The organism is Aquabacterium sp. J223, from assembly GCF_024666615.1.
In the GTDB taxonomy this organism is placed as follows: Bacteria; Pseudomonadota; Gammaproteobacteria; order Burkholderiales; family Burkholderiaceae_C; genus J223.
This window is the reverse complement of the sequence record NZ_CP088297.1, coordinates 1,059,146-1,283,046: the sequence shown is the minus strand read 5'-3', so window position 1 is coordinate 1,283,046 and position 223,901 is coordinate 1,059,146. Positions and strand designations below refer to the sequence as shown.

Here is a 223,901-nt window from a genome sequence, read left to right as displayed (position 1 = left end):
GCCACCACGCCCATCGAGATGATGTACTTCAACGCCTCGTCCACGCTCATGCCCAGGGGCACGACGTCGGCGCGCGGCAGCATCAGGAAGAAGCCGGACGTCGGGTTGGGCGTCGTCGGCACGTACAGGCTGAGGTAGTCGCCGCGCAGGTGGTCGGCCACCTCGCCGCCGGGACGGCCGGTGACGAAGGCGATGGTCCAGCTGCCGGCGCGCGGGTACTCCAGCAGCACGGCCTCGCGGAAGGCGTTGCCGTTGCTGGAGAACAGCGTGTCCGAGACCTGCTTGACCGAGCTGTAGATGGATTTGACGATGGGGATGTTGGACAGCAGCCGGTGTCCCTGCCGCAGCGCCCATTGGCCGGCGATGTTGGTCGCCGCCACGCCGGTCAGCCAGAGCGCGACCAGCAGCACGACCACGCCGAGGCCCGGCGTGCGCCGCAGCCATTCGATGGTCGGCACCGCGGCCTGCGGCAGCACCGCCTGCACCGCGTCGAGCAGACCGCCGAAGACGCCGGTCATCAGCCCGAGCACCCACATCAGCACCCAGACCGTGATGGCCAGCGGCAGCCAGACCAGCAGGCCGGCAAGGAGGTGTTTCTTCACGCCGGGCTTTCTTGCGGGGAGGGAGCGCGCACGATCGTCAAGGGGTCGGCGCCGCGGAGGCGGTTCCGCCGGCGGCTGCCGGTTCGCTCTTGGCGGCGGCGGGCGTGGCCGGCTCGGTGGTGGACGCAGGCGCCTTCGACTCGGACGACGACGCGGTGTCGGCGGGCTTCGCCTCGCCGCCGGTCGAGGCCTTGGCCGGCGCGCTGCCGTTGTTGCGGAAGTCGGTGACGTACCAGCCCGAGCCCTTGAGCTGGAAGCCGGCGGCGGTGACCTGCTTTTCGAAGGTGCCCGCCTGGCAGGCCGGGCAGACGGTCAGCGCAGGGTCGGAGAGCTTGCGCAAGACGTCCTGCGCATGGCCGCAGCTGGCGCAGCGATAGGCATAGATCGGCATGGCTAAACCCTTGATGCGAAACACGAAATTATAGGAGAGGGGTACGCCGTGGCCGGCTGGGGCCGGCCGCGGCGTGACGGGCGGCAGTTGGGGCCGGGGGGTCAGGCCTTCAACCCCGCAAGCGTGTGGTGGCTGCCGTGCCGGTTCTTCACCGCCTGCGGGCCGAGCGATCCCAGCACCATGCCGACGGCGGCCATCAGCACGCCGGCCAGCTGCGCCGGGAACACCTCGCCGGCTGGCGTCATCAGGAACGCCAGCCAGCCCACCAACCCGAGCAGGATGGAGAACACCGCGCCCTGCGTGGTCGCCCGCCGCCAGTACAGGCCCGCGACCAGCGGCACGAAGGCGCCGATCAGCGTCACCTGGTAGGCGCCGGAAACCATCTCGTAGATCGGCGTGCCCTGCGAGGCGATGGCGTAGGCGCACACCAGCATGGAGAACAGCAGCACGGTGATGCGCATGGTGCGCAGTTCCTGGCGGTCTGACAGGCGGGGGCGGAACTGGCGCCAGATGTTCTCGACGAAGGTGATCGACGGGGCCAGCAGCGTGGCCGAGGCGGACGACTTGATGGCCGACAGCAGCGCACCGAAGAACAGCACCTGCATGACGAAGGGCATGTGCGTGAGCACCAGCGTGGGCAGCACCTTCTGCGGGTCGTCGGCGAGCAGCGCCTCGGCCTGCTCCGGCATGATGATCAGCGCGCTGGTGACCAGGAACATCGGCACCGCGGCGAAGAGGATGTAGCAGACGCCGCCGATCACCGGGCCCTTGGTGGCGGCGTTCAGGTCCTTGGCCGACATCACCCGCTGGAAGACGTCCTGCTGCGGGATGGACCCGAGCATCATCGTGATCGCCGCCGCGATGAAGAACACGATGTCGTGGAAGCTGGGCTCCGGCAGGAAGCGGAACAGGTCGCGGCTGGCGGCCAGGGCGACGACCTTGTCGGCGCCGCCGGCCTGGCCGGCGGCGAAGAACGCGATGACCAGCAGCCCGACGACCAGGATGATCATCTGCACGAAGTCGGTGACCGCCACCGACCACATGCCGCCGAGCAGCGTGTAGGCCAGGATGGAGGCGGTGCCCAGCACCATGCCCACCGGGATGGCGATGGCGCCGCCCGACAGCACGTTGAACACCAGCCCCAGCGCGGTGACCTGGGCCGACACCCAGCCCAGGTAGCTGACCATGATCATGACCGAGCAGGCCACCTCCACCACCCGCCCGTAGCGCTCGCGGTAGTAGTCGCTGATGGTCAGCAGCGTCATGCGGTACAGCCGCGACGCGAAGAACAGGCCGACCAGGATCAGGCAGGTGCCGGCGCCGAAGGGGGTCTTCCACCACGCTGCCGAGGCCGCCCTCGACGAACTTGGCCGGGATGCCGAGCACCGTCTCGGAGCCGAACCAGGTGGCGAAGGTGGTGGTGACGATCATCACCAGCGGCAGGTGGCGGCCGGCGACCGCGAAGTCGGCGGTGTTCTTCACCCGCTTGGCCGCCCAGAGGCCGATGGCGATGGTGACGAGCAGGTAGACGACGACGAGCGTGAGCAGCATGGCACGAGCCCTTTCACACCAGCCAGGGCCACAGCCTGACGGCCGCGGCCCCCAGCACGAAACCCAGTCCGGCCCAGATCAGGCCCTGCAGCAGCCGGTTGGTGCGGCGCTGCTCGACCAGCAGGGCGGCCAGCAATGCATCCGACGTGCCAGCGGGCGACTGCAGCCGCTGCACCGCCAGCCGCGGCAGCGCCGGCAGCAGCTGCGAATAACGCGGCGCCTCCTGCTTGAGGCGCAGCCACAGGCCGCGCCAGCCCACCTGCTCGCTCATCCAGCGCTCGAGGAAGGGCTTGGCCGTGGCCCAGAGGTCGAGTTCCGGGTCGAGCTGGCGGCCCAGGCCCTCGACGTTGAGCAGCGTCTTCTGCAGCAGCACCAGCTGGGGCTGGATCTCGACGTTGAAGCGGCGGGAGATCTGGAACAGGCGCAGCAGCACGGTGCCCAGCGAGATCTCGCGCAGCGGACGGTCGAAGTGCGGCTCGCACACCGCCCGGATGGCCGCCTCCAGCGCATCCACCCGCGTCGCCGGCGGCACCCAGCCGGACTCCAGGTGCAGTTCGGCCACGCGCTTGTAGTCGCGGCGGAAGAAGGCGATGAAGTTCTGCGCCAGGTAGTCCTTGTCGACCTCGGTGAGCGTGCCGATGATCCCGAAGTCCAGCGCGATGTAGCGGCCGAAGGTGTCCGGCGCCAGGCTGACCTGGATGTTGCCGGGGTGCATGTCGGCGTGGAAGAAGCCGTCGCGGAAGACCTGCGTGAAGAAGATCGTCACGCCGTCGCGGGCCAGCCGCGGGATGTCCACCCCGGCCGCGCGCAGCCGTTCGATCTGGCTGATCGGCACGCCGTGCATGCGCTCCATGACGATGACGCCGGGGGTGCACAGGTCCCACACCATCTCCGGCACCATCACCAGCTGCAGGTCCTGCATGTTGCGCCGCAGCTGGGCGGCGTTGGCGGCCTCGCGCACCAGGTCCAGCTCGTCGTGCAGGTAGTTGTCGAACTCGGCCACCACCTCGCGCGGGCGCAGCCGGCGGCCGTCGGCGCTCCAGTGCTCGACCCAGCGGGCCAGCGTGTGCAGCAGCGTCAGGTCGGTCTCGATCACCGAGAGCATGCCCGGCCGCAGCACCTTGACCGCCACCTCGCGTCCGTCGAGCAGGGTGGCGAAATGGACCTGGGCGATTGACGCGCTGGCCACCGGGACGGTGTCGAAGCTGGCGAAGACGGCCGCCAGCGGGCGGCCGAAGGCCTGTTCGACCAGGGCCACGGCGTCCGCCCCCGGGAACGGCGGCACCCGGTCCTGCAGCAGCGCCAGTTCGTCGGCCACGTCCACCGGCAGCAGGTCGCGCCGGGTCGACAGCACCTGGCCGAACTTGACGAAGATGGGCCCGAGCTGCTCGAGCGCCTGGCGCAGTCGGGCGCCACGCGGGCTGTCCAGCCGGCGGCCGACCGTGAGCACCCGCACCAGGCGCCGCATCCAGCGGCCGCGCAGCCCCGACAAGGCCAACTCGTCGAGGCCGAAACGCAGGATGGTGAACAGGATGAAGGCGAGCCGCCCGAGGTGGCTCACGCCGCCCCTCCTGGTCTCCACCGGCCCGCTGCCGTCGCCCACCTGTCCGGCCGTCGCCGCCGCGCTGTCGCCTTCATCGTGCGGGCCAGCCTCCGGTGGCGCCCGCGTTCGTGGCGGTGGCGCCCACCAGCCGCCCGGCGATCGACTGGGCCAGGGACAGCGCCTGGCGCAGCGCACCGAAGAAGCCGCGGCCGACCCGCTGCAGGGTCGCCGCGGCCGCCGGACCGACGAAGCGCTGCAGGTCGTCGGCCGGGTCCCAGCGCAGGTTGTCCAGCAGCCAGTTCACGTCGCCGGCCAGGGCGGCGTCGCCCTGCACCTGCAGGCGCGGCGCCTGCCCCGCCAGCAGCGCCGGCAGTTGCTGCAGCGGCTGGCCGGCCTCGACCACCACCTGCAGGTCGGCGGGCGCGGCGGGCGCGTCGGGCTCCCACTCCAGCAGGCCGGCCGGCGTGATGGCGAAGGCGAGTCGCGGCAGCGGGGGCAGCCAGCGCGGCCAGTCGGCGGCCTGCAATTCGACCCGCCGGCCGGCGTGCGGCCGCAGCCGGTCCTGCGCCGCGGGCTCGGACTGCAGCAGGTGGTTGAGCAGCAGCACCAGCCGCTCGAGGGCGGCGGGCGCGAGAACTGCATGCAAAGCGTGAAGCATCGCCGGATTGTAGGCAGCGGCCTGTCGCCCACCCACCGACGGCCGGGGCGGAGCGACCCGGGAATTGAGGGAGAATCCCGCCGCTCGTGGCGGGCATGGGCAGGCGCGTCTGACGCCAGCCTGACCACCTGCCGGACGGCTTCCCCCGTGCCGTCTGACGTCCTTGTCCATGTTCGAAGACCGCAGCTACAAGCGAACGTTCTACAGCGCACCGCAATCGGTGACCTCGCTGATCGCGGCCTTCATGGAGCCGACGATCACCGTCGCGGTCTTCCTGTTTGCGACCGTGGCCAATGGCGACCCGGTGCTGCGCTCGGACCTCACGCTGTGCCTGCTCGTCTTCGCGCTGAGCTTTCCCGGCCGCAACCGCTTCCGCGACCACCTGATCGCCGCCGGCACCGACATCGCGACCTCCTGGATCGCGCTGCTGGCCATCCTCTTCCTGTGCGGCTACGCCACCCGCAGCCTGGGCTACTTCAGCACCGAGGTGCTGATCGGCTGGGCGCTGGTGACGCCGGTGCTGCAATGGATGGCGGTGTGGATCGGCCGCAGCATCCTCGTCTCGCGCGCCGCGCGGCCGGAGGCCCGGCGCACGGCGGTGGTCGTCGGCGCGGGTCCGCTGGGGGTGAAGGTGGCCCGGGCGCTGGCCGACGCCGAGGCGGGCGTCGACTTCGCCGGCTACTTCGACGACCGCACCGACGAGCGGGTGCACAACGACGCCACCCAGCAGCGCCTGGGAACGCTGAACCAGCTGGCGCCGTACATCCGCGAGCACGGCATCAAGGAGGTGTACATCACCCTGCCGCTGGGGTCGCAGCCGCGCATCGTCGAGCTGCTGGAGTCGGTGCAGGGCACCACCGCGTCCATCTTCTTCGTGCCGGACGTGTTCGGCATCAGCATCATCCAAGGGCGGCTGCAGGACATCGCCGGCGTGCCGGTCGTGGGCATCCTGGAGACGCCGTTCACCGGCACCAACGAGCTGATGAAGCGGCTCGAGGACATCGTGCTCGCCACGCTCATCCTCATCCTCATCTCGCCGGTGCTGCTCGCGCTGGCCGTCGGCGTCAAGCTGAGCTCGCCGGGCCCGGTGATCTTCCGCCAGCGGCGCAACGGCATCGACGGCGCGGAGATCGTGGTCTACAAGTTCCGCTCCATGCGCACCATGGACAACGGCCCGGTGGTCAAGCAGGCGACCAAGGACGACCCGCGCATCACCCGGTTCGGCGCCTTCATCCGCCGCACCTCGCTGGACGAGCTGCCGCAGTTCATCAACGTCCTGCAGGGACGCATGAGCATCGTCGGCCCCCGGCCCCATGCGGTGGCCCACAACGAGCAGTACCGCGAAATGATCAAGGCCTACATGGTGCGGCACAAGGTCAAGCCCGGCATCACCGGCTGGGCCCAGGTCAACGGGCACCGTGGCGAGACCGACACGATCGAGAAGATGCAGGCGCGCGTCGAATACGATCTGGAATACCTGCGCAACTGGTCGCTGGGCCTGGACCTGCAGATCATCGTGCGCACCATCCGGCTCATGTTCGCCGACCGCAACGCCTATTGACATTGCCGGACCGGCGCCCACGCCGGCCAGGGAGGAACCATGCAACGAATCGCCCCAGTGTCCTTGGCCGTGCTGCTGGCCTGCGCCGGCAGTGCGTTCGCCCAGTCGAGCCCCTACACGGTGGGCGCATCGGAGACGGTCAGCCGCATCTCCAACCTCTACAACCGCGCCGACGGCGACCCGGGCGCGGTGGACGCCACGCTGTTCAGCACCGCGGTCTTCGGCTCGGTGGACCAGACCTTCGGCCGCCAGCGCGTCTACGGCAACGTGAACCTCGCCAACAACCGCTACACCGGCGTGAGCGGCCTGGGCAACAACAGCTACAACCTCGGCGCCGGCTGGGACTGGTCGACCATCGAACGGCTGGCGGGCACGCTGCGGCTGGATGCGGGCCGGTCGCTGGCGCCGTTCTACGGGCTGGCCGGCGTGGCCAACACCCAGGCCAACATCCAGACCTTCCGCTCGGCCGTCGCGACCGCGCGCCTGGGCCTGGTGACCCGACTGACGCTGGACACGTCCCTCAGCTGGCGCCAGGTGGACCAGAGCAACCCGGTGTCGCAGCTGGGCGACTACGAGCAGCGGGCCGGCAGCGTGGGACTGGGCTACCGCTTCAGCGACGGCCTGAGCGCCAGCGCCGGGGTCAGCCTGCAGCGCAACGACTACGACGCGGTGACGGTGACCAGCGGCTTGTCCTTTCCGGCCGATCAATCCGAGCGGCGCGACGTCTACCTGTCCAGCACCTGGGTGCCCACCGGACGCAGCACCGTCAGCGGCCGGCTGTCGTTCGGCAAGACGGAGTACGAGCGCCAGCAGATCCTGAACTTCGACGGCGTCACCGGCTCGGTGAACTGGGCTTACCAGGCCACCGGCAAGCTCGGCCTCAACACCACCGTCAGCCGCGACACCGGCCAACAGCTGGCCTTCGTGCCGGTGCAGAGCAACCTGCCGCTGGCCGGGGTAGCGCTGACGACCACCAACGTCTCGCGCATCGCCGATGCGGTGTCGGTGCGGGCGCAGTACGCCGTCACCGGCAAGGTGTCGGCCGATGCCGGGTTGACGGCCACCCGTTTCGAACTGGCGAACGGTCAAAACGAAACCGCACGCGCCGCCTCGGTCGGCGTGCGTTGGGCCGCCACCCGCGTCGCCAGCCTCGGCTGCAGCCTGAGCCGCACCGACCGTTCCGGCGTGACGGCCGACTTCAGCACCAGCACCGTGTCCTGCTTCGGTCAGATCGCCCTCACCCTGTAGTCCCGAGGACCTCCATGCCCACCGTCCTGCTCACCGGCGCCACCGGCTACATCGGCTCGCACACCTGGGTCGCGTTGCAGCAGGCGGGTTTCGACGTCGTGGGCGTCGACGACTTCTCGAACAGCTCGGCCGAGGTGCTGCGGCGGCTGCAACGGCTGACCGGGCGCACGCCGCTGTTCGTGCAGGCGGACGTGACGGATGGCGCCGCCCTGTCCGCAGTGCTGCGCGACCATCCGGTGGACGCGGCCGTGCACTTCGCGGCCTTCAAGGCGGTGGGTGAATCCACCGCCAAGCCGCTGGCCTACTACCGCAACAACCTGGGCGGGCTGGTGGCCACCTGCGAGGCGCTGCAGGCGCACGGTTGCCGGCGCTTCGTGTTCTCCAGCAGCGCCACGGTGTACGGCACGCCGGACCGGCTGCCGCTGACGGAGGACGCCGCGCTGTCGGCGACCAACCCGTACGGCCGCACCAAGCTGATGTGCGAGCAGATCCTGGCCGACCTCGGCGCGGCCGATCCCCAGTGGCAGACCGGCTGCCTGCGCTACTTCAACCCGGTCGGCGCGCACGACAGCGGCCTGATCGGGGAGGACCCACGGGGCGTCCCGAACAACCTGATGCCCTATGTCGCCCAGGTGGCGGTCGGCCGACGCCCGCGGCTGCAGGTGCACGGCAGCGACTACGACACGCCGGACGGCACTGGGGTGCGGGACTACATCCACGTGGTCGACCTGGCACAGGGCCACGTCGCCGCACTGCGGCGACTGCTGGCCGAGCCCGGCAGCTTCACCGTCAACCTCGGCACCGGCCGCGGCTACAGCGTGCTCGACGTCGTGCGGGCTTACGAAGCGGCCAGCGGGCGGCCCGTCCCCTACGACATCGGGCCGCGCCGGCCCGGCGACATCGCCGCCTGCTACGCCGACCCGACGCTCGCGCAGCAACTGCTCGGCTGGCGTGCCGAGCACGACCTGGACCGCATGTGCGTCGACAGCTGGCGCTGGCAGTCGATGAACCCCAATGGATTTGCGTCCTCCCTGGCCTGATCGGTCCTCATGAACCTCACCTTGCAACCGGTGGTGATGGCGGGCGGCAGCGGCACCCGGCTCTGGCCGCTGTCCCGCGCCTCGCATCCGAAACAGTTCCTGGCGCTGGCCGGCCCGGCAACGCTGTTCCAGCAGGCCGTGCAGCGGTTGCAGGCGTTGGCGACCGCCACCATCGACGTGCGGCCACCGATCGTGGTCGGCAACGAGGAACACCGCTTCCTGGTGCTCGACCAGTTGCGGCAGGTCGCGGTGGAGCCGACCGCCGTGCTGCTGGAACCGGCCGGCCGCAACACCGCGCCCGCGCTCACGCTGGCGGCGCTGCAGGCGCAGGACCAGGGGGCCGACCCGGTGCTGGTGGTCACGCCGGCCGACCAGACGGTGGGCGATGCGGCCGCCTTCACCGCCGCCCTGCAGCGCGCCGCGGCACTGGCCGGCGAGCAGGCCATCGTGATCCTTGGCATTCAGCCGGACCGGCCGGAAACGGGTTACGGCTACATCCGCTGCGAGGGCGACCGGGTGGCGGCGTTCGTCGAGAAGCCGGACGCGGCCACCGCCGCAGGCTACCTCGCCAAGGGCGGCTATTTCTGGAACAGCGGCATGTTCGTGCTGCGGGCTTCGGTGTGGCTGTCGGCGCTGGAGCGCTTCCGCCCCGACATCCTGGACGCCACCCGCACCGCCTGGAAGGCGGCACGGCGCGACGGCGTCTTCGTCAGACCGGACGCCGCCGCCTTCCACCAGGTGCCGTCCGAATCGGTGGACGTCGCGGTGCTGGAGCGCTGCCCGGACAGCGGCCAGGCGTTGCAGATGGTGCCGTTGAACGCCGGCTGGAACGACCTCGGCGCCTGGAACGCGGTGTGGCAGGTGGCCGCGCAGGACGGCGACGGCAACGCCATCGTCGGCGACGCGGTGCTGCACGACAGCCACAACACGCTGGTCCACGCCTCGGGCCGGCTCGTCGGCGTGGTGGGGCTGGACAACGTGGTGGTCATCGAGACGCCGGATGCGGTGCTGGTGGCCGATCGGGAACGTTGCCAGGACGTCAAGCACGTCGTCGGCCGGCTGGGGCAGGACCGGCGCACCGAGCACACCCTGCACCGCAAGGTGCACCGCCCGTGGGGCTGGTACGACAGCATCGACGAAGGGCCGCGCCACCAGGTCAAGCGCATCCTGGTCAAGCCCGGCGCGTCACTGAGCCTGCAGATGCACCACCACCGCGCGGAGCACTGGATCGTGGTCACCGGCACAGCGGAGGTGACCTGCGGCGACAAGAAGATCCTGCTCACCGAGAACCAGAGCACCTACATCCCGCTGGGCGAGGTGCACCGCCTGACCAACCCGGGCAAGGTGCCGCTGGAAATCATCGAGGTGCAGAGCGGCGCCTACCTCGGTGAGGACGACATCGTCCGGTTCGAGGACAGCTACGGGCGCACCAGCAGTTGAAAGGGCAGCGGGCCGGCCGGCCCCGCGCCTCACCCGCCGCGCACCGCGGCGGGCAGGCGGTCAGCCGGTGAAGGCGAGTCCGCTGAGCCGGTGCCGCGACTGGGGCTCGACCGAGTTCAGCAGATCCTGGACGAACTGGTCCTGCACTTGGTAGGCGCGCTTGGTGTCCCGGTCGATCGTCGACACCCGGAACAGCAGGCCGTCCGGCACCTGACCCGTCAAGCCGAAGCGCAACTCGATCAGACGCTTTTCCCAACGCGTCTTGATGGCCTGGTCGCCAACCGTGAACCAGTAGGTCACCGGCTCGAACCGCGGGCCGAGGCTGGTCGACAGCCGCTTGACGGGGATGTCGCCGTGCGGGGTGCCCAGAAGGCCGTCGGCGGCCTCATGCAACTTGAAGCCCTGCGCCGGATAACAGACTTCCGGCATGTGCGCCTGCAGACCGTCACGCTGGTCGTCGCCGTACGCCATCGACAGCATCACGCGGGCGCCCGTGACGCGGTTCTCGTAGGTGCGGGTGAGCAGTTGGCTGTACAGCTTGTCCAGCAACTGCTGGGTCTGCGGGTTGACCACCGCCGCCTGGCCGACCGTCACCTCCACCCAATCCCCGAACCGCTTCGGCACGGCAGACTCGAGCACGATGCTCGGCGGCTGCCCCGGAGGCCGCGGCTTCGGGCGCGCCGCGAAACCGGCCATGGAGGTGGCGATCATCAGCGCAGCGAGCACCGCGGCGGTGGTGGTGGACTTCATGGCATTGACCAAGGCTTGGAAGGCACCATTCTCGCCTGACTCGACAAACGTGTCTCGACGTAGCCGACACGGCCGTGGAAAACGATCGGAGCAGGGGTGCTAGTTCCCGGCGCGTCGTTGAAACGGATGCGACCGTTGCTCACAGATGGCAGTTCCGTTTTGTTACAGCGATGTGTTTTCACGTCGTGTTCGACGGTCCAGAACTGACCGGACCCCGTCGGTCGGTCCAGGGGACGGACGCCGTGCGAGAACTGGTTCACAGTCCGGGACCTTGGCATGGACGCTGCGTCCGGTAGTGGGCGTCCCGCCTGTGTGTAACGGCATCGCTGTTTGCCTGACGATCCTCATCGCCGTGCGAGGAAACGGAATGCAAGCGGGATCAAGGGAGGTCGGCCCCCGCCGATCTTCCTAGGGCGTTTGAACCCGTCAGCCGACCTTCCCAATGACCGTCCCCACCTTGATGCGCCACCTCCGATTCACCTCGTCCGCGCTGGCCGCCCTTTGTCTCGTGGCCTGCGGGGGTGGCAGCGGCGCAGGTGCCAACAGCGGCACCGCCGAAGCCCTGGCCGCCACCGGCGCTGACGAGCAGGCACAGATCCTCAAGAAGGGCGGGAACGCGAACGGGAACGGAGTGGGCAACGGCACCGTCTTCGCGGCGGGGAGCACCACCACGGCAAGCGGTTCCGGATCGAACACGACGAGCTCGCCGGCAACCGCGACGGCCACGGAGCCCTCCACCGCCACCCTCGTTCCGGTCACGACGACCTCCAGCAGCACGAGTGTCAGCAGTGCGCCGACGGGCAGCAGCACCGGTGTCAGCAGTGCGCCGACGGACAGCGCCCTGTTGTGGTCGGACCCGAAGACGTGGGGTGGCATCCTGCCGACGGCCAACGCGCAGGTGCTGATCCCGCCAGGGAAGACCATCGTGCTGGACATGGACCCGCCGGCCCTGGCGGGGCTCACGATCCAGGGCACGCTGCAGTTCGCACGACGCGACACCCGACTGACGACGTCCTTCATCGACATCTCGGCCAGCGGGGCGCTCGAAGTGGGCTCCGCGTCGCAACCCTTCGCGCAGAAGGCGGTGATCACCCTGAACGGACAACCCGTCGCGAGCAACGACGGCGTGTCCCGCGGCATCAACGTCCGAGGCGGCCGCCTGGCGATTTACGGCGCGGTGAAGCAACCGGCCTGGACCAAGCTGAACGACCACGCCAACGCCGGCGCGACGAACCTCACGCTCAAGGACACGGTGAATTGGCAAGCCGGCGACAACATCGCCATCGCACCGACCGACTTCTGGGGCGTTGCAGAGACCGAGCGCCTGGCGCTGTCCAGCGTCAGCGGCAACCGGGTGAATCTGGCCGCAGCACTGAACAAGTTCCGCTGGGGCAAGATGCAGTACGTCACCAACACCGGCATGAGCCTCACGCCGGACCCCTCCTACGTCCCGCCGGCGACGCCCGCGCCGACCAGTTTGGACGAACGGGCTGCGGTGGCGAACCTGACCCGCAACGTCGTCATCGAAGGGGCGGACGACGCGGCCTGGCAGACCAACGGCTTCGGCGCGCACGTGATGATCATGGACCTGCAGTCCAAGGTCGTGATCGACGGGCTCGAGATGCGCCGCGTCGGCCAGTCGGGCCTGTTGGGTCGGTACCCGATCCACTGGCACATGCTGAGCTATGACACCGAAGGTCGCGTGTTGGGCGACGCTACCGGTCATGTGCTGCGCAACAGCGCGATCTGGGCGTCGAGCCAGCGCTGCGTCGTGATCCACGCCACCAACGGCGTGCAGGTGGTCAACAACGTCTGCCACGACATCAAGGGGCATGCGTTCTTCCTGGAAGACGCGGTGGAGCGGCGCAATCTGATCGAGGGGAACATCGCGCTGAAGATGCGCATGCCGGCGAGGGCCAAAACGCTTCTTGTTCACGAGAATCCCACAGGTACCAACAATGCTACGCCGGCCGGGCCAAGTGGAATTTGGCTGACGAATCCGGACAACACCGTCCGCCATAATCTTGTCGGCGATAGTGACGGCCCAGGTATCTGGATGGCATTTCCAAGTAAAACGCTTGGCGCCTCCGCCAAGGTTGCTCTACTTCCAGATCGCCTTAAGCACGGCGGCTTCGAGTACAACACATCACACAGCAATCGAGAGGCTGGAATCTTCTTAGAGCACGCGCCTATTGACGATGCGGGCCATACCTACCCGAACATGTACCGCCCGACGGTAGACGGTCGCGATTACAACCATACGAACGGGGTGCGCGTTGAATTCAAGGGCATGGTGATTTTTAAGAACCGCTGGGGCGGTTATCGAAATCGAGTGATGTTCCCGGATTATTTAGAATGGACCGCCGCTGACAACGCAAACACTGACTTCTCAGGAGCGGGTAACGATGGCGTCATCACTCGTTCGTTAATCATCGCCAAGAGTCTTAATAACCCCGGATCATACCCAGGACCCGAAAAGCCCGTTGCCATGGCGAGCTACCACTCGTCATTCAAGTTTACTGAAAACACTTTTATCAATTACGAATTTTATTCGGCCGAACCAAGCGGGGCGTTCAAAACCGACGACTATTATATTACGGCGGTAGACAAAGGGTTAGCCAGGAATAAGAACAACAAATTCATTAACTCGAACCCTGGAGCAAGGGTTACGTCGCCGAATTTAACTGGTGACCCCAATCGGGTTTGGGCACTGTCGGGCGCGCTTTGGGATGCGAATGGATATTGGGGACCAAAAAACAACTACTGGGTTTATGATGTGCCGTTCCTAACTGCTGGAGCCAGTTGCATTTTGGTTACCCCTGCCGGCCATAACGGAAAAAGCTGCGATGGTGAATACTATGGCGTGGAGGGATTTCAAACTGATTTCGACGACAACCGATACACCTTTTCTTCAGCCATAGAGGCATTACGCTTCAGTGATAATGGACAGGAAATAGGTCGCTGGTCGGTCCTAAACGGACTCGGAAAGATGCTTGGCAACATGCGGCATTTCGCAGCTCGTATCGGAGGGCGTTATGTGCTTACGTTCCCCACCAACGCTCCACCACGACGTGTCGCTATGCAGATAACTAATGCGTACCGGGACGGCGATTGGTTCATCCTTGGAGTGGCATTCGATGGCAGCGCGCCTGCAACGGGCTACTTTTTCTCGCACACCACGGATCGCGAGAAACCGAAATACTGGACATCCTCTTCACCGGACGAACGTTTCGTACGCCGCCTCGCGACTGTTGGAACTTTGGCAGAAGTTCTGTCGAGCAATGGAGAAAAGCTTTGGCAGGACAGCGCCAATAACAGGGTATGGGTAAAAGTTAAGGGTGGACTTCCTCACCCATACGACAACCCAGCAATCGCGGAAACCCAAGAAGGGCTCTATAGAGAAATGAGCCTTGTGCTATATCAAAAGTGATGATCAGCATTTTTGGAGTTGAACGCAGCAGCGTTTTCTGTCGCAACATCAACCAATATCCTCTCGAACAGTGCAGAGGATCTATTCCACGAGCAGCCGGCCGCGGTTTGGTACGCCGCATCAGACAGCATTTTCCAGCTTTCGTCCGGTTGCGCCAGAACATTTGCGGCCGCTTTGTAAAGGCCGACATGGTCGTCAACGTCCACAAGCCATCCATTTACACCAGGCAAGATCGCTTCTTCAGGCCAGCCGGTCCTTGTTGATACCACAGGTGTTCGACATGCCATGGCCTCCAACGCCGGCAGGTTGAAGCCTTCAGACCGACTTGCCGTAAGCCAGACGTCGCAAGCAGCGTAACACTCGCGAAGCTTTTCTTGTTGCGGGTTGAGAGTGAACTCAATTTGCCTCGTCTTAGCGTCCTTGAATGGCTCGCTGCCGAACGAAACAACCTTTAGGCTGGGCAGCCGATCTCTCAACAACGAAATCGCGCGCAGCGTTACGTCAACTCCTTTGAAATGGGCTCCAGCATAAAGGAATCCGACGGTTGGCTGGGCCTGCTTGCCTCGCTCGGGGGCGAAAAACAGATTATGGTCAACTCCGTTAGGAACTAACTCGACTTCATCGTCACCATAGACGTCGCGCATGACATCTTTTAACCACCGAGCAACAACGATCTTTTTCATTGGAAGGAGGTATGTCTTTTGAGCGCGCTCAACGGGAAGCCATGAGAAAATTTCGTGATGCTGAATGAAGTAGACCTTAGCTCCTTTTATAGGCGGCAGTTTCGCCACCCATTCCGCAGTCTCCCACCAAGTGGCAATAACAACATCGCCGTCAGGCACATCGCTGGCGGAAACCGCTCTTGGCGTTTCCAAGACACGTTGTATTGCCTTACATTTATCGAGATGGGTCGTCGACACTGTCCTATTCCAAAAGCGGTGCCAAAACTTGCCGGCCAATCCCACATTCCGCGGAGGGTACACCATCGTGACATGATGCCCTTTATCCACAAGATAGTCCGCATAAATACCAGCAACCCGAACGCCACCCGACATATTTGGGGTCGGTAGAATAAAAGTAATTTTCATCTTAATAGGACTCGGCCGCAAGTCAGATCGCTGAAATTAGCTTAAGCATAACAACTCCGACTACTGCCCCTACCACCCAAAACGGAGTGAGCGCCAGTTCCAGTTTGAAGTCGTTCAATCCCAAGCGCTTATTTGCATAAAGCATCACAGCCAGGGTTGGGCCGTTTCTTAATGCTATGGCCGCCACCGCCCCTGCTACGCCGAATATCGCAAAACCGGCTGGCACCAGAATAAATAGCGACACAACTGAGACGATATTGACCGCAGCAACGTATTTCGAATGGCCGAGCGCCATGTATGCTTGATGCAGGAGAGAATATCTCGACAACACCATACCAAGAGACAAAATCTCTAGCATCGCCCCCGCCTCAAGGTAGCGCGGATCGTAGAGTAAATCCACCAACTCTGATCCGGTGACAAATAATAGTCCAGAAAAGAACAGCATCGCACCATCGGAGGGCAAGCGCATCTTACGGAGCAACGCTTTGACTTCTGCGCTTCCCTTTCGATTTGCCTCACTAAGGGCAGGGAACGCAACCGCCGAAATTAATCTCATTAAGACGCCCTCTGCAGCGGCTAGAAGCATAAACGCAATACTGTATAGGCCAAGTGTTCGGGGGCCTACCAATGCACCCAGCAGAAGTCGATCTCCATTTACGGCAAAAACTGACACCGCAGACGAGACGGCAATCCATTTGCCAAACTTTAGTATTTCGGACAGCGATGGCGTGTCCCATCCCAGCCGATCTTTCGGACCCTCGAGGTATAGGTGACTCAGGAGAACTGCAACCGAACTTCCAACGAGCGTTCCCACCACCAAAGCCCATATTGAGCGAGTCTTCCAAGCCAAAAATATCGTTACCGCGGACCCAACTATCTGAGCGGCAAGCTCAATTTGAACTGGCCTAGCCAAGTCGAAGTTGCGGCTAGCAATGTGGGCCTTGGTGGAGTGGAACCCGCCAATAATACTGGTAACGGCGATACCGGAAATTAGAATCGGCAACAAGGGATCACTATACGTAGTACCGGGCGATACCAGCCCAAAGTCGCTTGCAACTGAAAGGACTAAAGCGATTGCACACGTGCCGAGGAAGATTACAAGACCTCGCGCTATTTGCACTGTCCAGGCTGTTGACCGGAACAACGGATCATCTGCTCGACTACTACGAATCAAATTTTCTCTGATTCCAACATCGGTCAAAAGGCCTGTGATGGTCATGACCGTCGTAGTCATAGCCATAAGTCCGAAAGTTTCTGGTGCCAGAAACCGTGTGGTCAGCAGGCTGCTCCCCATTCTCAGGATCAGGCTTGCCAGATGACCGACTATTGTCCACCCTCCAGCACTTAGCATCCGCCGCCTAAGCGGCAGGCGGGAAGGATTCATCGCCAGTTGCTCGCCATGTAGCGGGTGTGTGCGTAGCTAGAATCAGCCAACGAACCGCTGCTCGCCGCCCTCATCGACACTGCTAACGCATAACCTGCAGAGAGCCCGGCAAGGATCCAATACAACTGATAGATCAAACCGACCATGCTTGTTGTAGCCAACGTCACGAGCATTGCGACAAGGCCGCCGAGTAATGCGCGCCCGATGTTATCTAAGCTTTTTTCGACGCGCCTGCTGCGCAGCCAAGACCGCCACACGGTGAAAAGGGATGCGAGCAAGACCCCAACGTATACCAGGAGGCCGACCAAGCCATTGCCAAGTGCAACGCCAACATAAGCGTTGACAATATCTATAATTCCCTCCCCTTGTCGCAATTCTTCAAGTGCGCTTCCTGAGTACGAGTGCGCTCCAAACAAGGGATATTGAAGGATGACCTGAAGCGATACGGAAAAAACCCGCTCTCGGTAGACGACTGAGCCCTCGTCGACAGTACCGACGAAAGGTAGATAATCGACCGCCTTTTGCCCATACGGCGTTAGAGCCAACAAGCCAATTACGAGCAGGGAACCAAGCGCAGCCCTCCTCAACTTTACGTCTAGCGACTCACTGCCAGTAAAGTAGACAACGCACAGGCCTGCCGCTGCCCCGACCCAGGGACCCCTAGAAATTGAGGCGATCAAAGCGAAGGCAAACGCCGCCCAACCAACAATACGATACAGTGGCCGCTTCAGTTCGCCGTGCAGCGCACAGTACAAGCATAAGCCTAGTGCCATGGTAAACCCGAACGCGATTGGATGAGAGCCGCTCGCAATAGCTCTAACCCCATCACCGCGCCCCAGGTAACCGCCGAATTTCCAGGGCACCCCCCATGACCTCATCAAGCTGGCTGTAGAGCAACCAGTGACGTGCCCACTCAAATATCGCCACCGGCGTAAGAATAAGTATCGCAAGGACCAGTGCAACAAGCGCTTCCTTTAAGGGTTTTGTAGCTCCAGCACTTCTGGAAATTACATAATATGGCAGCACTGTATCCAAAAATAATACCAATATGCCACGTTGAATCTGCGTTAACGAGTGAAATGCGACAAGAAACCCTACGTGCACTAGAAAGTATGCTGCAACCCATTTATCTAGGGTTAGAGCACCAAAGCTAGTTAATTTTGACGCAGAAGAACTTCGGAAAAATTGTCTTAGAAGAATCAGAATTGCAAGCAGCCGGGGGTAATTTATCGGAAATATTTGCTGCACCACTCCAAACCCGGGAATCGGCATTTCGAATGGGGGTATAGCAAATAGTAGTGCAAAATATAAAGCAACCTTATTTTGCTCTCGGGAGATCGAGAAAAATATAACGACTGCTGTTCCAACGAGAAACAGCCAAAAGTTTGCGCTTAGAAAGGTGATTACAGTTATTGCTAACCAAGCGTTCCGCCGCCGAGCAAGATCATTGCGCAGTTGGGCAGACGACAATGCGTGGCGCTCAATGAGGAACGCGCAGCCTGAGAGAAAAAGAATAGCGACAAGCGCCCGTAAATGCTCAGGCATATTGACCGCTAAAATTAGTTGCGATTATCCGCTCTACTTTTTATAACCAGAAGCAGAAAGCTATCCAGTAGAAAGAAGAACATCAATGCGGCAACCATCAGCACCATGCCGGCGGCACCGTGCAGGAAACCCTGTCCCGCTTCGTCACCCATGTGGTAGGTCACCAGCACCAGGACGATGACTCGGATGATGTTCGCAGCAAACGCAATGGGCAGGATGGACGCGATCATGACGGCGTTGTGCAGCCAGCTCTTGCGCGCCATCAAATACATGTAAAGCGTCCCAAGCGCCGACAGGCTGAACATCGAATGGAGCCCGGAGCATGCATCGGCTACCAGCAGCTGGTACGGACCGATGTTGATCATCACGCCCGTCCGCCCGATGGGGTAGCCCGCGGCGTAGAGCAGGTCGACCACGATGTGCGAGATCCAGCTCTTCAGCGGGCCGGTGATCAGGTCGACGAAACTGGCGGGAAGCGGCGCAAGGAATACGAGGTAGAAGATGGGGAACCAGGCCACCCTCACCGCCGTCGGACCGCGCAACAGCAGCAGCACCGCCGGCACAACGAAAAGGTGCGAACCGAACTCGAGACTGGATGCGCTGAAGACACGGCCGATCAGGTAGAGGAAAAGACCGACGCTCAGCAGCAGCCATCCCAGGGTGCCGCTGCGCTCGACCGGCGCGGCCGCAATCTCCGCTCGCTTGTTCCAGAACAGCCAAGCCAACACGGCCACGATGATCGGGCCATGGCCGAAGTCGTCAGACTGCCAAAGGCCATGCGCCGCGTCCCAATAACTGGGCGCGTACATGACCACGAGGCCGACGGCGACCCACAACCACGAAAGGTTGAATCGCACCGGAGAAGAGGCGCCCAGCACCGCGGCCATTCAAGCGCTCCTGCGGAACAGCGAACGACGACGCGCTCGCAGAGGTGGGACATCGACGAGTGCAGACCCGACCACCTTCACGCCTGAGTCCTGCATCAGGTTCAACAGGTAGCCGAAGGCATTGGTTCGGGTGAGGCCGGTCCGTGCGATCGCCAGCGCCGCGCCGGCGAACCGGCTCAGCAACATGGCGTCGGCGCCGGTGTCCATGGAGGGCGTGTCGATGAGGACCACGTCGAAGGCCGACATGCTCTGCTGCAGGACGCGGTCGAACGCGGGCCGCCCCAACAGCTCCTCGGGGTTCGGCGGCGGTGGCCCGGCGGGCAGAACCGCCAAACCCGGGATGCCGGGAACAAAGCTCACCACCTGGTCCTGCAGGCGCCCCGCCAGCAGACTGGACAGGCCCACTTGGTTCTCCAGCTTGAAGAGCCGATGCTGCCTGGGATTGCGCAGGTCGCCATCGATGAGCAGCGTGCGTTCGCCGGCTTGCGCGAACGTCACGGCAAGGTTCGCCGCCAGGTGGCTGCGGCCCTCGCCTCGGCGGGTGCCTACGAGCGCCAGCGCGCTTCGCTTGCCATGCTCGTCGAACCAACGCAACTGCAATTGGCTGCGCAACGACCTCAGCCGCTCGCCCTCGACGCTGAACGGGCGGTAGGCCACGATGATCTCGTCGCTGACCGGCCGGTTGGGGCCCGACAGGAAGGGATAGTCGAACTGCAGCGACAGCGCGTACAGGATGTCGGCTTCTGTCAGCAGGCCGAGCTGCACGCCGGCTTCGCCGAAGGGCAGCCCATGCTCCTTCTGGTACTGCAGGATGCGTTCGGCGTCCGATGGGAGCAGTCGACCCGAGTCGACGAGGATGGCGCCGATCGATCGATCGGCATTACGCGCTTTTCCGGACATCATCTTCACGGTGCTCATCCCACGTCCCTCGTGTCCATCGAGAGCCGCGGGAAGCCGCCTCCCGCCGGCGGGCCTGGCAGCGCGAGGCGGCGGCCGGCCGACATCCCGGGCCACGACAGCACCGGCTTCTTCGACAGCACGCCAAGCACAGGCACCCGCTCGTCCATCGCCAGGTCAGAGGCGCTGCGGACCCGACGGTCGAAGAGCTCTAGGGCGACAGCGGCTCCGATGCCGATCAAGAGCCCGACGATTGCACCACCGGCCATGTTCTTCGCCAGGCTGGGCTTCGAATGCTGGATGGGCTCGATGGCCGGGCTCAGCACTCGCGCACTCGCCTGATCCGCCACGCTCTCGATGGACAACTGGGTCCGACGCTGGGCCACGGCCTCGTAGGCCCGCTGCGCCGTCTCCACGTCCTTCGACAGCACGGACATCTCGTCGCGTTCCGCCCGCAGGCTCAGCACCTTGCGCTTCTGCTCTTCGGCCATCGACGCCAGTTCCGCGATCTTCTGACCGGTCACCCGGTTGACCGTCGCCGTGGTGCCGGAGACCCGACGCATCTCCGAACTGATCTGCCGGCGCAATTCCGCGATCTGCGCCTCCAGCGCGATGCGCTGCGGGTGGCTGCTGCCGACGATGGAGCTGATCTCGGACAGCTTGGTTTCCGCGCTCGCCAGCTGCGACTTGAGGCCTTGCACGACGCCGCTGGCCTGCACGTCCGGCGAAGTCTCGATGCCCGAGTTGCGCTGGCGGCTGGTGGTGTCGGCCAATTCCGCCTGGGCGCTGGCCAACTGGCCCATGATCGCGTTCAGCTTGGCCGTCTCCAGGTCGACCCGGTCGTCGGTGGCCACGATGCCGCTCTTCTGCTGGTACGCCGACAGCCTGGCTTGCGAGGCCTCGAGTTGGTTGCGCAGCGACTTCAGGCGCTCGTCGAAGAAGGTGCCGTACTGGCGCGCCGGCTCGAGCCGCAGCTCGGTGCTGAGGTCCAGGTACGCCCGGGCGAACGTGTTGGCAGCGGCCGCAGCAAACTTCGGATCGGTCCCGGTGAACGACAACGTGAGGATGTTGCTGCCACGGGCCGGCTCAACGTACAGCCCGCGTTGAAGCAGTGAACCGAAGTACGACTCCAGCGGAATCCGGCCTTGGGTCTCTTCGCGCCACTGCGCCACCGCGGCCGGGCTTTGGGCCAAGCCGAGCATCCGCACCACCCGCCCGGCGACCAGGTCGCTGCGGATGATTTCCGTCTGCGTCGCCAGGTAGGCCGGGGACGCCAGCTGCGGCGCCAGCGTCGCCACCAGCGGGTCCGCCTTGACGTCCATCAACAGCGCCGTGTCCGCGGTGTACTGCTTCGGCGTCAGCATCGTGACCACGAACGCCGTGATCATCACAAGGACGAACAGCAGCAACACCAGCCACCAGCGCAGCCTCAGGACCAACAGGATCTGGCGGACGTTCATCTCGGGCCTCTCAAACTCAGAACAGCGATTCCCGGACGTACACCACGTCGTCGGGGCGCAGCAGATCGTCCATCGCGGGCTGGATGACCTGGGTGCGGCCCTCCGCATTGCGGCGGTGAACGCGCAGCCCCTTTTCGGTCCCGCGCTGGGTCACGCCGCCGCTGGCCGCCAGGGCCTGCAGCACGCTCATGTTGCGTTCCAGGCGCAAGGCGCCCGGGCGTTGCACCTCGCCGTAGATGTAGATCGACGGGGCGCGCTCGACCCAGATCACGTCACCGTTCTGCAGGACCAGGTCGCCGCCGCGGCGGTCCGGACCGAAGATGCTCGGCACGTCGATCTCGCCGCGAAACGGCTGGCCGTTGCGCGTGCCGAGCACCACCACCGTATCCGCGCCGGTGGGCAACACGCCGCCCACGGTGGCCAGCATCTCCGTCAGCTTGACCTCGCCGCTTTCAAGCGGGAACCGGCCGGGCTTGCCGACCTGGCCCAGCACCGAGACCTGGTTGCCCCGCACCTGCGTGACCAGGATGGACACCTGGGGCTGGCGGACGAAGTTGCGGTCGCGCAGCTGATCCGCGATGCGCTTCTCCGCCGCCGACACCGACAGGCCGCCGAGGTTGACCTGCCCGAGCAGGGGGTAGGAGATGACGCCGACCTCACTGACCCGGGCCTCCAGGCTCAGGTCGGGGTTCTGGAAAACGGTCACCCGGATCACATCGCCGGGTGCGATGCGGTATTCGGCGTTGGTGGTCGCGGTGGGCGCCACAGCCGGCGCGGGCGTGGCCGCGGCGCCTCGCGCCTGCGCCGGCTGGGCGTTCGCGGGCCCCGACAGCAGCATCAGCACGGAGAGCAACGCCGACACGGAGCATCGGCCAAGACGGTGGGCAAGACGGTTCATCACTTGAGGCCCAGACCCTTGTTGATGGTCGAGGTTTCCAACGGACCACTGGCTTGAGGGGCCGGCGGTTCGATGACGATCGGTGCTGGCGGCGGCGGCGGCGGGGGCGCCACGGGCGCCGGCGCCGGTTCCGGGGCCGCGCCCTGGGCGTACTTGCCGAGGTATTCGACCTTGGCGGCGCCGCGCAGCGCCTTCAGGTCGTCCGCCACCACTTTGCGCTTGGCATCGCTCAACAGGAACTGCTCGATCGCCGGGCGCGCCCGCTCCAGGTCGACCGGCTGGCTGCGCGAGCCGGCGACCACCAGCACCTGGATGCCGTTGGGCACCGCGGTGATGGCGGCCTGGCCGTCCTTCATCTTCGCGATGCCGGCCAGGCTGCCCAGCGGGATCTGCTCGGCGGCACGCACCGCCTGGTTGCCCGTGAACTTGATGTCCTGCGCCCGGAGGTACTGCACGAACTCACCGACGTCCTTGGCGGCCTGCAACCGCTCGCGCAGTTCCGGCAGCTTCTCGGCCGGCGCCTCGATCATCACCTCTTGCAGCTGGTAGACGCGCCGCTGCGAGAACAGCTCCGGGTGCTCGTCGTAGTACTTCTTGACTTCTTCCGGCGTGGGCTTGGCGGCGCCGTCGGCGACCTTGTCGAAGTAGGCGCGGGCGACGATCTCACGGCGCGCGGCCTCCAGCTGCTGCATGACACGGGGATCGCGATCGATCTTGATCTCGCCGGCCTTCTGCAGCGCCAGTTCCTGGTCGATCAGGCGCTCGAGCACCTGCTTGCTGGCCGTCTCCACCTGGTCCGTCTTCAGCCCGCGCTGTTGCTGCAGCACGTAGTTGATCTGGTGGACGGTGATCTCTTCCTTGTTCACCCGCGCGGCGGACTGGGTGGCGGGCTTGTCCTTGCTGTCGCCACAGGCGACGAGCAGCGTCGCGGAGGCCACCGCGATGACGGACAGGCGCAGGGTGGGCCATGCCATTGCAAAGGTCTTCAACGCAGCTCCTCGCTGTTCTGATGTGGTGTCGTGGGGCATGAGAAACCCTCCAAAACCCTGGGTCTTGATGCGTTTCCGAGTGTAGCGGCGGCCCATGTCAGGCCGACCTTTCCCATGCGGGCCGGCTGCCATGGCGCGCCGCCTGCCCGTGATTTCCGCCACGACGGTTCGGAGTGGTTCGGCCACGTCAGCATTTCACCCCCACGTGCAGCGCGACGACGCCGGCGGCAAGGTTGTGAACGTCGACATGTCCGAACCCGTTGGCTTTCATCAGCTGTTTCAGCTGGCCTTGATCGGGGTGCATGCGGATGGACTCGGCCAGGTAGCGGTAGCTCTGGGCATCGCCCGCGACCCACTGACCGAGGCGCGGCAGGACCGAGAACGAATACCAGTCGTACGCCTTCTGCAGCGGCCGCGCGACCCGCGAAAACTCGAGCACGAGCAGCCGTCCGCCCGGCCGCAGCACCCGGCCCATCTCGGCCAGGGCCTGTTCCTTGTGCGTCATGTTGCGAAGGCCGAAGGCCACGCTGACGAGGTCGAAGCGATTCGAAGCGAAGGGCAGCGATTCCGCATCGCACAGCACGGTCGGCAGCACGCAGCCCTCGTCGAGCAGCCGATCGCGGCCGCGCCGCAGCATGGCCTCGTTGATGTCCGTGTGGACCACCTCGCCGGTCGGCCCGACCTGCCGGGCGAAACCGCGCGTCAGGTCGCCGGTGCCGGCCGCGATGTCGAGCACCCGGTCGCCCGGACGGGCGTTGGCGACGGCCAGCGTGTAGGCCTTCCACGCCCGGTGCAGCCCGGCGGACATGAGGTCGTTCATCAGGTCGTAGCGCTCGGCCACCCGGTCGAACACCCCCCGGACGCGCTGCGACTTCTCCTGCTCGTCGACCTGCTGGAAGCCGAAATGGGTTTGCGTCATGGTGCTCAGGCGTGGCTGGCGCAGCCCGCTCCCGCCGCGGCCGGCATGGGATCGTCGCGGGAGCGCCCGGCATCGCGCAGCCGCCGCTCGTAGTCGGCCCAGAGCGCGTCCTGCTCGGTACCCAGCCGGTGCAGCAGCTCCCAGGTGTACAGGCCGGAGGCGTGGCCGTCCGAGAACACCGGCCGCACCGCGTAGTGCCCCACGGGCTCCAGCGACTCGATCAGCACGTCGCGCTTGCCGGTCTGCAGGACCTCCTGCCCGGGCCCGTGCCCCTGGACCTCGGCGGAGGGCGAGTGGACGCGCAGCAGCTCGAACGGGATGCGCAGCTGCACCCCGTCCTCATAGGTCAGCGCCAGCACCCTGGATTGCTGGTGGACGGTGATGTCGACCGGCTGTCGGTTCACGTCGTTTCCCTGAAATGTTGTCGTCGGCCGGCCGTCGCAGCGCCGCGCATGAGTGTAAGTGTGGCGATGCCGCGCACCCCGAAGGCCTTCCTCCGCCGAGACACCGGCAACCACCGTGCCCGTATCAAGACGTGACCAACCGCGGCGCCCGCTCAATGCGGCGGGCGTACCACCGCCAATGCGCACCGCGCACGACACGCAGCGCCGACGCAGCAAGCTTCGTCGGCGCGGCAAGCTTGTCCGCAGGAAGCGTGCCCTCGACTTGCAAAATGTAACGATAGAGGACCGGTCGCTCCACCGACAGGCGCTGGAGGAACCGTTCCCGGAACGGCGGCTGCATCGCCTTGGAGTAGTGGACGACCGCCGCCGCCGCCATCGATGGCGAGGCCGCCGGCCCGTCCAGCAGGCCCTGGAAGCACATGTGGTGGTCCCGCTGCGCCAGGTGCCGCCAGCGCAGGCCCTCTCTCAGCACCACCGGCCCCAGGATCACCTGGTCGGCGGTGAAGAAGTGCCCCTCGTGGGTCGCCAGGCGGCTGGACAGCAGCCGGCCGAACGCGTCGGCATAGGCGGCCGCGAAGGCGGTGCCGCGGCGCCAGCTGAACACGCCCGAATTGAAGAACATCCGCACCGGCGGCAGCCCGCCCTCGCGTTCCAGCCACGGCAGCCGCTCGTAGTCGGTGCCCAGCAGCCGGCACAGGCGTTCCCAGTAGGGCTCGTGCTCCCGATGGTGGGGCAGCACCGCGGGCGGCAGGAATTCGCAGCGGGCGGCGAAATCCTCCTGCGCCGCCAACCGCAGCCCGGCGGGCTCCGCCGCCACCAGCACGTCGCTGTCCAGCCACGTCACCTGCTCGGTGGCCGCCAGCCGTTCCGCCGCCACCACCGCCACCACCTTGTTGGCGTAGTTGAACCAGGGCGCCGGGTTGCGCTCGGGCAGCCGCACCAGGTGCGCCTGCAGGCGATCGAGTTCGGCCACCGTCGCGCGCGCGAGCGGCAGGCCCCGCCGGCCCATCACCGCCAGCACCGGCGCCTGGGCCAGATCCCCGCCGAACTGCCGCAGGCAGTTCAGCATCAGCAGCGTCTGCGCCTCCAGCCGGCCCTGTTCGATGCAGCAGACGAAGGTCACCCCGCGTCCGGGGGGCATCGGGGCGACCGCAGCGGTCACGACCAGACCCAGAAGTGGGCCACGGCGAACATGCCGACGATCCAGGCCAGCGTCAGGCGGCTGACGCCGTCGCGCAGCGCGAAGACGATCGGGTCGTCGTGCATCTCGCCTCGGGACGTGCGGATCCACAGCCGCGAGACCCAGTACAGCACGCCCAATCCGGCCAGCCAGATGAAGTCCGGTGCCGCGAAGCGGGCCTGCGTCTCCGGCGCGGAGATGAACAGCCCGAACACCACCACCGCCGCCACCGCCGAAGCCGCGCCCATCGGCCACAGCACCCGCAGGTCGGCCACCTGGTAGCTGCGTCCTGCCGCCTGCTCCTTGCTCGCCTGCTGCATGACGATCAGTTCGGCGCAGCGCTTGACCAGGGCCAGGCTGAGGAAGATCAGCACGGAGAACGACAGCAGCCAGTTGCTCAGCGGCACCGCGATGGCGGCCGCGCCCGCCACGATGCGCAGGGTGTACAGGCTCGCCAGTGCGATGACGTCGATCATCGTGTGCCGCTTCAGCAGCAGGCTGTAGAGCAGGGTGAGCGCCGTGTAGGCGAGGATGCACGCGAGGAACGCCGGTCGCAGCGCGGCGGCGATGGCCAGGCCCGCGGCCATCAACCCCACCATCGCGCCCAGCGCCGCGGGAATCGAGATGGCGCCGCTGGCCATCGGCCGGTGGCGCTTGCGCGGGTGCTCCCGGTCGCTGTCGAGGTCCAGCAGGTCGTTGAGCAGGTACGTCGACGAGGCGACGAGGCCGAACGCGATGAAGGCGAGCACCGTCGCCAGCACCGCGCGGGGGTCGGTGAAGCTGAAGGCGGTGAGCAGCGGCACCGCCACCAGCACGTTCTTCGTCCACTGGTGCAGTCGCAGGGCACGGGCCCAGGTGCGCACGCCGGGCGGCGTCCGACGGAACTCGCCGGTGATCGGCGTGCCGCCGGCCACCACCGCCCGCCGCACGCCGGGCGCCACGTCCACCAGCACCGCCCCCCGGGCGGCCTGCCAGATGGGCAGGTCCGCGCGGCTGTCGCCGGCGTAGATGAAATCCTCGCCGACCAGGCGGCGGATGGCCTGCAGCTTGGCCTTGCCCTTCAGGTTGACCGCGCCGTCGCTGGCCAGCACCGCGTCGAACAGGCCGATCTGCCGGGCGACGGTGTGCGCGATGCGCTGGTCGGCCGCGGTCGCCAGCACCAGCCGGCAGCCGTTTTCGCTGCGCACCTTGAGGAAGGCGAGCAGTTCGTCGTTGATCGGCAGCGACTCCCCCGACCAGCCCAGCCGCTGCGCCACCCGGCGCTTGAACGCCGCGCGTCCCTGCAGCAGCGACAGCAGCAGCCAGAACAGGTCGAGCGGCCGCCGCTTGACGATGCGCAGCACCGATTCCCAGAGGCTGTCGCTGGGCGACAGCGTGCCGTCCAGGTCGACGACGACCGGGGGCTCATGCGCCAGGTCGCGCAGGCGCGGGGCGTGGGTGTGGGCGTTCATGGCACGGTCCTTGGCCGCCGCAGTGGCGGCGACACGAGGGGTCAGCGGGACGCCGAGACGTGACGTCACGACGGCACGGCGCAGGACGGCCGCCCATCAGCCCGGGCCGCACCCATCCGCGCCGGATGGCGTCGGAAGGAGGCGCCAAACTGCGAAGCGGCCAAACGCCGCGGTGTAGCAACTGCCGTTCCGAGCGTCCCCGGGGCCGCCCTAGCCCGCCGCGACGAGCAGGCCCACCAGCAACACGGCGGCGACGGCCCAGCTTTGCCGGTCGGTGGCGGCAAAAACGACCGGGTCGTCGTGCATCTCGCCGCGGTGGGTCTTCATCCACACGCGGGCCATCCAGTAGAGGAAGGGCGGGATCAAGAGCCACAGTGCCTGCGGATGCAGGTAGCGGGCGCTGCCCTCCATCTCGCGGATGTACAGCGCCAGCACCATGACCGCCATGAAGGCCGCCGACGTCCCCAGGCTCATGAGCACCGGCAGGTCGTCGGTGCGGTAGCCGCGTCCCGCGGCGGTCTGCTTGTTCTGGTTCAGCGCCACCAGCAGTTCGGAGTACCGCTTGACCAGCGCCAGGCTCAGGAAGGCGAACAGGGACAGCGCCAGCAGCCAGAACGTCGGCTGGATCCCGGTGGCCGCGCTGCCGGCAAGGATGCGCGAGGTGTACAGCAGCGCCAGCAGCAGCACGTCCACCACCACCTGGTTCTTCAGCCAGAAGGAGTAGAGGCAGGTGACCGCGAAGTACCCGATCAGCACCAGCGCGAACGCCGGAGGGAGCCACGCCGCCACCCCGATGGCGCCCGCCAGGCAAAGCGGGATCAGCAGCAGGCCTTGGGACAGCGGAAGCGTGCCGGCGGCGAAGGGCCGCCGCCGCTTGCGGTGGTGCACCCGGTCGGACGGCAGGTCCAGCAGGTCATTGAGCAGGTAGACCGCCGATGCGCACAGCCCGAAGGACAGGAAACACATCAGCGCCGCCACCACGGTCGGCGCATCGGTGCGGTGCGCCGCCAGCGCCGGAACGAACACCAGCAGGTTCTTCAGCCACTGGTGCAGACGCAGCGCCTTCGCATAGGGACGCAACCCGGCCGGCGCCTGGCGCAGCCAGGTGACGTCGCTGCACACGGCCTGCGCGCGCCGCACCAGCGACGGCCTCGGCGACACCACCACCGTCGCGGCCGCCCGCGCCCACACCGGCAGGTCCTTCGCATGGTCGCCGACGTAGTCGAAGCCCTTCTCGCCGTACAGCTCCACCAGCCGCTCGGCCTTCTCGCGTCCGCCGAGGTTGCGGCGGCCGTCGCTGGCCTCGACGCGGTCGAACAGCCCCCCACCCGTCCGCCAGCGGCTGGACCAGGACCCGGTCGGAGGCGGTGGCCAGCACCACCGTGCGGCCGGCCGACCGCGCCGTTTGGATCAGCTGGGTCACGTCCTCCCGCAGCGGCAGGCCGCCACCGTCAAACTGGATGCGGGAGGCGATCTCGCGCTTGAGCCGGGCCTTGCCCGCCAGCAGCCACAACGGCAGCAGGAAGATCGTCCACCACTGCCGTTTCAGCAGTTGCAGCAGCGACTCGTAGAGCAGGTCCGTCTTGAGCAGCGTGCCGTCGAGGTCGACGCAGAGCGGTCGTCGAGCGGGGGACGAGGCCGCCGTCACACGCTGCGCCCCACCAGCACCACGCCGGCGACGATGAGCAGCGTGCCGGCCAGGCGGGCGACGCTGGGCGACTCCCCGAGCACCAGCCAGCCGAACAAGAGCGTGAGCACGAACCCGAGACCGACGAAGGGATAGGCGGCGCTCAACGGCACCCGCGTCAGCACGGCGAGCCACACCAGGGCGCTGGCGAAATAGAGCACCAGCCCGCCGACGACGTAGGGCTGCCCCAGCGCCGCCATGCCGAAGTCCAGCCAGCGCTGGTCGCGCAGGGCCTGGCCCACCCGGTCCGCCCCCCACCCCCATCTTGAGCACCAGCTGCGCGAGGGCCGACAACAGCACGCTCGCCAGCACGGTGGTCGCCACGCCCCAGGTCATTCTTCACCCCCTCCTACAATTGTTGCACGGCAGCATTCACTGACCGCTACCCCTCATTCTCGATCGAACCGCCCGCGGAGAACCGCATGCACGCCCCTGTTCTGCCCGCCCTCCAGCGGCGTAGCCCGTCGTCCCGTGCAGTAATGCTGGGTGCGGCCCTCGCGCTGTCGCTGGCCTGGTCGCTGGCCTCGTGGCTGATCGGGCCCGCGGGCGAGTTCCCGCTCAACGACGACTGGGCCTACGTGCTGCCGGTGAAGTGGTGGATCGAGCAGGGCACGCTGCGCTTCACCGACTGGCAGTTCATGACGCTCGTCGGACAGGTGCTCCCCCGCGGGTCTCCTGCTCCAGCCCTTCGGCTTTTCGATCTCGGCGCTGCGCTGGATCGGCCTGGCCTGCCTGCTGGCAACGGCGCTGCTGGTGCTGCCCCTCGCCGCTCGTGCCAGGCTGCCCCAGGCGGGAACGACGCTGGTGATGTTCGGCCTGCTGTGCAATCCGATCGCGCTGTGCAACGCGGCCACCTTCATGACGGACACGCCCTTCATGGCCGTCGCCATGCTGGCGATGGCCCTGGTCGTCGCCGCCTGGGAGCGGCCCCGGTACCGCTGGCTGGCATGGGCGGCCATCGCCTGGGCCTGCAGCATCCGGCAGGGCGGCATCGCGTTGGCCGCCGCCTGGGCCGTCAGCGACCTGGTGCGCGGCGGCCTCAGCAGGCGCTGGTGGTGGGCGATGGCGGCGCCGACGGTGGCGCTGCTGCTGGCGCTGGTGCTGTACCCGCGTGCGCTGGCGGCCAGCGTCGGGCTGCCCAGCATGTTCCACATCCCGACGGACATGCTGAAGCAGAGCCTCGTCGAACTGGCCACGCTGAAACCGGTCGCGTTCCACTTCGTCGCCAAGCAGACCGCGACCGCCGTGTTCTACACCGGCCTCGGCGCCCTGCCCGTGCTCTGGTGGCGCAGCGCCGCCGAGCCCCGGCATGGACGCCGCCTGCTGCTCTGCCTCGGTCTGTCCCTGGGCCTGACCGCCCTGCTGTGGACGCGCGGCCTGCGCATGCCGTTGACCCTGAACACCGTGGTGGACGCGGGGCTGGGCGTGCGCACGCTGCCCGGCGCGGAGGGCCTGCCGGCGGGGCCTGCGGCCCTGTGGTTCGGGCTGACCTGGCTCGGCTGCTTCGCCGTCGCGCTGCTGGCCGCGCTCCTGCCGTCGATCGGTCGAGCGTGCCGCGCGCTGCGGCGTTCCACCGACGAGGTGGCCGCCATGCGCCTCGGTCTGGCCGTGTTGGCGCTGGTGACGCTGGTGGTCTACAACCTGCCGTTCGTGTTGGTGAAAACGCCGTGGTTCGACCGCTACAGCGTGTTCAGCGCGGTGCTGCTCGGACTCGTCGCGCTGGCGGCGTCGACGCCAGGCACCTCGCCGCCGCGCGACCCGGCCGGGGCACCACGAAGCGTCGTGCCGGCGTTGCTGCTGGCGCTGGGACTGGCCATTGGCGTCGCGGGCACGCACGACTACCTGTCCTGGCACCGCGCGACCTGGGCCGCCAACCGGCTGGCCGTCGAGCGCTGGAAGCTTGGCCCGGACCAACTGGACGGTGGCTTCGAATACAACAACTTCACCGCGCGGGTGGGCGGTGACGTGCGCCGGCCGGCCGACGCCGTCGACCTGAAGAAGCCGCAAGCCACCCACCGCGTGGCCTTCGCGCCGCTGCCCGGCACCGAGGTGGTCGAGCGGGTCGCCGTCGACGCCTGGCTGCCGACGTCGCCGCAGGCGATCTACCTGCTGCGCCTGGCGCGCTGAGCGCCTCAGGCGCCGGGCGGGCTGGGCGCCAGGGCGGCGGCCACCGCCGCCTTCACGGCGTCGTCGAGCGCCTGCGGCACCACCGACAGGCGCTGCAGCGGCGGCGGATCGACCGCGCGCTGCGCCGGCGCCCAGACCGGCTGCGGAAAGCGGCTGTCCCAGTCGAAGCGGGCCACGACGTGCCAGTGCAGGTGGGGCACCGCGTTGCCGAGGCTGGCGAGGTTGACCTTGGTGGGGCGCAGCTGCGCGCGCAGCGTGCGTTCGACCGCCGTCACCGCGGCCATGGTCAGCGCCTGGTCGGCCGCCGGAAGGTCGCTCCATTCGGCGACGTGGTCCTGCCAGACCACGCGGTAGAAGGCCGGGAAGTCGTCGTCCTCGGCCCGGATGACGCGCAGCCGGGGGGTGCGCAGCACCAGCCGGCCGCCGTCCTCTTCGCAGAGCGGACAGCCGGCCACCGGGCTCACACCAGCACCCGTTCGATGCCGCCGGCGTTGGCGCGGCGCACGTAGTCGGGCATCCAGTCCTCGCCGAGGATCTTGCGGGCCATCTCCACCACGATGTAGTCGGCCTCCAGCAGGCCGTTCTGCAGGTCGCCGCCGTAGCGCGACAGGCCCTGCAGGCAGCTCGGGCAGCTGGTCAGGATCTTCACGTCGGCCCCTTCGGCCACCGCGCCGGTGGCCTTCAGCGCGGCCTCGCCCTTGCGCAACTCTTCTTCCTTGCGGAAGCGCACCTGGGTGGCGATGTCGGGGCGGGTGACGCCCAGCGTGCCGCTCTCGCCGCAGCAGCGTTCGTTCTTCAGCACGTTGGGGCCGACCAGCGCCTTCACCGTCTTCATCGGCTCCTGCTGCTTCATCGGGCTGTGGCAGGGGTCGTGGTAGAGGTAGGCCCCCTGGCCCTCGAGCACGATGCCCTTTTCCAGCAGGTACTCGTGGATGTCGACGATGCGGCAGCCGGGGAAGATCTGGTCGAACTGGTAACCCTGCAGCTGGTCGTAGCAGGTGCCGCAGCTGACCACCACCGTCTTGATGTCCAGGTAGTTCAGCGTGTTGGCCACGCGGTGGAACAGCACCCGGTTGTCGGTGATGATCTGCTCGGCCTTGTCGTCCTGGCCGGAGCCGCGCTGCGGGTAGCCACAGCACAGGTAGCCCGGCGGCAGCACGGTCTGCACGCCGGCATGCCAGAGCATGGCCTGGGTCGCGAGGCCGACCTGCGAGAACAGCCGCTCCGAGCCGCAGCCGGGGAAGTAGAAGACGGCCTCGCTGTCCGCGGCGGTGCGCTGCGGGTCGCGGATGATGGGCACGTAGGCCTTGTCCTCGATGTCCAGCAGCGCGCGCGCCGTCTTCTTCGGCAGGCCGCCGGGCAGCTTCTTGTTGATGAAGTGGATGACCTGCTCGCGCACCGGCGCGGGGCCGGTGGTCGCCGGCGGCTGGGCCGTCTGCCGTCGCGCCACCCGCTTGAGCAGGTCGTGGGCCAGCCGCTGGGCCTTGAAGCCCACGTCCACCATCGCGGTGCGCGCCAGCTTGATGGTCTGCGGGTTCGTCGCGTTGAGCATCAGCATGGCCGCGGCGTTGCCGGGCCGGAAGCTCTTCTGCCCCATCTTGCGCAGCAGGTTGCGCATGGCCATCGACACGTCGCCGAAGTCGATCTTCACCGGGCAGGGCGATTCGCACTTGTGGCAGACGGTGCAGTGGTCGCCGACGTCCTCGAACTCCTGCCAGTGCCGGATGGACACGCCGCGCCGGGTCTGCTCCTCGTAGAGGAAGGCCTCGATCAGCAGCGAGGTGGCCAGGATCTTGTTGCGCGGGCTGTACAGCAGGTTGGCCCGCGGCACGTGGGTGGCGCACACCGGCTTGCACTTGCCGCAGCGCAGGCAGTCCTTGATCGAGTCGGCGATGGCGCCGATCTCGCTGCGCTGCATGATCAGCGACTCGTGCCCCATCAGGCCGAAGCTGGGGGTGTAGGCATGCGTCAGGTCGGCGGCATGCGTGTCCCCGCCGAGGCCGGTGAGGTCGCGCAGCAGCTTGCCCTTGTTGAACCGGCCCTCCGGGTCCACCCGCCGCTTGTAGTCGGCGAAGGGCGCCAGCTCGTCGTCGGTGAGGAACTCGAGCTTGGTGATGCCGATGCCGTGCTCGCCGGAGATCACGCCGTCCAGGCTGCGCGCCAGCGCCATGATGCGCACCACCGCCTCGTGCGCGGTCTGCAGCATCTCGTAGTGGTCGCTGTTGACCGGGATGTTGGTGTGCACGTTGCCGTCGCCGGCGTGCATGTGCAGCGCCACCCACACCCGGCCGCGCAGCACGTCCTGGTGGATGCGGCGGCATTCGTCGAGCACCGGCGCGAAGGCGGCGCCGGAGAAGATGCCCTGCAGCGGCTTCTGCACCTGCGCCTTCCAGCTCGCCCGCAGGGTGTCGTCCTGGATCAGCGAGAAGAAGGTGCGGCCCTGCCCCGGCTGCAGCACGTCGAGCTGCTGCAGCCAGCCCTGCCACAGCGTGCGCACCTCGCCGATCAGCGCCAGCGCCTGCTGCACCCGGTCCTCCAGCAGCTCGGCGCTGGGAATGGCCTCGGCGTCGTCGCCGCGGCCCAGCGGCAAGGGGCCGCGTTCGAAGAAGGCCTGCAGGGCGTCGAGCAACTGCAGCTTGTTGCGCAGGCTGAGCTCGATGTTGATGCGCTCGATGCCCTCGGTGTACTCGCCCATGCGGTCGAGCGGGATGACCACGTCCTCGTTGATCTTGAAGGCGTTGGTGTGCTTGCTGATGGCGGCAGTGCGCTTGCGGTCCAGCCAGAACTTCTTGCGTGCGTCGGCGCTGACGGCGACGAAGCCCTCGCCCGAGCGGCCGTTGGCCAGTCGCACCACCTCGCTGGTGGCGCGGGCCACCGCCGCGTCGTCGTCGCCGACGATGTCGCCGATGAGCACCATCTTCGGCAGCGTGCCGCGCTTGCTCTTGGTGGCGTAGCCGACGGCCTTGAGGTAGCGGTCGTCCAGGTGCTCCAGGCCGGCGAGCACGGCCCCACCGGGGCGCCGGGCCTCGGCGAACATGAAGTCCTTGATCTCGACGATGGACGGCACCGCGTCCTTGGCGTTGCCGAAGAACTCCAGGCACACGGTGCGCACATGGGCCGGCATGCGGTGCACGATCCAGCGGCAGCTGGTGATCAGGCCGTCGCAGCCTTCCTTCTGGATGCCGGGCAGGCCGGCGAGGAACTTGTCGGTGACGTCCTTGCCCAGCCCCTCCTTGCGGAACACCGCACCGGGGATGTCCAGCCGCTCGGTGCGCTGCAGCACCTTGCCGCTGGCGTCGAAGTGGCGCAGCTCGAAGCTGGCCATCGGCGCGTCGTGGATCTTGCCGAGGTTGTGGTCCAGCCGCACCACCTCCAGCCAGGTGGCCTGCGGCGTGACCATGCGCCAGGAGGCCAGGTTGTCCAGCGCGGTGCCCCACAGCACCGCCTTCTTGCCGCCGGCGTTCATCGCCACGTTGCCGCCGACGCAGCTGGCCTCGGCCGACGTCGGGTCCACCGCGAAGACGTAGCCGGCGCGTTCGGCCGCGTCGGCCACCCGCTGGGTTACCACGCCGGCCTCGGTGAAGATCGTCGGCACCGGCTGCGCCACGCCGGGCAGGCTGATCCGCTCGACCTCGCCCATGCGTTCGAGCTTCTCGGTGTTGATGACCGCGCTCTTCCAGGTCAGCGGCACCGCGCCGCCGGTGTAGCCGGTGCCGCCGCCACGGGGGATGATGGTCAGGCCCAGCTCGATGCAGCCGGCCACCAGCGCGGCCATCTCGGCCTCGCTGTCGGGCACCAGCACGACGAACGGGTACTCGACCCGCCAGTCGGTGGCGTCGGTGACGTGCGAGACGCGCGACAGGCCGTCGAAACGGATGTTGTCCTTGGCGGTGTGCCGGCCCAGGCGGCGGCGTACCTGCCGGCGCAGCGCCGCCGTCTCGTCGAAGCTGGCGCCGAAGCGGCGCACCGCCTCGCCGGCGGCCTGCAGCAGCTCGCCGACCAGGGCGTCGCGCGGCGCGTCGGCCTTCGGGTCGCGGCGGCGCTCGATCTCGTTCAGCCGGTGGCGCAGTGCGTCGATCAGCGCGGCGCGGCGCTTCGGGTTGTCCAGCAGGTCGTCCTGCAGGTAGGGGTTGCGCTGCACCACCCAGATGTCGCCCAGCACCTCGTAGAGCATGCGGGCCGAGCGGCCGGTCTGGCGCTCGGCACGCAGCCGCTCCAGCACCTCCCAGGCGCGCGCGCCGAGCAGGCGCAGCACGATCTCGCGGTCGGACAGCGAGGTGTAGTTGTAGGGGATCTCGCGAAGGCGGGGCGGGCCTTCGCCGGGCGCGGCGGCAGTGGCCAGCGGCGCGGCGGGATGCGGCGCGTTCATGCCTAGCTGCGGTAGTCGGCGTTGATGCTGACGTAGTCGTGCGACAGGTCGCACGTCCACAACGTGCTGTCGGCCATGCCGCGGTTCAGCACCACGCGCACGGTGATCTCGCTCTGCTTCATCACCCGCTGGCCGTCCGCTTCCCGGTACGCCGGGTGGCGGCCGCCGTTCACCGCCACCTGCACGTCGTCGAGGAACAGGTCGATGGTGGTCTGGTCGAGGTCGGCGACGCCGGCATACCCCACCGCGGCCAGGATACGACCCAGGTTCGGGTCGCTGGCGTAGAAGGCGGTCTTGACCAGCGGCGAGTGGGCGATGGCGTAGGCCACCTGGCGGCACTCGGCCTCGTTGCGCCCGCCCTCGACCTGCACGGTGATGAACTTGGTCGCGCCCTCGCCGTCGCGCACGATGGCCTGGGCGAGCTGTTCGGACAGCGCGAACAGCGCCTCGGCGAAGGCGCGGCCGTCGGCCGAGTCGGTGTCGGTGATCTCCGCATGGCCGGCCTGGCGGGAGGCCATCACCACGAAGGAATCGTTGGTCGAGGTGTCGCCGTCGATGGTGATGCGGTTGAAGCTGCGGTCCGCCGCCCGCTTCACCAGGTCGTCGAGCACCGCCTGCGACACGACGGCGTCAGTGCCGATGAAGCCGAGCATGGTCGCCATGTTGGGCTTGATCATGCCGGCGCCCTTGCTGATGCCGGTGAGCGTCACCGTGCGGCCGCCGAGGGTGACCTGTCGCGAAGCCGCCTTGGGCACCGTGTCGGTGGTCATGATGCCCTCGGCCGCCTGCGCCCAGTTCTTCGGCGACAGGTCGTTCAGCGCCGCGGGCAGGCCCGCCTGCAGCCGGTCCACCGGCAGCGGCTCCATGATGACGCCGGTGGAGAACGGCAGCACCTGCTCGGGCGCGATGTCCAGCAGTTGGGCCAGCGCGATGCAGGTGGTGCTGGCCGCCACCAGGCCCGGCTCGCCGGTGCCGGCGTTGGCGTTGCCGGTGTTGACCACCAGCGCGCGGATGCCGAAGCCCTTCGCCAGGTGCCGCTGGCACAGCTGGACCGGCGCCGCGCAGAAGCGGTTGGTGGTGAAGACACCGGCCACCGCCGAGCCCTCGGCCAGGCGGAACACCGTCAGGTCGCGCCGGTCGGCCTTGCGGATGCCGGCCATGGCGGTGCCGATCTCGATGCCGGGGACGGGCAGGAGCGCTGCAGGATCGGGAGGGGAAAGGTTCACGGGCATCTTGCGTCCCTCAGGACAGGCCGCATCGCGGCCAGGGCAGGCTGTGGACGGCAGGTCGCCCCACAGCCGGGAGCGGTCAAGTCAACCTGCCGTGGCACTGCTTGTACTTCTTGCCGCTGCCGCAGGGGCAGGGGTCGTTGCGGCCGACCTTGGGCACCTGCATCGGCACGGTGGACGGGTCGCGGTCCTCGGACACGCTGCCGTCTTCGTTGGGGTGCACGTAGGTCACGTTCTGGAAGCTTTCGCCGCGGCTCTCGATGGCCTCGGCCGCCTGGGCGGCCTCCTCCTGGCTCTGGATGCGCACGGTCATCAGCACGCGCGTGACCTCCATCTTCACCAGGTCGAGCAGCTGGCTGAAGAGCTCGAAGGCCTCGCGCTTGTATTCCTGCTTGGGGTTCTTCTGGGCGTAGCCCCGGAGGTGGATGCCCTGGCGCAGGTAGTCCAGCGCGGCCAGGTGCTCGCGCCAGTGGGTGTCGATGCTCTGCAGCAGCACCATGCGCATGAAGGGCGTGAACTGCTCGGCACCCACCCGCTGCTGCTTGTCGGCGAACGCCGCGTCGGCCGCCTGCAGCACCTTGTCCAGGATGTCCTCGTCGGTGAGCGAGTCGCTGCCCTCCAGCGAGGACTTCAGCGGCACCTCCAGCTGCCACTCGTCGCGCAGCGTCTTCTCCAGGCCGTCGAGGTCCCACTGCTCTTCCAGCGATTCCGCGGGCACGTAGGTGCGCACCACCTCGGTCATGGCGGACCGGCGCAGGTTGGCGATCTGCTCGTCCAGCGCGGCGGCTTCCAGGATCTCGTTGCGCTGCTGGTAGATGACCTTGCGCTGGTCGTTGCTGACGTCGTCGTACTCGAGCAGCTGCTTGCGCACGTCGAAGTTGCGCGCCTCGACCTTGCGCTGCGCGCCTTCGATGCTGCGGCTGACGATGCCGGCCTCGATGGCCTCGCCTTCCGGCATCTTCAGCCGGTCCATGATGGCGCGCACCCGCTCGCCGGCGAAGATGCGCATCAGCGGATCGTCGAGCGAAAGGTAGAAGCGGCTGGAGCCCGGGTCGCCCTGCCGGCCGGAGCGGCCGCGCAGCTGGTTGTCGATGCGGCGGCTCTCGTGCCGCTCGGTGGCCACGATGCGCAGGCCGCCGACCGACTTCACCTGGTCGTGCAGGCCCTGCCATTCGCTCTTGAGCGTGGCGATGCGCTGCTGCTTCTCGGCCTCGGGCACCGACGGGTCGGCCTCGAGGATCTGCACCTGCTTCTCGACGTTGCCGCCAAGCACGATGTCGGTGCCGCGGCCGGCCATGTTGGTGGCGATGGTCACCGCCTTCGGCCGCCCTGCCTGCGCGATGATCTCCGCCTCGCGGGCGTGCTGCTTGGCGTTCAGCACCTCGTGCGGCAGCTTCGCCTTCTGCAGCAGCGTGCTGATCACCTCCGAGTTCTCGATCGAGGTGGTGCCGACCAGCACCGGCTGGCCGCGCTCGTGGCAGTCGCGGATGTCGGCGACCACCGCGTCGTACTTCTCCTTGGCGGTCTTGTAGACGAGGTCGAGCTCGTCCTTGCGCACCGTCGGCCTGTTCGGCGGGATGACGACCGTCTCCAGGCCGTAGATCTCCTGGAACTCGTAGGCCTCGGTGTCGGCCGTGCCGGTCATGCCGGCCAGCTTGCCGTACATGCGGAAGTAGTTCTGGAAGGTGATCGAGGCGAGCGTCTGGTTCTCGCTCTGGATCTTCACGCCTTCCTTGGCCTCCACCGCCTGGTGCAAGCCGTCCGACCAGCGGCGGCCGGTCATCAGCCGGCCGGTGAACTCGTCGACGATGACGATCTCGCCGTTCTGGTTCACGTAGTGCTGGTCGCGGTGGTACAGGTGGTGGGCCCGCAGCGCCGCGTACACATGGTGCATCAGCGTGATGTTGGCCGGGTCGTAGAGGCTGGCGCCTTCGGTCAGCAGGCCGGCCTCGGCGAGCAGCGCCTCGGCGTTCTCGTGGCCAGCCTCGGTCAGGTAGACCTGGTGCGACTTCTCGTCGACGGTGAAGTCGCCCGCCTCGATCACGCCCTCGCCGGTGCGCGGGTCGGCTTCGCCGATCTGCTTCTTCAGCTTCGGCACCACCGCGTTGATGCGCACGTACAGCTCGGTGTGGTCCTCGGCCTGGCCGCTGATGATCAGCGGCGTGCGCGCCTCGTCGATCAGGATGGAGTCGACCTCGTCGACGATGGCGTAGGCCAGGCCGCGCTGCACGCGGTCGCCCAGCTCGTAGACCATGTTGTCGCGCAGGTAGTCGAAGCCGAACTCGTTGTTCGTGCCGTAGGTGACGTCGGCACCGTAGGCGACCTGCTTCTCGTCGCGCATCATCCCCGGCACGTTGACGCCCACCGTCAGGCCGAGGAACTGGTACAGCCGGCCCATCCACTCGGCGTCGCGGCGCGCCAGGTAGTCGTTGACCGTCACCACGTGCACGCCCTTGGCGGCCAGCGCGTTCAGGTAGACCGGCAGCGTGGCCATGAGGGTCTTGCCCTCGCCGGTGCGCATCTCGGCGATCTTGCCCTGGTGCAGCGCCATGCCGCCGATGAGCTGCACGTCGAAGTGCCGCATCTTCAGCACCCGCTTGCCCGCCTCGCGCACGACGGCGAAGGCTTCGGGCAGCAGGTCGTCGAGCGTCGCGCCGTCGGCCAGGCGCTGCCGGAACTCCGCGGTCTTGCCCTTCAGCGCCGCATCGTCCAGCGCCTCCATCTGCGGCTCCAGCCCGTTGACCTGCTGCACGACGCGCCGGTACTGCTTGAGCAGACGGTCGTTGCGACTGCCGAAAATCTGGGTGAGGAGCTTGGGCAACATGCAGGTCTGGAAGGGGCCGGCAGGTGCGCGGCAAAGCGTCAAAGTCTAGCACCCGGGGGTGTCGCCACCGGGGGAGCGGGGACGGCCACCCTACACTGGCGGCATGTCGAACACACCGTCCGCGCCCCGCTTCGGCGTGACCGCGGCCGAGGCCATCGAGGGCAGTTCGCCGCTGGCGTCGCTGATGTCGCGGCTGCGGGACGCCGAGCGCCGCCTGGCGACGGTGCGGGGCTGCCTGCCCGCGGCCTGGCACGACCAGGTGAGCTCGGGGACGCTGGACGAGCAGGGCTGGGTGCTGCTGGCGCGCAGCCCGGCGGTGGCCGCCAAGCTGCGGCAGCTGGCGCCGCGGCTGGAGCAGGCGCTCACCGACGCCGGCTGGCCGGCGCTGCCCCTTCGCATCCGGCTCGCGAAGACCGGTGGGTCGTGACGGCCTCGCCCGTGGTGCCGGCTATCCGACTCGAACGGATGACCTACCGCTTACAAGGCGGTTGCTCTACCAACTGAGCTAAGCCGGCGCCGAGGAGCGCTGGATTGTAGGTTCGGTGCCGGCACGCGCCGCGGCGGCCGCCAGCAGCGCTTCGAGCTTGTCGACCTCGGTGCCGAGGTGGTGCAGGCGCCTCACGCGCCGCGCGCCGTCGTGGCCCATCTCGGCGAGCACCTGCGGATCGGCATGGGCGACGGCCGCCATGGCCTCGGCCAGCGGCTCGACCGCGCCGGGCGGCACCAGCCAGCCGTTGCGGCCGGACTCGACCAGCTCGGGGATGCCGGCGATCGTGGTCGTCACCACCGGCCGGCCCAGCGCCAGCGACTCCATCAGCACCACCGGCAGGCCTTCGGCGAAGCTGGGCAGCACCAGGGCGCGGCTGCGCTCGATCTCGGCGCGCACCTCGTCGCTGCCCTTCCAGCCGAGCAGTTGGAGGGCAGCGCCGAGCCGGCGCTCGCGCACGGCGCGTTCGACGTGGCCGCGCAGCGGCCCGTCGCCGATCAGCGCCACTTCGATCGCCACCCCGCGCTCGACCAGCCGGGCGACCGCCTCGACGAGCACGGGCAGCCCCTTCTCGGCACACAGGCGGCCGACGAAGACCAGCCGTGGCGCCGGCGGGATGGGCTGCGGCGACACGTCCATGAAGCTGCGGCCCACCGCGCAGCGCACGACGTGCAGCCGGTCCCAGGCGTCGGTGGGCGTGAACACCATGCACTGGCTGCGGCAGAACTCGGTGATGCAGGCGGTGAAGGCGGCGCGCTGCACCTTCTCCGGCAGCGCCCAGCGCAGGGGGCGGTAGAAGATGCCCGGGCCATGCACCGTCATGCTGAAGGGCACGCCGCTGAGCGCCGACGCGAGCATGGCGACGGTGGCCGAGTTCTCGGCGATGTGGTTGTGCAGCACATCCACCTGCAGCGACTGCAGTCGGCGCGCCAGGTAAGCCGCCTCGACCAGGTAGACGGCCTGCAGCAGCAGCGCCTTGAGCCCCGGCGAGCGGGTGCGCCAGGCCAGCGCGGCGGTCGCCGCCATTCGCCGCGGCCGCTGCAGCAGCAGGACCAGAAAGGCCAGGAGCAGGGGCGCCGGGCCGTGCGAGAGGATGTAGTCGGTGCGCGCCTGCTCGCTGGCCAGTTCCTCGCTCACCGATGCCGCCTGGGCCTCCCGGCGGATGGAGAAGGTGTGCACCGCATGGCCGCGCCGGCGCAGCTCGATCACCTCGCTGCGCACGAAGGTGTCGCTGGGCCTGGCGTAGACGCTGGTGAGGTAGGCGATGTTCATGTCACACCCTGGGTGGCCGAGCGGCGCAACGCCGCGTCGCGCGACAGCGGCGGCCGCCAGCCCAGCACCGCGGTCAGCCGGTCGTGGCCCGCACGGGCGGGGCCGAAGCGGGCCTGCAGGCGGGCCGGCTGCAGCAGCCCCGGCACGCGGCGGCCGGCCAGCGCAAGCAAGGGGCCGGCCAGTGTGCCGGCGGCGGACAGCGCCGGCAGCGGCACGGCGACCCGGTGCGGCGCGCGTGCGCGCAGGCGCGCCAGGTCGGCCGCCCATCGCCAGGCGCTGACCTCGAAGCCGTCCTCGACGTTGAAGGTCTGCCCGCGCGCCCGGGCGTCCAGCGCGGCGACGAAGGCGTGCGCGCAGTTGCGCACATGGGTCAGCCGCGGCGCCCGCGACGGGCCGATGACGGCCCACAGCCGGGGATGGACCAGGCCGAGGGCGTGCAGGCCCTGGTCGGCCTCACCCCAGATCGCCGCGGGCCGCAGCACGGTCAGCGGCTGGCCACGCTCGGCACACAGGGTGCGCGCCAGCTGCTCCTGGGCGAGCTTGGCCTGGGCATAGGCGTCCTGCTCGCGGGCCGCGGCCTCGCCGAGCAGCGGCGACGACTCCTCGACACGATCGCGCACCCGGGACCAGTCGTAGACGGAGAAGCTGCTGGCCAGCAGCAGGTGCGGCCGCTGCGGGCCCATCGCCGCCAGCAGCCGCCGCGTGCCGTCGACCGCGACCTGGTGCTGTTGCGCCGCATCGCCCTGCAGCGAGGCCGCCAGGTGGATCACCGCATCGACCCCGTCGAACAGGCCTGGCGGCAGCGCGCCCTGCGCCACGTCGCCGACCACCCGCTGCGTGCCCGCCGGCACGGGCGCGGCGGTCGTCGAGGCGCGCACGAGCGCCCTCACCTCGTGCCCGGCATCGTGCAGGGCCGCCACCACATGCCGGCCGAGGAAGCCGGTCGATCCGGTCACCAGGACGCGCATGGCACTGCTGTCCCGTCCCGCTCAGCCGGCCCAGGGCATGGGCTGCAGCGGCTCGAAGGTGGTGGTCATCGGCTGGCGCAGGCCGTTGACGCGCGCGGCATGGTGGATGGCCAGCGCGATCTCGTTGACGTGCAGCGAGAAGCGCGGCGTGATGCGGCACAGCCGGCCTTCGCGCAGCGCATCGGCCAGTTCGGCCGGGCCGCGCGCGAAGTCCATGACCTGGGCGCCCTTCGTCTGCGGCTTGCCGTGGGGCGGCGCCGGCAGGCGGTGCCGTGTCTTGAAGGGCGACAGGAAGGTCTTGCGCCGCACCGACAGCAGCCGCCGATGCCACACCGGCGAGCGGTAGTGCCAGCAGTCGTGGGTGGAGAGCACGCCCTCGTCGCCGATGACCCGCAGGGTGTGGTCGTGCGGCGCGACGATGCTGCAGGTCAGCCGCGCGACGACCCCGCTGTCGAACTCGATGCAGGCGACCGAGAAGTCGGGCGCATCGGGCGGCGTCAGCGGCTCGGCGGGCAGCTTGTCGGGCACCTGCACCGACGCAAACGCCGTCACCGCCTTGGCCGGGCCGAACCAGGCGGCCAGCCAGGTGACGTAGTAGCCGGCGTGCTCCAGCGTGCAGCCGACCTCGAACTCGTCCTTGTAGGGCCACGGCACGCCCGACACCGACTGCCACTTCCGGTACGGCATCCGGTGCACGAGGCCGTCGTCCATCTCGGCGTACACCAGGCGCACCCGGCCGACGGCGTTGTGCCGCAGCGCGCGCCACAGCGTCTGCGCCGTCTCGCCGAGCAGGCTGCAGGGCGCGGAGACGATCTGCAGGCCGCGCGATTCGGCCATGTCGACCAGCTCGCGCGCCTGGTCCATCTCCATCGCGATCGGCTTCTCGGAGTAGACGTGCTTGCCCGCCAGCAGCGCCTGCCGGGACACCGCGTGGTGCTCGCGCGGGTTGGTCAGGTTGAGCACGATCTGCACGGCCGGGTCGGCCAGCGCGGCCTCGAGCGTCGGGTAGACCGACTGCCCGTAGGCGCCGGCCAGCGCCCGTGCGCGATCGGGCAGGCGGTCGTGCAGGCCGCGCACCGACAGGCCCGGGTGCAGCCGCACCGTCTGCAGGTAGTAGTCGGCGACGAAGCCGCAGCCGACGATGGCCAGGCCGATGGGGGCGGCGGCGCTCATTTGCTCGTCACGCCCGGGGCGGTCGTGGGGGCACGGGCCAGCTGCTTGCGCAGTTCGGCCGCGATGCGCAGGTTGGCCAGCGGGGTGAAGTGGCCGTCGCCGATGAAGTTGGCACGGTCGCTGGTGGGCGCCACCTCGTGCGTGCTCACGTGGTCGACGCCATGGGCCGTCAGCACCGGCGACAGCAGTCGGTGCAGCGCGTCGCCGCTCTGTCCGTCGTGCAGCAGCAGCACCACCGGCCGCTTGCCCGCCGCCCGCGAGCGCTGGGCGAAGTCGAGCACCAGCGCCTGCAGCACCGGCCCGATCTCGGGGTCGGCGCTGAAGCCGTCCGGACCGAGCACGCTGTCCGCCAGGTCGCGGCTGCTGTGCTGCGCCCAGGCACGGCGCAGCATGCGCACGATGGCGCTGCGGTCGCCGACGCCGGCGTCGAAGAGCAGCGGGTCGTAGAAGCGGTCGTGTTGCGCCAGCTGCTGCTTGAAGGCCCCCCACCGCTGGGGATCGGCCATCACCTCACGCCAATCGGCCGTGGACCGGACCAGCGGCTGCGTGGCCTGCAGCCGCCCCTGGTCGTCCAGCCGATAGCGCGGGTAGGTGAACGGCGCCGGGCCCTCGAAGCCGGTGGTCGCGCCGGTCATCGACAGCAGCCCCTTCACGCTGGAGGCCAGCACGCCGAGCACCTGCACGCTGGCCGGGTCGTCGCCCGCATCGCCCGCCTTCGCCTGCCGCAGGTGGAAGCAGCCCATGCTGTGGTTGGGCGGCGCCGACGGGCCGGCGAAATAGACGGTGTGCACCGACGGGTCCAGCTCGGCCAGCGCGTCGCCCACCTGGTTGCTGAACGACATGCCGTAGAAGGCGATGGTGGTGCGGCCCGGTTCGCCCTTCACCGCCCGGGTGCAGTCGCGATCGATCCAGCCGGCGACGGCGATGTCGGCGGCCCGCTCGTCGTCCGGGCCGAGGCTGCGCCGCAGCTTGGCCTCCACCGAGCGGCCGTACTCGAAGTAGTTGGCCAGCGTGCCCGGCTTCTGCCGCGGATCGGCCGGCACGCGGAACGCCAGGTTGATGGCCACGTCGATCAGCGCGGCGAACAGCAGCGTCCATGCGACCACCTGCAGCACGGCGCGGCGGTGGGCGGGCACGCCGCGGCGGACGTCAGAACTGGAAGTAGATGAACTGGACCGGCGCATTGCTCGTTCCCATGACCAGGATTACCAGGGCCACCGCGCAGAGCGCGCCCTGCACCGGCCGCGGCCAGAAGCGCACGGCGTCGAGCCGGCCCTGCAGGTGCTCGGCCAGCTGCAGCGCGAACAGCAGCGCCATGCCGGCCAGCGCCGACAGCGGCGGCTTGGGGATGACCGACGGCACCCCGGACGGACCGAATCCCAGCAGGGTCTGGGTGAAGAGGACGATCTGGTCGAACGAGTTGGCGCGGAAGAGCAGCCAGCCATAGCAGACGAAGACGAAGAAGAACGCGATCTGCAGCGCGCCGACGGCCGCGCCGGTGAGGCCGGGGCGGGGTGCGGCCGGCCGGCGGTCGCCGGTGAAGAAGCGGTGGACGCACAGCAGCGCGCCCTGGTAGACACCCCACAGCACGAAGTTCCAGGCCGCGCCGTGCCACAGGCCGCCGAGCGTCATCGTGGCCATCAGGTTGAAGTAGGTCCGGCCCTCGCCGCGGCGGTTGCCGCCCAGCGAGATGTACAGGTAGTCGCGCAGCCAGGAACTGAGGCTGATGTGCCAGCGGCGCCAGAACTCGCTCGGGTTCTTGGAGAAGTACGGCAGCCGGAAGTTGAGCATCAGCTCGATGCCCATCATCTTGCTGACGCCGCGGGCGATGTCCGAGTAGCCGGAGAAGTCGCAGAAGATCTGGACGGCGAACAACACCGTCGCCATGGCGATGTCGCCGGCGGACACCGCGCCGCTCGAATTGAAGACGGCGTTGACGGCCGGCGCCACGCCGTCGGCGATCGCCACCTTCTTGAACAGACCGAAGAGGATGAGCAGCAGACCCTGGCCGACCTGCCGCCAGCGCACGCGGCGCGGCTGCAGCAGCTGCGGCAGCAGGTGGCGCGCGCGCTCGATCGGGCCGGCCACCATCGGCGGGAAGTAGGCGACGAAAAGCGCGAAGTCCTGCAGGCGGCGGGTCGGCTTGACCAGCCCGCGCGAGACGTCGATCGTGTAGCTCAGCGACTGGAAGGTGTAGAAGCTGATGCCCACCGGCAGCACGATGTGCAGGTGGAAGAGCTCCGGGTTCAGGCCGAGGCCGGCCAGCGCGGACTCGGCGCTGTCGATGAAGAAGTTGAAGTACTTGAAGCAGCCGAGGAACGCCAGGTTGACGAACACCGTCATGAACAGCATCAGCCGCCGCCGGCGGTCGGGCGCCATGGCGGCGATGCGGTCGTGCGTGGCGTTGGCCACCAGCACGAAGGCCAGGCTGCCGACCACGGTCCAGCCGCCCACCGCGCTCGCCGTCCAGGCCAGCGGCTGCGCGCCGGGGGTGAACCACGACACCAGCGCCGCCCAGTCGACACAGAGGAAGACCACGGCCGCCGCGACGATGAACACCGACGCCGCCCAGCGCTGGCGGGTGGGCACCCGGCCCTCGGCCAGCATCAGCCCGATCCAGAAGTCGACCGTGGTCGAGAAGGCGATCAGGAACAGGAAATTGACGTCCCACCAGCCGTAGAACACGTAGCCGGCGAGCAGCAGCAGCGTGTTCTGCCCTCGAAAGGGCAGCACCAGGTACAGCCCGTAGACGATGCCGAAGAAGGCGAGGAACTCGAGCGAGTTGAAGAGCATCGGCGGGCGTCGCGGACGTCGGGACGGGGGGTGGCGGCGCGGACCGCTACTTGATGCGCTTCAACGACGGCCGCCCTGCCGGCGGCGAGGGCTCGGGGGGCGGCTCGGGCGCCGGCTTGCCGCTTCCCGGTGCGGGCGCGGGTGCGGGCGCGGGGCCCACGCCGTCGGCCGACGCCAGCCGCAGCCCGGCCGGCTTGCCCTGGGCGGCGCCGCCCTCCGGCTCACCGCCGGCCGCGGCACCTGCGGCACCGGCGGTCGGCACGCCGGCGTCGGTGGGCACGGGGAAGGCCATGCCCTGGCCGTTCTCCCGGGCGTAGATGGCGACGACGTGGTCCACCGGCACGACGATCTCGCGCGCGCTGCCGCCGAAGCGCGCCTTGAACTCGATCAGCTCGTTGCCCAGCTTCAGGCCCGAGGTCGCCTCGAAGCCGACGTTGAGCACGATCTCGTTGTTCTTCACGTACTCCATCGGCACCTGCACGCTGCGGTCGACGAAGACCGCGATGTAGGGCGTGAAGCCGTTGTCGGTGCACCAGTCGTGCAGCGCGCGGATGAGGTACGGCCGGGTGGAGGTCCCCTGGGCGTCGCCACCCGGCGGAGGGCTGCTGCTCATGTGGCGATCGCTCCCTTGTGCTGGCGGTTCTTCGGCCCGCTCCTTACTTGCGCATCACCTTCTCGGACGGCGTCAGCGCCTCGATGTAGGCCGGGCGGGAGAAGATGCGCTCGGCGTACTTCAGCAGCGGCGCGGCGTTCTTCGACAGGTCGATGCCGTAGTAGTCCAGGCGCCACAGCAGCGGCGCGATGGCGACGTCGAGCATCGAGAAGTCGTCTCCGAGCATGTACTTGTTCTTCAGGAAGATCGGCGCCAGCTGGGTCAGCCGGTCGCGGATCTGGCTGCGCGCCTTCTCGAGCTGCTTGTCGGTCGCCTTGACCGTCATGCTGCGCGCCTCGAGCACATTGACGTGGGCGAACAGTTCCTTCTCGAAGTTGAAGAGGAACAGCCGCACGCGCGCACGCGCCACCGGGTCGCCGGGCATCAGCTGGGGGTGCGGGAAGCGCTCGTCGATGTACTCGTTGATGATGTGCGACTCGTACAGGATGAGGTCGCGCTCCACCAGGATGGGCACCTCGTTGTACGGGTTCATCAGCGCGATGTCCTCCGGCTTGGCGAAGAGGTCGACGTCGCGGATCTCGAAGTCCATGCCCTTCTCGAAGAGGACGAAGCGGCAGCGGTGCGAGTAGGGGCAGGTGGTTCCGGAGTAGAGCACCATCATGACGGCAGGCTCCTAAGGGGTTCGAGAGCGGCAGGAAAACCAAGACGCGCAGGGGCACCGGGGTGCACCACTGCGCGGTGGAGGTGGGTGGCGCCCGCGGAGCGCCATGAAGCGGTTACTTGACGTCCTTCCAGTAGGCGGCGTTGAGCCGCCAGGCGACGACGATGAAGAGCCCCAGGTACAGCAGCACCCACACGCCGATGCGCAGGCGGCTCTGCTGGGCGGGCTCGGCCATCCACGTCATGTAGGCCACCAGGTCGGCCACCGCCTCGTCGTAGCGCTGCTGCGGCAGCGTGCCGGGGGTGATCTGCTCGTAGCCCTTGAAGACGTGCAGCGTCTTGCCTTCGTCGTGCGGGTCCTTGACGTTCTCGAACCGGGCGATGCGCTGGCCCTGCAGTTCCCACAGCGGGTGCGGCATGCCGATGTTCGGGAAGGCCAGGTTGTTCCAGCCGGTGGCGCGGGTGTCGTCGCGGTAGTAGCTGCGCAGCAGCGTGTACAGGTAGTCCGACCCGGTGCCGCCGGCACCGGCGCGCGAGCGCGCCACCAGCGTCAGGTCCGGCGGGGTGGCGCCGAACCATTCCTTGGCCTGCTTGGGGTCGATGGCCGACTTCATCGTGTCGCCCACCTTGTCGGTGGGGAACAGCAGGTTGGCCTTGATCTGGTCTTCCGTCAGGCCGATGTCGGTCAACCGGTTGTAGCGCATGAACGCCGCCGAATGGCAGCTCAGGCAGTGGTTGACGAAGAGCTTGGCGCCGTTTTGCAGCGCCGCGCGGTCGGTCAGCCGCTCCGTCGGGAAGCTGTCCCAGGCCATGCCGCCCTCGGCGGCCGACGCGGCGGAGACGAACGCCAGCGCGGCCAGCAGGCAGGCGATGAGTTTCTTCATGTTGATGAGGCTCCTGCCGCGGTCAATGGGCGTGGAAGGTGACGCGTTCCGGCACGGGCTTGAAGCTGCCCAGCCGGGTCCACCACGGCATCAGCAGGAAGAAGCCGAAGTAGAAGACCGTGCCGACCTGCGCGATCAGCGTGCCGACGGTCGACGGCGGCTGGATGCCCAGGTAGGCCAGCACGACGAAGAACACCACGAAGACGGCGTAGACGTAGCGGTGCCAGGTCGGGCGGTAGCGGATCGACTTGGCCGGGCTCTTGTCCAGCCAGGGCAGGAAGAACAGGATGATCACGGCGCCGCCCATCACCACCACGCCCCAGAACTTGGCGTCGAAGGTCTTGAGCAGGACGATGGCCACGACGGCGGCGATGACGATGCCCACCTTGGTCACCAGCGACAGCCGGCCCTTGATGAAGGCGAAGGCCGCCGCCAGCGCGAAGATCACGCACAGGGCGTTGATCATCTCGTCGGTGGTGGCGCGCAGCATCGAATAGAACGGCGTGAAGTACCACACCGGGGCGATGTGCGCGGGCGTCTGCAGCGGATCGGCCGGGATGAAGTTGTTGTATTCGAGGAAGTAGCCGCCCAGCTCCGGCGCGAAGAAGATGATGGCGCTGAAGACGAACAGGAACACGCTCACCGCGAAGATGTCGTGCACCGTGTAGTACGGGTGGAAGGGGATGCCGTCCAGCGGCCGCCCGCTGGCGTCCTTCTTGGCTTTGATCTCGACCCCGTCCGGGTTGTTCGAGCCCACCTCGTGCAGCGCGATGATGTGCGCCACCACCAGGCCCAGCAGCACCAGCGGGATGGCGATGACGTGGAAGCTGAAGAAGCGGTTCAGCGTGGCGTCGCTGACCACGTAGTCGCCGCGGATCAGCAGCGCCAGGTCCGGGCCGACGAAGGGCACCGCGGCGAACAGGTTGACGATCACCTGGGCGCCCCAGAAGCTCATCTGGCCCCAGGGCAGCAGGTAGCCCATGAAGGCCTCGGCCATCAGCACCAGGAAGATGGCGCAGCCGAAGATCCACACCAGCTCGCGCGGCTTGCGGTAGCTGCCGTAGAGCAGCGCGCGGAACATGTGCAGGTAGACGACGACGAAGAACGCCGACGCGCCGGTGGAGTGCATGTAGCGGATCAGCCAGCCCCACGGCACGTCGCGCATGATGTACTCGACCGAGGCGAACGCCAGGTTCGCGTCGGGCTTGTAGTTCATCACCAGGAAGATGCCGGTGACGATCTGGATCACCAGCACCAGCAGCGCCAGCGAACCGAAGACGTACCAGACGTTGAAGTTCTTCGGTGCGTAGTACTCGCCGACGTGCTCGTTGTAGAGCTTGGACAGCGGGAACCGGTTGTCGACCCAGTTCAGCAGCTTTGCCGAGGCCGGCGCGCTGGCGGAAATTTCCTTGTACTCAGCCATGCTCGTCGTGCTCCGGTCAGGCCTGCTTCGCCTCGCCGATCAGCAGGCGGCTGTCGGACAGGAAGGTGTAGGGCGGCACCTCGAGGTTGTCGGGCGCCGGCACGTTCTTGAAGACCCGGCCGGCCATGTCGAAGGTCGAACCGTGGCAGGGGCAGAGGAAACCGCCGGCCCAGTCGCTGGGCAGCGAGGGCTGGGGGCCGGCCTGGAACTTGTCCGTCGGCGAGCAGCCGAGGTGCGAGCAGATGCCCACGACGACCAGGATCTCCGGCTTGATGGAGCGCCACTGGTTGCGCGTCTCCTTCATCGGCGTCACCTCGTCGGGCTTGCGCTCCGACTTGGGATCGGCGAGCTGCGCCTCGTCCTTCTTCAGCGCTTCCAGCATCTGCGGGGTGCGGTGGATGATCCACACCGGCTTGCCGCGCCATTCGACCGTCAGCTTTTCGCCGGGCTTGAGGTTGCCGATGTCGACTTCGACCGCCGCCCCGGCGGCGCGCGCGCGCTCGGAGGGCTGGAAGGTGCTGACGAAGGGCACGGCGGTGGCGACACCGCCCACCGCGCCGGCGCCACAGGCGATCGCGACCCAGGTGCGGCGGCCCTGGTCGACTTGCGGCTTACTCATGCAGATTCCTTGGACTGGCTTCTGGTCAGGGGCAACCCGAGATTCTAGCGGAGCGATGCAGCGTCACCGCAGGCCGGGCGTCGGCTTGTGGGCAGCGGGGGCCGGCCGCGATACTGCCTCGGGGCCGTGACCTTCGTCGTGGCAAGGACCTCCAGCATGGGTTTCGCCAAAGAGTTCCGGGAGTTCGCCGTCCGCGGCAACGTGGTCGACCTGGCGGTCGGCGTGATCGTCGGCGCGGCGTTCGCCAAGATCGTCGATTCGCTGGTTAAGGACCTGGTGATGCCGGTGGTCGGCCGGGTCATCGGCGGGCTCGACTTCTCGAACCACTTCCTGCGCCTGGCCGACCCGCCGCCCGGCTACCAGGGCCCGATGACCTACGAGGCGCTGACCAAGGCCGGGGTGCCGCTGTTCGCCTACGGCAACTTCCTGACCGTGCTGCTGAACTTCGTGCTGCTGGCCTTCGTCATCTTCCTGATGGTGCGCCAGGTCAACCGGGTGCGGCGGCGCCTGGAGCAGCCGGCCGCCGAACCGGCCGCCGCCCCTCCGCCCGAGGACGTGCTGCTGCTGCGGGAAATCCGCGACGCCTTGCGCCAGCGCAGCGCACCTTAGGGCGGGCGCCGGCGGCCACGACGCCGCCGCGAGTTGGCGCGGCGAACAATGTGACGATGCGTTTCGCGGGCGCACCTTCGCACACCGTGACCGCCCATACTCCTTCAGTCCCTTCCCGGGGCGGCCGATAGACGGAGACGAACCAGCCGGTCGAGCCGCCACCGTGCGGCCGGCCCTGGCCGGAGCAGCCCCCGATGAACCCGCCCTCGCCGCGATTCGCAGCCACCCTCGATTCGGCGCTTCGCCGCGTCTGTGCCACCGCCCGCCTGGCGGCGGAGCGCAGCGTGGACAGCCTCGGTCTGGCGGCGCTGTCGGCCATGAGCGTGCGCGAGCGGGACCAGCGGCTGGCCGCGCAGTTCGAGCTGAGCCGACGGCACGAGGCGTTCTGCCAGGCCTTCGACGCGGCGATCGAACGCCGGGTGGCCCGTGAACGCGAGCGCCACGACGGCAGCCGGGCGGCCACCGCCACGGCCTGGCAGAGCCTGAGCCTGGTCGACGACCGCCAGGTCGAGGCGCAGGTCGAGGCCGACCGCTTCGGCCTGAACCTGCAGCACCAGTGCGAATGGGAGCTGCGCGAGCTCGACGCCTACATCGGCCCCCCTGCTGGGCCTCACGCGGCCGGACAGCCAGCGCAACCCGCTGCGGCCGGAGGCGATCGGCCTGGCACTGGTCGAAGGCGTCGACACGCTGTCGGACCGACCGGACGTGCGCAAGCTGCTGTCCGCCGAGATCGGCCGGACGCTGGCCACGCTGATGCGCCAGACCTACGCCGACATCGTGGCCGAGCTGCGCCGCGACGGGGTGCAACCGCTCGGCCTGGCGCTGCGCGGGGCCACCGCAGGCGACACGGGGAACAGCCGTGCCGGCCGCTTCGACGGGCGGGACAGCCGCGCCGGCGGGCTGCCGCGGGACAGCCGGCATGGGCCCGCGACCGGCGCGAGCGGACCGTCGGGACTGAGCACCGGCCATGGCAGCCCCCATTCCGGCTACGGCAGCCGGCACGGCGGCGGCGGTGTCGGCGGCGCGCAGGACCGCTCCGGCCCCGGCACCGGGCGCGACGGCCTCGGCGGCCCCAGCACCGGCGGACGCGACCACGGCGGCGGCGCGGCCGGCGGCCACTGGGACGGTCCGCCGCCGGACGCCCTCGACGCCCACCTGTCCATGCTGATCCGCCGGCTGGCGCAGCTCGGTCCCGAGGGCGGCGGCGGACGCACCGACTTCGGCACCACCGGCGACGCCGCCCACCTCGGCAGCGCGACCACGCCCGGCGGCGCCGGCCTGCGCAACCTCATCGTCGCCCACCGCGACGAGCTGCGGCAGGCGGCCACCGGCACGCTGGACCACATGGTCATCGACGTCGTCGGCAGCCTGTTCGACCAGGTGCTGTCCGACCCCAAGGTGCCGCCGCACATGGCGCGGCAGATCGCCCGGCTGCAGCTGCCGGTGCTGCGGGTGGCGCTGGCCGACGTCACCTTCTTCTCGTCGCGCCGCCACCCGGTGCGACGCTTCGTCAACCGCATCGCGTCGCTGGCCTGCGCCTTCGACGACGTGGGCGAAGACTCCGGCCGGCGCCTGCTGGCGCTGGTGCGCGAGCTGGTGCAGCAGATCGTGCAGGGCGACTTCGACCAGATGGCGCTGTACGAGCGCAAGCTGGACGAGCTGGAGGCCTTCGTCGCCGAGGCCGCGCGGGAGGACATCCGCGGCGACGACGGCAGCGACCCCGGCGAGGTGCTGGCCCAGCGCGAGCGCGAGCTGCTGCAGCAGCAGCGCTACATGCAGCAGCTGCAGTCGGCGCTGACCGCGGTGGACGTGCAGGACTTCCTGCGCGACTTCATCGCCCAGGTCTGGAGCCAGGCGATGGTGCAGGCGCGCCGCGAGCACGGCGAGGAGGCGGCGCTGACGCAGCGCCTGCGCCACGCCGGCCGCGAGCTGCTGATGAGCGTGCAGCCCAAGGGCACGCCGGCCGAGCGCAAGGCCTTCCTGCTGCGGCTGCCGCAGCTGATGAAGGACCTCAACGACGGCATGTCGCTCATCGGCTGGCCGGAGTCCGCCCGCAAGCAGTTCTTCGCCCAGCTGCTGCCCGCGCACGCCGAATCGCTGAAGGGCCAGTCGCTGCGCACGCTGGACCACAACCTGCTGGTCAAGCAGCTCGACGCCATCCTGGCCGCGCCGGTGCCCGAGCCCGGCGCGCCGCCGGCCGGTGCCCTGCTGCCGACGCTCGACGACGTGGTGGCCACCCCGGACCTGGGCCTCAGCGACGAGCAGGCGCAGGCGGTGGGCCTGGTGCGCGAGACCGAGGTCGACTGGAACGGCCAGGTGGACATCGACCTGTCCGACGAGCCCGAGTTGAGCGAGGTCGACATCCACATCGACGGCCTGCCCTCGCCGAACGCCGCCGAGCGCGCCGAGCCGACCCGCGGCGCCGCGCTGGCCGAGCACGTGCAGCTCGGCATGGCCTACCAGATGCACCTGGAAGGCGAATGGCAGAAGGTTCGCCTGACCTACGTCAGCCCGGGGCGCGCCTTCTTCATCTTCAGCCGCGGGCGCAAGCACCAGAAGACCATCTCGCTGACCGCCCGCATGCTCAGGCGGCTGTGCGAGAGCGGCCGCATGCGGGCCTTCGAGAGCGCCTACCTGCTCGAGCGCGCCACCGCGCGGGCCCGCAAGCAGCTGGCCGCGATGACGCCGCCGCCGGGACGCGCCGGCGCCGCCGCCGCCACGCTGCGGCACTGAGGCTCAGACGCCCAGGCGGTCGCGGGCCGCGCGCACCGCGGCGCGCAGGCTGGCCGCATCGGCCACCCCGCGGCCGGCGATGTCGAAGGCGGTGCCGTGGTCGGGGCTGGTGCGCACGAAGGGCAGTCCCAGCGTGACGTTCACGCCCTGCTCGACCCCCAGGTACTTCACCGGGATCAGGCCATGGTCGTGCGTCATCGCCACCACCACGTCGAACTCGCCCGGATGCGCCGGCGGCGCGTGGCGGGCGCGCATGAACACCGTGTCCGGCGCGAAGGGGCCGTGCGCGTCGAGGCCCTCGTCGCGGGCGGCCTGCACCGCCGGGGCGATGAAACGCACCTCCTCGTCGCCGAAGAGGCCGCCCTCGCCGGCGTGGGGGTTGAGCCCGGCCACCGCGATGCGCGGCGCACCGCCGTCGCGGCCGCGCACCCGCGCGTGGGTGATGCGCAGCGTCCGCAGCACCGCGTCGAAGTCCAGCCGCTCGATGGCCTCGCGCAGCGCGAGGTGGATGGTCACCAGCACCACCTTCAGCTCGTCATTGGCCAGCATCATGCGCACCGGCGGCAGCCGTCCGTCGGCCCCGGCGGCCAGCGACTGCAGCAGCTCGGTGTGGCCGGGGAAGGCGATGCCGGCGGCGGACAGCGCCTCCTTGTGGATCGGTGCCGTGACCAGCGCCGCGCCCTCGCCCGCCATCACCGCCCGGGCGGCGGCCTCGACGCACCGGGCGGCGGCGGCTCCGGCGCGGGCGTCGATGCGGCCCATCGGCAGGTCGGCCAACCCCTCGGGCAGCCCCGGCGGCGACCACACCGCCAGCGCGCCGGGCGGCACCGCGGCCATCTGACGTGGCCCGTCGATCCGCGCCACCGGGCGCTGCAGCCCGGTGTGCGCCAGCGCCCGCCGCACCACACCGACGTCGCCGACCAGCAGCAGGCCGCCGCCCGGCTCGTCCGCGGCCACACGCACGGCGATCTCCGGACCGATGCCGCAGGGGTCGCCCAGGGTGACGAGCAGCGCCCCCTTCATGCCGGGTTGTCCAGGTCGATGTGGGTGTGGACCAGGCCGAAGCGCTGCGCCAGGTGCGCACCCAGCGCCTGCACGCCGTAGCGCTCGGTGGCGTGGTGGCCGGCGGCGATGAAGGCCACGCCGGTCTCCCGCGCCAGGTGGGCCTGCGGCTCGGAGACCTCGCCGGTCAGGTAGGCGTCGGCGCCCGCGGCGATCGCGGCCTCGAACCAGCCCTGCGCGCCGCCGGTGCACCAGGCGATGCGGCGCAGCGGGCGGCCGTCCCCCGGCAGCAGCAGCGGCGGACGCTGCAGCGCCTGCGCGACCCGTGCGGCGAGCGCGTCCGCCGTGCCGAGGTCGCCGGCCGGGCCGATGAAGCCCAGCGACTGATCGCCGAAGCGGCCGTCGGCCTGCAGCCCCAGGCGCCGCCCGAGCTGCGCGTTGTTGCCCAGCTCGGCATGCGCGTCCAGCGGCAGGTGGAAGGCGAAGAGGTTCAGCTCGGCGGCCAGCAGCCGCTGCAGGCGCTGCTTCATCCAGCCGGTGACGCGGCCGTCCTGGCCGCGCCAGAACAGGCCGTGGTGCACCAGCAGCAGGTCGGCGCCGTCGGCGACCGCGGCCTCGATCAGCGCGCGGCTGGCGGTGACGCCGGTGACCAGACGGGACACCGGCTCCCGCCCCTCGACCTGCAGACCGTTCGGCCCATAATCCTTGAAGCTGTCCACCGCCAGCAGGTCTTTCAGGTATTCGTCGATGTGCTGCCGGGACGTGGACATGGAACGCGGGACCTCTCGAACATGAGCCTGAGACGGATCTGGTTGATTTTCGCCCAGGCGGTGACGGTGGCCCTGGCGGTGCTGTTCGTCATCACCACGCTGAAGCCGCAATGGCTGCCGGGCGGCGGCGGCGGCAGCGCCTCGCTGCCGCCGGCGCTGCTGCCGCCCAACGTCGGCGAGCCGCCGCCGGCCCCGGGGATGGCGGTCAGTTATGCACCGGCGGCCAAGCGCGCGGCGCCGGCCGTGGTGAGCATCGCCGCCAGCAAGGCACCGGTGCGCGGGCCGCAGCAGGACGACCCCTGGTTCCGCTTCTTCTTCGGCGACCGCGGCAACCCGAACCAGCAGCCGCAGGTGGGCCTCGGCTCCGGCGTCATCGTGTCGTCGGAAGGCTACCTGCTCACCAACCACCACGTCATCGCCGGCGCATCGGACATCGAGGTGCAGTTGCCCGACGGCCGGCAGGCCCAGGCCAAGCTGGTCGGCACCGACCCCGAGACCGACGTGGCGGTGCTGAAGATCGAACTCGACAAGCTGCCGGTGGTGAGCCTGGGCCGCGCCGACCAGCTGCAGGTGGGCGACGTGGTGCTGGCCATCGGCAACCCGTTCAACGTCGGCCAGACGGTGACCAGCGGCATCGTCAGCGCGCTGGGCCGCAACCAGCTCGGCATCAACACCTTCGAGAACTTCATCCAGACCGATGCCGCCATCAACCCGGGCAACTCGGGCGGCGCCCTGGTCGACGTCAACGGCAACCTGGTGGGCATCAACACCGCCATCTACTCGCGTTCCGGCGGCAGCCTGGGCATCGGCTTCGCCATTCCCGTCGACACCGCGCGGCAGGTGATGGACGGGCTGGTGAAGGAGGGCCGGGTCACCCGCGGCTGGATCGGCGTCGAGCCGCGCGACCTGACGGCCGAGTTCATCGAGAACTTCCGCCTGCCGGTGCGCCAGGGGGTGCTCATCACCGGCGTGCTGCAGGACGGCCCGGCGGCGCTGGGCGGCATGCGGCCCGGCGACGTGGTGCTGAAGGTGGGCGACCGGCCGGTGGCCAACACCGCGGCGCTGCTGGCGGCGGTGGCCGGGCTGCGCCCGGGCACCGAGGCGGTGATCGAGGTGCAGCGCGGACCGCGCCAGGTCGACCTGAAGGTGCGGGTGGCCCAGCGGCCCACCGTGCAGCCCCGGGAGCGTTGAGCGCCCGGCGGCGCTCCTCACGCCGCCGTCTTCTTCTCTTCCTCGACCGGCGCGGCGGTGTGCTTGATGAACAGCTGCGCCGCCCAGATGCCCACCTCGTAGAGCAGGCACATCGGGATCGCCAGCGCCAGCTGCGACACCACGTCCGGCGGCGTGATCACCGCCGCGACGATGAAGGCCGCGACCACGAAGTAGCCGCGCCAGGCCTTGAGCTTGTCGACGCTGACGATGCCGATGCGCGCCAGCAGCACCACCGCCACCGGCACCTCGAAGGCGGCGCCGAAGGCGATGAACATGGTCAGCACGAAGCTCAGGTAGGCCTCGATGTCAGGCGCCGCGGTGATGCTCTTCGGCGCGAAGCCCTGGATGAACTTGAACACCTGGCCGAAGACGAAGAAGTAGCAGAAGGCCACCCCGGCGAAGAACAGCAGCGTGCTGGACACCACCAGCGGCAGCACCATCTTCTTCTCGTGGCTGTACAGGCCCGGCGCGACGAAGGCCCACACCTGGTAGAGCACCACCGGCAGCGCCACCATGAAGGCGGCGAGCATGGTGATCTTCAGCGGCACCAGGAACGGCGAGATGACGTTGGTGGCGATCAGCGTCGCGCCGGCCGGCAGGTGCGCCACCAGCGGCGCGGCCATCAGGTCGTAGAGCACGCCCGGGCTCGGCCACAGGCAGAGCACGCCGAACACCACGCCCACCGCGATGAGCGCGCGCACCAGCCGGTCGCGCAGCTCGATCAGGTGCTCGACGAAGGGCTGCTCGGTGCCGGCCAGTTCGTCCTGGCCGTCTGGTTTTGCGCTCATCGGGACGGGAGGTTCAGCGCGGGCCGGGGGCGCGGAAGCGGGCCACGCGGGCGGCACCGGAAAGCGCCCGGGTGCGCACGCCCTGCCGCTGCTTGTACCAGCGCGGCACGGCCGACCGCTTGAGCCGCCAGTTCTTCTTCACCGGCCGGTGGCCGGGCACCGGCGTGGCCAGCGGCGTGTCGTCGAACCCGCTGCCGCCGATGGCCGGCGTGTCGGCGTCGTCCTTCCAGGCCGAGTCCAGTTGCTGCTGCGTCTGGTGCACGTGCTGGTTCACCGTGGACTCGACGTCGCGCGCCGCGTCCTCGAACTGGGTCTTCATCTTCTTGAGCTCTTCGAGCTCGATGGAGCGGTTGACCTCGGCCTTGACGTCGGCGACGTAACGCTGCGCCCGGCCCACCAGGTGCCCGACCGTGCGGGCCACCTTGGGCAGGCGCTCGGGCCCGATGACGATCAGCGCCACCGCGCCGATGAGGGCCAGCTTGTCGAAGCCGAAGTCGATCATGGACCGGGCGTGCCGCGACCCGACATCACGACTTGCGGCGCGCCTCGACGTCCACCGTCTCGCCGGCCGGCGGGTTGGCCGTCTTGGCGTTGGTCAGCGCCTCGGCGTCGGCGGCCGCCGAGGCCTCGCCGCCCTTGACGCCCTGCTTGAAGCCGTGCACCGCGGAGCCGAGGTCGGAGCCCATGTTCTTGAGCTTCTTGGTGCCGAAGATCAGCACGACCACCAGCAGCACGATCAACCAGTGCCAGATGCTGAACGATCCCATGGGGAAATCTCCTGAAGAAGGATGGGATTCTAGGGGAGCGCCCGCGGCGCTCCCGGGGGCAAGGCCATGCGGTGAACGTGACGTTCCCCGCGGGCCTTCAGGGTTGTGCGGGCCCCGGCGTGCCCATGACGTGCAGGTGCAGGTGGAACACCTCCTGCCCGCCGCCCTTGCCGGTGTGCACCACCGTCTTGAAGCCGTTGTGCAGGCCGTGCTGGCGGGCGAGTTCGGGCGCCAGCCGCAGCAGCTTGCCCAGCATCGGCTGGTCGGCCTCGGTGGCCTCGGCCAGCGACGACAGGTGCGCCTTCGGGATGATCAGCAGGTGCACCGGCGCCGCCGGGCGGATGTCGTGGAAGGCCAGCGTGTCGGCGTCCTCGTGCGCCTTCTTCGACGGGATCTGGCCGTCGACGAGCTTGCAGAAGATGCAGGTGGGATCGGATGTCATGTGGGGACCGGCATGGGACGTTGATCGGACAGGGCCAGCCAGCCGCGCACGATGCGCCAGGCGAACCACAGGGAGATGACGCCCCAGGCGATCCACCCCGGCAGCAGGAAGACCAGCCACAGCGGCGCGGTCAGCAGGTAGGCCAGGCCGCAGAACAGCACCGAGCGGATGCGCCAGCGGAAGTGGCTCTCCTGCCAGCTGCCGCGGGCCTCGTCGCGCTTGAACAGGTCGATGGCGAACGCGATGACCAGCAGCAGCACGCTGCCCTGCACGCCCGGCAGCACGGCACCCAGCGCCACGACGGCGTGCAGCGCGTAGCTGATGTGCCCGACCGTGCGCAGCGACTTCTCGCGCCGCGGCTCCAATTCCACGACACCGTTCATCGCGACTCTCCGGCTTCGCGCGCCTGGGCCTTGCGCGCGGCGAACTCTTCAAGCCCCGACAGCCCTTCGCGACGGGCCAGTTCGTCCAGCACGTCGGCCGGCTTCAGGTTGAAGGCCTCCAGCGCCAGCAGCGTGTGGAACCACAGGTCGGCCACCTCGTAGACGATCTTCTGGCGATCGCCGTCCTTGGCCGCCATCACCGTCTCGGTGGCCTCCTCGCCGATCTTCTTCAGGATGGCGTCGGGGCCCTTGTGGAACAGGCGGGCGACGTAGCTCTTGTCGGGGTCGCCGCTGCGGCGCTCGGCGATGACGGCGGCGAGCCGCGCCAGCACGTCCTGCGAGGTGGGTGTCATGGCTGGCCGGGGTAGATGGTCGACGGGTCTTTCAGCACGGGCTCCACCGCACGCCAGGTGCGGCCGTCGGCCGTGGCTTCAAGCCGCTGGAAGAAGCAGGCGTGGCGGCCGGTGTGGCAGGCGATGGAGGGATCGTGGCCGTGCTGGGTGACCTTCAGCAGCACCACGTCCTCGTCGCAGTCGAGCCGGATCTCGTGCACCTGCTGCACGTGGCCGGATTCTTCACCCTTGTGCCACAGCCGGTTGCGCGAACGGCTCCAGTAGACCGCCTGGCCGCGCTCGGCGGTGGCGGCCAGCGCCTCGCGGTTCATCCAGGCCACCATCAGCACGTCGTTGCTGCCGAGCTCCTGCGCGATCGCCGGCACCAGGCCGCGGTCGTCCCATTTCACGGCGTCGAGCCAGTCCATCGACCCAGTTTAATCAGTCGAGGTGCGTCGGCCCCATGAAGCCCCGCTCCTCGGCGAACCAGCGCAGCACCGGCAGGGTCCCGGGCAGCACCGGCCGCACGGCGACCGGCAGGCCGCACCAGGCCATCTGCTGCCCCTCGCGCATCTCGAACTCGCCCTGCCAGTCGACCACCTTGCAGAAGTTGAGCCGCACCCGCGCATGCGGGTAGTCGACCACCTCCACCTGCCACGGCCGTGCGGCGCCGATGGTGATGCCCAGTTCCTCGTGCAGCTCGCGCCGCAGGGCCTGTGCCACCGTCTCGCCGGCCTCGAGCTTGCCGCCCGGGAACTCCCAGTAGCCGGCGTAGGGCTTGCCCTCGGGCCGGCTGGTCAGCAGGAAACGGCCGTCGGGGGCGATCAACACGCCGACGGCCACCTCCACCGGTGTGCGGTCAGGCATCGTCGAGTTCCTCGGGACCCTCGCCCAGTTCGCGGATCGGGACCGGCGCGGCGGCGGGCGCCTGCGACGCGTCGCGGCCCGCGAAGTCGCGCGCGAACTGCTGCGCCACCCGGCCCGAGCGCGAGCCGCGCTCCAGCGCCCACACCAGCGCCTCGCGCCGTGCGTCCGCGAAGGCCTCGTGCGGCACGCCGAAGTGGGCCAGCCACTGCAGGACGATGGCCAGGTACTCGGCCTGGCTGAACGGGTAGAAGCTCAGCCACAGGCCGAAGCGCTCGGACAGCGAGATCTTCTCCTCGATCACCTCGCCGGGGTGGACCTCGCCGTCCTCGGTGTGGGTGTAGGAGAGGTTCTCCTTCATGTACTCGGGCAGCAGGTGGCGGCGGTTGCTGGTGGCGTAGACGAGCAGGTTGTCGCCGCCGCCGGCCACCGAGCCGTCGAGCACCGACTTCAGCGCCTTGTAGCCGGGCTCGCCCTCGTCGAAGCTCAAGTCGTCGCAGAAGACGACGAAGCGCTCGGGACGGCCGGCGACAAGCGCCACCAGGTCGGGCAGGTCCACCATGTCGGCCTTGTCCACCTCGATCAGCCGCAGGCCCTGCGGCGCGAAGGCCTGCAGGCAGGCGCGCACCAGCGAGCTCTTGCCGGTGCCGCGGGCCCCGGTCATCAGCACGTTGTTGGCCTGGCGGCCGGCGACGAACTGGGCGGTGTTGCGCACCAGGCGTTCCTTCTGGCCGTCCACTTCCTTGAGGTCGTCCAGCGCGATGGCGGCCAGGTGCTTGACCGGCTCCAGCCAGGCCTGCGCGCCGCGCTTGCGGTAGCGGAATGCGATGGCCGCCGACCAGTCGGGTGCCGCCAGCGGTCGCGGCAACCAGGCGTCGAGGCGGTCGAGCAGCGCGTCGGCGCGCTGGAGCAGCGCCTCGAGGGATGCGGTGGAAGCGGTCATGGCGCGACGAAAGCGCGGCAGTGTAGCCAAGCCACCCCGGCGTTCCCGGCGCTGCCGAGGCGGCGGCGCTGTGCCAGGATCCGCGCCATGCCGACCCCCACACCGCCCCTCTACCGACAGTTCACCAGCCAGGCCGACATCGACGCCCAGTACAACCCGGTGACCTCGCCCGCGCAGGCGGCCGCGGCGCTGGCCCATTACGAGTCGCAGGCCCTGACCGCGCGGCAGCGGCTGCCGTCGCGGCTGGACGTGCCCTACGGCCCGACGCGCGCCGAGACGCTGGACATCTTCCCCGCCGAGCGGCCGGGCGCCCCCGTCTTCGTCTTCCTGCACGGCGGCTACTGGCGGGCGCGGTCGTCGAAGGACTTCAGCGGCATCGCGCTCGGCCTGCGGCCGCTGGGCATCACCACCGTGGTGGTGGACTACGCGCTCTGCCCCACGGTGACGCTGGACGAGATCGTGCGCCAGGCGCGTGCGGCGCTGGCCTGGGTGTGGCGCCACATCGCCGACCACGGCGGCGACCCGTCGCGCATCGCGCTGGGCGGGCACTCCGCGGGCGCGCAGCTCACCGCCATGTGCCTGCACACCCGCTGGGCCGAGGACTACGGCCTGCCCGACGACCCCTGTGCCGCGGCGCTGATGGTGAGCGGCGTCTACGACCTGCGGCCGCTGCGCTGGTCGTACCTGCAGCCCGCGCTGCAGCTGGACGAGGGCATGGTGCAGCGCTGCTCGCCGCTGGGCCGGGTGCGGCGCTGCGCGACGCCCGCGCTCATCACCTGGGGCGGTGCGGAGTCGACCGAGTTCGCCCGCCAGTCGACCACCTTCCACGCCGCGTGGCGCGACGCCGGCAACGAGGGCGAACTGATGCCGCAGCCGGGCGCCGACCATTTCACCGCGCTGCACGGGCTGGAAGACCCGGCCAGCGGCATGAGCCGCTGGCTGGCCGGCCGGCTGGGCGTGGCTTAACCGGCCGCGAAGGACCGTGCCGTCCGCGGCAGGCGCGCCAGGCGGCCGTCGGCGATCGCCACCACGTCGTCGCCGTCGGCCGGCCGCACCGGGTGCATGCCGGTGAAGGCACCGAAGGCCGGCAGCACCGTCGTCTCGCGGCCCAACCAGAAGCAGGGCAGCCGCAGCCGGTCGAAGCCGGTGCCCAGCCGCACGCAGGGGTGCAGGTGGCCGCCCAGCACGTGCACGCCCGGCCGCGGCCGCGGCTCGTGCGCCAGCGCCAGCCCGTCGACGTGCAACGGCCCGTCCACCGCCTCGATGCCCAGCGACGCCGGCGGGTCGCCGGCGCGGTCGTCGTGGTTGCCGCGCACCAGCGTGATCGGCAGCGCCGCACGGCGGCGGCGCCAGCCGGCCAATGCGTCCATGGTGCCCGGCGCGCGGGCGCGGGCCGAATGCAGGAAGTCGCCCAGGACCACCAGCCGCTCGGGCGACCAGCGCTGCACCAGCGCCTCCAGCCGCTGCAGGGTGTCGGCGGTGGTGCCGTGCGGCACCGGCACGCCCAGGCGGCGGAAGCTCACCGCCTTGCCGATGTGCACGTCGGCCACCAGCAGCCAGCGCCGACGAGGCAACCACAGCGCCTTGTCGGCCAACAGCAGCGCGGGCACGGCGCCGAGCGTCACCTCCAGGCCGGTGGTCATGCCAGCAGCAGGCGCAGCGCGACGTCCAGGTGCTCGCCGGGCGGGCGGCGGAAGCCGGAGCGCGCATGGCGCTGCAGCCGGCCGAGAGCGAAGGCCAGCAGCACCGAGGCGCGGCCCTGCGCATCGACCGTCGGCGTGGTCGAGCCCATCGCCTCGGCATGCGCGCGCAGGCACTGGCGCAGCGTCGATTCCAGGCGGTCGAAGAACTGGTTCATGCGGGCGGTCAGGCGTTCGTGCTCGTAGACCAGCGCATCGCCGACCATGACCCGCGTCAGGCCCGGGTTGCGCTCGCCGAACTGCAGCAGCACCCGCACGATGCGGCCGGCCTGGGCGCCGGGGGCGGGCTCGCGCTCCGCCACCTCGCGCAGCAGGCCGAAGACGCTGGCCTCGATGAAGTCGATCAGCGCCTCGAACATCTGCGCCTTGCCGCTGAAGTGGCGGTAGAGGGCCGCTTCCGAGACGCCGATGCGCGCGGCCAGGGCGGCGGTGGTGATGCGTTCGGCGCCGGGTTCCTCCAGCATCGTCGCCAGCGTCTGCAGGATCTGCAGGCGGCGTTCGCCGGGACGGGGGCGCTTGCGGGCGGCGGCCTCGGCGGCCACGTCAGCGACGGCGGCGGTGTGGGCCCCGGGCGCCGGGTCGGTGGCGGATGCGCTGCCGTCCGCCGGCGGGGCCGGTGCGGGCGTCTCGGGCATCCACGAAGGGGTCACCACCGGTGTCGTCGCAGGCGTTGCAGCGAGGCGATTCTTGCATGGACGTAGGACGGCCTTCGGCGCCGGCGCGGCGGCGGCACGCCGGGCCGGCCGGCCGCGCCCCAGCGCTGCATCCACACCGTCTTCAGACCGACGCCGCGGGCCGCCTTCTGGTGGTCCAGGGTGTCCTCCACCAGCACGCACTGCGACGCCGCCACACGCAGCCGCGCCAGCAGCTGGCGGAACATGCGGCGGTCGGGCTTGGGCCGCCAGTGGCCGAACATGCGCATGCGCTCCACCGGGATCAGGCCGTCGAACAGGTGGCGCAGGCCGAGCGCGCGCAGCACCCGCTCGGCGTAGGCCAGGGGTGCGTTGGTCAGGACGTACTTGCGGCCGCGCAGCGCGTTGAGCGCCGCCGCGTCGTGCGGGTGCCGGCGCAGGCGGTCCTCCAACCCCGGCAGGCGGTGCGTCTGTTCGAGGAAGTGCGGGGCCGAGACGTCGTGGTGCCGCAGCAGGCCGAGCAGCGTGGCGCCATAGCGCCGCCAGTAGCGGGTGCGCAGCGCCTGCGCGTCCTCCAGGGTGAGCGACAACCGCTCGGCGATGTAGGCCGTCATCGCCTCGTTGATGCCGCCGAAGGCGGCGCCGCTGGCGTCGTGCAGCGTGTCGTCGAGGTCGAACAGCCAGACCCGAGGGGTCGGCCGGTCGCCGGGCCGCCCCAAGGCCGGCCAGCCCCCTTGGGGGCAGCGCCGCGGCGAAGCCGCAAGCGTGGGGGCCTTGTCAATGCGAACGGATCATCGTGCCGTAGGCCTGATCGCTCAGGATCTCCAGCAGCATGGCGTGCGGCACCCGGCCGTCGATGATGTGCACCGCGTTGACGCCGCTCTTGGCCGCGTCCAGGGCCGAGGCGATCTTCGGCAGCATGCCGCCCGAGATGGTGCCGTCGGCGAACAGCTCGTCGATCTCGCGGGCGCTCAGGTCGGTCAGCAGCGTGCCCTGCTTGTCCAGCACGCCGGGCGTGTTGGTCAGCAGCATCAGCTTCTCGGCCTTGAGCACCTCGGCCAGCTTGCCGGCCACCACGTCGGCGTTGATGTTGTAGCTCTCGTTGTCCTCGCCGAAGCCGATCGGGCTGATGACGGGGATGAACTGGTCGTCCTGCAGCGCCTTCACCACCGAGGGATCGATGGCCAGGATCTCGCCGACCTGGCCGACGTCGTGCTCCTTGGTCGGGTCGTCCTTGTCGATCATCTTCAGCTTGCGCGCGCGGATGAGGCCGCCGTCGCGGCCGGTGAGGCCCACCGCCTTGCCGCCGGCGAAGTTGATGAGGCCGACGATGTCCTGCTGCACCTCGCCGCCGAGCACCCATTCGACGACCTCCATCGTCTCCTCGTCGGTGACGCGCATGCCCTGGATGAAGGTGCCCTTCTTGCCGATCTTGGCCAGCGCCTCGTCGATCTGCGGGCCGCCGCCGTGCACCACCACGGGGTTCATGCCCACCAGCTTGAGCAGCACCACGTCCTCGGCGAAGTCCTGCTGCAGCGCCGGGTCCGTCATGGCGTTGCCGCCGTACTTGATGACGATGGTCTTGCCGTGGAACTGCCGGATGTAGGGCAGCGCCTGCGCCAGGATCTCGGCCTTCTCGCGCGGCTTGATGTGGGCCAGGCCGTCGTCGGTGGAGGCGGGGATGGCGGTGCTCATGGGCGGGCTCTTCGTGCAGGTGGCGGAGGCGCGGGCATTGTAGGAAACCCTTGCCTTCGCCGTCGGACGCGCGTTCAGCCGCCGAGGTAGCGCGCCTCGAGGTGCGCCCTGAAATGCGCCGGGTTCAACGGCTCGCCGCTGGCCTGGACGGCAAGCTCGTCGGTGGTCCAGCGGCTGCCCTGCGACCAGATGCGGTCGTGCAGCCAGCCGAACAGCGGCTGCAGGTCGCCAGCGGCGATGCGGTCGTCGACGTCGGGCTGCTCGCGCCGCAAGGCGGCGAACCACTGCGCGGCGTACATCGCGCCCAGCGTGTAGCAGGGGAAGTAGCCGAACAGGCCCTCGGGCCAGTGCACGTCCTGCAGCGGGCCGTCGCGGAAGTCGCCGCGGGTGTCGAGGTCCAGCAGCGAACGCATGGCCGCGTCCCAGTGCGCGGGGATGTCGTCGGCGGCGATCTCGCCGGCGATGAGGGCGCGTTCGAGGTCGAAGCGCAGCAGCACGTGCGCGGGATAGGTCACCTCGTCCGCCTCGACGCGGATGCGGCCCGGCTGGACCCGCGTGAGCAGGCGGTGCAGCGCGAGCGGCTCGAAGGCGGCCTGCGGGCCGACGTGCTCCGACAGCAGCGGCGACAGCAGCCGGGCGAAGCCGCGGCTGCAGCCCAGCTGCATCTCGAAGGCCAGGCTCTGGCTCTCGTGCAGCGCCATCGACCGCGCCTGCGCCACCGGCTGGCCCAGCCAGGCCCTTGGCAGGTTCTGCTCGTAGCGGGCGTGGCCGGTCTCGTGCACCGTCGCCATCAGGCCCTGGATGAGGTCGTCCTCGCGGTAGCGGGTGGTCAGCCGCACGTCCTCCGGCACGCCGCCGGAGAAAGGATGGGCGCTTTCGTCCAGCCGGCCGGCGTCGAAGTCGAAACCCAACCGGCGCATCACCGCCAGGCCGAGCGCCTTCTGCTGCGCGACCGGGAAGGGGCCGGCGGGCGGCACCACCGGTTCACCGGCCTGTCGTTCGCGGACGCGGCGGATCAGCCCCGGCAGCCAGCCGCGCAGGTCGTCGAACACCTCGCCGATGCGGGCGGCCGTCATGCCCGGCTCGTAGCCGTCGATCAGCGCGTCGTAGGGCGCCAGGCCCAGCGAGTCGCCCAGGCGCTCGGCCTCCTCCCGCACCAGGGCCAGCAGCGGCCGGAAGTGCTCGAGGAAGCCGGCCCAGTCGTTGGCCGGCCGCTGCCGGCGCCAGGCATGCTCGCAGCGCGCGGCCGCCAGCGACCGCGCCTCGACCAGCGCTTGCGGCAGCGCGGTGGCCCGGCGCCATTCCCGGCGCAGCTCACGCAGGTTGGCCTGCTGCCAGCCGTCCAGCGGCTCGGCCTGCGCGGCGTCGATGAGCGGCCCGAGGGCCGTGTCGGTGCGCAGCCCGTGCAGCAGCGCCGCCATCTCGCCCATCGCCGCGGCACGGGCCTCGGCGCCCTTGGGCGGCATGCCGGCCGCGCGGTCCCAGGCGGCCAGCGACTGCAGGTGTTCCAGCCGGTAGAGGCGGCGCTGGCGCTCGGCCAACGCCTCGTAGGCTGGAAGCGCCTCGGGCACGGGTTCAGCGCAGCGGCGACAGCGCGCGCAGCGCCTTCACCGCGCCGGCGCCGACCGCGGCGCCGAAGCGCTTGGCCAGGCGCTCGGCGACGTTCTCCTTGGGCGTGTAGTCCACCACCTCCTCGGCCTTGATCACCTCGCGGGCGACGAAGTCGAGGTTGCCGAAGTGGTCGACCAGGCCCTGCTGCACGGCCTGCTCGCCGTTCCAGAACAGGCCGGAGAAGGTGTCGGGCGTTTCCTTCAGCCGCTCGCCGCGGCCTTCCTTGACGACCCGGACGAACTGCTGGTGGATCTGGTCGATCATGGCCTGCGCCAGCGCGCGCTGGCGCGGGTTCTCGGGCGAGAAGGGGTCGAGCATGCCCTTGTTGTCGCCGGCGGTGAGCAGCCGGCGCTCCACGCCGAGCTTGTCCATCAGGCCGGTGAAACCGAAGCCGTCCATCAGCACGCCGATGGAGCCGACGATGGACGCCTTGTCGACGTAGATCTCGTCGGCCGCCACGGCGATGTAGTAGGCGCCGGAGGCGCACATCTCCTCGACCACCGCGTAGACCTTCTTGTCGTGCAGCGCCTTCAGCCGCCGGATCTCGTCGTAGACGATGCCGGCCTGCACCGGGCTGCCGCCGGGCGAGTTGATGCGCAGGATCACGCCGCGCGCGCCGGGGTCTTCGAAGGCGCTCTTCAGGGCGGAGACGATGGCTTCCGCGCTGGCCTCGCCCTCGCTGTCGATCTCGCCGCGCACCTCCACCAAGGCGGTGTGCGGCCCGGTGGGGGGCGGTGGTGCGCAGCCGCTGCTGCGCGGCGCCGACCACCAGCACCAGCCCGAGCAGCAGCCAGGCGAAGCGGAAGAAGATGCGCCAGCGGCGCTCGCGGCGGCGCTCGCGCAGCAGTTCGGTGGCCAGGGTCTCCAGCGCGCCGTCCAGGCCCGGTCGACCGGTGGTGGTCATGGGCACGGGCGCCGGGGCGGACGCGCCGGCGCGCAGGTCGTCATCGGGGGTCATGGGAATCTCTCGGGGGAGGCGCGTCGGGCACCGTGTCGGTGGCCGGCCGGATGTCGCGGGAAGGATACCAATACACCCGGCCGTCGACCTCGCGCACCTCGACGGCCGTCAGGCGGCCGCGGCCACCCGGCCCGGCCACGCAGCGGCCGTCCTGCGGGTCGTAGGTGGCACCGTGCACCGCGCAGACGATGTGTTGGCGCTCGGCGTCGAGGAACTGGCCCGGCTGCCAGTCCAGTTCCACCGGCACGTGCAGGCAGCGGTTGAGGTAGGCCACCACCCGGCCGCGGTGGCGCAGCGCGAAGGCGCGCAGCGGCCGGCCGTACTGCCGCACGTCGAAGAGCAGCGCCGGACCGTCCTCGGTCAGCGCCGCGGACTCGCACAGCCGCAGGCCGTCGGCCTCGGGCCGTGTCTCAGGCATGGTCGTCGAGCCAGCGGTGCAGGTCGGCCAGCGAATGGGCCACGTGCAGGGGCCTGAGCTCGGCGAACCGCGCCGGCTCGTGGGCGCCGTAGGCCACCGCCACCGCCGGCGTGCCGGCATTGGCCGCCATCTGCAGGTCGTGCGTGGTGTCGCCGATCATCAGCGTGCGCTCGGGCTCGGTCCCGTGCGCGGCCATCAGCTCCAGCAGCATCTGCGGGTGCGGCTTGGAGGCGGTCTCGTCGGCGGTGCGGGTGCCGTCGAAGAGGCCGTGCAGCCGGGTGTTCCGCAGCGCCTCGTCCAGCCCGCGCCGGCTCTTGCCGGTGGCCACCGCCACCCGGTGGCCGCGTGCCTTGAGCGCCTGCAACAGGTCGAGGGCGCCATCGAAGAGGCCGATGGCGTGCTGCTCCGCGAAGTAGTGCTCGCGGTAGCGCCGGCCCAGCTCGCCGTAACGCGCCACCGGGAGGTCGGGCACGGCCGTCTGCAGCGCGTCCTGCAGGCCCAGGCCGATGACGAACGCCGCCTGCGCGTCGCTGGGCACGGCCACGCCGAGGTCGCGGCAGGCCGCCTGGATGCAGCGTGCAATCAGCGCGGTGGAATCGAACAGCGTGCCGTCCCAGTCGAAGACGATCAACTCGAAGTTCATGTCGGGCCGCGGGTGCGTCACGGCAGGGCCTCCAGCAGCCGCTGGCAGTCGGCCGGCAGCGGGGATTCGAGCGTCAGCCGCTCGCCGCTGACCGGGTGGTCGAAGCCGAGGTGCCTGGCGTGCAGGAACATGCGGTCGAAACGCGGGGGCGCCGGGCCGTCCGTCACCGCCGGCCAGGGCAACCCCCGCGCCAGCGCCCGGTTGAGCGCGAAGTCGCCGTACTTGTCGTCGCCGACGATGGCGTGCCCCTCGTGCGCCAGGTGCACGCGGATCTGGTGCGTGCGGCCGGTCTTGATGGTGACGTCCAGCAGGGTGAAGTGCGCGAAGCGCTGCACGATGCGGACCAGGCTGATCGAACGCCGGGCGTCCTCGGCCTGCGGGTCGCCGTCGGCGGTCACCGCCCTCACCCGCCGCTCGCCCTGGCCGTCGAGGTACTTGTGCAGCGGCACGTCGATCACCTTGCGCGACGCGGGCCAGGCGCCGGGCACCAGGGCGGCATAGGTCTTGGCCGGGCCACGGGCGCGCCACTGGTCCTGCAGGGCGACCAGCGCCGGCCGCCGCTTGGCCACCAGCAGCACGCCGGAGGTCTCGCGGTCGAGCCGGTGCACCAGTTCCAGGAAACGTGCCTCGGGCCGCGCCCGCCGCAGCTGCTCGATGACGCCGAAGGCGACGCCGGAGCCGCCGTGCACCGCCACGCCCGACGGCTTGTCCAGCGCCAGCAGGTGCTCGTCCTCGAACAGCACCGGGAACGCCCGGGGCGGGGCCGGCGGGGCGTCTTCGGCCGATGCGGCGGGTGCGGCCACCCGCACCGGCGGGATGCGCACCTCGTCGCCCAGCGCCAGCCGGGTGTCGGCCGCCGCGCGGCCCTTGTTGACACGCACCTCCCCGCTGCGGATGAGCCGGTAGACATGGGTCTTCGGCACGCCCTTGAGCTGGCGCAGCAGGAAGTTGTCCAGGCGCTGGCCGTCGGACGCGTCGTCCACCGTGATGCGGCGCACGGCCGGCGGCGGGGTCGCCGGAGGCCCACCCGGGGAGGCGGCCGGGGATGCGGCATTGCCCCCTATAATCGCGCGGACCAAGTGACTGCCGTAAGTGGTTGATTTGCCGAAGTTTACTCGGCCCACCCGGCGCCACGAGGTTGGCGCATCAGCGCCAAAAGGTGATGCAACGCCGGTCCGTAACGGCCGCAAGCGCGACCTGCCACAGCGGCGCGCGGCGGCCCATGGGGCCGGCGGAAGAGATCCCCGCCCCTGAAGAACCACGGCCCCTTTGCCGCCTGTAGTCGGCGCGAAGTGCCGAACCCCAAGGTTGACGGGCTTGCAGGTCGGACCGCGTGTCCGGCCTGTGGCCTCCAAACGTGCTCCTCGTCCGCATGGGCTTCCCCCTCCTCCACCTGACCGACCGGCATCGCCGGCGGGTGCGGCTTGTCGCCGTGCCGGCCGCGGCCCCGTTCGCGTCCGGCCGGGGCGGGACCGCAGCCCGGCGAACGGCGACACGCCCGGCGCCAACGCTGCTCTGAGTGACCGGCGCTGCCGGCCACCGCAGTCCAGGGCGATTCCACCCTCGGTTTCTTCCGCGTGCATCTCGTGCATCGATTGGGTCGCCCGCAGCCTCGCTGTTGAAAAACCGGGGCCGGACGGCGGTGTGATGTCAGCGGCCTGGCGGCCGCGGCCCAAAGCCGCACCGCAGGCCGCACGAGGAGTGCGGATGAAACGCATGCTGATCAACGCGACGCAGCAGGAAGAGCGTCGCCTGGCCATCGTCGATGGCCAGAAACTGCTGGACTTCGAGACCGAGATCGAGGGGCGCGAACAGCGCAAGGGCAACATCTACAAGGCGGTGGTGACGCGGGTCGAGCCCTCGCTCGAAGCCTGCTTCGTCGACTACGGCGAGGACCGCCACGGCTTCCTGCCCTTCAAGGAAATCTCCAAGACCTACTTCAAGGAAGGCGCCGACGCCCGCAGCGCGCGCATCGGCGACGTCATCCGCGAAGGCCAGGAACTGCTGGTGCAGGTGGAGAAGGAGGAGCGCGGCAACAAGGGCGCGGCGCTGACCACCTTCGTCAGCCTGGCCGGGCGCTACCTCGTGCTGATGCCGAACAACCCGCGCGGCGGCGGCGTGAGCCGGCGCATCGAGGGCGAGGACCGCGAGGAGCTGAAGGAGAACCTCGAGGCGCTGGAGTACCCGAAGGGCATGAGCCTCATCGCGCGCACCGCCGGCATCGGCCGTTCGGTGGCCGAGCTGCAGTGGGACCTCAACTACATGCTCAAGCTGTGGACGGCCATCGACGAGGCGTCCAGGGCGGGCAAGGGCGCCTTCCTGATCTACCAGGAGTCGTCGCTGGTCATCCGCGCCATCCGCGACTACTTCACCGCCGACATCGGCGAGATCCTGATCGACACCGACGACATCTACGATCAGGCGATGCAGTTCATGAACCACGTGATGCCGGAGCTGGCACCACGGGTCAAGCGCTACCGCGACGACGCGCCGCTGTTCAGCCGCTTCCAGATCGAGCACCAGATCGAGACGGCGTTCAGCCGCACGGTGAACCTGCCGGCGGGCGGCGCCATCGTCATCGACCACACCGAGGCGCTGGTGTCGGTGGACGTGAACTCGGCGCGCGCCACCCGCGGCGGCGACATCGAGGAGACCGCCTTCCGCACCAACCTGGAGGCGGCCGACGAGATCGCGCGCCAGATGCGGCTGCGCGACCTGGGCGGCCTGATCGTCGTCGACTTCATCGACATGGAGGAGTCGAAGAACCGCCGCGAGGTGGAGCAGCGGCTGCGCGACGCGCTGCGCCAGGACCGCGCCCGGGTGCAGTTCAGCTCGATCAGCAAGTTCGGCCTGCTGGAGCTGTCGCGCCAGCGGCTGCGCCCGGCGCTCAGCGAGGGCAGCCACATCACCTGCCCGCGCTGCAACGGCACCGGCCACATCCGCGACACCGAGAGCTCGGCGCTGCAGATCCTGCGCATGGTGCAGGAGGAGTCGATGAAGGAGAACACCGCCGCCGTGCACGTGCAGGTGCCGGTGGAGGTGACCAGCTTCCTGCTCAACGAGAAGCGCACCGAGATCACCAAGATCGAGCTGAAGCAGCGCACGACGGTCATCCTGGTGCCCAACAAGCACCTGGAGACGCCGAACTACAAGCTGGAGCGCCTGCGCCACGACGACCCTCGGCTGGAGAACCTGCAGGCCAGCTACACCATGATCGAGGAGCCGGACGACGAGGTCGGCATCACCCGCCGCGAGAAGGCCAAGCCCAAGCAGGAGCCGGTGATCAAGGGCATCCTGCCCGAGCAGCCGGCGCCCATCGCGGCGCCGAAACCGGCGCCGGTCCCTGCGCCCGCACCCGCCCCGGTGCCGGCACCGCCGCCTCCGGTGGCGCACGCCCGCCTGCCTGGCGGCGCGCCGGTGTCGCTGGCGCCCGCCGCCGGCGCCGGCTTCTTCGGCTGGGTCAAGCGCCTGTTCGCCGCGCCCGAGCCCGCGCCGGCGCCGATGGCCGCCACGGCGGCCACCCCGGCCACGCCGACCCCGGCCGAAGGGGCGCGCCGTGACGGCCGCGGTGAACGCGACGGTGGCCGACGCGGTGGGCGCAATGGCGGTGGCGACGGCGGCCGCCGGCGCGACGGCCGTGGCGACAGCGGCCGTGAAGGCCGCGAGCCGCGCGAAGGCCGCGAGGCCAGCCGCCAGGGCGGCGAAGCCCGTCCGGAGGAAGCGCGGCGCGAACGGGGTGAGCGCGGTGAACGTGGCGAGCGCGGTGAACGTGGCGAGCGCGGCGGCCGCCGCGGCGAGCGCCGCCCGGCCGAGGCCAAGCTGGCCGAGGGCAGCGCCACGCTGGCCCCGACCGACGGGGCGACGACCGAGACCCGGCCCGCCGAGGAGCGCCGCCCCGAAGGGGGACGGCGCGACCGTCGCGACCGCCGACCCACCGAGGTCGACACGCTGGCCGCGCAGGAGGGCGCCGCCGCCGAGGCCCTGCCCACCACCCTCACCGAAGGGGCCGTGGTCGAGGGCGAGGGCCTGAGCGGCGACAACGCGGAGCGCGGTGGACGCCGCCGTCGCCGCCGTGGTGGCCGCGACCGCGACGAGGCCGGCCAGGACGGCGCGGTCGCCGAAGGCCTGGACCCGACCGGCGACCGGCCGGCGACGCCGGCGGCCGAGGCCCGCGAAACGGCCGAGCCGCCGGCCGCCGCCGCGGCCGGTGGCGGCAGCCGCGCCTGGTGGGAGACGCAGGACGCGCCCTTCACCGCGGCCTCGCGTCCCACGTCGGGCACCGAGCCGGACGGCGAGCCCCCCGCCCCGCCGGAACCGAGGCACAGGCCGACCTGATCGCGGCGCAGGCCGGTGACCTGGTCGCCGAGCGCGCCCCGGCCGGCGAGCGGAACGAGGCAGCGTCGGAGGACGGCGGAGCGCCGTCCCGCCGACGGCGTGGTGGACGCGACCGCGACCGCCCCCGTGGCGAGGACGCCGGCGCCACCGTCGACGCGGCCACCAGCGCCGAGCTGGCCGGCGTCCGGCCGTCACCCGACATGCCGGTGCACGGCGACCCGCTGCAGGACGCGGTGACGGCGGCGGCCGAGCCGGTGGCCGCCGTGGTGCCGCAGGCGCCCCCGCGGCGCCGGCCGCCCCGACCGCCGTGGCCGAGCCTCCGCCCGCGGCCGCGCCGGCACCCGCAGCGGCCGCGCCGGCACCCGCAGCGGCCGCGCCGGCACCCGCAGCGGCCGCGCCGGCGCAGCCCTTCGTGCTGCCGGAGAGCGACCTGCGCTCGGTGGCCGAAGCGGCGGGGCTGCAGTGGGTGGCCTCGGACGCCGCCAAGGTGTCGGCGGTCCAGGCGGCGATGGCCGCCGAGCCGAAGCCGGCGCACGTGCCGCGCGAGCGCCCGCCCGTGGTCGTGCCCGACGAAGGCCCGCTGGTGCTGGTGGAGACGCGCAAGGACCTGGCGCAGGTCCGCATGCCGTTCGACACGCCGCAGGGCTGACCCGCTCCGCCGGTGTGAAAAGGCCGCCCCTCGGGGCGGCCTTTTTCATGGGCGCCGGCGCGGCCTCAGGGCAGCCGAGCCACCGCCTGCAGGTACGCCGGCTGGTGCATCAGCTCGTCCCAGGGCAGCGGCTCGGTCTGCGGCAGCAGGGCCAGCCGGCGCGGCTCGCTCATCGGCTCGGGCTGCCAGCGACCGTCGTCCCGCGCCTGCATCAGGCCGTCGATCAGTTCGTCGATGGCCTGGCCTCCATCCACCGGGGACTGGTTGCACAGGAGCACGAGGTCGCAGCCGGCGTCCAGCGCCGCCAGCGCACCGTCCAGCGTGCTGCCGGCGACCTTGGCGCCTTCCATGCTGAGGTCGTCGCTGAAGATGGCGCCGGTGAAGCCGAGCCGGCCGCGCAGGATGTCCTGCAGCCAGCGCCGTGAGAAGCCGGCCGGCTGCGCATCGACCTTGGGGTAGATGACGTGCGCCGGCATCACGCTGTCGAGGCTGGTCGCCAGCCAGCCGTAGGGCCGCGCGTCGTCGGCCAGGATGGCCTTGAGCGAGCGCTTGTCCACCGGCACGTCGACGTGCGAGTCGGCGGTGACAAAGCCGTGGCCGGGGAAGTGCTTGCCGCAGCTCGCCATGCCGGCGCGCAGCAGGCCGTGCACCAGGCTCTTGGCCAGCAGCGAGGCCACCCGCGCGTCGCGGTGGAAGGCGCGGTCGCCGATGACGCCGCTGGCGCCATGGTCCAGGTCCAGCACCGGGGTGAAGCTGAAGTCGACGCCGCAGGCCCGCAGCTCCGCCGCCAGGATGTAGCCGGCCGCGGTGGCCGCGTCGGTGGCGGCCATGGCGTCTTGCATCCACAGCTCGCCGAAGGCGGCCATCGGCGGCAGGTGGGTGAACCCATCGGTGCGGAAGCGCTGCACCCGTCCGCCCTCGTGGTCGACGCAGACGAGCACGTCGGGCCGCAGCGCCTTGATCTCGGCCGTGAGTTCGGTGAGCTGGCGCCGGTCGCGCCAGTTGCGGGCGAAGAGGATGAGGCCGCCGACCAGCGGGTGCGACAGGCGCCGGCGGTCGTTGTCATCCAGCGCGGTGCCGGCGATGTCGAGCACCAGGGCCGCCGGGAAGTCGGGTTCGGGCAGGTCGTCTCGGTTCATGGGGGGCTGGTCTGTTCGACGATGACGAAGGCCGCGGCCATGTCGCCTTCGTCGGTGAGGGTGACGTGGGCCTGCAGGCGACGCTGGTCGAACCAGTCGGCCAGCTCGCCGTGCAGGCGGATCTGCGGCCGGCCGCCGGGGGCGTTGACCACCTCGCAGCGGTTCCACCACATCGGCAGGCGCATGCCCAGGCCGATGGCCTTGGAGAAGGCCTCCTTGGCGGCGAAGCGGGTGGCCAGGTAGCGCAGGCCACGGGTGGCGTTCAGGCGCGTGCGGCGGCGCCAGACCTCGATTTCGTTCGGGCCCAGCACCTTCTCGGCGAAGCGCTCGCCGCGGCGTTCCAGCGTGGCCGCGATGCGGCGCACGTCGCACAGGTCGGTGCCGATGCCGACGATCACGGCGTGGCCGTGTCCCGCGGCGCGAAGGCCGTCTGGATGGCGCGCTGGTAGCGGCGCACCGCCTCGGCATAACCGAGCTGCAGCGCGTCGACGGCCAGCGCATGGCCGATCGACACCTCCTCCACGCCCGGCACGGCGCGCAGGAAGTCGCCCAGGTTGTCGAGGTTCAGGTCGTGGCCGGCGTTGACGCCCAAGCCCGCGGCGATGGCGGCCTGCGCGGCCTCGGCATAACGCGCCAGCACCTCGGCCTGCCGCGGCGTGCCGTGGGCCCGCGCATAGGCCTCGGTGTACAGCTCGATGCGGTCGGCGCCCAGCTCGCGGGCCAGCCGCATGGCCGCCGGCTCGGGGTCCATGAAGAGGCTCACGCGCACGCCGAGCGAACGGGCCTCGGCCACCAGCGGCGCCAGCGCCGCAGACGCCTGCGGCAGCGCCCAGCCGTGGTCGGAGGTGGCCTGCTCGACCGCGTCGGGCACGAAGGTGCACTGGGCCGGCCGCAGCGCGCGCACGAAGGGCATCAGGTTGTGGTGCGGGTTGCCCTCGACGTTGAACTCGGCCCGCGGCCAGTGCGTGCGCAGGTGGCCGGCGATGGCCTGCACGTCGCCGGCGCGGATGTGGCGCTCGTCGGGCCGCGGATGCACGGTGATGCCGTCGGCGCCGGCGGTCATCACCCAGTCCACCGCGTCGGTGATGCGCGGCAGGTCCAGCGGCCGGCTGTTGCGCAGCAAGGCGACGCGGTTCAGGTTGACCGACAGCGCGGTGCGGCCGCCGCGTGCGAAGGCTTCGGGGGCGACCAGGGGGTTCATGCGCGGGCGGTGGCGGGACGGTCGAGCAGCCGCTGCGCATCGAGCAGCACCTGCCGGCTCTTGAGCGGACCGGGGCCGACATGATAGTGAACGAGGCCGCGCAGCTGGCTGCGCAGCGCCGTCAGCACCGGCCGGCAGGCGGCCTGCAGCGCGGCCACGCTGCCGTGCTGCAGCGCCGCTTCCAGGCCGACCAGCGCCTGGCCGGGCAGCGCCGGCTCGGTGTCGTCATGGGACTCGACCACGCCGAGCTCCGGTCGAAGCCGGTAGCCGGCCTGCGGCCGCAGCGGCTGCTGGGTGGCGGTGTCGCCGGCCAGGTCGGGCAGCAGGCCGGTCTCGCGCAGCAGGGTCAGCTCGAAGGCGCGCAGCGCGGCCTCGGCCGCGTCACCCCCGACGGGCAGCGCGGCCAGGGTCTGGTCGTAGGCATCGAACAGCCGCGGGTGGGCGTCCTGACGCGCCAGCAGCCTGAGCAGCAGCTCGTTCAGGTAGAAGCCGGAGAACAGCACCGCGCCCGGCGGCAGCGGTGCGGTGCCGCCCCAGTCGGCGGTCTTGAGCGTCAGCACCTCGGCGGTGCTGTCGGCCGCGACCCGGGTGAAGGCCACCTGCAGCCGCTGGAAGGGCAGCAGCACCGGCCGCAGTTGCGAATAGGGCCGCTTGGCGCCCTTGGCCACCGCCACCACGCGACCCTGCTCGCGGGTGAAGAGCTGCACGACCAGGCTGGTCTCGCTCCAGTCGTGGCGGTGCAGCAGGTAGGCCGGCTGCCCGCCGGCGCCCTTGGCTTTCACTCGTAGCCGTAGGAGCGCAGGTGGTCCTCGTCGGCCGCCCAGCCGGAGCGCACCTTGACGAAGAGCTCGAGGAAGACCTTGGCGTCGAGCAGCGGCTCCAGGTCCTGCCGGGCCTCGGAGCCGATGCGCTTGAGCCGTTCGCCGCCGGCGCCGATGACCATGCCCTTGTGGGCGTCGCGCTCCACGATGATGCTGGCCGCGATGCGCCGGAGGTGGCCCTCCTCTTCCCACTTGTCGATGACGACGGTGGAGGTGTAGGGCAGCTCGTCGCCGGTGAGCCGGAACAGCTTCTCGCGGATCAGCTCGCTGGCGAGGAAGCGCTCGCTGCGGTCGGTGAGCGCGTCTTCCTCGTACAGCCAGTCCTGCTCGGGCAGGTAGGGCTTGAGGATGCCGAGCAGCCGCTCGACGTCGGCGGGCTTGTGCGCCGACAGGGGCACGAACTCGGCGAAGGGATGGCGGTCCTGCATGCCCTTCAGCCAGGGCAGCAGGTCGGTGCGGCGCTGCACCGCATCGAGCTTGTTGGCCACCAGCACCACCGGTTTGTCGGAGGGCAGGAGGGCCAGCACCTTGGCGTCGTCGAGCCCGAAGCGGCCGGCCTCGACGACGAACAGCACCGCGTCGACGTCGGCCAGCGAGCCGAGCACGGTGCGGTTGAGCGTGCGGTTGAGCGCCGCGCCGTGGCGGGTCTGGAAGCCGGGGGTGTCGACGAAGACGAACTGCGCCCCGTCCAGCGTGCGCACGCCGGTGATGCGGTGCCGCGTGGTCTGCGCCTTGTTCGAGGTGATGCTGACCTTCTGCCCCACCAGCGCGTTGAGCAGCGTCGACTTGCCGACGTTCGGCCGGCCGACGATGGCGACGAGGCCGCAGCGGCGGTCCTCGCCCGCGGCGGGAACGGCCGCCGTGGCCGCGGAATCGGCCGGGGCCGGGATGTCGGGCAGGGTCATGGGTGGGGGCGTCAGGAGCGCAGGGGGCCGCCGGGCCGGTCGCTGGCGCGCAGGGCGTCGAGCATCAACCCGGCCGCTTCCTGCTCGGCCGAGCGACGCGACTTGCCCTGACCGCGCTCGACCAGGCCGAGCGCCGGGACGGCACATTCCACCTCGAAGGTCTGCGCATGGGCCTGGCCGTGCGTCGCCACGATGCGGTAGGCCGGCACCTGCAGCTTGCGCGCCTGCAGCCATTCCTGCAACTCGGTCTTGGCGTCCTTGGCCCAGCGGTCGATGTCGGTGGTGTCGATCAGCTCGCCGAACAGCCGCTTGACCAGCGCCTGCGCCGGCGCGAAACCGCCGTCGAGGAAGGTCGCGCCGATCAGCGCCTCGACCGCATCGGCCAGGATGGACGGGCGCTGCGCGCCGCCGCCGCGCGCCTCGCCCTCGGACAGCAGCAGCACCTCGGGCAGGCCGAGCGCCAGCGCCACCCGGTGCAGGCTGTCCTCGCGCACCAGGTGCGCCCGCACCCGGGTGAGGTCGCCCTCGTCGGAGCCGGCGAAGCGCTCGTAGAGCAGGCTGGAGACGGCCAGGCTGAGCACCGCGTCGCCGAGGAATTCCAGCCGTTCGTTGTGGTCGGCGCCGTGGCTGCGGTGGGTGACGGCGCGCACCAGCAGCCGCGGCTGGGCGAAGCGGTGGCCCAGGCGGTGTTGCAAGGCGTCGAGTCGGGAGTCCATGCCGGCGTTGTACTGCAGTCCTGCGAAGAGGGGCCCGCCGGCCGTGGCAGCAGGCGGCGCGCCTGCCGCATCTGCGGGGGGCGCGCCTGCGGCACGAGGGGTCAGCGGGAGCGGCCCTCGTATTTGATCATCAGGTAGACCGGTCCGTAGATCTCGATCTCCTTGTCATAGGCGAAGGCGATGACCACCCGCTCGTCCTCCTTGGTGATCTTCAGGTCCTTGCCGGAGATCGAGGAGATCGCGTATTCGATCTCCTTCTGCTTGTCGAAGGCGGAGCGGATCTCGGCCACCGTGGTGGCCCCGCCGTCGGCGATCTTGTTGACCGCCCGCCGGATGGTCAGGTACTCGTTGACCGAGGGGAAGGTCTTGAGGCCGACGACGGCGACGAAGCCGATGACGATGGCCCAGAACAGCAGGCCGATGAGCGTGACGCCGCGCTGCAGGCGCTGGGAGTGGGCGAGGCCGGGAGCTTGCATGCGATGAAAGCCGCCCGCGGCGACCGATTGGCCCGGCCCCGTCAGTGGAAGCGACCGATGCGACCCAGGTCGCCGAAGTTCATCCACACCAGGAAGGCCCGGCCGACGATGTTCTCGTCCGGCACGAAACCCCAGTAGCGGGAGTCCTCGGAGTTGTCGCGGTTGTCGCCCATGACAAAGTAGTGGCCCGGGGGGACCTTGCAGACCATCCCCTCGGCGCTGTAGCGGCATTGGTCCTTGAAGGGGAAATCATAGGTGCGCCGCGGGTCGAAGGGCACCGCCTGCGGCAGCAGCTGGATGCGATGCTCCACCGCGCCGAGCTTTTCCGAGAACTGCTGCATATACCGCATGATCTCGCCGTCGTAGGCGTCGGGCAGCGCGGTCGTCGGCACCAGCTGGCCGTTGATCGACAGCCGCCGGTTCAGGTAGGCCACCTCGTCGCCCGGCACGGCGACCACGCGCTTGATGTAGTCCACCGCCGGGTTGACCGGGTAGCGGAAGACGATCACGTCGCCGCGCTGCGGGTCGTGGTTCTCGACCACCTTCTTGTTGATCACCGGCAGCCGCACGCCGTAGTGGTACTTGTTGACCAGGATGAGGTCACCCACCTGCAGCGTCGGGATCATCGAGCCGGACGGGATCTTGAACGGCTCGAAGAGGAAGGAGCGCAGCAGGAAGACCAGCAGGATGACCGGGAAGAGCCCCGCCGTCCAATCCAGCCACCACGGCTGGGCCAGCAGGCGGTGGCGCGCGTCGTCGATGGGCTGGCTGTCGGGCTTGATGCCCTGCTGTTCCAGCGTGGCCCGACGGGCGGCGGTCTGGGCTTCCAGGTGCGCGGCGGCGGCCTCGCGCGCCGGACGGAAGCGGAAGCGCTCGGCCAGCCAGTACGCCAGCGTGACGACGGTGAGGACGAACAGCAGCAGCGAGAAGTTGCCGCTCCAGTGCCCCAGGTACCAGCCTCCGAGGTAGACGATCAGGCCCGCGTACAACAGTCCGGTCAGCGTTCCCATCAGTCGTCCACTTGCAGGATGGCGAGGAAGGCTTCCTGCGGCACCTCGACCGTTCCGATCTGCTTCATGCGTTTCTTGCCGGCCTTCTGTTTTTCGAGCAGCTTGCGCTTGCGGGTGATGTCACCGCCGTAGCATTTTGCCAGCACGTTCTTGCGCAGCGCCTTGATGTTCTCGCGGGCGATGATGTTGGCGCCGATGGCCGCTTGGATGGCCACGTCGTACATCTGCCGCGGGATCTGCTCGCGCATCTTGGCGGCCACCGCGCGGCCGCGGAACTGGCTCTGCGCCCGGTGCACGATCATGGCCAGCGGGTCGACCCGCTCGCCGTTGATCAGGATGTCGACCTTCACCACGTCGGCGGGGCGGTACTCCTTGAACTCGTAGTCCATCGACGCGTAGCCTCGGCTCACGCTCTTCAGCTTGTCGAAGAAGTCGAGCACGATCTCGGCCAGCGGAAGCTCGTAGGTGAGCATCACCTGCTTGCCGTGGTAGGCCATGTTGAGCTGGATGCCGCGCTTCTGGTTGGCCAGCGTCATGACCGGGCCGACGTAGTCCTGCGGCATGTACAGCTGCACGCTGACGATCGGTTCGCGGATCTCGCGGATGCGGCCCTGGTCGGGCATCTTGCTGGGGTTCTCCACCTGCAGCACGGTGCCGTCGTTCAGCTCCACCTCGTAGATCACGCTGGGCGCGGTGGTCACCAGGTCCTGGTCGAACTCGCGCTCGAGCCGCTCCTGCACGATCTCCATGTGCAGCAGGCCGAGGAAGCCGCAGCGGAAGCCGAAGCCCAGCGCCTGGCTCACCTCGGGCTCGTAGCGCAGCGAGCTGTCGTTGAGCTTGAGCTTCTCCAGCGCGTCGCGCAGCGCGTCGTACTCGCTGGCCTCGGTGGGGTAGAGGCCGGCGAAGACCTGCGGCTGGATCTCCTTGAAGCCGGGCAGCGCCTCGGTGGCCGGGCCCGCGTTGTTCGGCAGCTTCTTCTCCAGCGTCACGGTGTCGCCCACCTTGGCCGACGCCAGTTCCTTGATGCCGCAGATGACGAAGCCGACCTCGCCCGCACGAAGCTGCTCGCGGTTCTCGCTCTTCGGCGTGAAGACGCCGAGGTGCTCGATCGGGTAGACGGTGTTGGTGGCCATCAGCCGGATGCGCTCGCCCTTGGCCAGGCGGCCGTCGACCACCCGCACCAGCATCACCACCCCGACGTAGTTGTCGAACCAGGCGTCGATGATCATCGCCCGCGGCGGACCGTCGGCATCACCCCGCGGCGCCGGCATGCGGGCGATCACCGCTTCGAGGATGTCGTCGATGCCCATGCCGGTCTTCGCCGAGCAGGGGATGGCGTCGTCCGCGTCGATGCCAATGACGTCCTCGATCTCGGCCTTGGCGTTGTCCGGGTCCGCCTGCGGCAGGTCCATCTTGTTGAGCACCGGCACCACCTCCACGCCGAGGTCCAGCGCGGTGTAGCAGTTGGCCACCGTCTGCGCTTCCACCCCCTGGCTGGCGTCGACGACCAGCAACGCGCCCTCGCACGCCGACAGCGACCGGCTGACCTCGTACGAGAAGTCGACGTGGCCTGGCGTGTCGATCAGGTTGAGGTTGTAGGTGCGGCCGTCTCGAGCCGTGTACTGCAGCGCGGCGGTCTGCGCCTTGATGGTGATGCCGCGCTCGCGCTCGATGTCCATCGAGTCGAGCACCTGCGCTTCCATTTCACGGTCGGACAGACCGCCGCAGCGCTGGATGATCCGGTCGGCCAGCGTGCTCTTGCCGTGGTCGATGTGGGCAATGATGGAGAAGTTGCGGATGTGATCCATGAGACGGCCCTGGCAGGCCCGAACGGCAGGAACAAGGGCTGCATCGAGTGCGCCAAGGGCGCCTCAGCCCCCTGTGCGATGGCGCTGGAACGCCCTTCGAACAGGCATAAAAAAAGGCACGTCGAAACGGTGACGCGCCTTCCAACAAAACGTATGGCAACTGCTTGTTGGGCCTTCATTGTAGCCAAAAGACCCCTTCCGGCCACCCTTGGCGACCCCGCCGAAGGCCCGTTGCACGTCCCCAACAGGCTTTCTGACAACAGGTTATCCACAGGCTGTCTAAACCATCAGCAGCAGCCTTGAGACCGTTCGCGCGGCCATCCCAACCGACGGTTCGCGGGGCTGGATTCATGCCGCCGGGATCTGCAATCGCTCGCGGAGGGGAAGTGAGCGTGCGCTCGCATCTCTTCAATCGAAGACCGCCGCCTGGCCCAACCGCCTTCGCTCTCGCGATGCGGAAAGACCATGCAATGCGTTCGGCTTCGGAGGGTCACCGGACGGGGCGGATCACCAGATAGTTCACCCAGTCCTCCCGCCGCACCAGGACGCTGATGGCGGCCGACTTCTCCGCCTTCTGCATGACCTGCGTGAACTGCTTGAGGTCGGTGACCTCCTGGTTGTCGACGGCGAGGATGACGTCCCCCCTCGCGCAGGCCGGCGCGTGCAGCCGGTCCGTCGACCGACTCCACCCGCACACCGCCCTTGACCTTGAGCTCTCGCTTCTGCGCGTCGGTCAGCCCGGACACGGCCAGGCCCAGCGGGCTCTTCGCCTGCGCGGGCGGCGTCTCGGCCTGGGCCACGCGTCGCGGCTTCTCGGGCTCGAACTCGCCGACCATCACGGTCAGGTCCTTGGTGCTCCCGCGGCGGAAGACCTGCAGGCCGATGCGGCTGCCGGGCTTGGTGCTGCCGATGAGCCGCGGCAGGTCGGCCGAGCGCTCGATCGGCTTGCCGTCGACCTTGGTGATGATGTCGCCGGCCTCGATGCCGGCCTTCTCCGCCGGGCCGCCGGCCTCGACGCCCTGGACCAACGCGCCGGCCGGCTTGCCCAGGCCGATCGATTCGGCGACGTCGCGCGTCACCGGCGCGATCTGCACGCCGATGCGACCGCGCACCACGCGGCCGGTGGCGCGCAGCTGGTCGGCGACCTTGATCGCCTCGTCGATCGGGATGGCGAAACTGATGCCCATGAAGCCGCCGGAGCGGCTGTAGATCTGCGAGTTGATGCCCACCACCTCGCCGCGCATGTTGATCAGCGGGCCACCCGAGTTGCCGGGGTTCACCGCCACGTCGGTCTGGATGAAGGGCAGGTAGTCGCCGGTGTCGCGCTGCTTGGCGCTGACGATGCCGGCGGTGACGGTGTTGTCCAGGCCGAAGGGCGAGCCGATGGCCAGCACCCACTCGCCGACCTTCAGGCGGCCGACGTCGCCCATCTTCACGAAGGGCAGGCCGGTGGCGTCGATCTTGACCACGGCGACGTCGGTGCGGCGGTCGGCGCCGACGATGCGGGCCTTGAGCTCGCGCTTGTCGGTGAGCGTGACCAGCACCTCGTCGGCGCCCTCCACCACGTGGGCGTTGGTCATCACGTAGCCGTCGGCGCTGACGATGAAGCCGGAGCCCACGCCACGCTGCGTCGGCTCGTCGCCGCCGCCGCCACCGCGCGGGTTGCCGCCGCGACGCGGGTCCTGCTGCGGCGGCACCGGAATGCCGAAGCGGCGGAAGAACTCCTGCATCTGCTCGTCCATCTCCGGCGTCGGCACCCGGGTGCCGGCGCGCGCGCGCTCCATCGTCCGGATGTTGACGACGGCGGGGCCCACGCGCTCCACCAGGTCGGTGAAGTCGGGCAGGGCCTGCATGGCGGCGGCCGGCTGGGCCACCACCGGCGCCGGCGCCAGCAGCGCGCCGCCGAAGAGAGCGGCGGTGGCCAGCGCCAGCGCCGTGGGGAATCGGCGGTTGCGGACGAATGGAAGCAGGGTCGGCTGGATCATCGAAGGACCTTTCCGGATCAACGTGCGGGCAGGCAGGACCGGCTGCGAGGCCGTCTTGCGGTGTCGGGCTGCAAGCGACAGATGGACGCTAAGGCCGCCGTTCCAAGCCCTGGGCAATCTGCCGCAGGGTCGCGGCCGGCACATCGCCGACCAGCGTCAGCCACCACTCGCCATGCCGGCGCATGGCGGTGTGGGTGGCGCCCACGGCGGTGTGCAGGGCCCGTGGATGGCGGGCCTGGGCATAGGGCTCGATGAACAGCGAGACATGGGTGAGCCCGTCGGACAGCACGGCCTGCAGCACCTGCCGGTCACCCTCGGCCGCCGGCGCGCCCGGCGCCTCCAGCGGGCGCTTGACGGTGCGCACGAGCCTGAAGCCGGGCACGGCCGGCTTCAGGGTCCAGCCCTCCTGCTCCAGGGCGGCGGCCGTCATCGGCGAACGCAGCACCCGGTACCCGTCGAGCCGGCGCATGGGCTGCAGCACCGCCTCGGGCTGCGGCTTGACGTTCAGCGCCACCTCGGAGAAGGCCGACGAGCCGAGCACCTCGTCGCGTGGGCCGAGGATCTCCACGCGCAGCGGCAGGCCGGTGTTCTTCTCGGTCCACACCCGCTGCGCGAAGCGCAGGCCGTCACGCGGCCGCAGCACCGTCACCAGGGCCTCCTGGCCGGCGATGCGGTCCTTGCCGCGGTGGCGCAGCTCGTAGTGCTCGGCCACCCGGTCGTCGGACTGCGGCTGGATCAGCGCCGGGAACGGCGTGACCGGATCGCGCGGCTCGAGCAGCACCAGCTTGTGCTCCGGCCACACCGCCTTGACCGACTCGTTGTGCCGGTACAGGCGACGCATCTGGCCGTCCAGCCATTCGATGCATTCGTACTGGTGGGCGCCGTCGGCGTAGTGGACGATGCGGGCGCTGGTGACGGCGCCGGCGCTGCTGAACACCAGCGTGCCCTGGTAGCTGCGATGGGCGGCGGCGTCCTGCATGCGCTGCAGCCAGCCGCGCACGTCGACCACCGGCGGACCGTCGTCCTCCCCTGCCGCGAAGGCCGGCCGCAGCAGGCCGGTGCACGACAACAACCCACCAGCCCCGGCCACGACGACGCGGCGACGGTTGGGGGCGGCGGCGGGGTGCAGCATGGGTCGACGGGCCCGCCTTCAGCGGTCGTTGCGCGCGGGCACGGCCTGCGCCGCCGCATTGCGGCCCAGGTCGGCGCCGTACGGCCGGTGGGCGGCGAAGTAGCGGTCGAGCCGGGCGTCGCGGATGAGCTTGCCGTCGGCCAGCTGGGGCGCCTCGACCGCTGCGTCCGCCGCCGGCACGGTGGACACCACCTGCGGCGCCGCGCCCGCCGGCGCGCCGGCCAGCACCGGTCCGCCGCCCTGCGGCGCGTTCAGGCGGGTGACGATGGTCACGCCGGCCACGGCGACGAAGCCGGCGGCCACCGCCGTCGTCGCCATCCAGCGACGCCGCACCACGCGCAGCCGCTCCAGTCGCAGCGGCGCCCGGCTGGGGGCCAGCACCACCGGCTCGTCGGCCAGGCGTTCGCGCAGCCGGCGCAGGAACACCTCGTCGTGCGCCGGCTCCGCGCCCAGGTCGTCGGACCGGAGCACATCGCCGATCAGCTGGTAACAATGCCACCGCTCACGCAGGCGGTCGTCCGACGCCCAGGCGTCGCAGGCGTCGCGCAGCGCCGCGTCGTCGGCCTCGCCGTCGACGAGCGCCGACAACATGGTTTCGTCGTTCCGTGGCGACTGGGAAGGGTTCAACTTCATCTTCGACTCCAGACTGGGGCGGAACACCACTACCAACGCTCGCCCTCTTGGGTGCCGAGCAGCGGGCGCAGGCGCTGGGCGATGGCCTCGCGGGCGCGGAAGATGCGCGAGCGCACGGTCCCGATGGGGCAGTTCATCACCTCGGCGATCTCCTCGTAGCTCAGGCCTTCGATCTCACGCAGCGTGATGGCCTGACGCAGTTCCTCGGACAGCGCATCGACCGCCGAGTTCACGGTGGCCACGATCTGCTTGGACGCCAGCACGGCCTCAGGCGTCTCGCCATCGGTTAGTTCGTTCTCGACCCGCGAAGTTTCGTCGCCGTCTTCGTGATGGCCCGCCAGCGCCGTCTCCGAGACCAGCGGATCGCGCTTGAGTTCCATCAGCGCCTTCTTGGCGGTGTTGACGGCGATGCGGTAGAGCCAGGTGTAGAACGCGCTGTCCCCGCGGAACTTGGGCAGCGCGCGGTAGGCACGGATGAAGGTTTCCTGCGCGATGTCGGCGACCAGGTCGGTGTCGCGGACCATGCGCCCGATGAGGCGTTCGATGCGGCGCTGGTACTTGACGACCAGCATCTCGAAGGCGCGGACATCCCCTTGCTTGACCCTCTCGACCAGTTGGGCATCGGCATCCGCGGCACTCATTCGTCGGGTTCCGCGTCGCGGTGGTCGGCTCTCGTCGCTTCAGGGCGGCGGCAATATAACGCAACGCGCAAGGCCTGCAGGACCGGGGGCGACAGCGCGCCGGAGGTCACCACCAGCCAGTGGCATGAGCGCCGGCGCGGCGTCGGCACGGCGGCGTCGACGCGCAGCAGCAGGACGGGGCCGAGGTCGAGGGCCGCGTGGGCGACCCCCGCCAGCGGCCGCGAAGCGCCCGTGGCGAGCCAGTGCCACCCACCGCCGTCCCACGACAGCCGGCCCGAAGCACCCGGCAGGACGGAGGGCGGGCAGGCACCGGCCAGCAGCAGCGCCAGCGCGGCGCAGCCGCCGGCGGCCGGCACGCCGGGCGGCCACAGCCCTGCGACGGCGCCGAGCCAGTACGTTCCGGCCCAGAGCGCCAGCCCGAGCAGCGCGCGGCAGCCGAGCCGCCAGGCGCCGGGCGGGCGCAGATCGACGTGGAAGGCGGCGGGCACCACCGCCGCCCGCCGGGCACGCGGCGGCGCGTCGTCAGACGCGGCGGAAGACCAGCGTGCCGTTGGTGCCACCGAAGCCGAAGTTGTTCTTCGCGGCGACCTCGATCTTCATCTCCCGCGCGGTGTTGGCGCAGTAGTCCAGGTCGCACTCGGGGTCCTGGTTGAAGATGTTGATGGTGGGAGGCGAGACCTGGTGGTGCAGCGCCAGCGCGGTGAACACCGATTCGATGCCGCCGGCGCCGCCCAGCAGGTGGCCGGTCATCGACTTGGTGGAGTTCACCACCAGCCGCTTGGCATGGTCGCCGAAGGCCGCCTTGATCGCGTTCGTCTCGTTGACGTCGCCCAGCGGGGTGGAGGTGCCGTGGGCGTTGAGGTACTGCACCTCGTCGGCGTTGACGCCGGCGTTGCGCAGCGCGGCCCGCATGGCGCGCCTGGGGCCGTCGACGTCGGGCGCGGTCATGTGGTAGGCATCGGCGCTCATGCCGAAGCCGGCAAGCTCGGCGTAGATGCGCGCGCCTCGCTTCCTGGCATGCTCGTACTCCTCCAGCACCAGCACGCCGGCGCCCTCGCCGAGCACGAAGCCGTCGCGGTCCTTGTCCCAGGGCCGGGAGGCGGTGGCGGGATCGTCGTTGCGGGTGGACAGCGCCCGCGCCGCCGCGAAGCCGCCGATGCCCAGCGGCGAGATGGTCGACTCGGCACCGCCGGCGATCATCACGTCGGCATCGCCGTACTCGATCAGCCGGCCGGCCTGGCCGACGGCGTGCAGGCCGGTGGTGCAGGCGGTGACGACGGCGAGGTTGGGGCCCTTGAAGCCGAACATGATCGACACGTGGCCGGAGATCATGTTGATGATCGACGCCGGCACGAAGAACGGCGAGATGCGGCGCGGGCCGCGAGCGCTCAGCTCCTGCTGCGTCTCCTCGATCATCGGCAGGCCGCCGATGCCCGAGCCGACCAGCACGCCGATGCGCTCGGACAGTTCGTCGCCCAGCTCGGCGCCGGTGGGCAGGCCTGCGTCCTTCACCGCCTGGATGGACGCCGCCAGGCCGTAGTGGATGAAGGTGTCCATGTGCCGGGCTTCCTTGGCGGGGAAGTAGTCCTCCACCTTGAAGCCCTTCACCTCGCCGGCGAAGCGGCACGCCAGGTTCGACGCATCGAACCGGGTGACGTTGGCGATGCCGGAGCGGCCGGCCACCAGGTTGGCCCAGCCCTCTTCGACGGTGTTGCCGACGGGGCTGATCAGGCCCAGGCCGGTGATGACGACGCGACGTCGGGTCATGCGCGGGTGCGTTGGCGCGGCCTTCAGGCCGCCTTCTGGTGCTTGACGGCGTAGTCGATCGCCAGCTGCACGGTGGTGATCTTCTCGGCTTCCTCGTCCGGAATCTCGATGCCGAACTCGTCCTCGAGGGCCATCACCAGTTCGACCGTGTCCAGCGAATCGGCGCCCAGGTCGGCGACGAAGGCCTTTTCGTTGGTGACGTCGGCCTCCGGCACGCCGAGTTGTTCGGCAATGATCTTCTTGACGCGCGCTTCGATATCGCTCATTGACTCCTCCTGGAGTGGATGCAGAGAAAACAGCCCAAGATTTTACGCCGCCCCCCTTGTGCACCACCGGACGGGTCCGACGGACGGTGGGGGCAGCCCGGCCGGGCTGAAGGAACCGGTCAGTTCATGTACATGCCGCCGTTGACGTGCAACTCGCAGCCGGTGATGTAGGCCGCGCCGTCGCCGGCGAGGAAGGCCACCGCCTTCGCGATCTCCTGCGGCTGGCCGAGCCGGCCGAGCGGGATCTGCTGCAGCAGCGCCGCCTTCTGCGCCTCGGGCAGGCTGTCGGTCATGTCGGTCGCGATGAAGCCGGGCGCCACGCAGTTGACGGTGATGGCACGGCTGCCCAGTTCCCGGGCCAGCGCCCGCGTCATGCCGGCCACGCCGGCCTTGGCCGCCGCGTAGTTGGCCTGCCCGGCATTGCCGCTGGCCCCGACCACGGAGGTGATGTTGACGATGCGGCCGAAGCGCTGCTTCATCATCGGCCGCACGACGGCACGGCTCAAGCGGAACACCGCCTTCAGGTTGGTGTCCAGCACCGCGTCCCAGTCGTCGTCCTTCATGCGCATGGCCAGCGTGTCGCGGGTGATGCCGGCGTTGTTCACCAGCACGTGCACGCCGCCGCGTTCCTTGACCAGGCGATCGACCAGCGCGTCGCAGGCCGCGGCGTCGTTGACGTCCAGCGCCACGCCGTCGCAGCCGGCATGGGCGCTCAGCGCCTCGCGGATGCCGGCGGCGCCGCCGTCGGTGGTGGCGGTGCCGATCACCGCGAAGCCCTGCGCCGCCAGTTCGAGGGCGATGGCGCGGCCGATGCCGCGCGAGGCGCCGGTGACCAGGGCGACCTGGGCGGTGGTGGTGGCCGTACCCGTCATGCCGTGCCCCCCTGCAGCAGCGCCTTCACCTCCTGCAGCGAGGCCGGGTCGAACACCGCCGCGCTGGCCGCCTCGGCGTCGATGCGCTTGACCATGCCGGCCAGCACCTTGCCGGGGCCGCACTCGACGATGGGATTCAGCCCACGCGCGCGCAGCGCCTGCACCACCTCCACCCAACGCACCGGGCCGAAGGCCTGCCGGTAGAGCGCGTCGCGGATGGCGTCGGCGTCGCCGGGGCTGGCCACGTCGATGTTGTTCACCACCGGGATGGTGGGCGCAGCGAAGCGGGTCTCGGCCAGGCGGGCCTTCAGCCGTTCGGCGGCCGGTTTCATCAGCGATGAATGGAAGGGCGCCGACACCGGCAGCGGCAGCGCCCGCTTGGCGCCCGCGGCCTTGAGCTGCACGCAGGCGCGTTCGACGGCCGCCTTGGTGCCCGCGATCACCGTCTGCCTGGGATCGTTGAAATTCACCGCCTCGACCACGTCGTCGCCCTGGCTGGCCTCGGCGCAGCCGGCCTTCACCGCCTCGGCCTCCAGGCCGAGGATGGCGGCCATGCCGCCGACGCCCACCGGCACCGCCTGCTGCATGGCCTGAGCGCGAAAGCGCACCAGCGGCAGGGCGTCGGACAGCGACAGTGCACCGGCCGCCACGAGGGCGGAGTACTCGCCGAGCGAATGGCCGGCCACGGCCGATGGCCGCAGGCCGCTCTCGTCCACCCAGGCCCGCCAGCAGGCGACGGCCGCGGCCAGCATCACCGGCTGGGTGTTCTCGGTCAGGTCGAGCTGCTCCTTCGGGCCCTCGGCGATCAGGCGGCCGATGTCCTGTCCCAGCGCCTGGCCGGCTTCGTCGAGCGTGGCGCGCACGGCCGGGTGGCCGCCCCAGGCGTCGAGCATGCCGACGGCCTGCGAGCCCTGGCCGGGAAAGACGAACGCAAAGGCGGCGGTCATCGTGGTCGTGTGAAAGTGAGGAGGTTCGCGCGCGGCCGCAGGCCGGCGCCTAGAAGTCGAGCAGCACCGCGCCCCAGGTGAAGCCGCCGCCGACGCCTTCGAGCAGCACCGTGTGGCCGCGGCGGATGCGGCCGTCGCGCACACCGGCGTCCAGCGCCAGCGGGATGGACGCGGCCGAGGTGTTGCCGTGCTCGTCGACGGTGACGATCACCCGGTCCATCGGCAGCTTCAGCTTGCGGGCGGTGCCCTGCATGATGCGGATGTTGGCCTGGTGCGGGATCAGCCAGTCGATGTCCGACTCGGTGCGGCCGGCCTTGGCGATCACGCTGCGCGCCACCTGCTCCAGCACGCCCACGGCGAGCTTGAACACCGCCTGGCCGTCCATCTTCAGCAGCGGATCGCCCAGCACCTGGCCGCCGGACACCGTGCCCGGCGTGCAGAGGATCTCGACATGGCGTCCGTCGGCATGCAGCTCGCTGGCCAGCACACCGGGCTCGACCGACGCCTCCAGCACCACCGCGCCGGCGCCGTCGCCGAACAGCACGCAGGTGGTCCGGTCGTCGAAGTCGAGCAGGCGGGAGAACACCTCGGCGCCGACCACCAAGGCGCAGCGCGCGGCACCGCTCTTGATGAGGCTGTCGGCCACGGTCAGCGCGTAGACGAAGCCCGAACACACCGCCTGCACGTCGAAGGCGGCGCAACCGGCCACGCCCAGCTTGCGCTGCAACAGGCAGGCCGCCGAGGGGAACACCATGTCCGGCGTGGACGTGGCGACGATGATGAGGTCGACATCGGCCGCGCTGCGGCCGGCCGCCTCGAGCGCGGCCTGCGCGGCCGGCAGCGCGAGGTCGCTGGTCGCGGTGCCGGCGTCGGCGAAGTGGCGGGCGCGGATGCCGGTGCGCTCGACGATCCACTCGTCGGACGTCTCGATGCCGCGCTCGGCCAGGCGCTGGGCCAGCTGCTGGTTGCTCACCCGCTCGGGCGGCAGGAAGCTGCCGGTGCCGGTGATGCGGGAGAAGCGCGGCGCGGAGGACGCGGAAGAGGTCATGCAGCGGACGTGGGGACGGCGGCGGGCGCGGAGGCCCCTGCGGCACGGCCGTCGGACGCAGGGCCTGCGGCGGTCAACGTGTCGCGGATCTTCTCGTGCACCCGATCGAGCAGCCGGTTGCGGGCGGCATCATACGCGCGGGCCATGGCGCGTTCGAAGGCGTAGGCGTCGGACGAGCCGTGGGCCTTGAAGACCAGGCCACGCAGCCCGAGCAGCGCGCCGCCGCTGTAGCGCCGGTGGTCCAGGCGGTCGCGGAAGCGGTTTAGCACCGGCAGCGACACCACCGCCGCCAGGCGGGTCAGCAGGCTGCGCCGGTACTCCTGCTTCAGGAAGCCGCCGAGCATGAAGGCGGCACCCTCCGCCGTCTTCAGCATCACGTTGCCGACGAAGCCGTCGCAGACGACGATGTCGGTGGTGCCCTTGAAGATGTCGTTGCCCTCCACGTTGCCGTGGAAGTTGAGCCGGCCGGCGGCGCCGGCGGCGCGCAGCAGCTCGCCGGCCTGCTTGATCTGCTCGTTGCCCTTGATGACCTCTTCGCCGATGTTCAGCAGGCCGACGCTCGGGTTGTCCAGCCCGTCGATGGCCGACACCAGCGCGCTGCCCATGACGGCGAACTGCAGCAGGTGCTCGGCCGCGCAGTCGACGTTGGCGCCGAGGTCGAGCACCGTGGTGTAGCCGCCCTTCTGGTTGGGCAGCACGGCGGCGATGGCCGGGCGGTCGATGCCGTCCAGCGTCTTCAGCAGGTAGCGCGCGACCGCCATCAGCGCGCCGGTGTTGCCGGCGCTGACGCAGGCATCGGCCAGCGCGGCGCCGCCGGCCTCGCCCGGCCTGAGCTGGGCGATGGCCACCCGCATCGACGAATCCTTCTTGCGGCGCAGGGCCAGCTCGACCGGGTCGTCCATCGCCACCACCTCGGTGGCGAACACGCGGTGGCAGCGCGACCAGCCGGCCGCCGGCGCCAGCGCGGCCTCGGTGCCGACGAGCACCACCTCGGCGTCCGGGTGCGAGCGCAGGAAGGCGGCCGCGGCCGGCAGCGTCACGGACGGGCCGTGGTCGCCGCCCATGCAATCGACCGCGATGCGCACGCGCGCGAGCGGGGGATGGCTCAAGGAGGAGGGCCTCCCGACGCCGTCAGTGTCAGGCGTCGGCCTTGGTCTTCAGGACCTTGCGGCCGCGGTAGAAGCCGGTGGGGCTGATGTGGTGGCGCAGGTGCACCTCGCCGGTGGTCGGCTCCACCGCGGTGCCCGGCTGGGTCAGCGCGTTGTGCGCGCGGTGCATGCCCCGCTTCGAGGGCGACTTCTTGTTCTGCTGAACGGCCATGATGGATCTCCTGTGGCGCCTGGCGGGCGCCGATGCGGACGCCGGCACTGCGTGTTTCGGCGCCGGATTCAGGCGCCGGACGGTGGGCCTCGGCGCCGACCTCGGCGCCCAACACGGGCCGCACCCTGGTCTCCCGGGTTGTCTTCAGCGCCCCACGGGGAGCGCCGGCACCAGGGAAAACCGCCGCGCGAAAAGCCGCAGATTCTAGCACGCAGGGCCTGGCGCCTCAGTGGCCGCCCTGCCGGCCGCGCTTGAGCGCTTCCAGCGCGGCGAAGGGATGGGGGCGCTCTGGCCGTTCGTCCGGCGCTTCGTCCGCCAGCGGCGCCGGCGGCTCGCAGCGCTCGTGCCGCGGCACCAGCGGCAGGGCCAGGATGAGCTCGTCCTCGACCAGCGCCGGCAGGTCGAGCGCAGCCGGCAAGGCGAGCACCTCGTCCTCGCTGTCGAGGTCCTGCGCCTCGGCCTCGGCCTCGCTGGCGACGAAGCGGAAGCGCCGGTCGACGTGGACCGGCACGCGCATCGGCTGCAGGCAGCGCTGGCACTCCATCAGCACCTCGGCCTGTGCCCGCAGGTGCAGCCACGGCACCGGCCCGCTGCCGGCCACCCGGGCCTCGCCCCCCTCGGCGCTCCAGGCGGCGGGGTCGCCGCCGGGGCCGCCGTCGTCGGCACGCCAGAGCGAGGCCTGCAGGCGCTGCAGGCCGGTCAGCGGCAGTTCGCCGGACAGCCGGGCGGCGTCACCGGCGAATTGGCGGACGTCGAGCCGGGCGGGATCGGCGGCACGTGCCCTGCCGGGCGCGCTGGGTTGAAGCTTCTTCATCGCCGCCCAGTTTAGAGACACGGCGGCCCGGCCGGACCCAGGTCGGATGGCGGCGGACAATCGGCCCATGACCCGCTCATCGCCCCTGGTGCTCGGCTCCACTTCGCGCTACCGGCGCGAGCTGCTGCAGCGGCTGCACCTGCCCTTCGACACCGTGGCCCCCGAGGTCGACGAATCCCCACGACCCGGCGAGACGCCCGCCGCCCTGGCGCTGCGCCTGGCCGCCGCCAAAGCGCAGGCGGTGGCCCAGCGGCGGCCCGAGGCGGTGGTGATCGGCTCCGACCAGGTGGCCGACCTGGACGGCGAGCCGATCGGCAAACCGGGCGATCACGCGCGCGCGACCGCGCAGTTGCAGCGCATGAGCGGCCGCACGGTCGTCTTCCAGACGGCGGTGACGGTGACGCGCCCCGCGACCGGCTTCGAGCGCACGCTGCTGGCGCCGGTGCGGGTGCAGTTCCGCCGGCTGTCGGCGGCCGAGATCGAGCACTACCTGCGGCTGGAGCAGCCCTACGACTGCGCCGGCAGCGCCAAGAGCGAGGGCCTCGGCATCGCGCTGCTCGAGGCCATCGAGTCGGACGACCCGACGGCGCTGGTCGGCCTGCCGCTGATCCGCACCGCCGCGCTGCTGCGCGAGGCCGGGCTCGACCCGCTGGCCGGTCGGCCGGCATGACGTCCACCGCGCAGGGCCGGCTGCTGCTGGTGCCCAACACGCTGGACCTGGGCGGCGCGCCGCAGCCGCTGGACGAGGTGCTGCCCGACGGCGTGCTGCGCCTCGCGGCCGGCCTGACGCACTGGGTGGTGGAGAACGCCAAGAGCGCGCGGGCGCTGCTCAACCGCATCGCGGCGCGGCACCCGCTGGCGCTGCCGCTGCAGGCGCTGGACATCCGCGAGCTGCCCCGGCCGCCGAAGGGACCACCGGCCGCCGCTGCGGCCGCGGACCTCGGCCCCCTGCTGGCGCCGGCGCTGGCGGGGCACGACGTCGGCCTGCTCAGCGAAGCCGGGCTGCCCGCGGTGGCCGACCCCGGCGCCGACCTGGTGGCCGAGGCGCATCGCCGCGGCATCGTGGTGCAGGCGATGAGCGGACCGAGCTCGCTGATGCTGGCGCTGTGCGCCAGCGGCCTGAACGGCCAGAGCTTCGCCTTCGTCGGCTACCTGCCGCAGGCGCCGGACGCGCGCCTGCAGCGCCTGCGCGAGCTGCAGGCCGCCTCGCGCCAGCATCGCCAGACCCAGCTCTTCATCGAGACGCCCTACCGCAACGCCGCCCTGCTGCAGGCCGCGCTGCAGGCCCTGGACGGCCGCACCCGTCTGTCGGTGAGCGTGGGGCTGACGTTGCCCGGCGGCTGGACCCGCACCGACACGGTCGACGGCTGGCGGACCCGACCGGCGGCGCTGCCGGAGCGGGTGCCGGCGGTGTTCGCGCTGCTGGCCTGAGCCGGTGCGGCCTCAGGCCGCCGGCTTCTTGCTGCCGCCGCCGAGCAGCGACGCCACCTGCCGCTTCGGCCGGATGCCGGGCAGGCTGCGCGGCGCGGGCGGCGCCGGGGTGGCGGCGGGACCCGCGTCGGCCTTCACCGCGGCGGTGGGACTGGGCTCGTAGGGCCGCGAGAAGAACGGGTCGGCCGGCGGGGCGGCGGGCCGACGGGGCGGCCGCTCGAAGGTGCGTTCGCCGGTCCCGGCGCGCGCATCGTCGCGCGCCGGCGCCACGTCGCGGCGCGGCGGGCGGCGCGGGCGGTCGTCCTCGACCTCGAACGGCTCCAGCTCGATCTTCTTCTTGATCAGGCGTTCGATGTCGCCGACCAGCCGGGTGTCGTCGCGGTCGACCAGCGTGATGGCGATGCCCGAAGCGCCGGCACGGCCGGTGCGGCCGATGCGGTGAACGTAGTCCTCGGCGTTGAAGGGCACGTCGAAGTTGAAGACGGCGGGCAGGTCGGCGATGTCGAGCCCGCGGGCGGCGACGTCGGTGGCCACCAGCAGGTCGACCTCGCCGCGCTTGAAGGCGTCCAGCGACTTCAGCCGCTCGTCCTGGCTCTTGTCGCCGTGCAGGGCGGCGGTCTTCAGGCCGTCGTGCTCGAAGGAGCGCGCCAGCCGGGCCGCGCCCAGCTTGGAGTTGACGAAGACGATGGCCTGGCCGATGGAGCGGTCGCGCAGGATCTGCCGGATGGCCGCGCGCTTGTCGTCGTCGGCCACGCTGTAGAAGTGCTGCTCGACGTTGGTGGCGGTGGCGTTGGGGCGGGCCACCTCCACCAGCACCGGGTCCTGCAGGTAGCTGTTGGCCAGCTTGCGGATCTCCGGCGAGAAGGTGGCCGAGAACAGCAGCGTCTGCCGCTGCTTGGGCAGGTAGCTGAGGATGCGCTGCAGGTCGGGCAGGAAGCCGATGTCGAGCATGCGGTCGGCCTCGTCGAGCACCACGTACTCGACCTGGTTGAGCACCGCGTTCTTGGCCTCGATGTGGTCGAGCAGCCGGCCCGGCGTGGCGATCAGCACCTCGACACCCTTCTTCAGCTCGGCCGTCTGCGGCTTCATGTCGATGCCGCCGAAGACCACGGTCGAGCGCAGGTGGGTGTGCTTGGCGTAGGCCTTGACGTTGGCCGCCACTTGGTCGGCCAGCTCGCGGGTGGGGGCCAGCACCAGCGCGCGCACCGGGTGGCGGGCGGGCGAGACGCTGCTCGTCTCATGGCGCAGCATCTTCTGCAGCAGCGGGATGGAGAAGGCGGCCGTCTTGCCGGTGCCGGTCTGCGCCGCGCCCATGACGTCGCGGCCGGCCAGCACGATCGGGATCGCCTTGGCCTGGATCGGCGTCATGGTGAGGTAGCCCTGGTCGGCCACGGCACGCAGCAGCTTGGGGTCGAGCGGCAGGGTGTCGAAGCGCGCAGCCGGGGCGACGGCGCTCTCGTCCGCCGGCAGGGTTGGGGTGTCGGTGATCACCCGGTCATTATCGTCGGCCATGCCGACCGGCCTGACAGCAGGGGCGCAAGGGGGCCCGGCGGGCCGCTCAGCGCCGCCGCACCACCAGCCAGCGCGGCGACTTGAAGCGCACGATGCGCCAGTACAGCGAGCTGTAGGTGACGCCGAACAGCACGATGAAGCCGGCGAGCACGCCGGTGTTGTCCCAGAACAGCACCGCCGGCACCAGCGAGAACAGGCACAGCGCCCACAGGTAGGGCGAGGTCAGCGAGTTGCGCCGGGTCAGTTCCTTGGCGCTGCGGTTGCCCACCGCCCAGCGCATCACGCGGCGGTAGATGAGCGAATGCAGGTGGATGCCGTCGGGCAGCCCCGGCGACATGTTCTGCAGCACCTTGCGCCGGTACATGGTGAACACGGTCTCGAACACCGGGTAGATGCAGATCAGCAGCGGGAACATCGGCGAGACCTGCGGGTTGCGGTGCAGCAGCAGGATGGCCAGTTCGGCGAACCAGAAGCCGAGGAAGTAGGCACCGCCGTCGCCCAGGAAGATCAGGCCGCCGGGGAAGTTCCAGATGAAGAAGCCGATCACCGCCCCGACCGCGGCGATGGCCCACAGCGCGATGAAGCGGTCGCCCACCTGGATGGCCACGTAGGCCAGCGCGGTCAGCATCAGCGCCACGCACATCGAGGCCAGGCCGTTGAAGCCGTCGACGATGTTGACCGCGTTGGCCACACCGGCGACCGTGAACATGGTGACCAGCGCGGCGCCGAGGCCGAAGGACACCACCCAGTCCAGCCCCGGGATGGCGGTGCGGTCGATGACACTGCCCAGCAGCCACACGGCCAGACCCGCCGACAAAGCCGTGGCCGCGAGGCGCCGCCGCGGGCTGACCCGCTTGGTCAGGTCTTCCACCAGGCCGGCGCCGAAGGCCGGCACCGCGCAGGCGAGCAGCATCCAACCCGGCAGGGCCAGGTCGGGTGATTCGTGCAACGCGAGAACGGCGCAGGCCAGCAGACCACAGACGATGCCGATGCCGCCGATGCGGGGCACGCTGCGTGCATGGAACTTCTGGGGCCCCGAGGAGGTGTCCGCCGAGAACCGCGCATGCCGATGCGCGGAGCGGATCACGATCAGGGTCAACACCGCCGACACTGCAAAGCCGAGGAACAGGCTGGTCAGCATGGGGCGCGAGTGTAATGGCCGCCACCAGCGGGCCGCCTCATGCAAGTGGTGGAGCGAGCAGCGCCATCGTCACGCCGAAGCGCGGGACCGCCATCGCTAGAATCCGGCCGCCTCGCGCCCGGCGTGGCCTGTGTCGCCTGCCTGTCCGCTGACGGCGCTCCGCCCTCTCTTCGCCCCTTCGATGACCCTGATGCCTCGGCGCTTCGGCCGCTTCCGCTTCCTGTTGCAGCCGGTGCCGGCGGCCCGTGCACTGGCGGCTGCGCTGGCCCTCGGCCTGCCGCTGCTGGCCGGCGCGCAGACCACCAACCCGCTGGTCGGCAACTACCTGGGCATCGCCGGCGCCGATGGCAGCGGCACCGATGCACAGGGCCCCGTGCGGTTGCGCCGCGACGCGCAGACCACTGGCACCGCCGGGGGCACCCGCAACGACGTCGACGCGGCCACCGAGGACCTGTTGCGCTCGCCCATGCCGCGCTACGTGCCGGGCGAATTCGAGCGCTTCGTCAACCGGCTCGCGGCGTCGATCGAGGACCCGCGTGAGGCCGAGGAGCGCGAACGCAGCCGGGATCGCGACCGGGATCGTGAGCAGCAGCAGCGCAACGTGGCCACGGTCAACCGCGACGGCACCACCACCACGACGACGCAGAACACCGAGCGGTGGGACCGCGGCGGGCGCCCCAGCGACGCCGACTTCCGCGACGCCTCCAGCCTGCTGGTGCGCCGCCTGGGCGCCGACCTGATGAGCGGCTCGCCGCTCAGCCGCGCCACCGACACCACCGCGCAGGTGCCGTCGGACTACCTGATCAGCCCGGGCGACGAGGTGGTCGTCACGCTGTGGGGTTCGGTGGACGCCGACCTGCGGCTGACGGTGGACCGCGGCGGCCGCATCAGCATCCCGCGCGTGGGCGCCATCATGGTCGCGGGGGTGCGTTACGCCGACCTGCGCGACGTCATCACGCAGCGCGTGGGCCAGGTGTTCCGCAACTTCCAGGTCAGCGTCGGCCTGGGGCAGCTGCGCAGCATCCGCATCTACGTCACCGGCTTCACCGCGCGGCCCGGCTCCTACACCGTGTCCAGCCTGAGCACGGTGGTCAACGGCCTGATGCGCGCCGGCGGTCCGTCCGCGGCCGGCAGCTTCCGCGACATCGAGCTGCGCCGCAACGGCCAGCTGGTGTCGCGGCTGGACCTGTACGACCTGCTGCTGAAGGGCGACAAGGCCGCCGACCGCGTGCTGCAGGCCGAGGACGTGATCCACATCAACCCGGTAGGGCCGGAGGTGGGCCTGATCGGCAGCGTGAACCGGCCGGCGATCTTCGAATTGAAGCCCGGCGAAACGGTGGCCGACGTGCTGCGCATGGCCGGCGGCTTCACCGCGGTGGCGGACCGCAGCCGGCTGACCATCGAGCGGCTGGACCGCCGCGAAGACCAGCGCATCGACCAGCTCAACCTGCCTGCCGACATCGCCCAGGCGCCGGCTGGCGGCGACGTGCTGCGCGCCTTCAGCGCGGTGCAGGTGGCGCTGCCGGTGCTGAGACAGAACAAACGGGTGCGGGTCGAAGGCGAGGTGATGCGCCCCGGCGAGTACATCCTGCCCGCGGGCAGCACCATCGCCGACGCGGTGCGCCGCGCCGGTGGCCTGACGTCGGCGGCCTACGTCTTCGGCACGGAGTTCAACCGCGAGAGCGTGCGGCTGGCGCAGCAGGCCAACTACGAGCGCGCGCTGCGCGATCTGGAAACCGAGATCACGCGCAACACCACCACCCAGCGCTCGACCAGTGCCGACGAGGCGGCGGCGCTGACCGGCCGGCTGGCCGCGACCAGCCAGCTCATCCAGCGGCTGCGCGCGGTGCGGCCGTCCGGCCGGGTGGTCCTGCAGCTGCAACCCACCTCCAGGGACCTGCCCGACCTGCCGCTGGAGGAAGGGGACCGGCTGTACGTGCCACCCGCCCCCACGTCCATCGGCGTCTTCGGCAGCGTCTACAACGCCGGCAGCTTCCTGTTCGCGCGCAACGCGTCGCTGGGCGACTACCTCAACCAGGCCGGCGGCCCCACCCGTGGCGCCGACGCCAACAGCACCTTCGTGCTGCGCGCCAACGGCGCCGTCGTCAGCAGCCGCCAGCGCAGCGGCGGCTGGTTCGGCATCGGCGGCGGCGTCGAAGGACTGACCGCCGAACCCGGCGACACCGTCTTCGTGCCCGAGCAGCTGAACAAGTCCACCTTCGTGCAGAACGCGCGCGACTGGACGGCCATCCTCTACCAGTTCGGCCTGGGCGCGGCGGCGTTGCAGACGATTCGGAACAACTGATGATGATGGCGCCGGCCGAGAGGGCCCGATCGTGAACGCCCGCGTGGAACCCCACCAGACCCCCGGCCAGCCGTCCTACGTGGAGGACGACGACGACGGCCTGACGCTGCCCGAACTGGTCGACGCCATCCGGCCGCACTGGAAGAAGCTCGTCTTCCTTCCCCTGCTGGCCGGGCTGCTGGCCTACGGCGTGGCCTTCCTCATCCCACCCACCTACACCGCCAAGACGACGCTGATGCCGCCGCAGCAGCAGCAAAGCGGTCTGGCCGGGGCGTTGTCGTCGCTCGGGTCGCTGGGCGCCTTGGCCGGACTGGGCGGCGGTGCGGGTGTCAAGACACCGGGCGATCAGTACATCGCGCTGCTGCAAAGCGCGTCGGTGAGCAACCGGCTGATCGACCAGTTCAAGCTGATGGACGTCTACGAGTCCAAGTACCGCGAGGACGCGCGCAAGGCGCTCGACAAGCGCGCCAAGTTCACCCTCGGCAAGAAGGACGGGCTGATCACCGTCGAGGTGGACGACCGCGAACCGCAACGCGCCGCCGACATGGCCAACGCCTACGTCGAGGAACTGCGCCGGTTCACCAACACGCTGGCGGTGACCGAGGCCCAGCAGCGTCGTGTGTTCTTCGAAGGCCTGCTCAAGCGGACGCGGGACCAGCTGACCACCGCGCAGCAGGCGATGGAGCGCAGCGGCCTCTCACAAGGCGCCCTCAAGTCCGAGCCCCGCGCGGCGGCCGAGAACTACGCGAGGCTTCAGGCCCAGGTCACCGCCGCCGAGGTGCGGGTGCAGACGCTGCGCAGCAACCTGAACAACGACGCGCCGGAGGTGGTGCAGGCCATCTCGACGCTGTCCGCGTTGCGCAGCCAGCTGGCCCGTGCCGAACGCCCGGCCAACGAGGGCGGCGACAGCGACTACGTCAGCCGCTACCGCGAGTTCAAGTACCAGGAGACGCTGTTCGAGCTGTTCGCGCGGCAGTACGAGCTGGCCCGCGTCGACGAAAGCCGGGAGGGTGCCTTGATCCAGGTCGTCGACCCGGCCGTCGCCCCGGAGCGCCGCAGCGCGCCCAAGCGGGTGTTGATCGCCGCCGGCGCCGCGTTGGTGGCCCTGGTGCTGCTGGGCATGGGCCTGATGGTCCGGCACGCCTGGCGAGGCGCACGCCGGACGCCTCCCGCGGCTGCCTGAGGCCCGACCCGATCTTTGTCCCTCGCCCATCGGGCCGTAGAATCTGTTCAATGCGTGAACACGCCTCCCTCACGGCACACGATGGTCCGCGCCCGGGTGGCGCGGACTTGAGCGGTCTCGACGGCGCGCGCCTGGAAGCGCTGCGCCTGCTGGCGGACCGTCCGGAGATGTCGCAGCGCGAACTGGCGCAGGCGCTTGGGCTGAGCCTGGGCAAGACCCACTACGTGCTGCACGCCCTGCTCGACCGCGGGCTGGTCAAGGCGAACAACTTCCGCCGCAGCGACCGCAAATGGGCCTATGCCTACGTCCTGACGCCGAGTGGGCTGCGCGAGAAGCTGCGCTTGACCCACGCCTTCCTGAAGCGCAAGGAAGCCGAGTTCGAAACGCTGTCGCACACCATCGCCCGGCTGCGCGAGGAACTGGGCCAACAGGGTCCGCAGGCCTGAGCCGCGATGCCGGTCATCACCACCCACCTCGGCAGGCGTTTCGAGAGCCGCGACGGCGAGACGCTGCTGGACGCGGCCCTGCGCCACGGCCTGGCCTTCCCCTACAGCTGCCGCACCGGACGCTGCAGCACCTGCAAGGGCCGCCTCGCGGACGTCGCCGCGACCATGGCCTTGACGGACGAGTTGGGCCTCTCCCAGGCCGAACGCGAGACGGGCGCCATCTTGACCTGCGTGCGCACCGCCACCGCCGACCTTCGATTGGAAATCGAGGACCTCACCGGCGTGACGCTGCACCCGGCGCAGACCCTGCCGTGCCGCATCGATGGCCTGGCCCGCCTCGCGCCGGACGTGCTGCAGGTGGTGCTGCGCCTGCCGCCTGCATCCACGCTGCGCTACCACCCGGGGCAGTACGTCGACGTCATCGGGCCCGGTGGCCTGCGCCGGAGCTATTCGCTGGCCAACGCCCCGAGGGAGGACCGCCGGCTGGAGTTGCACGTGCGTGAGGTGCCCGGTGGCGAGATGAGCCGGTACTGGTTCGAGCAGGCCAAGGTGGACGACCTGCTGCGCCTGCGCGGTCCGCTGGGCACCTTCTTCCTGCGCTCGGCCGGCGAACGGGACCTGGTGTTCCTCGCCACCGGCACCGGCATCGCGCCGGTGAAGGCAATCATGGAAGGACTGCAGCGCCCCAGTGATGCCACGACCCGGCCTCGTTCCGTGACGGTCCTGTGGGGCGGGCGTCGCGCTGAGGACTTGTACTGGGCGCCGTCACCGGACCTGCCGGACCATCGCTTCATTCCCGTGCTGTCGCGGGCGGACGCTTCGTGGGACGGTGCCCGCGGCCACGTGCAGCAGGTGCTGGTGGACGGCCCGCCGCGCGACTGGACCACGACCTGGGTCTACGCCTGCGGCTCCGACGCGATGATCCACGGCGCGCGCGAACGGCTGACGGCCGCCGGCCTGCCGCCCGGACAGTTCCTGTCCGACGCCTTCGTCTGCTCGGCCCCCGCCTGAGCGCCATCCGGAGAGAACGACATGAAAGCAGTGATTCTGGCCGGTGGCCTGGGCACCCGGCTGAGCGAAGAGACCAGCGTGCGCCCGAAGCCGATGGTGGAGATCGGCGGCAAGCCCATCCTGTGGCACATCCTGAAGATGTACGCCCACCATGGCGTGAACGACTTCGTGATCTGCTGCGGCTACAAGGGCTACGTCATCAAGGAGTACTTCGCCAACTACTTCCTGCACATGTCCGACGTCACCTTCGACATGCGCAGCAACCGCATGGAAGTGCATCACAAGCGGGCCGAGCCGTGGAACGTGACGCTGGTCGACACCGGCGACGACTCGATGACCGGTGGCCGCCTGCTGCGGGTAGCCCGCTATGTGAAGGACGACGAGGCCTTCTGCTTCACCTATGGCGATGGCGTGGGGGACATCGACATCGGTGCCTCGATCGCCTTTCACCGCCAGCACGGCAAGGCCGCCACCCTGACCGCCACGTTCCCACCGGGCCGGTTCGGGGCGCTGGACATCCACGATGGCCGCGTGCACAGCTTCAAGGAAAAGCCGAAGGGCGACGGGGCCCGCATCAACGGCGGCTTCTTCGTGCTGTCACCCCGGGTGCTGTCCTACATCGAGGACGATGGCACGGTGTGGGAGCAGGACCCCCTGATGAGGCTGGCAGCGGACGGCGAGTTGATGGCGTGGGAGCACGACGGCTTCTGGCAGCCGATGGACACCCTGCGTGACAAGCACCTGTTGGAAGAGCTGTGGGCCGCGGGGCAGGCGCCCTGGAAAACATGGGAGTGAGCGTGGCGAACGTCGACACGTCCATCGCTCAGGTGGACCCCGCCTTCTGGCAAGGCAAGCGGGTCTTCCTCACCGGCCACACGGGCTTCAAGGGCAGCTGGCTGTCGCTGTGGCTGCAGAGCCTGGGCGCCGAGCTGCAGGGCTTCGCGCTGGCGCCACCCACCTCACCCAGTCTTTTCGAGCAGGCCAGGGTGGCCGAGGGCATGACCTCGCACATTGGTGACATCCGCGACGCGGAGGCCTTGACGGCCTCCATGGCGGCCTTCCGCCCCGACATCGTCCTCCACATGGCCGCTCAGCCCCTCGTCAGGCTGTCCTACCAGGAACCCGTCACGACCTACGCCACCAACGTCATGGGCACCGTGCACCTGCTGGAAGCGGTGCGGCGAGCCGGCAGCGTGCGGGCGGTGGTCAACGTCACCACCGACAAGTGCTACGACAACCGAGAGTGGGTCTGGGGCTACCGTGAAGATGAGCCGATGGGCGGCCACGACCCCTACTCCAACAGCAAGGGCTGTGCGGAACTGGTGAGCGCGGCCTACCGCAAGTCGTTCCTGGCGCCGGCCGGCATCGCGCTGGCCACGGCCCGGGCGGGCAACGTCATCGGCGGGGGCGACTGGGCGGCCGACCGACTGGTGCCGGACGTGCTCCGTGCGCTGGAGAAGCGCCTGCCCGTGCAGATCCGCAACCCGCACGCCATCCGCCCATGGCAACACGTGCTGGAACCGCTGTCCGGCTACCTGGTGCTGGCCCAGCGCCTGTTCGGGCAGGGTCAGGACGCGGCCGAGGGCTGGAACTTCGGCCCGCGGGACGAGGATGCGCGGCCGGTGCAGTGGATCGTCGAGCACCTCTGCGACAGTTGGGGTGACGGCGCCACATGGACCCTGCAGCCGGGCGACCACCCGCACGAGGCGACCTTCCTCAAGCTCGACATTTCCAAGGCGCGACAACGGCTGCAGTGGGCGCCGCGCTGGTCGCTGGAGACGGCCCTGAAGCGCATCACCGACTGGCACCAGGCCTGGCTGGACGGCCAGGACGTGCGTTCCCTCTGCCTGAATCAAATCACTCGGTACCAATCCGGCACATGAGCACCACCACCGTTTCCTTCCAGCCGCAACTGGACAGCCTTCGCCGCCAGATCGGCGAACTGGTCCAACAGTACGCCGACATCGCTTACGCGCCCAAGCCGTTCGTGCCCGGCGAGAGCGCGGTGCCGGTGTCCGGCAAGGTGATCGGCGCGGGCGAGCTGAAAATGATGGTCGACGCCTCGCTGGACGGCTGGCTGACCACCGGCCGCTTCAACGCGATGTTCGAGCAGCGGTTGGCCCAGTTCATCGGCGTGAGGCACCTGATCACGGTGAACTCCGGCTCGTCGGCCAACCTCGTCGCGTTCTCCACGCTGACCAGCCCCAAGCTGGGCGACCGCGCCATCCGGCAGGGCGACGAGGTGATCGGTGTGGCGGCCGGCTTCCCGACCACCGTCAACCCCATCCTGCAGTTCGGTGCGGTGCCGGTGTTCGTCGACGTCGACCTCGCCACGCACAACATCGACGCCAGCCAGATCGAGGCGGCGATCTCGCCCAAGACCAAGGCCATCATGCTGGCCCACAGCCTGGGCAACCCGTTCAACCTGGAGGTGGTGACCGCGCTGTGCCGCAAGCACGGCCTGTGGCTGGTGGAGGACTGCTGCGATGCGCTGGGCGCCACCTACGACGGCCAGATGGTCGGCACCTTCGGCGACATCGGCACGCTGAGCTTCTACCCCGCCCACCACATTACCATGGGCGAAGGCGGTGCCGTCTTCACCAACAATGCCGAACTGAAGCTCATCGCCGAGTCCTTTCGCGACTGGGGCCGCGACTGCTACTGCCCCCCGGCAAGGACAACACCTGCAACCAGCGCTTCTGCTGGACCAAGAAGGAACTGGGTGGCAACCTGCCCGATGGCTACGACCACAAGTACACCTACAGCCACCTCGGCTACAACCTGAAGATCAGCGACATGCAGGCCGCCTGTGCGCTGGCGCAGATGGACCGCGTGGACGAGTTCATCGCCAAGCGACGCGCGAACTTCGCGTACCTGAAGAACCGCCTGCAGAGCTGCGCCGAGTTCCTGCACCTGCCCGAAGCCACGCCCAGGTCCGAGCCGTCATGGTTCGGCTTTCCGCTGGTGGTCAAGGAGAGCAGCGGCGTCAAGCGTGCCGACCTGATCAACTACCTCGAAGAGCACAGGATCGGCACCCGTCTGCTGTTTGCCGGCAACCTGACCAAGCAGCCGTACATGGCGGGGCGCAACTACCGCGTCAGCGGCGAGTTGACCAACACCGACGTCGTGATGAACCACACCTTCTGGCTGGGCACGTTTCCGGCGCTGGGCGAGCCGCAACTGGACTACATCGCGGACAAGCTTGAAGCGTTTTTCGGGATCGGCTTCTGAGGCAGGCCGTGAAGATCCTTCTGACGGGCGGCAGCGGCTTCCTCGGCAGCGCATTGGCCTGCGCGCTGCACGACCGGGGCGACGACGTAGCCCTGCTGCTGCGCCGGTCGTCGGACGTGACGCGGCTCGGTGGCCGTGGGTTCGACATCGAACGGCCGTCCGACGACGAAGGCGTCGCCGCGTTCGTGTCCCGGTTGCAGCCCGACGCCATCGTCCACACCGCCTGTTCCTATGGCCGGCAGGGAGAGGGGCTGCTGCAGTTGCAAGATGCAAATGTGCGCCTGGGGCTCGCGTTGCTGCAGGCGACCCTGGCGCTGCCGCCCTCGGGCGGTCCACGCCTGTTCCTCAACACGGGGACCGCGCTGCCCCCCACCGTCGGACCGTACGCCCTCAGCAAGCACCACTTCACCGACTGGGGCCGCCAGCAGGCGAGCACGGCTCCGGACAGGCTGCGCTTCATCAATGTCCAACTCGAACACATGTACGGGCCCGGCGACGACGAGAGCAAGTTCACCAGCAAGGTGATCGAAGCCTGCCGCACGCACGCACCCGCGCTGCCGCTGACGGCGGGCGAGCAGCGCCGTGACTTCATCTACATCGACGATGTGGTACAGGCCTACGCCACCCTGCTCGACCGGGCCGGCTCGTTCGGGCCGACCGCCGACGTTCCGGTCGGCTGCGGCACGGCCCCGACGGTCCGCGAGTTCGTGGAGACGGTGCACCGGCTGTGCGGTTCGCGCACCGACCTGCGGTTCGGTGCCGTGCCGTACCGCGCGAACGAACCGATGTGCTGCCAGGCCGACCTCACGTCGATGCACCGCCTCGGATGGAAACCTCGCTGGACCCTAGAGGATGGCCTGAAGCGCACCCTGGGGCTCGACTCACGCCACACACGACCATGAAACTCCTCATCACCGGTGGCTGCGGCTTTCTCGGCAGCAACCTGGCGGCACACGCACTGGCCCAAGGCATCGAGCTGTGCGTGTTCGACAGCCTCTACCGACACGGCTCCCAGCTCAACCTGCAGTGGCTCAAGGCAATAGGCGGCTTCGAGTACGTGCACGGCGACGTGCGGAACGCGAACGACGTGGCGCGCACCGTCCAACGCTTCCGTCCGGACGCGGTGTTCCACCTGGCCGGACAGGTGGCCATGACCACCTCCATCGCGGACCCTCGGATGGACTTCGAGGTCAACGCGTTGGGCACCTTGAACCTGCTGGAGGCGGTGCGGGAACACGCGCCGGAGGCGGCCGTCTTCTACTCGTCCACCAACAAGGTGTACGGCGATCTGGAGCAGTACCGCTACGAGGAGACAGAGACGCGCTGGGTGTGCCGGGACCGCCCCGACGGCTTCGACGAGGAGACGCCGCTCGACTTTCATTCGCCGTACGGCTGCTCGAAGGGCGCTGCCGACCAGTACCTACGCGACTACCACCGCATCTTCGGTCTCAAGACGGTGGTCTTCCGCCACAGCTCGATGTATGGAGGCCGGCAATATGCGACCGCCGATCAGGGCTGGATCGGCTGGTTCTGCCAGATGGCCGCACAGACGCGGGCGGGCGCGAGGTCTGAGCCGTTCACCATCTCTGGCAGCGGCAAGCAGGTGCGAGACGTCCTTCATGCCCAGGACATGATCGCGTTGTACTTCTCTTCGCTGGGCCGCGTCGACGATCTGGCCGGAGCCGCCTTCAACATCGGCGGCGGGATGGCGAACAGCCTCTCCCTTCTGGAACTGTTCAACCTGCTGGAGCAGCGCATCGGCCAACCGCTTTACTACCGCCGCTTGCCGCCGCGGGAAAGCGACCAGCGGGTGTTTGTGGCCGATATCAGCCGAATGTCCGCACTGACCGGGTGGCGACCACAGGTGTCGGCGGCCGAAGGCGTTGGCCGCATGCTGGAGTGGGTTACATCAACCACCTCCTGAGCCGGTCTCGGCATGACACCTTTTCTAACGATACTCGCCGGCTGGCTGGCGCGCTTCGTGGTAGTTGGCTGCGGCCTGCTTAACACCCGACTGCTGTTGTCGTCGCTGCAGGTACCGGAGTACGCGGCTTACGCGATCGTCGTCTCGCTGGGGCCTTGGTGGAACCTGCTCAACGTGGGCGTGCCTAGTACAGCACAGAACGAAATCGCAGAACTTCGGGCGGTTGGGCAGGACGTGCAACCCCTGCGCGAGACGGTGCTTAACGCAGCGTTATGGGCTGCGCTTGTCGGCACGGTATTGAGCTGGCCTCTGGGGGCAGCCCTGCACCACACCTTGCTGAGCGCCCATGCCAGCGTCTCGTTGACGGGCGTCGCCCTCCTGTGCTGCGGGCTGTGCATAAACGCGATGAGCATGGTGGCCAACCAGGTGCTGTTCGGCCTCCATAGGGCTTGGTTGCCCAACGTGGTGCCGGGTGTACAGGCGCTGGGCGCCAGCGCTGTGCTGTGGCTACTGCACCGCACGGGCGGCATGAGCTTCGAAGGGGCGGCGATCAGCTTCGTCCTTCCTGCGGCATTGTCTTTCTTGCTCAGCATCGCGGCCGCGAAGTCCACCACCCGCTTGCACATGGACGTTGCACTATTGCGAAGCCTTTTGCGCCGCAGCCTGCCCTTCCTGCTGCTTGCGGCCCTAGCTGCGGCGACGCTGTCGGTGGACTACGTGATCATGGCCCGCATCCTTCCTGCCGTCGAAGTGGTGGAGTACAGCCTCGCAGGCAAGGTCTTCGCGGTGCTATTGTCCGTTCACGCCGTGGTGCTGACCACCGCCTGGACGCCGCTATCAGACGCTCACTTCACCGGCGACCGGGCCCTGCTGCGGCGCCGTGTGAGACAACTGTTGATGCTAGGCGGTCTGCTGGTCCTGCTGCCCTCCGGTCTGCTGCTGGTGTTCAAGCAGCCAGTATTCGAACTGATCACCGGTAGCGCCGAAGTACAAGTGCGAGACAGCTTGCTTCTGGCATGGGTTGGCTACGTGGTACTGAGGGTGTGGTGCGACACGTTCGCCGTTGCCCACATGAGCGCAAAGCGGACGCGCCTTTTGAACGCCTACATCCCGTTCCAAGCCGTCTTTAGCATCTTCGGGCAGTGGGTGCTGGGCCAGCGGCTGGGCGCTTTAGGAGTCATGCTCGGATTGTGCGGCTCCTTCCTGCTGACGGCAGCATGGGTCCTACCTTTGCGCTTCTACCAGCAGACAAAACCTCAAATATCCCTACCGTGATCCCACCTCTCCTTACCGATACCCCGCCGGTCATTTCGGTAGCCATCCCAACGTACAACCGCGCGCAGCGGTTGCAAGACACGCTGGAGCGCCTGGGCCGTCACCCCGAGTTCATGGATCCGCGGATCGAGGTAGTCATCTCCGACAACGCGTCCACCGACGCGACGTCTGCAGTGGTGACGTCTTTTGCGGACCGAACGGGTAAGGCGATCCGATTCCGGCGAAATCCGACCAACCAAGGCATTGACGGCAATATTCACGCGGTGTCGCGACTGGCGACCGGTCGCTATCTGCTGCTTATGTCGGACGATGACCTGCTGCTGCCAGGCGCGTTGGGCCACCTGTTGAAGATGGTGGACGACACACCAAGCCTGCTGTTTTGCTTCGTCAACGGAGGCTCGTTCACCGGCCGCTACGACCCGGCGGCAACGTTGCCCCCTCTGGTACCCCTGCAGGCGCCGCTGTACACCGACGATCCGAATGAGTTGCTGACCACCATTGGCGTATGGTCGACCTTTATCTCCTCGTTCTTCGTCGAAAGGCAGGCGTGGCTGAACGTGCCTAATGCCGAGGCCTTCATCGGTTCGGACATCTATCTCACCCATGTGCTGTTCCGCCTATTGGCCCGCGAGCGGCCTCGGCCGAGCTCGGTGACGGCGACCCAATGGCTGGCCGCTCGAGCCGAGTACACCGGCAGCTTCAGGGTCTTCCATGCGTTTGGGCATAGCCTATTGAAGCTACTCACGCACGACGCACCCGCGATCGGTCTGGATCCCGCCGCCATGCGTCGAATCAAGCTGCAGATCATCCGCCGCGCGTTACCACCAATGGTGCTCATGGTGCGCAGTCTGGAAGGCAGGCCACGGGCGCTGGTTGCCCCGGAGTTATTGTCGCTACTGCGGTACACCTGGCGTGAGCCGCTGGCTTGGGTGTTCCTGCTGCCGGTCGCACTACTCCCACTTCCCGTCCTGCAACGGCTCATGAGGTTCAAGCGCAAGCTACTGAAGCGTTCGGTGTTTGCCTAACCTCCTGACCACCTATACATGTCGTCTTTTGTTCGATTGACCACCAGCGTATTTGGTCGACTTCACCGGTCGATGGCCATCCTGCTTTCGCGCTGGCATGCAGCCCAGTTCGCGCAATGCGGGCCAGGTTCGGATATCCGCGAACCGCGCAAGATCTTAGGCGGACGGTACATGCGCATTGGCGCCTGCTTCGAGGCCTTCCCAGGTCTTCGCATCGAAGCCTTCGACCGCCACCTCGACAAGCACTTCAAGCCACGCCTTACGATCGGTGATCGCGTCAGCATCAACTACGACTGCCACATCGGCTGCGTCAACGAGGTGTCCATCGGCAACGACGTGCTTTTAGCCAGCCGAGTTTACATCGCGGACCACGGCCACGGGGACCCTGTTTACTCGGACATTGACCTGCCCCCGTCGCGACGGAGAGTGCACTCCAAAGGCCCCGTGGTGATCGAGGATGGGGTGTGGATAGGCGAGGGCGCCTGTGTACTCCAGGGCGTTCGCATAGGGCGTCACGCGATTGTCGGCGCTAACGCGGTCGTTACCCGAGACGTGGCGCCTTACACCATCGTCGCGGGCAGTCCGGCCCGCACCGTTCGAACGCTGAACCGACCCGCCAACGGCGACGCGCCAGCCTTACCATGACCCAAATCTTCACCATTACCGCCCGCAATTACCTGAGCCTGGCCTTAACCTTGGGACAGTCGGTGGCGCAGCATCATTCGGAGATCGTCTTCACCATCTTCATTGCCGATGGACTTGATGGTGTCGAGGACGTTCAACTGCCCAACGGTCACCGCTTGCTCGATGCGCGCGCAGTGCTGCCACCATCGGTCTTCATGGATCTGGCCTTCAAATACGACGTGACCGAGTTCTGCACGTCATTTAAACCGACTGCATTCTCTTACCTTTTCGACGAGGATCCGAATACCGACATGGTGTTCTACCTGGACCCAGACACTCGTTTGTACGGTCGACTTGATCCAATCGTTAACGCCGCTCCAAGCAAGACCCTCTTCCTCGCGCCGCACTTGCTCGACTGTCGCGTGGCTGACGACAACCCTTACCCCGAGTACCACCACCTGTGGGAAGGAATTTTCAACCTCGGGTTTTGTGCATTGCGGCGCACCGAGACGACACCCAAGGTGCTGCAATGGTGGGATGCGCGTTTGCGCGAGTACTGCTACGCCGACCACACCGATGGACTCCACACCGATCAGAAGTGGATGGACTATGCGCCGGTGTACTTCATCGATGACTTGCACGTGGTAAGACACCGTGGGGCCAACGTGGCGCATTGGAACCTCGTAGAGCGCCCGCTGACACTTCAAGGCGATAGTTATTTCGCTGGGCCGGATCCACTGATCTTCTTCCATTTCTCCGGCTTCAACTTCAAAGGAAAAACGCTCAACAAGCTGGTCGACGCTCAAGCGCAACAGGCCTACGGCAGTGCTGAGCTCGACGCTTTTGCGGAAGACTATCGACAGGCGGTAAAGCGCAATGGATACGACCGCTTCATCGGTTTGCCCTATGGCCATGGCGCCTTCGACGATGGCACTCCGGTGTCCAAACCGCACCGCCGTCTGTACCGCAGCTTTGTTCGGAATACACCGGTTTCGCAGCCATTCTCGGCGTCGGGCAACTTCTACTGCGCACTCCGAGCCGGTGGGCTGTTGGACCGCAGCGCAGCAGCCAGCGCCAACTATTCCAAGGCCACAGTAGGCAACCTGTCGCAGAAGCTGCGCTTGGCGGGGAGTTGCCTGCGCTGGGTAGCTCGTGCCCTCGGGTTCAAGCGCTATGCCCAGATGGTCAAGCTGTTTGCCCATCTCGGCCGTTTCGAAAATCACGGCTTCCTGGTCGACGACCGGCGCTGAAACGGTGCGGATCTTGACAGAGCCCAAAAGTATGCCGCCGCCACGCGCCGACCAGCGACCGCTGCCGCCGCAGCGAGGGCGCTACTTCGCGCGGAACCGGCTAGCCAACGTGCTGCTGTATGCGGTGGACGCCACGTTGGCGCTATTCGTCGGCATCTGGCGCCGTTTGTGGCCGCCAACGGCTGGTACACCTGTCCGGCGGGTGCTCGTCGCCAATGGGGCACACCTCGGTGATGTCGTGCTGGCCACCGCCGTCCTGCCGTTGCTGAAGGACGCACTCCCCGGGGTACAGATCGGCATGCTGGTCGGCAGCTGGGGTTCCCCCGTGGTCGAAAAGCATCCGCTGCTCGACTGGGTGCACCGGGTTGACCACTGGCGCATAAGCCGGGCACCGCACACGCGCAGGGTCAAGCTCGCCTGCTGGTGGAGGACGCGACGACAAGCGCTGCGCGAAATCCGAGCCGTCCGCTACGACGTCGCCATCGACCTCTACTTCTACCTGCCCAACTCGATCGCGCTGCTGTGGCAAGCCGGCATCCCTCGGCGCATCGGCTACACCAGTGCCGGGCTGGGACCGCTGTTGACGCAGGCGCTCGACGTTCAAATGCAGGGCAGTCGGCGCTCAATGCTTGAACACCACCTGACCTTGCTGCGCGAAATTCCTGGGATCGGCGCGGCGGACCGCCTTCCGGCCCGGCCGGTGCTGCCGCGCCACCTCATCGACGTGGCGTCACTCGTCGGCGAGGGGCCCTTTGTTGTGCTACACGCCGGCTCAGGCTCGCCACGCAAGGATTGGCCTGAGTCGTCATGGTTGACGCTGGGTCGGCAGTTCCAAGCGCAAGGGCGTCGCTTGGTCCTGACCGGCGCCGGCCCTCGAGAACGGGAAAAGGTGGCGCGATTGCACGCTGGTTTACCGCAGGCGCTCGACCTGTGCGACCGCTTGCCTTGGGCGGCTTTCGTCGAGGTGCTGGCGAAAGCGGAACTGGTTGTGTGCAGCGATTCAGTGGCTGCCCACATTGCCGCGGCAGTGGATGCGCCTGTGGTTGTCACCGGCCACGGGATGACCAACCGCTTCCTCTGGCAGCCGCCATCGACAAGGGCCCGCGTGCTCGTCAACCAGGTGCCATGCGCTCCGTGCTATCGCAATCAAGGCTGCGCCACGATGGACTGCCTGCGCGGCATCGAGCCGGCTGAGGTCGCAGCCTGTGCCACCTCCCTGCTCATTCCGGCGCCTGCGGCCCATACGGCGCTGGAAAGCCGGACATGAGCTCGCCACTTTCGGCTGCACCGTCGGTCCGTCGGTTGAGATCGTCGTTCTCGGTCGGCGCGCTGGCGCTCTCCGGGGCAATGCTTCTCGGCGCGCTGGGCGTTCAACTGCTCGACGCCGCGATGTCGCTGCCTCTGGCCAGCCGCTTTGCCTCGGCGTTGCTGGGGGTACTCGCAGCACTGTGCTTCGTCCGCGCCACTTACCGCGACGCCAATCTGTTCCTGTTCTCTCCAGGCTTCTGGCTAGCTGTCACCGTGCTCTTCTACTTCGTTCTGAAGGGATTGAGCTTATGGGTGAAGGACGAGGTAACGCCCAGCCTCGTCACCGTTCTATGGCTGACCGCTGTTTTTCTGCTGTGCTATGGCGTTGGCTACAGCCTCACTGATACGGCTTTGAGAGATGGACGTCGGTCGGCCAACACCCCGACTTGGGATGTCGCCATACCGCGCGGCGGAGAATGGGCCCTGCTCGTCGTGTTTGGCATGTTCAAACTGCTGGGCATTTCGCTGATGGCCCGAAGCGGGGGAGGAGATGCGTTGGAGGTGGCCGCGGCCACCCAAAACGCCGGTGCTGGCTACCTGTACAAGATTCCCTTCGCAGCCAACGTCATCTGCTTCGCGCTGCTGCGGGAGTGGGTGCGCCACCGTCGCGCCCGATCTGCGGCGGGTATGGCGTTGCTGCTCTACCTCGTGGAGGCCATCCTCAACACCAGTCGACTGTCCATCATCATATTGGTGCTGACGCTGGCTTTTCTGATCCACCGTTACCGCCGCCCGCTGTCTTTGAAGCTGCTCGGTGTCGTGTGCCTGCCCTTGGTGGTCGTGGTGGTGCTCTTTGGCTACGCGCGCAACGTCGAGGTCGGATCGGCAGGGGCATATGTCGAAGCGGCTCGCGTGCTCGTTGATGAACCTGCGCTCGTCAGCGACTTGTTCCTGTCGCGGCTGGACATGCTGCCGGAGATGGAGATGGCCATCGATCTGATGCAAAGCCGCGCACTTCCGGCGCTGGACGGCGGCTCCTACGTATGGTCGCTCACGCACTCCATTCCGCGCACCGTGTGGGAGACCAAGCCTTTGCTGACAGCCGCACTGGTCACCTCGCACACCCACCCGGGCGAGTTTGAAGCAGGCGTAAACATCTTTCCCTCGCTGGTCGTTGAAGGGCTGCTCAACTTCGGCATAGCCGGCGTCCTCCTGAATGGTCTAGCGTTGGGCTTCGTGGCCCGGCAGTTCGAACGTTTGCTCGACAGCGAACGCTTGGTGCCCGCCGTATGGGGTCTGAGCCTGCTGACGTTTCCGATGGGCCTGTTCAACGAAGGAGTGCACAGCAACTACGTGGCCAGCATTCTTTACACGGCATTTATCTCGTGGATGCTGTACCGCATCCTGCTTCTGATCGGCGCGTTGCGCAGAGTTCGGCACCGAACCTGATGTACATCAACGGAAAGTTCTTGGCCCAGCCGATCACCGGCGTGCAACGATATGCCCTCCACGTCTTGCTGACGGTCGACTCACTGTTGCAAGAAGGTCAATGGGTGACCAACGAGCCCCTAGTGCTGCTGGCGCCCACTACGCACCTGCACGCGACGGCGGCCTTCACGCGCTTGGAGGTGCGCGAGATTGCCGCTGGTCATCTCCACCTTTGGGAGCAATGGCGGTTGCCGCGTGCAACCCGCGGCGATCGGCTGTTGAATCTGGCGGGTAGCGCACCCCTGTTCAAGCGTGGACAGATTTGCACCTTCCACGACACAGCTGTGTTTGACATGCCTCAGGCCTACAACCGCGCCTTTACATGTTGGTACCGACTGTTGTTCACGGTGCAGGGCCGGCTGAGCCACCGCCTACTCACGGTGTCCGATTTCTCCAAGGCCCGCATTTGCCATCATCTGCGCGTCGACCCCGGAAAGGTCGGCGTCGTGCACGGCGCCGCTGATCACATGCTCGCGCATCAGGCGGACTACGGGGTGCTGCCCCGTCTGGACGTCACGCCTGGCCGCTACTTCATCGCCGTGGGTAGCGCCAATCCGACAAAGAACTTTGCCCGCTTGGTGGAGGCATTCGCCGGCCTGCCGCAGGCGGACACTCGCCTCGTGGTGGTAGGTGGCAGCAATTCGGCGGTGTTCAATGACCGCGAGGAAAAGGGTTGTCACGATGCGCGCATCGTGCGTGCCGGCCGCCTCACGGACGCCGAACTGAAAGCGTTGTACATCCACGCACGCGCTTTCGTCTTCCCATCGGTTTACGAGGGTTTCGGCCTGCCACCCATCGAGGCCATGCTGTGCGGCTGCCCGGTGTTGGCTGCACGCGCTGCCTCCATCCCAGAAATCTGTGGTCCCGCCGCCGCCTACTTTGACCCGCTGTCACTGACGTCCATGCGCAAGGCAATGGCTCGTGCGCTACACGACGATACCTGGCTGGACAGCCTGCGTGCGGCGGGACGCGAACGCGCCTCTCTTTTCAGTTGGCACAATGCTGCGACCGGCCTGCTGCAGCAATTGGCATCGCTTGGCGTGGTGCGGCGCGCCGCCTAAGACCCGTGCCAATGAACGGATCCATTCATCCGATAGCGTCCCTGAGGCCGGCGCCACCGCCCCTGCGCTGCCTCCAGCTGACAAAGTTCTATCCGCCCGTCGATGGCGGCATCGAGACCGCGGTGCGCGACATTGCCGAGGGATTGACCGCACGCCGCTGGCAGGTTGAGGTGCTGTGCGCAAACCTCGTGGCACGGACGTTGAGCGAACCCGGCGCCATACCGGTCACGCGAGTGGCGTCCTGGGGCCAAGTTGCCTCGACCTCCATGACGCCATCGCTCCTCCCTTGGCTGCGCAAGCGCCAAGCGGGGCAGCAGGTGGTGCACGTGCACCTGCCCAACCCGATGGCCAACCTGGCGCTGTGGTGGACCCGCCCGGATGCGCGGCTAGTGGTGCACTGGCACAGCGACATCGTCAAGCAGCAGCGACTGCTGCGGCTGTACGCGCCGCTGCAGGAGTGGCTGCTGCGCCGTGCCGACGCCATCATCGCCACCTCCCCCCCGTACGCCGCCTCCTCAAGCTGGCTCCAGCCACACCGGCATAAGGTGCACGTCGTTCCGCTATGCGTGCGGGACGCCTGCCCGGCGGACGGCATGAAGCGCCAAGCACCGGCCGCCGATGCGCTGCGCGCGCGACACGCCGGCAAAAGGATCGTCTTCGCGCTCGGCCGTATGACCTACTACAAGGGCTTCGACGTGCTGATCGACGCCGCTAGCCGGCTAGACGACAGCACCGTTGTGCTCATCGGCGGCGGCGGCGAATTGCTGGCGCCGCTGCGCGCCCGCGTCGCGGCGGCTGGTCTCGGCCACCGTGTCCACCTGCTCGGCCGCATCGCCGACGCCGACCTGGCGGCGTACTACGAAGCTGCCGACGTTTTCTGCCTACCGTCACTGATTCGGTCTGAAGCCTTTGGCCTGGTGATGCTGGAGGCTATGTCTTTCGGGCGCCCGGTGGTGGCGACTCATATTGAGGGCTCCGGGGTGCCCTGGGTGAACCAGGACGGCGAGACCGGGCTCAATGCCCAGCCCGGCAATGCGGCGTCTTTGGCCGGGGCGCTGAGCCGCCTACTGGACGACCCGGCGCTGGCGAGGCGCCTTGGCGCCGGCGCACGCCGCCGCTATGAAACCCACTTCACGCCGCAGAAGATGATCGATGCGCTGCTCGAGGTCTATGCAAGCCTCGGCCTGCACGCACCACCCAAGGCTGAGGCGGAGGCCCGACTTGCATAGCCGGACCGCCGGACGGGTCCTTCAACAAGGTTGGGCGCAGAACTTCTTCCACTCGGTGCGATGACCAGGGCGTCGGCGCCTTTGAGGGCTTCGTTGGCACTGGCGGAGTAGGTCGCCCCGTCGCTGGGGGTCAATGGCGCGTTGCCTTCGCTATGGGGACCGGGTCGTAGGCGTGCAGGATGGCGTCGCGCTAGAGCAGCGCGTCGATGAGGATGCGGCTCTGAGGGACTGCCCAGAAGCGGCTCAGGCATGGCTCGAGCCCTTGAAGGCGCGGTAGGCGGCGGTCAGTCCGTCAGTCAGCCCAACGGTCGCCTTCCACCCAGCGCCGTGCAGCACAGCCACATCCATCAGTTTGCGGGGCGTGCCGTCCGGCTTGCTGGTGTCGTAGCCAATGCGCCCTTTGAAGCCCACTGCCTTGGCCACGAGGATCGCCAGTTCGACGATGGTGACGTCCTCCCCGACCCCGATGTTCACCAGCGGCGGCTCGAACCGTCCGGTCGCGCTTTCATCACTGCCCAGCAGCGCCTCAAACCGATCGTCGGGTAGGCTCATAAGGAACACGCAAGCATCCGCCATGTCGTCCGAATACAAGAACTCCCGCCGCGGCGTCCCTGTCCCCCACACCGTCACCGTGTCATCCCCCCGCATCTTCGCCTCGTGAAACTTCCGGATCAACGCCGGGATGACATGGCTGTTGGTCGGGTGGTAGTTGTCCCCCGGGCCGTACAGGTTGGTCGGCATGGCCGCCAGGTACTGCGTGCCGTACTGCCGGTTGTAGCTCCAGCACATCTCGATGCCGGCGATCTTGGCGATGGCGTAGGGGCGGTTGGTGGGCTCGAGCGGGCCGGTCAGCAGGTCCTTCTCACGCATCGGCTGCGGCGCGTGCTTGGGGTAGATGCAGCTGGAGCCGAGGAACAGCAGCCGCTTGACGCCGTTCAGGTACGCCGCATGGATGACGTTGGTCTGGATGGCCAGGTTGTCGCGGATGAACTCGGCCGGGTAGGTGTTGTTGGCGACGATGCCGCCCACCTTCGCGGCGGCGAGGAAGACGTACTCCGGCTTCTCCTGCTCGAACAGCTGGCGCACCGCGCGCTCGTCGGTCAGGTCGACCTCGGCGTGGGTGCGCAGGATCAGGTTCTCATAGCCGTCGCGCTGCAGCCGGCGGACGATGGCCGAGCCGACGAGGCCGCGGTGGCCGGCGACGTAGATGCGGGCGTGGCGGTCCATGGCGGTCACACCCTCACTCGTGGTGGTCGTAGGCCTTGAACCCCGCCAGCTTGACCAGGCTGTCGCGCCGGGCGGCGGTGAAGTCGGCCTCGACCATTTCCTTCACCAGCTCCTGCAAGGTGGTCTTCGGTGTCCAGCCCAGCTTCTGCTTGGCCTTGGTCGGGTCGCCCAGCAGCGTCTCCACCTCGGTCGGCCGGTAGTAGCGCGGGTCGACGCGGACGACCACGTCGCCGGGCTTGCACTTGGCCTTGACCTCGCCGCCCACGGCCTCCACCTTCTCGACCGTCGCGATCTCCTGGTCCCCCTCGCCGCTGAAGGCCAGCGTGATGCCGAGCTCCTTGGCCGACATCTCGACGAACTGCCGCACGCTGTACTGCACGCCGGTGGCGATGACGAAGTCCTCGGGCTGGTCCTGCTGCAGCATCAGCCACTGCATCTCGACGTAGTCCTTGGCGTGGCCCCAGTCGCGCAGCGCGCTCATGTTGCCCAGGTACAGGCAGTCCTGCAGGCCCAGCGCGATGCGGGCGATGGCGCGGGTGATCTTGCGGGTGACGAAGGTCTCGCCGCGCAGCGGGCTCTCGTGGTTGAACAGCACGCCGTTGCAGGCGTACAGGCCGTAGGCCTCGCGGTAATTCACCGTGATCCAGTAGGCGTAGAGCTTGGCCACGGCGTACGGGCTGCGCGGGTAGAAGGGCGTGGTCTCCTTCTGCGGCACCTCCTGCACCAGGCCGTACAGCTCCGACGTGCTGGCCTGGTAGAAGCGGGTCTTCTTCTCCAGCCCGAGGATGCGGATCGCCTCCAGCAGCCGCAGCGTGCCGATGCCGTCGGCGTTGGCGGTGTACTCCGGCTCCTCGAAGCTCACCGCGACGTGGCTCTGCGCCGCCAGGTTGTAGACCTCGTCCGGCTGCACCTGCTGCACGACGCGGATCAGGTTGGTCGAATCGGTCAGGTCGCCGTAGTGCAGCTTGAACCGGGGGTTCGGCTCATGCGGGTCCTGGTAGAGGTGGTCGATGCGGTCGGTGTTGAACAGGCTGGCCCGCCGCTTGATGCCGTGAACCTCGTAGCCCTTGGCCAGCAGCAGTTCGGCCAGATAGGCGCCGTCCTGGCCGGTGACGCCGGTGATGAGTGCAACTTTGGACATGAGCGAGCGGAACACGCGAGGAAGGCCGTATTGTGGCCGCTCGCGCCACCGCCTTCGCCCTCAGGCGGCCCGCCCCACCCCCCGGTACTCGAACCCCATCCGCTTCAGCCAGCCGGGCTCGTACAGGTTGCGGCCGTCGAAGATCACCGGCTGCTTCAGCGTCGCCTTGATGTCGTCGAAGTCGGGCGCGCGGAACTCCTTCCACTCGGTGACGATGACCAGGGCGTCGGCGCCTTCCAGCGCTTCCAGGGCGCTGGTCGCGTAGCTGAGGCCGGGGCGCTCGCCGATCGCCCGCCGGGCCTCGGTGATGGCCACCGGGTCGTAGGCCTGCAGGGTGGCCCCCCGCTGCAGCAGCGCCTCGATGAGCACCCGGCTCGGGGCCTCGCGCATGTCGTCGGTGCCCGGCTTGAAGGCCAGGCCCCACAGCGCGAAGCGGCGACCCGCGAGGTCGGGGCCGAAGCGCTCGACGATCTTGTCGACCAGCACCTGCTTCTGCCGCTCGTTGACGTTCTCCACCGAGCCCAGCAGTTCCAGCCCCATGCCGGCCTCCTCCCCGGACCGCAGCAGCGCCTTCACGTCCTTGGGGAAGCAGGAGCCGCCGTAGCCACAGCCGGCGTACAGGAAGTGCGTGCCGATGCGGGGGTCGGCGCCGATGCCCTGCCGCACCCACTCGATGTCGACGTTCAGCCGCTCGGCCAGGCGCGACAGCTCGTTCATGAAGCTGATGCGGGTGGCGAGCATGGCGTTCGCGGCGTACTTGGTGAACTCCGCACTGCGCCGGTCCATCACCAGGAAGCGGTCGCGGTTGCGCACGAAGGGCCCGTAGATGGCGCGCAGCGTCTCCACCGCGTCCTCGTCCTCGCCGTCCACGCCGATCACCACCCGGTCCGGTCGCATGAAGTCGGCGAGGGCCGCGCCCTCCTTGAGGAACTCGGGGTTGGACACCACCGAGAACTTCAGGTCCACGCCGCGCTGCCTGAGCGCGTCGGCCACCACCGCCTCCACCTTGTCACCGGTGCCCACCGGCACGGTGCTCTTGTCGACGATGACCTTGGACGCGGTCATGCGCTCGCCGATGCTGCGGGCGGCGGCGAGCACGTACTGCAGGTCCGCCGAGCCGTCTTCGTCCGGCGGCGTGCCCACCGCGATGAACTGCACCTTGCCGTGCGCCACGGCGCAGTCGACGTCTGTGGTGAAGTCCAGGCGGCCGGCCTCCGCGTTGCGCCGGACCATGTCACCCAGCCCGGGCTCGTGGATGGGCAGCTCGCCGGCGTTCAGGATCTCGATCTTGCGCGGGTCGACGTCCAGGCACATGACGTGATTGCCCATCTCGGCCAGGCAGGCGCCGGTGACCAGGCCCACGTAACCGGTGCCGATGACCGTGATCTTCATGCTGATTCCTCCCGGTTGTCGCGATCGCAAGAAGCGGGCCGATTTTAGGTTCGACCCCATGCCCGCCTCGCCGCGACCACCGGTGTGGGGGGAGCCCGCCGCCTAGAATCCAGGCCCCTTTCGTCCATCGTTCACGCCTTCCCGAGCCCGCCTTCATGAGCCAATCCGCCGCCCCCGCACAGGACCCCAACCACCTGATCGCCGAGCGCCGCGAGAAGCTCGCCGCGGTGCGGGCGCAGGGCGTGGCCTTTCCCAACGACTTCAAGCCGACGCACCACGCGGCCGACCTGCAGACGGCCTACGGCCCGGTGGACAACGCCGAGCTGGAACCCCAGCGGGTGGTGGTGAAGGTGGCCGGCCGGCTGATGCTCAAGCGCGTGATGGGCAAGGCCAGCTTCGGCACGCTGCAGGACGGCTCGTTCGGGCCGACGCACGGCCGCATCCAGCTCTACGTCGGCAGGGACGCGGTGGGCGAGGCGGCCTACGAGGCCTTCAAGCACGGGGACCTGGGCGACATCCTCGGCGCCGAGGGCGAGCTGTTCAAGACCCGCACCGGCGAGCTGTCGGTCAAGGTCACCTCGGTGCGGCTGCTGACCAAGAGCCTGCGCCCGCTGCCGGACAAGTTCCACGGCATGGCGGACCAGGAGCAGAAGTACCGCCAGCGCTACGTCGACCTGATCACCGACGAGGCGGCACGGGCACGCTTCGTCGCCCGCAGCAAGGCCATCTCGTCGATCCGCGGCTACATGGTCGAGCACGGCTTCCTGGAGGTGGAGACGCCGATGCTCCACCCCATTCCCGGCGGCGCCAATGCCAAGCCGTTCGTCACGCACCACAACGCGCTGGACCAGGAGATGTTCCTGCGCATCGCGCCGGAGCTGTACCTGAAGCGCCTCATCGTCGGCGGCTTCGAGCGGGTGTTCGAGATCAACCGGAGCTTCCGCAACGAAGGCATCTCGGTGCGTCACAACCCCGAGTTCACGATGATGGAGTTCTACGCGGCGTACTGGAACCACCACGACCTGATGGACTTCACCGAGAACGTGCTGCGCCATGCGGCGCGGGCCGCCACCGGCTCGATGCGCCTGCCCTACGCCGGCCGCGAGGTGGACCTGGAGACGCCGTTCACCCGCCTGACCATTCCGCAGTCGCTGGTGGCGCACGCCGGCGTGAGCGAGGCCGAGGCGCGCGACCCCGTGGTGCTGCGCGCCAGGCTGCAGGCCCTCGGTGAAGCGGTGCCCGCGCACTGGACCTTGGCCGAACTGCAGTTCGGCCTCTTCGAGGCCGCGGTGGAGGACAAGCTCTGGGCGCCGACCTTCATCGTCGACTACCCCGTCGAGGTGTCGCCGCTGGCGCGCGCGTCCGACACCGACCCGACGATCACCGAGCGCTTCGAGCTCTTCATCACCGGCCGTGAAGTGGCCAACGGCTTCTCCGAGCTCAACGACGCCGAGGACCAGGCCGCGCGCTTCCAGGCGCAGGCGAACAACAAGGCCGCGGGCGACGAAGAGGCGATGTACTACGACGCCGACTTCATCCGTGCGCTGGAGGTCGGCATGCCGCCCACCGGCGGCTGCGGCATCGGCCTCGACCGGCTGGTCATGCTGCTGACCGACTCGCCCAGCATCCGCGACGTCATCCTCTTCCCGGCGCTGCGCCGCGAGGCCTAGCGCCCGCGGGCATGGCCGCGCCGCACGACCTGGACGCCCTTCATGCCGCGGTCTGGCAGGAGTTGGCACGTGCGGTGACCGACCGCGACCATGCCTGGCGGCTCGGCGTGCTGGCCACGGTGGACGACGGACGGCCCGACGCCCGCACCGTGGTGCTGCGCGAGGTCGAACCGGCGGCCCGGCTGCTGCGGCTGTACACCGACGCGCGCAGCGCCAAGGTGCGGCAGCTGCTGCTGCAGCCGCGCGGCTGCCTGGTGCTGTGGTCGCCGGGCTTGAGCTGGCAGGTGCGGCTCGACCTCGAACTGGCCGTCGACCGCGACGGACTGGCCGTCAGCTCGCGCTGGGCCCGGCTGGCCCTGACCTCGTCCGCGCGGGACTACCTCTCGCCACTGGCGCCGGGCGCCGACCTCGAGCCCACCGCCACGCCGGCGCCCCCGCTGGACCGCCGCAACCACTTCGCGGTGCTGCACGGCCGGGTGCTCGGCATCGACTGGCTGGAGATCGGGGTGCCGCACCGGCGTGCCGCCTGGTCGCGCGACGGCGCCGGGCGCTGGCTGCAGCCCTAGGTCGTCCCGCCAGCGGCCTTCAGCGGCCCGGCCCCGCCTGCCACGGCGGCTGCTCGATCAGCAGGTCCAGTTCGGCGCCGCGCGGGTCGGCGATGTGGATGCGCACCGGCAGGTACTGGAGGCTGGGCGCGAACCAGGCCTCGGCCGTCATCACGCCGCCGGCGCGCTCCGGCGCCTGCGGCCGGTGCGGCCGCACATGCCAGGCCGGCACCGCGCCGAAGGGCGTGGCCACCAGCGCCTCGCCCACCACCTCGTAGCGCCAGGTGTCCAGCCGCCGGGGCAGCGCCACCGGCAGGTCGACGTGGCGGCCGATGGCCAGCAGCGACGGCTGCAGCGTGAACAGGAAGCTCAGCTGCACGAACTGGCTGGCGCTGTCCTGCACGCCGGCGGGCAGCGCCAGCTCGCTGCCGTCGTTCAGCACCAGCGCCGCCGGACCGAACGCCACGCCGGCGCGGCGCTCGCGGCCCATCACCGCGGTGCGCTCCTCATAGCGCCGCGGCTTCAGGCCGTCGGCGGTCAGCGTGCCGTCGCTGGTCATGCGGCGGGAGGCGACCAGCCCCACCTCGACGTCCAGCTGCACCTGGTAGCGCTCGCCGTCGCGGATCCACTGCACCCGCGCCCAGCCGTCCAGCGGCCCCCGGAAGTCGCCGGTGACGCGGTAGTCGAGCCGGGTCGACGGCGGCCATTCGAAGGGTGGTGTTTCGGCCACCGCCGGGGCGGCGGCCGCGGGCGGTGCCTCGACCGCCGTCTCGGGTGGGGGCGCCACCGGCTCGGCCGACGCCTCGACCGACGCGAACGCGGGAGCGGATTCCGCCACCGCCTGCGAGGGACCCTCGGCGGCCGAGGCGGCCATCGACGGCGACGGCGACGGCGCCGCGGCCGGCCGCGCCGGGGGCCGGCGGGGCCGGGGCGGGGCGGACGGCGGCGGCGGTTCGGCGGGCTCCAGGCTGCGCGTGAAGACCGCCTCCATCCGGCGCAGCGGCGGTGGCTCCGGCGGCTCGCCCATGCGCTGGCCGATCGCCTGCAGCAGCAGGCCGTGCAGCGCCACCACCGCCAGCAGCAGGGCCGCCGCGCGCAGGCGACGGCCTTTGGGGATCAGCGTCCCAGCCATGCGCGGCGCAGCGCCGCCGCAGGGTCGTCGGCCGGCGCGGCGACCGTGGCGAGGGAGAACTGCGCCGGCGCTGCCGCCGGCGTCACGCCCACCTCGTGCAGGCGCTGGTCGCGCGCCAGCAGCAGCCGCAGCGGCTGGCCGTCCAGCCGCCATTGCTGCGCCTCGTCCAGCCGGCGCAGGCGCCAGCCGTCGGCGCCCAGCAGTTCGTCGCCAGCGCCGATGCCGGCCGCTTCGCCCGCACCACCGGCGAGCACCTGCCGCACCTGGATGCCGGTCACCGGGCCTTCGGACAGCTTGAGCCCCAGCGCCGCGGCCAGCCCGGTCTGCGGCTCGGCCTTGGCCTGCACGCCGGCCGCGGCCAGCAGCGCCACCAGCGGCAGGTCGTCGGTGCCGTGCACCCACTGCACCAGCTGCTCGGCGATGGCGGCGCCGTCGGCGCCCCCTGCCCGGCGCACCGCGTCCAGGATGTCGGCCTCGCCGATCGGCCCGCCGCCGCCGCGCTGCCACAGGTCGTGCATCACCGCGTCCAGCGTGCCGCCGGCGCGGCGCAGCGACAGGTCCAGCGCCAACGCCACCAGCGAGCCCTTGGTGTAGTAGCTCACGGTGGCGTTGGGGGTGTTCTCGTCCTGGCGGTAGTACTTCACCCAGGCGTCGAAGCTGGCGTCGGCCAGGCTCTGCACCTTGCGCCCCGGCGTGGCGAGCACGCCGTTGATCGCCTTGCCCAGCAGCTGCAGGTAGCGGGCCTCGTCGATCAGGCCGGCGCGCACCAGGAACAGGTCGTCGTAGTAGGAGGTGAAGCCCTCGAAGAACCAGAGCAACCGGGTGTAGTTCTCCTGCCGGTAGTCGAGCCGGGCGAACTCCGCCGGCTTCAGCCGCTTGACGTTCCAGGTGTGGAAGTACTCATGGCTGATCAGCCCGAGCAGGGTGGCGTAGCCCTCGCTCGGCGCGCCGGCCTGCCCCTTCCGCGGCAGGTCCTTGCGGCCGCAGATCAGCGCGGTGCTGGCGCGGTGCTCCAGCCCGCCGTAGCCGTCGTCCACCGCGTTGAGCAGGAACACGTACCGCTCGCAGGGGCTGCCGCCCCAGAAGGCGATCTGCGCGGCGCAGATCGCCTGCGCGTCGGCCAGCAGCCGTTCGCCGTCGAAGCCCGGCCAGGCGCCGGTCACGGCGAACTCGTGCGGCACGCCGCCGGCCTCGAAGCGGCCGCGCCAGAAGGTGCCCAGCTCCACCGGGTGGTCGACCAGCTCGTCGTAGTCGGCGGCCTCGAAGTGGTGGACGGCCCCGGGGCGGGGTTTCAGCGCCGTGGCCACTTCCCAGCCCTCGGGCAGCGGCCCCAGGCTCAAGGTGTGCGGCCGCGTCTCCTGCCCTTCGACGCGCAGCAACAGGCTGGTGCCGTTGAAGAAGCCGCGTTCGCCGTCGAGGAAGGCGGCCCGCACGGATCGGTCGAAGGCGTAGACCCGCCAGCGCAGCGTCAGCGGCCCGGGCCGGCCGCTGCGCACCCGCCAGCGCGCCTTGTCCAGTTGCTCGACCGGCACCGGCTGGCCGTCCTGCTCGGCCTGCAGCGCCGACAGGTGCCGGGCGAACTCGCGCACCAGGTAGCTGCCGGGAATCCACACCGGCAGCGAGACGCACAGGCCGTCGTCGGCATCGGGCACCGTCAGCGTGACGGCGAAGCGGTGGGCGCGGGGGTCGTCGAGTTCGACGTGGTACTGCAGGGGCGAGGTGGTCACGGGGGCGGTCAGTCGGTCAGGCGCCGGCCGCGCCGAGGAAGCAGCTGAACGCGGCGACCACGCTCAGCCGGAAGCGCAGCGTCAGCCAGTGGGCCAGCCCCTCGTCCCGGTAGACCCTGCGGTCGACGAGGTAGCACGCCACCAGCAGCGCGCCCAGCACCACCAGGCCGGAGGCCGGCGGCATCATCGCGCCCACCCAGGCGCCGAGCGGCGTGGCGATGCCCCACCACCAGCGCCCCGGTGGCGGCGACGGCCGGCGCATGGCCAGCCCCCAGTGCAGCGCGCCGAGGAAGCTGACGATGGTCGCCGCGTAGGTCGACAGCGCCAGCAGCACGTAGGGATGCGCCTCGGGCTGCACCACCCACACCAGCCCCGCGCCGGCGACGAAGGGGATCAGTCCCGCATGCCCCAGCCGCCGGGGCAGCGCGTCGGGGCCGGGCACGACGGGAACGGCGGCGGTGATGTCCATGGCGGCCATTGTCGCCAGCCGTCAGGGGCTAGCCTTTCGAGACGTCCTGCAGCTTCTGCTCCACCTGCTCCATCGGCACCGCGCCGGGGATGCGGCTGCCGTCCTCGAAGAAGATCGACGGCGTGCCGGTGATGCGGTGCTTGCGGGCGAAGGCCAGGTTGCGGTCGAGCGCGGCGGTGTCGCACTGGCCCATCGGCTTGGGCGGGCTGGCCTGGTCCAGCATCCAGCCGCGCCAGGCGGCGGTGCTGTCCTTGGCACACCAGATGGCCTTGGACTTCTCGGCCGAGTCGGGCCCGAGGATGGGGATGATGTAGGTGTAGACCGTGGCGTCCTTCAGGTCGCTGAGCGAGCGTTCGAAGCGCTTGCAGTAGCCGCAGTTGGGATCGGCGAAGACGGCCAGCTTGCGCTTGCCGTTGCCGGTCTTCCACACCACCGCGTCCTTCGGCGACAGGCTGGCGAAATCGATGGCCGACAGCTTGTCCAGCCGCTCCTGCGTCAGGTTGCGGCGCGACCTGACGTCGGTGATCTGCCCCTGCATCACATAGCGGCCCTGCTCGTCGGTGTAGAGCACGTCCTGGCCGATGCGGATCTCCCACAGGCCGGGCACCGGCGTCCTCACCACCTCGTCGATCTTGGGCAGCACGTCGGCCAGGTTCTTGCGGATGGCCGCCTCCTGGGCGACGGCGGGCAGCGCCAGGACGGCGAACGCGGCGGCCAGCAGCGGCCGGCGGGCAAGGCGGAAGGACATCTCGGTTCCTCGGAGGGGCGAACCGGGATGATAGGCGGCGCCCCAACCACCCGATGCGGGCAAGGCGAACGCGGGCGTCAAACCCGACACGCCAGCGGCCGTCTCAACCCAGCGCGCGGGCGGCCAGCGCCCGCTTGACCGCCGTCAGCCGGTCGACCACGCCCAGGCCCCGGTTGCGCAGCGACTTCAGCCACGGCTCGCGGGTGGCGAACAGGTGCAGCAGGCCGTCGGTGAGCTGGCCCATGGCCTGGGTGTCGGCGGCGCGCTCACGGGCGTAGCGGCGCAGCAGCCTGGCGTCGCCCAGCGATCGCCAGGGCTCGCGCGCGGCCAGCACCTGCGCCAGCGCCGCCACGTCGGCCAGCCCGAGGTTCAGGCCCTGCCCCGCCAGCGGGTGCACCCGGTGCGCGGCGTCGCCGAGCAGCACCCAGCCCGCGCCGGCCACCGGCTCGGCCAGCGCGAAGCCCAGCGACCAGGCCGCGCGGGCGGCCTGCAGGCGCAGCGTGCCGGCGGCGTCGCCGGTGGCCTCCTGCAGGGCGGCCTCGAAGGCCGGCGCGTCGAGCGCCATCAGCGCGTCGGCGCGTTCGGCCGGCAGCGACCAGACCAGGCCGTAGCTGCGGCCGGCCTCGGGCCGGTCGAAGGGCAGCAGCGCCAGCACGTCCGGCGAGCGGAACCACTGCCAGGCGGTGCCGGCATGCGGGCGGTCGCTGCTCAGCCGTGCCGCGATGGCGCGCTGGCCATAGGCCTGCGGCTCGAAGCGCACGCCCAGGCGCTGGTGCACGTCGGCCTCGCGCCCCTCGCAGTGGGCCTGCAGCGCGGCCGGCAGCGGTCGCTCGCTGCGCAGCACATGCGGCGCGAAGTTGACCGCGCTGGCCAGCGCGGCGTCGAGCGCGCCGGCATCGACGATCCAGGCCAGCGCCTCGACCCGCTGCGTCCAGGCCGAGAAGCCGAGCGTGGCGCCGGGCGCATCGCCGTGCACCCGCATGTCGTAGACCGGGGTGACGGCGTCGCCGGGCAAGGCGTCCCAGACCTTGAGGCTGCGCAGCACCGCCACCGACGCCGCGTTGAGCGCGTAGGTGCGCAGGTCGGGGGCCGGGGTGCGCGCGGCGGGCTCGACCAGCACCACCGCCAGGCCCTGGCGGGCGAGCGCCAGCGCCAGGCTGCGGCCCACCGCACCGGCGCCGTGGATGCACACGTCGTGGGTCGGTCGCGGGTCCATCGCGGCATTCTAGGCAGCGCTACCATGCCGCCGCCTTCGAGGAACGGAACGAACGATGAGCGATGCGACCCCCGTGCGGCTGGCCGGCTTGCATGTCTACCCGATCAAGTCCTGCGCCGGCGTGGCGGTGGACGAGTCGCTGCTGATCGAGACCGGGCTGGAGCTGGACCGCGCCTGGATGGTGGTCGACGCGCAGGGCCGGTTCATGAGCCAGCGCGACTGGCCGCGGCTCGCGCTGGTGAAGCCGACGCTGAAGGTCTGGGACATCGTGCTGCGCGCGCCGGGCATGCTGGCGCTGCACCTGCGCATCGACGCCGTGGAAGCACCGACGCGCGCCACCGTCTGGGGCGACGAGGTGGCGGCCTACGACATGGGCGACCTGGCCGCGCGCTGGTTCAGCGTCTTCCTCGGCACCGAGGCCCGGCTGGTGCGCTTCGACCCCGAACAGCGCCGCGCCTGCGACGCCAAGTGGACCGCCGGCCACGAGGCGCAGACCGCCTTTGCCGACGGCTTCCCGCTGCTGGTCAGCTCCACCGGCTCGCTGTCGGCGCTGAACACGCGGCTCGCCGCCGCCGGCCAGCCGCCGGTGACCGAGGCCCGCTTCCGGCCCAACCTGGTGATCGAGGGCCTGGACGGCCGGCTCGACGACCACGGCGAGGACTTCCTCGACGAGATCGCCTTCGACACCGACGAGGGACAGGTGCGGCTGAAGCTGTGCAAGCCCTGCACCCGCTGCTCGATCCCCGACGTCGACCCCGCCACCGGCGAGCGGGGCCATGCCGTGGGCGACGCGCTGGCCGCCTACCGCGCCGACGCTCGCATGGGCGGCGCGCTGACCTGGGGCATGAACGCCTTCCCGCTGGAGGGCATCGAGCGGCTGCTGAAGGTGGGCCAGACGGGCCGCGCGACGCTGGCGTTCTGACCGCGCTCCGTAGAATCGGGCGCTTTTCCCCGACGAAATGAGACAGCCTGTGTCAACGCATCCGCGGGCCGAGCGCCGGGCCGCTCCCAAGCCGGCCCGCATCCCCTCGGGGGATCGACCGACGTACCCGTCGGGCGAGGGGCTGTCATGACGCTCAAATGCGGCATCGTGGGCCTGCCGAACGTCGGCAAGTCCACCCTCTTCAACGCGCTGACCAAGGCCGGCATCGCGGCGGAGAACTACCCCTTCTGCACCATCGAGCCCAACGTCGGCGTGGTGGAGCTGCCGGACCCGCGGCTGCAGCAGCTGGCGGGCATCGTCCAGCCGGAGCGGGTGGTGCCGGCCATCGTCGAGTTCGTCGACATCGCCGGCCTGGTCGCCGGCGCCAGCAAGGGCGAGGGCCTGGGCAACCAGTTCCTGAGCCACATCCGCGAGACCGACGCCATCGTCAACGTGGTGCGCTGCTTCGAGGACGAGAACGTCATCCACGTCGCCGGCAAGGTGGACCCGGTCAGCGACATCGAGGTCATCCAGACCGAGCTCTGCCTGGCCGACCTGTCGACCGTGGAGAAGACCCTCCAGCGCACGACGAAGGTCGCCAAGGCCGGCGGGGACAAGGAGGCGCTGCGCCTGCTGGACGTGCTCAAGAAGTGCGAGGCGCAGCTCAACCAGGGCCAGCCGGTGCGCACCATCGCCTTCAGCAAGGAGGAGCTGGCGGTGCTCAAGCCGCTGTGCCTGATCACCGCCAAGCCGGCGATGTTCGTGGGCAACGTGGCCGAGGACGGCTTCGAGGACAACCCCTTCCTCGACCGCCTGCGCGAGTACGCCGCCACCCAGGACGCGCCGGTGGTGGCCATCTGCGCCAAGACCGAGGCCGAACTGGCCGAGATGGCCGACGAGGACCGGCTGCTCTTCCTGCAGGAGATGGGGCAGGACGAGCCGGGCCTGAACCGGCTGATCCGCGCCGCCTTCAAGCTGCTCGGCCTGCAGACCTACTTCACCGCCGGGCCGAAGGAAGTGCGCGCCTGGACCATCCACGTCGGCGACACCGCGCCGCAGGCGGCCGGCGTCATCCACACCGACTTCGAGCGCGGCTTCATCCGCGCGCAGACCATCGCCTTCGACGACTACCTGCAGTTCAAGGGCGAGCAGGGGGCCAAGGACGCCGGGAGGATGCGCGCCGAGGGCAAGGACTACGTCGTCAAGGACGGCGACGTGATGAACTTCCTCTTCAACGTGTGACCCCGTTGGCCCGCCCCGGCCTGCGGCGGGCCTTGACCGCGCTGGCGCCCCGGCTGGCACCGGTGTTCGGCACCGCGCTGGCCTATGCGCTGGTCGGCTGGCTGGCGGTGCAGATCGCGCTGCCGCCGAGCTACGCCGCGCCGCTGTACCCGTCCTCCGGCATCGCGCTGGCCTGCCTGCTGACCTGGGGATGGCGGGCCCTGCCGGGGGTCTTCATCGGCGCGGTGGCGGTCAACCTGCTGCTCAGTGCGCCGCGGGAACAGTCGGCCTGGGTCGCCTTGCTGGTGCCGGTGGCCGTCGGCCTGGGCGCGGCGCTGCAGGCCGCCGCCGGCCGGGCGCTGGTGCGGCGCGGGGTGCGCCAGCCGATGACGCTGGGCGAGCCACGCGACCTGCTGCGCTTCTTCCTGCTCGGCGGCCTGCTCGCCTGCTGCATCGGTGCCAGCGTGTCGGTGGGCGCGCTGTTCCTCGCGGGCACGGTGGGCGCGGACCAGTTCGCCTTCTCCTGGTGGACCTGGTGGGCCGGCGACACGCTCGGCGTGCTCATCGGTGCGCCGGTCGCGGCGACCTTCATCGGCCGGCCGCGCAGCGAGTGGGCGCCGCGGCGGCTGTCGGTGGGGCTGCCGCTGACCCTGGTCACGCTGCTGCTGGGCGCCGGCACGCTGCTGGTGGCCCGTCTCGACGAGCGCCGCAGCGCCTCGATCTTCGAACACGACGCGCTGCACGCGGCCGACCTGCTGGAGGCCCAGTTGCGCGAGCCGCTGGCCGCGCTGCAGGCGCTGCAGGGCGTGGTGGAAGCGGCCGGCAGCGTCGACGCCGCCGGTTTCGCCCATGCCGCCCGGCCGTGGCTGCAGCGCCCGCTCTCGATCCAGGCCATGGGCCTGTACCAGGCGTTCGAGCGCGAGCGGCAGTCCGCGTTCGAGGAGGCCGTGCGGCAGCAGGACGGGCGGCCGGCGTTCCGCGTCTTCGAGCGCGAGCCGGTGCCCGTGCCGCCCGCATCGCCCTCGACGCGCCGCCTGGCGCTGCGCTACATCGCACCGGAGGCCGGCAACCAGGCGGCCATCGGCCTGGACCCGATGTCGGTCGGGGCGGTGCGCGAGGCCCTGGAGCGGGCGCGCGCCAGCGCCCAGCCCGCCGCGACCCGGCCGTTCCGCCTGACGCAGGAGGTCGGCGACCAGATGGGCGTGGTGGTCTACCAGGTGCTGTGGCCGCGACTGCCGCCGCCGGTGCAGCCGCCCTTCGCCGCGCACGATGGCGTCGTCTTCGTCACCCTGCGCATGGACGACGCCCTGCGCAGCGCCCTGCGCTCGGTGCCGGCCTACCTGCAGTGGTGCCTGATCGACCCCAGCCCGGGCGCACCGGCACGTCGGCTGGCCGGCGCCGCGGGCTGCGACGCTCCGCGCACGGCCCATGGGCTGGACTGGCGGCGCGACGTGCCGTTCGCCGGCCAGCGCTGGCAGCTGCAGATGTGGGCGCACGCCGATGCGGTGCCCGAGCTGCGGCACTGGAACGCCTTGCTGTTCTCGCTGGTCGGCCTGATCGCCACCGCGCTGCTCGGCGCGCTGCTGCTCTTCGTCACCGGCCGGGCGCGGCGCATCGAGGCGGCGGTGGCCGAGCGCACGGCGGACCTGCAGCGGGAGGTGAGCGAGCGCGAGCGGACCGAAGTGGCCCTGCGCGAAAGCGAACGGCGCTTCCGCAACATCCTCGACGCGGTGCCGATCGGCGTGCTCTACACCGACCTCGACGGCCGCATCCGCGAGAGCAACCCGCGGCTGCGCGAGATGCTCGGCCACGACGCCGGCACGCTGACCTCGCTGCGGGCCACCGACCTCACCCACCCCGAGGACCGGCCGGCGGAACAGCAGCTGATCGAGCGCCTGCTGTCCGGGGACATCCCCGGGTTCCGCCTGCAGAAACGGGTGCTGGACCGCCATGGCGGCGTGCGCTGGTGCCGCAACAGCGTCTCGCTGCTGCGCGACAGCGAGGGCCGGCCGATGCGCATGGTGGCGGTGCTGGAGGACATCACCGAGCACCTGCGGCTGGAGGAGGCCGAACGCGCCCGCGAAAGCGCCGAGGCGGCCAGCCGGGCCAAGAGCGACTTCGTCTCGCGCATGAGCCACGAGCTGCGCACGCCGCTGAACGCGATGCTCGGCTTCGCCCAGTTGCTGGAGCTGGACCGGCAGCAGCCGCTGGCGCCGCACCAGCTCGACTGGACGACGCAGATCCAGCAGGCCGGCTGGCACCTGCTGCACATGATCAACGACACGCTGGACTTCGCGCGCATCGAGTCCGGCAGCGTGCGGCTGGAGCTCGCCCCGGTCGCCCTGCCCGCGTTGGTGGCCGACACCCGCGCGCTGCTCAAGGCCGCGGCGGAGGCCCAGCAGGTGACGGTGGTGGAGGACCTGGACCCGGCGGCCGGCGCGGTGCTCGCCGACGGCACCCGGCTCAAGCAGGTGCTGACCAACCTGCTGTCCAACGCCATCAAGTACAACCGGCCGGGCGGCTGGGTGCGCATCTCCAGCCGGCCGGCCGGCCACCGCGCGGTGGAGATCCGCGTGCAGGACAACGGCATCGGCCTCAGCGCGTCGCAGCTCGGCCAGCTGTTCCAGCCGTTCAACCGGCTGGGCCGCGACCGGGTGGCCGAGGGCACCGGCATCGGCCTGGTCATCAGCCGCCGGCTGGCCGAACTGATGGGCGGCAGCCTGCAGGCCGAGGCCGGCCAGGGCGGCGCCGGGGGCGCCACCTTCCGCCTGGTGCTGCCCGCGGCGCCGGAGGAGCCGACCGCCTCGCGGCCGGTGCCGGTCGACCTGCCGGGCGCGCCGCCCTACCGGCGGCGCATGGTCCACTACATCGAGGACAACGAGACCAACGCCGAGGTCATGCGCGGCATCCTGGCGCAGCGGCCGCAGGTGGCGCTGCAGGTCTCGACCACCGGGCTGGACGGGCTGGCGGCGGTGCGGCGCTCGCCGCCCAGCCTGATCCTGCTCGACATGCAGCTGCCCGACCTGGACGGGCTGGAGCTGCTGCGCCACCTCAAGGCCGACCCTCTGACGCGCGGCATCCCGGTGGTGGTGGTGTCGGCGGACGCCACCGCCGCGCGCATGGACCAGGCCGGCGCCCTCGGCGCGGCCGGCTACGTCACCAAGCCGGTGAACGTGGCCGAGATGCTCGGGCTGGTGGACAGCCTGCTGCTCGACCAGGACACACACTTCGGCGAGTGAGGCGGCGGGGCCGCTTCGGCCGCAAGGGAACGGTGTTTGCCGCCGTCCTCTCCGACGCTGAACAGGAGAAGACCCATGCGCGCCCTCCGCTGGCACGGCAAGAAGGACATCCGCTGCGACCGGGTGCCCGACCCGCAGATCGAGGACGGACGCGACGCCATCCTCAAGGTGACCAGCTGTGCCATCTGCGGCTCGGACCTGCACCTGTTCGACGGCCTCATGCCCGGCATGGAGCACGGCGACATCATGGGCCACGAGTTCATGGGCGAGGTGGTCGAGGTCGGCCGCGACAACCACAAGCTCAAGGTCGGCGACCGGGTGGTCGTGCCCTTCACCATCGTCTGCGGCGACTGCGAGCAGTGCCGGCGCGGCAACTTCTCGGTGTGCGAGCGGACCAACCGCAACGCCCACCTGGCCGAGAAGGTGTTCGGCCACACCACCGCCGGGCTGTTCGGCTACACCCACCTCACCGGCGGGTTCGCGGGCGGCCAGGCCGAATACGTCCGGGTGCCGTACGCCGACGTCGGGCCGGTCAAGGTGCCGGGCGGCATGACCGACGAGCAGGCGCTGTTCCTCGGCGACATCTTCCCCACCGGCTGGCAGGCCGCCGTGCAGTGCGACATCCAGCCCACCGACACCGTGGCCGTCTGGGGCGCGGGGCCGGTGGGCCAGTTCGCCATCCGCAGCGCCATCCTGCTCGGGGCGCGGCAGGTGATCTGCATCGACCACGTGCCCGAGCGGCTGCAGATGGCCGAGGCCGGCGGCGCCATCGCCATCAACTTCCAGGACGAGAGCGTGCTCGACCGCCTGAAGGAGCTGACCCAGGGCAAGGGCCCCGAGAAGTGCATCGACTGCGTGGGCATGGAGTCGCACGTCACCCGCTCGTTGGACGGCATCTACGACCGCGTCAAGCAGGCGGTGATGCTGGAGACCGACCGGCCGCACGTGCTGCGCGAGATGATCTACGTCTGCCGGCCGGCCGGCGTCATCTCCATCCCCGGCGTCTACGGCGGGCTGGTCGACAAGATCCCCTTCGGCGCGGCGATGAACAAGGGGCTGACCTTCCGCATGGGCCAGACCCACGTCAACCGCTGGGCCGACGACCTGCTCCAGCGCATCGAGGACGGCCAGATCGACCCGTCCTTCGTCATCACGCACAGCGTCGGGCTGGAGGACGGCCCGGCGATGTACGAAACCTTCCGTGACAAGAAGGACGGCTGCATCAAGGTCGTCCTGAAACCTTGACCACCCCGTGGCGCCTGACGGCGCTCCCCTCAAGGGGCACAACCGATGGACCGGCAAAGCCGGATCCATGGTTGCCGCTTGAAGGAGGCGGGCGCCTTCGCGCCGCCATCCAAAGCTCACCCAGGAGATCCACATGCCGATGTACCGCCCCGCCCCCCACCAGCCGGACCGCCGCATCGCCCGCCGCCTGGGCTGGTTCAGCCTCGGCCTCGGCGTCGCCGAGGTGCTGCTGCCCCGAACCCTGGCCCGGCTCACGGGTCTGACCGGCCAGGAGCGCCTGCTGCAGTGGTACGGCGCCCGCGAGATCGCCAACGGGCTGGCGCTGCTGCTGGCCAGGAACCCGGAGCCGATGGTCTGGGCGCGGGTGGCCGGCGACGCGCTGGACGCGGCCACGCTCGCCCCGTCGGTGGCCGGCGCCAACGGCCAGTCCGAGCGGCTGCCGGCCGCCGTGGCCCTGGGCGCGGTCGCCGGGGTGGCCGCCATGGACATCGCCGCGGCCGCCCGGCTGCGCCGCGACCGCCTGGCCGCCGCCGAGGCCGTCGGCCGCCCGGACTACCGCGACCGCAGCGGCTTCCCGCGGCCGCCGGCGCAGATGCGCGGCGTGGCCACCCGCGACTTCCAGCCGCCGGCGGACCTGCGCGTGCCGGAGGCGCTGCGGCCGCAATCGACCGCGCCCAAGCTGCGCGCCGGCGGCGCCCCGCCGACCGAGGTGCACCACTGAGCGCCGGCATTCCGCCACGGCGGCGGCTTAGCACTCTCCGACGGGGAGTGCTAACATTTGCGGAACCGTGACACCGAGAGGAGGTCAGATCCGCATGAACGCGATGTCCCCCGCCTCTGCCGTCGTACTCCGTGATCCGTGGTCCGTGGTGCCCTCGCTGGGCAACCTGGACGCGTACATCACGGCCGTCAACCGCATCCCGCTGCTCACCGCCGACGAGGAAGGCGACCTGGCCCGCCGCCTGCGCCAGAACGGCGACATCGAGGCCGCCGGCCGCCTGGTGCTGTCGCACCTTCGGCTGGTGGTCTCCATCTCGCGCCAGTACCTGGGCTACGGGCTGCCGCAGGGCGACCTGATCCAGGAAGGCAACGTCGGCCTGATGAAGGCCGTCAAGCGCTTCGACCCGGAACAGGGCGTGCGGCTGGTGAGCTATGCGCTGCACTGGATCCGCGCCGAGATCCACGAGTACATCCTGAAGAACTGGCGCATGGTGAAGGTGGCGACCACCAAGGCCCAGCGCAAGCTGTTCTTCAACCTGCGCTCGCTGAAGCAGCAGCTCAAGGGCGAGGCCACCAGCGGCACCCACCGCAACGCGCTGAGCGCCAGCGAGATCGCCCAGGTGGCCGCCGAGCTGAACGTCAAGCCGGAAGAGGTGCTGGAGATGGAGACGCGCATGGCCGGCGCCGACGTCGCCCTCGAACCGCAGGGCGACGACGGCGACGAGCAGGCCTACGCGCCGATCAGCTACCTGGCCGACGATGCCGCCGAGCCGACCCGGGTGATCGAGGGCCGGCGCCGCGACGCGCTGGCCGGCGACGGCGTGCAGCAGGCGCTGGAGGTGCTGGACGAGCGCAGCCGGCGCATCGTCGAGGCGCGCTGGCTGGAGGTCAACGACGACGGCTCCGGCGGCAAGACGCTGCACGAGCTGGCCGCCGAGTACGGCGTCAGCGCCGAGCGCATCCGCCAGATCGAGTCGGCGGCGATGAAGAAGATGCGCAAGGCGCTGGCCACGGCCGCCGCCTGACGAGCCCCCGGTCCACGCAGGCCCGCCTCGGCGGGCCTTTTTTCATGGCGGGGCACGGCCGCCCGCCACCCGCCTCAGGGCTCGCGCCGCGGCTGCGGCAGCCAGCGCTCGACGGTGGTGCGCAACTGCTGGGCGTCCACCGGCTTGGACAGGTAGTCGTTCATGCCGGCGGCCAGGCACTGGTCGCGGTCGGCGGTGCTGGCGTGGGCGGTCAGGGCGATGATGGGCGTGCGCTGCGCGCGCAGGCCGGCGTCGCCCTGCCGGATGCGCCGGGTGGCCTCGTAGCCGTCCAGACCGGGCAGCTGGCAGTCCATCAGCACGGCGGCGAAGTCGGCCTCGCTCAGGTGGCGCAGCGCCGCCTCGGCATCGGCCGCCACCTCCACCCGGCAACCCATCTGCTCCAGCAGCCGGTGGGCGACGAGCTGGCTCACCTCGTCGTCCTCGACCAGCAGCACCCGGGCGCCGACCGCCGTCGGCGCGGTCGCGGTCGCCGGGGCGTTGGGCTCGACCGCGTCGCGGGCCACCGCCTCCAGCGTGCGGGCCAGGTCGGCGTCGGCGAGTGGCCGGGCCAGCACCAGCGGGTTGGCCACCGGCGGCAGCTTGCTGCCCGCCCGGCGCAGCAGCAGCACCGGGCGCCACGCCGGGCGGCCGTCGGCGGCCGCCGGCGGGCTCAGCAGCCCGTGCAGCTGCGGGGTCCAGCCGCCCGTCGGCTCGTCGAAGACCACCGCCCGCGGCGCGCCGAGCGCCAGCGCCTCGGGCTGGGCCGCCAGCTCGCGCCAGCTGAAGGCGCCGACCTCGTCGTGGCCGAGGTGGCGCAGCCGGTCGTGCAGCGCCTGCCGGGTGGCCGCGGCGTCGCTGACGATGGCCACGCCGAGCCGCGGCTCGGCGGCCGGGACCGGCGCCGGCTGGGCCAGCACCGGCAGGCGCAGCGTGGCGGTGAAGCAGGCGCCGCGGCCGGGCTGGCTGTCCAGCTCGACCCGGCCTCCCATGGCCTGCACCAGGTGGTGCACCACCGCCAGGCCGAGCCCGATGCCGCCCTGGCGCCGCGCCACGCTGTCGTCGCCCTGCACGAAGGGCGTGAAGACCAGCGGCTGCAGCTCCGGCGCGATGCCGGGCCCGGTGTCGCTGACCGAGATCTCCAGCCCGTCGGCCACCGGTCGGGCCGCGAGCAGCACCTGGCCCACCTCGGTGAACTTGATGGCGTTGCGCAGCAGGTGCAGCACCAGCTGGCGCAGCCGCGCCGGATCGGCCTGCACCTGCGGCGGCAGTTCGGGCGAGAGCAGCACTTCGAGCAGCAGCCCGCGGTCGAGCGCCAGCGGTTGCACCTCGGCCGCCGCCTCGTCGAGCAGCAGGCGCAGCGGCACCGCCCGCGGCTGCAGCTGCAGCTCGCCGGCCTCGATGCGCGAGAAGTCCATCAACTCGTCGAGCAGGCCCATCAGCCCGCCGGCCGAACGCTGCATCAGCGACAGGTAGTTGCGCTGCTGGCTGTCCAGCGGCGTGCCGGCCAGCAGCTGCAGCAGGCCGATGACGCCGTTCATCGGGGTGCGGATCTCGTGGCTCAGCGTGGTCAGGAACTGCGACTTGGAGCGGCTGGCCTGCTCGGCATGGTCCAGTGCCTGTTCAAGCACGCCGGCCGGCGCGGCGGGCGGCGGGGGCGGCCGGCTCAGTGTCTGCGCGGCCTGCAGCCAGCGTTCGGGCCAGCGACCGCCGGCCATCGGCGCCGCCGCCGACAGCAGCAGGTCCAGCGTCAGCAGCCGCTGCCAGGTCCGGTGCAGCGCCGGCCAGGCCACGACCACCACCCCGAACTGCAGCAGCAGCAGCAGCAGGGTGGCGCCGAACAACTGGCCCGCCGACGCGTCGGTGGCCATGGCGAAGGCGATCAGCGCCAGCCCGGTGGCGGCCAGCAGGCCCAGGCAGCCCAGCAGCAGCAACCGGCGGGTGCGCCGGTTGGCGTCGGGGCTGTCCCGTGGGTCCGCCGGGGCGGTCGTCTCGCCGGTCTCAGCGGTCGGTGGCATGGGCCGATGATGCCCCGGCCGGGATGGCGGTGCGGGCAGGGAGGGCGAAGCGGGCATGTCGGCCACCGGGCGCGGGTCGAAACGGCCCCCGCGGCAATCGGCATGCGCCGGGAAAAAGTGTGGAGCGGGCCGGTAGGCCGGATTCTGTGCGGCGCGGGTCGCCCCGCACCGTGACCGCCATTCCTCTGGGCCGTGGATCGCTCCGACGGCTCGATGCCACCCACCCGCCGGCTCATGCGGGCCACATTCAAACGCCGGCCTATTCGGTGTTGCTGCGCGTAGAGATTGCCCGTTTCACCCGGCTCCGCGAGCTGCGCTCGCGGTCCCGACGCTCACTTGCGCGAGCGTCCCGTCCCGCTTCGTTCCGGTGGCCGCCGCATCGCGATGCGATGCGGTGGACCGAACCGCTGCCCTTCTTGAGGGGAACCTTGACGAGACGGCTGTCGCCGTCTCGCCGGCCCGGACTGCCGACTCGTCTCTGTTGCTCTGATCCTCGCCTCACGGCGGACAGGTGTTGCCTGCTACGCTGCCCTGTGCAGTCCGGACCTTCCTCCCATGCCGTCTTTCGACGCTTGCACAGGCGGCGGTCTGGCCCGCTCCACCACGGCATTATCCTGTGGCGCACCAGACCCCTCCGGAGACCTGCATGAAAGCCGATTCCATCCTCGCCACCATCGGCGGCACGCCGCACATCCGGGTCCGCCGGCTGTTCGGCAGCGCCGAGGTGTGGATCAAGTCCGAGCGCAGCAACCCGGGCGGCTCGATCAAGGACCGCATCGCGCTGTCGATGGTCGAGGCCGCCGAGCGCGACGGCCTGCTCAAGCCCGGCGGCACCATCGTCGAGCCGACCTCGGGCAACACCGGCATCGGTCTGGCCATGGTGGCCGCGGTCAAGGGCTACGCGCTGGTGCTGGTGATGCCGGACAGCATGTCGGTCGAGCGCCGGCGGCTGATGCTGGCCTACGGGGCGCGCTTCGAGCTCACGCCGCGCGAGAAGGGCATGAAGGGCGCGATCGAGCGCGCCAAGGAACTGGTGGCCGCCACGCCCGGCGCCTGGATGCCGCAGCAGTTCGACAACCCGGCCAACATCGAGGTGCACGTGCGCACCACCGCCGCCGAGATCCTGGCCGACTTTCCCGACGGGCTGGATGCGCTGATCACCGGCGTCGGCACCGGCGGCCACATCACCGGCTGCGCGCAGGTGCTGAAGAAGGCCTGGCCGCAGCTGAAGGTGTTCGCGGTGGAGCCGGCCGCCTCGCCGGTGATCTCCGGCGGCAAGCCGTCGCCGCACCCCATCCAGGGCATCGGCGCCGGCTTCATCCCGGCCAACCTGCACACCGACCTGCTCGACGGCGTCATCCAGGTCGAGGCCGAGGCCGCCCGCGAGATGGCGCGCCGCTCGGCGCGCGAGGAAGGCCTGCTGGTGGGCATCTCCAGCGGCGCCACGCTGGCGGCCATCGCCCAGAAGCTGCCGGAGCTGAAGGCCGGCGCCCGGGTGCTCGGCTTCAACTACGACACCGGCGAGCGCTACCTGTCGATCGAGGGCTTCCTGCCCGCCGACTCGGCCTGACGCCGCGGCGCCCGCCGACGCGGGGTCGGGGGGCGCGCGTCCGCGGCCCCTTCGCCCCGGCGGTCGCGCACGAAGACCGACTTCTCCCGGCGCTCCAGATCGAACAGGCCGCTGGCCTCGACCAGGTCGCTGAACTTGCGGAAGCCGTGGTTGCGCGGGTCGAAGGAGGCCTGGTTGGCGATGTGGTTGCGCACCGCGCTCAGGGACGACCAGCCATCCTCGCCGGCGGCGCTGTCCACCGCGTTGCGCAGCAGGCTGACCAGCTTGGCGTCGCCGCGCAGCCGCTTGCCGATGGCGGTGGCGTCCTCGGCCGGCTCGGCCGCGGGCTGGGCCGGGTCCGGCGCCGGCGCCTCGCCCAGGTTCTCCAGGTAGAGGAAGCTGGAGCAGGCGTTGACGAAAGGGGCCGGCGTCTTCTTGGCGCCGAAACCGAGCACGGTGGCGCCCTTGGCGCGCAGGTGCATCACCAACGGCGTGAAGTCCGCGTCGCTGGAGACCAGGCCGAAGCACTCCGGCCGGTCGGTGTAGAGCAGGTCCAGCGCCTCGATGGCCATCACCATGTCGGTGGCGTTCTTGCCCTTGCTGTGGTCGAACTGCTGCACCGGTCGGATGGCGTGCTCGTGCAGCACCGCCTCCCAGCCCTTCAGCTCGTTCTTCTTCCAGTTGCCGTAGGCCCGGCGGATGTTGGCCACGCCGTACTTGGCCAGCTCGGCCAGGATGACGTCGATCTTGGCGGCCGGCGAGTTGTCGGCGTCGATGAGCAGCGCGATGCGGGTGGCGTGCAGGCGGTCGTCGCGGGGAAGGTTCATGACAGCTTCCAGGCCAGGCGCTCGCCGGCGCGCAGGGGTTTAAGTTCGGCCTGGCCGAAGGGCACCGCCGCCGGCACGGTCCATCCCTCCCGCCGGAGCGTGACCGTGCCGGTGTTGCGCGGCAGGCCGTAGAAGTCGGCGCCGTGGTGGCTGGCGAAGCCCTCCAGCCGGTCCATCGCGCCGGCCGCCTCGAAGGCCTCGGCGTACAGCTCCAGCGCGGTCAGCGCGGTGTAGCAGCCGGCGTGGCCTCCGGCGTGCTCCTTCAGGTGCGCGGCATGCGGTGCGCTGTCGGTGCCGAGGAAGACGCGGGGATGGCCCGAGGTCGCGGCCTGCACCAGCGCCTGCCGGTGCTCCTCGCCCTTCAGCACCGGCAGGCAGTACCAGTGCGGCTGCAGCCCGCCGGTGAAGAGCGCGTTGCGGTTGTAGAGCAGGTGCTGCGGCGTGAGGGTGGCGCCGGTCATCGCGTCGCCCGCCTGCGTCACGTACTGCGCGCCCTCGCGCGTCGTCACGTGCTCGAAGACCACCTTCAGTTCGGGAAAGTCGCGCCGCAGCGGGATGAGCACGCGGTCGATGAACACCGCCTCGCGGTCGAAGACATCGACCGCCGGGTCGGTGACCTCGCCGTGCACCAGCAGCAGCAGGCCCTCGCGCTGCATGGCGTCCAGCGTCGCGCGGCAGTGCTTCAGGTCGGTGACGCCGTCGTCGCTGTTGGTGGTGGCGCCGGCCGGGTACAGCTTCAGCGCCACCACGCCGGCCGCCCTGGCGCGCTTGATCTCGTCGGGCGGCGTGCGATCGGTGAGGTACAGCGTCATCAGCGGCTGGAAGTCGCTGCCCGCCGGCCGTGCGGCCAGGATGCGGTCGCGGTAGGCCTGCGCCTGGGCGGCGGTGGTGATCGGCGGCCGCAGGTTCGGCATCACGATGGCCCTTGCGAACTGCGCTGCGCTGTGCGGCAGCACCGCCGCGAGGGCCTCGCCGTCGCGCAGGTGCAGGTGCCAGTCGTCGGGGCGGGTCAGCGTCAGGGCATCGGTCATCGCGGCGATTGTGCAGCCCGCCCCGGACCGCCCCCGCTTCGGCACCGTCGCCGGTTCAGCGGCCGACGCCGAGCACCTCGCGCACCGCCGCCTCGCCCTGGGTCTGGCGCACCTGGGTGACGAAGCGCAGGGCCAGGGCGCGGATCTCGGCCTCGGTGCCGCACTTTTCCAGGTCGAGCACCAGCCGCAGGCCGTTGACCAGGCCCAGGCGCCGGCGCGCCTCACGGGTCACGAGTGCATAGAGCCCGTCGCGGCCGAGCGCCTGCAGACGCGCCTCGACGTCGACGGCGGCCGACGCCGGCGTGTGCGCGGCGCCCGCCGGTCGGGCCGCCGGCGCGATCAGCCCGCGCTGGATCAGCGCGTCGAGGTCGGCCGGCCCCGCCCCGGCGATCATCGCCAGCCAGTCGGTGGCCGGCTTGGAGCCGTCGATCACCAGCAGCAGGTTGCGGGTGGTGCGCGACAGCTCGGCGCCGCGCGCGCCGATCTCGGCCCGGCCTTCGGCGGTCTTCTCGTAGCGGTCCGGCATGGCGGTGCTCCCTGGCGCCCCTTCACGCGGCAGCGCAGCACGCGGTTATAGCCGGGCGGCTCGCCGCCGGGGGTGATTCGGTCACGGTGAACGGACCTGGCATGCGGCCCGGGCGCCGGGAGCGGCGCCGGCGTCAGTCGAACCGACGTTCCAGCGTCAACACGGCACGCTCGCGGCGCCAGGTGGGCTGCGCCACGCTGCCGAACGGCAGCCCGGCGCGGGCCAGGGCCGCGGCCTGGCTGGCGCCGACGTCCAGGCGCTCGAGCGACAGCCGGGCACGCCAGCCGGGCGCCAGGCGGCGGCTCAGTTCCAGGCCGACGCCGCGCGCCGTGCCGCTGCGCAGGTGGGCGTCGTCGAAGGCGGCGCCGTCGAACCGGACGCGCAGGCGCCCGCGGTCGCCCCAGGTCAGCCGCAGCACGCCGTCCCACGGCCCGCGCTGCCAGCCGGCGCCAAGGTCCAGCCGGCCTTGCTGCAGCCGCTCGTCCAGGCCCAGCGCGCCGGCGGTGCCCTGGATGCGGCGGTCGAAGACCTCCCATTGCACGCCGGCCTCGGCACGCCAGGCGGCGGGCTGCCAGACCAGCCGGCTTTCCAGCCCCAGGGCACCGGTGGCGGTGCGGCTGGCGACGGGCTGGCCGGCCTGGGTGCGGCCGTCGTAGTCGGCTCGGCTGTGCCAGCCCGACAGGCGTCCCGCGAGCGCCCAGTGCTCGGCCAGCCGGTGGTGCAAGGCCACGCCCAGCACCGGCGCGACGCCGGATTCGCGCACCAGGCGGGCGCCGCTGGGCGACGTCTCTTCCAGCGTGTGGGCCTGCAGCCCGGCCTCCAGCCGCCAGTCGGCGGCGGTGCCCGAGCACGCCGCGCAGGCGAGCAGGCCGGCGGCACAGAGTCGCCGGATCAAAGCAGCGCGTCGAACTGCGCCCAGGTCAGGTCCGAGGTGGTGTCGGTGCCGCTGTCGCCGCTGTGGTCGATGTCCAGGCGCAGGCCGGTGGGCGTGACGGTGACCGCAACGCTCCTGCCGGCGGCGCCGAGGATGCGGCCAGCGCCCGAGGCGGGCCGGGCAGCACCGGCCGGCGTGACCAGCGGCTGCGTGGTGGACGCCGACCAGGCGACCCCTTGGCCCAGGCGCTCGAAGTTGCCGGTTGCGGCATAGGAGAAGGTCTCCGCGGTCTGGCCGTTGGACGCCGTGATCACCGCACGGTAGGTGTAGTCGGTGAGCGTGCGTTGCGACCGCAGGTTGTCGTTGACCAGGCGGGTGTAGGTCAGGCCGGAGCTCGTGGCATCGATGACCGTCTGGCTGCCGGCCCGGTCGTCGAAGCTCAGCCGCAGCGGCCCGCTGAGGCGATCGACCCGGGTGCCGCGGGACAACGTCAGGTTGGTCAGCGTGCCGTCGGCGACGAACAATGTCGGGTTGGCATTGGCCTGGACGATGGTCAGCGCCATGCTGCCGCTGACCTGGCCGATGTCGAACTCGAAGCAGTCGTTGAAGGTGATGTTCAGGGTGTCGCCGGGGCTGGCGCTGTTGACCAATGCCTGGTTGCCGGTCACCGAGATGCTGCCGACTGTGCACTCGACGAGGCGGTCGACCGTGACGCCGACCACGACGGACGCGCCGCCTTGCGCCGCCGCAAGCCGCAACAACGCGGGCAGGCGGCGCCAGGCACTGGGCTGCGCTGAGGTCGTGGCCTGCACCTCCACGCCGGTGAGCAGCGTGGCACTGCCGCCCGCCGCGCCGGCCGTTCCGGCGTCGACCGCCTCGGCGGTCAGGCCGCCGGCGTTGCCGGACGTGATGGTGATGGCGCCGGCGGGCACCGCCGGGGTCGACGACGCGGGCGCCGCGGTACCGCCATCGCCACCGCCCCCGCAACCCGCCAGCGCCGACAAGGCGACGGTCAGCGCTGCCGTCACGTGCCGATGGTCCCGATGCTGCATCCCGTCCCCCTCGCCATGAGGCGCCGAGTATCGGATCGGCGCCGCGGGGGTCCTCTCCTCCAGATGGCGGAACCGGGCGGAGGGGTCGGGCCTTCGCGGGCGACGGGGGCCTGGGCCGGCCGCCGCGACGTTCCGCTCAGTGCTGCAGGATCTTGGAGAGGAAGTCCTTGGCACGCGGCGAGCGGGCGTCGGCGTTGCCGAAGAACTCGTCGCGGGTGCAGTCCTCGACGACCTTGCCGGCGTCCATGAAGATGACGCGGTGGCTCACCTTGCGGGCGAAGCCCATCTCGTGGGTGACGACCATCATCGTCATGCCCTCCTTGGCGAGCAGCACCATCACGTCGAGCACCTCGCCCACCATCTCCGGGTCGAGCGCCGACGTCGGCTCGTCGAACAGCATGACCACGGGGTCCATGCTCAGCGCGCGGGCGATGGCCACCCGCTGCTGCTGGCCGCCGGACAGCTGTCCGGGGAACTTGTCCTTGTGCGCCATCAGCCCCACCCGGTCGAGCATCTTCAGGCCGCGCCGCACCGCGTCGTCCTTGCTGCGGTTGAGCACCTTCACCTGCGCCAGCGTCAGGTTCTCGGTCACCGTGAGGTGGGGGAAGAGCTCGAAGTGCTGGAACACCATGCCCACCCGCGAGCGCAGCTTGGGCAGGTCGGTCTTCGGGTCGGCGATGCTGATGCCGTCGACCACGATGTCGCCCTTCTGGAAGGGCTCCAGCGCGTTGACGGTCTTGATCAGCGTCGACTTGCCGGAGCCCGACGGGCCGCAGACGACCACCACCTCGCCCTTGCGGATGCTGGTGCTGCAGTCGGTCAGCACCTGGAAGCTGCCGTACCACTTGGAGACGTTCTTGATGTCGATCATGGCGTGATGCTTCAGCGGACGATGGCGATCTTCTTCTGCAGCTGCTTGACGACGCTGGACAGCGCGAAGCAGATGACGAAATAGACGACGGCGGCGAGCAGGTAGGCCTCGATCGGCCGGCCGTTGTTCTTGCCGGCGATCTCGAACCCCTTGAGCATGTCGTAGGCACCGATGGCGTAGACCAGCGAGGTGTCCTGGAACAGGATGATGGTCTGCGTCAGCAGCACCGGCAGCATGTTGCGGAAGGCCTGCGGCAGGATGACGTAGCGCATGTTCTGGCCGTAGGTCAGCCCCACCGCCTGGCCGGCGAAGACCTGGCCGCGCGGGATGGACTGGATGCCCGCGCGCATGATCTCCGAGTAGTAGGCCGCCTCGAACAGAGTGAAGGTGATCAGGGCCGACAGCTCGGCACCGATCGGCCGGCCGATGAGCAGCGGCACCAGCAGGTAGAACCAGAGGATCACCATCACCAGCGGGATGGAGCGCATGCCGTTGACGTAGACCGTCGCCGGGATGGCGAGGACCGGCGAGCCGGACAGCCGCATCAGCGCCAGCACCGTGCCGAGCAGGATGCCGCCGATCATGGCCGTCAGCGTCAGCTGCACGCTGAAGGCCAGACCCTTGAGCACGTAGCTGGCGATCAGGTCCCAGGTGTAGAAGCCGAAGTCGAGGTTCATCACTTGCCGCCTCCGACGTACCCCGGCACCCGCACCCGGCTTTCGATGAACCCCATGATGCGGTTGACCACGAAGGCGCTGACCATGTAGAGCGTGGTCACCGCCAGGTAGACCTCGATGCCGCGCGACGTCTCCTCCTGCGCCTGCAGGGCGAAGAGCGTCAGCTCGGACACCGACACCGCGAAGGCCACCGAGGAGTTCTTGATGATGTTCATCGCCTCGCTGGTCAGCGGCGGCAGCACCAGCCGGAAGGCCATCGGCAGCACGACGAAGCGGTAGCTCTGCGGCAGCGTCAGGCCCATGGCCTGGGCCGCCATCATCTGCCCGCGCGGCAGGCTCTGGATGCCCGCCCTCACCTGCTCGGCCACCCGTGCCGAGGTGAAGAAGCCGAGCGCGAAGATGACCAGCACCACGCTGGGCAGCTGCTTCATCGCCGGCACCAGCGCCGGGATGACGTGGTACCAGAGGAAGATCTGGACCAGCAGCGGGATGTTGCGGAACAGCTCCACCCAGGCCGTGGCCAGGCCGCGGACGACCGGCCGTGGCACGGTGCGCAGCGTGCCGACCAGCGCGCCGGCGAAGAAGGCGACGATCCAGGCGAACACCGCCACGGTGAGGGTCCAGCCCCAGGCCGAGAGCATCCAGTCCAGGTAGGTCTGGTCGGCCCCCGTGTCCTGCAGGAAGACCTGCCAGTTCCATTGGTAGCTCATCGTGTGCGTGCGGTGTCGTGGTCCATCGGGAACGGCGGGTTGACCGGGGCCGGCGAAAGCCAGAACCGTGCCGCAGTCGACCGCGTCGGGGGCCGCCGTGTCAACCGGGATGGCCCGGCTGGCCGGGCAAAGAAAACCCACCCCGGCGGGGTGGGTCGGGGGCCGGCCGGCGCCGGGGGCCTACTTGCGGTAGTCCTCGGCCGGCTTGTCGTTGGGGTTGGCGATGGCGTTCTTCAGCGACGCCGTCATCGCCATGTTCACCGCCACGTTGCGCGGCGGGATGGGCTGGGTGAACCACTTGTTGTAGAGCCGCTCGATCTCGCCGCTCTTCATCATGCCGATCACCGCGTCGTCGACCACCTTCTTGAAGGCGGGGTCGTCCTTGCGGTACATGATGGCGATCGGCTCCTCCGACAGCGTCTCGCCGACGATGCGGAAGTCGGCCGGCGTCTTCGCGTTGACGATGTTGCCGGCCAGGATGTTGTCGTCCATCACGAAGGCGTCGGCGCGGCCGGACTCCAGCAGCAGGAAGCTGTCCGCGTGGTCCTTGCCGAACACCTCGTCGAAGTTCACGCCGTTGGCGCGCTCGTGCTTGCGCAGCACCTGGACGGAGGTGGTGCCGGTGGTGGTGGCCACCTTCTTGCCGTTGAGCTGCGAGATCGAGGTGATGCCGGAATTGACCTTCACGGCGATGCGCACGTTGGTCACGTAGGTGGTCGGCGCGAACGCCACCTGCTGCTGGCGGGTGGCGTTGTTGGTGGTGGAGCCGCACTCCAGGTCGATGGTGCCGTTGGTCAACAGCGGGATGCGGTTCTGCGAGGTCACGAGCGTGTACTCGGTGGCCAGGTTGGGCAGCTTGAGGTTGGCCTTCACCGCGTCGGCGATGCGGTTGCAGACCTCGACGTGGTAACCGGTGTAGCGGCCCTCGCCCAGCGTGTAGGCCAGCGGCGCCGACGAATCACGGGTGCCGATGACGATCTTGCCGGCGCCGCGCACCTTGGCCAGCGTGTCGTTGGCCTGGGCATGGACGGTGGCGGCCGCGGCCGTGGCGGCCAGCAGGACAAAAGCGGACTTGAGCTTCATGGAGAAGGCACTCCTTCAGAGGGAAAAAGCATTCTAGGCAGCGGACTGAACCACGGCCTTCGTGCAAACCGCAGGCCAGCATGCGGCCCGCGCCGCGCCCCTCAGCCGGAGGCCAGCAGGTCCCACAGCGCCTGCGCCGCCGGCTTGGCGTGGCGGCTGCCCTGGGGCCGTTCACGGTACAGCCGGATCTCCATCGCCAGCCGCCAGTCCTCGTCCTCGGTCGCCGGCAGCAGCCGGCCGGCGCGGCGCTCCTTGCGCACCGAGCTCGCGGGCAGGAAGGCCAGGCCCAGCCCCTCCAGGGCCATGGCCTTCAGGCCCTCGGCCATGTCGGTTTCGTAGATGGCCTCCAGCGGCGGCGCCTCGGTGGACTGGCGCAGCAGCTGAGCCACCAGGCCGCCGAGGTAGGCGCCCTCGGCGTAGGCCAGGAAGGGGATGCGCCGCCCGGCCGGCGACGGCAGCCGGTACAGCGGCTGCCCGTCCTCGCCGGCACCGGAGTACGGCGCCAGCGACTCATGGCCCAGGCTCAGCATCTCGTAGCGCTCGGGCGGCAGCTGCAGCGGCTGCCAGGGGGTGGTGGTAGGCGATCAGCAGGTCGCAGCCGCCCTCGGTGAGCCGCAGCACCGCGTCGTGCACGTTGAGCGCGATCAGCCGCGTCTTCAGCGTGGCCAGCCGCTGGCGCAGCTCCATCACCCAATGCGGGAAGAAGGTGAAGGCCAGGGTGTGCGGCACCGCGATGTGCACCATGTCCTGCGCACCGGGTTGGTGGGCGCGGGCCTGTTGGCGCGCACCCTGCACCAGACCGAGGATTTCGACCGCCTGCGCGTGCAGCATCTCGCCCGCGGCGGTCAGGCGGGTCGGGTAGACCGACCGGTCCACCAGGTCGACGCCGGCCCAGGCCTCCAGCGCCTGGATGCGGCGGGAGAACGCCGGCTGGGTGACATGGCGCAGCTGCGCCGAACGCGAGAAGCTGCGGGTCTCGGCCAGGCTGACGAAGTCTTCCAGCCACTTGGTTTCCACGGCGGGCAGTGTAGCCACGCGCCTGCCGGCGCCGGCCGGGCGCGCCCCCTCCCCCGCGGGTGGAGGGGGATGTCCCCGACACGGAGGGGATGGACAGGCGGCCCGGCGCCGCGTGCCGCCCTACAGTCCAGGCCAACCACGAACAGGGATGGGCACCATGCCGACTCTCAACCGTCTGCTGGCCGCCGCGGCGGCCCTCGCGCTGTCCGCGCCGGCGCTGTCGATCACGCTGAATTTCGAAGGCATCGGACACCAGGTGCGGCCGCTGGGCTTCTACGACGCGGGCGCTGCGTCCAACGGCTCCATCGGGCCGGACCACGGCGCCGTCTTCGACAACGAGGCGCTGGTGCTGACGCGCGGCGCCTACGAGAACGCGCCCTCGCCCAACGGCGTGCTGACGCTGTTCCAGGACCTGGAGGACAGCCTCGTGCTGGCCACGCTGTCGATCGACGGCGGCTTCGTCGGCGAGTTCAGCGGCTTCTACTCCGCCACCTCCGCCGGCCAGATCTCGGTCTTCGGCGCCGGCGGGCCGAACACGCCGGCGCTGGGCACCTGGCAGGTCGCCAGCACCAACGGCGGGGACTGCCCCGCCGGCACGCAGCCCTACCGCTGCTGGAAGCCGTTCTCGATCTCGCTGGCCGGCCAGGTCGGCTACTCGGTGGTGTTCTCCGGCATCGAGCTGGAGTCGCTGTACGACGACATCACCTACACGCCCTACGTGCCGACGGCACCGATCCCCGAGCCCGGCACCTGGGCGCTGATGGCCGCGGGCCTGGCCGGCTTGGCCGGCGCCGCCCGCCGCCGTCGCAACGCCTGACCGGCAGCGGCCGACGCCGGTCAGGCCGGCGCCGCCTCCTGCTCGGCGCTGGCCTGCAGGCGCCACATCTCGGCGTAGCGGCCGCCGGCGGCCAGCAGGTCGGCATGGCGACCGCGCTCGACGATGCGCCCGCCGTCCATGACCAGGATCTCGTGCGCATCGACCACCGTGCTCAGCCGGTGGGCGATGACCAGCGCCGTCTTGCCCTCGGCAGCGGACCGCAGCTCGGCCTGGATGGCGCGCTCGTTGGCCGAATCCAGCGCCGAGGTGGCCTCGTCGAAGACCAGCACCGGCGGGTTCTTCAGCAGCGTGCGCGCGATGGCCACCCGCTGCTTCTCGCCGCCGGACAGCTTCAGGCCCCGTTCACCGACCATCGTCGCGTAGCCGGCGGGCGTCGAGGCGATGAAGTCGTGGATGCGCGCCGCGCGGGCCGCCGCCTCCACCTCGGCAGGGCCCGCCCCCGGCCGTCCGTAGGCGATGTTGTAGGCCACCGTGTCGTTGAACAGCACCGTGTCCTGCGGCACGATGCCGATGGCCCGGCGCAGGCTGTCCTGGGTGACGCGGCGGATGTCCTGCCCGTCGATCTCGACGGCGCCGCCGCTCACGTCGTAGAAGCGGAACAGCAGCCGCGCCAGCGTCGACTTGCCGGCGCCGGACGGCCCCACCACCGCCACCGTCCGGCCGGCGGGGATTTCGAAGTCCAGGTCGTGCAGGATGGGCCGCGACGGCTCGTAGCCGAAGCTCACATGGCGGAAGCGCACCGCGCCGCCCGTCACCCGCAGCGCCACAGCGTCGGGCGCGTCGGCCACCTCGCGCTCGCGCTCGAGCAGGCCGAACATCTTGTCCAGGTCGGTCAGCGACTGCTTGATCTCGCGGTAGATCACGCCGAGGAAGTTCAGCGGGATGTACAGCTGGATCATGAAGGCGTTGATCATCACCAGGTCGCCCAGGCTCATGCGCCCCTCCACCACGCCGGTGGTGGCGCGCCACAGCATGGCCACCAGCGCCAGCGCGATGAGCAGCTGCTGGCCGGTGTTCAGCAGCGACAGGGTGCGCTGCGACTGCAGCGCCGCGCGGCGCAGACGCTCCAGGCTCTCGTCGTAGCGGCCGGCCTCGAACGCCTCGTTGTTGAAGTACTTGACCGTCTCGTAGTTCAGCAGCGAGTCGATGGCGCGGGTGTGCGCCTTCGAGTCCAGCTCGTTCATCTGCCGGCGGAACTTGGTGCGCCATTCGGTGATGCCGACGGTGAAGGCGATGTAGACCACCAGCGCCGCCAGCACGATGAGCGCGTAGCCGGCATCGAACCGGGTGCCCAGCAGCGCCAGCACCAGGCCGACCTCGATGAAGGTGGGCAGGATGCTGTAGAGCGAGTACGACACCAGCGAGTGCACCGCGCGCGTGCCGCGCTCGATGTCGCGTGTCATGCCGCCGGTCTGGCGCTCGAGGTGGAAACGCAGGCTGAGCGCATGCAAGTGGCGGAAGGCCTGCAGCGAGATGCTGCGCGCCGCGCCCTCGGTGGCCTTGGCGAAGACCAGCTCGCGCAGCTCGGTGAACAGCGACGTGGACAGCCGCAGCAGGCCGTAGGCGACCAGCAGCCCCACCGGCACCACCAGCAGCGCCCGCGGGTCACCGGCCTTCACGTCCAGCGCGTCGACCAGCGACTTCAGCAGCAGCGGCACGCCGACGTTGGCCACCTTGGCGCCGACCAGGAAGGCCAGCGCCAGCACCACCCGCCAGCGGTACTGCCACAGGTAGGGCAGCAGCCGGGACAGGGTGCGGATGTCGGAGCGGGGCGGCGCCGACCCGGTGCCGCCGCTGGGCGCCGGCTCGGCCTGCGCCGCGGCCATCGATCTCATCGTGTGTTCAACCCCGCTTCTGCAGCACCAGGTGCCGGTAGCCGATCAGCCCCAGCGCCACCGTGCTGCGCATCAGGCAGCCGGCCAGCACGTTGCGGCCGCGCATCTCGGGCCGGCGGGCCAGGGCGCGGCGGCCCAGCCAGGGCCAGCGGATCACCGCGCTGGTGAGGCGCTCCAGGCGCCGCAGGCTGGGCATCACCTGCGCGTCCAGCGCGTCGACGCGGCGCGGCTCGAACCCCGCGGCGCGCGCCTGCGCCAGCACGTCGTCCAGCCACTGCAGGCGCTCGACCGCCATGCCCTTGGCCACCAGCACCACCGCCAGCGCCTCCTCGGAGGTGAGCTGCTGCACCGGCCGCGGCAGGTAGCCGTCGAAGAGGGTCAGCGCGCCGCCCGGGCGCAGCACCCGCGCCGCCTCGGCCAGCGCGCCCGGCAGGTCGCTGGCATGGCACATCGCCTCGATGCAGAACAGCTGGTCGAAGCGGCCGTCGTCGAACGGCAGCGCCTGGTAGTCGCCCAGCTGGAGCTGCACGTTGGCCAGGCCCTGCGCCTGCAGGCGGTCGCCGGCCAGGCGCACATGGGCCGGCGTGAGGTCCACGCCGTGGAAGCGCACCTGCGGATGGCGGGGCGCCAGCCAGGCGAGGTTGAAGCCCTGGCCGAAGGCCAGCTCCAGCACGTCGCGCACCGGTGTCGGCGCGGTCGCCCAGTCGGCCTCGATGCGGCGCAGCTGGCCGTAGAAGCCGTCGGGGTCGAAGCGGTCGCCGTCGTTCAGCGCCATGTGCACCGCGCCGTCGGCCGAGTGGTACTTGCGGTACGCGTCCTGGCAGGCGTCGTAGTACTCGACCACCTGCTGCGTGCTGGTGCGCTCGGCGGCCAGCGCGTCGACGGGGAACACGCGCTGCAGCTTGCGCAGCTGTCGCCGCAGGGCGGCGCGGTCGGCCTCGGCCGGCGATACAGTGGCAAACAGGGGCATGCGGCATTGTCGCCGCGCCGCCCACCAGGAGCACCATGCCATCGCCAGCGCCGCCGCGGCCCACCGCCGTGCTCTCGCCGCACACCCTGCCGGACAGCAGCGAGCTCGTGCTGCGGGTGATGCCCATGCCGGCCGACGCCAACGTCAACGGCGACATCTTCGGCGGCTGGATCATGGCGCAGGTGGACCTCGCCGGCTCGGTGCTGCCGGCCCGCATCGCCAAGGGCCGCATCGCCACCGTCGCCGTCAACCAGTTCGTCTTCAAGCAGCCGGTGTCGGTGGGCGACCTGCTGAGCTTCTACGCCGAGGTGGTGCGCGTCGGCCGCACCTCGGTCACCGTGCGGGTGGAGGTCTGGGCCGAGCGCAACCCGGCCGACCTGCAGGTGGTGAAGGTGACCGAGGCCAACCTCACCTACGTCGCCATCGACGACCACGGACAGCCGCGGCCGCTGCCGGCGCCGCCGTCGGGCGCCTGAACCGGCGGCCTTCAGAACCGGCTGAAGTCCGGCCGCCGCTTCTGGAAGAAGGCGGTGAAGGCCTCCCGCGCCTCGGGCGAGGTCAGCCGCTCGCCGAAGACCTGGGCCTCGGCCTCGATGACGGCGGGCAGCCGCTCGGTGAGCGCGGCACGCATCAGCCGCTTGGTGGCGCGCACCGCGCCGGGCGGCAGCTGGTTGAAGCGCTCGGCGATGCGGCGCGCGTGGGCCAGCACCTCGCCGGGCGGCAGCACCGCGTTGGCCAGGCCCAGGTCCACCGCCTCCTGCGCCGACATCGGCTCGCCCAGCAGCAGCTTCTCCGCCGCCTTGGCGCCGCCCATCAGCCGCGGCACCAGCAGGCTGGCGCCGAACTCCGGCACCAGGCCCAGGCTGACGAAGGGCATCTGCAGCCGCGCCTCGTCGGAGACGTAGACGAAGTCGCAGTGCAGCAGCATCGTGGTGCCGATGCCGATGGCCGTGCCGGTGACGGCGGCCACCACCGGCTTGTCGAAGTGCGCCAGCGTGCGCATGAAGCGGAAGACCGAGCGCTCGCCGCCCTGCGGCGGCCGCTGCATGAAGTCCTCCAGGTCGTTGCCGGCGGTGAAGACGCCGGGCTGGCCGCCGATCAGCACCGCGCGCACCGCGCCATCGGCGGCGGCCGCTTCCAGGCCGTCGGCCAGACCGGCGTACATGGCGTCGGTGAGCGCGTTCTTCTTCTCGGGACGGGCGATCTCGAGCGTGGCGACGCCGTCGACGGTGCCGGTGCGGATGGTCATGACAGGGTCTCCTGGGGGTGATCGGAAGCGCCGGCGGCCAGCCAGCCGGCCACCTGCGGCCACAGCGTGGCGGCGAAGCGCGGCCGGAAGAAGCCGAAGTGGCCGATGCGGCGTTCGCCGATGTCGGCCGGCGCGATGCGCCGCATCTCCCGCGCCGCGCCGGCGTAGATGGCGTGCAGCCGCTCCGTGCCGCGGGCGGACATGTACTCGTCGTCGGTGAAGCTCAGGGACAGCAGCGGCCGGGCGATGCGGGCGTAGCGCGCGCTGCGGTGCGCGGTGTCCTCGCTCATCAGGTAGTCGGGCTGCAGGCACCAGCGGCGCCACTGCGCCATCACGCCGGCCGGCAGGTCGCCGATCTTGCGCAGCCGCCGGCCGGGAAAGTAGCCACAGCAGCGCAGCGCCAGCGGCACCACGACGAACCACATCCAGCCGACCAGCCAGCGCACCCGCGCCGCGTTGAGCCGCCAGTAGCCGGTGCCCACCGCGATGGTGACGATGCGGTCCACCCGCTCGTGCCGGGGCACCAGGCCGACGATCTGGCCGCCCAGGCTGTGGCCGATCCAGTGCAGCGGCCGGCCGGCGGGCAGCCGGGCGGCCAGCGCGTCCAGCGCGGCGGCGGCGTCCTGCTCGGCCCAGGTGTCCACGTCGGCCCGCAGGCCGCGCAGCGAATGGCGGAAGGCCTCGGGCCGCGAGGCGCCGATGCCGCGGTAGTCGAAGGTCAGCACCGCGAAACCCTGCGCCGCCAGCCAGGCGGCGAAGTCGGCGTAGAAACGCTGCGGCACGCCCATCGCCGGCGCCAGCAGCACGCCGGCGCGGGCGCCGGCCGGGTCGCCGTGGAGCCGGCCCTGCAGCACGAAGCCGTCGGCCGCGGTCAGCGCCAGCGCCTGTCCCGTCATCGCCCGGCCCTTGCCCATGGCGGGTGGCGGCTACAGCGCCTCGAAGATGCCGGCCGCGCCCTGGCCGGTGCCCACGCACATCGTCAGCATGCCGTAGCGCTGCTTGTGGCGGCGCAGGCCGTGGATGACGGTGGCCGAGCGCACCGCGCCGGTGGCGCCCAGCGGGTGGCCGCGGGCGATGGCGCCGCCCAGCGGGTTGAGCTTGCTGGTGTCCAGCCCCACGGTGTTGATCACCGCCAGCGCCTGCGCGGCGAAGGCCTCGTTCAGCTCGATCCAGCCGAGGTCGTCCTTCGACAGGCCGGCCGCCTTCAGCGCCGCGGGGATGGCTTCGATCGGGCCGATGCCCATGATCTCCGGCGGCACGCCCTTGTTGGCGTAGCTGACGAAACGCGCCAGCGGCGTCAGGCCGAAGGTCTTGAGCGCCTTCTCGCTGACCAGGATGAGGCAGCCGGCGCCGTCGGAGGTCTGCGAGCTGTTGCCCGCCGTCACCGAGCCCTTGGCGGCGAACACCGGCTTCAGCTTGGCCAGGCCCTCGAGCGAGGTGTCGCGGCGCGGGCCCTCGTCGACGCTGACGGTGCGGCGGGTCTCGGTCACCGTGCCGTCGGCCAGGTTGGGCGAGCGGTCGACCACCTCCACCGGCGTGATCTCGTCGTTGTACTCGCCGCTGTCGATGGCCTTCAGCGCCTTCTGGTGCGAGGCCAGTGCGAACTCGTCCTGCGCCTCGCGGCTGACCTTCCACTGCTGCGCCACCTTCTCGGCGGTCAGGCCCATGCCGTAGGCGATGCCGATGTTCTCGTCGCGCTCGAAGATGCGCGGGTTGAAGGAGGGCTTGTTGCCGCTCATCGGCACCATGCTCATGCTCTCGACGCCGGCGGCGATCATCACGTCGGCCTCGCCGACGCGGATGCGGTCGGCCGCCATCTGCACCGCGGTCAGGCCCGAGGCGCAGAAGCGGTTGACCGTCACCCCGCCCACGGTGCTGGGCAGGCCGGCCAGCAGCATGCCGATGCGGGCGATGTTCAGGCCCTGCTCGCCTTCGGGCATGGCGCAGCCGACCACCGCGTCCTCGATGGCCTTCGGGTCCAACCCCGGCACCGCCTTCAGCGCGCCCTGCACGGCGGCGACCAGCAGGTCGTCCGGCCGGGTGTTGCGGAAGTAGCCACGGCCCGACTTGCCGATCGGCGTGCGGGTGGCGGCGACGATGTAGGCCTCTTGAATCTGCTTGCTCATGATGGTGTCCTTGTCGTCGCTCAGTTCCTGACGGGCTTGCCGGTCTGCAGGAAGCCCATGATCCGTTCCTGGGTCTTCGGGTGCTCCAGCAGGCCGCAGAAGCGCTGCCGCTCCAGCGCCATCAGGTACTCCTCGGTGACCAGCGAGCCGGCGTCGACGTCGCCGCCGCACACCACCTCGGCGATGAGGCTGGCGATGTGGAAGTCGTGCGCGCTGACGAAGCCGCCGTCGCGCAGGTTGACCAGCTGGCCCTTGATGGTGGCGATGGCCGACCGGCCGGCCACCGGGAAGGGCCTGGCCAGCGGCGGCCGCCAGCCGGAGGCGGCCATCGCCTTGGCCTGCTCGATGGCGACGAACAGCAGCTCGTCCTTGTGCGGCACGATGACGTCGCCCTCGACCAGGTAGCCCAGCGCCTGGCTCTCCAGCGCGCTGGTGCCGACCTTGGCCATGGCCGCGTTCTGGAAGCCCTCGCGCAGGAAGGGCAGCAGGTCGGCGCCGGCCTTGCCGGCGTTCGCCATCTCGGCCGCGCGGCGGGCGATGTAGGCCAGGCCGCCGCCGCCGGGGATGAGGCCCACGCCCACCTCCACCAGGCCCATGTAGCTTTCCATCGCGGCCACGCGCCGCGCGGCGTGCACCGCCAGCTCGCAGCCGCCGCCGAGCGCCATGCCGCGGACGGCGGCCACCACCGGCACGGTGGCGTAGCGGAGGCGCAGCATGGCGTCCTGGAGCTTCTTCTCCTCCGGCGCGATGGCCTTGGCGCCGCCGGCCATGAAGGCCGGCAGCATGGCCTGCAGGTCGGCACCGGCCGAGAACGGCTCGTCGCCCGACCAGATGACCACGCCGTCGTGCTCGCGCTCGGCCAGCGCCACCGCCTTGGTCAGCCCTTCGATGACGCCCGGGCCGATGGCGTGCATCTTGGTCTTGATCGACACGATGACCACCGCCGGGTCCAGCGTCCACAGCCGCACCGAGTCGTCCTCGTGGACCGTGGTGCCGGCCTTGGCCGGATCGACCGCCCCCGAGCCGGCGACGTCCTGGCGGAAGGGCTGGCGGCGGTAGACGGGCAGGTCGTTCTGCGGCACGAAGGCCTGGCGCGCGGGCGACCAGGAGCCGTCCTTCGTGTGCACGCCGCCCGCCTCGGCCACCGGGCCGCTGGTCACCCAGGCCGGCAGCGGCGCGGTGGACAGCGCCTTGCCGGCGGCGATGTCGTCGGCGATCCACTGCGCCACCTGCGTCCAGCCCGCCTGCTGCCAGATCTCGAACGGGCCCTGCGCCGCGCCGAAGCCCCAGCGCATGGCGAAGTCGACGTCGCGGGCGGTGTCGGCGATCGATTCCAGGTGCACCGCGGCGTAGTGGAAGCCGTCGCGCAGGATGGCCCACAGGAACTGCGCCTGCGGGTTGCCCGATTCGCGCAGCAGCTTCAGCCGCTCGGCCACCGGCTTCTTCAGGATGCGGCCGACGATCTCGTCGGCCTTGCCGCCGGCCGGCACGTAGTCGCCTTGTCCTCCATTGGCGGCGGGGTCGAGCCGCAGGATGTCCTTGCCCACCTTCTTGAAGAAGCCGGCGCCGGTCTTCTGGCCGAGGGCGCCCTTCTCCATCAGCCCGGCCAGCACCTTGGGCGTGCCGTACATCGGGAAGAACGGGTCGTCCTGCAGGTTGTCCTGCAGCGTCCTGATGACGTGGGCCATGGTGTCCAGGCCGACCACGTCCGCGGTGCGGAAGGTGCCCGAGCTGGCCCGGCCCAGCTTCTTGCCGGTGAGGTCGTCGACCACGTCGTAGGTCAGGCCGAACTTCTCGGCCTCCACCATCGTCGCCAGCATGCCGGCGATGCCGATGCGGTTGGCGATGAAGTTGGGCGTGTCCTTGGCGCGCAGCACGCTCTTGCCGAGGCCCGTGGTGACGAAGGTCTCCAGCTGGTCGAGGATCTGCGGCTGCGTGTCGGGCGTCGGGATCAGCTCCACCAGCGACATGTAGCGCGGCGGGTTGAAGAAGTGCACGCCGCAGAAGCGCGGGCGCAGCGCCTCGGGGAGCGCGTTGGACAGCGCGGTGATCGACAGGCCCGAGGTGTTGGACGCCAGGATGGCGTGCGGCGCGACGTGCGCGGCGATCCGCTCGTAGAGGTCGCGCTTCCAGTCCATGCGTTCGGCGATGGCCTCGATCACCAGGTCGCACTGGCCGAGCAGCGACAGGTGCTCCTCGTAGTTGGCGGGCTGGATCAGCGCGGCGTCCTCGGGCAGGCCCAGCGGCGCCGGCTTCAGCTTCTTCAGGCCCTCGATGGCCTTGAGGGCGATCGCGCTCTTGGGGCCTTCCTTGGCGGGCAGGTCGAACAGCACCACCGGCACGCGGACGTTGACGAGGTGGGCGGCGATCTGCGCGCCCATGACGCCGGCGCCGAGCACGGCGACCTTGCGGATGACGAATCGGGACATGGGTTCTCCGGTGGATCGTGGGTCGGGTGGCGCCGTCACTCGACGCGCTGCCAGGTCTGGGTGCGGCCGAGCATCGGGGTGCCGATGTAGCCGCGCACCTCCAGCCGCTGGCCGCCGTCGATGGGCTTCAGGCGCACACGATAGGTCCTGCCGTTCTCCGGGTCCAGGATCTCGCCGCCGGACCAGGCCATCGCGTCACCGGCGTCCTGCCTGACGCCGCGCACGATCTGCAGGCCGGTCACCGGCTGGCCCTTGCGGTCGTCGGCGCAGTTTCCGCACACCGGGTTCGGCGTGGACGGGTTGAACAGCCGCTCGATGCGGGCCGACAGCACGCCGCCGGCCTCGCTCACCCGCACCAGCGCCTTTTCCTTGCCGCTGGCGTCGTCGATCGTCTTCCACAGGCCGACCGGGGTGGTCTGGGCGGCGGCGGCGCCGGCACCCAGCCACGCCACGGCGGCGAGCAGCAGGCTGAGGGCACGCATCAGAACAGCGCCTCGTCCATCGCCATCAGCGGCTTCAGGCCGGCCCGGCAGCTGCGGATGAGCGACGCCGTCTCCGGCAGCAGCTTGGCGAAGTAGAAGCGCGCGGTGTGCAGCTTGGCGGTGTAGAACGGGTCGCCGCTGCCTTCCTTCTCCAGCGCCACCTTGGCCATGCGGGCGAAGAAGTAGGCGAACACCAGGTGGCCGACCACCCGCAGGTAGTCCACCGCCGCGGCGCCCACCTCGTCGGCGTTGCCGAAGGCCTTCATGCCCACCTCGGTGGTCAGCTTGGTGACCTTGTCGCCCAGGTCGGCCAGCGGGTTGATGAACTCCTGCATCGCCTCGTTGACGCCCTCCTCCTCGACGAAGGCGGCGATCTGCTTGCCGAAGGCCTTCAGCTTGGCGCCGTTGTCGGCCAGGACCTTGCGGCCGAGCAGGTCCAGCGACTGGATGGTGTTGGTGCCCTCGTAGATCATGTTGATCCGGGCGTCGCGCACGTACTGCTCCATCCCCCACTCGCGGATGTAGCCGTGGCCGCCGAACACCTGCTGGCAGTTCGTGGTCGCGATCCAGGCGTTGTCGGTGATGAAGGCCTTGACGATGGGGGTGAGCAGGGCCACCTCGTCGGCGGCGTCCTTGCGCCGCTGTTCGTCGGCCGACGACACCTCCTGGTCGAGCAGCAGCGCGGTGTGGATGCACAGCGCCCGCGCGCCTTCGGCATAGGCCCGCGCGGTGAGCAGCATGCGGCGCACGTCCGGGTGCACGATGATGGGATCGGCCGGCTTGTCGGGCGCCTTCGGGCCGGACAGCGCGCGCATCTGCAGCCGGTCCTTGGCGTAGGCCACCGCGTTCTGGTAGGCCACCTCGGTCAGGCCGAGCGACTGCATGCCCACGCCCAGGCGGGCGGCGTTCATCATCACGAACATGGCCTGCAGGCCCTTGTGCGGCTGGCCGACCAGCGTGCCCACCGCGTTCTCCAGCGTGAGCTGGGCGGTGGCGTTGCCGTGGATGCCCATCTTGTGCTCGAGGCCGGTGCAGAAGATGCCGTTGCGCGCGCCCAGGCTGCCGTCGGCATTGACGCTGAACTTGGGCACCACGAACAGCGAGATGCCCTTGCTGCCGGCCGGCGCGTCGGGCAGGCGGGCCAGCACCAGGTGCACGATGTTCGCCGCCAGGTCGTGCTCGCCGGCGGAGATGAAGATCTTGTTGCCGGTGATGCGGTAGGTGCCGTCCGGCTGCGGCTCGGCCTTGGTGCGCAGCAGGCCGAGGTCGGTGCCGCAATGCGGCTCGGTCAGGCACATGGTGCCGGTCCATTCACCGCTGGTCAGCTTGGGCAGGTAGGTCGCCTTCTGCTCGTCGGTGCCGTGGGCGTGCAGCGCCTCGTAGGCGCCGTGCGACAGGCCGGGGTACATGGTCCAGGCCTGGTTGGCCGAGTTCAGCATCTCGTAGAAGCACTGGTTCACCACCAGCGGCAGGCCCTGCCCGCCGTAGGCCGGATCGCAGCCCAGCGCCGGCCAGCCGCCTTCGACGTACTTCGCGTAGGCTTCCTTGAAGCCCTTCGGCGCGGTCACCTCGTGGGTCTTCGCGTCCAGCGTGCAGCCCTCCTCGTCGCCCGACCGGTTGAGCGGGAACAGCACCTCGGCGGCGAACTTGCCGCCCTCCTCCAGCACCGCGTTGATGGTCTCGGCGTCGATGTCCGCATGGGCCGGCAGGGCCTTCAGCGTCTCGGTGGCGTTGAACAGCTCGTGCAGGACGAACTGCATGTCGCGCAGCGGCGGGTTGTACTGGGGCATGGTGGGTCTCCCGACGGGAACGAGTGTGAAGAGGGGTGGTGAGGCGGTTCAGCGGGCCACGGCGCGGTCGGCCCGCCGCGTGCTTCGGACGGCGGTCACCTCGGCCGCCACCCGGTGGCGCGACAGCACGTTCTCGAAGCCGGCCCGGGCGCGCTGAGGCGCCTCGGGGTGGCGCAGGAAGCGGGCGTCGTGGTGGAGGGCCAGCACCAGCCCGTGCAGCTCGAACAGCAGCTGCAGCGGGTCGGTGTCGGCGCGCAGGTGGCCCTCGTCGATGGCCAGGCGGATCGCCCGCTCCATCGCCGACTGCCAGGCGCTGACCATGCCGGCCAGCGCGTCGCGCACCGGGCCCGGCCGGTCGTCGAACTCGACCGCGCCGCTGATGTAGATGCAGCCGGAGTCGATCTCCTCCGACACCTTGTGCACCCAGCGCTGGAACAGCGCGGTCAGCCGCGGCAGGCCGCGCGGCTGGTCCAGCGCGGGGAAGAAGACCTCGCGCTCGAAGCGGTCGTGGTACTCGCGGATGACGGCGATCTGCAGGTCCTCGCGGGAGCCGAAGTGGGCGAAGACACCCGATTTGCTCATGCCGCAGACCTCGGCCAGCGCGCCGATGGACAGGCCCTCCAGCCCGACCTGCGCGGCCAGCGACAGCGCCCCGTCGAGGATGGTGGCGCGCGTCTGCTGGCCCTTCTGCAGCGCGCGCTGGGCGGCCGTCTGCGCGGGTTTGCGCGAGGGCGCCGAAGGGTGGGAGGCAGGCACGGCGGGCAGAAAAAAGAAACGAACGATCGTTCTATTCTGCACACGACGGCGACCCCCGGGCAAGTCTTTTTTAGGGCTCGTCCTCCACCTCGGCGGGCAGTTGCCGCGCCAGCGACTTCTGCAGCGCCGGCAGTTCGTCGAGCAGCGCGTCCGGCGGCAGCGCCGGCGCCAGCCGGAACGCCGGCGGCGGCAGCACCGACAGGTAGAGCTGGTCGAAGATGCGGTCGCTGCGCTGGTGGTTCAGCGTCGCCACCACCGCGCCGGCGATGAGCAGGCAGCCGCCCACGCCGGCGGCCAGCACGGTGCGCTTGAGCGGCACCACCCGCAGGGCGTGGGCGTAGACGGTGGCCCCGACGATGGTGGCCAGCAGCGCCGGCGTGATGCGGGCGATCCAGGGCCAGGCCAGCGCGTAGGCCAGCACCGGCAGCAACAGGTCGGCCAGCGCCAGCACCAGCGCGCCGCGGCAGACCAGCGCCAGGTGCGGCACCAGCACGAACCGGCGCTGCAGCAGCCGCGAGCTGAAGGCCCACAGCGCCGCCCAGGCCAGCAGCCCGAGCGGCAGCGCCAGCGCCGGCACCAGCCAGTCGCGCAGGCCGGCGCCGGGGTCCAGCGCCACCGCGTGCTGCGCCAGCACCAGCGCCCACAGCGCCAGGCCGGCCGCCAGCGTCGGCCACCATCGCACCCCTTCGGGGGCCAGGGCCAGCGAGCGTTCCGGCTCCACCGCGTCGCCGGGCATTCGCAGCCTCAGACGCAGGCCGCCGAGGTCGAAGGCCCGGTTCGGGCCCGAGTCCAGCGCCACCGTCTCGCCCGGCATCAGCGTGCGCCGGTCCCACTGCACGCCGTTGCGGGTGGCCCCGACGGTGAGCCAGGGCACGCCGTCCTCGCCCAGGTCCAGGCTGGCGTGCTGCTCCGCGACGTGCGGGTCGTCGAGCACCAGGTCGCAGTCGAAGCCGCGGCCGATGCGCCACGGCCAGGCGCGCACCGGCTCGCAACGGCGCACCTGGCCGTCGCGGTCCAGCACCTCGATCAGCGCGAGTCGCGACCGGCCGGGGGTTGAGGGTCTGCGGCGATGGGCGCCATCCGATGCCGTTGAGGTAGTGCGCGGCCAGCCGCCGCGCGTTGGCCGCGCTCACGCCCTGCGCGTCGAAGCGCGCCTGCACGCCGGCGGTGGACTGGTCCACCGTGGCCACCAGCAGGGCGAGGTCGTAGAGCCCCGGCAGCCGCTTGTGCGCGCGCAGGCACATCACCGCGCGCAGCGGCACGCCGCGGTCGATGAAGCGCTCGCTGCACTGCGGCGCGGTCAGCCAGGCCGTCTTCTGGCCGAAGTACTCGTTGGCGAAGCCGGCGGAGTAGCGCTGGGCGAAGCGCAGCGCGCCCAGGCGCCGGCCGTCCAGCGCCTCGTAGCGCGTGGCCAGGAAGGCGGTGCCGAAGCCGCGGCCGACGTAGACCCGGGCGTCCATCTCGCAGTCCGAGCGCTCGAACTCCAGGCCGACCGCATCGGGGCTGCTGCCGCGGCCCCAGCAGCGCAGGAAGTCCTCGGCCGGCAGCGGCAGGCGGTACAGCGGGTGGCGGGCGTCGCGCCAGCGGCGGGCGATGAAGGCGTCGGTCAGCGCCTGCTGGTGCGCGGTCAGCTGCTCGGTGACCTCGCCCCAGGCCGGCAGCGCCAGCGGCGCCCGGTCGCGGCCGCGTTCCAGCAGCGCCTGGGCGAAGCCCGCGGGCACGAGGAAGCTGACCAGCGCGCCGTCGCGCCGGGTGGCGACGTTGACGCCGATGACGCGGCCGCGTTCGTCGAGCGCCGGACCACCGCTCATGCCGCCGCTCAACGCCCCGCCGAAGAAGATGGTCGGCACGAAGCTGCGCGCGGCCAGGCCGTTGTAGGCGCCCTCGGTGACGGCGAAGCCGACGTCCAGCGGGTTGCCCAGCGCGTGCAGCCGCTCGCCACGCGCCAGCGGCAGCGCCGGCGGCCGGAACGGCAGCGCGCCGCGGCCACTCAACGCGCCGGACTGGGCCGGCCGCAGCAGTGCCAGGTCGTGCACCACGTCGATGTCGACCAGCTCCAGGTCGCCCTGGCTGCCGTCGGCGGTGGCGTAGACCAGCCGGTAGCGCTGCGGCTGCAGCGCGTAGTCGCTGACCACGTGCCAGTTGCTGATCAGGTGGCCCTGCTCGCTGACCAGGAACCCGGAGCCGACCGAGGCCTGGCTGTCCTGGCCCTTGAGCAGCGTGCGCACCTGCACCAGCCGCGGCCGCGCCGCCTCGAACGCCCGCTGGCCGGACGGCGATGGTTCCGGCACCGGGGCGGCGCTGGCGGGCGGGCCGGCGGCCTCGGGCGCCGAGGCCGCGGCCGGCACCGCGGGTGCGGGCGCGGCGCGCTGCGCGCGGGCGGCGATGGGCACCAGGCCGGTCAGCAGCAGCACCACCCCCAAAACCAGCGACCACCGCGCGCGACGGCCGCACCCCGGCCCCCGCGACGGCGGTGCGTCAGCCCGAGCGTTGTGGTGGGTCACCGTCGTCCGCTATCCTTGGTGCAGCCGGCAGGCGACTTGCAGGCAGCGTGCCGGCACCCTCCACCGTCTCTCGACGAGAAGGACACGTGTCGCGCCATGGACGTGCTGCAGCTCGATGTCTCCGGCCGACCGCAGGCCTGGCTCAACGCCAGGGAAGCGGCGGCACTCTACGCCAGCGACGGCGTCGCCTGGACGCTGGGGCGTCCGTTGCACGTGCTGCGCGGCGGCATCCAGCGCACCACCGGCCTGCAGTCGCGCATCGAGGTGCACCCCATCATCGCCGTGCGCGGCGCGGTGCCCAGCCGGGCCTGGCGGCAGGTGCCGACCATCACCAACACCAAGCTCTTCGTGCGCGACCGGCACCTGTGCGCCTACTGCGGCGGCCGCTTCGGCTTCGACACGCTGACCCGTGAGCACATCGTGCCGACGTCGCGCGGCGGCAAGGACAGCTGGATGAACTGCATCACGGCCTGCCGCTCCTGCAACGGCCGCAAGGGCAACCGCCTGCCCGAAGAGGCGCGCATGACGCTGATGTACCTGCCCTACGTGCCCAACCTGCACGAGGACATGATCCTGCGCGGCCGCCGCATCCTGGCCGACCAGATGGAGTTCCTGCTGGCAAGCGTGCCGCGGACGAGCCGCTTGCACGGTTGACCCCCGGCCGTAGGCGGCCGCCCCTGGCCGTCGTGGACGACCTGTCGCACGGGGACATCGGTCGCCTCACGCGGAAACCAACCGTTGACGCGGCGGTCCTAGACTGCTGGTCTGTCGTCCGTCGGCACGTGGCCGGCGTTGGAGTTCCCCATGAAGAAGCCGCTCATCCTCATTCCCCTGGTGCTGGCCCTGGCCGCCTGCTCCACCACCAGCCCCGACGTCGTGCAGCGCGGCGACGCGCAGCGGCTGTCCACCGTGCAGGACGCGACCGTGCTGTCGGTGCGGCCGGTGAAGGTCGACGGCACCCAGTCCGGCATCGGCGGCGCGGCCGGCGGCGTGGTCGGCGGCGTGGCCGGCTCGAGCGTCGGTGGTGGCCGCGGCGCGGTCGTCGGCACGGTGCTGGGCGCGGTGGCCGGCGCGGTGGCCGGCAACGCCATCGAACGCGGCACCACCACCGAGAACGCGCTGGAGATCCTGGTCCAGCTGCGCAACGGCGAGCGCCGCTCGATCATCCAGGCGCAGGGCCAGGAAACCTTCGCCACCGGCGACCCGGTGCTGCTGGTGACCACCGGCGGCAAGACGCGGGTCACGAAGGGCCCTCGGGGCTAGCGAACCCCTCCCGGTGGGGACCGGTCGCCGCGGGCGACCAGGGGCAGCGGTCTCGACAAGCGGGCCCAAGGCGATCCGGGTCTCCCGGTCGGCTTGGGTCCCCCGTGGGGGCGGCCGCCAGACGGCCGGGGGTCAATGTTTCGCCACCGCCAGGTGGCGCTCGAGCACCTCGGGGTTGCGCAGCAGCTCGGCGCTGTCGTCGGCGTGCACCACCAGGCCGCGGTCGAGCACGATGGCCTTCTGCGTGATGCCGAGGATGGCGCGCGGGTTCTGCTCGACGATGATGGCCGACAGGCCCTCCTCGCGCACCACGCGGGCGATGGCGCGCAGCAGTTCTTCCACGATGATGGGCGCCAGGCCTTCCAGCGGCTCGTCGAGCAGCAGCACCGACGGGTTGAGCACCAGGGCCCGGGCCACCGCCAGCATCTGCTGCTCGCCGCCGGAGAGCTGGTTGCCCATGTTCGAGCGCCGCTCCTGCAGCCGCGGGAACATCTCGTAGACGCGCTTGACGTTCCACGGCCCGGGCCGCGCGACGGCGGTGAGGTTCTCCTCCACCGTCAGCGACTTGAAGATGTTGCGCTCCTGCGGCACCCAGCCGATGCCGGCCTCGGCGCGCTTGAACGGCGCCACCGTGGACAGGTCCTGGCCGTTCAGCCGCACGCTGCCGCCGTGGCGGCGGGTGACGCCGACGATGCTGTTCATCAGCGTGGTCTTGCCGGTGCCGTTGCGGCCCAGCAGCGCGAGCGACTGGCCACGGTCCAGCGTGAAGCTGATGCCGTTGAGCACCACCGCCTCGCCGTAGCCGGCGCGCAGCTGGTCGACCTGCAGCAGGGCGTCAGCCATGGACCGCTCCTTCGCCCTGGCCGAGGTACACCGCCTTGACCCGCGGGTCGGTGGAGATGCTCTGCACGTCGCCGTCGGCGAACAGGCCGCCGTTGACCAGCACGGTCACCCGGCTGGCGAAGTTGAAGACCAGGTCCATGTCGTGTTCGATCAGCAGCACGCTGACGTCGGCCGGCAGCCGGGCCAGGCTGTCGAAGATCTCCTGGCGCTCGCCCTCCGGCACCCCGGCGGCCGGCTCGTCCAGCAGCAGCACCTTCGGCTCGCAGGCGATGGCCAGCGCGATTTCCAGCAGCCGGCGCTTGCCGTAGGCCAGCACCGAGGTGCGGATGTCCATCACGTCGAGCAGGTGGAACTCGCGCAGCAGGCGCTCGCAGTCCTCGGCCAGCTCGTCGTGCCGCCCCAGCGCCTTCCAGAACCGGCCCGACAGTCCCTTGCGGCGCGCGACGGTGAAGGCCACGGCCTCCAGCGGCGTCATCTCGCCGAAGAGCTGGTTGATCTGGAAGGTGCGCACCAGGCCGCGGTCGACCCGGCGGTGCGACGGCAGCTTGGTGATGTCCTCGCCCATCAGCGTGATCGAGCCGGAGGTCGGCTCCAGCACGCCGGTCAGCAGGTTGATCAGCGTGGTCTTGCCGGCGCCGTTGGGGCCGATGAGCGCGTGGCGGGCGCCGCGCTCGACGTTGATCGTGACGTCGTTGGTGGCGACCAGGCCGCCGAAGCGCTTGATCAGGTTCGTCGTCTGCAACACCGTGGTCATGCCCGTCCTCCCTTGCCGAACCAGCGGCGCGGCTGGAACAGCCGGTCGCGGCCGACCATCACCAGCACCACCAGGAACAGGCCGAGCCAGAAGGTCCAGTACTGCGGGGTCAGCGCCGAGATCACGTCGCGCAGCGCGGTGAAGGCGATGGCGCCGAAGATGCCGCCGTAGAGGTAGCCGGTGCCGCCGATGACCAGCATCAGCAGCACGTCGGCCGAGCGGTGGAAGTCGAGCACGTCCAGCGAGGCGAAGGCGGTGGTCTGCGCCAGCAGGGCGCCCGACGCACCGGCCAGCGCACCGCTGACCGCGTACACCGCGGCCAGCCGCGCGCTGACGTTGACGCCGATGGCGCCGGCGCGCAGCCGGTTGTCGCGCAGCGCCTTCAGCGAGGTGCCGAAGGGCGAGTGGACGATCTTGCGCGCCACCAGCAGCCCGATGATCAGCACCACCAGCGAGTAGGCGAAGCCGACCCGGCCCTGCAGGTCGAAGTCGAAGCGGCCGAGCAGCGGCCCCATCAGCACGCCCTGCAGGCCGTCGGCACCGCCGGTCAGCCAGTCGAGCCGGTTGGCCAGCTCGAACAGGATGGAGGCGACGCCCAGCGTCACCATCAGCCGGGTGAGGTCCGACCCGCGCAGCACCAGCACGCTGGTGATGAGGCCGAACAGGCCGCAGACGACGGTGGCCAGCACCAGGCCGACCAGCGGGTCGGGCATCACGTGCTTGGCGAACAGCGCGGCGAAGTAGGCGCCGAGGCCGAAGAAGGCCGCATGGCCCAGCGAGACGATGCCCGCGTAGCCGAGGATCAGGTCCAGCGACAGCGCGAACAGCGACAGGATGGCGATCTCGTTGAGCAGCGCCGCATGGCCCGGCAACAGGAACCAGGAGGCGACCGCCACCGCGAAGAGCGCGAACTCCCACCAGCGCCAGCGCGGCAGGGCGTGCAGCGACGCGCGGACGGCGGCAACGGACGACGACGTGGTCGTGGTGGTGTTCATCGGGCCACCTTCGCGCCGAAGAGGCCCTGCGGCCGGAAGACGAGGATCAGCACCATCAGGGTGTAGACGATGAAGGAGCCGAGCTTGGGCACGTAGTACTTGCCGGCGACGTCGGCGATGCCGAGCAGCAGCGCGGCCAGCAGCGGCCCGGTGATGGTCGTCGTGCCGCCGACGGACACCACGATGAGGAAATAGATCATGAACTTGAGCGGGAAGGTCGGGTCCAGGCCCAGCACCTCGGCGCCCAGCGCCCCGCCCAGTCCGGCCAACCCGGAGCCGACGGCGAAGGTGGTCAGGAACACCTGGTTCACGTTGATGCCCAGGCCCGACGCCACCCGCGGGTCGTCCACCGCCGCGCGCAGCCGGCTGCCGAAGCGGGTCTTCGACAGGATCAGCTGCAGCACCACCGTGAGCAGCGCGCACACCACGATGATGAAGAGGCGGTACTTGCCGACGCCGACGTCGGCCAGGTCGAAGCGGCCCTGCAGGAAGGCCGGCAGCTGCACGATCTGCTGCTGAGAGCCGATGAAGTAGTCGATCGCGGCCACCGCCATGAAGGTCAGGCCGATGGAGAACAGCACCTGGTCCAGGTGCGGCTTGGCGTACATCGGCCGGTACAGCGTGCGCTCCAGCAGCGCGCCGAGCAGCGCCGCCCCGATGAAGGCCAGCGGCAGCGTGGCCAGGAAGGGCAGGCCGGCCCGCTGCATCAGCAGCACGGTGATGTAGCCGCCCGCCATGGCGAAGGCGCCATGCGCGAGGTTGATGAAGTTCATCAACCCCATGGTCACGGCCAGCCCGACGGCGAGCACGAAGAGCAGCATGCCGTAGGCGATGCCGTCGAACAGGAGGGTCAGCATGGTGGTGTTTTTACATCAGCGCGATGGAAGGGCCGCCGACCGCCCGTCGAGGGGCAGCGCGGCGGCCCTGGGCATCGGGCCACGGGCGCCCGCCGCGGCGAGCGCCCGGGGGTCTCGTCAGGACCCCTTGCCCGGGTCCTTCACGGCCTTCAGGGCGTCGAACTCGACGTTCCACAGCTGGCCGTCCTTGCGCTCGACCTTGCGGATGTAGATGTCCTGGATCGGCTCGCGGGTGTTGGCATCGATGATGACGTTGCCGCGCGGGCTCTCGAAGGTCTGGCCCTTCATCGCCGCCAGCAGCGCCTCGCCGCCGCCCTTGCCCTTGGTCGCCTCCAGCGCCTTGTAGATCACGCGCATGCCGTCGAAGCCGGCCACGGCCATGAAGTTGGGCCGGAACTTGTTGGCGGCCTGGAAGGCGTCGACGAACTTCTTGTTCGTCGGCGACGGGTGGGCCGCCGAGTAGTGGTGCGAGGTCACCACGCCGAGGGCCACGTCGCCCATGTCGTTGAGCTGGTCGTCGTCGGTCACGTCGCCGGTGCCGATGAGCCGGATGCCGGACTTGTCCAGGCCGCGCTCGGAGTACTGCTTCATGAACTGCGCGCCCTGGCCGGAGGGCAGGAAGACGAACACCGCGTCCGGCTGCGCGTCGCGCACCCGCTGCAGGAAGGGCGCGAAGTCCGGGCTGCGCAGCGGCGAGCGGATCTCGGCCACCACCTGGCCGCCGTTGAGGGTGAAGCGGTTCTTGAAGGTGCGCTCCGCGTCGATGCCGGGACCGTAGTCGGTCACGAGCGTCACGACCTTCTTGATGCCGTTCTTGGCCGCCCACTCGGCCAGCGGGAAGGTGCCCTGCGGCAGCGTGAAGCTGGTGCGGACGATGTAAGGCGACTGCTCGGTGATGATGGCCGTGGCCGCGGCGGTCACCACCATCGGCGTCTTGCTCTGGGTGGCGATGGGCGCCACCGCCAGGGCCAGCGGCGTCAGGCCGAAGCCGGCCAGCACGTCCACCTTGTCCTGCACCACCAGTTCCTGCGCGATGCGCCGGGTCTGGTCGGCGACGCCGCCGTCGTCCTTGACGATGACCTCGACCTTGCGGCCCGCCACCGTGCTGCCGTTCTGCGCCACCCACAGCTTGACGGCGGCCTCGATCTGGCGGCCGGTGGAGGCCGACTGCCCGGTCATGGGCAGGATGAAGCCGACCTTGAACGGCGCGGTCTGCGCCTGGACGGCCGCGGTGCCGGTCGCGGCCAGGCCGGCGGCGAGCAGGACGCGAAGGGCGGTGCGCTTTTGCATCGTCTGGATCTCCTCGATGGACGTGTGTGCGGAAAGGCGCGATTGTGTGTGCAACTGCCGGCGCCTCCGCGTCGGTGGATCCCCCTCTCGCCGGCGGCCAGGGAGAAAAACCGACATTCAGTTACCGGATTATCGACCGGCCGCCATGCCGAATCGGTTGTGCGGGGTGGCTAGCAGCTATTCCGGTTCGGCATGCGAAGGGAAAGCGCCATGTCGCGCGCCGATGCGCGGGGTGCCCGTCGCCCGCCGCCTGGCAGGGACGTCACCCATGGGGCGAGGCGCCGGTGCGTTGAGAATAGCGGGATCCCACTCCCCACCCGTCCACCATGACCCTGCCCGTCCGCCTGCCCTCCCGCGCCGACCATGTCGGCAGCTTCCTGCGTCCGAAGGCGCTGCTCGACGCCCGCGAGCAGAAGGCCCGGGGCGAGATCAGCGCCGAGCAGCTGCGGGCGGTGGAGGACGCCGCGATCGCCGACATCGTCCGCTTCCAGAAGGACGTCGGGCTGAAGAGCATCACCGACGGCGAGTTCCGCCGCACCTACTTCCACGTCGATTTCCTCGAGCAGCTGGGCGGGGTCAAGTCCGACATCCCGGTGACCATCCGCAAGCCCGACGGCACCGAGGAGCTGGCACCGCCGGTGATGCGCGTCATCGACAAGGTCCGACATGCCAAGGACATCCAGCTCGCCGACTTCCAGTTCCTGAAGGCGCAGGTCGACCGCCAGGCGCCGGGCTGCACGCCCAAGGTGACCATCCCTTCGCCGACCATGCTGCACTTCCGCGGCGGCCGCGCCGGCATCAGCAAGCAGGCGTACCCGGAGCTGGAGCCCGACTTCTACGACGACGTGGCCAAGGCCTACGGCGACGAGCTGCGCTCATTGGCCGCCGCCGGCTGCACCTACGTGCAGATGGACGACACCAACCTCGCCTACCTGTGCGACGAGAAGATGCGCGAGGCGGCGCGCCAGCGCGGCGACGACCCCAACGAGCTGCCGCACCGCTACGCCGGGTTCATCAACAAGGTGGTGGCGCAGAAGCCGCAGGGCATGACGCTGGCCATGCACCTGTGCCGCGGCAACTTCAAGAGCACCCACGCGGCGGCCGGCAACTACGAACCGGTGGCCGAGGCGCTGCTGTCGGAGATGAACCTGGACGCGTACTTCCTCGAGTACGACGACGACCGCTCGGGCGACTTCCGGCCGCTGCGCTTCCTGCCCAAGGGCAAGCTGGTGGTGCTGGGCCTGGTGACGACCAAGTTCGGCGAGCTGGAAGACAAGGACACGCTGAAGCGCCGCATCGACGAGGCCGCGAAGTACGCACCGCTGGAGCAGCTGGCGCTCAGCCCGCAATGCGGCTTCTCCTCCACCGTGCACGGCAACAACATCGCCGTGGAGGCGCAGCGCACCAAGCTGCGCCTGGTGATCGAGACCGCCCAGGAAGTCTGGGGCGACGCCTGACGGTGTGAGGGGCGCGGGGCGGCGCCGCCCCGGGGTCCGCCTGCGCGCGCCGTTCCCGCGCGCGAACGCGAACGCGACGGCGCTGGCGCTGGCGCGAGGGCGTCAGATGTCCAGCGTGTAGACCTGCGCCTGCCGGCGCTCCTCGGGCGAGTGCTGGCCCAGCGCCCGCTCCCAGTCGGGGCCGACGGCGCCGTGCTCGGGCACCAGGCCGGTGGTCATCACCACCACCTCCTCGGCCGTGGCGTCGAACTGCGCCAGCTCGCGCCGGTCGGGGTCGAAGAGGCGGGCCACCATCGGGCCGTCGTCCTGCTCGCCACCCTGCGCGATCAGCACCAGCCAGCGCGCCGGCACCTGTCCGCCGACGCTGCCGTAGCCACCCGGGGGCATGCTCATGGGGACTCCCGTGGTCGTGTCATGTGCATGGCCCGCAGCAACACCGGTGCCCGCCGGCGGTCAGCCGCCGCCGATGCCTTCGGTGACCTTGCCGGTGCCGCTGCACACGCCGCAGGTCTGGCCGCCCTCCGCCCGGCCGGAGCCGCCGCAGCCGGGACAGACCGCTTCGCCGGTGCCCGGCGTGCCGGGCGGCGCTTCGTCGCCGGGTGACATCTCGCCCGGGGTGGGACCGCCCGTGGGGCCGGACGCGGACTGCTGCATCACCGTCTCCTGCCGGCCGTTCACCGGGGCCGGTGAACGGCTGCGGCAGTTGCGGTGCCCGAGGCGGCGGCCTCCCGGCCCTTGAGCTGCAGCATGGCGCGCGCCTCGTCCGGCGTGGCCACCTCCAGCGACAGCTCGTCGAGGATGCGGCGGATCTTGCGCACCTGCTCGGCGCAGGAGCGGGCGAGCTCGCCCTTGCCGAGGTAGAGGCTGTCCTCCAGGCCCACGCGCACGTTGCCGCCCATCACCGCGGCCATGGTCAGCAGCGGCATCTGGTGGCGCCCGGCGCCCAGCACCGAGAAGCGGTAGCCGTCGCGGCCGAACAGCCGGTCGGCGGTCTGCCGCATGGTCACCAGGTTCTCCGGGTCGGGCCCGAGGCCGCCGAGGATGCCGAAGATGCTCTGGATGAACAGCGGCCCGCGCACCAGGCCCTCGTCGACGAAGTGCGCCAGGTTGTACAGGTGGCCCACGTCGTAGCACTCGAACTCGAAGCGGGTGCCGGCCTCCTCGCCCAGCACCTTCAGGATGTGCTTGATGTCGGCGAAGGTGTTGCGGAAGATCAGGTCCTCCATGCCTTCCACGTAGGGCCGCTCCCAGTCGTGCTGCCAGGCGGTGATCTTGCGCGCCACCGGGTGGATGGAGAAGTTCATCGAGCCCATGTTGAGCGAGCACATCTCGGGCTTGAGCTTGAGCGGGTAGGCCAGCCGCTCGGCCAGCGTCATGCGGGTGCTGCCGCCGGTGGTGATGTTGATCACCGCGTCGCAGGCCGCGCGGATGCGCGGCACGAACTGCTCGAAGACCGCCGGGTCGGGGGTGGGCCGGCCGTCCGCCGGGTCGCGGGCGTGCAGGTGCAGGATGGCCGCGCCGGCCTCGGCCGCCTCGATGGCCTGCTCGGCGATCTGCTCGGGCGTCAGCGGCAGGTACGGCGACATGGTGGGCGTGTGCACCGAGCCGGTGACGGCGCAGCTGATGATCACTTTGTCGGCCACGCCGACCTCCTTCCAAGGAACCATGAGCCCCCGCGGGGGGCGGGCCGGGCGAAGCGCGGACCGGGGGCGGTCATACGGCCAGCCACTGCGCCAGCAGCTGCGGGTCGGATTCCAGCTGCTGCGGGCTGCCGTCGAAGACGATGCGCCCGTGCCCCATCACGCACACGCGCTGCGACACCTTCATCGCGATGGCCAGCTTCTGCTCGACCAGCACCACCGAGACGCCCTGGCGGTGCATGTCCTCGATGCACTCGCCGACCTGGGCGACGATCTTGGGCGCCAGGCCCTCGGTGGGCTCGTCGATCAGGATGACGCGCGGGTTGCCCAGCAGCGAGCGGCAGATGGTGAGCATCTGCTGCTCGCCGCCGGACAGGCTGCCGGCCTTGGTGTGGCGGCGCTCCTTCAGGCGCGGGAAGTAGTCGAACATCTGCTGCACCGTCCAGCGCGGCGCGCCGGGCACCGGCGGCTGCTCGCCCATGCGCAGGTTCTCGTCGACGGTGAGGTTGGCGAAGACCTCGCGCTCCTCGGGCACGTAGGACAGGCCCGAGCGGCAGATGGCGTGCGGCCGCAGGCCGGCCAGCGACCGCCCGGCCAGCGCGATGCGCCCGCCGCTGGGCGGCAGCAGCCCCATCAGCGCCTTCAGCGTGGTCGAGCGGCCCGAGCCGTTGCGCCCGAGCAGGCTCAAGACCTCGCGCTCGCCGACGCTGAAGCTCACGCCGCGCAGGATGTGGCTCTTGCCGTAATGCGCGTGCAGGTCTACGACCTCCAGCAATGACGACCCCTCGTCCGGCGGGTACGCCGGCCGATCCCCCGAGGGGATGCGGGCCGGCTTGGGAGCGGCCCGGCGCTCGGCCCGCTCGCCTTGGCTCGCGGTGTTACTCATGCCGCCGCCTCCTCGCCCAGGTAGGCCTCGCGCACGGCGGGGTCGGCGCGCACCTCGGCCGGCGTGCCGGTGGCGATGACCTGGCCGTAGACCAGCACGCTGATGCGGTCGGCCAGCGCGAAGACCACGTCCATGTCGTGCTCCACGATGAGCAGCGCGCGCCCGGCCGTCACCTCGCGGATGAGCGCCAGCGTGTAGTCGGTCTCCTCGGCCGACATGCCGGCCATCGGCTCGTCGAGCAGGATCACCTGGGGGTCGCTGGCCAGCGTCATCGCCAGCTCCAGCGAGCGCTGGCCGGAGTAGCTCAGCTCGCCGGCCAGGGCGTCGGCGTGGGCCTGCAGGCGCACGCGCTCCATCAGCCGCTCGGCCGCCTCGCGCACCGGGCGCAGGCCGTCCAGCCGGCGCCAGAAGCTGTACTGCAGCCCGGCGCGCTGCATCACCGCGATGCGGATGTTCTCGAACACCGTCAGGCGGGGAAAGATGTTGGTGATCTGGAACGAGCGCGCCAGCCCCAGCCGGTTGATGCGCTGCGGCGAGCGGCCGTCGATGCGCTGGCCGTCGAACAGCACCTCGCCGGCGCTGGGCCGCAGCTGCCCCGAGACCAGGTGGAACAGCGTCGACTTGCCCGCGCCGTTGGGGCCGATGAGCGCGCGCCGCTCGCCGGCGGCCAGGTCGAGGTCGATGCCGCGGATGATCTCGGTGGCGCCGAAGGACTTGCGCAGGCCGCGCACGGTGAGGATGGGATCGGTCACGACAGCACCTCCTTGCCTGGCGTGACCGCGGGCGCGGCGGGCTTTGGCTCGCGCAGCGTCCCCAGCGCCGCGGTGCGCCCGCGCGCGGCCCAGGCCACCGCCGCCCCGGCGCCCAGCAGCAGCAGCGGCACGCCCCAGGTCGCCACCGCTGCCGGCGGCCAGGGCCGGCCGAACAGCACGATCGGCGGCGCCGCCCCGGCCATGCGCGCCAGCGAGCGGTAGTCCTGCGAGAACAGCCGCTGCAGCAGCTCCACCGTGAACACCACGCCCGCGGCCAGCAGCAGCGCGGCCAGCGCCCACAGCAGCGCCGAGGGCAGCACCGCGGCCAAGCCGTGGCGCTGCACGCCGCGCGCCGCGCCGCTGACCAGCCCGGTCAGCCCCGCGGGCATGAACATCATCACCAGCACGAACAGCACGCCCTGGTAGAGCAGCCACGACTGCGTGGCGTCCGACACCGCGTAGCCGAAGAAGGTCATGATCGCCGCGCCCAGCGCCGGCCCCAGGAAGCTGCCGACGCCGCCGATGTAGCTGTTGAGCACCACCGAGGCCGACACGTGGGCGTCGAACACCACGTAGTTCACCGCCTCCTGGTTGACCACCTGCAGCGCGCCGGCCACGCCGGAGAACATCGCCGAGATGGCGAAGGCCGACACGCCCAGCCCGTGCACGTCGTAGCCGAGGAACCTCAGCCGGTGCGCGTTCTCGCGCAGCGCCAGCGTCAGCCGCCCCATCGGCGTCAGCGCATGCCAGTACAGCGCCGCCAGCGACACCAGCACCCAGGCCAGCGTCAGGTAGTAGACCTCGGTGGTCGAGCCGAAGGTGAAGCCCCAGGCCGGCATGCGCATGCTGCTGATGCCCGACTCGCCGCCGAACCAGCCCTTGAGCTGCGGCGCCAGCGCGTGCAGCAGCTCGGCGATCGCCAGCGTGATCATGGCGAAGGTGGTGCCGCTGCGCTGGGTGGCGAACCAGCCCGCCACCAGCCCCACGCCCAGGCCGACCACCGCGCCCACCAGCGGCAGCAGCGGCGTGGGCAGCAGGCCGGCACCGCCGAGGGCGTTCATCGCGTGCACGGTGGCGAAGGCGCCAGCGCCGAAGTAGGCGGCATGGCCGAAGGACAGCATGCCGGCACGCCCGCTGAGCAGGCTGTAGGCACAGGCGAACAGCGCGGCGATCAGCATCTGGATGCTGGCGTTGAGCAGCCCCGCGGGCAGCAGCGCGGGCAGCGCCGCCAGCACCGCGACACCGCCGGCGGTCCACAGCAGGAGGGGTTTCATCGCGTCAGGCCTTCTCGCCCATCAGCCCCGAAGGGCGCACCAGCAGCACCAGCAGCATCAGCGCGAAGGGCAGCGTGGCCGCCAGGCTGGACAGCTTCAGCGTCAGCAGCCCGCCCACGCCCTCGGCCCAGTCGTGCGCGCCCAGCGGCCGCAACAGGTCGGCCAGGCTGGCGTCCACCGACACCGCCAGCGACGTCATGACGCCGATCAGCAGCGAGGCCAGCATCGCCCCGCCCAGCGAGCCCAGCCCGCCGACGACCACGATGACGAAGACCATGACGCCGATCTCGAGCGCCATGTTGGGGCTGGTGGTGTAGAAGGCGCCGGCCACCGCCCCGGCCAGCCCGGCGAGTGCCGCGCCGACGCCGAACACCGCCATGAACACCCGCTGCACGTTATGGCCCAGCGCCTCGGCCATGCGCGGGCGGTAGATGGCCGAGCGCACCACGATGCCGACCCGGGTGCGCGTCAGCAGCAGGTAGACGAGGGCGAACATGACGATCGCCACGCCGCCCATCAGCAGCCGGTAGGCCGGGTACTGCTGACCGCCCAGCGTGAAGGCCGCGACGTCCATCGCCTTGGGGATGCGGTAGTCGACCGGGTAGTTGCCGAAGACCAGCTTGATGGCCTCGGCGATGATGAACGACAGGCCGAAGGTGAGCAGCAGCTCGTGCGCATGGCCGTGGCGGTGCACCCGGCGCAGGAACCAGCGCTCCACCGCCACGCCGACGGCGCCGGCCAGCACCGTGGCCAGCACCACCGCCGCGGCGAAGCCCACCAGCCCCTGCAGCGTGTAGGCGAAGTACGCGCCCAGCATGTAGAACGAGGCGTGCGCGAAGTTGAGCACGCCCATCATCCCGAAGATGAGCGTCAGCCCGGCCGACACCATGAACAGCAGCAGGCCGTAGACGACCCCGTTGAGCAGCGAGAAGACCAGCGTGTCCATCGTCGCGGCAGCGGGGTCAGTTCGGGCGCTGCATCTTGCAGCTGGCCTGCGCCGGCACCGCCGCCTCCTCGGCGCTGAACACCTTCACCGGCTTGAAGCCCATGTCGGTGTCGTCGACCTTGTACTTGGCGTCCTTGGTCACGGTGGACACCACCAGCGGCAGCAGCGCCTGGTGGTCGGACGCGCGCATGCTCATCTCGCCGATCGGCGTCTTCACCTTCGCGGTCTCCAGGTTGCGGGCGAAGGCGTTGACGTCCAGCGCGCCGCCGCCGGCCGGCTTGGTGCGCTTGAGCGCATCGGCCACCATCTCCAGCCCGAACACCGTCTGCGGTTCGATGAACACCGGCGGGCGGCCGGTCTTGGCGGTGTAGTCCTTGACGAAGCGCTCGCCCTCGGCGCCGCCGGCCTCGGGGTTGAAGGTGTGCACGACGAAGTGGCCGACCGCCGTGTCGCCGGCGTTGGACAGGTTGCCCGGCTGGTCGAGGTATACCGTGCCGAAGCGCGCCTTCAGCCCCGCGGCCTTGGACGCCTTCATCAGCAGCAGCAGGTCGTTCGACCAGTTGCCGGTGAGCACCGCGTCGGCCTGCGAGCTGGAGATCTTGGCCACGTAGGGCGCGAAGTCCTGCACCTTGTTGACGTCGTGCAGCGTCTTGTCGACCACCTGGTAGCCGCCGGCGCCGGCGTTGTCCACGATGGCCTTCTCCATGTCCTGGCCCCAGGAGTAGTTCTGGTTGATGGCGTAGACCTTGCTGCCCAGCGCGTTGGCCTGCTTCATCGCGGCCACCAGCGCCTTGCCGCGCACCTGGGCGTTGCCGGCCATGCGGAAGTGGTGGAAGTTGCACTTCTCGCCGGTGAGCTCCAGCGCCTCGGCGCCGACGTTGATGTAGACGATCTCCTTGCCGGGGTTGCGCAGGTTGTGCTTGCGAACGTCCTCGGTGATCTGGCCGCCGATGGCCGACGACGCGCCCTGCACGACGATCTGCACGCCGTCGGCGATGGCCGCCTTGAGCTTGTCCGCCGCGCCGGCCGGGCCGCCCTGGTTGTCGTACTCGACCAGCTGCACCGGCTGGCCGTTCCAGCCGCCGGCGGCGTTGAGGCGGTCGACGGTGTAGCGCACCGCCGCGCGGTAGGCCTGGCCGGAAGCCGCCTGCGGGCCGGAGAGCGTCTCCAGCACGGCGATCTTCACCGGCGCGGCCTGGGCGGCGGCGCACAGCAGCAGGGCGGGCACGGTGGTGGCGAGGGGTCGGATCGGCATCATGTCTCCTTGGGTTGTTGTGGGGCCGGCGCGGCGGACTCAGAGGTATTCCACGTTGCCGTCCACGCTGATGGCCTGGCCGCTCAGGTTGCGTGCGGCCGGCGAACACAGGAACAGCGCCAGGGCCGCCACGTCTTCCGCGGTCACCATGCGGCGCAGCGAGATCTTGTTCAGGTACTGCTCGCGCACGGCGTCCGCGCTCAGGCCCAGGGCCGCCGCGCGCGCGGCGATGACCGAGCGCATGCGCTCGCCTTCGACCGTGCCGGGGAGGATGGCGTTGACGCGGATGCCGGACGGCCCGAGCTCGATGGCCAGCGACTTCATCAGCCCGACGATGGCCCACTTGGTCGAGGCGTAGGGCGTGCGGAAGGGGTAGCCCAGGCGGCCGGCCACCGACCCCATGGCGATCAACACCGGGCCGGCGCGCGACTGCTTCAGCATCGGCACCGCGCGCCGCGCGAAGTAGTACTGGCTGTTGAGGTTGACGGCCACGGTGCGCTCCCAGTCGGCGCCCTCGATGCCCTCGATCGGGCCGGTCGGACCGGCGATGCCGGCGTTGTTGACCAGCACGTCGAGGCCGCCCAGCGTGCCCTGCACGTCGTCGAACACCAGGTCCACGTCGGCCGCCACGGCCGCGTCGGCCATGCTGCCGGTGATGCCCGGCACCTCGCGGCTCAACCGGTCCAGCGCCGCGCGGTCGACGTCGCAGACGTGCACCTGGGCACCGGCTTCATGGAAGGCGCGGGCGACCACCGCCCCGATGCCGCTGGCACCGGCGGTGACGAGGACACGCAGGTTCGGCGTGGGGCGCAGGGAGTCGAGGATGGGCATGTCGGTCCTTGGCCGCGACGGCTCGGCTGACGTCCTCCGCGGCAGGCCAGTATGGAAGCCGCCTCCAGCCGGCCCAATGTGGCGCACGCACACCCCCGCCGGCGATTTCATGTGGGCGGCGACGCCGCCGTCCGGGCGCGGCGAGCGCCTGCATCTGCTAGCCTTTCCGCGGCCTCGCCGGCGCTGCGACGGCCCCCGACGAGCACAACGGAGACGACATGCGAAGCCCTCTGCGGATGGACGACGGCGACAGCCTGAGCGGCGAACTGGTGAGCCTGCTGCACCAGGGCGCGCCGGCGGAGGACTTCGCCCAGCGCCTGGCCGCGGCCGAGCGCCTGCCCGATGGCCGGCCGGGCAAGTCGACGCTGGTGGAGACCGTGCGCATGGCGATGGCGGTGCGCAACCGCCTGGAGCTGCAGCAGCAGCGCGAGCGCGGCATGCTGGCGGTCATCGAGTCCGCGCAGGACCTGTCCAGCCGGCTCGACCTGCAGGAGCTGCTGAGCACCATCGTCTCGCGCGCGCGCCACCTGCTCGGCTCCGACGTCGCCTGGCTGTCGGTCTATGAGCCGGAGCCGGGGGAGTTCCGCGTCGTCGTCGCCGACGGCGCGCTGGCGCAGGGCACGTCGGGCATGGTCACCCGACACGACCTCGGCGTGGCGAGCGTGGTCATGTCGACGCGGCTGCCGTTCACCACGCCGGACTACCTGCACGACAAGCGCTTCGTCCACGACGCCCGGCTGGACGACACCTTCCGCGCCGAAGGCATCGCCGCGCTGGTGGGCGTGCCGCTGGTGTGGAAGGACGACGTCATCGGCCTGCTGTTCGTCGCCGACCGCTACCACCGCATGCACACCGCGCAGAGCATCTCCATCCTGTGCACGCTGGCCACCCACGGCGCGGTGGCGCTGAAGAACGCGCGCGACTTCGAGCAGGTCAGGACGGCGCTGGACCGGGCCGACCAGGCGCGCGCGGAGCTGGAGCGGCACGTGCGCAACATCCAGGCCGCCGCCGACGCGCACGAGCAGATGACTTCGCTGCTGGCACGCGGCGCGTCGCTGTCCACGCTGTGCCAGTCGGTGGCGCAGCTGCTCGGCGGCAGCGTGCTGGTGCTCGACGAGGCGGCCCAGGTGGTCAGCCGCGGCGTCGCCGGCGGCTACGACGGCGCGGGCGCCGCGGCCTATTCGCCCCACGGCCCGTCCAGCGCGGCGCTGGCCCAGGCCCTGCGCCGGTCGCGCCAGGCCGGGCGGTCGGTACCCGCCTTCGAGGCCGACGGCGAGTCCTGCCGGGTGATGCCGGTCATCGGCGGCGAGGACGTGCTGGGCTCGATCCTGCTCTTCCACCGCGGCGGCCTGGAGGAGGTGGCCGTGCGCACCTTCGAACGCTGCTCCAGCGTCATCGGCATCGTGCTGCTGTCGCAGGAGCGCATGGAGGCCACGCGCAGCCGCGATGCCGCGGCGCTGCTGCGCTCGCTGGTCTCGCCGCGGCAGGACGAGCCGGCGCTGCTGGCCAACCGGGCCGAGGGCCACGGCCTGAACCTGTCGCAGCCGCTGGCGCTGATGCTGGTCGAGGTCGACGGCGTCAGCGCCGGCTTCGCCGCGCGGCGGCTGCGCGCCCTGGCCCCGGCCGGTCAGGTGCTGGTGGACGACGTCGACGGGCTGCTCGTGGTGCTGGGCGCGGCCACGCAGGCGCACGACCTGCGGCAGGCGATGACCACCTGGGCCCGGCGCGAACTGGGCGCGGTGCACCGCGGCGTGCTGTCGCGCCCGGTCACCGGCCCCGCCCAGCTGCCTGCGCTGTACGCCACGCTCAAGCGGTCGCTGGCGGTGCTCAAGCGCATCGGCATCCAGGGCCAGGTGGTGGCGCAGAACGAGCTGGCGCTGTACGCCACGCTGTTCGAGACCCACGACCAGTCCAGCCTGGCCGAGTTCCTCGAAGCCACCCTCGGCGCCCTGCTGGCGCACGACCGCAAGCGGGGCACCGACCTGGCCGCCACCCTGCTGTGCTACTTCGATTGCAACCAGAACGCCAAGAGCGCCGCGCAGCGGCTGCAGATCCACGTCAACACGATGCGCCAGCGGCTGGCGACGGTGGAGGAACTGCTCGGCCACTGGGGGCAGGCGACGCGGGCGCTGGAGCTGCACCTCGCGCTGAGGTTGTGGCACCTGAGCGGTCGCGGGGAGCCGGCCGGCTGAATTGACGGCCGGCGCGTCGCGGCGGCGGTCGCACGCGGGAACAGCGGTTGCCCATGCGGCGGCGCGGCATCGTGTCCGCGCCAACACGCCGACCATGCCCAAGTCCACCAAGACCCCTGCCAAGCCGGCCAAGCGCGCGGCCGCGAAATCCGCCGCCCGCAACACCGACAGCGGACCGAGCGCCGTCACCGCCGCCACCTTCGACGCGGCCAGCCGCAAGATGGCGCAGGTGGAGGACATGGTCGCCGCCATGCCCGACAACCCGAACAAGGCCGCCGAGCACGGTTTCGCCAACGGCGTGCGACCGCCGCAGGGCGCGAGCGTCAGCCCGCCGTCGCGGATGGCCGTCGGCAGCACGCTGTCGGAGGACAACGCCTCGGCCAAGACCGGCAGCGTCGCGCCCGAGGGCGTCAACGCGACGATCGACACCCTCGACCGCGTCCGCGTGGATGCGGCCGGGCGTCGCCTCACGACCAACCAGGGCGTGCCGGTCGCCGACAACCAGAACTCGCTGAAGGCCGGCCTGCGCGGCCCGGTGCTGCTGGAGGACTTCATCCTCCGCGAGAAGATCACCCACTTCGACCACGAGCGCATCCCCGAGCGCATCGTGCACGCCCGCGGCTCCGGCGCGCACGGCTTCTTCGAGTGCTACGACGCGCTGACCGACATCACCCGCGCGGCGCCGTTCCAGGCCGCCGGCAAGGTCACGCCGGTGTTCGTCCGCTTCTCCACCGTGCAGGGCGAACGCGGGTCGAAGGACACCGCGCGCGACGTGCGCGGCTTCGCGGTCAAGTTCTACACCGACGAAGGCAACTGGGACCTGGTGGGCAACAACATCCCGGTGTTCTTCATCCAGGACGCGATGAAGTTCCCGGACCTCGTGCACGCGGTCAAGCCCGAGCCGCACCACCAGATGCCGCAGGCGGCCAGCGCGCACGACACCTTCTGGGACTTCGTCTCGCTGATGCCCGAGTCCACCCACATGCTGATGTGGGTGATGAGCGATCGCGCCATCCCGCGCAGCTACGCCACGATGCAGGGCTTCGGCGTGCACACCTTCCGCATGGTCAATGCGCAGGGCGACTCGGTGTTCGTCAAGTTCCACTGGACGCCCAAGGCCGGCACGCATTCGCTGGTGTGGGACGAGGCGGTGAAGATCTCCGGCGCCGACCCCGACTACCACCGGCGCGACCTGTGGGAGCGCATCGAGTCCGGCCACTACCCCGAGTACGAGCTGGGCCTGCAGGTCTTCACCGAGGAGCAGGCGGAAGCCTTCAGCTTCGACATCCTCGACGCGACGAAGGTCGTGCCGGAGGAACTGGTTCCCATCCGGCCGGTCGGCCGCATGGTGCTGAACCGCAACCCCGACAACTTCTTCGCCGAGACGGAGCAGGTGGCCTTCTGCACCGCGCACGTCGTGCCGGGCCTGGACTTCTCCAACGACCCGCTGCTGGCCGGCCGCATCCACTCGTACGTCGACACGCAGATCTCGCGGCTGGGCGGCCCGAACTTCCACGAGATCCCGATCAACGCTCCGGTGGCGCCGGTGCACAACAACCAGCGCGACGGCCTGCACCGCCAGGCCATCCACCGCGGCCGCGTGTCCTACGAGCCCAATTCGCTGGGCGGCGGCTGCCCGTTCCAGGCCGGCGCGGCGCAGGGCTTCGTGTCGGTGCCGGCACGGCTGCAGGCCACCGAGGACCAGGCCAAGGTGCGCGCCAAGCCGGAGAAGTTCGCCGACCACTACACGCAGGCGCGGCTGTTCTTCGACAGCCAGACGCCGGTCGAACAGGACCACATCGCCAACGCCTTCCGCTTCGAGTTGTCGAAGGTGACGGTGCCGGCGATCCGGCACCGCACGGTGGCGATGCTGCGCAATGCCTCCGAGGCGCTGGCGAAAAAGGTGGCGATGGGGCTGGGCATCGACCCCCTGCCCGACCCGCTGCCACCGGCGCTGGCGCAGCCGGCCGAGCCCGAGGTGACGAAGTCGCCGGCGCTGTCGCTGATGGCGCGGCCGGGGGACGGCTCGCTGGGCGGCCGCAAGGTGGCGATCCTGGTCGCGCCCGGCGTCCATGGGGCGTCGGTGTCGGCCGTGCAGGCCGCGCTGGTCGAGGCCGGCGCCGTCGCGCGGCTGGTCGGCACCCGCATCGGCCGCATGCCCACGGCCGACGGCGACACGCTGGACGCGGACGCGTCGCTGGAGAACGAACCCGGCTTCCTGTTCGACGGGCTGGTGCTGCCCGACGGCGACGAGGGCGTGGCCGCGCTGGCGCAGGACGGCCACACGATGGAGTTCATCCGCGACCAGTTCAGGCACTGCAAGACCATCCTGTCGATCGGTGCGTCCCGCGCCCTGCTGGCGCAGGCCGGCCTGCCGGCGAGCCTGCAGAAGGCCCACGCGCAGGGCACGAGCGGGCTGCTGTTCGCGAACGCCGACCAGGCCGACGACGCCGCGAGCGCGTTCATCGCCGGCCTGGCGCGGCACCGCCATTTCGGCCGCGAGATGGACCCGCCGCTGCTCTGACCCCACCCCGACGACCGAGGACACCCGAATGCGAGAACCCGTCGAACACGACGCCTGCGAACTGCTCGACGCCGACCACCTGGCGGTCAAGCACCTGTTCGTCGAATACGCGCGCCTGGCTTACGGCGGCGACACGCCGGCCGCCGACGGCCGCGCCGCCATCGCCCTCAGGATCTGCGACGAGCTGACGGTGCACGCGCAGATCGAGGAAGAGATCTTCTACCCGGCGCTGCGCGACGCGCTGCCGGCCACCGCCGACGTGGTGGCCGAGGCCGAGGACGAACACGCCCAGGCCAAGGCGCTGATCGCGGAGATCCGTGGCCTCGGCACACCCGGCGACCTGATGGACCAGCGGGTGGCCGACCTGGCGCGCGTCGTCGAGGACCACGTGAAGGAGGAACGCGACGAGCTGTTCCCCAAGGCCCGCGGCAATCCCGGCCTGGACCTGCGCGAACTCGGGCTCGCCCTGCGCGCGCGGCAGCAGGCACTGGAGCAGGAACAGGGGCGGAACGCGGCGCCGGCCTGAGGCCGCCGGCCTCACGGCCTGGGCCACCGGCGCCGGCCGGTACCGGTGGCCCGCCCGCGTCACGCCACCCCGACGCCCACCAGCATCTCGCAGGGGCCGACGAAGCCATCCCTGGTCTCGAACGAGGCCAGCGCGACCTCGATGTCGTGCCAGACCTGCGCGCGCTGCGGCTCATCGAGCGCGGACATCATCTGGTGAAGCGCGCCGAAGGACTCGCGCTCGAAGCGCACGCACTCCGCCGCGCTGGGCAGCGTTGCGGGCGAGGGGATCCGTCGCACCGAAATGTCCTTGAATCCCGCCTTCGCGAACGCGGCCTCGAGCACGCCGTCGCCGCCGAGGGAGAAGGGGCCGGGCTGACCGGGAAGCGGTGGCGGCAGCCGGGCGCGCTCGCGGATGATGCTCACGGGGATCGAGAAGAAGCCATTGCGGTCGGGTGTCGAGTAGACGATCGCGGCGACGCGGCCGCCCGGCTTGAGCGCGTGCCTCATGCCGGCCAGTGCCCGTTGCTGGTCGGGGAAGTAGATCAGTCCGACGCGGCTGATCACGACATCGAACGAGGCCGCCGGCAGGGTCGCGAGCGCCTCGCCGTCGAGTTCCCGCGTCGCGACGATGCGGCCGAGGCCGGCCGCCTGCGCATCGCGTTGGGCGTGGGCCAGCAGCGCCGGGGCGATGTCCGTGCAGAGCACGTGGCCGCCGGCACCGACGCGGCGCGCCGCCGCGAGCGACTGCTCGCCCGCCCCGGCCGCGACATCGAGAACCCGGCATCCGGGACCGACGCGCGCCATCTCGAACATCGCCTCCGTGGCGTCTCCCAGCCAGCGGCCGATGAACGGACCCCAGCGGTGCCATGCGTCCGCCGCACTCTGCCACTGCGCGCGTGTCGTCGTCTTGAACTTCTCTGCGTCGAAGGCGGCCGGGGTGGCCGGCCTGGAAGGTTGCAGCACGGGGTTCATACGCTTCTCCTGTCATCCATGCCCGTCGGGAATCGGCGGTGGAGACACTGTCCCGCCGAACGCGTGGCCGGGCCAGTCCAGAAATTGCACCGTCCGCCGCGCCCCGTCCCTGCCGGAGACCGCTCCAAGATCTGGACTGGCCGGCGGACCTTGCACCCGGTAGGCTCGACGCATGATCGACTACGGTCAGTTCTGCACCGTCGCCCGCGGCGCCGAGGTGTTCGGCGAACGCTGGACGCCCCTGGTCGTGCGCGAGCTGCTGTGCGGCAGCACGCGCTTCAACGACATCCGGCGGGGCGTGCCGCGCATGTCGGCGTCGCTGCTGGCGCAGCGGCTGCGCCGGCTCGAGGAGATCGGCGTCGTCAAGCGCGTGGCGAGGACGGCCGGCGGGCCCGCCGAGTACCACCTGACCGGCGCCGGCGAGGAGCTGCGCCCCATCGTCATGGCGCTCGGCGAGTGGGGCGCGCGCTGGATCGGCAGCCGCCTCAAGCGTGGCCAGCTCGACGCCGGCTTCCTGATGTGGGACATCCGCCGCTTCGTTCGCCTTGACGAGTTCCCGCGCGATCGTCCGGTGCACATCCACTTCCGCTTCACCGATGCACACGCCGGCGAGCGCCGCTGGTGGCTGGTCGTGGAGGGCGGCAGTGCCGACCTGTGCCGCGACGACCCCGGGCCCGAGCCCACGTTGGTCGTCGAGTCGACGGTGCTGGCGCTGACCGAGATCTGGACGGGCGACCGTGATGCCCTCGACGCCGTGGAAAGCCGTGCGGTCCGCGTGCGAGGCGGTGCGCGAGACGCGCGCGACCTGTGGCGCTGGCTTGGTCGCAGCGCCTTCGCCGACGCGCGGGAGGCCTGCCGCACTGCACGGTGAGCATGGCGTGCGGCGCCCGGTGGCGCCGCCGTCCCGACCCTTGCCCCCCGAGGGCTGCTGGGACTTTCCCTTGATGGCCGCGGATGACCGGTCCGCTGCCGCGGCCGACCTGTCGGCCGCCGTCCGTCGTTCCTAGGATCGATCGGCCAGGGCGCCTGGTGCACCGCAGGTGCACCGACGTGCGAGCGCCCGCACCACCACCGACGGAGACGACATGAACGTGACGAAGCGCCAGACGCGCCTGCCCCTGAGTTTCCTGGGCCTGTCGGCCCTCGCTGGCCGCCTGCGGCGGCGGAGACGATGCGCCGGCCGCCCCCGCCGCGCCGCCCGCGGCGGCGATGACCTGTGCGCAGCTGGCCGGCATGGCCATCCCGGCGTCGGCCATCGGCCTGCCCACCGGGGGCGGCACGGTGACCACCGCGGCCGTGGTGGCCGCCAGCGGCACCGGCGCCGCCGCCGTGCCCGAGCACTGCCTGGTCAACGCCAGCATCGCCCCGGTCGACCCCACGTCGCCCAGCATCCTCTTCCGCCTGGCGCTGCCGACGCAGTGGAACGGCAAGGCCGTGATGTTCGGCGGCGGCGGCTTCGACGGCACCATCCCCAGCGTCGCCGGCAACGTGCCGGCGGGGCCGAGCGACCAGCCCACGCCGCTGGGCCGCGGCTACGCCACCTTCGCCAGCGATTCGGGCCACCAGGCCGGGGCGGCCGGCTCGCTCGACGGCGAGTTCCTGCTCAACGAGGAGGCCACGCGCAACTTCGGCGGCCATGCGCTGAAGAAGACCCGCGACGCGGCGGTGCACCTCCTCCGCCAGCGCTACGGCACGAACGGGCCGACCCGGTCGTACTTCGCCGGCGGCTCCACGGGCGGGCGGGAGGCGCTGTCCGTCGCCCAGCGCTGGCCGGCGGACTGGGACGGCGTCATCGCCTGGTACCCGGCGTGGAACCAGCTCTCGGCCATGCTCGGCGGACACCGCGCGAGCCGCGCCATGGCGCAGCCGGGCGCCTACCCGAACAACGCCAAGCGGATCCTCGTCCGCGACGCCGCGCTGCAGGCCTGCGACGCGCTGGACGGCGTCGCCGACGGCATCGTCAGCCGACAGCAGCAGTGCAATGCGCTGTTCGATCCCGCCTTGGCCACGTTCAACGGCACGCCCGTGCGCTGCCCCGGCGGCGCGGACACCGGCGACACCTGCCTGTCCGACGCCCAGATCGCGGCGCTGAAGACGATGAACACGGCGACCAGCTTCAACTTCTTCCTCGCCAGCGGGTCGCAGGGCTACCCCGGCTACAACGTCTGGGGCGCCGACCTGGGCATCACCAGCACGCCGCCCGTCGGGCTGCAGGCCACCGTGGCCTTCCTCAACCTCGGCAGCACCGCGCCGGCCATGCCGATGCCCGCCGGCGCGCCGTACATCAGCAAGCAGCTGGACCAGGTCATCAAGAACGCGGTCACGCGCGACCCGGCGTTCAACTCGCTGACGCTCGACCCCGAGAACCCGGGGCCCTGGGCCAACCGCCTGAGCGAGCTGAGCACCATGCTGGACGTCAGCCCCGACCTGTCCGCCTTCGTCGCCCGCGGCGGAAAGCTGCTGCTGGCGCACGGCACGTCGGACGTGCTGGTCAGCGCCCGCGCCACCGAGCAGTTCTACCAGCGGCTGCGGGCGCAGTTCGGGCCGGCGACGGTCGACACCTTCGCCCGCTACTACGAAGTGCCGGGCTACGGGCATGCGGTGAGCACCATGTTCAACGCCGCCTGGGATTCGCTGACGGCGCTGGAGCGCTGGGTCGAGCAGGGCACGGCGCCCAGCGGGCAGGTGGTGACGGACACCGCCGGCGTGCCGGGCCGCACGCGGCCGCTGTGCGACCACCCGCGTTGGCCGCAGTACCGCGGCTCGGGCAACGTCAACCTCGCGGCCTCCTTCACCTGCGCGAACTAGGCCGGCGGCGACCCCGGTCCGCCCGTCGCGCACATCGACCACCGACGCCGCGGTGTCGTCCGTGCACATTGGTGGCGTGCCGGGCGACTCGCAGACTGGCCGTCGGCACCGCCTGCACGCGGGCCGCCGACGCCATGGCCCCCACGAACCCCTGCAGCAGCGAACGGTTGAACCCGCCCCACGTCCTCCGGGCGCTCACCGCCACCCTGCAGGCGCGTGGCGTGCCGCCACAGGCGGTGCTCGACGGCACCGGGCTCGACGCGGCCCGGCTCTTCGACGCCGACGCCCTGGTCGGCCGGACGCAGACGGTGCGGGCCTGCGCCAACGCGCTGCGGCGGTGCGCCGACGCGTCGCTGCCGTTCGAGGTGGCCCAGCGCCTGCGCCTGGCGGACCTGGGGCCGGTGGGCGTCCTGCTGCTGTCGAGCCGGTCGGTGCGCCAGTACCTGCAACTGGCGCAGCGCTACCAGGCGCTGTCCGGCAGCGTGGTGGAGCTGCAGGCGCAGGACCGCGGCCCGGCGGTCGGCTGGACGCTCGCGCCGCCCGCGCTGCCGGAGCCATCGCCCGCGCTGGCCCGCTTCCTCGTCGCGCTGCAGATGGCCGTGCAGCTGCTGCAGCTCGCTGAACTGCTGGGCACCGGTCGGCCGCCGGCGACGGCCTGCTTCGCCCATGCGGCGCCGCCCGACCCCGGGCCCTATGCCGACGGGTTGCGCTGCCCGTGCCGCTTCGACGCGCCGGCGCACCGGCTGGGGGTGAGCGAGGAGGTGCTCGACCGACGGCCCCGCTGGGCCGACGCGCGCACGCTGCTGGCGCTGGAGGCCGCCTGCGATGCGCAACTGGCCGACCTGGACGCGACCTGGAGCTTCGCCGGCAAGGTGGAGGAGGTGCTGCGCCGGCTGGGCGACCCGGGTGCGGGCATGAAGGCGGTCGCCGCGGCCCTGCGCATGACGGACCGCACGCTGCGCCGGCGGCTGTCGATGGAGGGCACGTCGTTCTCGACGCTCGCGCTGCAGCAGAAGGTCCGCCTGGCCACCCAGCGCCTGCAGGTCACGCGCGACAGCGTCGAAGCGGTGGCCGCGGTGGCCGGCTACTCGGACTCCTCGAACTTCCGGCGTGCCTTCGTGCGCTGGACGCGGATGACCCCCCACGCAGTTCCGCCGGCTCAGCCGGGACTGAACCGCGAAACCCAACGGCATCGCGACCGGCCAGGCCCTGCGGCCGCTGCGCGGGAGCGGGCACGACGCCGCGATGACACCAGCGTTGCCCCGTCAAACCGTGCGGCGCCGGTCGCCCGCCGACCGGCGCAGCGCCTGCGCGAAGGCGTCGACCACCGCGGGACGGTCGATGTCGCCGCGCCGGGTGAACAGGCACAGCGGCGGCAGCCCCACCGAAGGCAGCACCGGCAGCTCGCGCACGCCGCCGCGCGCCAGTTCGTCGAGGGCGTGCTCGCGGCGCACCGCGCACAGCAGCGCCGGGTCCAGCCGCATCACCGCGCCGATGGTGACCGACGACATGGTCTCGATCACCGGCACCGGCGGCGCCAGCCCCTCGTCGAGGAAGGCGGTCATGAAGGCCTGGCGCACCAGCGTCTCGCGGGGCGGGGCCACCCAGCGCCCGCCCGCCAGGTCGCGCCAGTGCAGCGGCCCGGGCCGCACGGGTTCGTGGGCGGCCGAGGCCAGCACGCACAGCCCGTCCTGCACGATCACCTCGGCCTCGATGTCGTCCAGCGAATCGCTGGCCAGCCCTTCGGGCGTGACCGCGCCGAACACGCAGTCGAGTTCGCCGTCGACGAGGCGCCGCATCAGCTCCTGCACCCGTCCCTCGCGGATCTGGACGGTGACGCCCGGCAGGCGCGCGCGCAGGTCGACGATGGCCGCCGGCACGGTCGCCGTCACCGGCAGGGTGCCCAGGCGCAGCAGGGCCGAGGCGCCGTTGCGCATGGCCTCGAGGGCGTCGGTGGCCCGCGACAGCTCACCCAGCACCAGCCGGGCGTGGTGGATGGCCGCCTCACCGGACGCATTGGGCCGCACGCCCTGGCGGCTGCGCTCGAACAGCCGCGAGCCGAAGGCGTCCTCGATCTCCACCAGCATCTTGCTGATGGCCGGCTGGCTCAGGTTGAGCTGCTCCGCCACCCCGCGCAGCGTGGCCACGCCGCCCAGCTTCACCAGCAGCTCGAGGTGGCGCAGCCGCAGCCGCCGCACCAGGTGGTCCAGCCGCGATGCCACCCCTGCGTCGCCCATGCGTCCCATGCGGTGACGATAGCCCAAGGCCTGATCACGCCGGGTGATCAGGCGATCAGGATTCGCGAGTATGCGCAGCCCGGCCTTGCGCCTATCGTCGCGGCCAGCGGTGCCGTCGACACCGCGTCAACGACAGGAGACCGCATGGCCGGCAACGCTGGCGCCGTCCGGCCCCTCGAAGGGGTCCGGGTGATCGACCTGGGCCAGTACATCGCCGGGCCCGGCGCCGCCATGGCGCTGGCCGAGCTGGGGGCCGACGTGATCAAGGTGGAGCCGCTGGCCGGCGACCAGGCGCGGCACATCGGCCGCTACGGCGAGGCGATGGTCCGCGCCTACAACCGCGGCAAGCGCTCGATCGCCCTCGACCTCAAGCAGCCGCAGGGGCGCGAGGCCGTGCTGCGCCTGATCGGTCGCAGCGACGTGCTCGTGCAGAACCTGCGACCGGGTGCCGTGGCCAAGCTCGGGCTGGGGCCCGACACGGTGCGCGCCCTGCACCCGCGCCTGGTCTACCTCAGCATCGCCGGCTTCCCCAGCCAGGGACCGTCGGCCGACCGGCCGGGCTACGACATCGCGGCGCAGGCCGAGAGCGGGCTGATGTCGGTGACCGGTGAAGCCGATCGCCCGCCGCAGAAGGTCGGCGTGCCCATCGTCGACGCGGCGGCCGCGCAGGCCGGTGCGCAGGCGGTGCTGGCCGCCCTCTTCGGCCGCGAACGCAGCGGCGTCGGCGCGACGCTGGAAACCTCGCTGCTCGAGGTGGCCATGCACCTGCAGGCGTCGAACTGGTGCGACTACCTCGGCGGCGGCCCGGAGCCGACGCGCATCGGCGACGGCCAGCCGCACAACGCCCCGGCGGCGGACCTGGTGCGCACCCGCGACGGCCACATCGTGCTGTCGGCCTATGCCGAGGAACACTGGGCCCGCTTCTGCCGCGTGGTGGGGCGGGACGACCTGCGGACCGACCCGCGCTTCTGCACCAACGCCCGGCGCGTCGAGCACCGCGGGGCGCTGCGTGCGGTGCTGAGCGAGTGCCTGTCCGACCTCGGCAGCGACGAGTGCGTCGCGCTGCTCGGCCGCCACCAGATCGTCGCCGGCGCGGTGCGCCGCTACGGCCAGGTGCTGGGCAGCGCCGACCTGGTGGCGAGCGGGCTGGTGGTCGATGCGCCCGCGCCCGACGGGCCCGGCTACCGGGCGATCGGCCTGCCGTACCGCTTCGGCGACGCGCCACGTGACAACCCGCCCGCCGCCCCCGGCCTGGGCGAGCACAGCGATGCGGTGCTCGCCGAGGCCGGCTACACCGGCGACGAGATCGCCGCGCTGCGGCGACAGGGCGTCATGGCCTGAGGGACCCGGATGACACACGAGGCCACCCTGCGCCACGCCCTGATCCAGACGCTGCCGCTGTTCGAGATGATGCGCATGCGCGCCGCCACCACGGCGCGCCGGCATCCCCGCCTAGGCTTCGCCGGCAGCGACCCCGCCGGCGGTCTGCGCTGGGTCAACCACTTCACCCACACCCGGCGCTTCCTCGGCCCGGACGACCGCGAGGTGGTGAGCCCGAACAACGACACGCTGTACAGCAACGCCTGGCTCGACCTCGCCGACGGTGCGGTGCTGATCGAGTCGCCGGACATGGGCGAGCGCTACTGGACGCTCGGCCTGCTCGACGCCTGGACCAACCCGTTCGCCTACGTCGGCCGCCGCACCACCGGCAACCGGCCGCAGCGCACGCTGGTGCACGGGCCGGGCTGGCGCGGCACGGTGCCGCCGGACGTGTCCACCGTCGTCGCGGCACCGGGGCAGGACGTCTGGCTGATCGGCCGCATCCTCACCCACCGCGCCGACGAGGCGGACATCGCCCGGGTCCACGCGCTGCAGGCGCAGCTGCGCCTGCAGCGGCCCGACGGGCGCGAGGCGGCGTCGCGGCTGGACGCACGCGACGGCCTGCCCGCCACCGGCACGCCGACGGCCGCCCACTACGTCGCCACGGTGGACGCGGCGCTGCGCCGCAACCCGGTGCCCGCCGGCGAGCGGTTGACCTGGCCGTTGGCAGCGGCCGACCTCGATGCGCTGCTGCCCGCGGTGTACGACGAACTGCGGCAGCAGGGCCAGGGGCAGCCGCTGGGCCAGGGCTGGACGTTGCCGGTCGCGGTGCGGACGCACTGGGGCGAGGACGTGCGGACCCGGGCCCGGGTGGCGCGCAACCTGATCGGCGCGCTCGGCGTCGAAGAGGCGATGTACCCGCTGGCGGAGACCGACGCCGACGGCCTGCCGCTGCACGGCGACGGCGCCTACGAACTGCGCTTCGCGCCCGGCCAGGAACCGCAGGTGGGCGCGTTCTGGTCGCTGACGATGTACCGCCGCAGCGACTGCCTGTTCGTCGCCAACCCGATCGACCGCTACTCGATCGGCGACCGCACGCCGGGGCTGCGCCGCGAGGCGGACGGCGGCCTGGTCCTGCGCCTGCAGCCCGGCGACCCGGGCCCCGGCCACAACTGGCTGCCGACGCCACCGGGCGAACCGTTCTACGTCGTGCTGCGGCTGTACCAGCCGGGCGCCGCCCACCTCGAGTGCCGCTACGCCTACCCGCCGATCCGGCGACGGCCGTCGGTGCCACGACCCCAGGAGACCCCGCCATGACGATCACCCGCCGCCGCGTCGTCGGCGCCACCGCCGGCGCGCTCGCATCACGCGCCCTTCCGGCCGCCGCGCAGGAATGGCCGGCGGGACCGGTGCGCCTGGTGTCGCCCTACGGGGCCGGCGGCTCGAGCGACATCCTGACCCGGGTGCTCGGCGAGTACCTGGCGCAGAAGCTCGGCCAGCCCTTCGTGGTGGAGAACAAGGCCGGCGCCGGCACCCGCATCGCCAACGAGATGGTGGCCAACGCCGCGCCGGACGGCAGCGTGCTGCTGCACGCCGCCGCGCCGATCGCCATCGGCGAGGCGCTGTACCCCAAGCTGCCCTACGACCTGCGCAAGAGCTTCACGCCGATCGTCAGCACCGCGCTGGCGCCGCTGTTCCTCATCGTCAACGCCGCCTCGTTCAAGACTCTGGCCGAGCTGCTGAAGCACGGCGGCAGCCACCCCGACGGCCTGACCTTCGGCTCGCCGGGCGCGGCCTCGGCGCCGCACCTGACCTCGGAGCTGCTGTTCCGCGCCGCCGGGGTGAAGGGGCTGAACGTGCAGTACCGCGGCGACGCCGGCGCCTACAACGAACTGCTCGCCGGCCGCATCGACGCCACGCTGACCGCCATCCCGACGGCGCTGCCCCACGTCCAGGCCGGCAAGCTGCGGGTGCTGGCGACGTCCACCGAGGAGCGGTCGCCGGTCTACCCCCAGGCGCCGACCTTCCGCGAGCTCGGACTGCCCACCGTCGTCGGCTACGGCTGGTACGGCCTGGTCGGCCCGGCCGGGCTGCCCGCGGCGACCGTGCGCCGGGTCAACGCGATGACCAACCAGGCGCTGGCCGACGCCGAGGTGCGCAAGAAGGCGGAGGCCGTCGGCCTGCAGCTGCGTGGCGGCACGCCCGCGGAGTTCGCCGCCTTCATGGACGCCGAGGCCAAGCGCTGGGCGCAGGTGGTCAAGGCGGCCAACATCACCGCCGAGTGAGGGCGGATGCCGATGACGCGTCATCCCACCCGCGCGCGGTCGCTGGCCGGCGCCCTGCTCGCCCTGGCGCTGCTGGCCTCGTGCGCCCACCGCGGCGGCGATCGGCCCGCCACCTGGCGCGAGACCAGCTTCGGTCCGGTGACCGGCGCCGACGCCTCGGCCACGCACGGCACCTACAGCTGGAAGGGCGTGCCCTTCGCCGAGGCGCCGGTGGGCGCGCTGCGCTGGCGGGCGCCGCGCGATCCGCAGCCCTGGCGCGAGGCGCGCGCGGCCACGCAGTTCGGGCCCGCCTGCCGGCAGACCGGCCGGCTGTACGGGCCGGGGCTGCACAACCGCTACGACGCCACCGTCGGCAGCACCCTCGGCCAGCCGCTCGGCGCCGAGGACTGCCTGACGCTCAACATCTGGCAGCCGTCGGCGCCTTCGCCCACGCCGCGGCCGGTGATCGTCTTCGTGCACGGCGGCAGCAACATCACCGGCTACACCGCCGACCCGGTGTACGACGGCAGCGCGCTGGCGCGCCGGGCCGACGCCGTCGTGGTCACGGTCAACTACCGCCTGGGCCTGTTCGGCTTCCTCCACCTGCCCGAGCTGCACACCGGCGACCGCGCCGGCGACAGCGGCAACTTCGCGCTGCTCGACATCGTCAAGGCGCTGGAGTTCGTGCAGGCCAACATCGCGCGCTTCGGCGGCGACCCGGCGCGGGTCACGCTGATGGGGCAGTCGGCCGGCGCGGTCAACGTCTACGCGCTGCTGACCTCGCCGATGCTGGTGGCGCGGTCGACGCCGCTGTTCCACCGGCTGGTGGCGTTGAGCGGCGGCATCTCCACCGCCCGCACGCTGCCCGCCGGCGCCATCGCGACGGTGCCGGCACCGCCGGTGTCCGCGGCGCGGGGCCGGGCCCTGCTGCTGCAGTCGCTGGTGGCCGACGGCAGCGCGGCGGACGACGCGGCGGCCGAGCGGCTGGCCGCCGCGCGGACCCCTGAGCAGACGGCGGCCTCCCTGCGCCGCAAGCCGAGCGAGGACCTGCTGGCCGTCGTGCAGACCCGCCTGGCGCCCCGCGGCATGGCGGCCACCAACCCGGTGGCCGACGGCTGGGTGGTCGCGACCGACCCCATCGCCGCGGTGCGCGCCGGCCGCTACGTCCGGGTGCCGGTGCTGGCGGGCAACACCCGCGACGAGACCAAGCTGTTCCCCGCCTTCCTCGCCCTGCGGCCCGAGTTCGGCGGCGTCAGCGGCCGGCTGCTGGACGATGCCCAGGTCTTCCGCCTGGCCGCGGGCTACGACCCGGAAGCGCCCCCGGCGACCACCCTCGACCAGTGGATTCCGGCGGCACTGCGGCCGGTGGACACGCCCGTCACCGGCTTCGACGCGCGCAGCGCCGAGCTCAACCGGCTCTGGTTCCTCGCCATCCGCGACGACGTGCTGAACGCCCTGCGTGCGCAGCAGGCCGAGGTCTGGCACTACCGCTTCGACTGGGACCGGCTGCCCGCACCCTTCGACGCCATCTTCGGTGCGGCGCACACCTTCGACCTGCCGTTCGTCTTCGGCAACTTCGGCCCGTCGCTGTACGCCAACGTGTCCTTCACCCGGGCCAACGAGCGCGGCCGGCTCGCGCTGTCGCAGCGCATGATGGACAGCCTGGCCGCCTTCGCCCGCGACGGCGACCCGAACCACCCGGGCCTCGGCACCGCCTGGCGCCCCTGGCCGGCCGGCCTGCGCTTCGACGCCGACGATTCGACGGCGCGCGCTGCGGCCGTGGCGGTGCCCTGAGGCACGGCGGCGAACGCCGCGTCAGGCCGAGGGCAGCGGGTAGTCGTGCTCGTTGGCCACCTTGCCGGGCTTGCTGGAGAAGTCCATGCGCGGCGGCGCGAAGATGTCGAGCAGCCAGGCGCCGCCGTCGTTCAGGTTGCGGCTGGTGTGCACCACCGTCGGCGGGATGACGGTCAGCGACGGGCTGCCGACCTCGACGTGCTCGTCGTCGCGCCAGGCCGTCATGTCGGGCACCCAGGGGTAGCGCATGTGGTGGACCCACCGGCCCTGCAGCGCCAGCGACCCCTGCTCGAAGTCCCCGTGCGAATGCGGGCTCAGCTTGCGCACGTCGCGGGCGACCATGCGCGGCGTCATGACGTTGAGCATCAGGTTGGTCGACCGGAAGATGCGCATGTTGCTGTCCGCCTGGGTGAAGCGGGCCAGCGGGTAGTGGCGCAGCCGCCAGCCGTCGGCCGGCGCGGGCCAGGGCACCAGCGGCGCCACGTCGGGCGTGGCACGGTCGTAGTCGGCGGCGTTGCCGGCCGCCGCCAGCAGGTCCTGCGCGGCGCTGGAGAACAGGCGGACGATGCGGCCCGCCCGTTCCACCACCACCTCGCTGTCGCCCGGGGGCACGATGGTCAGCGACTCGGCCTCGGCCCGCACGGCCTGGGCGCCGGCGCGCACGGTGGCGGTGGCATCGACCAGCAGCACCATCGACTCGTCCGGCTGGCCGCGCCGCACCAGCCGGGCACCGGCGTCGGCGTCGGTGACCGTCACGACGAAGTTGGCCCCGCGGGCGACCCAGGTGCGTTCGCCGGCGGCGTGGACCTGCGGCGGCTGGTCGTGCCAGCGGGCGACGGAGGCGGGGCGGAACGGTGCAGCAGTGCTCATGCGGACTCGGTGGAAGGTGGGCGGGCCATGGCCTGCGCCGCCTGGCGCAGCAGCGACTGGTCGGACCCCTGGACGAACCAACTGACGCCCAGGGCGCGGTAGGTCTCGCGCTCGGCGTTGCCGCCGACGAACATGCCCACCGGCGTGCCCGCGGCCAGCGAGGCGCGGATCACGTCCTGCGTCGCCGCCAGCACGCTGGGGTGCTGGGCGTTGTGCAGGCCCATCGACAGCGCCAGGTCGGCACGGCCGACGAACAGCGCGGCGACGCCGGGCACGGCGGCGATGCGGGCGGCGTTCTCCACCGCCGCCACGCTCTCGATCTGGCAGACCACCACGCTGCGGTCGCCATGGGCGATGGCCTGCGGCATGCCGAGCGTGCCGTAGCCGGCGGCCCGCGACGAGCTGGAGTAGCCGCGGTCGCCGCCGACGTAGCGGCAGTGCGCCACCACGTCGCGGGCGTCCTGCTCGGTGTCGACGTGCGGCACCAGCACGCCGGCCGCGCCCATGTCCAGCACGCCGAGCAGGCCGGCCGCGGTGCGCTCGGCCACCCGCACGAAGAGCGGCAGGCCGACCGCGCGGCCGGCGAGCAGGGCGAGGTCGAGCGCCGCGCGGTCGAAGGGCGCGTGCTCCGCGTCCAGCACCGCGAAGTCGAGGCCGGCGCCGCCGAGGATCTCGACGACGTGCGGCGAGGTGGTCTTGACGAAGGTGCCGACGTGGAAGCCGCCGTCGCCCGGCAGGGCGTAGTTCATGGCGTGGTCTCCGCAGGGTCGCCCGGCGGGCGCTGCAGCGCGGGGCGGTGGAAGGTCTCGCCCAGCGCGGCGTACCACGGCCCGCCCAGCCGCGCGATCGGGCGCAGCTTCACGCTGTCCACATGGCGGCCGTCGTACACCGCGTCCGACAGGTGGAAGGCCAGCACCTCGCCGATGTAGAGGGTGTTGAGGCCGCGGCCGAGCGTCACCGCCTGGTCGAGCCGGCATTCGAGGTGGATGGGCGAGGCGGCGATGCGCGGCACCGGCGTCAGGCTGCCGGGCAGCAGCTCGATGCCCAGCGCCTCGGGCTCGCCGACCTCCGGCGGGTAGTCGGCGCCGCAGCGGTGCATCACCTCCATCACCGCCTCGGTGGCCACGTTGACGCAGAACCAGCCGGTCTCGCGGATGTTGCGGGCGGTGTCCTTCAGCTCGCCCAGGCGGGTGCCGATGTTCACCGCCACCATGGGCGGGCTGTGCGCGACGTAGTTGTAGGAACTGAAGGGCGCGGCGTTGACCCGCCCGTCGGCGCCGACGGTGGTGATCCAGGCCACGGGCCGCGGCACCACCACGCCGCAGATCAGGCGGTAGGCCGTGGCCGTGTCCATGCCGGCCGCCGGCACCGTGGTGTAGCGGTGGGTCACGTGCCGGCCCGCTGCAAACCTGCCGTGCGCTCGCCCTGGTACTCCCCCCTTGCGCCCGCCCTTGACGAACACCCGGCGGCCGGTGTCGTGCCAGACCGCGCGCTGCTCCTCGGGCGACAGCAGGTCCGAGGCGTCGAGCATGCGCTGCACCATGTCCTGGTAGGTGCCGGAGGAGGTGCCGATGTCCGAGCCCCACATCACACGGTCGGCACCGAACAGGTCCACCGCCCGCCGCAGCACCCGGTTGGCGGGGAAGCCCTCCTCGCGGCAGTGGTCGAGGTTGATGGAGGTGAACTTCAGGAAGAAGCGCCCGCTGGCGGCCAGGCGCTCCCAGCGCTCGTCCATGCCGAAGTGCTCGCCGTCGTGCAGTTCGGGTTCGAGCAGGTGGTCGAGCACGATGCGGGCGTCGGGGTAGCGCTCGGCCAGCGCCAGCAGCGTCGGGATGGACGGCCCGCCGCCGCCCTGGGCCAGCACCTCCAGGTCCATCACCAGGCCGGCCTCGTCGATCACGTCCCAGCTCTTCAGGGCCTGGGGGAGTCGAGCCACGGCATGCTGCCGTCGGGCTTGCGGCCGCCGAACAGCCGCAGCCCGGCCAGCCCGTGGTCGCGGATCCAGCGCTGCACCGTCTGCGGCGTGGCCGGGTCCTCGGCATCGAGGATGACCACCGCGCAGAAGAGGTCCGGATGGGCGTCCGACGAGTCGAGGATGTAGCTGTTGTCGTAGCGGTAGACCATGCGCTTCTGCACCGCCACGGCACCGTCGACGTTCTCCTCGGCCATCCAGCGCAGCATGCGGGAGGCGTCGGGCACCTCGTTGATGGGGTTGGGCCCATGGTGGCCGCCGGGCCGACCGATCACGCCGGGCGGGCGGTACGGCGCGTCGGCGGCGCGCTGCATCGGGTTGCGCGGGTAGCGCGCCTGGTCGTCGGCGACCAGGTGGGCGTGGGCGTCGAACAGCAGGGGTCGGGAGGTGCTCATCGTCGGGTCGGTCGGGCGCCGGCGATCGCCGGTGCGGTCCGTCGCATCTTCCGGCGCGGACCGCCCCCGGCCAAGACCCGATTCGCCACTTTCCATCGGGTGGAAAGTCGGGCGCATTCCCGAGTAGCCACGCCGGCGGCGGGCTGCGGACAATCCCGTCATGCAGTGTTCAGAATGTGGACAGGGGCGCGCGGCCCGGATGGAGCGGCGCCGATGAGCTCGTCGACCCCCGTGCGCGCCGTCGTCCGGGCGCTCGACCTGCTGCAGGCGCTGAACCGGCAGGCGGTCTCGACGCTGGACGTGCTGCACCTGCAGACGCGCATCCCGAAGCCGACGCTGGTGCGCCTGCTGCAGACCTTCGAGGCCCGCGGCATCGTGCGCCATGCCCCGCAGCACGGGGCCTACCTGCTGACCGAGGGCGTGCGGTCGCTGTCCTCCGGCTACCACAGCGAGCCGATGGTGGTCGAGGCCGCCGCCGCGCTGATGGACGCGATGACGCTGCGCGTGAAGTGGCCGCTGGCGCTGGCCATGCTGGACGACCACGCGATGGTGGTGCGCTACAGCACCATCCCGCTGTCGCCGCTGTCGATGCGCCACTCGACGATCAACTTCCGGCTCAGCCTGGTGAGCCGGGCCATCGGCCGCGCCTACCTCGCCTTCTGCTCGCCCGAGCAGCAGGAGGCGCTGCTGCAGTCGGTGCTGCAGTCGCCCTCGCCGGAGGACGAGGCGGCCAAGCACCCGGAGGCGCTGGCGCCGGTCCTCGAGCGCGTGCGGGCGTCGGGCTACGCGCTGCGCGATGCGCAGGTGGTGCCCTCGACCAACACGCTGGCGGTGCCGATCTTCGACGCCCACGGCGTCGCCGCGTCGCTCGGCCTGACGTTCTTCTCCTCCACGCTGAAGCCCGAGCAGGCGGTCGAGCGCTACTTCGGCGAGCTGACCGACGTCGCGCGGCAGGTGGGCGACCGGCTGAAGGAACTGCAGGCCGCCTGAGGCGGGCGTTCCGCGGCACGGAAAGCCGCAAAAGCGTGGCGCCACGGCACGCGCCGACCCCTAGACTGCCGCCGCCATGGCACCCCTCGACACCGATGCCCTCGTGGCGGCGCTGCGCCATGCCCGCGACGGCGGCCCGCGGGTCGACGACACCGCCTGGCAGCCGCACGTCACGACGCTGGAACAGGCCTACGCGGTGCAGGAGCGCCTGTTCGCCGCGCTGGACCCGGCCGCCGTCGCCCGGCACTGGAAGTCCGGCGCCGCGTCGACGGGAGAGCCGTCGCGCCATGCCCCGCTGCCGTCGGCCGGTGTGCACACCGCCGGCGCCGACCTGCGGGACCTGTCGCCCGAGCCCGGCTGGGTCGAGGCGGAGGTGGCGCTGCGGATCGGCCGCGCGGTGGGTCCTGACGAAGCGCGCTCGCTCGGACCGGACACGGCGCCGGCGCTGGTCGACGGCCTGTGCGTGTCCATCGAGGTGCTGGGGTCGCGCTGGGCCGGTGGCCGCGGCGCGCCGCCGCTGCTGAAGCTGGCCGACCTGCTGATGCACGCCGCGCTGGTGGTCGGCGAGATCGTGCCGTTCGCGCCGCGCGACTGGGCCTCCCAGGCCTGCCGCGTGCGCATCGGCGATGGCGAGGGGCAGTCCTTCACCGGCAGCCTGGGCATCGGCGACCCGGCCTGGGTGCTCGTCGACTGGCTGCGCCACGCCACCCGGCAGGGGGCGGTGGTCGAGGCCGGCACGGTGGTCAGCACCGGCAGCTGGTGCGGGATGCTGCCGGTGCGGCGCGGCGACCGGGTGGCGGTCGAGTTCCCGGGCCTGGGCGCCGCGCAGGTGCAGCTGTAGCGCGCGGCCGGCCGGCTCAGTTGCCGAGCAGGAAGCCCGACTCCAGGTCGATGAGCTGGCCGGTCTGCTTGGTCGCCTCGCAGGCCAGCCAGTGCGCCACCCGTGCCACGTCCTCCGGCACCGCCACCTGGCCGAGCAGCGCCCTCGCCTGGTAGCGCTGGCGCCGCTGCTCGAACACCGCCTCGCCCAGCCCCTTGCGCAGCCACTGGCCGTCGACCATGCCGGGCAGGATGGCGTTGACCCGGATGGCCGGGGCCAGCGCGCGCGCCAGCGACAGGGTCAGCGTGTTGGCCGCGCCCTTCGACGCCGCATAGGCCATCGACGAGCCGGTGCCCATGCGCCCCCCATCGACGAGATGTTGACGATGCCGGGGGCGGGCGCCGCCTTCATCCACGGCGCCACCGCGCGGCACATCTGGAACATGCCGATGACGTTGACCCGGTAGATGGCCTCGAAGTCCTCGGCCGTCAGCGCCTGCAGGTCCTTCAGGTCGGCGAACTTGGTGGTGATGCCGGCGCTGTTGACCAGCGCGTCGACGCGGCCCCAGCGCTGCCCGGCCGCCTCGGCCAGGGCCCGGCACTGGGCGTCGTCGGCCACGTCGGCCTGCACCACCAGCACGTCGGCCCCGGCCGCGCGGCACTGGTCGGCCACCCGCTCGGCCGCGTCGGCCTGCCGCGCGTAGTTGATCGCCACCTGGTGGCCGCGCTGGGCGAAGAGCAGCGCCGTCGCCGCGCCGATGCCCGACGAGGCGCCGGTGACGATGCAGACCGGCTTGGGATCGGAGGGGCTCATGAGGGCATGGGGTGGGAAGTGGAAGAAGCCCAGTAGGGCGCGCGCAGTGCCTTCTTCGACAGCTTGCCCAGCGCCGACCGCGGCAGTGCGTCGCGCCACTCCACCGCCGACAGGCGCTGCGTCTTGCCGACCTGGGCGTTGACCCAGTCGCGCAGCGCCTCTGGCGTCACCGAGGCGCCGGGGCGCAGGGTGACGAGCGCCAGCGGCGTCTCGCCCCAGCGTTCGCTCGGCACGCCGATCACCGCCGCGTCCAGCACGTCCTCGTGGCGCGCGAGCACCGCCTCCAGGTCGGCGGCATAGATGTTGTGCCCACCGGAGATGATCACGTCCTTGATGCGGTCGAGCAGCGTGAGGAAGCCGTCGGCGTCGAAGCGGCCGATGTCGCCGCTGCGGTGGTGCACCCGGCCCTGCTCGTCGAGCCAGCGGATCTCGGCGGTCGCTTCGGGCCGGCGGTGGTAGCCGGCCATCATGAAGGGCGAACGGCCGACCACCTCGCCCGCGACGCCGATCGCGTCGGGCGGCAGGCGCCGTCCCGACGCGTCGATGAGGAACACCTCGGAGCCGTGTCCGGGCCGCCCGACGGTGTCGAGCTTGTCGGGGTGCGCGTGGGCGTCGAGGAAACAGGACACCCCGCCTTCGGTCAGGCCGTAGACCTCGATGAACCGGCCGGGCCATTGCGCCAGGATCTGGCGCTTCAGCGCCAGGTCCAGCGGCGCGCCGGTGCACTGGCTGACCTGCAGCGACGCCAGGCCGCCGGTGTCGGCGTCCGGGTGCGCCAGGATGCGCGCGTACTGCACCGGCACGAGCATGGTGTGCGTCGCCCGGTGGCGGGCCGCCAGGGCCAGGTAGCGGCCGGCGTCGAACCGCCGCATGAGCAGGCAGGCGCCGCCATGGGCCACCGTGCCGAGCAGCGGCATGATGGTCGTGTTGGAGTACATGGGCGTGGACAGCAGCGTGCGCGCCTCGGTGGAGAAGAAGCCCCGGCGCGACGCCTGGCGCTGGCGCATGCCGTGCAGGTGGACGATGCCCTTGGGCAGCCCGGTGGTGCCCGAGCTGTAGATGATGTTGAAGGGGTCGTCGTCGCGCGCCGGATCGAGCGCACCGTCGCCCGTGCCGGCGGCATCCCGCCATTCGGTGTAGTCGCCGCCGTCGTCGATCCCGAACGGGATGACGCGCAGCCCGCGCGCGGCGCGGCGGGCGGCCATGTCGGCGAAGGCGCCATCGGCGTCGAGGTCGACGAACAGCACCTTGGCCCCGCAGTCGTCCAGCAGCGCCTCCAGCGTCGGCACGCTGGCCGACACGGGCAGCGGCACCACGCAGGCGCGTGCCGCGACGGTGCCGAAGAAGCACTCGACATAGGCCAGCGACGCCGAGCCGAGCAGGGCCACGCGGTCGCCCGGCTTCACCCGCGCCCGGCGCAGCGCGTTCGCGACGCGCCCGGCCCGCCGGTGCAGCGCGTGCCAGGTCAGGGTGCGCTCGTCGACCTGGAAGGCCACCGCGTCCGGCCGGCGGTCGGCGTGCCCGGCAATGATCTCGGCGAAGGGCGTGAACGCCACGCCCTCGCCTTCGCTTGGAAACTCGGAAACGGTCATGCGGCTAGCGGTCGTGGATCTGCAGGATGGTGTCGGCGACCAGCGCCGGCCGCGACTGGCCCTCGACGTCCATGGTCGAGGTGAAGGTGAGGCGGGTGGCGCCTTCCAGCCGGGTGCAGGCCTTCACCGTCTGGCGCAGGCGCACGCGCGAACCGACCGGCACCGGCGAGGTGAAGCGCACCCGCTCGCAGCCGTAGTTCAGCCCCACGCCGCGCTGGCGGATGGTGTAGATGCGCCGCTGCAGGAACGGGATCAGCGCCAGCAGGTAGAAGCCGTGCGCGATGGTCCTGCCATCGGGCCTGTCGCGGCGGGCGCGTTCCGCGTCGACGTGGATCCAGTGGTCGTCGCCGGTGAGGTCGGCAAAGGCGTCGATCTTGGCCTGGTCGATGGTCACCCAGTCGCTGGCGCCGAGCTCCGTGCCGACGTGGGCGGCCAGGTCGTCCGCTCGTTCGACGACGACCGTCATGCCGCCGACCCCGTCCCGCGCGCGGCCACGCGCCCGGCGCTGAGCAGCGACATCACCACCACCCCGGCCTGGTTGCGCACGGTCACCCGCGTGCGCACGATGCCCTGGCCCGGTTGCGACGCCGAGCGGCGCAGTTCGACCACCTCCCGGCGCACCACGAGCCGGTCGTCGGCGCGCACCGGCGCCTGCCACTTGAGCTCGTCGACGCCGAGGCCGACCGCGGGGGTCGACCCATGCCCGCCGGCGCGCACGAACTCGCGCATGGCGATGGCCGCGACATGCCAGCCGCTGGCGATGAGGCCCTTGAAGGGGCCCCGTGCCGCGGCGGCTTCGTCGACGTGCATCGGCTGCGGGTCGAAGCTGCGACCGAAGGCGACGATCTCGTCGGCGGTGACCTGCACCGGCGCGCTCTCCCAGTGCTCACCGACCTGGAAGTCCTCGAAGTAGCGGGGGGCGGTGTCCATCGTCGAGCGTGTGGCCTGCAAGCCGGCAAGGATGCGGCAGGGGCCGCGGTGAAGGAAGCCGCTTGTTCGCAAGTTCCACGCACTGGAAAGACCCGGCGCGCGCGGCGTTCCATGCAGCGGAAAGTCGGAATCCACGTGTTGTTGGCGCCTGCGCTTCTCACGAGACTGCCGGCACAAGACCGGGAGACCTCGATGGACCTGACGACCCTTGCCCGCCGCCTCGCCTGCGCCGCGGGCCTGCTGCTGTCGCTGACCGGCGCCGCCACGGCGCAGGGCGACTGGCCCAACAAGCCGGTGCGCATCATCGCGATCTTCGCGCCCGGCGGCAGCTCCGACCTCGTGGCGCGACAGATCGCCCAGCACCTGAGCACCCGGTTCGGGCAGCAGTTCATCGTGGAGAACCGGGTCGGGGCCGGCGGCAACATCGGCGTCGACCACGTGGCCAAGTCGCCGCCGGACGGCTACACCCTGGCAATGGCCACGTCGGGGCCGCTGGCGAACAACAAGTCGCTGTACAACCCGATGCCCTTCGACCCGGAGAAGGACCTGACGCCCATCGCGCTGGTCGGCGAGATCCCGCTGGTGCTCGCGGTCAACCCGTCGGTGAAGGCCTCGACGCTGGGTGAGTTCATCGCGCAGAGCAAGTCGGCGCCCAATGCGTTGACGGTGGCCAACCCCGGCAAGGGCACCATCGGCCACCTGGCCACCGAGTCGCTGCGGTTGAACAGCGCCGCGCGGCTGTCGTCGGTGCCGTACAAGGGCGACGCCCCGGCGATGACCGACGCCATGACGGGCTCGGTCGAAGGGGTGTCGGCGCCGGTGACCTCGCTGCTGGCCAACATCCAGGGCCAAAAGCTGAAGGCGCTGGCCGTCACCTCCAAGGCCCGCTTCCCGGGGCTGCCCAACGTCCCGACGGCGCTCGAGCAGGGCGTGAACCTGGAAGCCACCGTGTGGAACGCGCTGGTGGGTCCGGCCGGCGTGCCGCGGTCGATCGTCACCGCCTTGAACCAGGAGATCAACAAGTACACCGCCTCGGCCGAAGGCAAGGCCAAGCTGGCGTCGCTCGGCGTGGTGCCGCTGGCCGGCACGCCGGCCCAGCTGAGCGAGCTGATGGCCAGCGAGGCGGCCAAATGGAAACGTGTCGTCGAGGCGGCCAAGATCTCGATCGACTGACCACCAGCCCCTCCGCGGACGCATCGATGGACCGACTGAAGTTCTACATCGACGGTGCCTGGGTCGACCCCGCGCTGCCGTCCACCCTCGACGTGGTCAACCCCGCCACGGAGGCGCCCTTCGCGCGCATCAGCCTCGGCTCGCCGCAGGACGTCGACCGGGCCGTGCGGGCGGCGCGCCGCGCCTTTGCCGGCTACGCGCAGACCAGCGTGGCCGAACGGCTGGGCTGGCTGAGCCGCATCGTCGACGGCTTTCGCGCCCGCCTGCCCGAGCTGGCGCGCACGATGACGCTGGAGATGGGCTCGCCCATCACCTTCTCCACCGAGCGGCAGGCCACCGTCGCGCTGTTCCACTTCGAGGAGGCGGTTCGGGTGCTGCAGCACTTCCCCTTCGAGGAACGCATGGGACCGGGCATCATCCGCCGCGAGCCGATCGGCGTGTGCGGGCTGATCACGCCCTGGAACTGGCCGCTGAACCAGGTGGCGTCGAAGGTGGCGCCGGCGCTGGCCACCGGCTGCACCGTGGTGCTCAAGCCGAGCGAGATCGCACCGCTCAGCTCGATGATCCTGGCCGAGGTGATCGACGCCGCCGGCCTGCCGCCCGGCGTCTTCAACCTGGTCAACGGCGACGGCCCGACCGTCGGCGAGGCCATCGCCGCCCACCCCGAGGTGGACATGGTGTCCTTCACCGGCTCCACCACCGCGGGCATCCGCGTGGCCAAGCTGGCCGCCGACACCGTCAAGCGGGTGGCGCAGGAACTGGGCGGCAAGTCGGCCAACATCATCCTGCCCGACGCCGACCTGAAGGCCGCGGTCATCGCCGGCGTTCACGCCTGCTACACCAACGCCGGCCAGAACTGCCAGTCGCCGACACGCATGCTGGTGCCGCGCGCCCAGCGGGAGGCGGCCTTCGAAGCCGCTCGCGAGGCGGTGCAGTCGATCCGGCTCGGCGACCCGCTCGACCCCGCCTCCACCATGGGACCGCTGGTCAGCCAGGGCCAGTACGACAAGGTGCAGGGACTGGTGCGGGCCGGCCTCGAGGAAGGGGCGACGCTGGTGGCCGGCGGGCCGGGCAAGCCGGCGCACCTGGACCGCGGCTACTACGTGCGCCCCACGGTGTTCGGCGACGTCACGCGGGACATGCGGATCGCGCGCGAGGAGATCTTCGGGCCGGTGCTGTCCATCATGGCCTACGACACCGAGGACGAGGCGGTGGACATCGCCAACGACACGCCGTTCGGCCTCGCGGGGTTCGTGCAGTCGAAGGACCTGCGGCGCGCCCGCGCGGTGGCCAACCGCCTGCGCACCGGCCGCGTCTACCTGAACGGCGCGGCCTTCGACCGCAGCCTGCCCTTCGGCGGCTACAAGCAGTCGGGCAACGGGCGCGAGTTCGGGGTGTTCGGCTTCGAGGAGTACCTCGAGGTCAAGGCCATCCTCGGCAGCCCGCAGTGAGCGGCGGCCCGGGCCGCCGAACCGGGCCCCCCGTTGCGCGGCCCGCACGCCTTCACCTTCAAGCGCCCGTGCTGCATCAGGGCCGTTCGCGCGCCGGGACCCGGGACTCCAGGGCGGGCGACGCGTAGGCGGGCGAGAAGCTGCAGCCGGTGCCGAAGGCCGCCTCGAACGACGGGCAGGCCGCGGCGATGCCGGCCGGCGTCGGCTTGCTGCCCTTCTCCACCCACTCCACCAGCGCGGACAGCAGGGTCGGGTACGTGGGGTCGCTGATGTAGCTGTGCGATTGCGCCGCGGTGGTGAAGGTCTGCACCAGCCGGTCGCCGCTGCCGCCTTGTTGCATGACCGAACGGAAGTGCGAGTCCAGTTCGACGAAGGCCGTGGGATCGGCGATCCACTTCGCCGACAGCACCGGGACCGGGATGCGGCCCGTGGGGTCGGTGTCGGTGGAGAACTGGCGGTACGCCGCAGCATCGGCCCGGTAGCGCAGCACGCCGGCGTTCAGGGCCGCGTCGTCGCTCGACCCGCTGTAGACGGCGCCGGTGTTGCCGAAGGGGCTCGCGCCGCCGGTCCGCTTGCCGCTGATGTCCTGGAAGTGGAAGGTGCCCCAGTTGAGGTGGGCCTGGATCTGGGTCGCCGGGATCTTGATGACGCGGACGATGGTGTCGATCTTCGCGTTCTGCTCGGCGCTGCGCTGGGCCGACGTGAGGTTGAGCCCGAGGCACTCGTTCACCCTTGTCGCCAGCTGCGCCTGGGTCATCGTCGTGCCCGCCGGCAAGCCGAGGTTCAGCGCGTAGGACGGCTCGCTGGGCCGAGGATGGTTGTTGCAGAGGTATTGATAGACCACCCGCAGGTCGGTACGGAAGTCGTAGGAACGGGTGCCGCCGGCGAGCACGCCGGCGGTCAGCAGCACCGCGTCGTACGGCTTCTCGCCCACCGTCTCGGCGGTGTAGGTCTCGGCCGCCTTGGCCGCCACGCCGGCCCCCCAGGACTGGCCATGGAGGATGGTCAGCGCGGGGCGGCCGACGTGCTGGCGGAAGATGCCGCGCAGCCGCTCGGTGTCCTCCGCCGCGGCGCGGACCTCGACCCCGCCCTGGCGAAAGGTGGAGCCGGCCCAGGCATACCCGGCCTTCACCATGATGGCCCAGCGGGTCGCGTCCTCCACGGCACGCTCGGCCGTCGGCGCGGACAGGTCCGGTCCGCCGTGCGCATGCAGCACCAGTCGGCGGTTCCAGTCGGCCGGCATGGCGATGAGGTAGTGCGCGCCCCTGGAGTCGGTGCCGGTCAGGCAGCTGGCGTCGGCGGGCAGGGCCGGCGGGCAGGTCGAGCGCTGCGGCGCGGCCTCGATCGAGGTGGCCGGCCCGGACAGCACCGGGGCGTCGTCGCCGCCACCGCAGGCACTGAGCCCGAACACAGAGAAGAAGGCAAGGCAGGCGATGCGTGGGGCGGCTCGGGTCGAGGTCAAGGCAAGTCTCCAGACGGTTGGTTGTTGCCGACCATGATGTGAAGGGGCGAACCAAACCGCAAAGATCTCTAGAATCTCGACTTCATATGATGTCTGTATGGACCTGAGGCGCTTGCGGTACTTCATGGCGGTGGCGGACGCGGGCCACATCACGCGTGCCGCCGAGCTGCTCGGCATGCAGCAGCCGCCGCTGTCTCAGCAGATCAAGGCGTTGGAGGACGAGCTCGGCCTCACGCTGTTCCACCGCCACCCGAAGGGCGTGGCGCTGACCGACGCCGGACGCGAGCTGAAGGCCGAGACGGTGCGCCTGCTCGCCGACGTCACCGGACTGGAGCAGCGCATGGCCGCCTTCGCGCGCGGCGAGCGCGGCACGTTGGCCATCGGCTTCACCAGCTCCTCCGCGTCGCATGCCTTCACACCGCAACTGCTGCGGGTGTGCCGGCAGCGCCACCCCGATGTCCGGCTGAGGGTGAGCGAGGACAACGCCGCCGACCTCACGGCCGCCGTGCGCGATGCCCGCGTGCACTGCGGGCTGCTGCGCGTGCCGGTGGCTCGGCCGCCCGGCCTCGCCTTCGAAGAGCTGTTTCAGGAACCGTCGGTGCTGGCCATTCCGGTGGACCATCGGCTGGCCTTGCCGTCCGACGTGCCGGTGGACCTCAAGGAACTGCAAGGCGAGTCCCTCATCCTGGTGAGACGGCCCGGCGCGCCGGGCCTGTACGCCAACCTGCTGGCCGCCTGCGCCCGGCGCAAGGTGCAGGTGACCCTGGCCGCGGAGGTCGACCGCATGATGACCAACCTCAACCTGGTCGCCGCCGGCGTGGGCCTGTCGCTGGTGCCTGCGTCCATGATCGGCATCCATCCCCAGGCCATCGTGTACCGACCGCTGGCCGGTGCCGTGGGCCTGAGCGCGCCGCTCACCCTGGTCTACCGACGCGCGGACGTCGAGGGACCCACCGCCACCTTTGTCGCCCTGGCCCGGGAGATCGGGCAGGCGTACCGGGCGCGACGGGCTTGAGGCCGTTGTCCCGCGAAGGGCGCCGGCAGCGCCGTCGCCTCATCACCGCCGCCCTGCTGGCGGGAACGGGCCCGGTCACCGCCGCCGTCTCCGCACGAGGCGCACCCGCGGCACCGGCGCCCCGCTGGCCGACGCGTCCGTTGCGCATCCTGGTCGCCTACCCCCCGGCGGTGTCAGCGACGACATCGCGCGCGCACTGGCCGACCGGCTCACCGCGCGGCTGGGCACGCCCGTGCTGGTGGAGAACCGGCCCGGCGCCAGCGGCACGCTGGCCCTCGGCGCCCTTGCCAGGGCCGCCCCGGACGGCCACACGCTGGTGTTCGCCGCCGTCTCGTCGGCCGCGCTGCTGGCGCGTGGGGGTGCCGGACCCGCACGGTCCGTCGCCGCCCTCCCGGTGGCCGGGGTGATGCGGACGCCGGTGCTGGTCGCCGGCACGCCGGCGCTCGGAACGCGCGGCTTCGAGGCCATGCTGGCGCTGGCTCGGCAGCGACCCGGCGCGTTGCGCTGGGCGACCACCGGTGAAGGCACCACGGGCTACACCGTGCTCGATCGTGTGCGGCGCCTTGCCGGCGTCGACATCGCGCACGTCCCCTACAAGGGCGGCGGTCGGCAGCTGCTCGACGCCCTCGGAGGCCAGTTCGAAGTGCTGTCGACCAACGTCGCCGCCCAGCAGCTGCGCGAGATCGGGGCCGGCCGCTTGACGGCCCTGGCCGTCGGGGCCCCGCAACGCCTCACGGCGCTGCCTCGAACCCCCACGCTCGCCGAGCTGGGGTTCGCCCCCGCGAACCTGGATTCGCTGTTCGGGCTGTTCGCGCCACAGGGGCTGAGCGCCCCACTGGTGGAACGGCTGCATGCCGAAATCACCGCCGTGGTGGGCGAAGATGCCCTGCGCGCAAAGCTGCTTCAGATGAACAACACGCCCTACACCGGATCGCCGGGCGATTTCGCCCGCGCGGTGCGGGACCTGGTGCACCGCTAGCGCGTCGGCCGCATCCGCGCCGCTCGACGCGGCGCCCGCTTAACCGGCGTCGTCGCCCAGCGCCAGCAGCATCGCGTTCAGCTCGGCGGTGATCGTGGCGTCGATCGCCTGCTGGTCGATGCCCCCGGAGAAGCTGTCGAGGACGAGCGTGGCGTCCGCACGCAGTGCCGCCGCCAAGGGACCGGCGCTGTCCTTCGGAACCAGCCGCAGCAGGCGGCGAAGGGCGCATTCCTGCATGGCCTGCTTGACGGCGGTCTGCTGCATCAAGCGCGCGAGGTCCTTGATGACCTGGGTGTCCAATGCGTGCCCCCGGGCGTTGTCGACTGGGCCAGTGTGCACGCCACGTGCCGGGCAGGTCCGGCCCGGGTGACGTGCTCTCGATGCGTGCTGGTAGGCCGTGTTGGACTTGAACCAACGACCAAAGGATTATGAGTCGCCTTCGCAGGCGTCCCGACCGGTCCCAGGAGAACCTTTGTACCGCTTGGAACCCCTGTGTCTGCTGGGTGTCGGATGATTGGTTGTTCGTCCACGTCTCCGAAGATCCTGCAGCAGCCACACCTGTATGGCGACCCGTATGGCGACCGATTTTCGACAGCAGAAACACCCTACCGGGCGGGCTCACACCCGTCCCTTGACCGAGATCGCGATCAAAAACCTGAAGGCCGGCGAGACGCGGACCGATGGTGCCCTACCCATAGGCAACGGGCGCCTGGTCGTGTCGTGTACCAAGCCGCGGGGACTGCTTCGCAGAACCTGGTCGTTCCGCTACCGCAAGGCGGACCTGCATGGCGAGATCAAGGTCGGCGATTACCCTGCCCTGTCGCTGGAGCACGCGCGTCAGGAAGCCAGACAGCTGCTCGAACTGGTGCGGCAGGGAATCGACCCAAAGGTCGCCCGGGCTGAGTCGCGGCTGGCCAACTTGGAGGTCGCTCGACAGGCTGTCGAGTTGGGGAGCTTCCAGGCACTGCTCGATGCCTACGTCGCTTACCTGCTCCGTCTCGGCAAGGAATCTGCAAGAGATGTCGCAGCGATCTTCAAGCGACATGTCACCACGCCCTGGCCGGACCTGGCGAAGCTTCCAGCGAACCGAATTGCACCGGAGAACATCCGGGACATCCTGGCGAAGATGGTCCGCAAGGGAATCGGACGGCAGACCAACATCGTCCGCTCTTACCTGCAAGCCGCTTTCACGCACGGTGCCCACTCGGACCTCGATCCACGGCGAGCAGCGAGCGACACCGCGGTGTTCAAGCTATCAAGCAATCCCGTGGCGCTGGTGCCCCGAGTTCAGGAATTCGAGTCAACACGCGACCGCGTGCTGAGCGACGACGAGCTAAGGCACCTGTGGAAGGCGCTTGCTGGCCTGCGGACAGAAGTTGCTCATACGATCCGCTGCAACATGCTGCTAGGAGGTCAGCGATTCCTGCAACTCCTGCGTGCAACCTGGCCAGACTACAACACCAAGACGCAGGTCCTGCGGCTGGCGGACCCTAAGGGCAAACGCAGGGTCGCCGTTCCCCACCTGCTGCCAGTGTCGAAGCAGGTGGCCAAGCTGCTTGAAGAGCTTCGCAAGCTGAACGGAGCCGGCACTTACATCTTTTCCACAACCGGTGGAGAACGACCCATCCACCACACCAGCCTGCCTCCGATTGTCAGAGCAATTGCACAGGCGTCGGCCGAGCTCACGCAGACAGCGGCGGCACCCTTTCAGGGGCGCGACATCCGGCGCAGCATGGAAACGCGGCTGCAAGCGCTCAACGTTTCACGCGAGGTGCGCGCCCAACTGCTGTCGCACGGGAGGACCAGCGGCGTGCAGCAAAAGCACTATGAGCGACACGACTACCTCGCGGAGAAGACAAGCGCCCTTCGTCAACTCGAGATGCATTTGGCAGCTGTCTTCAGCGCCCGGCCCAAAGTGTCACGTGTGCCTCGACCGGCACCGCAGCGAAGTGCCGACACGGGGCTGATCGATGCCGTGCCGCAACAGACCTGATGTCCTTTCCAAGTGGGTCAAGCAGCAGGGTGGCTGTGCCGGCAATGACCGCGTTCTGAACCTGAGGCCCACAGCAGTGATACCGGGCGCGGCCAGAACGCTGGCATAGACCTCTTTCCTACCGCTGCGCCGGTCGGGCTCTACGCTCGAAAGGTCATGAGGCAGTGATGTAGAGCAGGTTCGAGCGACAGGTGACAGGAGATCGGCGGATGCCAGACCGGCCACTAGATTGCCCTCTGGTTCACCCGCTGCGACAGCTGCTCCGCGCTCTCCTTGCGCTCGCTGTAGCGGTCGACGAGGTACGTCGAGACGTCCCGCGTGAGCAGCGTGAACTTGACCAGTTCCTCCATCACGTCGACGACCCGGTCGTAGTAGGACGACGGCTTCATCCGGCCAGCGTCGTCGAACTCCATGAACGCCTTCGCCACCGACGACTGGTTGGGGATGGTGATCATGCGCATCCACCGGCCCAGCACCCGCATCTGGTTGACCGCGTTGAACGACTGCGACCCGCCCGAGACCTGCATCACCGCCAACGTCTTGCCCTGGGTCGGCCGCATCGCGCCGAGGCTCAAGGGAATCCAGTCGATCTGCGCCTTGAGGACGGCACTCATCGCGCCGTGCCGCTCGGGCGAGGTCCACACCATGCCTTCGGCTCAGGCCGCCGCGTTACGCAGTTCCTGGACCTTCGGGTGGTCGTCGGGCGCCCCGTCCGGCAGGGGCAGACCGGCCGGGTCGAAGACGAGGGCCTCAGCGCCCAGGGCTCGCAGCAGCCGCGCGGGCCTCGAACGTCAGCAGCCGGCTGTAGGAACGTTCGCGCAGCGAGCCGTGGAGCAGCAGGATGCGCGGCGAATGGCTGGAAGCGGCTGTTGTGGCGAGGCGTGAGAACTCTGGCCGGCCGAACAGGTCGTCGTGGACGTTGGGCAGCGTCAGGTCATCGTCTTGCATCGGTCACATCATGCCGGCCGGCCGGCACCCCGCTCATACCAGGCGCGGCTACGGTTGACCCAGCGCACCACCAGCAGCATCACCGGCACCTCGATCAGCACACCGACGACGGTGGCCAGCGCCGCCCCCGACTCGAAGCCGAACAGACTGATGGCCGCGGCCACGGCCAGCTCGAAGAAGTTGCTGGCGCCGATGAGCGCCGACGGGCAGGCCACGCTGTGCGCCTCGCCCAGCCGCCGGTTCAGCCAATAGGCCAGCCCCGAATTGAAGAACACCTGCAGCAGGATGGGCACCGCCAGCATGGCGATGACCAGCGGCTGCGTGAGGATGGCCTCGCCCTGGAAGGCGAACAGCAGCACCAGGGTGGCCAGCAGCGCCGCGATGGACCAGGGACCGATGGCCTGCAGCACCGCCTCCAGCGCGCCGTGGCCGCGCCGCTGCAGCGCCTTACGCCAGACCTGGGCCAGCACCACCGGCACCACGATGTAGAGCAGCACCGAGATGATCAGCGTGTCCCACGGCACGGTGATGGCAGACAGCCCCAGCAGCAGCGCCACGATGGGCGCGAAGGCGAACACCATGATGAGGTCGTTCAGCGCCACCTGGCTGAGCGTGAACAGCGCATGGCCCCCGGTCAGCCGGCTCCAGACGAAGACCATGGCGGTGCAGGGCGCGGCGGCCAGCAGGATCAGGCCGGCGACATAGCTGTCGGCCTGGTCCGCCGGCAGCCAGGGGGCAAAGACATGACGGACGAACACCCAGGCCAGCAGCGCCATCGAGAATGGCTTGACCGCCCAGTTGACGAAGAGCGTGACGCCGATGCCCCGCCAGTGCTGTCCCACCTGCCGTAGCGAGCCGAAGTCCACCTTCAGCAGCATGGGGATGACCATGACCCAGATCAGCAGCCCCACCGGCAGGTTGACCTGCGCCACCTCCCAGCCGCCGAGCGCGCGGAAAGGGCCCGGAAACCACTGGCCCAGTGCAATGCCGGCGATGATGCAGAGCAGCACCCAGATCGTCAGCCAGCGCTCGAACACGCTCATGGGCGCGGGGGCGGCGCTCTGCCCGCCCGCCGTGGCAGTGCGCATGGCAGTCACCGACCGCCGATGTCGCGCACTTCGCGCTGGATGGCAAGACGGTCCAGCGACTGCAGTGGCAAAGCCAGCATCAATTCGATGCGGCGCTTGAGCACGAGCGCGGTGTCCCAGAACACCCGCTCGGTCTGCTCCTCGTTGCCAACGAAGGCCGCGGGGTCGGCAACGCCCCAATGCGCGGTCATCGGCTGACCGGGCCAGACCGGGCAGACCTCGCCAGCGGCGTTGTCGCAGACGGTGAAGACGAAATCCATGGCCGGCGCGCCGGGCTGGGCGAACTCCGCCCAGTCTTTGCTGCGAAACCCGTCAACTGGAATGCGCATTCGCCGCAGCGTGTGCAGCGCTAGGGGATGAATGATTCCCGACGGGTGGCTGCCGGCGGAATGTGCCCGGAAGCGGCCTCCCGCCAGGCTGTTGAGCAGCCCCTCCGCCATGATGGACCGGGCAGAGTTGTGGGTGCAGGCGAAGAGCACTTGGTAGACCTTGTCGCTCATGGAGGCTCCTAGAGGGGGGGCGAAAAGACGACGACTAACGCTCAGCAGTCGGTGCAGTCGGTTGCGGGAAACGGTGTGCAGCCCGCCACCGGCGTGCCCTGGCAGCAGTGGGCGCTGAGGTAGGCCAGCAGGGCGTTCATGTGTTCGATGGTGGGCCGGTAGATGAGGTGCCGGCCTTGGCGCTCCTGCGCCGCCAGTCCGGCATGCACCAACTCCTTCAGATGAAAGGACAGGGTGGACGCCGGCACATCAAGGGTGGCCGACAGGACACCGGGCGTCAGGCCGCCGGGCCCTGCCCCGACCAACACGCGGAACACGCGCAGCCGCATCGGCTGGGCCAGCGCGGCGAGGGCGACGACGGCGGCCTTCTCGTCCATGGTCACACCCGCTCCAGCGGCTTCGGAGCGGTCACGACCAGGGCCGGCTCAATGGCAGCGTCGCTCAGCACCTTCGCAGGCTCAGGAGCCCGTCGCAGCGGCAGTGCGAGCGTCACCGCCCAGCAGAGGGCCAGCATCACCGCCGAGCCGGCCAACCCCCCACAGCAGCCCGCCCCATTGGTACAGCAGGCCGGACAGCAGCGTGCCGAAGAAGCGGCCCAGCGCGTTGGCCGCGTAGTAGAAACCGACGTCCTCGGCCGCCTTCTCCGAGCCGGCGTAGGCCAGGATGAGGTACGAGTGGACCGAGGAGTTGACGGCGAAGGCGAAGCCGAAGACGCCAAGGCCGGCCACCACCACCCACTCCAGGTCGGGCACGTCGAGCGCCACCAGCACCGCCAGCGCCATGGGCACCAGCGCCAGCCCGGCCGACCACCAGCGGGCGGCCGGCACCTCGGTGCTCAGACCGTCGTGGCTGCGGCGCACCAGCGCCGGCGCGGCGGCCTGCACCACGCCGTAGCCGATGGTCCACAGCGCCAGGAAGGCGCCGACCATGGTGAAGGTCCAGCCGGCGGCGTAGAGGAACACCGGCACGCCGACGACAAACCACACATCGCGCGCGCCGAAGAGCATCACCCGGGCCGCCGCCAGCAGGTTGATGCCGCGGTTCTTGGCGAACAGCTCGCGCGCCGATGAGGACGCCTTGCGCTTGCCCATCAACGGCGGCACGAAGCCGATGACGCCGATGAACACCAGCGCCAGCAGGCCGGCCAGGGTCCACAGCGCGGCCTGGAAGCCGAGCGACTGCAGCAGCACCCCGCCGAGGAAGAAGCCGACGCCCTTCATCGCGTTCTTGCTGCCGGTGAAGAACGCCACCCACTTGAAGAGCCGGCCCGAGGCGTCGCCCGCGGTCAGCTTGATGGCCGATTTGCTGGCGGTCTTCGTCAGGTCCTTGGCCACGCCGCAGACGCCCTGCGCCACGACCACCCAGGCCACCGACATCGCCGCCGTCCACTCCGGCGACAGCGCCGACAGCAGCAGGAAGCCGGCGATCTGCGTGGCCAGCCCGACGGCCAGCATGCGGGCGATGCCGAAGCGGGTGGCCAGCCAGCCGCCGATCAGGTTGGCCACCACGCCCATCGCCTCGTACAGCAGGAACAGGAAGGCCAGCGTGAACGGCGAGTAGCCCAGCCGGTAGAAGTGCAGCAGCACCAGCATGCGCAGCGCGCCGTCGCTGAGGGTGAAGCCCCAGTAGGCCGCCGTGACGATGGCGTAGTCGCGAGTGCCGGTGTTCATGGCGTGCCGGCCGCTTCAGAGGCCGAGGTCGGCCATGTGGCAGGCCAGGTCGACCATCCGGCAGGCATAGCCCATCTCGTTGTCGTACCAGGCGTAGACCTTCAGCAGCGTGCCGTCGGTGACCAGCGTGGAGGGCGCATCGACGATGGCGCTGCGGGTGTCACGCGCGTAGTCGGCGCTGACCAGGGGCCGCGTCTCGACGCCCAGGATGCCGGCCAGCGCACCGCGGGCCGCCTGCTCGAACAGCGCGTTCACCGCCGGCGCCGTCGTCTCGCGCTGCAGTTCGAAGACGCAGTCGGTGAGCGAGGCGTTGAGCACCGGCGCCCGCACCGCATGGCCGTCGAGCTTGCCCTTCAGCTCGGGGTAGATCAGCGCGATGGCGGTGGCGCTGCCGGTGGTGGTGGGCGCCAGGCTGAGCATCGCGCTGCGGGCACGGCGCAGGTCCTTGTGCGGCGCGTCGACCACCAGGTTCGTGTTGGTCGGGTCGTGGATCGTCGTGATCTGGCCGTGGCGGATGCCCAAGGCCTCGTGCACCACCTTCACCACCGGCGCCAGGCAGTTGGTGGTGCAGGAGGCGGCGGTGACGATGCGGTGGCGCGCGGCGTCGTACAGGTGGTGGTTGACGCCGACGACGATGTTCAGCACGTCGCCCACCTTCACCGGCGCGGCGACGATGACGCGCTTCGCGCCGCGGTCGAGGTGGCCCTGCAGCGTCTGCGGCGTGAGGAACCTGCCGGTGCACTCCAGTACCAGGTCCACGCCCAGCTCACCCCAGGGGATGTCGGCCGCGGTGGCATGTGACGAGAAGCCCAGGCGCCGCTGGCCGATGCGCAGCGCGTGGTCGCCCTCGGACTCGAGGTCCTCGCGCCAGCGGCCCTGCACGCTGTCGAACTGCAGCAGGTGCGCCGTCGCCGCCGCCCCGCCCTTCAGTTCGTTGAGGTGCACCACCTGCAGCCGGTTGCCGGCGCGCGGGTCGTCGGCCGGCCGCTCGGCGGCGCCGAAGGCTGTGCGCAGCGCCAAACGGCCGATGCGGCCCATTCCATTGATGCCAACTCTCATGTCTGCCATCCCATGGCGGTACACAGCGCTTTCTTGCGTTTCTAGCAGAGTCGAAATGTATAGCCGACGTGTGACGACGTGGTGACAGATTCAGCGCAGCGTTCACGCTCGCTGAACGGTCCTGCGGTGCCAACCAACAGCTGGCGCGCGGGAAGCGGTGGGAGCTTGTCATACCGCTGAACTAGTTTTGCCCAGCGATGTGCGCCCCGCGAGGGCGATGGCGTTTGGCACCACACTGAACTCGAGGCCAGCGACGGGCCTGCGCAAAAAATCAGCGCCTCATGACATTCCTTGGCGCAGCCCACGGCGACGTGGCGAGACGCCATTTGGCGACGCCGACGCCGCGACGCCATGCTCGCTCGATAGCGTCTCAATGATCGGGCAGTCGGGGCGGTCGTCGCCGTGGCAGCCCTGTACCAGGTGCTGCAGGGTCGCCTTCATCGCCTGGATCTCCCGCAGCTTGGCGTCCAGCTCGTTGATGTGCGCCTCGGCCAGGGCCTTGACCAGGCGACTTGGCCGCCGACGGTTCTGCCACAGGCCCAGCAGCTCGCGGATCTGCTCGATGGAGAAGCCGAGGTCGCGCGACTGGCGGATGAAGCGCAGCGTGTTCACCTCGTTGTCGCCGTACCGCCGGTAGCCGGACTCGGTGCGCGTCGCCTGCGGGAACAGGCCCACGCTCTCGTAGTGGCGAATCATCTTGGCCGACACGCCGCTGGCCTTGGCGGCTTCGCCGATGTTCATCGTCGTCATCCAGTTGCTCCTACCGTTGGGACCGGAAGGGAGACCGCGTCCACCGCCGAGCCGCGCCAGCGGCGCAGGGTCAGCGCGTTCATCACGACGCTGACGCTGCTGAACGCCATCGCGGCCCCGGCGATGACGGGGTTCAGCAGGCCGAGCGCAGCCAGCGGAATGCCGAGCACGTTGTAGCCGAAGGCCCACCACAGGTTCTGCTGGATCTTCGCGTAGGTGCGACGCGAGATGTCGAGCGAGTCGGCGACCAGGCGCGGATCGCCGCGCATCAGCGTGATGCCGGCGGTTTCGGTGGCCACGTCCGCGCCGCCGGCCATGGCAAAGCCGCAGGACGCCGCGGCGAGCGCAGGCCCGTCGTTGAGCCCGTCGCCGACGAACGCCACGACGTCGCCACCCGCGCGCAGCCCGCTCACCGCCGCAGCCTTGTCGGCCGGCAGCACCTCGGCGCGCACGTCGGCGATGCCGAGTTCTCGGGCGACCGCGGCGGCGCTGCCGCGGTTGTCACCGGTCAGCATCACAGTGCGGATGCCGAGTGCATGGAGCCGTTCGACGGCCGTGCGGGCGGTGGGCTTGATGGTGTCGCCAAAGGCCAGCAGTCCGAGCACGGCCGCGCCGGTGCCCGCGTCGCCAACATCGCGCAGCAACCAGGAGACGGTCCTGCCGTCGCGCTCGAAGCGCTCGGCGTCGGCATTGAGCGCGCCAGCATCGAGGTTGCGCTCGCGCAGCAGCCGGGTGCTGCCGAGCGCGAGGCGGGCAGTGCCGATGCGCCCTTCGACGCCGCGCCCCGGCAGCGCTTGCACCTCCACGGCGCCGTCGAACACCAGCCCATCGCCGCGCGCGCGGTCCAGCACCGCAGTGGCCAGCGGGTGCGAGCTGGCGGCCTGTAACGCCGCCGCGCCGCGCAGCACGTCGTCGCGCGCCACCCCGGGCGCCGCGACGATGGCGGCCAGCGTCGGCCTGCCTTGGGTCAGCGTGCCGGTCTTGTCGAAAGCGACCACCGTCACGCCATGCGCCACCTCCAGGGCTTCGGCGTCCTTGATCAGGATGCCGCGCCGCGCCGCCACGCCGGTGCCGGCCATGATGGCGGTGGGTGTGGCCAGCCCGAGCGCACACGGGCAGGCGATGACCAGCACCGCCACCGCGTTCATGAGGGCCGGCTGCCAGCCGCCGCCCGCCGCAAGCCAGCCGAGGAAGGTGAGGAGCGCGATGCCCAGCACCACCGGCACGAAGACCGCGCTCACCCGATCGACAATGCGCTGGATCGGCGCCTTCGCAGCCTGGGCGGATTCGACGAGGCGGATGATGCGCGCCAGCGTCGTCTCCGCGCCGATCGCCGTCGCGCGCACCAGCAGCAGGCCTTCGGCGTTGACCGAGCCGCCGGTCACCTTGTCGGCCACGCCCTTGGCGACCGGCAGGCTCTCGCCGGTGATCAGCGACTCGTCGATGTGGCTGCGCCCCTCGACGATCTCGCCATCGACCGCGACACGGTCCCCCGGCCGGACGACCACGAGGTCGTTCACCACCAGGTCGGCCAGGGCCACCTCGGCTTCCACACCGTGGCGCCGCACACGGGCCGTCACCGGGCGCAACGCGTTCAACACGCGGATGGCATCGGCCGTCTGGTGCTTGGCGCGCTGCTCCAGCCACTTGCCCAGCAGCACCAGCGTGATGACCGCCGCCGAGGCCTCGAAGTACAGGTGCGGCATGCCGTGCGCCCCGTGCTGCCACAGCAGCACAAGCGACAAGCCATAGGCGGCCGACGTGCCCAGCGCGACCAGCAGGTCCATGTTGCCGCTGCCGGCGCGCAACGCCTTCCAGCCGGCACGGTAGAAGCCCGCGCCGAGCCAGAACTGCACCGGCGTGGCCAGCGCGAGCTGCAGCCAACCGTCGAGCATGGCGTCGATGCCGAAGAGCTGCAGCAGCATCGGCGCGACCAGCGGCAGCGTCAGGACGGCGCTGGCCGCCACCGGCCACCAGGATGGCCATCGGCTGTCCACCGGCGCCCGCGCTTCGTCCGAGCACTGCGCCGCGTAGCCCGCCTTCTCGACTGCGGCAATCAGCGCCGCGTGCCTGGCGGTCACCAGCCCATTGATGGTGGCCTTCTCCGTGGCCAGGTTGACCGATGCGGAGACGACGCCCGGCACCTTCAGCAGCGCCTTTTCGACCCGCGCCACGCAGGAGGCACAGGTCATGCCGGAGATCGTCAGAGACACGGTGTCGGGTTTGGCTGCTGCGGCGGGGATCATGAAATGGCATCCGGGTCGATCAAGAGGAAAGCAATGTTCAACCTTACCAAGCTGGCAAGGTCAAGCCGTCGCGCTGCATGCCTTTTCTGTCTGTAGGGTGTTATGTCTGTACCGCTTGACATTCCCACATTGGAAAGGATGAGAGTGTGCCTTTCTCAAACCCCCTGACTGGAGCTCTGCGGTGATCACATTCCAAGTTTCCGACATGACCTGCGGCCATTGCGCCAGCACCCTCACCAAGGCGCTGAAGGACGCCGACCCGCAGGCGCGGGTCGAGATCGATCTGCGCCAGCACCTCGTGCGCATCGAACCGGCGGCGTCGGACGCGAGCGAGCTCGGCGATGCCATCCGCGACGCCGGCTACACGCCGGTGCCGGTCGTCTAGCACCGGACGGAGAGCCGGCCATGCAGCACGAACGCAACCACCACGGTGGCGACCACACCCACCCTGCCCAGCACCACCACCACGCCCCCCAGGACACGTCGGCGAAGACGCAGGCCGGCCATGCTGGCGGCCAAGCCGAGTACACCTGCCCGATGCACCCGCAGGTGCGCCAGATCGGGCCCGGCAACTGCCCCATCTGCGGCATGGCGCTGGAGCCGGTGCTGGCCACCGCCGACACCGGGCCGAGCCCCGAACTGACCGACATGACGCACCGGTTCTGGATCGGGCTTGCCATGACCCTGCCGGTGGTGCTGCTGGAGATGGGCTCGCACCTGTTCGACCTGCATCGCGTCGTCTCACCGCGGCTCGGCAACTGGCTGCAGTTGCTCTTCGCTTCGCCCGTCGTGCTGTGGGCCGGCTGGCCGTTCTTCGTGCGCGGTGCCGCCTCGGTGCAGCACCGCAGCCTGAACATGTTCACCCTGATCGCGCTCGGCACCGGCGCCGCGTGGCTGTACAGCCTCGTTGCCACCGTCGCTCCCGGGCTGTTCCCGGTGCAGTTCCGCGGCATGGGCGGCGCCGTCGCGGTGTACTTCGAGGCGGCGGCCGTCATCACCGTGCTGGTGCTGCTGGGGCAGGTGCTTGAGTTGCGGGCGCGCGAGAAGACCTCGGGCGCCATCCGCGCCCTGCTCGACCTGGCGCCGAAGACCGCGGTCAAGGTGGCCGCCGACGGCAGCGACGAGACGGTGCCGATCGACACCATCACCGCCGGCGACCGGCTGCGGGTGCGCCCCGGTGAGAAGGTACCGGTCGACGGCGAGTTGACCGAAGGCAAGGGCACGGTCGACGAGTCGATGGTCACCGGCGAGCCGATGCCGGTGCCGAAGGCGCCCGGCGCGAAGGTGACCGCGGGCACGCTGAACCAGACCGGCGGCTTCGTCATGCGCGGCGAAAAGGTCGGCGCCGACACCCTGCTCGCGCAGATCGTGCACATGGTCGCCTCGGCGCAGCGCAGCCGCGCGCCGATCCAGCGCATGGCCGATCAGGTGGCCGGCTGGTTCGTGCCGGTGGTCATCGTCGTCGCGCTGCTGACCTTTGCGGTGTGGCTCGTCTGGGGGCCGAGCCCTGCGTTCTCCTACGCGCTGATCACCGCAGTCGCCGTGCTGATCATCGCCTGCCCCTGCGCGCTGGGCCTGGCGACGCCGATGTCGATCATGGTCGGCGTCGGCAAGGGCGCGCAGAACGGCGTGCTGATCCGCGACGCCGAGGCGCTGGAACGCCTGGAGAAGATCGACACGCTGGTGGTGGACAAGACCGGCACGCTGACCGAAGGCAAACCGAAGGTCGTGCACGTCGAGCCGGCACCGGGCTTCGACTCGGACGAGCTGCTGCGCCAGCTGGCGAGCGTCGAGCGCGCGAGTGAGCATCCGCTGGCGATGGCGATCGTCGGCGCGGCACATGAACGCGGGCTGCGACTGGCCGAGGTGGCCGACTTCGATTCGCCGGTCGGCAAGGGCGTGGTCGGGACGGTCGAAGGCCAGGCCGTCGCGTCCGGCAGCGCGAAGTTCCTCGCCGAGCAGTGGGTCGACGTGGCCGCGCTGTCGGCCGGGGCCGAGGCGCAGCGCGCAAAGGCGGCGTCGGTCGTCTTCGTCGCCATCGACGGCCGCCTCGCTGGCTTCGTCGCGATCGCCGACCCGGTCAAGCCGACCACGGCGCGGGCGATCCTGGCGCTGAAGGCGGCCGGTGTCCGCGTCGTCATGCTGACGGGCGACAGCAAGACCACCGCCGAGGCCGTTGGTCGCGAACTCGACATCGACGAAGTCATCGCCGAAGTCTTTCCCGAAGACAAGGCCGCGGTCGTGCAGCGCCTGCAGCGTGAGGGCCGCGTTGTCGCGATGGCGGGTGACGGCGTCAACGACGCGCCCGCACTGGCCGCCGCCGACGTCGGCATCGCGATGGGCACCGGCACCGACGTGGCGATGGAAAGTGCCGGCGTCACGCTGCTGAAGGGCGACCTGCTCGGCATCGTGCGCGCCCAGCGGCTCTCGGCGGCGACGATGCGCAACATCCGGCAGAACCTGTTCCTGTCCTTCGCCTACAACGTGGCCGGCATCCCGCTGGCAGCGGGGGTGCTGTACCCGTTCTTCGGCCTGCTGCTCTCACCGGTGGTGGCCGCGGCAGCGATGGCGCTGTCGTCGGTCAGCGTGATCGGCAATGCGCTGCGGCTGCGGGCGGCGCGGGTGGACTGAGAGCGGGAGAGGTCGCCTTTCCGGCGAGGGAGGGCGCGTCATTTGCCCCACCTTGGATGCAACGGGCTCGAGTAGCGTCCCTTCATCCACCTCAGCAGCCGTCGCCGCAGGCGGATGGCTTCCAACCAGGAGATCTTCATGCCCCACGAGATTCACCAAGCCTGCATCGAGGCCTGCAACGCCTGCGCAACGGCGTGCGACCACTGCTTCGCGTCGTGCCTGCAGGAGCAGGACGTGCAGATGATGGCGCGCTGCATCGCGCTCGATGCCGACTGTGCCGCGATCTGCCGGCTTGCCGCCGGCTTCATGGCGCGCGGCAGCGAGTTCGCGAAGCAGCTATGCGAGCAGTGTGCGCAGGTCTGCCAAGCCTGCGCCGACGAGTGCGCCAAGCACACGATGGACCACTGCCAGGCCTGCGCAGCAGCCTGCCGTCGCTGCGCTGAACAATGCCGCGCGATGGCGGCTTGAGGCCCAATCCGTTCCGATTCACGCACCGCCGCCGGCCGCAAGTCGGCCGGTGGCATGGGGATTTTCATGAAATTGCTGACCACCCTCGTGAGCGCCTTGGCACTCGCCTTCGCCCAGGTGCCCGCCGTTGCCGACTCGCCGGGGCAGGGACGCACGGCCCGCTTCGAGATCGAGTTCATGAAGCTGACGATCGACCACCACTACTCGGCTCTTCGCATGACCGAACTGGCCGCCGGCACTGACATGCAGCGTTCGCCGGACATCGCAGCGTCCGAGGGCACGGCGCCAACCCCGGGGTTTGGCGCAACGCCGGCCAAGGCGACGCTGGACGATCTCAAGTCGCTGGCACGGCGCAACAACCGCATGCAGCGCGAGGAAATCATGACGATGCAGCGCTTCCTGCGCGATTGGTACGGTGTAGACCACCAGCCTCGCCTGCGGGAGGACGGCAGGGCCGCGATCGCGGTCCTTGAGCGGACGCCTGCAGGCGCCGCTTTCAACCGGTCCTTCTATGAAAGCTTCAGCCGTCACCACTACATGCTGCTGGAGCCAGTGAACGGCTGCGTGACGGGCACCGACCTCGCTCATGAGGACCTGCGCCGTGAGTGCAACATGGCCTGGCACAACCAGACCGCCGACATCCAGATGATGCGCACGGAGCTGAAAAAGCACTTCGGCATCGTCGACTTCCAGCCGTTCCGGGGCCTCGACCCACTGCAACCCCGCGACGATGGGCCCCGAGGCGGCGGCCAAGACAACC

The 223,901-nt window shown here is 70.5% G+C and carries 199 protein-coding genes, 2 tRNA genes, 1 other RNA gene and 14 pseudogenes (3 of these 216 only partly in view); 69 read left to right on the top strand and 147 right to left on the bottom strand.

The genetic code is table 11. From position 1 onward, the window contains the following. From LRS07_RS06220 to LRS07_RS06200, 5 genes and pseudogenes are all read right to left on the bottom strand, one after another. A protein-coding gene (locus LRS07_RS06220) for a DUF502 domain-containing protein (RefSeq protein ID WP_260501100.1) crosses the window boundary here: on the bottom strand, nt 1-602 show its 5' portion. It extends 46 nt beyond the left edge of the window; only the first 602 of its 648 coding nucleotides appear in the window; the start codon lies at nt 600-602; its stop codon lies beyond the left edge, outside the window. 37 nt (nt 603-639) lie between these two features. After that, nucleotides 640-993 (bottom strand): FmdB family zinc ribbon protein, encoded by a 354-nt coding sequence (locus tag LRS07_RS06215; RefSeq protein WP_260502056.1) that lies wholly within the window; start codon nt 991-993, stop codon nt 640-642. A 101-nt stretch (nt 994-1,094) separates the two neighbouring features. Continuing rightward, nucleotides 1,095-2,544, bottom strand: a pseudogene (locus LRS07_RS06210) (high affinity choline transporter 1). A 13-nt stretch (nt 2,545-2,557) separates the two neighbouring features. Then, nucleotides 2,558-4,105, bottom strand: coding sequence for a ubiquinone biosynthesis regulatory protein kinase UbiB (ubiB, locus tag LRS07_RS06205; protein ID WP_260501099.1), 1,548 nt, complete (start codon nt 4,103-4,105; stop codon nt 2,558-2,560). A gap of 73 nt (nt 4,106-4,178) precedes the next feature. Next, entirely contained in the window at nt 4,179-4,745 is a 567-nt protein-coding gene (locus LRS07_RS06200) for a hypothetical protein (RefSeq protein ID WP_260501098.1), read from the bottom strand. A gap of 169 nt (nt 4,746-4,914) precedes the next feature. Between LRS07_RS06200 and LRS07_RS06195 the strand changes: the two genes are divergently transcribed. Genes LRS07_RS06195 through LRS07_RS06180 form a run of 4 tightly spaced genes read left to right on the top strand, consistent with a single transcriptional unit; the run spans nt 4,915 to nt 10,034 of the window. Beyond that, nucleotides 4,915-6,306, top strand: a complete 1,392-nt coding sequence (locus LRS07_RS06195) for an undecaprenyl-phosphate glucose phosphotransferase (RefSeq protein WP_260501097.1) — start codon at nt 4,915-4,917, stop codon at nt 6,304-6,306. A gap of 39 nt (nt 6,307-6,345) precedes the next feature. Further along, nucleotides 6,346-7,554, top strand: coding sequence for a porin family protein (locus LRS07_RS06190; RefSeq protein ID WP_260501096.1), 1,209 nt, complete (start codon nt 6,346-6,348; stop codon nt 7,552-7,554). A 14-nt stretch (nt 7,555-7,568) separates the two neighbouring features. Continuing rightward, nucleotides 7,569-8,594, top strand: a complete 1,026-nt coding sequence (gene galE / locus LRS07_RS06185) for a UDP-glucose 4-epimerase GalE (protein WP_260501095.1) — start codon at nt 7,569-7,571, stop codon at nt 8,592-8,594. 9 nt (nt 8,595-8,603) lie between these two features. Next, a complete protein-coding gene (locus tag LRS07_RS06180) occupies nt 8,604-10,034 on the top strand; it encodes a mannose-1-phosphate guanylyltransferase/mannose-6-phosphate isomerase (RefSeq protein WP_260501094.1) in 1,431 nt (476 codons plus the stop codon). A 60-nt stretch (nt 10,035-10,094) separates the two neighbouring features. Here LRS07_RS06180 and epsI read toward each other — a convergent pair whose 3' ends face one another. Beyond that, nucleotides 10,095-10,784, bottom strand: coding sequence for an exosortase-associated protein EpsI, B-type (epsI, locus tag LRS07_RS06175; protein WP_260501093.1), 690 nt, complete (start codon nt 10,782-10,784; stop codon nt 10,095-10,097). A 442-nt stretch (nt 10,785-11,226) separates the two neighbouring features. On the opposite strand from epsI, the gene LRS07_RS06170 reads away from it, so the two are divergent. Further along, entirely contained in the window at nt 11,227-14,214 is a 2,988-nt protein-coding gene (locus tag LRS07_RS06170) for a G8 domain-containing protein (protein WP_260501092.1), read from the top strand. Here the strand turns inward: LRS07_RS06170 and LRS07_RS06165 are convergent. From LRS07_RS06165 to LRS07_RS06095, 15 genes are all read right to left on the bottom strand, one after another. Beyond that, nucleotides 14,205-15,302 (bottom strand): glycosyltransferase family 4 protein, encoded by a 1,098-nt coding sequence (locus tag LRS07_RS06165; protein ID WP_260501091.1) that lies wholly within the window; start codon nt 15,300-15,302, stop codon nt 14,205-14,207. The genes LRS07_RS06170 and LRS07_RS06165 overlap by 10 nt on opposite strands. Before the next feature lie 22 nt (nt 15,303-15,324). Next, nucleotides 15,325-16,686, bottom strand: a complete 1,362-nt coding sequence (locus LRS07_RS06160) for an oligosaccharide flippase family protein (protein WP_260501090.1) — start codon at nt 16,684-16,686, stop codon at nt 15,325-15,327. Next, nucleotides 16,683-17,441: an O-antigen ligase family protein gene (locus LRS07_RS06155; RefSeq protein ID WP_260501089.1), complete on the bottom strand. Its 759-nt coding sequence runs from the start codon at nt 17,439-17,441 to the stop codon at nt 16,683-16,685. The genes LRS07_RS06160 and LRS07_RS06155 overlap by 4 nt, the downstream gene beginning before the upstream one ends. Before the next feature lie 70 nt (nt 17,442-17,511). Beyond that, entirely contained in the window at nt 17,512-18,156 is a 645-nt protein-coding gene (locus tag LRS07_RS06150; RefSeq protein ID WP_260501088.1) for a hypothetical protein, read from the bottom strand. 89 nt (nt 18,157-18,245) lie between these two features. Continuing rightward, on the bottom strand, nt 18,246-19,118 hold the full coding sequence (xrtB, locus tag LRS07_RS06145; protein ID WP_260501087.1) for an exosortase B: 873 nt from the start codon (nt 19,116-19,118) through the stop codon (nt 18,246-18,248). Continuing rightward, a complete protein-coding gene (gene epsG / locus LRS07_RS06140) occupies nt 19,119-20,036 on the bottom strand; it encodes a chain length determinant protein tyrosine kinase EpsG (protein ID WP_260501086.1) in 918 nt (305 codons plus the stop codon). Beyond that, on the bottom strand, nt 20,033-21,475 hold the full coding sequence (gene epsF / locus LRS07_RS06135) for a chain length determinant protein EpsF (RefSeq protein WP_260501085.1): 1,443 nt from the start codon (nt 21,473-21,475) through the stop codon (nt 20,033-20,035). The genes epsG and epsF overlap by 4 nt, the downstream gene beginning before the upstream one ends. A 16-nt stretch (nt 21,476-21,491) precedes the next feature. Continuing rightward, a complete protein-coding gene (gene epsE / locus LRS07_RS06130; protein WP_260502055.1) occupies nt 21,492-22,313 on the bottom strand; it encodes a polysaccharide export protein EpsE in 822 nt (273 codons plus the stop codon). Between the two features lie 59 nt (nt 22,314-22,372). Beyond that, complete coding sequence (locus LRS07_RS06125; RefSeq protein WP_260501084.1) at nt 22,373-23,548, bottom strand: EpsD family peptidyl-prolyl cis-trans isomerase; 1,176 nt, start codon at nt 23,546-23,548, stop codon at nt 22,373-22,375. Between the two features lies 1 nt (nt 23,549). Continuing rightward, a complete protein-coding gene (gene ubiE, locus LRS07_RS06120; RefSeq protein ID WP_260501083.1) occupies nt 23,550-24,281 on the bottom strand; it encodes a bifunctional demethylmenaquinone methyltransferase/2-methoxy-6-polyprenyl-1,4-benzoquinol methylase UbiE in 732 nt (243 codons plus the stop codon). 5 nt (nt 24,282-24,286) lie between these two features. Then, nucleotides 24,287-24,685 (bottom strand): gamma-butyrobetaine hydroxylase family protein, encoded by a 399-nt coding sequence (locus tag LRS07_RS06115; protein ID WP_260501082.1) that lies wholly within the window; start codon nt 24,683-24,685, stop codon nt 24,287-24,289. 124 nt (nt 24,686-24,809) lie between these two features. Beyond that, on the bottom strand, nt 24,810-25,826 hold the full coding sequence (locus LRS07_RS21955) for a GT-B fold glycosyltransferase domain-containing protein (RefSeq protein ID WP_312028360.1): 1,017 nt from the start codon (nt 25,824-25,826) through the stop codon (nt 24,810-24,812). Between the two features lie 17 nt (nt 25,827-25,843). Beyond that, a complete protein-coding gene (locus LRS07_RS06105; protein WP_260501081.1) occupies nt 25,844-27,316 on the bottom strand; it encodes a UbiA family prenyltransferase in 1,473 nt (490 codons plus the stop codon). A 210-nt stretch (nt 27,317-27,526) separates the two neighbouring features. Further along, nucleotides 27,527-28,636 (bottom strand): UbiA family prenyltransferase, encoded by a 1,110-nt coding sequence (locus tag LRS07_RS06100; RefSeq protein ID WP_260502054.1) that lies wholly within the window; start codon nt 28,634-28,636, stop codon nt 27,527-27,529. A gap of 324 nt (nt 28,637-28,960) precedes the next feature. Further along, nucleotides 28,961-29,245 carry a DMT family transporter gene (locus LRS07_RS06095; RefSeq protein WP_260501080.1) on the bottom strand — a complete coding sequence of 95 codons (285 nt, stop codon included), beginning with the start codon at nt 29,243-29,245 and terminating at the stop codon, nt 28,961-28,963. A gap of 511 nt (nt 29,246-29,756) precedes the next feature. Between LRS07_RS06095 and LRS07_RS06090 the strand changes: the two genes are divergently transcribed. Next, complete coding sequence (locus LRS07_RS06090) at nt 29,757-31,130, top strand: hypothetical protein (RefSeq protein ID WP_260501079.1); 1,374 nt, start codon at nt 29,757-29,759, stop codon at nt 31,128-31,130. A 5-nt stretch (nt 31,131-31,135) separates the two neighbouring features. Here the strand turns inward: LRS07_RS06090 and LRS07_RS06085 are convergent, their stop codons facing one another. From LRS07_RS06085 to secA, 4 genes are all read right to left on the bottom strand, one after another. Beyond that, nucleotides 31,136-31,594, bottom strand: coding sequence for an HIT family protein (locus LRS07_RS06085; protein WP_260501078.1), 459 nt, complete (start codon nt 31,592-31,594; stop codon nt 31,136-31,138). Next, nucleotides 31,591-35,499, bottom strand: a complete 3,909-nt coding sequence (locus tag LRS07_RS06080; protein ID WP_260501077.1) for a DUF3683 domain-containing protein — start codon at nt 35,497-35,499, stop codon at nt 31,591-31,593. The genes LRS07_RS06085 and LRS07_RS06080 overlap by 4 nt, the downstream gene beginning before the upstream one ends. Before the next feature lie 2 nt (nt 35,500-35,501). Continuing rightward, nucleotides 35,502-36,731 carry a bifunctional glutamate N-acetyltransferase/amino-acid acetyltransferase ArgJ gene (argJ, locus tag LRS07_RS06075; RefSeq protein WP_260501076.1) on the bottom strand — a complete coding sequence of 410 codons (1,230 nt, stop codon included), beginning with the start codon at nt 36,729-36,731 and terminating at the stop codon, nt 35,502-35,504. A gap of 76 nt (nt 36,732-36,807) precedes the next feature. Continuing rightward, nucleotides 36,808-39,552, bottom strand: a complete 2,745-nt coding sequence (gene secA / locus LRS07_RS06070) for a preprotein translocase subunit SecA (protein ID WP_312028359.1) — start codon at nt 39,550-39,552, stop codon at nt 36,808-36,810. 103 nt (nt 39,553-39,655) lie between these two features. On the opposite strand from secA, the gene LRS07_RS06065 reads away from it, so the two are divergent. Further along, the gene (locus LRS07_RS06065) at nt 39,656-39,979 is read left to right on the top strand and encodes a hypothetical protein (protein ID WP_260501075.1); all 324 of its coding nucleotides are present in this window, start codon (nt 39,656-39,658) and stop codon (nt 39,977-39,979) included. A 12-nt stretch (nt 39,980-39,991) separates the two neighbouring features. Here LRS07_RS06065 and LRS07_RS06060 read toward each other — a convergent pair. The 11 genes from LRS07_RS06060 to petA all read right to left on the bottom strand — a co-directional run bounded on the left by LRS07_RS06060 (nt 39,992) and on the right by petA (nt 50,444). Continuing rightward, a tRNA-Thr gene (locus LRS07_RS06060) sits at nt 39,992-40,067 on the bottom strand. Further along, nucleotides 40,058-41,311 carry a glycosyltransferase family 4 protein gene (locus LRS07_RS06055; protein WP_260501074.1) on the bottom strand — a complete coding sequence of 418 codons (1,254 nt, stop codon included), beginning with the start codon at nt 41,309-41,311 and terminating at the stop codon, nt 40,058-40,060. Before LRS07_RS06055 ends, LRS07_RS06060 begins: the two co-directional genes overlap by 10 nt. After that, nucleotides 41,308-42,279, bottom strand: coding sequence for an NAD-dependent epimerase/dehydratase family protein (locus LRS07_RS06050; RefSeq protein WP_260501073.1), 972 nt, complete (start codon nt 42,277-42,279; stop codon nt 41,308-41,310). Before LRS07_RS06050 ends, LRS07_RS06055 begins: the two co-directional genes overlap by 4 nt. A gap of 21 nt (nt 42,280-42,300) precedes the next feature. After that, a complete protein-coding gene (locus LRS07_RS06045) occupies nt 42,301-43,452 on the bottom strand; it encodes a Gfo/Idh/MocA family protein (protein WP_260501072.1) in 1,152 nt (383 codons plus the stop codon). Next, on the bottom strand, nt 43,449-44,588 hold the full coding sequence (locus LRS07_RS06040) for a hypothetical protein (RefSeq protein ID WP_260501071.1): 1,140 nt from the start codon (nt 44,586-44,588) through the stop codon (nt 43,449-43,451). Before LRS07_RS06040 ends, LRS07_RS06045 begins: the two co-directional genes overlap by 4 nt. Nucleotides 44,589-44,601: 13 nt before the next feature. Then, nucleotides 44,602-46,245, bottom strand: coding sequence for an MBOAT family O-acyltransferase (locus LRS07_RS06035; RefSeq protein ID WP_260501070.1), 1,644 nt, complete (start codon nt 46,243-46,245; stop codon nt 44,602-44,604). 46 nt (nt 46,246-46,291) lie between these two features. Further along, the gene (locus tag LRS07_RS06030) at nt 46,292-46,858 is read right to left on the bottom strand and encodes a ClpXP protease specificity-enhancing factor (protein ID WP_260501069.1); all 567 of its coding nucleotides are present in this window, start codon (nt 46,856-46,858) and stop codon (nt 46,292-46,294) included. A 43-nt stretch (nt 46,859-46,901) separates the two neighbouring features. Beyond that, nucleotides 46,902-47,519, bottom strand: a complete 618-nt coding sequence (locus tag LRS07_RS06025) for a glutathione S-transferase N-terminal domain-containing protein (protein ID WP_260501068.1) — start codon at nt 47,517-47,519, stop codon at nt 46,902-46,904. 115 nt (nt 47,520-47,634) lie between these two features. After that, a complete protein-coding gene (locus tag LRS07_RS06020; RefSeq protein ID WP_260501067.1) occupies nt 47,635-48,402 on the bottom strand; it encodes a cytochrome c1 in 768 nt (255 codons plus the stop codon). Between the two features lie 22 nt (nt 48,403-48,424). After that, entirely contained in the window at nt 48,425-49,825 is a 1,401-nt protein-coding gene (locus LRS07_RS06015) for a cytochrome b (protein ID WP_260501066.1), read from the bottom strand. A 16-nt stretch (nt 49,826-49,841) separates the two neighbouring features. After that, nucleotides 49,842-50,444 (bottom strand): ubiquinol-cytochrome c reductase iron-sulfur subunit, encoded by a 603-nt coding sequence (petA, locus tag LRS07_RS06010; RefSeq protein ID WP_260501065.1) that lies wholly within the window; start codon nt 50,442-50,444, stop codon nt 49,842-49,844. A gap of 156 nt (nt 50,445-50,600) precedes the next feature. On the opposite strand from petA, the gene mscL reads away from it, so the two are divergent. The 3 genes and pseudogenes from mscL to LRS07_RS05995 all read left to right on the top strand — a co-directional run bounded on the left by mscL (nt 50,601) and on the right by LRS07_RS05995 (nt 53,786). Beyond that, complete coding sequence (gene mscL / locus LRS07_RS06005) at nt 50,601-51,053, top strand: large conductance mechanosensitive channel protein MscL (RefSeq protein ID WP_260501064.1); 453 nt, start codon at nt 50,601-50,603, stop codon at nt 51,051-51,053. Between the two features lie 194 nt (nt 51,054-51,247). Then, nucleotides 51,248-51,589 (top strand): annotated as a pseudogene (locus LRS07_RS06000) (DUF1631 family protein); the annotation flags it as partial. Between the two features lie 169 nt (nt 51,590-51,758). Then, nucleotides 51,759-53,786 (top strand): DUF1631 family protein, encoded by a 2,028-nt coding sequence (locus tag LRS07_RS05995; RefSeq protein WP_509909129.1) that lies wholly within the window; start codon nt 51,759-51,761, stop codon nt 53,784-53,786. 3 nt (nt 53,787-53,789) lie between these two features. On the opposite strand, the gene pdxA is transcribed toward LRS07_RS05995, so the two are convergent. Continuing rightward, nucleotides 53,790-54,809, bottom strand: a complete 1,020-nt coding sequence (gene pdxA, locus LRS07_RS05990; RefSeq protein ID WP_260501063.1) for a 4-hydroxythreonine-4-phosphate dehydrogenase PdxA — start codon at nt 54,807-54,809, stop codon at nt 53,790-53,792. Continuing rightward, nucleotides 54,806-55,558 (bottom strand): Nif3-like dinuclear metal center hexameric protein, encoded by a 753-nt coding sequence (locus LRS07_RS05985; protein ID WP_260501062.1) that lies wholly within the window; start codon nt 55,556-55,558, stop codon nt 54,806-54,808. Before LRS07_RS05985 ends, pdxA begins: the two co-directional genes overlap by 4 nt. A gap of 27 nt (nt 55,559-55,585) precedes the next feature. On the opposite strand from LRS07_RS05985, the gene LRS07_RS05980 reads away from it, so the two are divergent. Beyond that, entirely contained in the window at nt 55,586-56,749 is a 1,164-nt protein-coding gene (locus tag LRS07_RS05980; protein ID WP_260502051.1) for a trypsin-like peptidase domain-containing protein, read from the top strand. A 17-nt stretch (nt 56,750-56,766) separates the two neighbouring features. On the opposite strand, the gene tatC is transcribed toward LRS07_RS05980, so the two are convergent. From tatC to LRS07_RS05935, 10 genes and pseudogenes are all read right to left on the bottom strand, one after another. After that, nucleotides 56,767-57,558 carry a twin-arginine translocase subunit TatC gene (gene tatC, locus LRS07_RS05975; protein WP_260501061.1) on the bottom strand — a complete coding sequence of 264 codons (792 nt, stop codon included), beginning with the start codon at nt 57,556-57,558 and terminating at the stop codon, nt 56,767-56,769. A 13-nt stretch (nt 57,559-57,571) separates the two neighbouring features. Next, nucleotides 57,572-57,733: pseudogene (gene tatB / locus LRS07_RS22195) on the bottom strand (Sec-independent protein translocase protein TatB); the annotation flags it as partial. 98 nt (nt 57,734-57,831) lie between these two features. Beyond that, nucleotides 57,832-58,060 (bottom strand): annotated as a pseudogene (gene tatB / locus LRS07_RS22190) (Sec-independent protein translocase protein TatB); the annotation flags it as partial. 25 nt (nt 58,061-58,085) lie between these two features. Beyond that, entirely contained in the window at nt 58,086-58,325 is a 240-nt protein-coding gene (tatA, locus tag LRS07_RS05965) for a Sec-independent protein translocase subunit TatA (protein ID WP_260501059.1), read from the bottom strand. A 97-nt stretch (nt 58,326-58,422) separates the two neighbouring features. Next, on the bottom strand, nt 58,423-58,767 hold the full coding sequence (locus tag LRS07_RS05960; protein WP_260501058.1) for a histidine triad nucleotide-binding protein: 345 nt from the start codon (nt 58,765-58,767) through the stop codon (nt 58,423-58,425). Then, a complete protein-coding gene (locus tag LRS07_RS05955; RefSeq protein WP_260501057.1) occupies nt 58,764-59,150 on the bottom strand; it encodes a DUF4870 family protein in 387 nt (128 codons plus the stop codon). Before LRS07_RS05955 ends, LRS07_RS05960 begins: the two co-directional genes overlap by 4 nt. Beyond that, the gene (locus LRS07_RS05950; RefSeq protein WP_260501056.1) at nt 59,147-59,503 is read right to left on the bottom strand and encodes a phosphoribosyl-ATP diphosphatase; all 357 of its coding nucleotides are present in this window, start codon (nt 59,501-59,503) and stop codon (nt 59,147-59,149) included. Before LRS07_RS05950 ends, LRS07_RS05955 begins: the two co-directional genes overlap by 4 nt. Continuing rightward, nucleotides 59,500-59,910, bottom strand: coding sequence for a phosphoribosyl-AMP cyclohydrolase (hisI, locus tag LRS07_RS05945; RefSeq protein WP_260501055.1), 411 nt, complete (start codon nt 59,908-59,910; stop codon nt 59,500-59,502). The genes LRS07_RS05950 and hisI overlap by 4 nt, the downstream gene beginning before the upstream one ends. A gap of 13 nt (nt 59,911-59,923) precedes the next feature. Further along, on the bottom strand, nt 59,924-60,349 hold the full coding sequence (locus tag LRS07_RS05940; RefSeq protein ID WP_260501054.1) for an NUDIX domain-containing protein: 426 nt from the start codon (nt 60,347-60,349) through the stop codon (nt 59,924-59,926). Then, nucleotides 60,342-61,289, bottom strand: a complete 948-nt coding sequence (locus tag LRS07_RS05935; RefSeq protein WP_260501053.1) for an ATP-binding protein — start codon at nt 61,287-61,289, stop codon at nt 60,342-60,344. Before LRS07_RS05935 ends, LRS07_RS05940 begins: the two co-directional genes overlap by 8 nt. 87 nt (nt 61,290-61,376) lie before the next feature. On the opposite strand from LRS07_RS05935, the gene LRS07_RS05930 reads away from it, so the two are divergent. Continuing rightward, nucleotides 61,377-62,255 (top strand): alpha/beta hydrolase, encoded by an 879-nt coding sequence (locus LRS07_RS05930; RefSeq protein WP_260501052.1) that lies wholly within the window; start codon nt 61,377-61,379, stop codon nt 62,253-62,255. Here LRS07_RS05930 and pdeM read toward each other — a convergent pair. From pdeM to LRS07_RS05885, 9 genes and pseudogenes are all read right to left on the bottom strand, one after another. Next, nucleotides 62,252-62,932, bottom strand: coding sequence for a ligase-associated DNA damage response endonuclease PdeM (gene pdeM / locus LRS07_RS05925; RefSeq protein ID WP_260501051.1), 681 nt, complete (start codon nt 62,930-62,932; stop codon nt 62,252-62,254). The two genes, LRS07_RS05930 and pdeM, sit on opposite strands and share 4 nt — an antisense overlap. Beyond that, the gene (slmA, locus tag LRS07_RS05920; RefSeq protein ID WP_409450629.1) at nt 62,929-63,624 is read right to left on the bottom strand and encodes a nucleoid occlusion factor SlmA; all 696 of its coding nucleotides are present in this window, start codon (nt 63,622-63,624) and stop codon (nt 62,929-62,931) included. The genes pdeM and slmA overlap by 4 nt, the downstream gene beginning before the upstream one ends. Before the next feature lie 11 nt (nt 63,625-63,635). Then, nucleotides 63,636-64,340: a pyrimidine 5'-nucleotidase gene (locus LRS07_RS05915; RefSeq protein ID WP_260501049.1), complete on the bottom strand. Its 705-nt coding sequence runs from the start codon at nt 64,338-64,340 to the stop codon at nt 63,636-63,638. A 58-nt stretch (nt 64,341-64,398) separates the two neighbouring features. After that, entirely contained in the window at nt 64,399-65,316 is a 918-nt protein-coding gene (argB, locus tag LRS07_RS05910) for an acetylglutamate kinase (protein ID WP_260501048.1), read from the bottom strand. A gap of 74 nt (nt 65,317-65,390) precedes the next feature. Then, complete coding sequence (locus LRS07_RS05905) at nt 65,391-66,887, bottom strand: carboxypeptidase M32 (protein ID WP_260501047.1); 1,497 nt, start codon at nt 66,885-66,887, stop codon at nt 65,391-65,393. Between the two features lie 4 nt (nt 66,888-66,891). Then, nucleotides 66,892-67,885 (bottom strand): annotated as a pseudogene (locus LRS07_RS05900) (S49 family peptidase). Continuing rightward, nucleotides 67,872-68,303: a Rieske (2Fe-2S) protein gene (locus LRS07_RS05895; protein WP_260501046.1), complete on the bottom strand. Its 432-nt coding sequence runs from the start codon at nt 68,301-68,303 to the stop codon at nt 67,872-67,874. The pseudogene LRS07_RS05900 and the gene LRS07_RS05895 overlap by 14 nt, the downstream one beginning before the upstream one ends. Further along, entirely contained in the window at nt 68,296-68,946 is a 651-nt protein-coding gene (locus LRS07_RS05890) for an HAD family hydrolase (protein WP_260502050.1), read from the bottom strand. The genes LRS07_RS05895 and LRS07_RS05890 overlap by 8 nt, the downstream gene beginning before the upstream one ends. Before the next feature lie 17 nt (nt 68,947-68,963). Beyond that, nucleotides 68,964-69,944, bottom strand: a complete 981-nt coding sequence (locus LRS07_RS05885; protein ID WP_260501045.1) for an RluA family pseudouridine synthase — start codon at nt 69,942-69,944, stop codon at nt 68,964-68,966. A 709-nt stretch (nt 69,945-70,653) separates the two neighbouring features. Between LRS07_RS05885 and LRS07_RS05880 the strand changes: the two genes are divergently transcribed. Both LRS07_RS05880 and LRS07_RS05875 read left to right on the top strand, forming a co-directional pair. Next, entirely contained in the window at nt 70,654-73,281 is a 2,628-nt protein-coding gene (locus LRS07_RS05880; RefSeq protein WP_260501044.1) for an Rne/Rng family ribonuclease, read from the top strand. 307 nt (nt 73,282-73,588) lie between these two features. After that, the gene (locus LRS07_RS05875; RefSeq protein WP_260501043.1) at nt 73,589-73,930 is read left to right on the top strand and encodes a hypothetical protein; all 342 of its coding nucleotides are present in this window, start codon (nt 73,589-73,591) and stop codon (nt 73,928-73,930) included. A 65-nt stretch (nt 73,931-73,995) separates the two neighbouring features. On the opposite strand, the gene nagZ is transcribed toward LRS07_RS05875, so the two are convergent. From nagZ to LRS07_RS05765, 22 genes and pseudogenes are all read right to left on the bottom strand, one after another. Then, a complete protein-coding gene (gene nagZ, locus LRS07_RS05870; protein WP_260501042.1) occupies nt 73,996-75,069 on the bottom strand; it encodes a beta-N-acetylhexosaminidase in 1,074 nt (357 codons plus the stop codon). Further along, nucleotides 75,066-75,467 carry a holo-ACP synthase gene (gene acpS, locus LRS07_RS05865; RefSeq protein ID WP_260501041.1) on the bottom strand — a complete coding sequence of 134 codons (402 nt, stop codon included), beginning with the start codon at nt 75,465-75,467 and terminating at the stop codon, nt 75,066-75,068. The genes nagZ and acpS overlap by 4 nt, the downstream gene beginning before the upstream one ends. Next, nucleotides 75,464-76,270 carry a pyridoxine 5'-phosphate synthase gene (locus tag LRS07_RS05860; RefSeq protein WP_260501040.1) on the bottom strand — a complete coding sequence of 269 codons (807 nt, stop codon included), beginning with the start codon at nt 76,268-76,270 and terminating at the stop codon, nt 75,464-75,466. Before LRS07_RS05860 ends, acpS begins: the two co-directional genes overlap by 4 nt. Further along, nucleotides 76,267-77,052 carry a DNA repair protein RecO gene (recO, locus tag LRS07_RS05855; protein WP_260501039.1) on the bottom strand — a complete coding sequence of 262 codons (786 nt, stop codon included), beginning with the start codon at nt 77,050-77,052 and terminating at the stop codon, nt 76,267-76,269. The genes LRS07_RS05860 and recO overlap by 4 nt, the downstream gene beginning before the upstream one ends. Further along, complete coding sequence (era, locus tag LRS07_RS05850; protein ID WP_260501038.1) at nt 77,049-77,996, bottom strand: GTPase Era; 948 nt, start codon at nt 77,994-77,996, stop codon at nt 77,049-77,051. The genes recO and era overlap by 4 nt, the downstream gene beginning before the upstream one ends. An 11-nt stretch (nt 77,997-78,007) precedes the next feature. Continuing rightward, nucleotides 78,008-78,712 carry a ribonuclease III gene (gene rnc / locus LRS07_RS05845; protein WP_260501037.1) on the bottom strand — a complete coding sequence of 235 codons (705 nt, stop codon included), beginning with the start codon at nt 78,710-78,712 and terminating at the stop codon, nt 78,008-78,010. Between the two features lie 101 nt (nt 78,713-78,813). Beyond that, on the bottom strand, nt 78,814-79,188 hold the full coding sequence (locus tag LRS07_RS05840; protein WP_260501036.1) for a DUF4845 domain-containing protein: 375 nt from the start codon (nt 79,186-79,188) through the stop codon (nt 78,814-78,816). Nucleotides 79,189-79,229: 41 nt separating this feature from the next. Continuing rightward, entirely contained in the window at nt 79,230-80,198 is a 969-nt protein-coding gene (gene lepB, locus LRS07_RS05835) for a signal peptidase I (RefSeq protein WP_260501035.1), read from the bottom strand. Further along, complete coding sequence (gene lepA / locus LRS07_RS05830; protein ID WP_260501034.1) at nt 80,198-82,006, bottom strand: translation elongation factor 4; 1,809 nt, start codon at nt 82,004-82,006, stop codon at nt 80,198-80,200. The genes lepB and lepA overlap by 1 nt, the downstream gene beginning before the upstream one ends. A gap of 490 nt (nt 82,007-82,496) precedes the next feature. Continuing rightward, nucleotides 82,497-83,991, bottom strand: a pseudogene (locus tag LRS07_RS05825) (DegQ family serine endoprotease). A gap of 88 nt (nt 83,992-84,079) precedes the next feature. Next, entirely contained in the window at nt 84,080-85,123 is a 1,044-nt protein-coding gene (locus LRS07_RS05820) for a MucB/RseB C-terminal domain-containing protein (RefSeq protein ID WP_260501033.1), read from the bottom strand. Nucleotides 85,124-85,141: 18 nt separating this feature from the next. Next, a complete protein-coding gene (locus LRS07_RS05815; RefSeq protein WP_260501032.1) occupies nt 85,142-85,714 on the bottom strand; it encodes a sigma-E factor negative regulatory protein in 573 nt (190 codons plus the stop codon). 71 nt (nt 85,715-85,785) lie between these two features. Further along, nucleotides 85,786-86,397: an RNA polymerase sigma factor RpoE gene (rpoE, locus tag LRS07_RS05810; protein ID WP_260501031.1), complete on the bottom strand. Its 612-nt coding sequence runs from the start codon at nt 86,395-86,397 to the stop codon at nt 85,786-85,788. Further along, a complete protein-coding gene (locus tag LRS07_RS05805; RefSeq protein ID WP_260501030.1) occupies nt 86,394-86,885 on the bottom strand; it encodes a hypothetical protein in 492 nt (163 codons plus the stop codon). Before LRS07_RS05805 ends, rpoE begins: the two co-directional genes overlap by 4 nt. A 34-nt stretch (nt 86,886-86,919) precedes the next feature. Further along, nucleotides 86,920-88,164 (bottom strand): beta-ketoacyl-ACP synthase II, encoded by a 1,245-nt coding sequence (fabF, locus tag LRS07_RS05800; protein ID WP_260501029.1) that lies wholly within the window; start codon nt 88,162-88,164, stop codon nt 86,920-86,922. A gap of 23 nt (nt 88,165-88,187) precedes the next feature. After that, nucleotides 88,188-88,430, bottom strand: a complete 243-nt coding sequence (acpP, locus tag LRS07_RS05795; RefSeq protein ID WP_260501028.1) for an acyl carrier protein — start codon at nt 88,428-88,430, stop codon at nt 88,188-88,190. A 119-nt stretch (nt 88,431-88,549) separates the two neighbouring features. Continuing rightward, a complete protein-coding gene (gene fabG / locus LRS07_RS05790; RefSeq protein WP_260501027.1) occupies nt 88,550-89,302 on the bottom strand; it encodes a 3-oxoacyl-ACP reductase FabG in 753 nt (250 codons plus the stop codon). After that, nucleotides 89,299-90,249, bottom strand: coding sequence for an ACP S-malonyltransferase (fabD, locus tag LRS07_RS05785; RefSeq protein ID WP_260501026.1), 951 nt, complete (start codon nt 90,247-90,249; stop codon nt 89,299-89,301). Before fabD ends, fabG begins: the two co-directional genes overlap by 4 nt. 49 nt (nt 90,250-90,298) lie before the next feature. After that, nucleotides 90,299-91,297 (bottom strand): beta-ketoacyl-ACP synthase III, encoded by a 999-nt coding sequence (locus LRS07_RS05780; protein WP_260501025.1) that lies wholly within the window; start codon nt 91,295-91,297, stop codon nt 90,299-90,301. Then, on the bottom strand, nt 91,294-92,382 hold the full coding sequence (gene plsX / locus LRS07_RS05775; RefSeq protein ID WP_409450628.1) for a phosphate acyltransferase PlsX: 1,089 nt from the start codon (nt 92,380-92,382) through the stop codon (nt 91,294-91,296). Before plsX ends, LRS07_RS05780 begins: the two co-directional genes overlap by 4 nt. Nucleotides 92,383-92,434: 52 nt before the next feature. Beyond that, complete coding sequence (gene rpmF / locus LRS07_RS05770) at nt 92,435-92,617, bottom strand: 50S ribosomal protein L32 (RefSeq protein WP_260501023.1); 183 nt, start codon at nt 92,615-92,617, stop codon at nt 92,435-92,437. Nucleotides 92,618-92,843: 226 nt separating this feature from the next. After that, nucleotides 92,844-93,431: a YceD family protein gene (locus LRS07_RS05765; protein WP_260501022.1), complete on the bottom strand. Its 588-nt coding sequence runs from the start codon at nt 93,429-93,431 to the stop codon at nt 92,844-92,846. A gap of 67 nt (nt 93,432-93,498) precedes the next feature. Between LRS07_RS05765 and LRS07_RS05760 the strand changes: the two genes are divergently transcribed. Further along, complete coding sequence (locus LRS07_RS05760) at nt 93,499-94,101, top strand: Maf family nucleotide pyrophosphatase (protein ID WP_260501021.1); 603 nt, start codon at nt 93,499-93,501, stop codon at nt 94,099-94,101. Continuing rightward, complete coding sequence (locus tag LRS07_RS05755; protein WP_260501020.1) at nt 94,098-94,862, top strand: SAM-dependent methyltransferase; 765 nt, start codon at nt 94,098-94,100, stop codon at nt 94,860-94,862. The genes LRS07_RS05760 and LRS07_RS05755 overlap by 4 nt, the downstream gene beginning before the upstream one ends. 12 nt (nt 94,863-94,874) lie before the next feature. Here the strand turns inward: LRS07_RS05755 and LRS07_RS05750 are convergent, their stop codons facing one another. Then, nucleotides 94,875-96,374, bottom strand: a complete 1,500-nt coding sequence (locus tag LRS07_RS05750) for a DEAD/DEAH box helicase (protein WP_260501019.1) — start codon at nt 96,372-96,374, stop codon at nt 94,875-94,877. Between the two features lie 46 nt (nt 96,375-96,420). Continuing rightward, nucleotides 96,421-97,512: an MraY family glycosyltransferase gene (locus LRS07_RS05745; RefSeq protein ID WP_260502049.1), complete on the bottom strand. Its 1,092-nt coding sequence runs from the start codon at nt 97,510-97,512 to the stop codon at nt 96,421-96,423. A 184-nt stretch (nt 97,513-97,696) separates the two neighbouring features. Here LRS07_RS05745 and LRS07_RS05740 point away from each other — a divergent pair, with 184 nt between their 5' ends. From LRS07_RS05740 to LRS07_RS05660, 17 genes and pseudogenes are all read left to right on the top strand, one after another. Next, the gene (locus LRS07_RS05740; protein ID WP_260501018.1) at nt 97,697-99,820 is read left to right on the top strand and encodes an SLBB domain-containing protein; all 2,124 of its coding nucleotides are present in this window, start codon (nt 97,697-97,699) and stop codon (nt 99,818-99,820) included. A 31-nt stretch (nt 99,821-99,851) separates the two neighbouring features. After that, complete coding sequence (locus LRS07_RS05735) at nt 99,852-101,003, top strand: Wzz/FepE/Etk N-terminal domain-containing protein (protein ID WP_260501017.1); 1,152 nt, start codon at nt 99,852-99,854, stop codon at nt 101,001-101,003. A 107-nt stretch (nt 101,004-101,110) separates the two neighbouring features. Continuing rightward, a complete protein-coding gene (locus LRS07_RS05730; RefSeq protein WP_260501016.1) occupies nt 101,111-101,449 on the top strand; it encodes a MarR family EPS-associated transcriptional regulator in 339 nt (112 codons plus the stop codon). Between the two features lie 6 nt (nt 101,450-101,455). Next, nucleotides 101,456-102,460 (top strand): FAD-binding oxidoreductase, encoded by a 1,005-nt coding sequence (locus LRS07_RS05725; RefSeq protein WP_260501015.1) that lies wholly within the window; start codon nt 101,456-101,458, stop codon nt 102,458-102,460. Nucleotides 102,461-102,481: 21 nt separating this feature from the next. Beyond that, the gene (gene rfbF / locus LRS07_RS05720) at nt 102,482-103,255 is read left to right on the top strand and encodes a glucose-1-phosphate cytidylyltransferase (RefSeq protein ID WP_260501014.1); all 774 of its coding nucleotides are present in this window, start codon (nt 102,482-102,484) and stop codon (nt 103,253-103,255) included. Next, entirely contained in the window at nt 103,246-104,343 is a 1,098-nt protein-coding gene (gene rfbG, locus LRS07_RS05715) for a CDP-glucose 4,6-dehydratase (RefSeq protein WP_260501013.1), read from the top strand. Before rfbF ends, rfbG begins: the two co-directional genes overlap by 10 nt. Beyond that, nucleotides 104,340-105,691: pseudogene (rfbH, locus tag LRS07_RS05710) on the top strand (lipopolysaccharide biosynthesis protein RfbH). Before rfbG ends, rfbH begins: the two are co-directional and overlap by 4 nt. A gap of 8 nt (nt 105,692-105,699) precedes the next feature. Continuing rightward, nucleotides 105,700-106,593, top strand: coding sequence for an NAD-dependent epimerase/dehydratase family protein (locus tag LRS07_RS05705; protein ID WP_260501012.1), 894 nt, complete (start codon nt 105,700-105,702; stop codon nt 106,591-106,593). Beyond that, complete coding sequence (locus LRS07_RS05700; protein ID WP_260501011.1) at nt 106,590-107,615, top strand: GDP-mannose 4,6-dehydratase; 1,026 nt, start codon at nt 106,590-106,592, stop codon at nt 107,613-107,615. Before LRS07_RS05705 ends, LRS07_RS05700 begins: the two co-directional genes overlap by 4 nt. Nucleotides 107,616-107,711: 96 nt before the next feature. After that, nucleotides 107,712-108,890 carry an MATE family efflux transporter gene (locus LRS07_RS05695; protein ID WP_260501010.1) on the top strand — a complete coding sequence of 393 codons (1,179 nt, stop codon included), beginning with the start codon at nt 107,712-107,714 and terminating at the stop codon, nt 108,888-108,890. Beyond that, a complete protein-coding gene (locus tag LRS07_RS05690; RefSeq protein ID WP_260501009.1) occupies nt 108,833-109,915 on the top strand; it encodes a glycosyltransferase family 2 protein in 1,083 nt (360 codons plus the stop codon). The genes LRS07_RS05695 and LRS07_RS05690 overlap by 58 nt, the downstream gene beginning before the upstream one ends. Nucleotides 109,916-109,987: 72 nt before the next feature. Continuing rightward, entirely contained in the window at nt 109,988-110,560 is a 573-nt protein-coding gene (locus LRS07_RS05685; RefSeq protein ID WP_260501008.1) for an acyltransferase, read from the top strand. Further along, entirely contained in the window at nt 110,557-111,789 is a 1,233-nt protein-coding gene (locus tag LRS07_RS05680) for a hypothetical protein (RefSeq protein ID WP_260501007.1), read from the top strand. Before LRS07_RS05685 ends, LRS07_RS05680 begins: the two co-directional genes overlap by 4 nt. Before the next feature lie 31 nt (nt 111,790-111,820). Beyond that, nucleotides 111,821-113,056 (top strand): glycosyltransferase family 9 protein, encoded by a 1,236-nt coding sequence (locus tag LRS07_RS05675; protein WP_260501006.1) that lies wholly within the window; start codon nt 111,821-111,823, stop codon nt 113,054-113,056. After that, entirely contained in the window at nt 113,053-114,486 is a 1,434-nt protein-coding gene (locus LRS07_RS05670; RefSeq protein WP_260501005.1) for an O-antigen polymerase, read from the top strand. The genes LRS07_RS05675 and LRS07_RS05670 overlap by 4 nt, the downstream gene beginning before the upstream one ends. Next, a complete protein-coding gene (locus tag LRS07_RS05665; RefSeq protein WP_260501004.1) occupies nt 114,486-115,586 on the top strand; it encodes a glycosyltransferase family 4 protein in 1,101 nt (366 codons plus the stop codon). Before LRS07_RS05670 ends, LRS07_RS05665 begins: the two co-directional genes overlap by 1 nt. 11 nt (nt 115,587-115,597) lie before the next feature. Further along, the gene (locus tag LRS07_RS05660) at nt 115,598-116,815 is read left to right on the top strand and encodes a glycosyltransferase (RefSeq protein ID WP_260501003.1); all 1,218 of its coding nucleotides are present in this window, start codon (nt 115,598-115,600) and stop codon (nt 116,813-116,815) included. Between the two features lie 243 nt (nt 116,816-117,058). Here LRS07_RS05660 and LRS07_RS05655 read toward each other — a convergent pair whose 3' ends face one another. Genes LRS07_RS05655 through LRS07_RS05645 form a run of 3 tightly spaced genes read right to left on the bottom strand, consistent with a single transcriptional unit; the run spans nt 117,059 to nt 120,575 of the window. Next, nucleotides 117,059-118,042, bottom strand: coding sequence for a GDP-L-fucose synthase family protein (locus tag LRS07_RS05655; protein ID WP_260501002.1), 984 nt, complete (start codon nt 118,040-118,042; stop codon nt 117,059-117,061). A 13-nt stretch (nt 118,043-118,055) separates the two neighbouring features. After that, on the bottom strand, nt 118,056-119,183 hold the full coding sequence (gene gmd, locus LRS07_RS05650) for a GDP-mannose 4,6-dehydratase (protein ID WP_260501001.1): 1,128 nt from the start codon (nt 119,181-119,183) through the stop codon (nt 118,056-118,058). Between the two features lie 60 nt (nt 119,184-119,243). After that, entirely contained in the window at nt 119,244-120,575 is a 1,332-nt protein-coding gene (locus tag LRS07_RS05645; protein WP_260501000.1) for a UDP-glucose dehydrogenase family protein, read from the bottom strand. A gap of 155 nt (nt 120,576-120,730) precedes the next feature. Between LRS07_RS05645 and lysS the strand changes: the two genes are divergently transcribed. Together lysS and LRS07_RS05635 are read left to right on the top strand one after the other, a co-directional pair. Continuing rightward, the gene (gene lysS, locus LRS07_RS05640) at nt 120,731-122,245 is read left to right on the top strand and encodes a lysine--tRNA ligase (RefSeq protein WP_260500999.1); all 1,515 of its coding nucleotides are present in this window, start codon (nt 120,731-120,733) and stop codon (nt 122,243-122,245) included. A gap of 11 nt (nt 122,246-122,256) precedes the next feature. Next, nucleotides 122,257-122,811 (top strand): PNPOx family protein, encoded by a 555-nt coding sequence (locus LRS07_RS05635; protein WP_260500998.1) that lies wholly within the window; start codon nt 122,257-122,259, stop codon nt 122,809-122,811. Nucleotides 122,812-122,830: 19 nt separating this feature from the next. Here the strand turns inward: LRS07_RS05635 and LRS07_RS05630 are convergent, their stop codons facing one another. The 5 genes from LRS07_RS05630 to LRS07_RS05610 all read right to left on the bottom strand — a co-directional run bounded on the left by LRS07_RS05630 (nt 122,831) and on the right by LRS07_RS05610 (nt 128,082). Beyond that, nucleotides 122,831-123,922 carry a DUF3108 domain-containing protein gene (locus LRS07_RS05630; protein ID WP_260500997.1) on the bottom strand — a complete coding sequence of 364 codons (1,092 nt, stop codon included), beginning with the start codon at nt 123,920-123,922 and terminating at the stop codon, nt 122,831-122,833. Further along, nucleotides 123,907-125,649, bottom strand: a complete 1,743-nt coding sequence (locus LRS07_RS05625; RefSeq protein ID WP_260500996.1) for a M61 family metallopeptidase — start codon at nt 125,647-125,649, stop codon at nt 123,907-123,909. Before LRS07_RS05625 ends, LRS07_RS05630 begins: the two co-directional genes overlap by 16 nt. Before the next feature lie 16 nt (nt 125,650-125,665). Next, the gene (locus LRS07_RS05620) at nt 125,666-126,118 is read right to left on the bottom strand and encodes a DUF3429 domain-containing protein (protein ID WP_260500995.1); all 453 of its coding nucleotides are present in this window, start codon (nt 126,116-126,118) and stop codon (nt 125,666-125,668) included. A 28-nt stretch (nt 126,119-126,146) separates the two neighbouring features. After that, the gene (locus tag LRS07_RS05615; RefSeq protein WP_260500994.1) at nt 126,147-126,866 is read right to left on the bottom strand and encodes a DsbC family protein; all 720 of its coding nucleotides are present in this window, start codon (nt 126,864-126,866) and stop codon (nt 126,147-126,149) included. A gap of 103 nt (nt 126,867-126,969) precedes the next feature. Further along, nucleotides 126,970-128,082, bottom strand: a complete 1,113-nt coding sequence (locus LRS07_RS05610; RefSeq protein ID WP_260500993.1) for an FAD-dependent monooxygenase — start codon at nt 128,080-128,082, stop codon at nt 126,970-126,972. Between the two features lie 55 nt (nt 128,083-128,137). Between LRS07_RS05610 and LRS07_RS05605 the strand changes: the two genes are divergently transcribed. The 6 genes from LRS07_RS05605 (at nt 128,138) to rpoH (ending at nt 136,454) form a co-directional block, all read left to right on the top strand. Further along, nucleotides 128,138-129,004 carry an MOSC domain-containing protein gene (locus tag LRS07_RS05605; protein WP_260500992.1) on the top strand — a complete coding sequence of 289 codons (867 nt, stop codon included), beginning with the start codon at nt 128,138-128,140 and terminating at the stop codon, nt 129,002-129,004. 147 nt (nt 129,005-129,151) lie between these two features. Continuing rightward, nucleotides 129,152-130,246 carry a redox-regulated ATPase YchF gene (ychF, locus tag LRS07_RS05600; RefSeq protein WP_260500991.1) on the top strand — a complete coding sequence of 365 codons (1,095 nt, stop codon included), beginning with the start codon at nt 129,152-129,154 and terminating at the stop codon, nt 130,244-130,246. A gap of 5 nt (nt 130,247-130,251) precedes the next feature. Next, nucleotides 130,252-133,464, top strand: a complete 3,213-nt coding sequence (locus tag LRS07_RS05595) for a CHASE domain-containing protein (RefSeq protein WP_260500990.1) — start codon at nt 130,252-130,254, stop codon at nt 133,462-133,464. Between the two features lie 75 nt (nt 133,465-133,539). Then, nucleotides 133,540-134,709, top strand: coding sequence for a zinc-dependent alcohol dehydrogenase (locus LRS07_RS05590; protein ID WP_260500989.1), 1,170 nt, complete (start codon nt 133,540-133,542; stop codon nt 134,707-134,709). Between the two features lie 133 nt (nt 134,710-134,842). Then, nucleotides 134,843-135,430 carry a hypothetical protein gene (locus LRS07_RS05585; protein WP_260500988.1) on the top strand — a complete coding sequence of 196 codons (588 nt, stop codon included), beginning with the start codon at nt 134,843-134,845 and terminating at the stop codon, nt 135,428-135,430. A gap of 94 nt (nt 135,431-135,524) precedes the next feature. Beyond that, the gene (gene rpoH, locus LRS07_RS05580) at nt 135,525-136,454 is read left to right on the top strand and encodes an RNA polymerase sigma factor RpoH (protein ID WP_260500987.1); all 930 of its coding nucleotides are present in this window, start codon (nt 135,525-135,527) and stop codon (nt 136,452-136,454) included. 74 nt (nt 136,455-136,528) lie between these two features. Here rpoH and LRS07_RS05575 read toward each other — a convergent pair whose 3' ends face one another. Continuing rightward, complete coding sequence (locus LRS07_RS05575) at nt 136,529-138,469, bottom strand: response regulator (protein ID WP_260500986.1); 1,941 nt, start codon at nt 138,467-138,469, stop codon at nt 136,529-136,531. 117 nt (nt 138,470-138,586) lie between these two features. Continuing rightward, an RNA gene (rnpB, locus tag LRS07_RS05570) (RNase P RNA component class A) lies at nt 138,587-139,069 on the bottom strand. Between the two features lie 46 nt (nt 139,070-139,115). Between rnpB and cysK the strand changes: the two genes are divergently transcribed. Next, on the top strand, nt 139,116-140,039 hold the full coding sequence (gene cysK, locus LRS07_RS05565; RefSeq protein WP_260500985.1) for a cysteine synthase A: 924 nt from the start codon (nt 139,116-139,118) through the stop codon (nt 140,037-140,039). Here cysK and LRS07_RS05560 read toward each other — a convergent pair. The 10 genes and pseudogenes from LRS07_RS05560 to LRS07_RS05515 all read right to left on the bottom strand — a co-directional run bounded on the left by LRS07_RS05560 (nt 139,997) and on the right by LRS07_RS05515 (nt 148,686). Continuing rightward, nucleotides 139,997-140,845 (bottom strand): NYN domain-containing protein, encoded by an 849-nt coding sequence (locus LRS07_RS05560; RefSeq protein WP_260500984.1) that lies wholly within the window; start codon nt 140,843-140,845, stop codon nt 139,997-139,999. The genes cysK and LRS07_RS05560 overlap by 43 nt on opposite strands. Continuing rightward, complete coding sequence (pyrC, locus tag LRS07_RS05555; RefSeq protein WP_260500983.1) at nt 140,842-141,876, bottom strand: dihydroorotase; 1,035 nt, start codon at nt 141,874-141,876, stop codon at nt 140,842-140,844. Before pyrC ends, LRS07_RS05560 begins: the two co-directional genes overlap by 4 nt. A 55-nt stretch (nt 141,877-141,931) precedes the next feature. Next, a complete protein-coding gene (locus LRS07_RS05550) occupies nt 141,932-142,402 on the bottom strand; it encodes a hypothetical protein (RefSeq protein WP_260500982.1) in 471 nt (156 codons plus the stop codon). 133 nt (nt 142,403-142,535) lie between these two features. Next, nucleotides 142,536-143,297, bottom strand: coding sequence for a hypothetical protein (locus tag LRS07_RS05545; RefSeq protein ID WP_260500981.1), 762 nt, complete (start codon nt 143,295-143,297; stop codon nt 142,536-142,538). After that, the gene (locus LRS07_RS05540; protein WP_260500980.1) at nt 143,294-144,304 is read right to left on the bottom strand and encodes a hypothetical protein; all 1,011 of its coding nucleotides are present in this window, start codon (nt 144,302-144,304) and stop codon (nt 143,294-143,296) included. Before LRS07_RS05540 ends, LRS07_RS05545 begins: the two co-directional genes overlap by 4 nt. A gap of 160 nt (nt 144,305-144,464) precedes the next feature. Then, on the bottom strand, nt 144,465-145,199 hold the full coding sequence (locus LRS07_RS05535) for an amino acid ABC transporter ATP-binding protein (protein WP_260500979.1): 735 nt from the start codon (nt 145,197-145,199) through the stop codon (nt 144,465-144,467). 11 nt (nt 145,200-145,210) lie between these two features. Beyond that, entirely contained in the window at nt 145,211-145,876 is a 666-nt protein-coding gene (locus LRS07_RS05530) for an amino acid ABC transporter permease (RefSeq protein WP_260500978.1), read from the bottom strand. Further along, nucleotides 145,876-146,586, bottom strand: a complete 711-nt coding sequence (locus LRS07_RS05525; RefSeq protein ID WP_260500977.1) for an amino acid ABC transporter permease — start codon at nt 146,584-146,586, stop codon at nt 145,876-145,878. The genes LRS07_RS05530 and LRS07_RS05525 overlap by 1 nt, the downstream gene beginning before the upstream one ends. Nucleotides 146,587-146,766: 180 nt before the next feature. Continuing rightward, on the bottom strand, nt 146,767-147,669 hold the full coding sequence (locus tag LRS07_RS05520; RefSeq protein ID WP_260500976.1) for an amino acid ABC transporter substrate-binding protein: 903 nt from the start codon (nt 147,667-147,669) through the stop codon (nt 146,767-146,769). A 101-nt stretch (nt 147,670-147,770) separates the two neighbouring features. Then, nucleotides 147,771-148,686: pseudogene (locus LRS07_RS05515) on the bottom strand (LysR substrate-binding domain-containing protein). Between the two features lie 157 nt (nt 148,687-148,843). Here LRS07_RS05515 and LRS07_RS05510 point away from each other — a divergent pair. Continuing rightward, on the top strand, nt 148,844-149,503 hold the full coding sequence (locus tag LRS07_RS05510; protein WP_260500975.1) for a PEP-CTERM sorting domain-containing protein: 660 nt from the start codon (nt 148,844-148,846) through the stop codon (nt 149,501-149,503). Between the two features lie 20 nt (nt 149,504-149,523). On the opposite strand, the gene LRS07_RS05505 is transcribed toward LRS07_RS05510, so the two are convergent. Both LRS07_RS05505 and LRS07_RS05500 read right to left on the bottom strand, forming a co-directional pair. After that, nucleotides 149,524-151,359, bottom strand: coding sequence for an ABCB family ABC transporter ATP-binding protein/permease (locus tag LRS07_RS05505; protein ID WP_260500974.1), 1,836 nt, complete (start codon nt 151,357-151,359; stop codon nt 149,524-149,526). A 7-nt stretch (nt 151,360-151,366) separates the two neighbouring features. Then, nucleotides 151,367-152,329, bottom strand: a complete 963-nt coding sequence (locus tag LRS07_RS05500) for a class I SAM-dependent methyltransferase (RefSeq protein ID WP_260500973.1) — start codon at nt 152,327-152,329, stop codon at nt 151,367-151,369. Between the two features lie 35 nt (nt 152,330-152,364). Between LRS07_RS05500 and LRS07_RS05495 the strand changes: the two genes are divergently transcribed. Continuing rightward, nucleotides 152,365-152,805, top strand: a complete 441-nt coding sequence (locus LRS07_RS05495) for an acyl-CoA thioesterase (protein WP_409450603.1) — start codon at nt 152,365-152,367, stop codon at nt 152,803-152,805. Nucleotides 152,806-152,816: 11 nt separating this feature from the next. Here LRS07_RS05495 and LRS07_RS05490 read toward each other — a convergent pair whose 3' ends face one another. The 9 genes and pseudogenes from LRS07_RS05490 to LRS07_RS05450 form a co-directional block, all read right to left on the bottom strand. Further along, nucleotides 152,817-153,578 carry an enoyl-CoA hydratase gene (locus LRS07_RS05490; RefSeq protein WP_260500972.1) on the bottom strand — a complete coding sequence of 254 codons (762 nt, stop codon included), beginning with the start codon at nt 153,576-153,578 and terminating at the stop codon, nt 152,817-152,819. Further along, nucleotides 153,575-154,492, bottom strand: a complete 918-nt coding sequence (locus LRS07_RS05485) for an alpha/beta hydrolase family protein (RefSeq protein ID WP_260500971.1) — start codon at nt 154,490-154,492, stop codon at nt 153,575-153,577. Before LRS07_RS05485 ends, LRS07_RS05490 begins: the two co-directional genes overlap by 4 nt. Before the next feature lie 12 nt (nt 154,493-154,504). After that, nucleotides 154,505-155,704, bottom strand: coding sequence for an acetyl-CoA C-acyltransferase (locus tag LRS07_RS05480; protein WP_260500970.1), 1,200 nt, complete (start codon nt 155,702-155,704; stop codon nt 154,505-154,507). Between the two features lie 20 nt (nt 155,705-155,724). Further along, entirely contained in the window at nt 155,725-158,133 is a 2,409-nt protein-coding gene (locus LRS07_RS05475) for a 3-hydroxyacyl-CoA dehydrogenase NAD-binding domain-containing protein (RefSeq protein ID WP_260500969.1), read from the bottom strand. A gap of 35 nt (nt 158,134-158,168) precedes the next feature. Next, nucleotides 158,169-158,615 carry a DUF2147 domain-containing protein gene (locus tag LRS07_RS05470; protein WP_260500968.1) on the bottom strand — a complete coding sequence of 149 codons (447 nt, stop codon included), beginning with the start codon at nt 158,613-158,615 and terminating at the stop codon, nt 158,169-158,171. Continuing rightward, a complete protein-coding gene (locus LRS07_RS05465) occupies nt 158,615-160,405 on the bottom strand; it encodes an acyl-CoA dehydrogenase C-terminal domain-containing protein (protein ID WP_260500967.1) in 1,791 nt (596 codons plus the stop codon). The genes LRS07_RS05470 and LRS07_RS05465 overlap by 1 nt, the downstream gene beginning before the upstream one ends. A gap of 48 nt (nt 160,406-160,453) precedes the next feature. Next, a complete protein-coding gene (locus LRS07_RS05460; RefSeq protein WP_260500966.1) occupies nt 160,454-161,161 on the bottom strand; it encodes a TetR/AcrR family transcriptional regulator in 708 nt (235 codons plus the stop codon). Nucleotides 161,162-161,231: 70 nt separating this feature from the next. Continuing rightward, complete coding sequence (locus LRS07_RS05455; RefSeq protein ID WP_260500965.1) at nt 161,232-162,182, bottom strand: FHA domain-containing protein; 951 nt, start codon at nt 162,180-162,182, stop codon at nt 161,232-161,234. 802 nt (nt 162,183-162,984) lie between these two features. After that, nucleotides 162,985-163,296 (bottom strand): annotated as a pseudogene (locus tag LRS07_RS05450) (trypsin-like peptidase domain-containing protein); the annotation flags it as partial. A gap of 465 nt (nt 163,297-163,761) precedes the next feature. Here LRS07_RS05450 and LRS07_RS05445 point away from each other — a divergent pair. Both LRS07_RS05445 and LRS07_RS05440 read left to right on the top strand, forming a co-directional pair. Further along, nucleotides 163,762-164,319: an HNH endonuclease gene (locus LRS07_RS05445; RefSeq protein ID WP_260502047.1), complete on the top strand. Its 558-nt coding sequence runs from the start codon at nt 163,762-163,764 to the stop codon at nt 164,317-164,319. Between the two features lie 150 nt (nt 164,320-164,469). Next, on the top strand, nt 164,470-164,928 hold the full coding sequence (locus tag LRS07_RS05440) for an outer membrane lipoprotein (protein WP_260500964.1): 459 nt from the start codon (nt 164,470-164,472) through the stop codon (nt 164,926-164,928). 132 nt (nt 164,929-165,060) lie between these two features. Here LRS07_RS05440 and LRS07_RS05435 read toward each other — a convergent pair whose 3' ends face one another. The 5 genes from LRS07_RS05435 to LRS07_RS05415 form a co-directional block, all read right to left on the bottom strand. Beyond that, entirely contained in the window at nt 165,061-165,771 is a 711-nt protein-coding gene (locus LRS07_RS05435; RefSeq protein ID WP_260500963.1) for an ABC transporter ATP-binding protein, read from the bottom strand. After that, nucleotides 165,764-166,525, bottom strand: coding sequence for an ABC transporter ATP-binding protein (locus LRS07_RS05430; protein WP_260500962.1), 762 nt, complete (start codon nt 166,523-166,525; stop codon nt 165,764-165,766). Before LRS07_RS05430 ends, LRS07_RS05435 begins: the two co-directional genes overlap by 8 nt. Then, entirely contained in the window at nt 166,522-167,520 is a 999-nt protein-coding gene (locus LRS07_RS05425; RefSeq protein ID WP_260500961.1) for a branched-chain amino acid ABC transporter permease, read from the bottom strand. Before LRS07_RS05425 ends, LRS07_RS05430 begins: the two co-directional genes overlap by 4 nt. After that, complete coding sequence (locus tag LRS07_RS05420) at nt 167,517-168,377, bottom strand: branched-chain amino acid ABC transporter permease (protein WP_260500960.1); 861 nt, start codon at nt 168,375-168,377, stop codon at nt 167,517-167,519. Before LRS07_RS05420 ends, LRS07_RS05425 begins: the two co-directional genes overlap by 4 nt. Before the next feature lie 117 nt (nt 168,378-168,494). Then, nucleotides 168,495-169,667 (bottom strand): ABC transporter substrate-binding protein, encoded by a 1,173-nt coding sequence (locus tag LRS07_RS05415; RefSeq protein WP_260500959.1) that lies wholly within the window; start codon nt 169,665-169,667, stop codon nt 168,495-168,497. Nucleotides 169,668-169,993: 326 nt separating this feature from the next. Between LRS07_RS05415 and LRS07_RS05410 the strand changes: the two genes are divergently transcribed. Beyond that, on the top strand, nt 169,994-171,124 hold the full coding sequence (locus tag LRS07_RS05410) for a 5-methyltetrahydropteroyltriglutamate--homocysteine S-methyltransferase (protein ID WP_260500958.1): 1,131 nt from the start codon (nt 169,994-169,996) through the stop codon (nt 171,122-171,124). Nucleotides 171,125-171,226: 102 nt separating this feature from the next. Here the strand turns inward: LRS07_RS05410 and LRS07_RS05405 are convergent, their stop codons facing one another. The 9 genes from LRS07_RS05405 to LRS07_RS05365 all read right to left on the bottom strand — a co-directional run bounded on the left by LRS07_RS05405 (nt 171,227) and on the right by LRS07_RS05365 (nt 178,708). Then, nucleotides 171,227-171,517: a hypothetical protein gene (locus LRS07_RS05405; protein WP_260500957.1), complete on the bottom strand. Its 291-nt coding sequence runs from the start codon at nt 171,515-171,517 to the stop codon at nt 171,227-171,229. Nucleotides 171,518-171,577: 60 nt separating this feature from the next. Beyond that, complete coding sequence (locus LRS07_RS05400; protein ID WP_260500956.1) at nt 171,578-171,778, bottom strand: hypothetical protein; 201 nt, start codon at nt 171,776-171,778, stop codon at nt 171,578-171,580. Between the two features lie 20 nt (nt 171,779-171,798). Further along, a complete protein-coding gene (gene kce, locus LRS07_RS05395) occupies nt 171,799-172,767 on the bottom strand; it encodes a 3,5-dioxohexanoate:acetyl-CoA acetone transferase (RefSeq protein WP_260500955.1) in 969 nt (322 codons plus the stop codon). 70 nt (nt 172,768-172,837) lie between these two features. Beyond that, entirely contained in the window at nt 172,838-173,650 is an 813-nt protein-coding gene (locus LRS07_RS05390; RefSeq protein WP_260499468.1) for an ABC transporter ATP-binding protein, read from the bottom strand. After that, a complete protein-coding gene (locus tag LRS07_RS05385; RefSeq protein ID WP_260499467.1) occupies nt 173,647-174,402 on the bottom strand; it encodes an ABC transporter ATP-binding protein in 756 nt (251 codons plus the stop codon). The genes LRS07_RS05390 and LRS07_RS05385 overlap by 4 nt, the downstream gene beginning before the upstream one ends. Continuing rightward, complete coding sequence (locus tag LRS07_RS05380) at nt 174,399-175,676, bottom strand: branched-chain amino acid ABC transporter permease (RefSeq protein ID WP_260499466.1); 1,278 nt, start codon at nt 175,674-175,676, stop codon at nt 174,399-174,401. The genes LRS07_RS05385 and LRS07_RS05380 overlap by 4 nt, the downstream gene beginning before the upstream one ends. Before the next feature lie 4 nt (nt 175,677-175,680). Beyond that, complete coding sequence (locus tag LRS07_RS05375; RefSeq protein WP_260499465.1) at nt 175,681-176,622, bottom strand: branched-chain amino acid ABC transporter permease; 942 nt, start codon at nt 176,620-176,622, stop codon at nt 175,681-175,683. 16 nt (nt 176,623-176,638) lie between these two features. Continuing rightward, a complete protein-coding gene (locus LRS07_RS05370) occupies nt 176,639-177,877 on the bottom strand; it encodes a branched-chain amino acid ABC transporter substrate-binding protein (protein ID WP_260500954.1) in 1,239 nt (412 codons plus the stop codon). Between the two features lie 39 nt (nt 177,878-177,916). After that, a complete protein-coding gene (locus LRS07_RS05365) occupies nt 177,917-178,708 on the bottom strand; it encodes an SDR family oxidoreductase (RefSeq protein ID WP_260500953.1) in 792 nt (263 codons plus the stop codon). Between the two features lie 218 nt (nt 178,709-178,926). Here LRS07_RS05365 and LRS07_RS05360 point away from each other — a divergent pair, with 218 nt between their 5' ends. The 3 genes from LRS07_RS05360 to LRS07_RS05350 all read left to right on the top strand — a co-directional run bounded on the left by LRS07_RS05360 (nt 178,927) and on the right by LRS07_RS05350 (nt 183,950). After that, on the top strand, nt 178,927-180,900 hold the full coding sequence (locus LRS07_RS05360) for a helix-turn-helix domain-containing protein (protein WP_260500952.1): 1,974 nt from the start codon (nt 178,927-178,929) through the stop codon (nt 180,898-180,900). 94 nt (nt 180,901-180,994) lie between these two features. Then, nucleotides 180,995-183,424, top strand: coding sequence for a catalase (locus LRS07_RS05355; RefSeq protein WP_260500951.1), 2,430 nt, complete (start codon nt 180,995-180,997; stop codon nt 183,422-183,424). Between the two features lie 28 nt (nt 183,425-183,452). Next, a complete protein-coding gene (locus LRS07_RS05350; protein WP_260500950.1) occupies nt 183,453-183,950 on the top strand; it encodes a hemerythrin domain-containing protein in 498 nt (165 codons plus the stop codon). 59 nt (nt 183,951-184,009) lie between these two features. Here LRS07_RS05350 and LRS07_RS05345 read toward each other — a convergent pair whose 3' ends face one another. Then, a complete protein-coding gene (locus LRS07_RS05345; RefSeq protein WP_260500949.1) occupies nt 184,010-184,903 on the bottom strand; it encodes a class I SAM-dependent methyltransferase in 894 nt (297 codons plus the stop codon). A 172-nt stretch (nt 184,904-185,075) separates the two neighbouring features. Between LRS07_RS05345 and LRS07_RS05340 the strand changes: the two genes are divergently transcribed. The 3 genes and pseudogenes from LRS07_RS05340 to LRS07_RS22185 all read left to right on the top strand — a co-directional run. Then, nucleotides 185,076-185,774: a winged helix-turn-helix transcriptional regulator gene (locus LRS07_RS05340; RefSeq protein WP_260500948.1), complete on the top strand. Its 699-nt coding sequence runs from the start codon at nt 185,076-185,078 to the stop codon at nt 185,772-185,774. 338 nt (nt 185,775-186,112) lie between these two features. Beyond that, complete coding sequence (locus LRS07_RS05335) at nt 186,113-187,711, top strand: tannase/feruloyl esterase family alpha/beta hydrolase (RefSeq protein WP_260500947.1); 1,599 nt, start codon at nt 186,113-186,115, stop codon at nt 187,709-187,711. A 134-nt stretch (nt 187,712-187,845) separates the two neighbouring features. Continuing rightward, nucleotides 187,846-188,847 (top strand): annotated as a pseudogene (locus LRS07_RS22185) (AraC family transcriptional regulator); the annotation flags it as partial. 129 nt (nt 188,848-188,976) lie between these two features. Here the strand turns inward: LRS07_RS22185 and LRS07_RS05330 are convergent. After that, nucleotides 188,977-189,948, bottom strand: coding sequence for a LysR substrate-binding domain-containing protein (locus LRS07_RS05330; RefSeq protein WP_260500946.1), 972 nt, complete (start codon nt 189,946-189,948; stop codon nt 188,977-188,979). 144 nt (nt 189,949-190,092) lie between these two features. Between LRS07_RS05330 and LRS07_RS05325 the strand changes: the two genes are divergently transcribed. Genes LRS07_RS05325 through LRS07_RS05310 form a run of 4 tightly spaced genes read left to right on the top strand, consistent with a single transcriptional unit; the run spans nt 190,093 to nt 195,326 of the window. Next, on the top strand, nt 190,093-191,289 hold the full coding sequence (locus LRS07_RS05325) for a CaiB/BaiF CoA transferase family protein (protein ID WP_260500945.1): 1,197 nt from the start codon (nt 190,093-190,095) through the stop codon (nt 191,287-191,289). Between the two features lie 9 nt (nt 191,290-191,298). Next, nucleotides 191,299-192,585 carry a DUF1254 domain-containing protein gene (locus LRS07_RS05320; protein ID WP_260500944.1) on the top strand — a complete coding sequence of 429 codons (1,287 nt, stop codon included), beginning with the start codon at nt 191,299-191,301 and terminating at the stop codon, nt 192,583-192,585. Next, on the top strand, nt 192,582-193,553 hold the full coding sequence (locus LRS07_RS05315; protein ID WP_260500943.1) for a Bug family tripartite tricarboxylate transporter substrate binding protein: 972 nt from the start codon (nt 192,582-192,584) through the stop codon (nt 193,551-193,553). The genes LRS07_RS05320 and LRS07_RS05315 overlap by 4 nt, the downstream gene beginning before the upstream one ends. 12 nt (nt 193,554-193,565) lie before the next feature. Further along, the gene (locus tag LRS07_RS05310) at nt 193,566-195,326 is read left to right on the top strand and encodes a carboxylesterase/lipase family protein (RefSeq protein WP_260500942.1); all 1,761 of its coding nucleotides are present in this window, start codon (nt 193,566-193,568) and stop codon (nt 195,324-195,326) included. 21 nt (nt 195,327-195,347) lie between these two features. On the opposite strand, the gene LRS07_RS05305 is transcribed toward LRS07_RS05310, so the two are convergent. The 4 genes from LRS07_RS05305 to LRS07_RS05290 are packed head-to-tail and all read right to left on the bottom strand — an operon-like array spanning nt 195,348 to nt 198,563. Further along, nucleotides 195,348-196,196, bottom strand: coding sequence for a cupin domain-containing protein (locus LRS07_RS05305; RefSeq protein ID WP_260500941.1), 849 nt, complete (start codon nt 196,194-196,196; stop codon nt 195,348-195,350). Then, on the bottom strand, nt 196,193-196,945 hold the full coding sequence (locus tag LRS07_RS05300) for an HpcH/HpaI aldolase family protein (RefSeq protein WP_260500940.1): 753 nt from the start codon (nt 196,943-196,945) through the stop codon (nt 196,193-196,195). Before LRS07_RS05300 ends, LRS07_RS05305 begins: the two co-directional genes overlap by 4 nt. Continuing rightward, on the bottom strand, nt 196,942-198,132 hold the full coding sequence (locus LRS07_RS05295) for a flavin reductase (RefSeq protein WP_260500939.1): 1,191 nt from the start codon (nt 198,130-198,132) through the stop codon (nt 196,942-196,944). Before LRS07_RS05295 ends, LRS07_RS05300 begins: the two co-directional genes overlap by 4 nt. Beyond that, on the bottom strand, nt 198,108-198,563 hold the full coding sequence (locus tag LRS07_RS05290; protein ID WP_260500938.1) for an amidohydrolase: 456 nt from the start codon (nt 198,561-198,563) through the stop codon (nt 198,108-198,110). The genes LRS07_RS05295 and LRS07_RS05290 overlap by 25 nt, the downstream gene beginning before the upstream one ends. A gap of 213 nt (nt 198,564-198,776) precedes the next feature. Here LRS07_RS05290 and LRS07_RS05285 point away from each other — a divergent pair, with 213 nt between their 5' ends. Together LRS07_RS05285 and LRS07_RS05280 are read left to right on the top strand one after the other, a co-directional pair. Beyond that, nucleotides 198,777-199,553 (top strand): DNA-binding transcriptional regulator, encoded by a 777-nt coding sequence (locus LRS07_RS05285; RefSeq protein WP_260500937.1) that lies wholly within the window; start codon nt 198,777-198,779, stop codon nt 199,551-199,553. 76 nt (nt 199,554-199,629) lie between these two features. Beyond that, nucleotides 199,630-200,394 carry a fumarylacetoacetate hydrolase family protein gene (locus LRS07_RS05280; RefSeq protein ID WP_260500936.1) on the top strand — a complete coding sequence of 255 codons (765 nt, stop codon included), beginning with the start codon at nt 199,630-199,632 and terminating at the stop codon, nt 200,392-200,394. A 16-nt stretch (nt 200,395-200,410) separates the two neighbouring features. Here the strand turns inward: LRS07_RS05280 and LRS07_RS05275 are convergent. The 4 genes and pseudogenes from LRS07_RS05275 to LRS07_RS05260 form a co-directional block, all read right to left on the bottom strand. Further along, nucleotides 200,411-201,186: pseudogene (locus LRS07_RS05275) on the bottom strand (SDR family NAD(P)-dependent oxidoreductase). Then, entirely contained in the window at nt 201,183-202,778 is a 1,596-nt protein-coding gene (locus LRS07_RS05270; protein WP_260500935.1) for a class I adenylate-forming enzyme family protein, read from the bottom strand. The pseudogene LRS07_RS05275 and the gene LRS07_RS05270 overlap by 4 nt, the downstream one beginning before the upstream one ends. A 4-nt stretch (nt 202,779-202,782) precedes the next feature. Next, nucleotides 202,783-203,244 (bottom strand): MaoC family dehydratase, encoded by a 462-nt coding sequence (locus tag LRS07_RS05265; protein ID WP_260500934.1) that lies wholly within the window; start codon nt 203,242-203,244, stop codon nt 202,783-202,785. Then, nucleotides 203,241-203,708, bottom strand: coding sequence for a MaoC family dehydratase (locus tag LRS07_RS05260; RefSeq protein WP_260500933.1), 468 nt, complete (start codon nt 203,706-203,708; stop codon nt 203,241-203,243). Before LRS07_RS05260 ends, LRS07_RS05265 begins: the two co-directional genes overlap by 4 nt. 192 nt (nt 203,709-203,900) lie before the next feature. On the opposite strand from LRS07_RS05260, the gene LRS07_RS05255 reads away from it, so the two are divergent. Beyond that, the gene (locus LRS07_RS05255; RefSeq protein WP_260500932.1) at nt 203,901-204,881 is read left to right on the top strand and encodes a Bug family tripartite tricarboxylate transporter substrate binding protein; all 981 of its coding nucleotides are present in this window, start codon (nt 203,901-203,903) and stop codon (nt 204,879-204,881) included. A gap of 26 nt (nt 204,882-204,907) precedes the next feature. Continuing rightward, on the top strand, nt 204,908-206,332 hold the full coding sequence (locus LRS07_RS05250) for an aldehyde dehydrogenase family protein (RefSeq protein ID WP_260500931.1): 1,425 nt from the start codon (nt 204,908-204,910) through the stop codon (nt 206,330-206,332). Between the two features lie 76 nt (nt 206,333-206,408). On the opposite strand, the gene LRS07_RS05245 is transcribed toward LRS07_RS05250, so the two are convergent. Next, on the bottom strand, nt 206,409-207,794 hold the full coding sequence (locus LRS07_RS05245; RefSeq protein ID WP_260500930.1) for a hypothetical protein: 1,386 nt from the start codon (nt 207,792-207,794) through the stop codon (nt 206,409-206,411). 97 nt (nt 207,795-207,891) lie between these two features. Here LRS07_RS05245 and LRS07_RS05240 point away from each other — a divergent pair, with 97 nt between their 5' ends. Next, nucleotides 207,892-208,809, top strand: a complete 918-nt coding sequence (locus LRS07_RS05240; RefSeq protein ID WP_260500929.1) for a LysR family transcriptional regulator — start codon at nt 207,892-207,894, stop codon at nt 208,807-208,809. 232 nt (nt 208,810-209,041) lie between these two features. After that, on the top strand, nt 209,042-209,788 hold the full coding sequence (locus LRS07_RS05235; protein WP_260500928.1) for a tripartite tricarboxylate transporter substrate-binding protein: 747 nt from the start codon (nt 209,042-209,044) through the stop codon (nt 209,786-209,788). Nucleotides 209,789-209,827: 39 nt separating this feature from the next. On the opposite strand, the gene LRS07_RS05230 is transcribed toward LRS07_RS05235, so the two are convergent. Together LRS07_RS05230 and LRS07_RS05225 are read right to left on the bottom strand one after the other, a co-directional pair. Continuing rightward, complete coding sequence (locus LRS07_RS05230) at nt 209,828-210,088, bottom strand: hypothetical protein (protein WP_260500927.1); 261 nt, start codon at nt 210,086-210,088, stop codon at nt 209,828-209,830. An 88-nt stretch (nt 210,089-210,176) separates the two neighbouring features. Then, a tRNA-Met gene (locus LRS07_RS05225) sits at nt 210,177-210,280 on the bottom strand. Nucleotides 210,281-210,419: 139 nt separating this feature from the next. On the opposite strand from LRS07_RS05225, the gene LRS07_RS05220 reads away from it, so the two are divergent. Then, nucleotides 210,420-211,781 (top strand): tyrosine-type recombinase/integrase, encoded by a 1,362-nt coding sequence (locus LRS07_RS05220; protein WP_260500926.1) that lies wholly within the window; start codon nt 210,420-210,422, stop codon nt 211,779-211,781. A gap of 224 nt (nt 211,782-212,005) precedes the next feature. Here the strand turns inward: LRS07_RS05220 and arsH are convergent. From arsH to LRS07_RS05180, 8 genes and pseudogenes are all read right to left on the bottom strand, one after another. After that, nucleotides 212,006-212,729 (bottom strand): annotated as a pseudogene (arsH, locus tag LRS07_RS05215) (arsenical resistance protein ArsH). 8 nt (nt 212,730-212,737) lie between these two features. Further along, nucleotides 212,738-213,817, bottom strand: coding sequence for an ACR3 family arsenite efflux transporter (gene arsB / locus LRS07_RS05210; protein WP_260500925.1), 1,080 nt, complete (start codon nt 213,815-213,817; stop codon nt 212,738-212,740). A gap of 5 nt (nt 213,818-213,822) precedes the next feature. Further along, nucleotides 213,823-214,317, bottom strand: coding sequence for an arsenate reductase ArsC (locus tag LRS07_RS05205; protein WP_260500924.1), 495 nt, complete (start codon nt 214,315-214,317; stop codon nt 213,823-213,825). 41 nt (nt 214,318-214,358) lie between these two features. Then, nucleotides 214,359-214,694, bottom strand: a complete 336-nt coding sequence (locus LRS07_RS05200; protein ID WP_260500923.1) for an ArsR/SmtB family transcription factor — start codon at nt 214,692-214,694, stop codon at nt 214,359-214,361. A 2-nt stretch (nt 214,695-214,696) separates the two neighbouring features. Then, nucleotides 214,697-215,987 (bottom strand): annotated as a pseudogene (gene arsJ / locus LRS07_RS05195) (organoarsenical effux MFS transporter ArsJ). Between the two features lie 15 nt (nt 215,988-216,002). Further along, nucleotides 216,003-217,046 (bottom strand): ArsJ-associated glyceraldehyde-3-phosphate dehydrogenase, encoded by a 1,044-nt coding sequence (locus tag LRS07_RS05190; RefSeq protein WP_260500922.1) that lies wholly within the window; start codon nt 217,044-217,046, stop codon nt 216,003-216,005. Nucleotides 217,047-217,325: 279 nt separating this feature from the next. After that, nucleotides 217,326-217,787: a Cu(I)-responsive transcriptional regulator gene (gene cueR / locus LRS07_RS05185; RefSeq protein ID WP_260502046.1), complete on the bottom strand. Its 462-nt coding sequence runs from the start codon at nt 217,785-217,787 to the stop codon at nt 217,326-217,328. A gap of 5 nt (nt 217,788-217,792) precedes the next feature. Continuing rightward, a pseudogene (locus LRS07_RS05180) lies at nt 217,793-220,009 on the bottom strand (heavy metal translocating P-type ATPase); the annotation flags it as partial. A 238-nt stretch (nt 220,010-220,247) separates the two neighbouring features. Here LRS07_RS05180 and LRS07_RS05175 point away from each other — a divergent pair. Continuing rightward, the gene (locus LRS07_RS05175) at nt 220,248-220,427 is read left to right on the top strand and encodes a heavy-metal-associated domain-containing protein (protein WP_409450602.1); all 180 of its coding nucleotides are present in this window, start codon (nt 220,248-220,250) and stop codon (nt 220,425-220,427) included. Nucleotides 220,428-220,447: 20 nt separating this feature from the next. Beyond that, entirely contained in the window at nt 220,448-222,673 is a 2,226-nt protein-coding gene (locus LRS07_RS05170) for a copper-transporting P-type ATPase (RefSeq protein WP_260500920.1), read from the top strand. A 138-nt stretch (nt 222,674-222,811) separates the two neighbouring features. Then, nucleotides 222,812-223,141, top strand: a complete 330-nt coding sequence (locus LRS07_RS05165; RefSeq protein ID WP_260500919.1) for a four-helix bundle copper-binding protein — start codon at nt 222,812-222,814, stop codon at nt 223,139-223,141. 66 nt (nt 223,142-223,207) lie between these two features. Then, nucleotides 223,208-223,901: the 5' portion of a DUF305 domain-containing protein gene (locus LRS07_RS05160; RefSeq protein WP_260500918.1), read on the top strand. It continues 5 nt past the right edge of the window; 694 of the gene's 699 nt are visible here — the first part of the coding sequence; the start codon lies at nt 223,208-223,210; its stop codon lies off the right edge, out of view. Next, on the top strand, nt 223,872-223,901 hold the 5' portion of the coding sequence (locus LRS07_RS05155; RefSeq protein WP_260500917.1) for a DUF305 domain-containing protein. The gene runs 384 nt beyond the window's last position; 30 of the gene's 414 nt are visible here — the first part of the coding sequence; it begins with the start codon at nt 223,872-223,874; its stop codon lies off the right edge, out of view. The genes LRS07_RS05160 and LRS07_RS05155 overlap by 35 nt, the downstream gene beginning before the upstream one ends.

What these genes read in the sequence shown, in the direction of transcription:
- LRS07_RS05465 (WP_260500967.1), bottom strand. Translation starts at nt 160,405, where the DNA reads ATGCCCCAGTACAACCCGCCGCTGCGCGACATGCAGTTCGTCCTGCAC.
- pdeM (WP_260501051.1), bottom strand. Translation starts at nt 62,932, where the DNA reads ATGACCACCGGCCTGGAGGTGACGCTCGGCGCCGTGCCCGCGCTGCTG.
- LRS07_RS05585 (WP_260500988.1), top strand. Translation starts at nt 134,843, where the DNA reads ATGCCGATGTACCGCCCCGCCCCCCACCAGCCGGACCGCCGCATCGCC.
- ychF (WP_260500991.1), top strand. Translation starts at nt 129,152, where the DNA reads ATGACGCTCAAATGCGGCATCGTGGGCCTGCCGAACGTCGGCAAGTCC.
- LRS07_RS05645 (WP_260501000.1), bottom strand. Translation starts at nt 120,575, where the DNA reads ATGAAGATCACGGTCATCGGCACCGGTTACGTGGGCCTGGTCACCGGC.
- argJ (WP_260501076.1), bottom strand. Translation starts at nt 36,731, where the DNA reads ATGCCCGTGAACCTTTCCCCTCCCGATCCTGCAGCGCTCCTGCCCGTC.
- LRS07_RS05435 (WP_260500963.1), bottom strand. Translation starts at nt 165,771, where the DNA reads ATGGCTGACGCCCTGCTGCAGGTCGACCAGCTGCGCGCCGGCTACGGC.
- LRS07_RS05815 (WP_260501032.1), bottom strand. Translation starts at nt 85,714, where the DNA reads ATGTTGTCGGCGCTCGTCGACGGCGAGGCCGACGACGCGGCGCTGCGC.
- era (WP_260501038.1), bottom strand. Translation starts at nt 77,996, where the DNA reads ATGACCCTGCCCGACATCCCGGCCCCGGCCGATTCCGCGGCCACGGCG.
- LRS07_RS05780 (WP_260501025.1), bottom strand. Translation starts at nt 91,297, where the DNA reads ATGACCTCTTCCGCGTCCTCCGCGCCGCGCTTCTCCCGCATCACCGGC.
- LRS07_RS05495 (WP_409450603.1), top strand. Translation starts at nt 152,365, where the DNA reads ATGCCATCGCCAGCGCCGCCGCGGCCCACCGCCGTGCTCTCGCCGCAC.
- LRS07_RS05360 (WP_260500952.1), top strand. Translation starts at nt 178,927, where the DNA reads ATGCGAAGCCCTCTGCGGATGGACGACGGCGACAGCCTGAGCGGCGAA.
- LRS07_RS06200 (WP_260501098.1), bottom strand. Translation starts at nt 4,745, where the DNA reads ATGCTTCACGCTTTGCATGCAGTTCTCGCGCCCGCCGCCCTCGAGCGG.
- ubiE (WP_260501083.1), bottom strand. Translation starts at nt 24,281, where the DNA reads ATGACGCAAACCCATTTCGGCTTCCAGCAGGTCGACGAGCAGGAGAAG.
- LRS07_RS05590 (WP_260500989.1), top strand. Translation starts at nt 133,540, where the DNA reads ATGCGCGCCCTCCGCTGGCACGGCAAGAAGGACATCCGCTGCGACCGG.
- LRS07_RS05690 (WP_260501009.1), top strand. Translation starts at nt 108,833, where the DNA reads ATGGGTCCTACCTTTGCGCTTCTACCAGCAGACAAAACCTCAAATATC.
- acpP (WP_260501028.1), bottom strand. Translation starts at nt 88,430, where the DNA reads ATGAGCGATATCGAAGCGCGCGTCAAGAAGATCATTGCCGAACAACTC.
- LRS07_RS05315 (WP_260500943.1), top strand. Translation starts at nt 192,582, where the DNA reads ATGACGATCACCCGCCGCCGCGTCGTCGGCGCCACCGCCGGCGCGCTC.
- LRS07_RS05335 (WP_260500947.1), top strand. Translation starts at nt 186,113, where the DNA reads ATGACCTGTGCGCAGCTGGCCGGCATGGCCATCCCGGCGTCGGCCATC.
- LRS07_RS05390 (WP_260499468.1), bottom strand. Translation starts at nt 173,650, where the DNA reads ATGAGTAACACCGCGAGCCAAGGCGAGCGGGCCGAGCGCCGGGCCGCT.
- slmA (WP_409450629.1), bottom strand. Translation starts at nt 63,624, where the DNA reads ATGCCCGAGACGCCCGCACCGGCCCCGCCGGCGGACGGCAGCGCATCC.
- LRS07_RS05955 (WP_260501057.1), bottom strand. Translation starts at nt 59,150, where the DNA reads ATGAACGGTGTCGTGGAATTGGAGCCGCGGCGCGAGAAGTCGCTGCGC.
- LRS07_RS05270 (WP_260500935.1), bottom strand. Translation starts at nt 202,778, where the DNA reads ATGACCGTTTCCGAGTTTCCAAGCGAAGGCGAGGGCGTGGCGTTCACG.
- LRS07_RS05665 (WP_260501004.1), top strand. Translation starts at nt 114,486, where the DNA reads ATGTACATCAACGGAAAGTTCTTGGCCCAGCCGATCACCGGCGTGCAA.
- lepA (WP_260501034.1), bottom strand. Translation starts at nt 82,006, where the DNA reads ATGGATCACATCCGCAACTTCTCCATCATTGCCCACATCGACCACGGC.
- LRS07_RS05960 (WP_260501058.1), bottom strand. Translation starts at nt 58,767, where the DNA reads ATGACATCCGATCCCACCTGCATCTTCTGCAAGCTCGTCGACGGCCAG.
- LRS07_RS06050 (WP_260501073.1), bottom strand. Translation starts at nt 42,279, where the DNA reads ATGCGCGTCCTGGTGACCGGATCGACCGGCTTCCTCGGCCGGCATGTG.
- LRS07_RS06165 (WP_260501091.1), bottom strand. Translation starts at nt 15,302, where the DNA reads ATGAAAATTACTTTTATTCTACCGACCCCAAATATGTCGGGTGGCGTT.
- LRS07_RS05685 (WP_260501008.1), top strand. Translation starts at nt 109,988, where the DNA reads ATGGCCATCCTGCTTTCGCGCTGGCATGCAGCCCAGTTCGCGCAATGC.
- LRS07_RS05420 (WP_260500960.1), bottom strand. Translation starts at nt 168,377, where the DNA reads ATGCTGACCCTCCTGTTCGACGGCATCGCCTACGGCATGCTGCTCTTC.
- LRS07_RS05190 (WP_260500922.1), bottom strand. Translation starts at nt 217,046, where the DNA reads ATGAGAGTTGGCATCAATGGAATGGGCCGCATCGGCCGTTTGGCGCTG.
- LRS07_RS05760 (WP_260501021.1), top strand. Translation starts at nt 93,499, where the DNA reads ATGACCCGCTCATCGCCCCTGGTGCTCGGCTCCACTTCGCGCTACCGG.
- rfbF (WP_260501014.1), top strand. Translation starts at nt 102,482, where the DNA reads ATGAAAGCAGTGATTCTGGCCGGTGGCCTGGGCACCCGGCTGAGCGAA.
- LRS07_RS05490 (WP_260500972.1), bottom strand. Translation starts at nt 153,578, where the DNA reads ATGACCATCCGCACCGGCACCGTCGACGGCGTCGCCACGCTCGAGATC.
- LRS07_RS06020 (WP_260501067.1), bottom strand. Translation starts at nt 48,402, where the DNA reads ATGAAGAAACTCATCGCCTGCCTGCTGGCCGCGCTGGCGTTCGTCTCC.
- LRS07_RS05445 (WP_260502047.1), top strand. Translation starts at nt 163,762, where the DNA reads ATGGACGTGCTGCAGCTCGATGTCTCCGGCCGACCGCAGGCCTGGCTC.
- pdxA (WP_260501063.1), bottom strand. Translation starts at nt 54,809, where the DNA reads ATGAAGGGGGCGCTGCTCGTCACCCTGGGCGACCCCTGCGGCATCGGT.
- LRS07_RS06170 (WP_260501092.1), top strand. Translation starts at nt 11,227, where the DNA reads ATGACCGTCCCCACCTTGATGCGCCACCTCCGATTCACCTCGTCCGCG.
- LRS07_RS05370 (WP_260500954.1), bottom strand. Translation starts at nt 177,877, where the DNA reads ATGCCGATCCGACCCCTCGCCACCACCGTGCCCGCCCTGCTGCTGTGC.
- LRS07_RS05350 (WP_260500950.1), top strand. Translation starts at nt 183,453, where the DNA reads ATGCGAGAACCCGTCGAACACGACGCCTGCGAACTGCTCGACGCCGAC.
- LRS07_RS06065 (WP_260501075.1), top strand. Translation starts at nt 39,656, where the DNA reads ATGTCGAACACACCGTCCGCGCCCCGCTTCGGCGTGACCGCGGCCGAG.
- LRS07_RS05340 (WP_260500948.1), top strand. Translation starts at nt 185,076, where the DNA reads ATGATCGACTACGGTCAGTTCTGCACCGTCGCCCGCGGCGCCGAGGTG.
- fabD (WP_260501026.1), bottom strand. Translation starts at nt 90,249, where the DNA reads ATGACCGCCGCCTTTGCGTTCGTCTTTCCCGGCCAGGGCTCGCAGGCC.
- LRS07_RS05575 (WP_260500986.1), bottom strand. Translation starts at nt 138,469, where the DNA reads ATGCCACCGACCGCTGAGACCGGCGAGACGACCGCCCCGGCGGACCCA.
- LRS07_RS05405 (WP_260500957.1), bottom strand. Translation starts at nt 171,517, where the DNA reads ATGAGCATGCCCCCGGGTGGCTACGGCAGCGTCGGCGGACAGGTGCCG.
- LRS07_RS05300 (WP_260500940.1), bottom strand. Translation starts at nt 196,945, where the DNA reads ATGAACTACGCCCTGCCGGGCGACGGCGGCTTCCACGTCGGCACCTTC.
- pyrC (WP_260500983.1), bottom strand. Translation starts at nt 141,876, where the DNA reads ATGACCGATGCCCTGACGCTGACCCGCCCCGACGACTGGCACCTGCAC.
- LRS07_RS05380 (WP_260499466.1), bottom strand. Translation starts at nt 175,676, where the DNA reads ATGAAACCCCTCCTGCTGTGGACCGCCGGCGGTGTCGCGGTGCTGGCG.
- LRS07_RS05940 (WP_260501054.1), bottom strand. Translation starts at nt 60,349, where the DNA reads ATGCCTGACCGCACACCGGTGGAGGTGGCCGTCGGCGTGTTGATCGCC.
- LRS07_RS05205 (WP_260500924.1), bottom strand. Translation starts at nt 214,317, where the DNA reads ATGAGCGACAAGGTCTACCAAGTGCTCTTCGCCTGCACCCACAACTCT.
- LRS07_RS05510 (WP_260500975.1), top strand. Translation starts at nt 148,844, where the DNA reads ATGCCGACTCTCAACCGTCTGCTGGCCGCCGCGGCGGCCCTCGCGCTG.
- LRS07_RS06105 (WP_260501081.1), bottom strand. Translation starts at nt 27,316, where the DNA reads ATGAACGCCCACACCCACGCCCCGCGCCTGCGCGACCTGGCGCATGAG.
- LRS07_RS05935 (WP_260501053.1), bottom strand. Translation starts at nt 61,289, where the DNA reads ATGACCGCTTCCACCGCATCCCTCGAGGCGCTGCTCCAGCGCGCCGAC.
- LRS07_RS05310 (WP_260500942.1), top strand. Translation starts at nt 193,566, where the DNA reads ATGACGCGTCATCCCACCCGCGCGCGGTCGCTGGCCGGCGCCCTGCTC.
- LRS07_RS06190 (WP_260501096.1), top strand. Translation starts at nt 6,346, where the DNA reads ATGCAACGAATCGCCCCAGTGTCCTTGGCCGTGCTGCTGGCCTGCGCC.
- LRS07_RS06215 (WP_260502056.1), bottom strand. Translation starts at nt 993, where the DNA reads ATGCCGATCTATGCCTATCGCTGCGCCAGCTGCGGCCATGCGCAGGAC.
- LRS07_RS05820 (WP_260501033.1), bottom strand. Translation starts at nt 85,123, where the DNA reads ATGCTGCACCCCGCCGCCGCCCCCAACCGTCGCCGCGTCGTCGTGGCC.
- LRS07_RS05415 (WP_260500959.1), bottom strand. Translation starts at nt 169,667, where the DNA reads ATGCAAAAGCGCACCGCCCTTCGCGTCCTGCTCGCCGCCGGCCTGGCC.
- LRS07_RS06025 (WP_260501068.1), bottom strand. Translation starts at nt 47,519, where the DNA reads ATGATGGTGCTCTACTCCGGAACCACCTGCCCCTACTCGCACCGCTGC.
- cysK (WP_260500985.1), top strand. Translation starts at nt 139,116, where the DNA reads ATGAAAGCCGATTCCATCCTCGCCACCATCGGCGGCACGCCGCACATC.
- arsB (WP_260500925.1), bottom strand. Translation starts at nt 213,817, where the DNA reads ATGCGCACTGCCACGGCGGGCGGGCAGAGCGCCGCCCCCGCGCCCATG.
- LRS07_RS05200 (WP_260500923.1), bottom strand. Translation starts at nt 214,694, where the DNA reads ATGGACGAGAAGGCCGCCGTCGTCGCCCTCGCCGCGCTGGCCCAGCCG.
- LRS07_RS06045 (WP_260501072.1), bottom strand. Translation starts at nt 43,452, where the DNA reads ATGAGCGCCGCCGCCCCCATCGGCCTGGCCATCGTCGGCTGCGGCTTC.
- LRS07_RS05890 (WP_260502050.1), bottom strand. Translation starts at nt 68,946, where the DNA reads ATGAACTTCGAGTTGATCGTCTTCGACTGGGACGGCACGCTGTTCGAT.
- LRS07_RS05680 (WP_260501007.1), top strand. Translation starts at nt 110,557, where the DNA reads ATGACCCAAATCTTCACCATTACCGCCCGCAATTACCTGAGCCTGGCC.
- LRS07_RS05635 (WP_260500998.1), top strand. Translation starts at nt 122,257, where the DNA reads ATGGCCGCGCCGCACGACCTGGACGCCCTTCATGCCGCGGTCTGGCAG.
- LRS07_RS05605 (WP_260500992.1), top strand. Translation starts at nt 128,138, where the DNA reads ATGAGCGATGCGACCCCCGTGCGGCTGGCCGGCTTGCATGTCTACCCG.
- LRS07_RS05520 (WP_260500976.1), bottom strand. Translation starts at nt 147,669, where the DNA reads ATGAAGCTCAAGTCCGCTTTTGTCCTGCTGGCCGCCACGGCCGCGGCC.
- lepB (WP_260501035.1), bottom strand. Translation starts at nt 80,198, where the DNA reads ATGGGAACGCTGACCGGACTGTTGTACGCGGGCCTGATCGTCTACCTC.
- LRS07_RS05325 (WP_260500945.1), top strand. Translation starts at nt 190,093, where the DNA reads ATGGCCGGCAACGCTGGCGCCGTCCGGCCCCTCGAAGGGGTCCGGGTG.
- rpoH (WP_260500987.1), top strand. Translation starts at nt 135,525, where the DNA reads ATGAACGCGATGTCCCCCGCCTCTGCCGTCGTACTCCGTGATCCGTGG.
- LRS07_RS05610 (WP_260500993.1), bottom strand. Translation starts at nt 128,082, where the DNA reads ATGGACCCGCGACCGACCCACGACGTGTGCATCCACGGCGCCGGTGCG.
- LRS07_RS05500 (WP_260500973.1), bottom strand. Translation starts at nt 152,329, where the DNA reads ATGCCCCTGTTTGCCACTGTATCGCCGGCCGAGGCCGACCGCGCCGCC.
- LRS07_RS06080 (WP_260501077.1), bottom strand. Translation starts at nt 35,499, where the DNA reads ATGAACGCGCCGCATCCCGCCGCGCCGCTGGCCACTGCCGCCGCGCCC.
- LRS07_RS05330 (WP_260500946.1), bottom strand. Translation starts at nt 189,948, where the DNA reads ATGGGCGACGCAGGGGTGGCATCGCGGCTGGACCACCTGGTGCGGCGG.
- LRS07_RS05165 (WP_260500919.1), top strand. Translation starts at nt 222,812, where the DNA reads ATGCCCCACGAGATTCACCAAGCCTGCATCGAGGCCTGCAACGCCTGC.
- LRS07_RS05765 (WP_260501022.1), bottom strand. Translation starts at nt 93,431, where the DNA reads ATGAAGAAGCTTCAACCCAGCGCGCCCGGCAGGGCACGTGCCGCCGAT.
- nagZ (WP_260501042.1), bottom strand. Translation starts at nt 75,069, where the DNA reads ATGAACCGAGACGACCTGCCCGAACCCGACTTCCCGGCGGCCCTGGTG.
- LRS07_RS06195 (WP_260501097.1), top strand. Translation starts at nt 4,915, where the DNA reads ATGTTCGAAGACCGCAGCTACAAGCGAACGTTCTACAGCGCACCGCAA.
- fabG (WP_260501027.1), bottom strand. Translation starts at nt 89,302, where the DNA reads ATGACGGGTACGGCCACCACCACCGCCCAGGTCGCCCTGGTCACCGGC.
- LRS07_RS05260 (WP_260500933.1), bottom strand. Translation starts at nt 203,708, where the DNA reads ATGGACACCGCCCCCCGCTACTTCGAGGACTTCCAGGTCGGTGAGCAC.
- LRS07_RS05470 (WP_260500968.1), bottom strand. Translation starts at nt 158,615, where the DNA reads ATGCGTGCCCTCAGCCTGCTGCTCGCCGCCGTGGCGTGGCTGGGTGCC.
- epsG (WP_260501086.1), bottom strand. Translation starts at nt 20,036, where the DNA reads ATGAGCACCGTGAAGATGATGTCCGGAAAAGCGCGTAATGCCGATCGA.
- mscL (WP_260501064.1), top strand. Translation starts at nt 50,601, where the DNA reads ATGGGTTTCGCCAAAGAGTTCCGGGAGTTCGCCGTCCGCGGCAACGTG.
- LRS07_RS05670 (WP_260501005.1), top strand. Translation starts at nt 113,053, where the DNA reads ATGAGCTCGCCACTTTCGGCTGCACCGTCGGTCCGTCGGTTGAGATCG.
- fabF (WP_260501029.1), bottom strand. Translation starts at nt 88,164, where the DNA reads ATGACCCGACGTCGCGTCGTCATCACCGGCCTGGGCCTGATCAGCCCC.
- LRS07_RS05485 (WP_260500971.1), bottom strand. Translation starts at nt 154,492, where the DNA reads ATGGGCAAGGGCCGGGCGATGACGGGACAGGCGCTGGCGCTGACCGCG.
- LRS07_RS05285 (WP_260500937.1), top strand. Translation starts at nt 198,777, where the DNA reads ATGAGCTCGTCGACCCCCGTGCGCGCCGTCGTCCGGGCGCTCGACCTG.
- LRS07_RS05240 (WP_260500929.1), top strand. Translation starts at nt 207,892, where the DNA reads ATGGACCTGAGGCGCTTGCGGTACTTCATGGCGGTGGCGGACGCGGGC.
- LRS07_RS05410 (WP_260500958.1), top strand. Translation starts at nt 169,994, where the DNA reads ATGACCCTGCCCGTCCGCCTGCCCTCCCGCGCCGACCATGTCGGCAGC.
- rfbG (WP_260501013.1), top strand. Translation starts at nt 103,246, where the DNA reads ATGGGAGTGAGCGTGGCGAACGTCGACACGTCCATCGCTCAGGTGGAC.
- LRS07_RS05630 (WP_260500997.1), bottom strand. Translation starts at nt 123,922, where the DNA reads ATGGCTGGGACGCTGATCCCCAAAGGCCGTCGCCTGCGCGCGGCGGCC.
- hisI (WP_260501055.1), bottom strand. Translation starts at nt 59,910, where the DNA reads ATGGACTGGCTCGACGCCGTGAAATGGGACGACCGCGGCCTGGTGCCG.
- LRS07_RS05250 (WP_260500931.1), top strand. Translation starts at nt 204,908, where the DNA reads ATGGACCGACTGAAGTTCTACATCGACGGTGCCTGGGTCGACCCCGCG.
- lysS (WP_260500999.1), top strand. Translation starts at nt 120,731, where the DNA reads ATGAGCCAATCCGCCGCCCCCGCACAGGACCCCAACCACCTGATCGCC.
- LRS07_RS05950 (WP_260501056.1), bottom strand. Translation starts at nt 59,503, where the DNA reads ATGACACCCACCTCGCAGGACGTGCTGGCGCGGCTCGCCGCCGTCATC.
- LRS07_RS05530 (WP_260500978.1), bottom strand. Translation starts at nt 145,876, where the DNA reads ATGAACCTCGACTTCGGCTTCTACACCTGGGACCTGATCGCCAGCTAC.
- rpmF (WP_260501023.1), bottom strand. Translation starts at nt 92,617, where the DNA reads ATGGCCGTTCAGCAGAACAAGAAGTCGCCCTCGAAGCGGGGCATGCAC.
- epsF (WP_260501085.1), bottom strand. Translation starts at nt 21,475, where the DNA reads ATGAACGTCCGCCAGATCCTGTTGGTCCTGAGGCTGCGCTGGTGGCTG.
- LRS07_RS05355 (WP_260500951.1), top strand. Translation starts at nt 180,995, where the DNA reads ATGCCCAAGTCCACCAAGACCCCTGCCAAGCCGGCCAAGCGCGCGGCC.
- LRS07_RS05475 (WP_260500969.1), bottom strand. Translation starts at nt 158,133, where the DNA reads ATGTCCCGATTCGTCATCCGCAAGGTCGCCGTGCTCGGCGCCGGCGTC.
- LRS07_RS05425 (WP_260500961.1), bottom strand. Translation starts at nt 167,520, where the DNA reads ATGAACACCACCACGACCACGTCGTCGTCCGTTGCCGCCGTCCGCGCG.
- LRS07_RS05985 (WP_260501062.1), bottom strand. Translation starts at nt 55,558, where the DNA reads ATGTCCACGTCCCGGCAGCACATCGACGAATACCTGAAAGACCTGCTG.
- LRS07_RS05755 (WP_260501020.1), top strand. Translation starts at nt 94,098, where the DNA reads ATGACGTCCACCGCGCAGGGCCGGCTGCTGCTGGTGCCCAACACGCTG.
- LRS07_RS06180 (WP_260501094.1), top strand. Translation starts at nt 8,604, where the DNA reads ATGAACCTCACCTTGCAACCGGTGGTGATGGCGGGCGGCAGCGGCACC.
- cueR (WP_260502046.1), bottom strand. Translation starts at nt 217,787, where the DNA reads ATGAACATCGGCGAAGCCGCCAAGGCCAGCGGCGTGTCGGCCAAGATG.
- LRS07_RS05305 (WP_260500941.1), bottom strand. Translation starts at nt 196,196, where the DNA reads ATGAGCACTGCTGCACCGTTCCGCCCCGCCTCCGTCGCCCGCTGGCAC.
- LRS07_RS05550 (WP_260500982.1), bottom strand. Translation starts at nt 142,402, where the DNA reads ATGCCGGACCGCTACGAGAAGACCGCCGAAGGCCGGGCCGAGATCGGC.
- LRS07_RS05480 (WP_260500970.1), bottom strand. Translation starts at nt 155,704, where the DNA reads ATGAGCAAGCAGATTCAAGAGGCCTACATCGTCGCCGCCACCCGCACG.
- LRS07_RS05365 (WP_260500953.1), bottom strand. Translation starts at nt 178,708, where the DNA reads ATGCCCATCCTCGACTCCCTGCGCCCCACGCCGAACCTGCGTGTCCTC.
- petA (WP_260501065.1), bottom strand. Translation starts at nt 50,444, where the DNA reads ATGAGTAAGCCGCAAGTCGACCAGGGCCGCCGCACCTGGGTCGCGATC.
- LRS07_RS05930 (WP_260501052.1), top strand. Translation starts at nt 61,377, where the DNA reads ATGCCGACCCCCACACCGCCCCTCTACCGACAGTTCACCAGCCAGGCC.
- LRS07_RS05280 (WP_260500936.1), top strand. Translation starts at nt 199,630, where the DNA reads ATGGCACCCCTCGACACCGATGCCCTCGTGGCGGCGCTGCGCCATGCC.
- LRS07_RS06160 (WP_260501090.1), bottom strand. Translation starts at nt 16,686, where the DNA reads ATGAATCCTTCCCGCCTGCCGCTTAGGCGGCGGATGCTAAGTGCTGGA.
- tatA (WP_260501059.1), bottom strand. Translation starts at nt 58,325, where the DNA reads ATGGGATCGTTCAGCATCTGGCACTGGTTGATCGTGCTGCTGGTGGTC.
- LRS07_RS05860 (WP_260501040.1), bottom strand. Translation starts at nt 76,270, where the DNA reads ATGAACCCCCTGGTCGCCCCCGAAGCCTTCGCACGCGGCGGCCGCACC.
- secA (WP_312028359.1), bottom strand. Translation starts at nt 39,552, where the DNA reads ATGTTGCCCAAGCTCCTCACCCAGATTTTCGGCAGTCGCAACGACCGT.
- LRS07_RS21955 (WP_312028360.1), bottom strand. Translation starts at nt 25,826, where the DNA reads ATGCCCCCCGGACGCGGGGTGACCTTCGTCTGCTGCATCGAACAGGGC.
- LRS07_RS06015 (WP_260501066.1), bottom strand. Translation starts at nt 49,825, where the DNA reads ATGGCTGAGTACAAGGAAATTTCCGCCAGCGCGCCGGCCTCGGCAAAG.
- LRS07_RS05615 (WP_260500994.1), bottom strand. Translation starts at nt 126,866, where the DNA reads ATGTCCTTCCGCCTTGCCCGCCGGCCGCTGCTGGCCGCCGCGTTCGCC.
- LRS07_RS05675 (WP_260501006.1), top strand. Translation starts at nt 111,821, where the DNA reads ATGCCGCCGCCACGCGCCGACCAGCGACCGCTGCCGCCGCAGCGAGGG.
- LRS07_RS05880 (WP_260501044.1), top strand. Translation starts at nt 70,654, where the DNA reads ATGAAACGCATGCTGATCAACGCGACGCAGCAGGAAGAGCGTCGCCTG.
- LRS07_RS05265 (WP_260500934.1), bottom strand. Translation starts at nt 203,244, where the DNA reads ATGACGGTCGTCGTCGAACGAGCGGACGACCTGGCCGCCCACGTCGGC.
- tatC (WP_260501061.1), bottom strand. Translation starts at nt 57,558, where the DNA reads ATGAGCGCAAAACCAGACGGCCAGGACGAACTGGCCGGCACCGAGCAG.
- xrtB (WP_260501087.1), bottom strand. Translation starts at nt 19,118, where the DNA reads ATGGCCGCGGTGCTGGGCGCCTCTTCTCCGGTGCGATTCAACCTTTCG.
- epsI (WP_260501093.1), bottom strand. Translation starts at nt 10,784, where the DNA reads ATGAAGTCCACCACCACCGCCGCGGTGCTCGCTGCGCTGATGATCGCC.
- LRS07_RS05700 (WP_260501011.1), top strand. Translation starts at nt 106,590, where the DNA reads ATGAAACTCCTCATCACCGGTGGCTGCGGCTTTCTCGGCAGCAACCTG.
- argB (WP_260501048.1), bottom strand. Translation starts at nt 65,316, where the DNA reads ATGAGCACCGCCATCCCCGCCTCCACCGACGACGGCCTGGCCCACATC.
- rnc (WP_260501037.1), bottom strand. Translation starts at nt 78,712, where the DNA reads ATGGACTCCCGACTCGACGCCTTGCAACACCGCCTGGGCCACCGCTTC.
- LRS07_RS05895 (WP_260501046.1), bottom strand. Translation starts at nt 68,303, where the DNA reads ATGCCTGAGACACGGCCCGAGGCCGACGGCCTGCGGCTGTGCGAGTCC.
- LRS07_RS05320 (WP_260500944.1), top strand. Translation starts at nt 191,299, where the DNA reads ATGACACACGAGGCCACCCTGCGCCACGCCCTGATCCAGACGCTGCCG.
- LRS07_RS05660 (WP_260501003.1), top strand. Translation starts at nt 115,598, where the DNA reads ATGAACGGATCCATTCATCCGATAGCGTCCCTGAGGCCGGCGCCACCG.
- LRS07_RS05560 (WP_260500984.1), bottom strand. Translation starts at nt 140,845, where the DNA reads ATGAACCTTCCCCGCGACGACCGCCTGCACGCCACCCGCATCGCGCTG.
- LRS07_RS05840 (WP_260501036.1), bottom strand. Translation starts at nt 79,188, where the DNA reads ATGCAAGCTCCCGGCCTCGCCCACTCCCAGCGCCTGCAGCGCGGCGTC.
- LRS07_RS06035 (WP_260501070.1), bottom strand. Translation starts at nt 46,245, where the DNA reads ATGCTCTTCAACTCGCTCGAGTTCCTCGCCTTCTTCGGCATCGTCTAC.
- LRS07_RS05375 (WP_260499465.1), bottom strand. Translation starts at nt 176,622, where the DNA reads ATGGACACGCTGGTCTTCTCGCTGCTCAACGGGGTCGTCTACGGCCTG.
- LRS07_RS05505 (WP_260500974.1), bottom strand. Translation starts at nt 151,359, where the DNA reads ATGAGATCGATGGCCGCGGCGCAGGCCGAGCCGGCGCCCAGCGGCGGC.
- gmd (WP_260501001.1), bottom strand. Translation starts at nt 119,183, where the DNA reads ATGTCCAAAGTTGCACTCATCACCGGCGTCACCGGCCAGGACGGCGCC.
- galE (WP_260501095.1), top strand. Translation starts at nt 7,569, where the DNA reads ATGCCCACCGTCCTGCTCACCGGCGCCACCGGCTACATCGGCTCGCAC.
- epsE (WP_260502055.1), bottom strand. Translation starts at nt 22,313, where the DNA reads ATGCTGCTGTCGGGGCCCGCGAACGCCCAGCCGGCGCAGGCGCGAGGC.
- LRS07_RS05535 (WP_260500979.1), bottom strand. Translation starts at nt 145,199, where the DNA reads ATGATCGACATCAAGAACGTCTCCAAGTGGTACGGCAGCTTCCAGGTG.
- LRS07_RS05170 (WP_260500920.1), top strand. Translation starts at nt 220,448, where the DNA reads ATGCAGCACGAACGCAACCACCACGGTGGCGACCACACCCACCCTGCC.
- LRS07_RS05655 (WP_260501002.1), bottom strand. Translation starts at nt 118,042, where the DNA reads ATGGACCGCCACGCCCGCATCTACGTCGCCGGCCACCGCGGCCTCGTC.
- LRS07_RS05525 (WP_260500977.1), bottom strand. Translation starts at nt 146,586, where the DNA reads ATGAGCTACCAATGGAACTGGCAGGTCTTCCTGCAGGACACGGGGGCC.
- LRS07_RS06055 (WP_260501074.1), bottom strand. Translation starts at nt 41,311, where the DNA reads ATGAACATCGCCTACCTCACCAGCGTCTACGCCAGGCCCAGCGACACC.
- LRS07_RS05400 (WP_260500956.1), bottom strand. Translation starts at nt 171,778, where the DNA reads ATGCAGCAGTCCGCGTCCGGCCCCACGGGCGGTCCCACCCCGGGCGAG.
- LRS07_RS05440 (WP_260500964.1), top strand. Translation starts at nt 164,470, where the DNA reads ATGAAGAAGCCGCTCATCCTCATTCCCCTGGTGCTGGCCCTGGCCGCC.
- LRS07_RS05725 (WP_260501015.1), top strand. Translation starts at nt 101,456, where the DNA reads ATGCCGGTCATCACCACCCACCTCGGCAGGCGTTTCGAGAGCCGCGAC.
- LRS07_RS05620 (WP_260500995.1), bottom strand. Translation starts at nt 126,118, where the DNA reads ATGGACATCACCGCCGCCGTTCCCGTCGTGCCCGGCCCCGACGCGCTG.
- LRS07_RS05345 (WP_260500949.1), bottom strand. Translation starts at nt 184,903, where the DNA reads ATGAACCCCGTGCTGCAACCTTCCAGGCCGGCCACCCCGGCCGCCTTC.
- LRS07_RS05430 (WP_260500962.1), bottom strand. Translation starts at nt 166,525, where the DNA reads ATGACCACGGTGTTGCAGACGACGAACCTGATCAAGCGCTTCGGCGGC.
- LRS07_RS05740 (WP_260501018.1), top strand. Translation starts at nt 97,697, where the DNA reads ATGACCCTGATGCCTCGGCGCTTCGGCCGCTTCCGCTTCCTGTTGCAG.
- LRS07_RS05175 (WP_409450602.1), top strand. Translation starts at nt 220,248, where the DNA reads ATGACCTGCGGCCATTGCGCCAGCACCCTCACCAAGGCGCTGAAGGAC.
- rpoE (WP_260501031.1), bottom strand. Translation starts at nt 86,397, where the DNA reads ATGAGTGCCGCGGATGCCGATGCCCAACTGGTCGAGAGGGTCAAGCAA.
- LRS07_RS05255 (WP_260500932.1), top strand. Translation starts at nt 203,901, where the DNA reads ATGGACCTGACGACCCTTGCCCGCCGCCTCGCCTGCGCCGCGGGCCTG.
- LRS07_RS06030 (WP_260501069.1), bottom strand. Translation starts at nt 46,858, where the DNA reads ATGAGCAGCAGCCCTCCGCCGGGTGGCGACGCCCAGGGGACCTCCACC.
- LRS07_RS05290 (WP_260500938.1), bottom strand. Translation starts at nt 198,563, where the DNA reads ATGAGCACCTCCCGACCCCTGCTGTTCGACGCCCACGCCCACCTGGTC.
- LRS07_RS05750 (WP_260501019.1), bottom strand. Translation starts at nt 96,374, where the DNA reads ATGGCCGACGATAATGACCGGGTGATCACCGACACCCCAACCCTGCCG.